The 225,073-nt window shown below is 73.6% G+C and carries 202 protein-coding genes, 4 pseudogenes and 1 riboswitch (1 of these 207 cut by a window edge); of the genes and pseudogenes, 107 read left to right on the plus strand and 99 right to left on the minus strand.

The window, feature by feature from the left end:
- The first annotated feature begins 161 nt into the window (after positions 1-161).
- Positions 162-1,034, plus strand: a complete 873-nt coding sequence (locus ACIGAQ_RS04710; protein ID WP_399779146.1) for an arylamine N-acetyltransferase — start codon at positions 162-164, stop codon at positions 1,032-1,034.
- A gap of 60 nt (positions 1,035-1,094) precedes the next feature.
- Here ACIGAQ_RS04710 and ACIGAQ_RS04715 read toward each other — a convergent pair whose 3' ends face one another.
- From ACIGAQ_RS04715 to ACIGAQ_RS04740, 6 genes are all read right to left on the minus strand, one after another.
- A complete protein-coding gene (locus ACIGAQ_RS04715; protein ID WP_399779148.1) occupies positions 1,095-1,616 on the minus strand; it encodes a shikimate kinase in 522 nt (173 codons plus the stop codon).
- Positions 1,613-2,797 carry a chorismate synthase gene (aroC, locus tag ACIGAQ_RS04720; RefSeq protein WP_399779149.1) on the minus strand — a complete coding sequence of 395 codons (1,185 nt, stop codon included), beginning with the start codon at positions 2,795-2,797 and terminating at the stop codon, positions 1,613-1,615. The genes ACIGAQ_RS04715 and aroC overlap by 4 nt, the downstream gene beginning before the upstream one ends.
- A complete protein-coding gene (locus ACIGAQ_RS04725; protein WP_399779151.1) occupies positions 2,766-4,730 on the minus strand; it encodes an anthranilate synthase family protein in 1,965 nt (654 codons plus the stop codon). The genes aroC and ACIGAQ_RS04725 overlap by 32 nt, the downstream gene beginning before the upstream one ends.
- Positions 4,727-5,350, minus strand: a complete 624-nt coding sequence (locus tag ACIGAQ_RS04730; protein ID WP_362285185.1) for an isochorismatase family protein — start codon at positions 5,348-5,350, stop codon at positions 4,727-4,729. The genes ACIGAQ_RS04725 and ACIGAQ_RS04730 overlap by 4 nt, the downstream gene beginning before the upstream one ends.
- 43 nt (positions 5,351-5,393) lie before the next feature.
- Entirely contained in the window at positions 5,394-6,164 is a 771-nt protein-coding gene (locus ACIGAQ_RS04735) for a 2,3-dihydro-2,3-dihydroxybenzoate dehydrogenase (RefSeq protein WP_399779153.1), read from the minus strand.
- Positions 6,165-6,235: 71 nt separating this feature from the next.
- Entirely contained in the window at positions 6,236-7,408 is a 1,173-nt protein-coding gene (locus ACIGAQ_RS04740; RefSeq protein WP_311689113.1) for a 3-deoxy-7-phosphoheptulonate synthase, read from the minus strand.
- A gap of 889 nt (positions 7,409-8,297) precedes the next feature.
- Here ACIGAQ_RS04740 and tal point away from each other — a divergent pair.
- Positions 8,298-9,449: a transaldolase gene (gene tal, locus ACIGAQ_RS04745; protein WP_399779155.1), complete on the plus strand. Its 1,152-nt coding sequence runs from the start codon at positions 8,298-8,300 to the stop codon at positions 9,447-9,449.
- A 241-nt stretch (positions 9,450-9,690) separates the two neighbouring features.
- On the opposite strand, the gene ACIGAQ_RS04750 is transcribed toward tal, so the two are convergent.
- Positions 9,691-10,773 carry a M12 family metallopeptidase gene (locus ACIGAQ_RS04750; RefSeq protein WP_362285174.1) on the minus strand — a complete coding sequence of 361 codons (1,083 nt, stop codon included), beginning with the start codon at positions 10,771-10,773 and terminating at the stop codon, positions 9,691-9,693.
- A 96-nt stretch (positions 10,774-10,869) separates the two neighbouring features.
- Here ACIGAQ_RS04750 and ACIGAQ_RS04755 point away from each other — a divergent pair, with 96 nt between their 5' ends.
- On the plus strand, positions 10,870-12,594 hold the full coding sequence (locus ACIGAQ_RS04755) for a LuxR C-terminal-related transcriptional regulator (protein WP_399779158.1): 1,725 nt from the start codon (positions 10,870-10,872) through the stop codon (positions 12,592-12,594).
- A 108-nt stretch (positions 12,595-12,702) separates the two neighbouring features.
- Here the strand turns inward: ACIGAQ_RS04755 and ACIGAQ_RS04760 are convergent, their stop codons facing one another.
- Positions 12,703-15,270 carry a CHAT domain-containing protein gene (locus ACIGAQ_RS04760; protein WP_399780673.1) on the minus strand — a complete coding sequence of 856 codons (2,568 nt, stop codon included), beginning with the start codon at positions 15,268-15,270 and terminating at the stop codon, positions 12,703-12,705.
- A gap of 178 nt (positions 15,271-15,448) precedes the next feature.
- Here ACIGAQ_RS04760 and ACIGAQ_RS04765 point away from each other — a divergent pair, with 178 nt between their 5' ends.
- From ACIGAQ_RS04765 to ACIGAQ_RS04775, 3 genes are all read left to right on the plus strand, one after another.
- On the plus strand, positions 15,449-16,879 hold the full coding sequence (locus ACIGAQ_RS04765; RefSeq protein WP_399779160.1) for a S8/S53 family peptidase: 1,431 nt from the start codon (positions 15,449-15,451) through the stop codon (positions 16,877-16,879).
- A 62-nt stretch (positions 16,880-16,941) separates the two neighbouring features.
- Positions 16,942-17,517, plus strand: coding sequence for a sigma-70 family RNA polymerase sigma factor (locus ACIGAQ_RS04770; RefSeq protein ID WP_311689123.1), 576 nt, complete (start codon positions 16,942-16,944; stop codon positions 17,515-17,517).
- A 62-nt stretch (positions 17,518-17,579) separates the two neighbouring features.
- Positions 17,580-18,044, plus strand: coding sequence for a hypothetical protein (locus ACIGAQ_RS04775; RefSeq protein WP_399780676.1), 465 nt, complete (start codon positions 17,580-17,582; stop codon positions 18,042-18,044).
- Between the two features lie 107 nt (positions 18,045-18,151).
- Here ACIGAQ_RS04775 and ACIGAQ_RS04780 read toward each other — a convergent pair whose 3' ends face one another.
- On the minus strand, positions 18,152-18,940 hold the full coding sequence (locus ACIGAQ_RS04780; protein WP_399779162.1) for an N-formylglutamate amidohydrolase: 789 nt from the start codon (positions 18,938-18,940) through the stop codon (positions 18,152-18,154).
- Between the two features lie 47 nt (positions 18,941-18,987).
- Here ACIGAQ_RS04780 and ACIGAQ_RS04785 point away from each other — a divergent pair, with 47 nt between their 5' ends.
- Entirely contained in the window at positions 18,988-19,329 is a 342-nt protein-coding gene (locus ACIGAQ_RS04785; protein WP_362285163.1) for a DUF5713 family protein, read from the plus strand.
- A gap of 71 nt (positions 19,330-19,400) precedes the next feature.
- Here ACIGAQ_RS04785 and ACIGAQ_RS04790 read toward each other — a convergent pair whose 3' ends face one another.
- From ACIGAQ_RS04790 to ACIGAQ_RS04805, 4 genes are all read right to left on the minus strand, one after another.
- Positions 19,401-21,620 carry an NADP-dependent isocitrate dehydrogenase gene (locus ACIGAQ_RS04790; RefSeq protein WP_362285160.1) on the minus strand — a complete coding sequence of 740 codons (2,220 nt, stop codon included), beginning with the start codon at positions 21,618-21,620 and terminating at the stop codon, positions 19,401-19,403.
- A gap of 186 nt (positions 21,621-21,806) precedes the next feature.
- Positions 21,807-22,904, minus strand: a complete 1,098-nt coding sequence (locus ACIGAQ_RS04795) for a mechanosensitive ion channel family protein (RefSeq protein WP_311689133.1) — start codon at positions 22,902-22,904, stop codon at positions 21,807-21,809.
- Positions 22,905-23,141: 237 nt separating this feature from the next.
- A complete protein-coding gene (locus ACIGAQ_RS04800) occupies positions 23,142-23,906 on the minus strand; it encodes a crotonase/enoyl-CoA hydratase family protein (RefSeq protein WP_399779165.1) in 765 nt (254 codons plus the stop codon).
- 47 nt (positions 23,907-23,953) lie between these two features.
- Positions 23,954-24,937, minus strand: a complete 984-nt coding sequence (locus ACIGAQ_RS04805; RefSeq protein ID WP_399779167.1) for a YbhN family protein — start codon at positions 24,935-24,937, stop codon at positions 23,954-23,956.
- Positions 24,938-25,097: 160 nt separating this feature from the next.
- Between ACIGAQ_RS04805 and ACIGAQ_RS04810 the strand changes: the two are divergent.
- The 5 genes and pseudogenes from ACIGAQ_RS04810 to ACIGAQ_RS04830 all read left to right on the plus strand — a co-directional run.
- Positions 25,098-25,355: pseudogene (locus ACIGAQ_RS04810) on the plus strand (ABC transporter transmembrane domain-containing protein); the annotation flags it as partial.
- Positions 25,356-25,590: 235 nt separating this feature from the next.
- A complete protein-coding gene (locus ACIGAQ_RS04815; RefSeq protein WP_399779169.1) occupies positions 25,591-26,082 on the plus strand; it encodes a hypothetical protein in 492 nt (163 codons plus the stop codon).
- A gap of 110 nt (positions 26,083-26,192) precedes the next feature.
- The gene (locus ACIGAQ_RS04820; RefSeq protein WP_362285153.1) at positions 26,193-27,821 is read left to right on the plus strand and encodes an ATP-binding protein; all 1,629 of its coding nucleotides are present in this window, start codon (positions 26,193-26,195) and stop codon (positions 27,819-27,821) included.
- Positions 27,818-28,579 carry a response regulator gene (locus ACIGAQ_RS04825; RefSeq protein WP_362285150.1) on the plus strand — a complete coding sequence of 254 codons (762 nt, stop codon included), beginning with the start codon at positions 27,818-27,820 and terminating at the stop codon, positions 28,577-28,579. The genes ACIGAQ_RS04820 and ACIGAQ_RS04825 overlap by 4 nt, the downstream gene beginning before the upstream one ends.
- A gap of 168 nt (positions 28,580-28,747) precedes the next feature.
- The gene (locus ACIGAQ_RS04830; protein ID WP_399779172.1) at positions 28,748-30,358 is read left to right on the plus strand and encodes a serine/threonine-protein kinase; all 1,611 of its coding nucleotides are present in this window, start codon (positions 28,748-28,750) and stop codon (positions 30,356-30,358) included.
- 17 nt (positions 30,359-30,375) lie between these two features.
- On the opposite strand, the gene ACIGAQ_RS04835 is transcribed toward ACIGAQ_RS04830, so the two are convergent.
- Positions 30,376-30,975, minus strand: coding sequence for a hypothetical protein (locus ACIGAQ_RS04835; RefSeq protein WP_311689145.1), 600 nt, complete (start codon positions 30,973-30,975; stop codon positions 30,376-30,378).
- Positions 30,976-31,211: 236 nt separating this feature from the next.
- Here ACIGAQ_RS04835 and panD point away from each other — a divergent pair, with 236 nt between their 5' ends.
- Positions 31,212-31,631 (plus strand): aspartate 1-decarboxylase, encoded by a 420-nt coding sequence (gene panD, locus ACIGAQ_RS04840; protein ID WP_311689147.1) that lies wholly within the window; start codon positions 31,212-31,214, stop codon positions 31,629-31,631.
- Between the two features lie 29 nt (positions 31,632-31,660).
- Entirely contained in the window at positions 31,661-32,005 is a 345-nt protein-coding gene (locus ACIGAQ_RS04845) for a GNAT family N-acetyltransferase (RefSeq protein WP_311689149.1), read from the plus strand.
- Between the two features lie 749 nt (positions 32,006-32,754).
- On the opposite strand, the gene gndA is transcribed toward ACIGAQ_RS04845, so the two are convergent.
- Positions 32,755-34,194: an NADP-dependent phosphogluconate dehydrogenase gene (gene gndA, locus ACIGAQ_RS04850; RefSeq protein ID WP_311688887.1), complete on the minus strand. Its 1,440-nt coding sequence runs from the start codon at positions 34,192-34,194 to the stop codon at positions 32,755-32,757.
- A 450-nt stretch (positions 34,195-34,644) separates the two neighbouring features.
- Here gndA and ACIGAQ_RS04855 point away from each other — a divergent pair.
- Positions 34,645-34,836, plus strand: a pseudogene (locus ACIGAQ_RS04855) (transglycosylase family protein); the annotation flags it as partial.
- Between the two features lie 552 nt (positions 34,837-35,388).
- Positions 35,389-35,787: pseudogene (locus ACIGAQ_RS04860) on the plus strand (M23 family metallopeptidase); the annotation flags it as partial.
- Here ACIGAQ_RS04860 and ACIGAQ_RS04865 read toward each other — a convergent pair.
- Positions 35,777-36,970: a DMT family transporter gene (locus ACIGAQ_RS04865; RefSeq protein ID WP_399779176.1), complete on the minus strand. Its 1,194-nt coding sequence runs from the start codon at positions 36,968-36,970 to the stop codon at positions 35,777-35,779. The pseudogene ACIGAQ_RS04860 and the gene ACIGAQ_RS04865 sit on opposite strands and share 11 nt — an antisense overlap.
- Before the next feature lie 209 nt (positions 36,971-37,179).
- Here ACIGAQ_RS04865 and ACIGAQ_RS04870 point away from each other — a divergent pair, with 209 nt between their 5' ends.
- The 6 genes from ACIGAQ_RS04870 to ACIGAQ_RS04895 all read left to right on the plus strand — a co-directional run bounded on the left by ACIGAQ_RS04870 (position 37,180) and on the right by ACIGAQ_RS04895 (position 46,236).
- Complete coding sequence (locus ACIGAQ_RS04870; protein ID WP_399779178.1) at positions 37,180-37,935, plus strand: (2Fe-2S)-binding protein; 756 nt, start codon at positions 37,180-37,182, stop codon at positions 37,933-37,935.
- 39 nt (positions 37,936-37,974) lie between these two features.
- On the plus strand, positions 37,975-39,126 hold the full coding sequence (gene glgA / locus ACIGAQ_RS04875) for a glycogen synthase (RefSeq protein ID WP_399779180.1): 1,152 nt from the start codon (positions 37,975-37,977) through the stop codon (positions 39,124-39,126).
- A gap of 51 nt (positions 39,127-39,177) precedes the next feature.
- Entirely contained in the window at positions 39,178-40,398 is a 1,221-nt protein-coding gene (gene glgC / locus ACIGAQ_RS04880) for a glucose-1-phosphate adenylyltransferase (protein ID WP_399779182.1), read from the plus strand.
- Positions 40,399-40,523: 125 nt separating this feature from the next.
- Complete coding sequence (locus tag ACIGAQ_RS04885; protein ID WP_399779184.1) at positions 40,524-43,142, plus strand: PA14 domain-containing protein; 2,619 nt, start codon at positions 40,524-40,526, stop codon at positions 43,140-43,142.
- A 144-nt stretch (positions 43,143-43,286) separates the two neighbouring features.
- Positions 43,287-44,630: a wax ester/triacylglycerol synthase family O-acyltransferase gene (locus tag ACIGAQ_RS04890; protein ID WP_399779186.1), complete on the plus strand. Its 1,344-nt coding sequence runs from the start codon at positions 43,287-43,289 to the stop codon at positions 44,628-44,630.
- A 103-nt stretch (positions 44,631-44,733) separates the two neighbouring features.
- Positions 44,734-46,236 (plus strand): SDR family NAD(P)-dependent oxidoreductase, encoded by a 1,503-nt coding sequence (locus ACIGAQ_RS04895; RefSeq protein WP_399779188.1) that lies wholly within the window; start codon positions 44,734-44,736, stop codon positions 46,234-46,236.
- 9 nt (positions 46,237-46,245) lie between these two features.
- Here the strand turns inward: ACIGAQ_RS04895 and ACIGAQ_RS04900 are convergent, their stop codons facing one another.
- A complete protein-coding gene (locus ACIGAQ_RS04900; RefSeq protein ID WP_311688870.1) occupies positions 46,246-46,695 on the minus strand; it encodes a hypothetical protein in 450 nt (149 codons plus the stop codon).
- Positions 46,696-47,151: 456 nt separating this feature from the next.
- Here ACIGAQ_RS04900 and ACIGAQ_RS04905 point away from each other — a divergent pair, with 456 nt between their 5' ends.
- Genes ACIGAQ_RS04905 through ACIGAQ_RS04915 form a run of 3 tightly spaced genes read left to right on the plus strand, consistent with a single transcriptional unit; the run spans position 47,152 to position 48,284 of the window.
- The gene (locus tag ACIGAQ_RS04905) at positions 47,152-47,325 is read left to right on the plus strand and encodes a hypothetical protein (RefSeq protein WP_102913158.1); all 174 of its coding nucleotides are present in this window, start codon (positions 47,152-47,154) and stop codon (positions 47,323-47,325) included.
- Positions 47,326-47,380: 55 nt separating this feature from the next.
- Positions 47,381-47,863, plus strand: coding sequence for a GNAT family N-acetyltransferase (locus ACIGAQ_RS04910; RefSeq protein ID WP_311688866.1), 483 nt, complete (start codon positions 47,381-47,383; stop codon positions 47,861-47,863).
- Between the two features lie 16 nt (positions 47,864-47,879).
- Complete coding sequence (locus ACIGAQ_RS04915; protein WP_399779191.1) at positions 47,880-48,284, plus strand: hypothetical protein; 405 nt, start codon at positions 47,880-47,882, stop codon at positions 48,282-48,284.
- Here the strand turns inward: ACIGAQ_RS04915 and ACIGAQ_RS04920 are convergent.
- The 4 genes from ACIGAQ_RS04920 to ACIGAQ_RS04935 all read right to left on the minus strand — a co-directional run bounded on the left by ACIGAQ_RS04920 (position 48,256) and on the right by ACIGAQ_RS04935 (position 52,604).
- Complete coding sequence (locus ACIGAQ_RS04920; RefSeq protein WP_311688863.1) at positions 48,256-48,675, minus strand: VOC family protein; 420 nt, start codon at positions 48,673-48,675, stop codon at positions 48,256-48,258. The genes ACIGAQ_RS04915 and ACIGAQ_RS04920 overlap by 29 nt on opposite strands.
- A gap of 202 nt (positions 48,676-48,877) precedes the next feature.
- Entirely contained in the window at positions 48,878-50,221 is a 1,344-nt protein-coding gene (locus ACIGAQ_RS04925; RefSeq protein WP_399779193.1) for an amidase, read from the minus strand.
- 194 nt (positions 50,222-50,415) lie between these two features.
- Entirely contained in the window at positions 50,416-51,447 is a 1,032-nt protein-coding gene (locus ACIGAQ_RS04930) for an alpha/beta hydrolase family protein (protein ID WP_399779195.1), read from the minus strand.
- A gap of 107 nt (positions 51,448-51,554) precedes the next feature.
- Positions 51,555-52,604, minus strand: a complete 1,050-nt coding sequence (locus tag ACIGAQ_RS04935) for a LacI family DNA-binding transcriptional regulator (RefSeq protein ID WP_399779197.1) — start codon at positions 52,602-52,604, stop codon at positions 51,555-51,557.
- A gap of 236 nt (positions 52,605-52,840) precedes the next feature.
- Here ACIGAQ_RS04935 and ACIGAQ_RS04940 point away from each other — a divergent pair, with 236 nt between their 5' ends.
- From ACIGAQ_RS04940 to ACIGAQ_RS04970, 7 genes are all read left to right on the plus strand, one after another.
- Complete coding sequence (locus tag ACIGAQ_RS04940) at positions 52,841-54,130, plus strand: sugar ABC transporter substrate-binding protein (protein ID WP_311688856.1); 1,290 nt, start codon at positions 52,841-52,843, stop codon at positions 54,128-54,130.
- A gap of 6 nt (positions 54,131-54,136) precedes the next feature.
- Positions 54,137-55,030 (plus strand): carbohydrate ABC transporter permease, encoded by an 894-nt coding sequence (locus tag ACIGAQ_RS04945; protein WP_399779199.1) that lies wholly within the window; start codon positions 54,137-54,139, stop codon positions 55,028-55,030.
- Positions 55,027-55,935 carry a carbohydrate ABC transporter permease gene (locus ACIGAQ_RS04950; RefSeq protein ID WP_399779201.1) on the plus strand — a complete coding sequence of 303 codons (909 nt, stop codon included), beginning with the start codon at positions 55,027-55,029 and terminating at the stop codon, positions 55,933-55,935. The genes ACIGAQ_RS04945 and ACIGAQ_RS04950 overlap by 4 nt, the downstream gene beginning before the upstream one ends.
- A gap of 50 nt (positions 55,936-55,985) precedes the next feature.
- Entirely contained in the window at positions 55,986-57,233 is a 1,248-nt protein-coding gene (locus ACIGAQ_RS04955) for a glycosyl hydrolase (protein WP_399779203.1), read from the plus strand.
- The gene (locus ACIGAQ_RS04960) at positions 57,230-59,233 is read left to right on the plus strand and encodes an endo-beta-N-acetylglucosaminidase (RefSeq protein WP_399779205.1); all 2,004 of its coding nucleotides are present in this window, start codon (positions 57,230-57,232) and stop codon (positions 59,231-59,233) included. The genes ACIGAQ_RS04955 and ACIGAQ_RS04960 overlap by 4 nt, the downstream gene beginning before the upstream one ends.
- A 25-nt stretch (positions 59,234-59,258) precedes the next feature.
- Positions 59,259-62,273 (plus strand): alpha-mannosidase, encoded by a 3,015-nt coding sequence (locus ACIGAQ_RS04965; protein WP_399779207.1) that lies wholly within the window; start codon positions 59,259-59,261, stop codon positions 62,271-62,273.
- 99 nt (positions 62,274-62,372) lie between these two features.
- Positions 62,373-62,846 carry a carboxymuconolactone decarboxylase family protein gene (locus ACIGAQ_RS04970; RefSeq protein ID WP_311688844.1) on the plus strand — a complete coding sequence of 158 codons (474 nt, stop codon included), beginning with the start codon at positions 62,373-62,375 and terminating at the stop codon, positions 62,844-62,846.
- A gap of 27 nt (positions 62,847-62,873) precedes the next feature.
- Here ACIGAQ_RS04970 and ACIGAQ_RS04975 read toward each other — a convergent pair whose 3' ends face one another.
- Positions 62,874-63,578, minus strand: coding sequence for a FadR/GntR family transcriptional regulator (locus ACIGAQ_RS04975; RefSeq protein ID WP_311688842.1), 705 nt, complete (start codon positions 63,576-63,578; stop codon positions 62,874-62,876).
- A 163-nt stretch (positions 63,579-63,741) separates the two neighbouring features.
- Between ACIGAQ_RS04975 and ACIGAQ_RS04980 the strand changes: the two genes are divergently transcribed.
- From ACIGAQ_RS04980 to ACIGAQ_RS05015, 8 genes are read left to right on the plus strand one after another with little or no spacing between them, the layout of a single operon-like run.
- Positions 63,742-64,815, plus strand: a complete 1,074-nt coding sequence (locus tag ACIGAQ_RS04980) for a sugar ABC transporter substrate-binding protein (RefSeq protein WP_399779209.1) — start codon at positions 63,742-63,744, stop codon at positions 64,813-64,815.
- Complete coding sequence (locus ACIGAQ_RS04985; protein WP_399779211.1) at positions 64,812-66,305, plus strand: sugar ABC transporter ATP-binding protein; 1,494 nt, start codon at positions 64,812-64,814, stop codon at positions 66,303-66,305. Before ACIGAQ_RS04980 ends, ACIGAQ_RS04985 begins: the two co-directional genes overlap by 4 nt.
- Positions 66,298-67,326 carry an ABC transporter permease gene (locus tag ACIGAQ_RS04990; protein WP_399779213.1) on the plus strand — a complete coding sequence of 343 codons (1,029 nt, stop codon included), beginning with the start codon at positions 66,298-66,300 and terminating at the stop codon, positions 67,324-67,326. The genes ACIGAQ_RS04985 and ACIGAQ_RS04990 overlap by 8 nt, the downstream gene beginning before the upstream one ends.
- A 28-nt stretch (positions 67,327-67,354) precedes the next feature.
- Complete coding sequence (locus tag ACIGAQ_RS04995) at positions 67,355-68,698, plus strand: L-fuconate dehydratase (RefSeq protein WP_399779215.1); 1,344 nt, start codon at positions 67,355-67,357, stop codon at positions 68,696-68,698.
- Positions 68,695-69,450: an SDR family NAD(P)-dependent oxidoreductase gene (locus tag ACIGAQ_RS05000; RefSeq protein WP_399779217.1), complete on the plus strand. Its 756-nt coding sequence runs from the start codon at positions 68,695-68,697 to the stop codon at positions 69,448-69,450. The genes ACIGAQ_RS04995 and ACIGAQ_RS05000 overlap by 4 nt, the downstream gene beginning before the upstream one ends.
- On the plus strand, positions 69,447-70,445 hold the full coding sequence (locus tag ACIGAQ_RS05005) for an aldo/keto reductase (protein ID WP_399779219.1): 999 nt from the start codon (positions 69,447-69,449) through the stop codon (positions 70,443-70,445). The genes ACIGAQ_RS05000 and ACIGAQ_RS05005 overlap by 4 nt, the downstream gene beginning before the upstream one ends.
- A complete protein-coding gene (locus tag ACIGAQ_RS05010; protein ID WP_399779221.1) occupies positions 70,442-70,759 on the plus strand; it encodes an L-rhamnose mutarotase in 318 nt (105 codons plus the stop codon). Before ACIGAQ_RS05005 ends, ACIGAQ_RS05010 begins: the two co-directional genes overlap by 4 nt.
- Complete coding sequence (locus ACIGAQ_RS05015; protein WP_399779223.1) at positions 70,756-71,589, plus strand: amidohydrolase family protein; 834 nt, start codon at positions 70,756-70,758, stop codon at positions 71,587-71,589. The genes ACIGAQ_RS05010 and ACIGAQ_RS05015 overlap by 4 nt, the downstream gene beginning before the upstream one ends.
- Here ACIGAQ_RS05015 and ACIGAQ_RS05020 read toward each other — a convergent pair.
- A complete protein-coding gene (locus tag ACIGAQ_RS05020) occupies positions 71,577-72,998 on the minus strand; it encodes a lipase maturation factor family protein (RefSeq protein ID WP_399779225.1) in 1,422 nt (473 codons plus the stop codon). The genes ACIGAQ_RS05015 and ACIGAQ_RS05020 overlap by 13 nt on opposite strands.
- Before the next feature lie 78 nt (positions 72,999-73,076).
- On the opposite strand from ACIGAQ_RS05020, the gene ACIGAQ_RS05025 reads away from it, so the two are divergent.
- The 3 genes from ACIGAQ_RS05025 (at position 73,077) to ACIGAQ_RS05035 (ending at position 77,280) form a co-directional block, all read left to right on the plus strand.
- Positions 73,077-74,228, plus strand: coding sequence for a DUF6777 domain-containing protein (locus ACIGAQ_RS05025; protein ID WP_399779227.1), 1,152 nt, complete (start codon positions 73,077-73,079; stop codon positions 74,226-74,228).
- Positions 74,229-74,304: 76 nt separating this feature from the next.
- Positions 74,305-76,395, plus strand: a complete 2,091-nt coding sequence (locus ACIGAQ_RS05030; RefSeq protein ID WP_362285073.1) for a SpoIIE family protein phosphatase — start codon at positions 74,305-74,307, stop codon at positions 76,393-76,395.
- A 21-nt stretch (positions 76,396-76,416) separates the two neighbouring features.
- The gene (locus tag ACIGAQ_RS05035) at positions 76,417-77,280 is read left to right on the plus strand and encodes a DNA-formamidopyrimidine glycosylase family protein (RefSeq protein ID WP_311688818.1); all 864 of its coding nucleotides are present in this window, start codon (positions 76,417-76,419) and stop codon (positions 77,278-77,280) included.
- A 12-nt stretch (positions 77,281-77,292) separates the two neighbouring features.
- Here the strand turns inward: ACIGAQ_RS05035 and ACIGAQ_RS05040 are convergent, their stop codons facing one another.
- From ACIGAQ_RS05040 to ACIGAQ_RS05055, 4 genes are all read right to left on the minus strand, one after another.
- Complete coding sequence (locus ACIGAQ_RS05040) at positions 77,293-78,474, minus strand: PP2C family protein-serine/threonine phosphatase (RefSeq protein WP_399779229.1); 1,182 nt, start codon at positions 78,472-78,474, stop codon at positions 77,293-77,295.
- 112 nt (positions 78,475-78,586) lie between these two features.
- Positions 78,587-79,240: a zf-HC2 domain-containing protein gene (locus ACIGAQ_RS05045; RefSeq protein ID WP_399779231.1), complete on the minus strand. Its 654-nt coding sequence runs from the start codon at positions 79,238-79,240 to the stop codon at positions 78,587-78,589.
- 151 nt (positions 79,241-79,391) lie between these two features.
- Positions 79,392-79,904, minus strand: coding sequence for a hypothetical protein (locus ACIGAQ_RS05050; RefSeq protein WP_362285068.1), 513 nt, complete (start codon positions 79,902-79,904; stop codon positions 79,392-79,394).
- A gap of 151 nt (positions 79,905-80,055) precedes the next feature.
- Entirely contained in the window at positions 80,056-80,601 is a 546-nt protein-coding gene (locus ACIGAQ_RS05055) for a sigma-70 family RNA polymerase sigma factor (protein WP_311688811.1), read from the minus strand.
- 222 nt (positions 80,602-80,823) lie between these two features.
- On the opposite strand from ACIGAQ_RS05055, the gene ACIGAQ_RS05060 reads away from it, so the two are divergent.
- Positions 80,824-81,978: a CapA family protein gene (locus tag ACIGAQ_RS05060; RefSeq protein ID WP_311688809.1), complete on the plus strand. Its 1,155-nt coding sequence runs from the start codon at positions 80,824-80,826 to the stop codon at positions 81,976-81,978.
- A gap of 4 nt (positions 81,979-81,982) precedes the next feature.
- On the opposite strand, the gene ACIGAQ_RS05065 is transcribed toward ACIGAQ_RS05060, so the two are convergent.
- Together ACIGAQ_RS05065 and ACIGAQ_RS05070 are read right to left on the minus strand one after the other, a co-directional pair.
- Positions 81,983-83,413 (minus strand): amino acid permease, encoded by a 1,431-nt coding sequence (locus tag ACIGAQ_RS05065; protein WP_399779233.1) that lies wholly within the window; start codon positions 83,411-83,413, stop codon positions 81,983-81,985.
- Between the two features lie 109 nt (positions 83,414-83,522).
- Positions 83,523-83,984, minus strand: coding sequence for a universal stress protein (locus tag ACIGAQ_RS05070; protein ID WP_311688805.1), 462 nt, complete (start codon positions 83,982-83,984; stop codon positions 83,523-83,525).
- Positions 83,985-84,071: 87 nt separating this feature from the next.
- Between ACIGAQ_RS05070 and lysX the strand changes: the two genes are divergently transcribed.
- Together lysX and ACIGAQ_RS05080 are read left to right on the plus strand one after the other, a co-directional pair.
- Positions 84,072-87,359, plus strand: a complete 3,288-nt coding sequence (lysX, locus tag ACIGAQ_RS05075; protein WP_399779236.1) for a bifunctional lysylphosphatidylglycerol synthetase/lysine--tRNA ligase LysX — start codon at positions 84,072-84,074, stop codon at positions 87,357-87,359.
- An 89-nt stretch (positions 87,360-87,448) separates the two neighbouring features.
- Positions 87,449-88,288, plus strand: a complete 840-nt coding sequence (locus tag ACIGAQ_RS05080) for a polysaccharide deacetylase family protein (RefSeq protein ID WP_311688801.1) — start codon at positions 87,449-87,451, stop codon at positions 88,286-88,288.
- A 39-nt stretch (positions 88,289-88,327) separates the two neighbouring features.
- Here ACIGAQ_RS05080 and ACIGAQ_RS05085 read toward each other — a convergent pair whose 3' ends face one another.
- Complete coding sequence (locus ACIGAQ_RS05085) at positions 88,328-88,993, minus strand: class F sortase (protein ID WP_311688799.1); 666 nt, start codon at positions 88,991-88,993, stop codon at positions 88,328-88,330.
- Between the two features lie 362 nt (positions 88,994-89,355).
- Here ACIGAQ_RS05085 and ACIGAQ_RS05090 point away from each other — a divergent pair, with 362 nt between their 5' ends.
- Positions 89,356-89,844: a hypothetical protein gene (locus tag ACIGAQ_RS05090; protein ID WP_311688797.1), complete on the plus strand. Its 489-nt coding sequence runs from the start codon at positions 89,356-89,358 to the stop codon at positions 89,842-89,844.
- Between the two features lie 107 nt (positions 89,845-89,951).
- On the opposite strand, the gene ACIGAQ_RS05095 is transcribed toward ACIGAQ_RS05090, so the two are convergent.
- The 3 genes from ACIGAQ_RS05095 to ACIGAQ_RS05105 form a co-directional block, all read right to left on the minus strand.
- On the minus strand, positions 89,952-90,488 hold the full coding sequence (locus ACIGAQ_RS05095) for a hypothetical protein (protein ID WP_362287573.1): 537 nt from the start codon (positions 90,486-90,488) through the stop codon (positions 89,952-89,954).
- 225 nt (positions 90,489-90,713) lie between these two features.
- Positions 90,714-91,478, minus strand: a complete 765-nt coding sequence (locus ACIGAQ_RS05100; RefSeq protein ID WP_311688793.1) for a DUF4239 domain-containing protein — start codon at positions 91,476-91,478, stop codon at positions 90,714-90,716.
- A 24-nt stretch (positions 91,479-91,502) separates the two neighbouring features.
- Positions 91,503-91,634, minus strand: a complete 132-nt coding sequence (locus ACIGAQ_RS05105; RefSeq protein WP_351351655.1) for a hypothetical protein — start codon at positions 91,632-91,634, stop codon at positions 91,503-91,505.
- A gap of 785 nt (positions 91,635-92,419) precedes the next feature.
- Here ACIGAQ_RS05105 and ACIGAQ_RS05110 point away from each other — a divergent pair.
- The 3 genes from ACIGAQ_RS05110 (at position 92,420) to ACIGAQ_RS05120 (ending at position 96,679) form a co-directional block, all read left to right on the plus strand.
- Positions 92,420-93,397: an SCO0930 family lipoprotein gene (locus tag ACIGAQ_RS05110; protein ID WP_399779240.1), complete on the plus strand. Its 978-nt coding sequence runs from the start codon at positions 92,420-92,422 to the stop codon at positions 93,395-93,397.
- 331 nt (positions 93,398-93,728) lie between these two features.
- Positions 93,729-94,541, plus strand: coding sequence for an SAM-dependent methyltransferase (locus ACIGAQ_RS05115; RefSeq protein WP_362284895.1), 813 nt, complete (start codon positions 93,729-93,731; stop codon positions 94,539-94,541).
- Complete coding sequence (locus ACIGAQ_RS05120) at positions 94,538-96,679, plus strand: EAL domain-containing protein (protein WP_311684404.1); 2,142 nt, start codon at positions 94,538-94,540, stop codon at positions 96,677-96,679. Before ACIGAQ_RS05115 ends, ACIGAQ_RS05120 begins: the two co-directional genes overlap by 4 nt.
- Before the next feature lie 531 nt (positions 96,680-97,210).
- Here ACIGAQ_RS05120 and ACIGAQ_RS05125 read toward each other — a convergent pair.
- Complete coding sequence (locus ACIGAQ_RS05125) at positions 97,211-98,095, minus strand: LysR substrate-binding domain-containing protein (protein ID WP_311684406.1); 885 nt, start codon at positions 98,093-98,095, stop codon at positions 97,211-97,213.
- A 119-nt stretch (positions 98,096-98,214) separates the two neighbouring features.
- Here ACIGAQ_RS05125 and ACIGAQ_RS05130 point away from each other — a divergent pair, with 119 nt between their 5' ends.
- From ACIGAQ_RS05130 to ACIGAQ_RS05150, 5 genes are all read left to right on the plus strand, one after another.
- Positions 98,215-98,883, plus strand: coding sequence for a succinate dehydrogenase (locus ACIGAQ_RS05130; RefSeq protein WP_311684408.1), 669 nt, complete (start codon positions 98,215-98,217; stop codon positions 98,881-98,883).
- A gap of 1 nt (position 98,884) precedes the next feature.
- The gene (locus ACIGAQ_RS05135; protein ID WP_399779243.1) at positions 98,885-100,834 is read left to right on the plus strand and encodes a fumarate reductase/succinate dehydrogenase flavoprotein subunit; all 1,950 of its coding nucleotides are present in this window, start codon (positions 98,885-98,887) and stop codon (positions 100,832-100,834) included.
- Positions 100,831-101,580: a succinate dehydrogenase/fumarate reductase iron-sulfur subunit gene (locus tag ACIGAQ_RS05140; RefSeq protein ID WP_311684411.1), complete on the plus strand. Its 750-nt coding sequence runs from the start codon at positions 100,831-100,833 to the stop codon at positions 101,578-101,580. Before ACIGAQ_RS05135 ends, ACIGAQ_RS05140 begins: the two co-directional genes overlap by 4 nt.
- A gap of 221 nt (positions 101,581-101,801) precedes the next feature.
- Positions 101,802-102,569 (plus strand): GNAT family N-acetyltransferase, encoded by a 768-nt coding sequence (locus tag ACIGAQ_RS05145; RefSeq protein ID WP_399779245.1) that lies wholly within the window; start codon positions 101,802-101,804, stop codon positions 102,567-102,569.
- Positions 102,569-103,399: a lysophospholipid acyltransferase family protein gene (locus ACIGAQ_RS05150; protein ID WP_399779247.1), complete on the plus strand. Its 831-nt coding sequence runs from the start codon at positions 102,569-102,571 to the stop codon at positions 103,397-103,399. Before ACIGAQ_RS05145 ends, ACIGAQ_RS05150 begins: the two co-directional genes overlap by 1 nt.
- Before the next feature lie 120 nt (positions 103,400-103,519).
- Here the strand turns inward: ACIGAQ_RS05150 and ACIGAQ_RS05155 are convergent, their stop codons facing one another.
- On the minus strand, positions 103,520-105,883 hold the full coding sequence (locus ACIGAQ_RS05155; RefSeq protein ID WP_399779249.1) for an ATP-binding cassette domain-containing protein: 2,364 nt from the start codon (positions 105,881-105,883) through the stop codon (positions 103,520-103,522).
- Between the two features lie 11 nt (positions 105,884-105,894).
- The gene (locus ACIGAQ_RS05160; RefSeq protein ID WP_399779251.1) at positions 105,895-106,899 is read right to left on the minus strand and encodes an LLM class flavin-dependent oxidoreductase; all 1,005 of its coding nucleotides are present in this window, start codon (positions 106,897-106,899) and stop codon (positions 105,895-105,897) included.
- Between the two features lie 145 nt (positions 106,900-107,044).
- Between ACIGAQ_RS05160 and ACIGAQ_RS05165 the strand changes: the two genes are divergently transcribed.
- Positions 107,045-107,755 carry a DNA polymerase beta superfamily protein gene (locus ACIGAQ_RS05165; RefSeq protein ID WP_399779253.1) on the plus strand — a complete coding sequence of 237 codons (711 nt, stop codon included), beginning with the start codon at positions 107,045-107,047 and terminating at the stop codon, positions 107,753-107,755.
- Here ACIGAQ_RS05165 and rpmF read toward each other — a convergent pair.
- The 3 genes from rpmF to ACIGAQ_RS05180 form a co-directional block, all read right to left on the minus strand.
- On the minus strand, positions 107,738-107,908 hold the full coding sequence (rpmF, locus tag ACIGAQ_RS05170) for a 50S ribosomal protein L32 (RefSeq protein ID WP_094053308.1): 171 nt from the start codon (positions 107,906-107,908) through the stop codon (positions 107,738-107,740). The two genes, ACIGAQ_RS05165 and rpmF, sit on opposite strands and share 18 nt — an antisense overlap.
- A gap of 100 nt (positions 107,909-108,008) precedes the next feature.
- Positions 108,009-109,604: a cation acetate symporter gene (locus ACIGAQ_RS05175; protein ID WP_399779255.1), complete on the minus strand. Its 1,596-nt coding sequence runs from the start codon at positions 109,602-109,604 to the stop codon at positions 108,009-108,011.
- Positions 109,598-110,044, minus strand: a complete 447-nt coding sequence (locus ACIGAQ_RS05180; protein WP_399779257.1) for a DUF485 domain-containing protein — start codon at positions 110,042-110,044, stop codon at positions 109,598-109,600. Before ACIGAQ_RS05180 ends, ACIGAQ_RS05175 begins: the two co-directional genes overlap by 7 nt.
- Before the next feature lie 462 nt (positions 110,045-110,506).
- On the opposite strand from ACIGAQ_RS05180, the gene ACIGAQ_RS05185 reads away from it, so the two are divergent.
- Positions 110,507-111,001: a hypothetical protein gene (locus tag ACIGAQ_RS05185; RefSeq protein WP_399779259.1), complete on the plus strand. Its 495-nt coding sequence runs from the start codon at positions 110,507-110,509 to the stop codon at positions 110,999-111,001.
- Between the two features lie 96 nt (positions 111,002-111,097).
- Here ACIGAQ_RS05185 and ACIGAQ_RS05190 read toward each other — a convergent pair whose 3' ends face one another.
- The 7 genes from ACIGAQ_RS05190 to ACIGAQ_RS05220 form a co-directional block, all read right to left on the minus strand.
- Positions 111,098-111,313, minus strand: coding sequence for a dodecin (locus ACIGAQ_RS05190; RefSeq protein WP_311684427.1), 216 nt, complete (start codon positions 111,311-111,313; stop codon positions 111,098-111,100).
- A gap of 114 nt (positions 111,314-111,427) precedes the next feature.
- The gene (egtD, locus tag ACIGAQ_RS05195) at positions 111,428-112,390 is read right to left on the minus strand and encodes an L-histidine N(alpha)-methyltransferase (protein WP_399779261.1); all 963 of its coding nucleotides are present in this window, start codon (positions 112,388-112,390) and stop codon (positions 111,428-111,430) included.
- Positions 112,387-113,175 (minus strand): ergothioneine biosynthesis protein EgtC, encoded by a 789-nt coding sequence (egtC, locus tag ACIGAQ_RS05200; RefSeq protein ID WP_311684431.1) that lies wholly within the window; start codon positions 113,173-113,175, stop codon positions 112,387-112,389. Before egtC ends, egtD begins: the two co-directional genes overlap by 4 nt.
- Complete coding sequence (egtB, locus tag ACIGAQ_RS05205) at positions 113,175-114,521, minus strand: ergothioneine biosynthesis protein EgtB (RefSeq protein ID WP_399779264.1); 1,347 nt, start codon at positions 114,519-114,521, stop codon at positions 113,175-113,177. Before egtB ends, egtC begins: the two co-directional genes overlap by 1 nt.
- Complete coding sequence (gene egtA, locus ACIGAQ_RS05210) at positions 114,518-115,819, minus strand: ergothioneine biosynthesis glutamate--cysteine ligase EgtA (protein ID WP_399779266.1); 1,302 nt, start codon at positions 115,817-115,819, stop codon at positions 114,518-114,520. Before egtA ends, egtB begins: the two co-directional genes overlap by 4 nt.
- Positions 115,820-116,420: 601 nt before the next feature.
- Positions 116,421-116,867, minus strand: a complete 447-nt coding sequence (locus ACIGAQ_RS05215) for a type II toxin-antitoxin system PemK/MazF family toxin (protein WP_311684437.1) — start codon at positions 116,865-116,867, stop codon at positions 116,421-116,423.
- A 106-nt stretch (positions 116,868-116,973) separates the two neighbouring features.
- Complete coding sequence (locus ACIGAQ_RS05220) at positions 116,974-118,398, minus strand: amidase (protein WP_399779269.1); 1,425 nt, start codon at positions 118,396-118,398, stop codon at positions 116,974-116,976.
- A 243-nt stretch (positions 118,399-118,641) separates the two neighbouring features.
- On the opposite strand from ACIGAQ_RS05220, the gene ACIGAQ_RS05225 reads away from it, so the two are divergent.
- Complete coding sequence (locus ACIGAQ_RS05225) at positions 118,642-120,030, plus strand: glycoside hydrolase family 43 protein (protein WP_362284857.1); 1,389 nt, start codon at positions 118,642-118,644, stop codon at positions 120,028-120,030.
- 77 nt (positions 120,031-120,107) lie between these two features.
- Here the strand turns inward: ACIGAQ_RS05225 and ACIGAQ_RS05230 are convergent, their stop codons facing one another.
- The gene (locus ACIGAQ_RS05230) at positions 120,108-120,557 is read right to left on the minus strand and encodes a spore-associated protein (protein WP_362284854.1); all 450 of its coding nucleotides are present in this window, start codon (positions 120,555-120,557) and stop codon (positions 120,108-120,110) included.
- A gap of 338 nt (positions 120,558-120,895) precedes the next feature.
- On the opposite strand from ACIGAQ_RS05230, the gene ACIGAQ_RS05235 reads away from it, so the two are divergent.
- The 3 genes from ACIGAQ_RS05235 to ACIGAQ_RS05245 all read left to right on the plus strand — a co-directional run bounded on the left by ACIGAQ_RS05235 (position 120,896) and on the right by ACIGAQ_RS05245 (position 124,423).
- Positions 120,896-121,840 carry a hypothetical protein gene (locus tag ACIGAQ_RS05235; RefSeq protein WP_399779271.1) on the plus strand — a complete coding sequence of 315 codons (945 nt, stop codon included), beginning with the start codon at positions 120,896-120,898 and terminating at the stop codon, positions 121,838-121,840.
- 265 nt (positions 121,841-122,105) lie between these two features.
- Entirely contained in the window at positions 122,106-122,879 is a 774-nt protein-coding gene (locus tag ACIGAQ_RS05240) for a serine/threonine protein kinase (RefSeq protein ID WP_311684448.1), read from the plus strand.
- Complete coding sequence (locus ACIGAQ_RS05245; RefSeq protein ID WP_399779274.1) at positions 122,876-124,423, plus strand: protein kinase; 1,548 nt, start codon at positions 122,876-122,878, stop codon at positions 124,421-124,423. The genes ACIGAQ_RS05240 and ACIGAQ_RS05245 overlap by 4 nt, the downstream gene beginning before the upstream one ends.
- Positions 124,424-124,495: 72 nt before the next feature.
- Here the strand turns inward: ACIGAQ_RS05245 and ACIGAQ_RS05250 are convergent, their stop codons facing one another.
- Complete coding sequence (locus ACIGAQ_RS05250) at positions 124,496-125,671, minus strand: hypothetical protein (RefSeq protein WP_399779275.1); 1,176 nt, start codon at positions 125,669-125,671, stop codon at positions 124,496-124,498.
- Between the two features lie 275 nt (positions 125,672-125,946).
- On the opposite strand from ACIGAQ_RS05250, the gene ACIGAQ_RS05255 reads away from it, so the two are divergent.
- Entirely contained in the window at positions 125,947-126,396 is a 450-nt protein-coding gene (locus ACIGAQ_RS05255) for a hypothetical protein (RefSeq protein WP_399779277.1), read from the plus strand.
- A gap of 93 nt (positions 126,397-126,489) precedes the next feature.
- On the opposite strand, the gene ACIGAQ_RS05260 is transcribed toward ACIGAQ_RS05255, so the two are convergent.
- Both ACIGAQ_RS05260 and ACIGAQ_RS05265 read right to left on the minus strand, forming a co-directional pair.
- Positions 126,490-126,864, minus strand: a complete 375-nt coding sequence (locus tag ACIGAQ_RS05260) for a peptidase M23 (RefSeq protein ID WP_311684455.1) — start codon at positions 126,862-126,864, stop codon at positions 126,490-126,492.
- Between the two features lie 76 nt (positions 126,865-126,940).
- Positions 126,941-127,315: an SH3 domain-containing protein gene (locus ACIGAQ_RS05265; RefSeq protein ID WP_399779280.1), complete on the minus strand. Its 375-nt coding sequence runs from the start codon at positions 127,313-127,315 to the stop codon at positions 126,941-126,943.
- 288 nt (positions 127,316-127,603) lie between these two features.
- Between ACIGAQ_RS05265 and ACIGAQ_RS05270 the strand changes: the two genes are divergently transcribed.
- Positions 127,604-128,032, plus strand: a complete 429-nt coding sequence (locus ACIGAQ_RS05270; RefSeq protein ID WP_311684460.1) for a VOC family protein — start codon at positions 127,604-127,606, stop codon at positions 128,030-128,032.
- Between the two features lie 43 nt (positions 128,033-128,075).
- Here the strand turns inward: ACIGAQ_RS05270 and ACIGAQ_RS05275 are convergent, their stop codons facing one another.
- The 5 genes from ACIGAQ_RS05275 to ACIGAQ_RS05295 form a co-directional block, all read right to left on the minus strand.
- Positions 128,076-129,332, minus strand: coding sequence for an MFS transporter (locus ACIGAQ_RS05275; protein WP_399779282.1), 1,257 nt, complete (start codon positions 129,330-129,332; stop codon positions 128,076-128,078).
- 144 nt (positions 129,333-129,476) lie between these two features.
- The gene (locus ACIGAQ_RS05280) at positions 129,477-129,929 is read right to left on the minus strand and encodes a YbhB/YbcL family Raf kinase inhibitor-like protein (RefSeq protein ID WP_362284838.1); all 453 of its coding nucleotides are present in this window, start codon (positions 129,927-129,929) and stop codon (positions 129,477-129,479) included.
- A gap of 91 nt (positions 129,930-130,020) precedes the next feature.
- On the minus strand, positions 130,021-130,476 hold the full coding sequence (locus ACIGAQ_RS05285; protein WP_311684466.1) for an archease: 456 nt from the start codon (positions 130,474-130,476) through the stop codon (positions 130,021-130,023).
- Between the two features lie 57 nt (positions 130,477-130,533).
- Entirely contained in the window at positions 130,534-131,136 is a 603-nt protein-coding gene (locus ACIGAQ_RS05290) for a DJ-1/PfpI family protein (protein ID WP_399779285.1), read from the minus strand.
- The gene (locus tag ACIGAQ_RS05295; RefSeq protein WP_311684470.1) at positions 131,133-132,128 is read right to left on the minus strand and encodes a DJ-1/PfpI family protein; all 996 of its coding nucleotides are present in this window, start codon (positions 132,126-132,128) and stop codon (positions 131,133-131,135) included. Before ACIGAQ_RS05295 ends, ACIGAQ_RS05290 begins: the two co-directional genes overlap by 4 nt.
- A gap of 117 nt (positions 132,129-132,245) precedes the next feature.
- Here ACIGAQ_RS05295 and ACIGAQ_RS05300 point away from each other — a divergent pair, with 117 nt between their 5' ends.
- The 3 genes from ACIGAQ_RS05300 to ACIGAQ_RS05310 all read left to right on the plus strand — a co-directional run bounded on the left by ACIGAQ_RS05300 (position 132,246) and on the right by ACIGAQ_RS05310 (position 134,743).
- Entirely contained in the window at positions 132,246-132,902 is a 657-nt protein-coding gene (locus tag ACIGAQ_RS05300) for an alpha/beta family hydrolase (protein ID WP_311684472.1), read from the plus strand.
- 116 nt (positions 132,903-133,018) lie between these two features.
- On the plus strand, positions 133,019-133,663 hold the full coding sequence (locus ACIGAQ_RS05305) for a phosphoribosyltransferase family protein (RefSeq protein WP_311684474.1): 645 nt from the start codon (positions 133,019-133,021) through the stop codon (positions 133,661-133,663).
- Between the two features lie 84 nt (positions 133,664-133,747).
- Positions 133,748-134,743 carry a TerC family protein gene (locus ACIGAQ_RS05310; protein WP_399779287.1) on the plus strand — a complete coding sequence of 332 codons (996 nt, stop codon included), beginning with the start codon at positions 133,748-133,750 and terminating at the stop codon, positions 134,741-134,743.
- A gap of 16 nt (positions 134,744-134,759) precedes the next feature.
- Here ACIGAQ_RS05310 and ACIGAQ_RS05315 read toward each other — a convergent pair whose 3' ends face one another.
- Positions 134,760-135,950 (minus strand): CaiB/BaiF CoA transferase family protein, encoded by a 1,191-nt coding sequence (locus ACIGAQ_RS05315; RefSeq protein WP_399779289.1) that lies wholly within the window; start codon positions 135,948-135,950, stop codon positions 134,760-134,762.
- 110 nt (positions 135,951-136,060) lie between these two features.
- Positions 136,061-136,261, minus strand: a pseudogene (locus ACIGAQ_RS05320) (hypothetical protein); the annotation flags it as partial.
- A 115-nt stretch (positions 136,262-136,376) separates the two neighbouring features.
- On the opposite strand from ACIGAQ_RS05320, the gene ACIGAQ_RS05325 reads away from it, so the two are divergent.
- Positions 136,377-137,282: a LysR family transcriptional regulator gene (locus ACIGAQ_RS05325; protein ID WP_399779291.1), complete on the plus strand. Its 906-nt coding sequence runs from the start codon at positions 136,377-136,379 to the stop codon at positions 137,280-137,282.
- Positions 137,283-137,494: 212 nt separating this feature from the next.
- On the opposite strand, the gene ACIGAQ_RS05330 is transcribed toward ACIGAQ_RS05325, so the two are convergent.
- A complete protein-coding gene (locus ACIGAQ_RS05330) occupies positions 137,495-138,073 on the minus strand; it encodes a TetR/AcrR family transcriptional regulator (protein WP_399779293.1) in 579 nt (192 codons plus the stop codon).
- Positions 138,074-138,312: 239 nt separating this feature from the next.
- On the opposite strand from ACIGAQ_RS05330, the gene ACIGAQ_RS05335 reads away from it, so the two are divergent.
- Genes ACIGAQ_RS05335 through ACIGAQ_RS05350 form a run of 4 tightly spaced genes read left to right on the plus strand, consistent with a single transcriptional unit; the run spans position 138,313 to position 143,240 of the window.
- Complete coding sequence (locus ACIGAQ_RS05335) at positions 138,313-138,855, plus strand: 2Fe-2S iron-sulfur cluster-binding protein (RefSeq protein WP_311684484.1); 543 nt, start codon at positions 138,313-138,315, stop codon at positions 138,853-138,855.
- The gene (locus ACIGAQ_RS05340; RefSeq protein ID WP_311684486.1) at positions 138,852-139,844 is read left to right on the plus strand and encodes a xanthine dehydrogenase family protein subunit M; all 993 of its coding nucleotides are present in this window, start codon (positions 138,852-138,854) and stop codon (positions 139,842-139,844) included. Before ACIGAQ_RS05335 ends, ACIGAQ_RS05340 begins: the two co-directional genes overlap by 4 nt.
- On the plus strand, positions 139,841-141,955 hold the full coding sequence (locus ACIGAQ_RS05345) for a xanthine dehydrogenase family protein molybdopterin-binding subunit (protein WP_399779296.1): 2,115 nt from the start codon (positions 139,841-139,843) through the stop codon (positions 141,953-141,955). The genes ACIGAQ_RS05340 and ACIGAQ_RS05345 overlap by 4 nt, the downstream gene beginning before the upstream one ends.
- Positions 141,948-143,240, plus strand: a complete 1,293-nt coding sequence (locus ACIGAQ_RS05350) for an XdhC family protein (RefSeq protein WP_399779298.1) — start codon at positions 141,948-141,950, stop codon at positions 143,238-143,240. Before ACIGAQ_RS05345 ends, ACIGAQ_RS05350 begins: the two co-directional genes overlap by 8 nt.
- 249 nt (positions 143,241-143,489) lie before the next feature.
- Here ACIGAQ_RS05350 and ACIGAQ_RS05355 read toward each other — a convergent pair whose 3' ends face one another.
- Positions 143,490-144,053: an NAD(P)H-dependent oxidoreductase gene (locus ACIGAQ_RS05355; protein ID WP_094053340.1), complete on the minus strand. Its 564-nt coding sequence runs from the start codon at positions 144,051-144,053 to the stop codon at positions 143,490-143,492.
- A gap of 129 nt (positions 144,054-144,182) precedes the next feature.
- Between ACIGAQ_RS05355 and ACIGAQ_RS05360 the strand changes: the two genes are divergently transcribed.
- The 3 genes from ACIGAQ_RS05360 (at position 144,183) to ACIGAQ_RS05370 (ending at position 147,657) form a co-directional block, all read left to right on the plus strand.
- Positions 144,183-144,851, plus strand: coding sequence for a TetR/AcrR family transcriptional regulator (locus ACIGAQ_RS05360; RefSeq protein ID WP_399779300.1), 669 nt, complete (start codon positions 144,183-144,185; stop codon positions 144,849-144,851).
- Between the two features lie 90 nt (positions 144,852-144,941).
- Positions 144,942-145,979, plus strand: a complete 1,038-nt coding sequence (locus ACIGAQ_RS05365; RefSeq protein WP_311684493.1) for a LacI family DNA-binding transcriptional regulator — start codon at positions 144,942-144,944, stop codon at positions 145,977-145,979.
- Between the two features lie 241 nt (positions 145,980-146,220).
- Positions 146,221-147,657: an aldehyde dehydrogenase family protein gene (locus ACIGAQ_RS05370; protein ID WP_399779302.1), complete on the plus strand. Its 1,437-nt coding sequence runs from the start codon at positions 146,221-146,223 to the stop codon at positions 147,655-147,657.
- Between the two features lie 40 nt (positions 147,658-147,697).
- Here the strand turns inward: ACIGAQ_RS05370 and trxA are convergent, their stop codons facing one another.
- A complete protein-coding gene (gene trxA / locus ACIGAQ_RS05375) occupies positions 147,698-148,087 on the minus strand; it encodes a thioredoxin (RefSeq protein WP_383332308.1) in 390 nt (129 codons plus the stop codon).
- A gap of 118 nt (positions 148,088-148,205) precedes the next feature.
- On the opposite strand from trxA, the gene ACIGAQ_RS05380 reads away from it, so the two are divergent.
- Complete coding sequence (locus tag ACIGAQ_RS05380) at positions 148,206-149,636, plus strand: dihydrolipoyl dehydrogenase family protein (RefSeq protein WP_399779304.1); 1,431 nt, start codon at positions 148,206-148,208, stop codon at positions 149,634-149,636.
- Positions 149,637-149,752: 116 nt separating this feature from the next.
- Here the strand turns inward: ACIGAQ_RS05380 and ACIGAQ_RS05385 are convergent, their stop codons facing one another.
- Positions 149,753-150,397 (minus strand): peptide deformylase, encoded by a 645-nt coding sequence (locus tag ACIGAQ_RS05385; protein WP_399779306.1) that lies wholly within the window; start codon positions 150,395-150,397, stop codon positions 149,753-149,755.
- 132 nt (positions 150,398-150,529) lie between these two features.
- On the opposite strand from ACIGAQ_RS05385, the gene ACIGAQ_RS05390 reads away from it, so the two are divergent.
- On the plus strand, positions 150,530-151,936 hold the full coding sequence (locus ACIGAQ_RS05390) for a PepSY-associated TM helix domain-containing protein (protein WP_399779308.1): 1,407 nt from the start codon (positions 150,530-150,532) through the stop codon (positions 151,934-151,936).
- A 72-nt stretch (positions 151,937-152,008) separates the two neighbouring features.
- Here the strand turns inward: ACIGAQ_RS05390 and ACIGAQ_RS05395 are convergent, their stop codons facing one another.
- From ACIGAQ_RS05395 to ACIGAQ_RS05405, 3 genes are read right to left on the minus strand one after another with little or no spacing between them, the layout of a single operon-like run.
- Complete coding sequence (locus ACIGAQ_RS05395) at positions 152,009-152,368, minus strand: tetratricopeptide repeat protein (RefSeq protein ID WP_311684504.1); 360 nt, start codon at positions 152,366-152,368, stop codon at positions 152,009-152,011.
- A gap of 50 nt (positions 152,369-152,418) precedes the next feature.
- The gene (locus tag ACIGAQ_RS05400; RefSeq protein WP_362284799.1) at positions 152,419-152,877 is read right to left on the minus strand and encodes a MarR family winged helix-turn-helix transcriptional regulator; all 459 of its coding nucleotides are present in this window, start codon (positions 152,875-152,877) and stop codon (positions 152,419-152,421) included.
- Positions 152,874-153,356, minus strand: coding sequence for a MarR family transcriptional regulator (locus ACIGAQ_RS05405; protein ID WP_362284796.1), 483 nt, complete (start codon positions 153,354-153,356; stop codon positions 152,874-152,876). Before ACIGAQ_RS05405 ends, ACIGAQ_RS05400 begins: the two co-directional genes overlap by 4 nt.
- A 138-nt stretch (positions 153,357-153,494) precedes the next feature.
- Here ACIGAQ_RS05405 and ACIGAQ_RS05410 point away from each other — a divergent pair, with 138 nt between their 5' ends.
- Positions 153,495-154,460, plus strand: a complete 966-nt coding sequence (locus ACIGAQ_RS05410) for a pirin family protein (RefSeq protein ID WP_311684507.1) — start codon at positions 153,495-153,497, stop codon at positions 154,458-154,460.
- 100 nt (positions 154,461-154,560) lie between these two features.
- On the opposite strand, the gene ACIGAQ_RS05415 is transcribed toward ACIGAQ_RS05410, so the two are convergent.
- Positions 154,561-155,727, minus strand: coding sequence for an NAD(P)/FAD-dependent oxidoreductase (locus ACIGAQ_RS05415; protein ID WP_399779312.1), 1,167 nt, complete (start codon positions 155,725-155,727; stop codon positions 154,561-154,563).
- A 128-nt stretch (positions 155,728-155,855) separates the two neighbouring features.
- On the opposite strand from ACIGAQ_RS05415, the gene ACIGAQ_RS05420 reads away from it, so the two are divergent.
- From ACIGAQ_RS05420 to ACIGAQ_RS05475, 12 genes are all read left to right on the plus strand, one after another.
- Positions 155,856-156,671, plus strand: coding sequence for an endonuclease/exonuclease/phosphatase family protein (locus ACIGAQ_RS05420; RefSeq protein WP_311684840.1), 816 nt, complete (start codon positions 155,856-155,858; stop codon positions 156,669-156,671).
- Positions 156,672-156,759: 88 nt separating this feature from the next.
- Positions 156,760-157,746, plus strand: a complete 987-nt coding sequence (locus ACIGAQ_RS05425; protein WP_362284789.1) for a hypothetical protein — start codon at positions 156,760-156,762, stop codon at positions 157,744-157,746.
- Positions 157,747-157,947: 201 nt separating this feature from the next.
- A complete protein-coding gene (locus ACIGAQ_RS05430) occupies positions 157,948-159,789 on the plus strand; it encodes an HSP90 family protein (protein WP_399779314.1) in 1,842 nt (613 codons plus the stop codon).
- A 2-nt stretch (positions 159,790-159,791) separates the two neighbouring features.
- Positions 159,792-162,725 carry a hypothetical protein gene (locus ACIGAQ_RS05435; protein ID WP_399779316.1) on the plus strand — a complete coding sequence of 978 codons (2,934 nt, stop codon included), beginning with the start codon at positions 159,792-159,794 and terminating at the stop codon, positions 162,723-162,725.
- Between the two features lie 115 nt (positions 162,726-162,840).
- A complete protein-coding gene (locus ACIGAQ_RS05440) occupies positions 162,841-163,092 on the plus strand; it encodes a putative leader peptide (protein WP_362284780.1) in 252 nt (83 codons plus the stop codon).
- Complete coding sequence (locus tag ACIGAQ_RS05445) at positions 163,037-163,876, plus strand: glutathione S-transferase C-terminal domain-containing protein (protein ID WP_399779318.1); 840 nt, start codon at positions 163,037-163,039, stop codon at positions 163,874-163,876. The genes ACIGAQ_RS05440 and ACIGAQ_RS05445 overlap by 56 nt, the downstream gene beginning before the upstream one ends.
- 103 nt (positions 163,877-163,979) lie before the next feature.
- The gene (locus ACIGAQ_RS05450) at positions 163,980-164,102 is read left to right on the plus strand and encodes a hypothetical protein (RefSeq protein WP_362284775.1); all 123 of its coding nucleotides are present in this window, start codon (positions 163,980-163,982) and stop codon (positions 164,100-164,102) included.
- On the plus strand, positions 164,099-164,188 hold the full coding sequence (gene kdpF, locus ACIGAQ_RS05455) for a K(+)-transporting ATPase subunit F (RefSeq protein ID WP_399779320.1): 90 nt from the start codon (positions 164,099-164,101) through the stop codon (positions 164,186-164,188). Before ACIGAQ_RS05450 ends, kdpF begins: the two co-directional genes overlap by 4 nt.
- Positions 164,189-165,853 carry a potassium-transporting ATPase subunit KdpA gene (gene kdpA, locus ACIGAQ_RS05460; protein ID WP_399779322.1) on the plus strand — a complete coding sequence of 555 codons (1,665 nt, stop codon included), beginning with the start codon at positions 164,189-164,191 and terminating at the stop codon, positions 165,851-165,853.
- On the plus strand, positions 165,850-167,958 hold the full coding sequence (gene kdpB / locus ACIGAQ_RS05465; RefSeq protein WP_399779324.1) for a potassium-transporting ATPase subunit KdpB: 2,109 nt from the start codon (positions 165,850-165,852) through the stop codon (positions 167,956-167,958). The genes kdpA and kdpB overlap by 4 nt, the downstream gene beginning before the upstream one ends.
- Positions 167,959-167,963: 5 nt before the next feature.
- A complete protein-coding gene (locus ACIGAQ_RS05470; RefSeq protein ID WP_399779326.1) occupies positions 167,964-168,599 on the plus strand; it encodes a potassium-transporting ATPase subunit C in 636 nt (211 codons plus the stop codon).
- Positions 168,600-169,036: 437 nt separating this feature from the next.
- The gene (locus ACIGAQ_RS05475) at positions 169,037-170,212 is read left to right on the plus strand and encodes a Rieske 2Fe-2S domain-containing protein (RefSeq protein ID WP_399779327.1); all 1,176 of its coding nucleotides are present in this window, start codon (positions 169,037-169,039) and stop codon (positions 170,210-170,212) included.
- Positions 170,213-170,222: 10 nt separating this feature from the next.
- On the opposite strand, the gene ACIGAQ_RS05480 is transcribed toward ACIGAQ_RS05475, so the two are convergent.
- From ACIGAQ_RS05480 to ACIGAQ_RS05495, 4 genes are all read right to left on the minus strand, one after another.
- Positions 170,223-170,531 (minus strand): hypothetical protein, encoded by a 309-nt coding sequence (locus ACIGAQ_RS05480; RefSeq protein ID WP_311684535.1) that lies wholly within the window; start codon positions 170,529-170,531, stop codon positions 170,223-170,225.
- Between the two features lie 5 nt (positions 170,532-170,536).
- Positions 170,537-170,950, minus strand: coding sequence for an SRPBCC family protein (locus ACIGAQ_RS05485; protein ID WP_399779330.1), 414 nt, complete (start codon positions 170,948-170,950; stop codon positions 170,537-170,539).
- Positions 170,951-171,037: 87 nt separating this feature from the next.
- On the minus strand, positions 171,038-172,705 hold the full coding sequence (locus ACIGAQ_RS05490) for an amidohydrolase (protein WP_399779332.1): 1,668 nt from the start codon (positions 172,703-172,705) through the stop codon (positions 171,038-171,040).
- Between the two features lie 22 nt (positions 172,706-172,727).
- Entirely contained in the window at positions 172,728-174,230 is a 1,503-nt protein-coding gene (locus tag ACIGAQ_RS05495; RefSeq protein ID WP_399779334.1) for an APC family permease, read from the minus strand.
- Between the two features lie 157 nt (positions 174,231-174,387).
- Between ACIGAQ_RS05495 and ACIGAQ_RS05500 the strand changes: the two genes are divergently transcribed.
- Complete coding sequence (locus ACIGAQ_RS05500) at positions 174,388-175,122, plus strand: TetR/AcrR family transcriptional regulator (protein ID WP_311684543.1); 735 nt, start codon at positions 174,388-174,390, stop codon at positions 175,120-175,122.
- A gap of 9 nt (positions 175,123-175,131) precedes the next feature.
- Here the strand turns inward: ACIGAQ_RS05500 and ACIGAQ_RS05505 are convergent, their stop codons facing one another.
- The 7 genes from ACIGAQ_RS05505 to ACIGAQ_RS05535 all read right to left on the minus strand — a co-directional run bounded on the left by ACIGAQ_RS05505 (position 175,132) and on the right by ACIGAQ_RS05535 (position 183,467).
- Positions 175,132-176,724 (minus strand): AMP-binding protein, encoded by a 1,593-nt coding sequence (locus ACIGAQ_RS05505; RefSeq protein ID WP_399779336.1) that lies wholly within the window; start codon positions 176,722-176,724, stop codon positions 175,132-175,134.
- Positions 176,721-177,680: an alpha/beta fold hydrolase gene (locus ACIGAQ_RS05510; protein WP_399779338.1), complete on the minus strand. Its 960-nt coding sequence runs from the start codon at positions 177,678-177,680 to the stop codon at positions 176,721-176,723. Before ACIGAQ_RS05510 ends, ACIGAQ_RS05505 begins: the two co-directional genes overlap by 4 nt.
- A 400-nt stretch (positions 177,681-178,080) precedes the next feature.
- Complete coding sequence (locus ACIGAQ_RS05515; protein WP_399779340.1) at positions 178,081-179,895, minus strand: ABC transporter ATP-binding protein; 1,815 nt, start codon at positions 179,893-179,895, stop codon at positions 178,081-178,083.
- Positions 179,896-180,188: 293 nt separating this feature from the next.
- A complete protein-coding gene (locus ACIGAQ_RS05520; RefSeq protein WP_399779342.1) occupies positions 180,189-180,518 on the minus strand; it encodes an STAS domain-containing protein in 330 nt (109 codons plus the stop codon).
- A complete protein-coding gene (locus tag ACIGAQ_RS05525; RefSeq protein ID WP_399779344.1) occupies positions 180,515-181,861 on the minus strand; it encodes a SpoIIE family protein phosphatase in 1,347 nt (448 codons plus the stop codon). The genes ACIGAQ_RS05520 and ACIGAQ_RS05525 overlap by 4 nt, the downstream gene beginning before the upstream one ends.
- Positions 181,861-182,664: an alpha/beta fold hydrolase gene (locus ACIGAQ_RS05530; protein WP_399780679.1), complete on the minus strand. Its 804-nt coding sequence runs from the start codon at positions 182,662-182,664 to the stop codon at positions 181,861-181,863. The genes ACIGAQ_RS05525 and ACIGAQ_RS05530 overlap by 1 nt, the downstream gene beginning before the upstream one ends.
- A 146-nt stretch (positions 182,665-182,810) precedes the next feature.
- Positions 182,811-183,467, minus strand: a complete 657-nt coding sequence (locus ACIGAQ_RS05535; RefSeq protein WP_399779346.1) for a maleylpyruvate isomerase N-terminal domain-containing protein — start codon at positions 183,465-183,467, stop codon at positions 182,811-182,813.
- Positions 183,468-183,637: 170 nt separating this feature from the next.
- Between ACIGAQ_RS05535 and ACIGAQ_RS05540 the strand changes: the two genes are divergently transcribed.
- Positions 183,638-184,804: an amidinotransferase gene (locus ACIGAQ_RS05540; RefSeq protein ID WP_362284735.1), complete on the plus strand. Its 1,167-nt coding sequence runs from the start codon at positions 183,638-183,640 to the stop codon at positions 184,802-184,804.
- 18 nt (positions 184,805-184,822) lie between these two features.
- Here ACIGAQ_RS05540 and ACIGAQ_RS05545 read toward each other — a convergent pair whose 3' ends face one another.
- The 10 genes from ACIGAQ_RS05545 to ACIGAQ_RS05590 all read right to left on the minus strand — a co-directional run bounded on the left by ACIGAQ_RS05545 (position 184,823) and on the right by ACIGAQ_RS05590 (position 195,204).
- Positions 184,823-185,677 carry an ATP-binding cassette domain-containing protein gene (locus ACIGAQ_RS05545; RefSeq protein ID WP_311684559.1) on the minus strand — a complete coding sequence of 285 codons (855 nt, stop codon included), beginning with the start codon at positions 185,675-185,677 and terminating at the stop codon, positions 184,823-184,825.
- The gene (gene cbiQ, locus ACIGAQ_RS05550) at positions 185,674-186,423 is read right to left on the minus strand and encodes a cobalt ECF transporter T component CbiQ (RefSeq protein WP_399779348.1); all 750 of its coding nucleotides are present in this window, start codon (positions 186,421-186,423) and stop codon (positions 185,674-185,676) included. The genes ACIGAQ_RS05545 and cbiQ overlap by 4 nt, the downstream gene beginning before the upstream one ends.
- A 6-nt stretch (positions 186,424-186,429) precedes the next feature.
- The gene (locus ACIGAQ_RS05555) at positions 186,430-186,804 is read right to left on the minus strand and encodes an energy-coupling factor ABC transporter substrate-binding protein (RefSeq protein ID WP_399779350.1); all 375 of its coding nucleotides are present in this window, start codon (positions 186,802-186,804) and stop codon (positions 186,430-186,432) included.
- A complete protein-coding gene (locus ACIGAQ_RS05560; protein WP_399779352.1) occupies positions 186,801-187,502 on the minus strand; it encodes an energy-coupling factor ABC transporter permease in 702 nt (233 codons plus the stop codon). Before ACIGAQ_RS05560 ends, ACIGAQ_RS05555 begins: the two co-directional genes overlap by 4 nt.
- Before the next feature lie 29 nt (positions 187,503-187,531).
- Positions 187,532-187,717: riboswitch (cobalamin riboswitch) on the minus strand.
- A 77-nt stretch (positions 187,718-187,794) separates the two neighbouring features.
- Positions 187,795-189,174: a protein kinase gene (locus tag ACIGAQ_RS05565; RefSeq protein WP_399780682.1), complete on the minus strand. Its 1,380-nt coding sequence runs from the start codon at positions 189,172-189,174 to the stop codon at positions 187,795-187,797.
- Between the two features lie 273 nt (positions 189,175-189,447).
- Positions 189,448-190,854, minus strand: coding sequence for an MDR family MFS transporter (locus ACIGAQ_RS05570; protein WP_399779354.1), 1,407 nt, complete (start codon positions 190,852-190,854; stop codon positions 189,448-189,450).
- Complete coding sequence (locus ACIGAQ_RS05575) at positions 190,851-192,812, minus strand: ABC transporter permease subunit (protein WP_399779356.1); 1,962 nt, start codon at positions 192,810-192,812, stop codon at positions 190,851-190,853. Before ACIGAQ_RS05575 ends, ACIGAQ_RS05570 begins: the two co-directional genes overlap by 4 nt.
- 11 nt (positions 192,813-192,823) lie before the next feature.
- The gene (locus tag ACIGAQ_RS05580; protein WP_362284721.1) at positions 192,824-193,360 is read right to left on the minus strand and encodes a GNAT family N-acetyltransferase; all 537 of its coding nucleotides are present in this window, start codon (positions 193,358-193,360) and stop codon (positions 192,824-192,826) included.
- A gap of 78 nt (positions 193,361-193,438) precedes the next feature.
- Positions 193,439-194,236 (minus strand): VOC family protein, encoded by a 798-nt coding sequence (locus ACIGAQ_RS05585; RefSeq protein ID WP_311684572.1) that lies wholly within the window; start codon positions 194,234-194,236, stop codon positions 193,439-193,441.
- Between the two features lie 119 nt (positions 194,237-194,355).
- Positions 194,356-195,204: an SDR family oxidoreductase gene (locus ACIGAQ_RS05590; RefSeq protein ID WP_362282699.1), complete on the minus strand. Its 849-nt coding sequence runs from the start codon at positions 195,202-195,204 to the stop codon at positions 194,356-194,358.
- Between the two features lie 188 nt (positions 195,205-195,392).
- Here ACIGAQ_RS05590 and ACIGAQ_RS05595 point away from each other — a divergent pair, with 188 nt between their 5' ends.
- Complete coding sequence (locus ACIGAQ_RS05595) at positions 195,393-196,049, plus strand: hypothetical protein (protein WP_399779359.1); 657 nt, start codon at positions 195,393-195,395, stop codon at positions 196,047-196,049.
- Positions 196,050-196,276: 227 nt separating this feature from the next.
- On the plus strand, positions 196,277-196,900 hold the full coding sequence (locus ACIGAQ_RS05600) for a sigma-70 family RNA polymerase sigma factor (RefSeq protein WP_311684576.1): 624 nt from the start codon (positions 196,277-196,279) through the stop codon (positions 196,898-196,900).
- A gap of 125 nt (positions 196,901-197,025) precedes the next feature.
- Here ACIGAQ_RS05600 and ACIGAQ_RS05605 read toward each other — a convergent pair whose 3' ends face one another.
- The 3 genes from ACIGAQ_RS05605 to ACIGAQ_RS05615 are packed head-to-tail and all read right to left on the minus strand — an operon-like array spanning position 197,026 to position 199,669.
- On the minus strand, positions 197,026-197,907 hold the full coding sequence (locus ACIGAQ_RS05605; RefSeq protein ID WP_399779361.1) for a metal ABC transporter permease: 882 nt from the start codon (positions 197,905-197,907) through the stop codon (positions 197,026-197,028).
- Positions 197,904-198,752 carry a metal ABC transporter ATP-binding protein gene (locus ACIGAQ_RS05610; RefSeq protein ID WP_399779363.1) on the minus strand — a complete coding sequence of 283 codons (849 nt, stop codon included), beginning with the start codon at positions 198,750-198,752 and terminating at the stop codon, positions 197,904-197,906. The genes ACIGAQ_RS05605 and ACIGAQ_RS05610 overlap by 4 nt, the downstream gene beginning before the upstream one ends.
- Positions 198,749-199,669 (minus strand): metal ABC transporter solute-binding protein, Zn/Mn family, encoded by a 921-nt coding sequence (locus ACIGAQ_RS05615; RefSeq protein WP_399779365.1) that lies wholly within the window; start codon positions 199,667-199,669, stop codon positions 198,749-198,751. Before ACIGAQ_RS05615 ends, ACIGAQ_RS05610 begins: the two co-directional genes overlap by 4 nt.
- A 188-nt stretch (positions 199,670-199,857) precedes the next feature.
- Between ACIGAQ_RS05615 and ACIGAQ_RS05620 the strand changes: the two genes are divergently transcribed.
- The 4 genes from ACIGAQ_RS05620 (at position 199,858) to ACIGAQ_RS05635 (ending at position 202,823) form a co-directional block, all read left to right on the plus strand.
- Entirely contained in the window at positions 199,858-200,538 is a 681-nt protein-coding gene (locus ACIGAQ_RS05620; RefSeq protein ID WP_399779367.1) for a transcriptional regulator, read from the plus strand.
- Positions 200,535-201,515 carry a pyridoxal-phosphate dependent enzyme gene (locus ACIGAQ_RS05625; RefSeq protein WP_399779369.1) on the plus strand — a complete coding sequence of 327 codons (981 nt, stop codon included), beginning with the start codon at positions 200,535-200,537 and terminating at the stop codon, positions 201,513-201,515. Before ACIGAQ_RS05620 ends, ACIGAQ_RS05625 begins: the two co-directional genes overlap by 4 nt.
- Positions 201,516-201,576: 61 nt before the next feature.
- Positions 201,577-201,936 carry a cupin domain-containing protein gene (locus ACIGAQ_RS05630; RefSeq protein WP_053673613.1) on the plus strand — a complete coding sequence of 120 codons (360 nt, stop codon included), beginning with the start codon at positions 201,577-201,579 and terminating at the stop codon, positions 201,934-201,936.
- Between the two features lie 182 nt (positions 201,937-202,118).
- Positions 202,119-202,823 (plus strand): SDR family oxidoreductase, encoded by a 705-nt coding sequence (locus ACIGAQ_RS05635; RefSeq protein WP_311684588.1) that lies wholly within the window; start codon positions 202,119-202,121, stop codon positions 202,821-202,823.
- A gap of 64 nt (positions 202,824-202,887) precedes the next feature.
- On the opposite strand, the gene ACIGAQ_RS05640 is transcribed toward ACIGAQ_RS05635, so the two are convergent.
- Together ACIGAQ_RS05640 and ACIGAQ_RS05645 are read right to left on the minus strand one after the other, a co-directional pair.
- Positions 202,888-204,246, minus strand: coding sequence for a VWA domain-containing protein (locus tag ACIGAQ_RS05640; protein WP_399779372.1), 1,359 nt, complete (start codon positions 204,244-204,246; stop codon positions 202,888-202,890).
- The gene (locus ACIGAQ_RS05645) at positions 204,243-205,100 is read right to left on the minus strand and encodes a MoxR family ATPase (RefSeq protein WP_362282676.1); all 858 of its coding nucleotides are present in this window, start codon (positions 205,098-205,100) and stop codon (positions 204,243-204,245) included. Before ACIGAQ_RS05645 ends, ACIGAQ_RS05640 begins: the two co-directional genes overlap by 4 nt.
- Positions 205,101-205,246: 146 nt before the next feature.
- Here ACIGAQ_RS05645 and ACIGAQ_RS05650 point away from each other — a divergent pair, with 146 nt between their 5' ends.
- The gene (locus ACIGAQ_RS05650; RefSeq protein ID WP_399779374.1) at positions 205,247-205,819 is read left to right on the plus strand and encodes a TetR/AcrR family transcriptional regulator; all 573 of its coding nucleotides are present in this window, start codon (positions 205,247-205,249) and stop codon (positions 205,817-205,819) included.
- 54 nt (positions 205,820-205,873) lie between these two features.
- Here the strand turns inward: ACIGAQ_RS05650 and ACIGAQ_RS05655 are convergent, their stop codons facing one another.
- Both ACIGAQ_RS05655 and ACIGAQ_RS05660 read right to left on the minus strand, forming a co-directional pair.
- Positions 205,874-207,187: an FtsX-like permease family protein gene (locus ACIGAQ_RS05655; RefSeq protein ID WP_362282671.1), complete on the minus strand. Its 1,314-nt coding sequence runs from the start codon at positions 207,185-207,187 to the stop codon at positions 205,874-205,876.
- Between the two features lie 3 nt (positions 207,188-207,190).
- Positions 207,191-207,976: an ABC transporter ATP-binding protein gene (locus tag ACIGAQ_RS05660; protein ID WP_311684598.1), complete on the minus strand. Its 786-nt coding sequence runs from the start codon at positions 207,974-207,976 to the stop codon at positions 207,191-207,193.
- A 159-nt stretch (positions 207,977-208,135) separates the two neighbouring features.
- Between ACIGAQ_RS05660 and ACIGAQ_RS05665 the strand changes: the two genes are divergently transcribed.
- Positions 208,136-208,930 carry an SDR family oxidoreductase gene (locus tag ACIGAQ_RS05665; RefSeq protein WP_311684600.1) on the plus strand — a complete coding sequence of 265 codons (795 nt, stop codon included), beginning with the start codon at positions 208,136-208,138 and terminating at the stop codon, positions 208,928-208,930.
- Position 208,931: 1 nt separating this feature from the next.
- On the opposite strand, the gene ACIGAQ_RS05670 is transcribed toward ACIGAQ_RS05665, so the two are convergent.
- The 6 genes from ACIGAQ_RS05670 to rhaI all read right to left on the minus strand — a co-directional run bounded on the left by ACIGAQ_RS05670 (position 208,932) and on the right by rhaI (position 216,635).
- A complete protein-coding gene (locus ACIGAQ_RS05670) occupies positions 208,932-209,567 on the minus strand; it encodes a lactate utilization protein C (protein WP_399779377.1) in 636 nt (211 codons plus the stop codon).
- On the minus strand, positions 209,564-211,054 hold the full coding sequence (locus ACIGAQ_RS05675) for a LutB/LldF family L-lactate oxidation iron-sulfur protein (RefSeq protein ID WP_399779379.1): 1,491 nt from the start codon (positions 211,052-211,054) through the stop codon (positions 209,564-209,566). The genes ACIGAQ_RS05670 and ACIGAQ_RS05675 overlap by 4 nt, the downstream gene beginning before the upstream one ends.
- On the minus strand, positions 211,051-211,806 hold the full coding sequence (locus ACIGAQ_RS05680; RefSeq protein WP_399779381.1) for a (Fe-S)-binding protein: 756 nt from the start codon (positions 211,804-211,806) through the stop codon (positions 211,051-211,053). Before ACIGAQ_RS05680 ends, ACIGAQ_RS05675 begins: the two co-directional genes overlap by 4 nt.
- A 71-nt stretch (positions 211,807-211,877) precedes the next feature.
- Positions 211,878-213,326: a rhamnulokinase family protein gene (locus tag ACIGAQ_RS05685; RefSeq protein WP_399779383.1), complete on the minus strand. Its 1,449-nt coding sequence runs from the start codon at positions 213,324-213,326 to the stop codon at positions 211,878-211,880.
- A complete protein-coding gene (locus ACIGAQ_RS05690; protein ID WP_399779385.1) occupies positions 213,323-215,362 on the minus strand; it encodes a bifunctional aldolase/short-chain dehydrogenase in 2,040 nt (679 codons plus the stop codon). Before ACIGAQ_RS05690 ends, ACIGAQ_RS05685 begins: the two co-directional genes overlap by 4 nt.
- A gap of 112 nt (positions 215,363-215,474) precedes the next feature.
- The gene (gene rhaI / locus ACIGAQ_RS05695; RefSeq protein WP_311684612.1) at positions 215,475-216,635 is read right to left on the minus strand and encodes an L-rhamnose isomerase; all 1,161 of its coding nucleotides are present in this window, start codon (positions 216,633-216,635) and stop codon (positions 215,475-215,477) included.
- Between the two features lie 284 nt (positions 216,636-216,919).
- Here rhaI and ACIGAQ_RS05700 point away from each other — a divergent pair, with 284 nt between their 5' ends.
- The 8 genes from ACIGAQ_RS05700 to ACIGAQ_RS05735 all read left to right on the plus strand — a co-directional run.
- Positions 216,920-218,437: a sugar ABC transporter ATP-binding protein gene (locus tag ACIGAQ_RS05700; RefSeq protein ID WP_311684614.1), complete on the plus strand. Its 1,518-nt coding sequence runs from the start codon at positions 216,920-216,922 to the stop codon at positions 218,435-218,437.
- Entirely contained in the window at positions 218,434-219,474 is a 1,041-nt protein-coding gene (locus ACIGAQ_RS05705; RefSeq protein ID WP_362282646.1) for an ABC transporter permease, read from the plus strand. Before ACIGAQ_RS05700 ends, ACIGAQ_RS05705 begins: the two co-directional genes overlap by 4 nt.
- Positions 219,467-220,480: an ABC transporter permease gene (locus ACIGAQ_RS05710; protein WP_311684617.1), complete on the plus strand. Its 1,014-nt coding sequence runs from the start codon at positions 219,467-219,469 to the stop codon at positions 220,478-220,480. The genes ACIGAQ_RS05705 and ACIGAQ_RS05710 overlap by 8 nt, the downstream gene beginning before the upstream one ends.
- Before the next feature lie 29 nt (positions 220,481-220,509).
- Positions 220,510-221,595, plus strand: a complete 1,086-nt coding sequence (rhaS, locus tag ACIGAQ_RS05715) for a rhamnose ABC transporter substrate-binding protein (RefSeq protein WP_399779388.1) — start codon at positions 220,510-220,512, stop codon at positions 221,593-221,595.
- 17 nt (positions 221,596-221,612) lie between these two features.
- Positions 221,613-221,933 (plus strand): L-rhamnose mutarotase, encoded by a 321-nt coding sequence (locus ACIGAQ_RS05720; protein WP_311684621.1) that lies wholly within the window; start codon positions 221,613-221,615, stop codon positions 221,931-221,933.
- A 16-nt stretch (positions 221,934-221,949) separates the two neighbouring features.
- Positions 221,950-223,374 carry a BNR repeat-containing protein gene (locus tag ACIGAQ_RS05725; RefSeq protein WP_399779390.1) on the plus strand — a complete coding sequence of 475 codons (1,425 nt, stop codon included), beginning with the start codon at positions 221,950-221,952 and terminating at the stop codon, positions 223,372-223,374.
- Positions 223,375-223,463: 89 nt separating this feature from the next.
- Positions 223,464-224,489: a LacI family DNA-binding transcriptional regulator gene (locus ACIGAQ_RS05730; RefSeq protein ID WP_311684625.1), complete on the plus strand. Its 1,026-nt coding sequence runs from the start codon at positions 223,464-223,466 to the stop codon at positions 224,487-224,489.
- Between the two features lie 108 nt (positions 224,490-224,597).
- On the plus strand, positions 224,598-225,073 hold the beginning of the coding sequence (locus ACIGAQ_RS05735) for an alpha/beta fold hydrolase (RefSeq protein ID WP_362282633.1). The gene runs 826 nt beyond the window's last position; only the first 476 of its 1,302 coding nucleotides appear in the window; it begins with the start codon at positions 224,598-224,600; its stop codon lies beyond the right edge, outside the window.

Raw genomic sequence — 225,073 nt, forward strand, 5'->3', positions numbered from 1 at the left:
TGCGCCTGGTGGAGTTCGAGGGGGGGGTGATGGAGTACGCGGTCGGGGTGGTGGGGTCACCCCCCCCCGGGCGGGGGGGGGGGGGCGCGCCCCCCGGCGGGGCCGCGCGCCCCACGCCGTGCGATCCGACCCCTCTCTCCCGCACCGGCGGAAGGACGCTCATGGACACCACGCTCATGGACCCCTCGGGCCTGCCCCTCCTGGTCGACGACTCCCCGGAGTGGGGCAGCGAACGCCTCGACCTCGACGCCTACCTCGCCCGCGTCGGCTACCGGGGGCCGCGCGAGGCCTCACTCGCGGCGCTGCGCGCCCTCCACCGCGCCCACCGGGACTCCGTCTGCTTCGAGAACGTCGACATCGCCCTGGGCCGCGCGGTCTCCCTCGACATCGACGCCGTCCAGCGCAAGATCGTCCAGGCGGGCCGCGGCGGCTACTGCTACGAGACGAACCTGTTGTTCGCCGCCGCCCTGGACCGCTTCGGCTTCCCCGTCACCCGGCTCCTGGTCCGCATCCGCGAGGGCAGCGCCAAGCGCCGGTTCCGCTCCCACACGGCCCTGCTCGTGCGGGCGGACGACACCGTGTGGCTGGCCGACCCCGGCTACGGCTACGCCGCGCTGATCGAACCCCTCGCCCTCCACCCGGAAGCGGAGAGCACCGTCGCCGGCTGGTCGTGGCGGCTGACGACCGAGGACGGCCACTGGCTCCTGCAGTACCGGCGCCCCGAAGGCTGGTTCGACATCTACGCCTTCCGCACCGAACCGCAGTACGCCGTCGACTTCGAGGCCGCCCACTTCGTCAGCTCCACCCGCCCCGGCTCGCCCTTCGTGGGGCAGCTCGTGGTCCAGCGGGCCAACGACGAGGAACGGTACCGGCTGAAGAACACCGAGTTCATGACCGAGTACCGCAGCGGCGAGCAGCGCCTGCGCGTCCTGCGCCCCCAGGAGGCCGTGGACGCCGTGCGCACCACCTTCGGGCTCCCCCTCACCGCCGAGGAGGAACGGCTGCTGCACGACTTCCTCGCCGCCCGGCGGTGACGGGCGCGCGGTCATACGAGAACTCCCCGCCGAGTGGCGGGGAGTTCTTCGTGAGTGCCTTCAGACGTGCGTCGCTCGCGGGGCCAGCGCCGCCAGCACGGCCTCGACGACACCCGCCGGAGCCCGCCCGGTGGTGTCGACCACCGCCCGGGCGACCTGCGTGTACAACGGACGGCGTGCCTCGGCCAGCGCACGCCACCGCCGCCGCGGATCACCGGCCAGCAGCGGCCGGCCCGGGTCCCGGCCGATCCGCCGGACCGCCTCGCCCGCGTCGACGTCGAGGAAGACCACCGGCAGCCCGGCGAGCAGCGCGCGTGTGCCGGCGTCGAGGACCGCGCCGCCGCCGAGGGCGAGCACACCGCCGTGCCCGGCGAGGGCGCGGGCCACCGCCCGCGCCTCGATCGCGCGGAAGGCGTCCTCGCCCTCGCCGGCGAAGATCTCGGCGATGGTCCGGCCCTGTGCGGCGACGATGTCGTCGTCGGTGTCCCGGTAGGCCACCCCGAGCCGCTCGGCCAGCAGCCGTCCGACGGTGGACTTGCCCACGCCCATCGGGCCCACCAGCACGACCAGCGGGCCGCTCATCGCACGGCGAGGTGGTCGAGGTACGAGGTGACGTTCCGGCGGGTCTCGGCCACGCTGTCGCCACCGAACTTCTCCGCCACCGCGTCCGCCAGCACCAGCGCCACCATGGCCTCCGCCACGATCCCGGCGGCCGGGACCGCGCACACGTCGGAGCGCTGGTGGTGGGCCTGTGCGGCCTCACCGGTGGTGACGTCGATCGTCCGCAACGCCCTCGGCACCGTCGCGATGGGCTTCATCGCCGCGCGGACACGCAGCAGTTCGCCGGTGCTCAGACCGCCCTCGGTGCCGCCGGAGCGGCCCGAAGCCCGCCTGACGCCCTGCCCGGTCGCGACGATCTCGTCGTGCGCCTCGGAGCCCGGCACCCGGGCCAGTTCGAAGCCGTCGCCGATCTCGACGCCCTTGATCGCCTGGATGCCCATCAGCGCGCCCGCGAGGCGGGCGTCGAGCTTGCGGTCCCAGTGCACGTGCGAACCCAGCCCCACCGGCACACCGTAGGCCAGGACCTCCACCACACCACCGAGGGTGTCGCCGTCCTTGTGGGCCTGGTCGATCTCGGCGACCATCGCCTTGGAGGCGTCCGCGTCCAGACAGCGCACCGGATCCGCGTCCAGCCGCTCCACGTCCCCCGGCCTCGGGTAGACACCCTTGGGCGCCTTCGCCGCCGCCAGCTCCACCACGTGGGAGACGATCTCGACACCGGTGGTCTCCTTCAGGTAGGAGCGGGCCACCGCCCCCAGCGCCACCCGGGCCGCCGTCTCCCGCGCCGAGGCCCGCTCCAGGATCGGCCGGGCCTCGTCGAAGCCGTACTTCTGCATGCCCGCCAGATCGGCGTGCCCGGGACGCGGACGGGTCAGCGGGGCATTGCGGGCCAGACCCGCCAGCACCTCCGCATCGACCGGATCGGCCGCCATGACCTGCTCCCACTTCGGCCACTCGGTGTTGCCCACCATGATCGCCACCGGGGAACCGAGGGTGAGGCCGTGCCGGACCCCGCCCAGGAAAGTGACCTCGTCCCGCTCGAACTTCATCCGGGCACCGCGGCCATAGCCCAGCCGCCGCCTCGCGAGATGGTCCGCCACCATGTCCGTGGTGATCGGCACGCCGGCGGGAAGACCCTCCAGCGTCGCCACGAGTGCGGGACCGTGGGACTCACCCGCGGTCAGCCAGCGCAACCTGCTCAACGGTGCCGCGCTCCTTTCCCGTCGCGCCGGGGAGGACCCCGTCGACGCCGGGGAGGACCTCCTTGATCAGGTCGCCGACGATGCGCACGCCGTCCTGGGTGAGCACCGACTCGGGGTGGAACTGCATCGACGCGAAGTGCGGGCCGCGCAGGGCGTGCACCTCGCCGGTGTCGGGATCGCGGCTGACCTCCACCACGCCGACCCCGTCGCACTCGGCCTTGTCCTCCTCGGCGCGGGCGGCGAACGTGTTGTAGAAGCCGACCCGTTCCCCGGACCCGAAGAGATCGATCTCCCGCTGCACGCCCTGGTTGGGGACCACCCGGCGTACCAGCGGGAAGCCGAGCAGGGTGCACAGCGTCTGGTGGCTGAGGCAGACGGCGAGGAACGGGCGTCGCTCGTCCAGCAGAGTGCGCACCGCGGTCCGCAGATGGGCGATCTTGGGGTGCTCGACGTCGCGGGGGTCGCCCGGCCCCGGCCCCATGACGACGAGGTCGTACCCGTCCGGCGAGTACGGCTCGTCGAACCGGCGGACCGTCACCCGCAGGCCCAGCGAGCGCAGTTGGTGGTCGAGCATCGACGTGAAGGTGTCCTCGGCGTCGACGACCAGCACCCGGCGGCCGCTCAGCACCGGGTCCGGGTCCGCCGCCGCGCCTCTCCCGGCGAGCCAGAAGCCGGCCAGGGCGGAGTTGCGCTGCTCCAGGGCCGCCAGGACCCGCGGGTGGTGCGCGAACCGGGAGGGCCCCTCGCTCTCGATGGCCGCGAGCAGACCCGCCGCCTTCGCCGCCGTCTCGGCGACCTCGCTCTCGGGGTCGGAGTGCCGCACGAGTGTGGCGCCGACCCCGATCCGCAGCCGGCCGGAGTCGTCGATGTCGGCGGTGCGGATCAGGATCGAGGAGTCCAGGGCCCGCTCCCCGTGCTCGTCGCGGCCGATGAGCGCGACGACGCCGCTGTAGTAGCCGCGGCCCTCGGGCTCGTACCGCTTGATGACCCGGCAGGCGTTCTCCAGCGGGCTGCCGGTGACCGTCGGGGCGAACAGCGTCTCGCGCAGGATGTCGCGCGGGTCCCGCGTGCTGTGCCCCTCGATGAAGTACTCGGTGTGGGCGAGGCGCGCCATCTCCTTGAGGTACGGCCCGACCACCCGGCCGCCCGACTCGCAGATCCGGGCCATCATCTTCAGTTCCTCGTCCACGACCATGTACAGCTCGTCGGCCTCCTTGCGGTCGGCGAGGAAGTCGAGGACCTGCGGCAGGGTCGGGCCCGTGGCCGGGTAGCGGTAGGTGCCGCTGATCGGGTTCATCACCGCCAGGCCCTCGCGCAGGCTGATGTGCCGCTCCGGAGTGGCGCCGACGAGGGTGCGGGAGCCGGTGTGCACCAGGAACGTCCAGTGGGCGCCGCTCTCGCGCTGCAGCAGGCGCCGGAAGACCGCCAGGGCGTGCCGCGGGGTGTAGCCGGTGATGTCGGCGGTGTAGGTGCGCTTGATGACGAAGTTGGCACCCTCCCCGGTGCCGATCTCGTCCCTGACGACCCGGCGGACGGTGGCGGCGTACTCCTCGTCCGGGACGTCGAAGCGGCCGCCGGACAGCTCCACGGGCAGGTCGGGGATGCGGGTCAGCACCTCCGCGACGGGCACGGTGGCCTGACCCGTGACGGTCATCGCGAGCAGCGGCGTGCCGTCGTCGGGGCAGTCGAAACCGCGCTCCGCGATCTGCCGGTAGGGCACCAGGGCCAGGACCTCGTGGCGGGGGCCGGCGGCCGGTTCCGGGTCGTCCGGCAGGGGCAGTTCGGCGAGGGTGCGCGGCTCGGTCGCCTCGCCGGCGACGACGTCCAGCACGCCCGGGCCCGTCGTCTCGGGGCGGTGCAGCAGGGCGTAGGCGGCCGGGGGACGTTCGCCCAGGATCCGGCCGAGCAGATCGCCGCTCGGGGTGCCGGTCATGCCAGGACCTCCTTGGTGGTGACGACGACGGCGCAGCGCTGCGCCGCGTACTCCAGGGCCAGCCGGTGGTGGTACTCGGAGAAGTCGGCCGTCGCGTCGGCCACCAGGAACGGCTGGATGTCGTGGGTGAACGCCTCGACCGCGGTCATCAGCACGCCCACGTGGGCGTACACACCGCACAGCACCAGCTGGTCCCGGCCCGCGGCGCGCATCCGCTCCAGCAGGTCCGAGCGGAAGAAGGCGCTGTAGCGCCACTTGGTGAGCTGCCAGTCGCCGTCGGCCGGGGCCAGTTCGTCGACGACCTGCCGGTCGGCGGGCGCGGTGCGCATGCCCGGGCCCCAGAAGTCCTTCAGCAGGCCCCGCTGTTCGTCGGTCATGCCGCCGGGCTGCGCCGTGTACGCCACCGGCACGCCGAGCGCGGCGCAGTGCTCGCGCACCTGCCGGGCGTTGCGCACCAGTTCCTCGCGCAGGTCCTCGGGGAGCGGCCGCAGGAAGTAGCGCTGCATGTCGTGCACCAGCAGCACGGCGCGGTCCGGGTCGACGGACCACTGGGCGACGTTGCCGGGCAGGTCGCCGGCCGTCGGCATCGGGTAGGGAGAGATCTCGGGTATGCCTGCCATGGGGTCTTCTCCTGGTCGCCTGACGTCGGTGGGGACTTGGGGCCTAGGCGCCGAGCGCGGCGCCGCCGTCGACGGTGAGTTCGTGCAGGGTGATGTGGGAGGCCTCGTCGGACAGCAGGAAGGCGACCGCGCCGGCGACGTCCGAGGGGCGGGCCAGCTTGCCCAGCGGGATGCCGACCCGGAAGGCGTCCAGCCGTCCCTCCACCGTGTGCTTCGGGCCCGACTCGTCGTGCCACATGGACGTGAGCATCGGGGTGCTGGTCGAACCCGGCGCGACCACGTTGCAGCGGATGCCGTCCCGGGCGACCTCCAGGCCCAGGCTCTTGGTGAACATGGTGGCCGCCGCCTTGGACGCGGCGTAGGCGGCCATCTGCACCCGCGGGGTGGCCGCGGCGTTGGACGCCACGGTGACGATCGCGCCGCGCCGGCGCGGCAGCATCCGGTTGACGACGGCCCGCGACATCAGGAAGACACCGGTGGCGTTGACGGCGAACGTCGTCGTCCAGTCCTCGTCGGTGAGGTGGCGCACGGTGCCCAGACGCAGCACACCGGCACCGTTGACCAGGTACTCCAGCGGGCCGAGGCGCCGCTCGGCCTCGTCGACGACGGCGTCGACCTCGGTGGCGTCGGTGACGTCGGCGGGCAGGGCGAGCGCCTCCAGGCCGTCCGCGCGCAGCTTGTCCACCACCTGGCGCAGCCGGTCGGCGTCGCGGTCCACGGCACCCACCACCGCGCCGCGTTCACCGAGGGCGCGCGCCACCGCCTCACCGATGCCGCCCGCCGCTCCGGTGACGAGTGCGACCTTTCCGTCCATCTTCCAGACCTCCTCATCTGCGTGTCGGCCCGGCCGCCGTGTCCCGGCCGGGCGGGGGAGTGGCCGAGCGGTCAGCCGAGCCAGGCCGAGGCGACGGCGACGGCCTGACTCGGGTTGAGGCGCGGATCGCAGTAGGTCGTGTACTTGTCCGCGACGTGGTCGGCGCAGGCGTCGTTGGGGACGCACTCGGTGACGTCGTCCGGGGTGGTCTCCAGGTGCAGCCCGCCGATGATCCCGCCCTCGGAGCGGACGGCCTCCTGGAACTCCTGGATCTCGCGCTCGATCGTCTCCATGTAGCGCGTCTTGAGCCCGCCCGGCAGGGTGACGGTGTTGCCGTGCATGGCGTCGGTCAGCCAGATCACCGGATGCCCGGCCGCACGGGCCGCGGCCACCAGCTTCGGCAGCCGGTCGCCGACCGTGGCGGCCCCCATGCGGGCGATGAGGGTCAGCCGGCCCTTCTCCCGGCCGGGGTCGAGCCGTTCGCACAGGCCGAGCAGTTCGTCGGGCGTCACGTTCGGGCCGATCTTGCAGGCGACAGGGTTGGCGACCCGGGACAGCAGGGCGACGTGGGCGCCGTCGAGCTGGCGGGTGCGCTCACCGATCCAGGGCCAGTGCGTGGAGGTGAGGACGAGCCGGCCCCGCTCGTCGCGGCGGACCATGGGCAGTTCGTAGTCGAGGATCAGTGCCTCGTGGCTGGTCCACACGGGCGGCTCGATGGTGTGCCGCCGTCCGGTGTTCCGCCAGCCGAGGTGGGTCATGATCTCACCGGCCGCCGCGTAGCAGTCCAGGATGCGCCGGGGCTCCGGGCGCCGGCTCTCCGGGTCGGGCTCCGGGCCGTTGACCATGTGGCCCCGGTAGGACGGCAGTTCCACACCGCCCACCAGTTCGGTGGGGCTGGAGCGGGGCTTGCCGAACTGGCCCGCGATACGGCCCACCCGGATCACCGGCTTGTGCGTGATCATCTTCAGGGCGCCGGCCAGCAGGTCCAGCACGGCCGTCTTGCGGGCGACATAGCCGGGCGTGCACTCGGCGGGGTCCTCGGCGCAGTCACCGGACTGGACGACCAGGGCCTGGCCGGAGGCGACCCGGGCCAGCAGCGAGCGCAGCGTGTCGACGTCCTCCGCGTCGACGAGGGCCGGGCGGCGGGCCAGCGTCTCCGCGACCTGCCGCACCCGGGCCGCATCACCCCACTCGGGCTGCTGCTGGGCCGGTTTGTCCTTGATGTCGAGCAGTGCGTCGTCCACTGGTGTCTCCTTCGGCGAATGGCATGACTCGGCGCGCCATCGCCGGGGCAGGGAAGAACCCCGTGACTGCGCAGCCGTGCGGGTCTCGGACGTGGGCCGGCGGGGCCGTGGCGCGCACCGGGGCGGGCCGGGGCCGCCGGTCATCGGACAAGCCGCACGAGCGGCGCCGCCGCGGTCCGTGCGGGTGGTGCCCGTCCGCGCGCCGGGGCGCGACGACCGCCGCATTGTTCGGCACGCGTAATAGCTCGGGTGATGGCTGTGGTGATGCCTCGGGTCGTGGGATAGGCCGGGGAACACCGCGGGCGGGAATTGCTCGCTTTACGGTGGATCCCGTCGCGGGGCACCCAATCCGCCTGCCCGGCAAATGCCTTGCCGGTCGGCAGGTGATGCTTTTTTGGTCATCCGGCGTGGACGGCGGACCGCGCAACCGGAACGGCCGTCACGGGCCCGTGCGCGGCCCGGCCCGGCCGGGCGCCGAGGGACCGTTCGCCCGTCCGCCCCGGGAGCCCCGACCGGGCGGGGCGACGGAAAACAGGTCGTTCGCCCAGGTGGCGAGCGCTCGGCACCGGTCCGCGGTGCGGGATGCGGACAGGTCCCGTGCAGGGCCGTCGAGGACGGCGGTGTGGTCACGCACGCGGTGCTCCCTCGGCAGACGGAGTGGCCGTGCCGGACCTCGGGCCGGCTGTTCGCTCCGATCCTGTATCGAAAACGAAGGCGGGCCCAATCGCGTCCGGCGCACTTCGTCAAATAGCCGCTACTTCATCAAGTCGATGTCGGAACCACTTTGCGCCAATGTGCCACGTCACCCGTAGTTCATCTCGGGTGCATGCGAATAACCTGACGGAGACGCTTGAACTCGCGACGTGTCAGCAAGGAGTGACGACCCGCCATGTCGGACCGGCAGAGGCAACCGGGCGTGCTGGAGCTGGACGAACTGGTCGCGGAGGGCGTCTCGCCCTGGCTGGACGGACTCACCCGCGGCCACCTGGCCTCCGGGTGCCTGACCCGGCTCATCGCGCGCACGGGGGTCCGGGGCGCGACGTCCGACCCGGCCGCGCTGGCCGCGGCGGTCGAGACCGACGACGCCTATCGTGAACAGCTCGCGGGCCTGGCCTCCGAGGACATCTGCGCCGCCGACGCCGTGCGCGCGGTGGCGGCGTACGACGTCCGCTGGGCCTGCGACGAGCTCCGGCCGGTGTACCAGGCCACGCGGGGTCTGGACGGCATGGTGTCGATGGACCTGGACCCGCGTCTCGCCCGCGACGCCGAGTCGGCCGTGGCGGAAGCCGAGCAGGCGTTGCGCGCGGTGAACCGGCCGAACGCGATGGTCAAGCTGCCGGCCACCGCCGAGGGGATCGCCGCGATCAGGGAGTGCGTCGGGGAGGGCTTCCCGGTCCACGTCACCGGGGTCTTCTCGGTGGCGCGCTACCGCGAGGCGCTCGACGCCTACGGGGACGGACTCCGGCGCGCGCTGGCCGACGGGCGGCGGCTCCCGGCGCTTTCCTCGGTCGTCTCGCTGCCGGTGGGTCTGCTGGACGCCGAGGTCGACGCCCGGCTGGAGGAACTGGGCACCCCGGACGCCCTGGCGCTGCGCGGCGAGGCCGCGGTGGCGCGGGCCCGCCATCTGTACCGGTTGTACGACGACTGGTTCGGCGGCGCCGGCTGGCGGCCCCTGGCCGCCGCGGGGGGCCACCCGCAGCGGCTGATGTGGACGTCCACCGCCGTGACCCACCCGTCCTCACCCCCGACCAGGTACGTGGAGCGGCTCGTCACCTGGGGCACGATCACCTCGATGACCCTGACCACCCTGGAGGCGGCCGCCCACCGCCTGACCCTGTGCGGCGACACGCTGATGGGCCGTCACCACGCGGCCGCCGAGGTGTGGCGACGGCTGGAGCGTCTCGGCATCGACGGCGACGAGATCGCCCGGAAGCTGGAAGCCGAGAACGCCCGACGGCTGGCGGCGGCGTGGCGCGACCTGTACGCGGCGGTGGACGCGGGGCGGCGCACGGCCCACCGGACACGGCCGCCGGGCCGGTGAGGGCACGCAGGGTTCGTGCCCCGGTCGCCGGGGCGGGCGCACAGGTCCGTGGCCCGGCCGTCGGGGAGGCGCACAGGTCCGTGACCCGGTCACCGGGGCGGGCGCGCAGATCCGTGGCCCCGTCGTCGGGGGAGGGCGCGTGGCGTGGTCGAGGACGTCACCCACCCCCATGGGCGACGTCCTCGACCGCTCCCCCGGTGCCGGACTGTGGCTCAGGTGTCCGTGCGGCGGGCGCGTGCCGTCACCAGCACATCACCGCCGTCTCGCCGGCACCCCACGCGGAGTACAGGCGTACCCGGACGATGTAGCGGCGGCCCTTCACGAGCCGCGCGCCGATCGTGGCGTTCCGCGCGGTCCCCCCGTCGTCCCGGCCCGCCAGGTACCGCGGCTCCCCCTCGCGCTCCTCGAAGACGACCAGCACGGCGTCGCCGTCGCCGAAGGTGCCCACTGTGTACGTGCGGGTCTCCGGAGGGTCGACGACGAAGTCGGCCTGTTCGCCCGGGCCCAGTCCCAGCGGCACCGACCGGAACGGCACCAGCGCGGGCGGCTCCCGGTCGGCCGGCGGATACCAGCGCAGCGCGAACTCCTTGTCGGCGGCCGACAGGGTGCCCGGCGGGTCGATGCCCGCGCGGTACCGCTCCGGCTCCAGGATCCATCCCGACGGGAACGGGAACCCCATGATCGACTGCGGGTCCCAGACGGAGCCGTTGGCCTCGTCCGGGCCGAGCGTGCGCAGGATGTTGCGGTGCGTCCGCTCCCGGCCCCAGTGGTTCGGCGGGCCCGCCAGTTCGGCGTACACGGCCTCGTCGTCCCAGTGCAGGCCGGCGAACGGACTCTGGTGCTCGTGCACCATGCCGAGCGCGTGCCCGATCTCGTGCAGGGCCGTGCCGCGCTCCCCGGGCGCGGTCAGGTCCCAGCCGAAGTTCATGGTGCGCTCGTGCCGGCCGGCCAGCAGCGCGTCCCGGCCCACCGCCGACCACGAGCCGTCGCCGAGCTGGAACCCGATGCGCAGTTCGGCCTCCGAGCGGTCCTCGACCTCGGCGAAGGAGATCCCGATGCCGAGGTCCTGCCACTGGCGGAAACACCCGCGCACCACGTCCCGCTGCTCCTCGGAACCGGCCCACGGCACCCGTCGCGTCATCCCCGTCCCCGGCACGGGGATGACGGACGCGTCGACGTCGCCGTCGAAGAACCAGTAGTGCAGCACGGTGCCGTTGACCCACATCCGCCGCCCGCCGTGCAGCGCGCCCAGCCGCTCGGCGGCCAGCCCCGGTGCGAAGGCGGGCGCCGGCGCCTGGGCCAGCGAGCAGTAGCGTGCGGTCATGGGCCACAGCCTGCCGTGCGGCCCGCCCCGGGCACCTGAGTCGAGGGCTACTCAAGTCGCCCTGTATCAAACGTGAGTAGCCGCGCTCATGTCTGTGTGACGACTTACCAGAGGGACGCGACGACGCTGGAACTGCCCTGGCCGTTCGCCGGGCGGGAGGACGAACTGGAGCTGGTGCGCCGGTCCCTGACCGGCAGCCGCCGCGGCATCGTGGTGACCGGCCCCGCCGGCTGCGGCAGGACCCGCCTGGTCACCGAGGCGGTCCGCGGCACCGACTGCGCCCGGGCGGCCGGCACGCCCGAGAGCCGGTCCATCCCCTTCGCCGCCTTCGCGCACCTGCTGCCCGAACCGGTCACCCTGCACCGCGCCGTCCAGCTCCTGGCCGGGGTACGCACCCTCCTGGTGGACGACGCCCACCTGCTCGACGACGCCTCCGCCACGCTGGTCCACCAGCTCGCCGTGGACGGCCGCGTCCGCCTGCTGGTCGTGGCCACGGACGGCGCCCCGGTGCCCGGCGCGATCTCCCGGCTGTGGACCGGCGAACTGCTGCCGCGCCTCACCCTGGAGCGGCTGTCCGAGGAGGCGACCGCCCAGCTGCTCACGGCCGGCGCCGGCCCCCTCGACCCGCTCACCGTCCGGCGGTTGCAAGGGCTGGCCAGGGGCGACCTGCGGCTGCTGCGCGAACTGCTCGGCGCGGTCCGCACCCGGCTGACCCCCGTACCGGAAACCGGCGAAAGGGCCTGGCGGGGCCCGGTGCCGCTGACCCCGGCCGTCCGCGAACGCACCGCCCACGTCCTCGGCCGCACCTGCCCGCGCGAACGCGAGACCCTGGACCGCCTCGCCTTCGCCGAACCCCTGCCGTCCGACCCCGACGGCCTGGACCTCGCCGCCCTCGAAGTCCTGGAATCCGACGGCCTGGTCCACGTCGACGACACCGGTGCCGTACGCCTCGCGCACCCGCTGTACGGTCCCGTGCTGCGCGCCGCGGCGGGCAGGTTGCGGGCGCGCCGGCTGGTCCGGTCCCCGCGGGAACACGCCTCGGCCCTCGACGCCGAGCGCGCCGCGCTGGCCCGGCGGATCGAGGAGGACGACGTACGGGCGACGCCGGCGCCGGTGGGGGAGTGGCTCGTCGCCGAGGGCGACCCCCTGCCGGGCCGGTACGCCGCCGTCCGGGCCCGGTTCGCCCGGCTGCGCGGAGAGGTGCGGGAGGCCGCGGCCTGGGCACGTGAGGGCCTGCGCGGCGACCCCGGGGACGCGTCCTGCCGGGCGGAACTCGCCCGGGCCGGTGGTCCGTCGGGCAGCGGCGGCGACCTCGACACCGCCCTGGCGGACCTCGCCGACCCCTACGACGCCGTCCGGCTGGGCACCCCCGAGAAGGTCATCGACCGGCTGAGCGGCGTGTTCGCCCGGCACGCCGACGCGCTCACCCGCGCCGACGGCCCCGCCCTGGACGAGGTGGCCGGGGAGCTGGAACGGCGGGGCTTCACGCTGTTCGCCGCCGAGGCCCACGCCCAGGCCGTGGGAGCCCACCGCGACCCGCGCGCCGCCCGGCACTCCCGGGCCCGGGCCGTCGCCCTGGCCCGCCGCTGCGAGGGCGCCCGCACACCGGCTCTGGCCGGGCTGGCCCTCGGCGAACTCACCGCCCGGCAGCGGCAGATCGTCGCCCTGGCCGCGGCGGGCCTGAGCAACCGCCAGATCGCCGAACGCCTCACCCTGTCGATCCGCACCGTCGGCAACCACCTGTACAGCGCCTACGCCCGCCTGGGCGCCAGCGACCGCGCGTCCCTGCCCTGGCTGACGGACACCCCCGAGGCGGCCTGACCCGCCCACCGACCGAACCGGCTCCGCCGCCTACCTCCGCCGGAACCGACTCCGCCCCACGCCCCCGGCGGAACCGGGCGCTGCCGCCGGCCCTGCGCGGCGTTCGGTTCAGGCCGCTCCGAACGCCGAGAACGCCCATCCCGTCGCCTGGTGCAGGGCGTCGCCCGGAAGGGCGGCCCGGGCGTCGCGCAGGGCCTCGGCGAGGGACAGGCCGGCGCCGAGACCCTTGTGCAGGGCCAGCATCAGCGGCACCACCGCGGCGTCGTTGACGGGCGCGCTGCACGCCACCACCCCGGCCGTCCCCAGCGGCAGCAACGCGGTCACCAGGCCGAGCAGTTCGTCGGCGCCCACGGACGCGAAGCGTGCCGTGTCGCAGCAGGACAGGATGATCCGGTACGGGCTGCGGTCCAGCCGCTCGAAGTCGTGCACCACGATCGGCCCGTCCGCCATCCGCAGAGCGGAGAACAACGGGCTGTCCGCACGGAACGTGCCGTGCGCGGCGATGTGCGCCAGCGCCGCCCCGTCCAGCTCCCGCAACACCCCGGGCACACGCGCCCGCGCCTCCTCCAGGACGGTCGCGCCCGGATACCGGCCGGCCAGCTCGGGCACCTCCGCGCCGCCCGTCGCCAGGCCCGGCCCGCGCACCAGCACATGACGGCCGTCCGGCGGCGGCACCGTCTCCCGGGCGCGCAGCCAACTGCCCGCCGACGGCGACACGCTGAGCACCCGTTCCCTGAGCGACGGCAGCAGCGCCCACGGCACCCGGTGCAGCCGCCCCGGCGGCACGATCACCACCGGCCCACTGCCCAGCCGCGCAGCGGCCGGCCCCAGCAGCAGCTCCTCCAGACGCCGCCCGGCCGCCTCCACCACCGGCAGCCGCGCGTCCGCCCCCGGATGCGCCAGGCGCCGCAGCCCGGCCTGCACGTGCTCGGCCTCCCGCTCCGCCTCGGCCAGCAGCCCCGCCTCGAACCGGCGCACCCGTCCCCGCCCGCACACCAGCACCTGCACCCGGCCGTCCAGCACGGCGAGTTCCACCAGCAGCGTCTCGTCGCCGAGGTGTGCCAGCAGCCGGTCCACGTCGAACCGGTCACCGTCCCCGGGCGCCTCGCCCCGCATGTGCAGGGTCCGGGACCGGATCGCCCGCTCCAGCCGCCGTTGCTCCCGCTCCAGTGCCACGACCGGCCGGCCCTCCATCCGCGCGGCCTCCGCACGCGAGGCGATCTCCCGGAAGGCGGTCATGCCGCTCAGCAGCTCCGGGTCTGCGGGCGGCCGGGTCGGCGGTGTCGCCAGCACCGTGGCCCGCCAGCGCTCGCTCCACACCAGCAGCCGCCGGGGCCCGCCCGAGACCAGACTGGCCCGCTGCGCCAACGCCGCGAGCTCCGCGCCCTGTTCGGTGGCCCGGGCCCGCAACTCCGAGGCGCCCAGCGTCATCCGGTGGTCGTCGAGCACGTCCAGGCCCCGCCGGCACGCCTCCAGCACGCCCCTCGCCGACCCGGCGGCCCGGGCCCGCAGCGCCTGCGCCGACCAGCCCGTCAGCCGCGCCAGCGGCGGACCGCTGCGCCGGCTGCGCGCCGCGACGGCCAGATGCCGCTCCGCGTCCGCCGTCCAGCCCAGATCCAGCGCGATCCGTCCCGCGAGCAGCGACGCCTCCGGCGCGGCCGGAGCACCGAACGACGCCAGCTTCCCGGCCACCGCGGCGGCGTCCGCGACCAGCCGCCCCGAACCCCGCCCGGCCGCGTGCCGCGCCTCGGTCAGCACCAGCCGGGCGTGCGTCTCCCACCAGGTGCGCCGCTGCCCCGCGAACAGCCGTACGGCGAGGGCGGCCCGGGCGATCGCGGTGTGCGGGTCCCCGGCCAGCCGTGCGGCCCGCGCGGCGGCCAGCAGCAGCTCCGCCTTGCGGGTGGACTGCCCGCCGATCCCGTCCAGCTTCCCGATCGCGCCGTCCGCCTCCGCCAGCGCCTCGGGGGCCAGCCCGGCCGCCATCAGCACCTCGCAGCGCCGGATGTTCAGCATGAACGTCGGTGTGCCCAGCCGGGCGTAGCGCTCCTCCGCCTCGTCCAGCAGCCGCAGCGCCGCGGGCACGTCCCCGGAGCGGAACGCGGCCAGCCCCCGGCTCTCCACCGCGTCGGCCTTGTCGTGCTCCTGGCCGGTGGTCTCCCACAGCGCCTCGGCCGCGGTGAAGTCCGCCTCGGCCCGCTCCACCGCGCCGAGCGCCAGGTGCACCGTCGCCCGCAGGGTCAGCGCCCGGGCCGTCCAGATCACGTCCTCCGCCTGCCGCAGCACGGGCACGGCACGGCGCACGTCCTCCAGCGCCTCGCGGTGCCGGCCGAGCACCCACCACACGTACGCCCGCCGGTACAGCACCCGTGCCCGGGTGAGCCCGCCGCCCCGCGCCACACCCCGCTCGAACGCCGCCAGGCCCTCCCGGGTGCGGCCCGCGTGCACCAGCGCCACGCCCGTGGTGGCCAGCACGTCCGCCTCCCGGTCGGCCGAGCCGGCCCGCGCCGCGCACTCCCGGGCCCGCCGCAGATGGTGCAGCGCGAGCCGCAGATCGCCGAAGTCCCGCTGCCAGATGCCGATCACCTGGTGGGCGACGGAGGCGTGCAGCGGCGCGGGGCCGGCGTCCAGCAGCGCCGTGGCCCTCGCGAGGGCCTCACCCGGGTCGGCGAACACCATCGGCAGCAGTTCCAGCACCGAGTCGCTTCCCGCCGTCACTCCACGGATGGTAGTGCCACCGAACCGCACCCCACAGGTTCGGAGCTGTATCAAAAACCCGCCCGGCGACTCATGCCGACAGAATCGACGACCGCTCCGCGCACCGACCGCCGCCGTCGCACCCACGGGAGGACCCGCCATGGCACCTCAGCGATTCCACGAGCAGTTCGAGCAGATCCAGCGCTCGATGCCCGGCGTCCCCCTGGCCATGGGGCCCGACGACTCGGCCGAGTTCATGTACGAGAAGGGCGTCGTCCTCGTCCGCGACGGCGAGGAGGCACAGATCGTCGAGGACACCGTACGGGCCCACTTCACCGCGGCGCCCGACCTCGACCAGGAGCAGGTCCGCCGCGCGGGCCCGCCCGCCAACCGCAGCGGTGTCACCCGGATCCGGGTCGGCGACCCCGGCGAGGGACACCGCGGAGCGGACCGGGCCGTCGCCCACGCGCTGCGGTCCGTGCGCGAGCGCGAGGCACGGGCGGGTCACCGGATGGTCGCCCGCAACCACGTGGTGCACATCGCGGTCAACGCCTGCCCCGGCGACGAACCGGTCCCCGCCCCGCTCAGCGAGCCACCCAACCCGGCGCCCGCCGACGCGCCTCACGACCCGGGCACCGCCGTCGGCGTCCTCGTCGTCGACACCGGTCTCATGCACGACTACCGCTCCTGCGGGCTGCTCGCCCACACCGAGGGCGACGCCCAGCTCCAGGAGTGCGACGAGCAGGGCATCCTGCAGCAGTACGTCGGCCACGGCACGTTCATCGCCGGGCTCGTCGCCGCCGTCGCGCCCAACACCGACATCACCGTCCGCGGCACCCTCAACGACGCGGGCGCCATCCTGGAGTCGGAGTTCGGCGAGAAACTCTTCGAGGCCGTCGACACCGACGGCTGGCCCGACGTCCTCAGCCTCTCCGCCGGCACCTCCAACGGCCGCACCGACGGACTGCTCGGCGTGGAGAACTTCATGCGGGAACTGCGCGCGCAGCGCACCCTGCTGGTCGCCGCCGCCGGCAACAACGCAGCCGCCAGCCCCTTCTGGCCCGCCGCCTACGCCGACCTGCCCGGCTGGGAGGACTCCGTGCTGTCGGTCGGCGCGCTGCGCAGCGACGGCGAGCACGGCGCCTGCTTCACCAACCACGGCCCCTGGGTGAAGGTGTACGCCCCCGGCGAGCGCCTCACCGGCGCGCTCACCGGCTTCGACACACCCGTCCCGTACGTCTACCAGCACTCCACCTACGACGCCTGCCGCTACGGCTTCACCTACGACTGCACCTGCCGGCACCCGCGCCACAGCGGCGTCCTCAGCGACGAGGGCAACGCCGCCAAGCCGGACCAGGTGATGTTCGAGGGCTACGCGCAGTGGAGCGGCACCTCCTTCGCCACCCCCGTGACCGTGGGCATGATCGCCGCCCACATGACGGCCCACAAGGAGACCGACCCGCGCGCGGCCCGGCGCCAACTCCTGGCCACCGCGGCCGGGGTGGCCGAAGTGCGCGGGGCCCAGGTGCCGGCGCTGCGGCCGCCGACCTGGCGCCCGGTGCCGGTCGTGCGCCAGGCTCCCGGCCTGTGAGGGCCGGAGCCGCCCCCTCCTCGGCGTACGATGACGTGCCGTACACGAGGGGTGGGGCTGCCGTGGAACGTACTGAAGCCGGCGCGCTCGTCCAGGCCGCGGCCGACGGCGACGCGGCGGCCTGGAAGGCGCTCGTGGAAGGGCTGAGCCCCTTGGTGTGGTCCGTGGTGCGCGCCCACCGGCTCTCCGACGCGGACGCCCACGAGGTGTACCAGACCGCGTGGTTCCGCTTCGCTCAGCACCTCGGGCGGATCCGCGAGCCCGACAAGGCGGGCGCGTGGCTGGCGAGCACCGCGCGCCACGAGTGCCTGAAGGTGATCAGGAGCGCGCAGCGGCTGACCCTGACCGACGATCCACGGCTGCTGGACCGGATCAGCGAGGACGGCACACCGGAACAGTCGCTGCTCGACTCCGAGGAGGCCGCCGCCCAGAGCGAGCGCGTGCGGCGGCTGTGGCAGGAGTTCGAGGAACTGGGCGAGCGCTGCAGGCAGTTGCTGCGGGTGCTGATGGCCACGCCGCCGCCCAGCTACCAGGAGGTGTCCGCCGCGCTCGGCATCGCGGTGGGCAGCATCGGGCCGCTGCGCCAGCGCTGTCTGCGCCGGCTGCGGGCCCGGCTAGAGGCGCGGGGGGCGATGTGAGCGGCACGGACGGCACGGACGACCGGCACGGCCTGGACGACGGCGACGGCGACGGTGAGGACCTGTTCGGTGCGGCGGACTTCGACGACACCGAGTTCGACGACGGACTGCTGGAGGAGGAACTGCGGCGGGCCGCCGCCGTCCTCGACCCGGTCCCCGCGGAACTCCAGCAACTGGCCGTGGACGCCTACGCGTTGCACGACCTGGACGCCCGGGTCGCCGAGCTGACCTTCGACTCCCTGGTCGACGCCCTCCCGGTGCGCGGCGCCCCCGCCACCCCCCGGATGCTGACCTTCCGGGCGGGCGAGGTGACGGTCGACGTCGAGGTGACCCAGGACGGCCTGATGGGTCAGGTGCTGCCCCCGCAGCCGGCCCGCATCGAGGTGCTGGGCGGCCCGCGCCCCGGCACCCCGCTCACGGCGGACGACCTGGGCCGTTTCACCGCCGACACACCCCTGTCCGGCCCGTTCGCCCTGCGGCTGCGCACGGACGCGCACATCGTCGTCACGGAGTGGCTACGGGCCTGAACCCCTCCCCGCGAGCCCCGTTCACCAGGCGCAGGGCAGGGTCCGCGGCCCCACCCTCGCCGTGCTCTCACCCCCTGTCGCGCCGGAGTGCTCCGGCCGGTGACGGCTCAGCCGGACACCGCGTCGACGAGCGCGGCGAGCGCGCCGGCCGGCCGCTCCAGTCCGGGCCCGGCGGCACCGCCCGGCTCCGTCATGTAGGTGTCCCGGCGGATCTCCACCATCAGCGCCTCGACCCGCGGGTCGAGCCCGTAGAACTCCAGCGGCACGTACGTCCCGCCGAACGGGCTGTCCAGACCCGTCTCCCCGAACGCCTCCCGGGCGGCCGCCAGCAGGGCCGGTGAGGTGTGGAAGGCGTCCGTGCCCAGGCACACCGGCGGCCGGGGCCCGTCCCCGTGCAGCTCGTAGGGCAGCCGGCGGCTCGGGTAGGAGTGCACGTCGATGATCACGGCCCGCCCGGTGGCCGCCAGCCGGTCCGTCACGGCCCGGGTCATCGACCGGGCGTACGGCAGGAAGTAACGCTCGACGAGCGGACCGGCCTCGAAGTCCTCGGGTCGCAGCGCCGCGCCGTGCGTGGTCCGGGTGTACACCGCGCCCATGCCGACGGCCCGCATCTCCTCGCGCTCGTCCGGGAACCGCTCCGGGTCGACGACCAGCCGCGACAGCCGGTTCACGAACCGCCACGGCGTCACCGCGGCGCGGCCGGCCGCCGCCTCGGCGAGCCGGTCCGTGTGCGCGTCGGTGATGTGGTCCAGCTCCCGCGCGAGCTCCTCGTCGTCGAGCACGATCCCCGCGCGCACGTCGCCCGGGAGGTCCCGCGCGGCGTGCGGCACGTGCAGGATCACCGGGGAGCGGGCGGCGCCGGGCAGCAGCGCGAAGGACGGTGCGGCGGGGGGCATGGGGCGGCTCCGGGGCGGTTGTCAGTGGCCTGGTGCATGATCGCAGCATGTCCGTCGGCAACCGTGAAGTGACCACGCACCGGTTCCTCGAAGCGCTCTACGAGGACGACTACTACCCCGACCACGTACTGGACCGCGGCCGGGAGATCCTGCTGCGGCTGTGCGCGCGCATCGAGGCCGAGCAGCCCGCGGACCTGGCGGCGCTGTACGCGCTGACCCGGGCCGCCACGGAGGAGTTCAACGACCTCCAGAGCGCCTTCGAGGAGGCCGGCAGCGACCTCGAGACCGTGGCACGGGAGGAGCTGGCGGAGGCCTTCCGGTTCGTCGCCCGGACCTACGGCTTCCCGGACGCCGACGTGGAGGAGCTCATCGCCACCCGCGACTGGTGACGGACGCTCCGCCCCGGCCGGGCAGTGCCGACCGGGGCGGAAACCGCACGGGCGCCCCTCGGGGCGGGACGTCAGCTCAGGGACGCCAGCGCCTCGTTCCACGTGGCCGACGGGCGCATGGCCTCGGCGGCCTTCGCCGGGTCGGGCTGGTAGTAGCCGCCGATGTCGACCGGCTTGCCCTGCACGGCGACCAGCTCGTCGACGATCTTCTGCTCGTTCGCGGCGAGCGTCTCGGCGAGCGGGGCGAACGCCTTCGCCAGGTCCGCGTCGTCGGTCTGCTGCGCCAGCTCCTGCGCCCAGTACAGGGACAGGTAGAAGTGGCTGCCGCGGTTGTCGATGCCGCCGACGCGGCGGGTCGGGGACTTGTCCTCGTTGAGGAAGGTCGCCGTGGCCCGGTCCAGGGTGTCGGCCAGCACCTGCGCGCGGGCGTTGCCCGTCACCTTGGCGTACTGCTCGAAGGACGGCACCAGCGCGAAGAACTCACCGAGGGAGTCCCAGCGCAGGTAGTTCTCCTTGACCAGCTGCTGCACGTGCTTCGGCGCCGAGCCGCCCGCACCCGTCTCGAACAGGCCGCCGCCCGCCATCAGCGGGACGACCGACAGCATCTTGGCGCTGGTGCCCAGCTCCAGGATCGGGAACAGGTCGGTGAGGTAGTCGCGCAGCACGTTGCCGGTGACGGAGATGGTGTTCTCGCCGCGGCGGATGCGCTCCACCGACAGCTTCGTCGCCTCGACGGGGGACAGGATGCGGATGTCCAGGCCCTCGGTGTCGTGCTCGGCCAGGTACGTCTTCACCTTGGCGATCAGGTTGGCGTCGTGGGCGCGGGTCTCGTCCAGCCAGAACACCGCCGGGTCGCCGGTCGCGCGGGCACGGGTGACGGCCAGCTTGACCCAGTCCTTGATCGGCGCGTCCTTGGTCTGGCAGGCGCGGAAGATGTCGCCGGCCGCGACGGCCTGCTCGATCAGCGCGGTGCCGTTGCCGTCGACCAGGCGGACCGTGCCCGTGGTGGGGATCTCGAAGGTCTTGTCGTGGCTGCCGTACTCCTCGGCCTTCTGCGCCATGAGGCCGACGTTGGGCACCGTGCCCATGGTGGAGGGGTCGAAGGCGCCGTTGGCCTTGCAGTCCTCGATGACGGCCTGGTAGACGCCCGCGTAGGAGGAGTCCGGGATCACCGCGAGGGCGTCGTGCTCCTGGCCGTCCGGGCCCCACATGTGGCCGGAGGTGCGGATCATCGCCGGCATGGAGGCGTCGATGATGACGTCCGACGGGACGTGCAGGTTGGTGATGCCCTTGTCGGAGTCGACCATCGCCAGCTGAGGGCCCTCGGCGAGCTCGGCGTCGAACGAGGCCTTGATCTCGGCGCCCTCCGGCAGGGCGTCCAGGCCCTTCCAGATGCCGCCCAGACCGTCGTTCGGGGTCAGGCCGGCCGCGGCGAGCTTGTCGCCGTACTGGGCGAAGGTCTTCGGGAAGAAGGCGCGCACCACGTGGCCGAAGACGATCGGGTCGGAGACCTTCATCATCGTGGCCTTCAGGTGCACGGAGAACAGCACGCCCTGGGCCTTGGCCTCGGCGACCTGCGCGGTGAGGAACTCGCGCAGCGCGGCGACGCGCATCACGGAGGCGTCGACGACCTCGCCCTGCTGGACGGGTACGGACTCGCGCAGCACGGTGGTCGTGCCGTCGTCGCCGACGAGCTCGATGCGCAGCACGCCGTCCTCGGCGACCACCACGGACTTCTCGGTGGAGCGGAAGTCGTTCTGGCCCATGGTCGCCACGTTCGTCTTGGACTCGGAGGTCCAGGCGCCCATGCGGTGCGGGTGGGACTTGGCGTAGTTCTTGACCGAGGCGGGGGCGCGGCGGTCGGAGTTGCCCTCACGCAGGACCGGGTTCACCGCGGAACCCTTGACCTTGTCGTAGCGGGCGCGGATCTCGCGCTCCTCGTCGCTCTTGGGGTCGTCCGGGTAGTCCGGCAGCGCGTAGCCCTGGCCCTGCAGCTCGGCGATCGCGGCCTTGAGCTGCGGGATGGACGCCGAGATGTTCGGCAGCTTGATGATGTTGGCGGCCGGCGTCTTGGCCAGCTCGCCCAGCTCCGCCAGGGCGTCCGGGATGCGCTGGTCCTCGGTCAGGTACTCCGGGAACACGGCGATGATGCGCCCGGCCAGCGAGATGTCGCGGGTCTCCACCGGGACACCCGCCTGCGAGGCGTACGCCCGGACCACCGGCAGGAAGGAATACGTCGCCAGGGCGGGGGCCTCGTCAGTGTGCGTATAGATGATGGTCGAGTCAGTCACCGGGTGCTCCGCTCCACGTCTGCAACATTGCTCGACATCAAGATATCTCGTGATCGACCTCGTCTCGACAGGGGTCGGCGACCGGTTTCGGGCAACCGGCCCGCCTGCCGTGACCGGCCGGACACGGGGCGTCGCCGACGGCCGTCCACCGAGGTGGCGCGCATCACCGCCGGCGACGCCGTGTGGCTAGTCGAACCGGACGGAGGTCATCTCGCCCGGCTCGATCTCGCCGGTGCGCTGCTGCGGGATGGCGACCGCGCCCTGCTGCAGGGTCACCGTGCGGGCCGGGGCGGGGATGCGGATGCCCTCGGCACGGTAACGCTTGTGCAGGCGCTTGATGAACTCGTGCTTGATCCGGTACTGGTCGCTGAACTCGCCGACGCCCAGGATCACGGTGAAGCCGATCCGCGAGTCGCCGAAGGTGTGGAAGCGGATGATCGGCTCGTGGTCGGGCACGGCGCCCTCCACGTCCCGCATCGTCTCGGCGATCACCTCGTTGGTGACCCGCTCCACGTGCTCCAGGTCGCTGTCGTAGGCCACCCCCACCTGGAGCAGGATGGTCAGCTGCTCCTCAGGGCGCATGAAGTTGGTCATGTTCGCCTTCGCGAGCTGACCGTTGGGGATCACCACGAGGTTGTTGGACAGGTTGCGGATCGTCGTCTGCCGCCAGTTGATGTCCTCGACGTAGCCCTCCTCACCGCTGCTGAGCCGGATGTAGTCGCCCGGCTGGACGGTCTTGGAGGCGAGGATGTGGATGCCCGCGAAGAGGTTGGCGAGGGTGTCCTGCAGCGCCAGCGCGACCGCCAGGCCGCCGACGCCGAGGGCGGTGAGCAGCGGGGCTATGGAGATCCCCAGCGTCTGCAGCACCACCAGGAAGCCGATCGCCAGGACCAGGATCCGGGTGATGTTGACGAAGATCGTGGCCGATCCGGCGACACCGGACCGGGACTGCGTGACCGAGCGCACCAGCCCGGCCACCACGCGCGCCGCCGACACCGTCGCGACGAAGATGAGCAGCACCGTCAGCACCTGGTTGGTGTGGTGCTGCACCGTCCGGGTCAGCGGCAGCACCGCAGCCGCGCCGGCCGCGCCGCCCACCACCGCGGCCCACGGCACCACGGCCCGCAGCGCGTGCACGATGACGTCGTCCCCGCTCCAGCGGGTGCGGTCGGCGTGCCCGCCCAGCCAGCGCAGCAGGATCCGCAGCGCGAACGCCGCCAGCAGGCCCGAGGCGAGGGCGATGCCGGCGAAGAGCAGATCGTCCACGGTGAGCGCCCGGTTCACCGGTCACCCCCGGGGAGAAGAAGCGCGGCGCGGACCGCCGTCGCCGGCGGCCGGATGGGAAGTGTCGTCACGTCGTCCCCTGCTCGTTTCCGGGAAATCTCCGTCGGGGCCCGACCACCCTGACCCGCGGTCGGCCCGGCCGTTCATCCTGCCGCATCCCGCACGGGGGTTCGTACCGCGGACGGGGGTGAGCGGAGCGTGAATCAGCGCACATGACGTACTGTCACGTGGCCTCTCTCACAGGTCCGGGTACGCCCCGTGGCGGCCGGCGCCCGCGGCGAAACGGGCGGCGCCCTCCAGGCCTTCGGCGAGCACGTCCGCGCCGTGCCGGAACTCCGCCTCCAGCGCCGCCCGTTCGCCCAGACCCTCCTGGTCGAGGACGGAGGCCCGGTCGGAGCGCAGGCACGACTGCGGGAACCGGGCGATCGCGGCGGCCAGTTCCTCCGCCGCAGCACGGGCGCCTCCGGGCGGCACGACACGGTTGACCAGCCCCATGGCCAGCGCCTCGGCGGCCGGCACCGGACGGCCGGTCAGGATCAGGTCCAGGGCCCGGCCCGTGCCGATCAGCCGGGGCAGCCGCACCGTGCCGCCGTCGATCAGGGGCACGCCCCAGCGGCGGCAGAACACGCCGAACACGGCGTCCTCCTCGGCCACCCGCAGGTCGCACCAGAGGGCGAGTTCCAGACCGCCGGCCACGGCGTGCCCGGCCACCGCCGCGATCACCGGCTTGGACAGCCGCATCCGGGTCGGTCCCATCGGGCCGTCGCCCTCCGGCTCGACGTGGTTGCCGTGCCCGGAGCCGAGAGCCTTGAGGTCGGCCCCGGCGCAGAAGGTGCCGCCCTCGCCCCACAGCACGGCCGTCCGGGCCTCCTCGTCCGCCTCGAACGCCCGGAAGGCGGCGGCGAGTTCGGCCGCGGTCGGACCGTCCACGGCGTTGCGCACCTCGGGGCGGGAGAGGACGACCGTGGTCACGGGCCCCCGGCGCTCCACGCGTACCGGCATGGTGAAGTCCCTTCTGCGTGACGGAACCCCGCACGCTACCGGGCCGGTCAGATCACCTTCAGCCGCACCAGCGCGCCCAGCGTCAGCGCACCCGGTACCAGCGGCAGCCAGACCGTGACGACCCGGAAGGCCAGGACCACCGCCGTGGCGACCGCGGCCGGGCCGCCCGCCGCGACGAGCGCCACCACCAGCGCCGCCTCCACCGAGCCGATCCCGCCCGGCGTGGGCACCAGCGCCACCGCGCAGGTCGCCGCCAGATAGGCCACCGCCATGTGCGCCGCCGGCACGTCGAGACCGAGCGCCTGCCCCACCAGCACCAGCACGGACGCCTGCAGCGCGGGGAACGTCAGCGCGCCGCCCCACAGCGCCAGGGCCCGTGCGGGACGGGTGTGCACCTCGCGCGCCTCGCCCAGCGCGGTGCGCAGGAAGGACAGCAGGGCCGTGCGCAGCCGCCGGACCAGCACCAGCACCGCCACCGCGACGGCCGGCACCGCCCCGGCCCCGGCCAGCAGCGGGCCGAACGCCGTCTCCGGGACCAGCGCGCTGAGCCGCAGCGCGTCGGGGAACGCCAGGAGCAGGGCGCCCAGCAGGGCCACCCGACCGACGCTCTCCGCCAGCAGGTACAGCGCGAGGGCGGCCGAGGAGCGGGCGAGCGGCAGCCCGCACACCGTCATGAACCGCAGGTTGACCGCGCTCGCGCCCAGCCCGGTCGGCAGCAGGTGGTTGGCCGCCCCGGCCGCGAACTGCGTGGCCAGCAACCGCCGTCGGGGCAGCCGCTCGACGACCGCGCCCTGCCGGGTGCAGGCGGCGGCGACCCAGGTCAGGCAGGTCGTGCCGACCGCGGCCAGCAGCCACGGCCACCGGGCCGTGCCGAGATGGGCGAAGCCCTCGGCCAGCACCGAGCGGTGGCGCACCGCGACCACGGTCACGAGCAGGAGCGGGAGCAGGCACAGGATCTGTCGCAGGAGGCGGACCGGGACGCGACGGGGGAGTCGTCCCGGGCGGATGTCGGGGAGTTGGACCGCTGTCACATCCGCAGAGGGTTCCCAGGCCGTGCCAACGGCGGGTTGCGGGAGCGCTGCCTGGGGATTGCCTGCGGGGAGCGGCTGCGTGGGAAGCGTCATCGGGGCCTTTGCGCGGACAGTCGGGGGAGAGGGGGATCGGGCCGATTGTGCGGGATGTCGGGGGTGTGACGCGAGCTCCTCGGACGGCGGCGAGGGCACCGTCGTACGCCTGGCCCTGCTCATCGCGCTGATCTCGGTCGTCGAGGCGGCCCTCGGGATCCTGGGCCGCCGGCTCTCGGCCACCCCGGGCGAGCACCTCGTCCTCGATCTGCGCACCGCCGTCTTCGACCATGTGCGGCGCATGCCGGTCGCGTTCTTCACACGCACTCGTACGGGCGCCCTGGCCGCCCCGCTCAACAACGACGTCATCGGCACCACGGGGGCCCCAGACTCCCCCTGGGGAGCGTGACCAACGCCCGCATGCTGCCGGCGGCCGGGCAGCGGTAGGCGCGGCTGTACCCGACCCAGTTCGGCGCGACACACGCCACGGCGGACAAGGCGGCGTAGCCCAGGGCGCGCGCCACCGCGGACGACGCCGCCCGGCGCCCTGAACGCCACTCCGGGCCGGCGCGTACTCCCTGCCGAATACTCCACCGACCGCCCGCACCCGGAGAGGCGACGTGTCCCAGCAGCGACCGACCGAACCAACCGTCCACCGGACCCCGTCCCGCACCCGGCGCCTGCGCGCGGTCGCCGCGGCCGGGGTCCTGGCCGTGCTGCCCCTCGCCGCGGCCTGCGGCGGTGGCGGCGACGGCGGGGCGGCCGCGAAGCCGAGCACCTCCGGGGCGCCCGCCGCCGGGGTCGTCGCCCCGGCGAAGGTGGAGGTGATCGCCGGCCTCGCGGGCTGCACGGCGAAGATCCGCACCGAGGCGGACGAACTGCGCGAAGGCGTGTGCCGCACCCCGAAGGGCGACTTCCTCATCACCACCTTCCCGGAGGAACGGCTGAAGGAGACGTGGCTGGAGTCGGCGAGCGTGTACGGGGGCAGGTACCTGGTCGGCATGCGCTGGGTGGTCAGCGCCGAGCCCGCGATGCTGGAACCGCTCCGCGCGAAACTGGGCGGCACCATCCGGGAGTTGTCGGGCATCGGCCCCCGCCCGGACAGCTCCTGACCCCAACGGGCGCGGCACCTCCCTTCCGGTTTCCGCAGGTGGACGTCATGATGGTGCGACCCGGCACATGAGCCGCTCCCCTTGTGTCGCCCTCGCAGATTGAGTTCACCGTGGTCGCCGCCTTCCGTCGCCATTCGCTCGCGGGCGAGATGCTGGTGCTCCAGCTCGCCATCGTCGTGGTGGTGCTGCTGGCGGTCGCCGGAGTCTCCCTCGCCCAGTCGCAGGCCACGTTCAACCGCGTCGAGGGGCGCCGGGTCAGCGCGCTCGCCGAACAGCTGGCCGCCAACCCGCTGGTGCGCAGCCAGCTGGTGCGTCCCGCCCCCGGCGAGGCCCTCGCCCCGCTGGTGCTCTCCACCCAGGCCCAGTCCGGGGTCACCTCGGTGACGGTGGCCGACGCCGCCGGGCGGATCGTCAGCTCGACGAACCCCACGCTGATCGGCGGCCGTATGCCGCTGGGGCCGGGCACCGACCGGGGCCGCGGCTGGTCCGGGCAGCTGACGCTGGACGGCAGCCGTGAACTGGCCGCCCAGGTCCCCGTCCTCGGCGCGACCGAGGAGAACCTCGGCCGGATCCTCGGCACGGTGATGATCGGCGAGGCCGACCCCACGGTCTGGCAGCGGCTCAACGGCGCCTCCTCCTACCTCCTCGCCTACCTGGGCGTCGCCAGCGGTCTCGGCGTCGCCGGCTCCTGGCTGCTCGCCCGGCGGGTGAAGCGGCAGACCCTCGGCCTGGAGCCACGCGAGATCGCCGGGCTCGCCGAGCACCGGGAGGCGATGCTGTACGGGATCGCCGAGGGCGTGGTCGCCCTGGACCCGCAGCACCGCCTCACCCTCGTCAACGACATGGGCCGCCGCCTGCTCGACCTGCCCGAGGACTGCGTCGGCCAGAGCCTGGACGGCCTGGGCATCGACGGACGGCTGCGCGACGTGCTGGCCGGCACCGCCGCCGGCACCCGGGACGAGGTCGTGGTGCGCCACGGCCGGGTCCTGGTGATGAACCGCATGACCGTCACCAAGGACGGCCGGCTCCTCGGCTCGGTCACCACCCTGCGCGACCGGACCGAACTCGCCCGGCTGGAACGGGAGATCGGCTCCTTCCGCAGCTCCTCGGAGCTGCTGCGCGCACAGGCACACGAGTTCGCCAACCAGTTGCACACCATCTCCGGTCTGATCCAGATCGGCGAACAGGAGGAAGTGGTCCGGTACATCCGGGCGGTGAACCAGCGTCGCCAGTCCCTCGACGTCACCCTCAGCCGCCGCGTCCGGGACACGGCGGTGGCCGCGCTGCTGATGGCGAAGGCGTCCCTCGCGGCCGAGCGGAAGGTCAGCCTGCGGATCTCCGACGACACCGCGCTGGAGCGGCTCGCCCCCGAGGACGCCGCCGACGTGGCGACCGTCGTGGGCAACCTGGTGGACAACGCCGTCGACGCCGCCGGTCAGGACGAGGAGGCATGGGTGGAGGTGGCGCTGCGCCAGGACGCCTCCAGCGTGGAGATCGTGGTCCGCGACTCCGGCCCCGGAGTGGCTCCCGAACTGGCCCACGAGGTGTTCTCCCACGGCTTCACCACCAAGGCCGCCCGGGAGGGCGAGCGCGGCATCGGACTGGCCCTGACCAAGCTGGTCTGCGAACGGCACGGGGGCGAGATAGCGGTGTCCAACACCCCCGACGGGGCCGTGTTCACCGCACGCATGACCGTCAGTCACGTCGCCGGAACGGCGACGGAAGGAGCGGCCCCATGACCGCAGCACAGGATCCGGCACGGGACGCGGCGCGCGACGCGGCACGGAACCCGGCACGTCATGCGGCCCGGGACGCGGCGGACACCATCGACGTGCTCGTCGTCGACGACGACTTCATGGTGGCCAGGGTCCACCGCGCCTTCGTCGAGCGCGTCGAGCCGTTCCGCGTCGTCGGCGTCGCCCACACCGGCGCCCAGGCGATCGAGGCCGCGGACGCGCTCCGCCCCGACCTCATCCTGCTCGACCTGTACCTGCCCGACATCTTCGGCCTGGACGTGATCCCCCGGCTGCGCAGCGCCGGCCACGACTGCGACGTCATGGTGATCAGCGCCGCGCAGGAGGCCGACACCGTGCGCGGCGCGGTCCGCCACGGGGTGGCCGACTACCTCCTCAAACCGTTCGACTTCCAGGACCTGCGCACCCGCCTGGAGCGCTACGCCGCCCAGCGGGGCCGGCTGCTGACCGCCGTCGTCCGCGGCCAGGCCGACGTGGACCGGGTCCTGGCGGGCGCCTTCGCCCCGGCGGCCGTGCACACCCTGCCCAAGGGCATGAGCGCGGAGACCGCCGAACTCGTCGAACGCGCCCTGCGCGAGGCGGACGGCACCCTCTCCGCCACCGAGTGCGCGGCCCTGACCGGCGTGTCCCGCGTGAGCGCCCGCCGCTACCTGGAGTACTTCCACAGCACCGGCAACGCGGAGGTCTCCCTGCGCTACGGCGCCGCCGGACGCCCCGAACGCCGCTACGCCTGGCGGACCTGAGCCCCGGCGTCCGGGCGCCGACGGGCCCGGAACGCCGCTGGCACAACCCGGTCACCGATCGCCCGATCGCGGCCCGATCCGGCGGCAACGCCCGCGGAGGCGCCCGGTGCTGCTGTAATGAGCGCGGTCCGGGCACCCGGGCCGGCGAGACAGGGGGACGGAGCAGTCATGGAGAACTTGCGGCCCGGCGATCCGACGCAGGTGGGGGACTACCGGCTGCTCCGGCGGCTCGGAGCCGGGGGCATGGGGCAGGTGTTCCTCGGACGGTCCCGGCGGGGACGCACGGTCGCCGTGAAACTGGTCCACGCGCAGCTGGCGTACGACCCGGAGTTCCGCCGCCGCTTCCGCGCGGAGGTCGCCGCGGCGCGGCGGGTGGGCGGCCAGTGGACGGCTCCGGTCCTGGACGCCGACACCGAGGCGGACACGCCGTGGGTGGCCACCGGGTACGTCGCCGGACCCACGCTGCACGAGGCGGTGACCGGGATCTGCGGGCCGCTGCCTGAGCAGTCGGTGTGGCACCTGGCCTCCGGCCTGGCGCGTGCGCTGCAGAGCATCCACGCCTGCGGGCTGGTGCACCGGGACCTCAAGCCGTCGAACGTCATGCTCACGGTCAACGGCCCCCGGGTGATCGACTTCGGGGTCGCCCGCGCCGCGGACGCCAGCGTGCTGACCCGCACCGGTGCGATGGTCGGCTCCCCGGGGTTCATGTCGCCCGAGCAGATCCTGGGCGGGGAGATCACCGGGCTGAGCGACGTGTTCAGCCTCGGCCTGGTGCTGGTGTTCGCCGCCACGGGCCGGCAGGCGTTCGGTGGCCCGGACAGCGGCGCCCACGCGGTCATGCTGCGGGTCACCGAGGACGCCCCGGACCTGGCGGGCCTGTCCGGGCCGATGACCGCGTTCGTGACGCGGTGCCTCGCCAAGCGGCCCGAGGACCGCGTTCCGCTGTCCGAGATCGTGGCGACGGCGGAGGCGGCCACGGCGGGCGCCGACGCGGCGGCGTGGCTCCCGGGCGCCCTGATGGCGGAGCTCGGCCGGCACGCCTCCAGCCTCCTCGACCTGGAGGAGCCGCCCCCACCGACCCAGGTCGACACCCCGCCCGCGGGCCGGGCCGGTGACGCCGTGCACGCCCTGCCCACCGCGCACGGCGGACACGTCCCGCCCCCGCCGCCGGGCACTCCGACGCCGGTACCGATGCCCCCGGTGCCCACGCCGACGCCCACGCCGGCCCCCCGGATCACGGTGGCCACTCCGCCGATGCCACCGGTACCGGGCGGCTTCCCGCCGGGCGGCCGTCGCACCCGCAGGGTCGGCCCCGCCCTGCTGGTCACGTCGGCCGTGGTCGCCGTGCTCGCCATCGTCCTGGCCGTGAAGCTCCCCGGCTTCGGAGGCGACGACGACCGGACCGGCTCCGGGGCGTCGGGCGCGACCCCCTCCGCACAGTCACCGAAGGCTTCCGCCGCCGACTACGAGGGGAAGTGGACCGGCAACGTGCGCGAGGCGGACAACGACCTCTACTCGATCCAAGTGGACTACAAGGGCGGCGAGATCGGCGACCAGGTGGCCACCGTCGAGTACCCGTCGCTGGGGTGCAGCGGACGATGGATCCTCACCATGGACACCGGGCGTTCGGTTCAGGTCCGCGAGGAGATCACCGAGGAGAGCAGTCCGCTGAACTGCGTCGACGAGGTCGACATCGTCCTGACCCCCACGGGCAAGGACAGCCTGCGCTACGAGGTGACGAGCGTGGAGGACACCGGAACGCTGCGGCGGCGCGACTGACCCGCCGGGGGCGGACCTCAGTCGGGCAACGGCAGCGGGGGAAGCTGCTGGTACTCGGAACGGCCCCGGTTGAGCACCGAGATCGTCGCGGCGGTCAGCCAGGGCACGGTCGGCCCGGCCAGCCGCATCGGCTCCCACTGCTGGTAGTCGGTGAACAGCGCCCACTGGTCGAGCACCGGCAGGAAACTGATGATCTCGTGGTGCCGCAGCGACACCCACCGGTTCTCGGCCGCGACGTGCAGCAGCATGCGGCGGTCGGTGAGGATCGCACGGCAGGGGGAGAAGTCGCGCCACTGCGCCTGCGCCATGGCCTGCGCCCGGTTGCGGGCGCTGCTGTTGGCGACCGCGTCCCCGACCAGTCCGGCGGCGACGAACAGCGGCGACCCGAAGTAGAAGCCCGAACGCTGGTTGTAGGTCACGTTCATGCCGTAGAAGCGCGCGTACTGCGCCGCGACGTCGCCGTACGCGACCTCACCCGCTTCGAGCAGCACGCCCGGAGTGGCGACCGGGGCCAACTCCCCTCCGGCGCGCAGATGCCGGTGCAGTGAGCACGCTGCCTCCCAGCCCTGCTGGTGCAGCGCCTGCAGATGATCGTCCGCCGAGTTCCGATGCGCCACCGCTTCCCGCCCCCCACGCGACACCGAACGGTTGGATCTCCGTTCGTCCTTATGGTGCCAGGTGGGAAGCGGAGCGGAACCCTGCCGTGCCACGGAGGACCCGCGGCCGGACGGCTCGGTGTGATCCCCGGAACAACGCGGGACGGCTGACCGGACACGCGAACCGTTGTAGTCTCCGGACAACGCCCTTGACCTGCACAAAGCGGGCAGGGAGCAGAACAGTCGGGAGCCTTTCCATGCTGCGCACCATGTTCAAGTCCAAGATCCACCGTGCCACCGTCACCCAGGCCGACCTGCACTACGTGGGATCCGTGACGATCGACGCCGAGCTGCTCGACGCCGCCGATCTGCTGCCCGGTGAGCTCGTGCACATCGTCGACATCACCAACGGGGCCCGCCTGGAGACGTACGTCATCGAGGGCGAGCGCGGCTCCGGGGTGATCGGGATCAACGGGGCCGCGGCCCATCTCGTCCATCCCGGCGACCTCGTGATCATCATCAGCTACGCCCAGGTGACGGACGCCGAGGCGCGAGCACTCGCGCCGCGGGTCGTGCACGTCGACCGCGACAACCGGATCGTGGCCCTGGGCGCGGATCCGTCCGAGCCGGTACCGGGCTCGGACCAGCAGCGCAGCCCGCAGGCCGTCGGGGCCTGAGCGGGACGACGAGAGGCAGGAGCGTGTCCATGAGCGACCCGGAGATCCGTGACGACCGGGAGGCGGGCCGTCTGGAGGCCGTCGCCGACGGTGAAGTCCTCGGCCACATCGAGTACTTCGTGCTCGACAGCCCCGAACGGGCCCTCGTACCGGTCCACACGATCGTCGAGCCGGCCCACGAGGGCAAGGGCATCGCGGGCTCGCTGGCGCGCGAGCTGTACGCCATCGCCGCCCGCGAGCAGAGCGCGGTCGCCCCGCTCTGCCCCTACGTCGCCAAGTGGTCCGAGCGCCACCCCGACGAGGCCCCTCCGGCGCCCGAGCCCCTGCTGACAGCGGCCAAGAACTGGCTGAGGACCCACCCCGACCGCTTCTGACCGCCACGTCCCGTCCTGTCCCGGGCGCCCCGGCCGGGACGCCCGGGCGGCCGGGCAGCCGGAACGCCGGGCCAGCAGACAGCCCCTGCGCGCACGCCCCCACCCGGCGGGGCCACGACCCCGGCGCGAGCCGGGCGCCTCACCGCACACCGCCCCCGACCCCCACTCGCCGGGGAAGCAGCGCCCCACGCCCCGCGTTACGGCCTCCGCCCACGCCTCCCGCCACTGCCCCACCCCACTACCCCCACCTGCCCCCACCCCACTACCCCCACCTGGCCCCTCCCCATCCCGCCCCGGGGTGACTGTCGAGGCGGGTGTCGGGTAGGCGGGGGAGTAGTCCAGAGCCGGAGTCGTCCAACTGGCTGGAGGACCTGATGACGAACCCGTATCCCGACCCCGTGCCGCCGGCACCGACACCGGGCCCGGATCCCCGGCCGCCGGAGCCGCCCGGCCCCGACCCGGTGCCGAACCCGACGCCCCCGCCGGGCCCCGAGCCGACGCCTCCGCCGCCGTCGCCCACGCCGCCACCGGGCCCGACCCCGCCCCCGCCGCCGGGGCCCGGCCCCGTGCCGAACCCGCAGCCCCCGCCGGGCCCCGACCCGTCCCCGATCCCCCCGGGGCCGGACCCCGTCCCCAACCCCGAGCCCGGGCCGCCGCTGTCCTGACCTGCACGGCATGAGAACGGGGCCGGTGGACAGCCCCGCAAGGCATCCACCGGCCCCGGCCCGCACCCGGTCGGCGCGTGAGCGTTACGCCGTGACCTCCGACCGGTCCTGGCCCCACAGCGTGTGGAACGATCCGTCCCGGTCCACCCTCCGGTAGGTGTGCGCACCGAAGTAGTCCCGCTGCCCCTGCGTCAGCGCCGCCGGCAGCCGCTCCGCCCGCAGGGCGTCGTAGTAGGCGAGCGCCGCGGCGAACCCGGGCGTCGGCACGCCCTGCCGGGTCGCGGCGACCAGCACCTCGCGCCAGTCGTCCTGCGCGTCCGCGATCTCCTGCGCGAACGTGTCGTCCGACAGCAGGCTCGGCAGGTCCGGCCGGGCGTCGTAGGCCGCGCGGATCCGGTCCAGGAAAGCGGCCCGGATGATGCAGCCGCCCCGCCACAGCGCGGACACCGCGCCCAGGTCGATGTCCCAGCCGTACTCGCCGCGCGCCGCGTCGATCTCGTGGAAGCCCTGCGTGTACGACACGATCTTCGACGCGTACAGCGCCTGCTCCACCCGGTCGGCGAAGGCCCGCGCCTCCGCCTCGCCGAGCGGCTTCGCCTTCGGCCCGGCCAGCCCGCGCGAGGCCTCCCGCAGGGCCGCGTGGCCGGAGAGCGAGCGGGCGAAGACGGCCTCCGCGATGCCGGACACCGGCACACCCAGGTCCAGCGCGATCTGCACGGTCCAGCGGCCGGTGCCCTTCTGCTCGGCCTGGTCCACCACCACGTCCACGAACGGCTTGCCCGTCTCCGCGTCCACGTGGGACAGCACCTCGGCCGTGATCTCGATCAGGTAGGAGTCGAGACGCCCCTGGTTCCAGGTGCGGAAGATGTCGGCGATCTCGGCGGGGGAGTACCCGGCGACGTCCCGCAGCAGCTGGTACGCCTCGCCGATGAGCTGCATGTCCGCGTACTCGATGCCGTTGTGCACCATCTTCACGAAGTGCCCGGCACCGTCCGGACCGACGTGGGAGACGCACGGCGTGCCGTCGGCCGCCTTGGCCGAGATCTTCTCCAGCATCGGGCCCAGCGAGTCGTAGGACTCCTTGGGGCCGCCCGGCATGATGCTCGGGCCGTTCAGCGCGCCCTCCTCGCCGCCGGATACGCCCATGCCGACGAAGTGGATGCCCTGCTCGCGCAGCTCCCGCTCCCGGCGCCGGGTGTCCGCGAAGTGCGCGTTGCCACCGTCGATGATCATGTCGCCGGGCTCCAGCAGCGGCGCGAACTCCCGGATCACCGCGTCCGTCGGATCACCGGCCTTCACCATCACGACCAGACGGCGGGGCCGCTCCAGCGCGGCCACGAAGTCCTTCGCGCTCTCGCACGCGACGAACTCGCCCTCACCGCCGAACTCCTCGACCAGCGCGTGCGTGCGCGAGGGCGTCCGGTTGTGCACCGCGACCGTGTAGCCGTTGCGGGCGAAGTTGCGGGCGAGGTTGCGGCCCATGACCGCAAGGCCCGTGACGCCGATCTGCGCTGTACTGCTCATTCGGTTCGCTCCTAAAGACCTCGGTATCGGTGCCGCCGGCGGGTAGCCGCCGGCGTGACCCCCGCCGACCATCCTGGCGTGCCGCCACCCCGTCCGCACGCGCGGGTCGTACGACGTCGCGCAGGACGATACGCACGGCAGCCCCTCTCGCACTCAGCCGAGGTACGCGTCCCCGCGCACGCCGCACCCGCGCACCGCGTGGCGTACGCGATGCACCGCCGGGGCGCACGTCGCGCAACAGGGGCCTCATACCGGCCATTTGAACCCCTGGGCGGCCGATACGCGTCTTGTTCTGGCCGGTTCGCAGCGCTTACTTTTGCCCCTCCTGACGCATGTCTAGGGGGGCTTTCGATGGCCGTACGCGGCCGGCACCGCCGGTATCAGCCGAACAGGATCAACCGCGCCTCACTCACGGTCACCGCGGGCGGCGCGGGCATGGCGCTCCCGTTCATGGGCGCCGGCACCGCCCAGGCGGCGGACGTGGACACATGGAACAAGGTCGCCGCCTGCGAGTCGAGCAACGACTGGAACATCAACACCGGCAACGGCTTCTACGGCGGCCTGCAGTTCACCCAGTCCACCTGGGAGGCCTACGGCGGTCGGGCCTACGCGGCCCGCGCGGACCTCGCCACCAAGGACCAGCAGATCGCCGTCGCCGAGAAGGTGCTCGACGGGCAGGGCCCGGGCGCCTGGCCGGTGTGCTCGGTGCGGGCCGGGCTGACCCGGGGCGGCGGCGAGCCGGACATCCGGCCGGCGGCCGAGCGCACGAAGCAGCGGGAGACGAAGCAGAAGACCTCCATCGAGCAGGTCCGGCCGCAGTCCACGCCGCAGTCCCGCGCGGGCAGCGCCGAGATGTACACCGTGGTGCACGGCGACACCCTCTCCGGCATCGCGGCCGACCGCGAGGTGAGGGGCGGCTGGCGCGGCCTGTACGCCGCCAACCGCTCGACGATAGGGGGCGACCCCGACCTGATCGTGCCCGGCCAGCGGCTCGCCCTGCGCGGCGAGGGCGGCACGAAGACGCGTCCCGAGTACCGGCCGGCCCCGTCGGCGAAGCCGAAGAAGCCGGCGGCGGACCGGGCGGAGCGCCGTACCGAGGAGCGCGCCGGGGACCGCACGAAGGAGCGTGCCAAGGAGCGGCCGAAGGAGGCGGGCAAGGAACGCGCCGCCCGGTCCACGGCCACCCGGCAGGGCCTCGTCGCCCCCGTCAGCGCCTCCCTGGGCACGCCCTACCGCAAGGCCGGCTCCGCCTGGTCGAAGGGCTACCACACGGGCATCGACTTCCCCGTGCCCACGGGCACGACCGTGAAGTCGGTCGCCGCGGGCAGCGTCGTCAGCGCCGGGTGGGGCGGCTCGTTCGGCTACCAGGTCGTGATCCGGCACGGCGACGGCCGGTACAGCCAGTACGCCCACCTGTCGGCGATCTCCGTACGGGACGGGCAGTCGGTGACGGCGGGCCAGCGCATCGGCCGCTCCGGATCCACCGGCAACAGCTCGGGCCCGCATCTGCACTTCGAGGTGCGGACGGGGCCCGGTTTCGGTTCGGACGTCGACCCGGTGGCGTACCTCAGGGCCGGCGGCGTCAGGATTTGATCCGCACCCGGTGCCGGTCCACGGCCGGCATCGGCACGTACGGGATGCCGTGGAAGGGCATGTAGGAGAGCGGGCGTTCGTCGCCGGCGGGCACCGGCGCCGCCCCGCTCTCGTACGGACCGTCCGCGACGGCGGGCGCCCCCGGCCCCGGCACGAGCACATCCGGCACGAGTACGTCGTGCACGAGCACGTCCTCCACGAGGACGTCCTTCGCGAGGGCGTCCGCCGCGAGCACGTCCTCCACCAGCTCGGGCAGGTCCGGGTCCGCAGCCGTACCGGCAACGAGACCCGCGTCCGCCGGGACCGGCCCCGCGGTGACGAGCTCCGGCACGGCCCGCTCGCTCTCGGGCCGGTCCTGCGCGAGCCGCTCCGTCGTCAGCAGGATCAGACCGCCGGCCGCCACCACACCACAGCCCAGGGCGAGCACGGTGCCCGCGGTGCCGTAGCGGAACGTCTCCCCGAACATCGTGATGCCGACGGCGGCCGCCACGACCGGGTTCACGACCGTCAGCGTGGCCAGCGGGGCCGTCAGCCCGGCGCCCCGGTAGGAGGCCTGCGACAGCAGCATGCCGGCCGTGGCCAGCACGCCGATGACGGCGAGGGACGGCAGGTCCGCCGCCGACACTCCGCCGGTCCAGTCGACGGCGACCGTCTTGGTGAACACGGAGGACATGCCGAACGCGATGCCGGACGCGGTCGCCAGCAGCATGCTGCGCACCGCCGGGTGCCGGTGCGCGGCCCGCGCGGCGATCATCAGCGCGACGACGACGCCCGCGGTGACCAGTGCGACGGCCACCCGCTCGGCCGCGTTCAGCGACTGCGCGTCCGACGCGGCGACCAGGGACAGCAGACCGGCGAGACCGACCGTCGCCATGATCGCGCCCCGCCAGGCCGTGGCGCCGGCCCTGCGGCCGACGAACAGCGCGGCCATCGGCAGGGCCACCACGATGGTGAGGGCGCCCAGCGGCTGCACCAGGCTCAGCGGCCCGTAGGCCAGCGCCACCACGTGGAGCAGACCGCCCAGGCCGTTCAGCGCGACCGCCGCCCACCAGCCGGGCCGGCGCAGCGGAGCGTACTGCTCGCCCGGCGAGGACTCCGCCACCCGCTCCTGCACGATCGCCCCGCCCGCGTAGGCGACCGCGGAGACGAGGGAGAGCACGACGGACAACGCGAGGGCGCTCATCGGCTGCTCCTCTGCGTCAGGCGGGGGCGCTCGGCCCGGCGCGGCGAATGGTCGGCTTTCATGACCAACACCCTGCCGTGTCCGGGTGTTCCCGTCGTCGTCCCTGAGCACTCATTGGGTCCTACTGCCGATGGAGTACGAGGGGAGCCCCGTCATCCCCAGGGTGGGCGACGAAAGTCAGGGGCCCCGGGACGCGTCCCTTAGGGGCCTTGGTACTACTGCTCTTCGTGGACCTCGACCCCGGCCTCGCCGCGCTCCGCCCGCTCGGCGGCTTCTTCGTGCTGCGCACGGACACAGCGGCGGCCGGGCCTCTTCCCACTCTCGCACAGGCCTACGCCGTCCGGGCACCGGACGTAGCCGGAAATCCCCTGATTTTCCGCATCCGCAAGGTCGCACACGCCCTGGGCACCCCGGAGTTGCGCGTGGCCGCCTCCGTCGCCCACCAGGGGCTCGCGGCCCGGCTGTGGTCGATCGCCCTCGGCTGCGCGGTGGTGTACGGCGGCCTGCCCGACCTGGACGCCCGGCACCTGCGCTGGGACCCCGACGGCAGCGCCCCCGACGACCTGTGGCTGACCGGCGTACGGCCGCTGCCCGCGGAGCCGGAACACCTCGCGGAGGTCGTCCTGGACGGCCACCTCGCCCCGCTGGCGGCGGCCCTGCACGCCCATCACCGCCTCGCCCCGGGGCTGCTGCGGGGCAACGCCGCCTCGGCGCTGGCGGGCGCCGCCCGGGAACTGGACCGCTGGGCCCGGCGCCACGGCCGTCCCGACAGCGCCGCCCGCGCCCGCTCCCTGGCCGCGCGGCTCCTCGCCCACCCGCAGCTCACCGGCGCCGGGACCCTCACCGGCACGGCCTTCCGGCGCCGCAGCTGCTGCCTCTACTACCGGGTGCCCGGCGGGGGCGTCTGCGGCGACTGTTGTTTCCCGCGGCCGCCCCGCTCTTCCCCACGCGGCACATCTGGGTGACCATGAAAGGGAACGGCCGCTGAGAGCAGGGAGTTGCGGGTGCGCGTCGGACTGCTGACCCGGGAGTACCCGCCGGACGTGTACGGCGGTGCCGGCGTCCACGTGGAGTTCCTGGCCCGGGAGCTCAGACCCCTGGTCGACCTGGACGTGCACTGCTGGGGCGAGGGCCGCGCCGACGGCGTGCTGCGCCACCGCCCGTGGTCCGCGCTCGACGGCGTCAACGACGCGCTGCGCACCTTCTCCGTCGACCTGGCGATGGCCGCCGCCCTGGAGGGCCGCGAGCTGGTGCACTCGCACACCTGGTACGCCAACCTCGGCGGCCACCTCGCCAAGCTGCTGTACGGCATCCCGCACGTGATGACCGCGCACTCCCTGGAGCCGCTGCGCCCCTGGAAGGCCGAGCAGCTCGGCGGCGGCTACGAGCTGTCCAGCTGGGCCGAGCGCACCGCGATCGAGGCCGCCGACGCCGTGATCGCCGTCTCGGGGGCGATGCGCGAGGACATCCTCGGCTGCTACCCGGCGCTGGACCCGGAGAAGGTCCACGTCGTGCACAACGGCATCGACACGAGCCTGTACCGGCCCGACCACGGCACGGACGCCCTGGACCGGATCGGCATCGACCGCTCGCGCCCCTACGTGCTGTTCGTCGGCCGCATCACCCGCCAGAAGGGCGTGCCCCATCTGCTGCGCGCGGTACGGGACATCGACCCGGCCGCGCAGGTCGTGCTGTGCGCGGGCGCCCCGGACACGCCGGAGATCGACCGGGAGTTCCGGGAGCTGTTCGCGGAGCTGAGCGAGGTCCGCGACGGCGTGCACTGGATCCCGAGGATGCTGCCGCGCCCGGAGGTCATCCAGCTCCTGACGCACGCCGCGCTGTTCGTCTGCCCCTCGGTGTACGAGCCGCTGGGCATCGTGAACCTGGAGGCGATGGCCTGCGGCACACCCGTGGTGGCCTCGGCGGTCGGCGGCATCCCGGAGGTCGTCGACGACGGCCGGACCGGCCTGCTCGTCCCGGCCGGCGACGGCTTCGAGGCGGGGCTCGCCCGGGCCATGGACACCGTCCTCGGCGATCCGCGGGCCGCCCGGCGGATGGGCGAGGCCGGGCGGGAGCGCGCGGTCGGCGAGTTCGGCTGGGACGCGGTGGCCCGGCGCACGGTCCGGCTCTACGAGGAGATCGTCAAACAGGCTTAGTGGGTACTGGTCAGGGGCAGGCATCGGGAAATCGGCGTGAGGGGAGCGGCCATGCGTGGTGGTGGTCCTTCGGTCCTGGGGATCGTGCTGGCGGGTGGTGAGGGCAAGCGGCTGATGCCCCTGACCGCGGACCGTGCCAAACCGGCGGTGACCTTCGGCGGCACGTACCGCCTGGTCGACTTCGTCCTGTCCAACCTGGTCAACGCCGACATCCTGCGCATCTGCGTGCTGACGCAGTACAAGTCGCACTCGCTGGACCGGCACATCACCACGACCTGGCGGATGTCCAACCTGCTCGGCAACTACGTCACGCCCGTCCCCGCCCAGCAGCGCCTCGGCCCCCGCTGGTACCTGGGCAGCGCCGACGCGATCCTGCAGTCCCTGAACCTGATCTACGACGAGCGCCCCGAGTACGTCGCCGTCTTCGGCGCCGACCACGTCTACCGCATGGACCCGCGCCAGATGCTCGCCCAGCACATCGAGAGCGGCGCGGGCGTGACGGTCGCCGGGATCCGGGTGCCGCGCACGGAGTCCTCGGCGTTCGGCGTGATCACCCCCGGTTCGGACGGGCAGACGGTGGAGCGCTTCCTGGAGAAGCCGTCCGCCCCGCCCGGGCTCCCGGACGACCCCAACTGCGTCTTCGCCTCGATGGGCAACTACATCTTCACCACCAAGGCCCTCATCGAGGCGCTCAAGCGGGACGCCGAGGACGAGTCCTCCGTGCACGACATGGGCGGTTCGATCCTGCCCCAGCTCACCGACCGGGGCGAGGCCGCGCTGTACGACTTCAGTGCCAACCACGTGCCCGGGGAGACCACCCGCGACCAGGGCTACTGGCGGGACGTGGGGACGCTGGACACCTACTACGAGGCGCACATGGACCTGATCGCGGAGCGGCCCGCGTTCAACCTGTACAACCGCAGCTGGCCGATCTACACGCACTCGTACCAGCTCTCGCCGGCCCGCTTCAACGCGGGCGGCATCGCCAGCGAGTCCATCATCAGCGCGGGCTGCCTGGTCCGCGGTCAGGTCACCCGGTCGGTGCTGTCGCCGGGCGTGGTGGTCGACCCCGGGGCCGTGGTGCAGGGCTCGGTGCTGCACGACAACGTGCACATCGGCCGGGGCGCGGTGGTGCGCGGCGCCGTTCTCGACAAGAACGTCGAGGTCCCGCCGGGCGCGACGATCGGCGTCAACCCGGAGCGCGACGCCGAGCTGTACACGGTCTCCAAGGGCGGCGTCATCGCGCTCGGCAAGGGCCAGCTGGTCACCTGACGAGACACCGCCGGGGGCTTCTGCGAGACGCCCCCGGAGGGACTTTGTCCTGCCTCTGGACGAAGCGCGGGATCCGTGTTGTCATGCCAACGTCTTGTACATGACAACGTTGGCATGGAGGTTCCGTGCGTCCCCGACGCCTCAGAAACCGCCTCGCGTTACTGCTCGCCGCGCTCCTCGCCCTCACCGGCCTCAGCGCAGTCCCCGCGCTCGCGGACGACCCGGCCGAGATCCACGGCCTCAAGGGCGAGTACTTCACCCACTCCGCCCCCGGCGCCTTCGACTTCCACACCCTCAAGGCGACGACCTTCGACCAGGACCTCGACTTCGACAACCTCGAACCCCGCCTGAACTTCACCACCGGACAGTCAGACGACGTCAGCGTCCGCTGGACCGGCCGGATCGTCCCGGAGCAGACCGGGCCGCACACCTTCTCGGTCAGCGCCGACAACGGCTTCCGCCTCTGGATCGACGGCACGCTCGCCATCGACCACTGGGTCGACGACTGGGACCGCGAGCAGACCGCCGCACCCGTCGACCTCACCGCCGGCCGCGCCTACGACATCAAGGTCGAGTACTTCGAGCACTACGGCGGCTCCAACTTCCACCTGCGCTGGACCCCGCCCGGCGCCGCCAAGGCCCCCGTCCCGCAGTCGGCCTTCCGCCTCCCCGAGGGCTTCGACTACGACGGCGCCCTCGCGGCCACCGTGCAGTCCACCGGCCGCACCCTCAAGCTCAACTTCGCCCAGGAGCTCACCGCACCCCCGGCGGGCTTCACCGACCACCTCGACGCCGTGATCGGCGGCGCCGCGTGGCCGCTGGGCGACGCCCGCCCCGACCCGTCCGACCCCACCGCCCTGCTGGTCGCCCTGGACGAGCCGGTCGTGGGCAACAAGACGGGCACGGCCCGCGGCACGGCCGACATCCGCTACGACGGCGAAGGCGGCCTCACCGACGCCGACGGCAACGTTGTCAAGAAGTTCTGGACGTCCGGCCCGAACCACTCCACCCACCAGCTGCGCACCCGCTGGGCCGACGAGGTCGGACCGGACGACGCCCTCCCGGAGTACCCGCGCCCGCAGCTGACCCGCGACGCCTGGAAGAACCTCAACGGCCGCTGGCAGTTCGCCGCCGCCGAGGCCGGCGAACAGCCGCCCGTCGGGCGGACGCTGAAGGAGCGCATCCTCGTCCCGTACCCGGTGGAGTCCCAGCTCTCCGGCATCGAGCGGCACGAGGACCGCATGTGGTACCGCCGCACCTTCACCGTCCCGCGCGACTGGAACATCGGCTCGGACCGGCGGCTCAAGCTCAACTTCGGCGCCGTCGACTGGCGCTCCGAGGTCTACGTCAACGGCACCAAGGTCGCCACGCACGAGGGCGGCTACGACAAGTTCGGCGCCGACATCACCGACGCGCTCGAGCCCGGCCGCACCCAGGAGCTCATCGTCGGCGTCTACGACCCGACCGACGCGGCCTCCGGCGAGAACCCACCGCTCGGCAAGCAGCGCCTGGACCCCAGCGGCATCTGGTACACCCCGTCCTCCGGCATCTGGCAGACGGTCTGGATGGAGCCGGTGGCACGCGACCACGCCGACTCCCTCAAGATCGTCCCCGACGTGGCGGGGGAGAAGGTCACCGTCGAGGTCCGGGGCGTCCGGGACGGCGTACCGGTCACGGCGACGGCGTACGACGGCCGGCGCAAGGTGGCCACCGCGAGCGGCCGCACCGGCGGCCCGCTCACGCTGACCGTGCGCGACCCGCACCTGTGGTCGCCGGACGACCCGTTCCTTTACGGCCTCAAGGTCAGGGTCGGCGCCGACCGGGTCGGCAGCTACTTCGGCATGCGCTCCGTCGCCGTCGAGAAGGTGAACGGCGTCCCCCGCACGCTCCTCAACGGCGAACCCGTCTTCATGATGGCCACCCTCGACCAGGGCTTCTGGCCCGACGGCCTGCACACCGCCCCCACCGACGAGGCGCTGGCCTACGACCTGAAGGCGCACAAGCGGCTCGGCTTCAACTCCGTGCGCAAACACATCAAGGTCGAGCCCGACCGCTGGTTCTACTGGGCCGACCGGCTCGGCCTGCTGGTCTGGCAGGACATGCCCGCGATGACGGCCGGGGTGAACCCGAACGCCACCTCCCGCGCCCGCTACGAGCGTGAGCTGAAGGAGATGATCGACGAACACGTCAGCAGTCCCTCGGTCGTCATGTGGGTGACCTTCAACGAGGGCTGGGGCCAGTACGACGTGGGCCGGATCGCCGAGCAGGCCAAGGCCTGGGACCCCACCCGCCTGGTCAACGGACAGTCCGGGCTGAACCTCGGCGCCGACGGCGGCACCGGCGACATCATGGACGAGCACGGCTACCCGAGCCCGGCCCTGCCGCCCCGCCCCGACGGGCAGCGCGCCCTGGTCAGCGGCGAGTACGGCGGCCTGGGCCTGGCGGTGCCGGGCCACGCCTGGTCGGTGCAGCAGTCCTACGTCGACGTCGACCCGGCCACCTACACCGAGGACTACCTGGAGAAGCTGGACGAGGTCCGGGCGCTGGTCTGCAAGGGCAGCAACGGGGCCGTGTACACCCAGATCGCGGATGTCGAAGGCGAGCTGAACGGCTTCCTCACCTACGACCGGGCGGTGCTGAAACCCGACACGGCCCGGCTCAAGGCCGCGCACGAGGCGCTGATCCGTGACGCCTCCCGGGTGACTCCCACGGGGTGCCCGGCGCCGCAACCTGTGCTGGACTGACGGCAGATGCACCATGAGTCCCGCCCCTCTCACCGGGGCGGGACTTAATCCGGTGTTAACTGTACGTAGCCTGATCGTACTTGACCGTAATCGGCCGGGGGCGATTGACTGCTGGCTCACCCGTCGTCGACGCGAGGCAAGCTCTTGACTGCTGACCTGCTCGCCCCCCTTGACCTGGCGTTCTGGAACCTCGAGTCCGCCGACCACCCGATGCACCTCGGCGCGCTCGGGATCTTCTCGGCGCACTCGCCGGCCGCGGGCGCCCACGCGGCCGACCTGCTCGCGGCCCGGGCCGCCGGTGTCACCGGGCTGCGGATGCGGATCCGCGACGTCTGGCAGCCGCTGCCCTCCGCCCTGCGCAGTCCCTTCGCCTTCGGCGGGGCGGCCCGCGAGCCGGACCCGGACTTCGACCCCCTGCACCACGTGCGTCTGCACGCGCCCACGGCCGACTTCCACGCGGAGGCCGGACGGCTCATGGGACGCCCGCTGGAGCGCGGCCGGCCACCCTGGGAGGCCCACGTGCTGCCCGGCGAGGACGGTGTCTGCTTCGCGGTGCTCTTCAAGTTCCACCACGCCCTGGCCGACGGGCTGCGGGCGCTCACCCTGGCCGCGGGCGTCATGGACCCGATGGACCTGCCCACGCCCCGGCCCCGCCCGGCGGCCCCGCCGCGCGGTCCGCTGCCGGACGTGCGCGACCTGCCCGGCCTCCTGCGCGGTGCCCTCTCCGACGCCGCCCGGGCCCTGGACATCGGCGCCTCGGTCGCCCGCTCCTCGCTCGACGTGCGCTCCACCCCCGCGCTCACCTGCGATCCGAGCGGCACCCGCCGCACCGCCGGAGTGGTCCTCGACCTCGACGAGGTGCACCGCATCCGCAAGACCGTCGGCGGCACCGTCAACGACGTCCTCATCGCGGTCGTCGCCGGGGCCCTGCGCCGCTGGCTCGACGAGCGCGGCGACGGCAGCGAGGGCGTCGCGCCCCGGGCCCTGATCCCCGTCTCCAAGCGCCGCCCCCGCACCGCCCACCCGCAGGGCAACCGGCTCTCCGGGTACCTGATACGGCTCCCGGTGGACGACCCGGACCCGCTGGCCCGTCTCGCCTCGGTGCGCACCGCCATGGACCGCAACAAGGACGCCGGCCCCAACCGGGGCGCCGGCGCCGTCGCCCTGCTCGCCGACCACGTCCCCGCCCTCGCGCACCGGCTCGGCGGCCCCCTGGTCGGCCAGGCGGCCCGGCTCTGGTTCGACATCCTCGTGACCAGCGTGCCCCTGCCCAGCCTCGGCCTGAAGCTCGGCGGCCACCCCCTCACCGCCGTCTTCCCCCTCGCCCCGCTGGCCCCCGGCCACTCCCTCGCGGTCGCCGTCTCCACCTACCGCGGCGCCGTCCACTACGGCCTCGTCGCCGACGCCGAGGCCGTCCCGGACCTCGACACGTTCGCGGCCGCCGTCTCCAAGGAGGTGGCGACGCTGATCAAGGCCTGCCGGTCGTGATCACGCGCGTTTGGCGGTGCGGCCCCGCGCTGAAGTAAAATCCGCCGTTCGAAAGCAGGCGCGACCGGCGCGCCGCGACGGCAGAGCAGGGAACGCAGCGGCGATGACGGTGACAGAGGACGGCCCGCAGGCCATGGACGAGGCGAGCGGGCTCTCGTACGGACCCGGCATCGACCCCGAGCGCCTGGCCGTCTGCCTCAGCGTGCTCGAGGAACTCGACAAGCTGGAGGTGGACCACCCGGACGCCATCGCCGTGCGCCGGGCCACCGCGGGCATCTACCGCACGGTCAAGCAGCGCCGCCGCCAGGAGCGCCGGGCCGCCAAGACCGCCCACGACAAGGCGGTCACCGAGGCCACGGCGACCGGCTCCGCCCAGCGCATCGACGACGAGACCGAGGGCCTGCTGCCCTCCTCGCGCACCGAGGAGGGCCGGATCGCGGGGATACTCCAGCGCCCGCGCTCCTGCTACACCTGCAAGACCCGGTACGTGGAAGTCGACTACTTCTACCACCAGCTCTGTCCGGACTGCGCCCGCGTGAACCGCGAGAAGCGCGACGTCCGGGCCGACCTCACCGGCAAGCGCGCGCTGCTCACCGGCGGCCGTGCCAAGATCGGCATGTACATCGCCCTCAGGCTGCTGCGCGACGGCGCCCACACCACCATCACCACCCGCTTCCCCAAGGACGCCATCCGCCGTTTCAAGGCCATGGACGACTCCGCGGACTGGCTGCACCGCCTGGAGGTCGTCGGCATCGACCTGCGCGACCCGGCCCAGGCCGTGGCCCTCGCCGACCAGGTCGCCGAGGCCGGGCCGCTGGACATCCTGGTCAACAACGCGACCCAGACCGTGCGCCGGCTGCCGTCCGCCTACGCCGCCCTGGTCGAGGGCGAGGGCGCTCCGCTGCCCGCCGGTGAACTGCCCGCCCACCACGTCATCGGCGCCTTCAACTCCGGCGCGGTCGACGGCCTCGCCGCCCTGCCGCTGGGCACCAGCGGCCTGGACGCGCAGCAGGTCGCCGACCTCGCCCTGGTCGCCGGCAACGCGAGCGTGGAGCGGCACCTGGACGGCACGGCGATCGACGCGGGCGGCCTGGTCCCCGACGTCGTCGACACCAACACCTGGGTGCAGACCATCGAGCAGATCTCCCCGGTGGAGCTGCTGGAGACCCAGCTGTGCAACTACACGGCGCCCTTCATCCTCATCAGCAAGCTGCGCCCGGCGATGGCCGAAGCGGCGAAGAAGGCACGGAGCGGGCGCGCGTACGTCGTCAACGTGTCGGCGATGGAAGGGGTCTTCGGCCGCGGCTACAAGGGCGCGGGGCACCCCAACACCAACGCCGCGAAGGCCGCGATGAACATGGTCACGCGGACCAGCGCGCAGGAGATGTTCCAGACCGACGGCATCCTGATGACCTCGGTCGACACGGGGTGGATCACGGACGAGCGGCCCCACTACGACAAGTTGCGGCTCGCCGAGGCGGGCTTCCACGCACCGCTCGACCTCGTCGACGGCGCGGCCCGGGTCTACGACCCGATCGTCCGCGGCGAGGCGGGGGAGGACCTGTACGGGGTCTTCCTGAAGGACTACGCGCCGGGGAAGTGGTAGGGCCCGACGTCAGTCGACGGCCCCCAGACGGGAGTTGCGCGCCGCCAGCAGTTCCAGCACGGTGCGCCAGTCCTCCAGCACCCCGGCGTCGAACCCGGCCGTCCGGCCCTCCTCGGCCGCCCGGCGCAGGGCGAGCACGTCGTCGTCCACGGGGACGCCCCGGCCGGGACGGGCGCGCAGGAGCCGGGAGACCCGCTCGCCGAGCAGGGCGCGCACCGCGTCGGCGGTCCGACCGGCCCGCCCGGCCGGGTCACCGGGCCACAGCAGCTCGCCGACCGGCTGCACCAGGCCCGCCACTTGGAGCTCCTTGTCGGCCGGGCGGCCCCGGCGGAGCAGGGCGGCGGTCCGCAGCGCGTGCTCGTGCAGGTCGACCGGCGGCCGGCCGCGCCCCGGGTGGTCCCGGGTGCCCCGGCAGGCGTACAGCAGGTCCATCAGCTCCTCGACGCTGCGCAGCTCCATGCGTCAGTCCTCCCGCGCGTCAGCCGTTGCCGTACGGCAGCAGACCATGACGAGCTTGCGACGCAGCCAACGGCACTTGAACTGGCCACCGGCCGGAAAGCACCGTCGTACCCCTACGCCGAACGAGTGATATGCAGAGCGCCGCTTTTGTGAACGAATCGGTGCGTAAACCCCAGTTGAACGCCAGATGACGCGCGATCGTTACCGGCTGTTTTCAGCCCCATAGAGCGGGGCCCCGCTCATTTGGTTAATCTGATCCGGACGGACAGCTCCACGGGGTCCTACCCACACCCACGGTCCGTCATGGGACCAGCCGGTACACCACGGCCTGCTCTCCCGTGAGTCGACCGGCGCCACCGCGTCCGAACTGCACATGACACATAGCCCGAGCGGGCGTCAGGCGCAGCAGGACCGGCGCGTACGTCCCGAGGGTGACCGACACATAAGGAGTGCGCGGTGACACCGGAGAAGACGAATCGCGATCAGCGCCCCAAGGAACGCGGCGAGCGCGCCGGCCGACGGGTCGACGAGCTCGGCAGCCTCGACGTGTGGGCCCGGTCGGCCCCGATCCGCCTCGCGGGCTACGAGGAGGACCTCGCGGAGCCCCACATCCTGCCCAGCGTCGACTGAACCGGACGCGGATCCCTCAGCGACCACCGAGCATGGACGTGCCACACTCGCACCCATGCTGATCAGGGAAGCAACGGCTGACGACTGGCCTCGCATCTGGCCCTTCTGGCACCGCATCGTCGCCGCGGGCGAGACCTACGCATGGGACCCGGGGACCTCCGAGGAGGAGGCCCGGGTCCTGTGGATGAACCCCGCCAAGCGCGTCTACGTCGTCGAGGACGACAGCGGCACGATCGTCGCCTCCGCCTACCTCACCCCCAACTACGGCGGCCCGGCGGCCCGCATCGCCAACGCCGGCTTCATGGTCGACCCCGCCCGGGGCGGCCGGGGCCACGGCAGGGCTCTCGCCGAGCACCTCCTGAGCGAGGCCCGCGCCGCCGGTTATCGGGGCATGGTGTTCAACGCCGTCGTCGAGACCAACCCCGCCGTGAAGCTGTGGACCTCCCTCGGGTTCACGATCCTCGGTACCGTGCCCGAGGCGTTCGACCACCCCAGGCACGGCCGGGTGGGACTGCACATCATGTACCGGGCCCTGTAGAGCGGGGGAGGTCCCCATGACCGCCCCGCGTGTGACGCCCCTGAACACCGCCACCTGGCCGGACTTCGCCGCTCTGGCCGAGCGGCCCAAGGGCGTGTGGGGCGGCTGCCGGTGCATGGCCTTCCACCCCGAGGGCATCGGCCGCGGCAGGACCCCGGAGCAGAACCGCTGCGAGAAGCAGCGGCGGGTCCGCGAGGGCGGCGCGCGCGCCGCCCTCGTCCACGACGGCGAGACCTGCGTGGGCCGGTGCCGGTTCGGCCCCGAGGACACCCGGGACCGGTCGGCCTCGGCGTCGTTGCTGTTCACCGGCACGGTGAGGCTGTTCGAGCGGCACGGCTCCGAGCGGATCCGGCCTCTCGGCAAGCCTCACCGGGTGATGTCCCGCACGGTCGTCAGGGACGGGCGTAGGGCCGGGTCATGATCTCCATGTTGTGGCCGTCCGGGTCGTCGAAGTAGGCACCGCGACCGCCGAAGAGGTCGTTGACCCGCCCGGGCTCGGTGTGGCGCGGATCGGCGTAGTACGTCACGCCGAGCGCCTCCAGGCGGGCGATCATCGCGTCGAACTGCTCCTCCGGCACGAGGAAGGCGTAGTGCTGCGGCTGGATCGGCTCGTCGCTCTTCTCGTAGTAGTCGAGGGTCACGCCGTTGCCCAGGTCGACGGGGAGGAACGGCCCGAACGGGGCGCCGACCTTCAGGCCCAGCACCGTCGCCAGGAACTCGGCCGACAACTGGCGGTCGGCGGCGTAGACGACGGTGTGGTCGAGGCGGGCGACGGTCGTCGGCAGGCCGGGGCTGTGTTCTGCGAGGGACATGAGTGGATGCGTCTCCGGTTCACTGGTGAGGACGCGCCGGAACAGGCGCGGGACGAGGGAACGCGCAGACGGAAGGCGGGGCTCGCGCCCGCTCCGGCTCCCGGCCGGGGCCGGGCGGGGTCACCCCCGCCGCCCTCATGCCGAGGCCGGGCGCCTCACTCGTGCATGGCCTACGGCCGACCCGGCAGTCACCCGGCCGACCCTAGCCGACCGGCGCCGTGCGCCGCCACGGATTTCTGGCCTCCAACTGCCCCGCCACGGCCAGGAGTCGGTCCTCCGTGCCGGGGCGTCCCACCAGCTGCACGGCGCGGGGAGCGCCGGAGGGCAGAGTGCCGCAGGGGACGGCCATGGCGGGCCAGCCGGTGAGGTTCCACGCGGGCGTCAGCGGCGAGCAGGAGGTGTTGACCAGCAGGTTGCTCAGCCAGCCCCGCTCGTGCCAGGGCCCGGCCTTGGGGGAGCGGCGGGCGAGCGCGGGGGTGAGCAGCACGTCGTACTCGGCGAAGAACGGCTCCAGCCGGTGGCGCAGCCGCTCCCGGGCCGCCCCCGCGCCCGCGGCGCTCACGAACGGCCGGCCGAGCCGCGCGTGCACGCGGGTGCGTCGGGTGAGCAGCCGGGGGTCGAGGGGCCGGGCGTCGGCCGCGGTGCCCGCCGTCCAGTGCATGAGGGAGGTGGCCGCGAGGGACAGCGGGTAGGGCGGGTCGGCGCGCCGGACCTGGTGACCCGCCCGCATGAGCACCCCCGCCGCGTCCCGCGCGGCGGCCGTGTACGGGCGGCCGACGGTGACGCCGGCCAGCGGACTGCGCAGGGACACGGCGACCTTGAGGGCCCCGGCGGCGGACGGGGGCGCGGGCGCGGTGCCGGCGAGGACCGCGAGCATCAGGCGGGCGTCCTCGACGGTCGTGGCGAGCGGCCCGTTCTCCGACATGCCGAACCAGTCGCTGTCCCCGGCCCCGGTCGGCACCACCCCGCGGCCCGGCTTGATGGTGACCAGGCCGCAGTTGGCGGCCGGTATGCGCAGGGAGCCCATGCCGTCGTTGCCGAGGGCGATCGGCACCATCCCGGCCGCGACGGCGGTGGCGCTGCCGCCGGAGGAACCGCCCGCCGAGCGCGCCGGGTCCCACGGGTTGCGGGCGGTGCCCAGCACGCCGTCCGTCGTGCCGAAGACGCACAGTTCGGGCACGTTCGTCAGGCCCACGACGACCGCGCCCGCGGCCCGCAGCCGGGCCACCGTCACGTGGTCCCGCGCGGCCGGTGTGTCCGGGGTGGCCGCCGAACCGACACGGCGGGACTCGCCGCGCACGGCGAGGTTGTCCTTGACGGCCACGGGCACCCCGGCCAGGGGGAGTTCGGCCAGATCGGCGCGGGCGGCCACCTCGTCGGCCTCGGCCAGGGCCCGCTCGGCGCGCACCAGCCGGAAGGCGCCCAGCCGGCCGTCGAGCCGCCGGATCCGTTCGAGGTGCTCGGCGACCACCTCCCGGGGCGTGACCCGCTTCTCGCGGACGGCGGCGGATATCTCGGCGGCGGTGCGGCCGGCCCAGGTGGTCACAGAGGCTCCTCGGGAGGACAGGGAGACGGGCTACCGGTGAGTACGTAGGGAGAACTGTGCACCGGCCGGGGGCGCACGTCGAGATCGCGAGCCGTTCTGCGCGCCGGAGCACGGCCTGCGGGCGGGCTCGGCGCCGAGCGCGGTGTCAGGGGTGCTCGGCGCGGGTCCGTGGCGTTCGCCGCGGGGCGCGGCGCTCAGCGCAGGTGACGCTCGAAGAAGGCCTCGGTGGCGTCCATCTCGGCCGCCCACCGCGGCCCGAAGGTGTGGCCCTCACCGGCGACGGTGCGCAACTCCACGTCCTTGCCCGCCTCCTGGAACACCCGGGCGGCCTCCCGCGACCAGGTCAGGGGGCAGGTGTCGTCGGCGGTGCCGTGCTGGATCAGCAGGGGCTCGGTCAAACGGTCGGCGTAGGTGAGGGGGGAGACGCCGCGCCAGAACGCCGGGTCCTCCTCGGGCGTGCCGTGCCTCTCCTCGATCTCCGACACGATCGGGTCGCCGTCGGGCCGCTGGAAGTGGTCGATGTTCTCCTGCGGGCGGGCGCTGACCGGCGCGTACGCGACGGCCGCGTCGAACAGTCCCGGCGCCACGACCAGCGTGTTGTACACGACCCCGCCCCCCATGGACCGGCCGAACAGGCCGATCCGGTCGCCGTCGATCTCCGGCCGCCCGGAGTCGCGCAGGGCCAGGGCGGCGCCGATGACGTCCTCGGTGTAGCCGAGGCGCAGGTTCACGTCGTTGTCGGGATCGTCGTCGGAGCGGGCGTGGTTGCGGTAGTCGGTGTGCAGGACGACGTATCCGCTGCGGGCCAGACGGTCCTGCTCGCGCGGCATGCCCTGGCCGCTGAAGTAGACGTCCGGGTCGATGTAGCCGTGCGCCAGCACCAGGGCGGGGAACGGGCCCTCGCCCTCGGGGATGTTCATGATCCCCGAGACGGTCAGGCCGTTCGCCTGGTACGTGACGGCGTAGCGGGTGTAGGCGGAGGTGCGGTCGAGCACGTCGCCGAGGCGCAGGCCGGAGCCGGTGTGCTCGCGCCGCATCAGGGCCGGGAGGGAGACGGGGTCCACCGGGGCGGGGGAGGGGGAGCTGCCCCGCGGGCTCGGTGCCTCGGCCGCCCCGGTCGTCGCCGGGCCGGTCTCCGGCGTGGTGCCGCCGTCACCGCCGGTGCAGGCGGTGGTGACCGCCAGCAGCAGTCCGGCGGCGGCACAGGTGATGCCCCGTAGGCGCATACCCCCCATTGTGACTCCGCCGCGTTCCGAACGGCCAGGGCGCGCCCGGGCCTCCGCACGCGTCCCGCCGGCCCGGCGCCGGGCGACGAGGGGTGCGGACAACACACCTAGGCCTTGCGGCGCGCCGGTCCCGTGCTGTCCCTCTCGATCAGCGCCGGCACCGGCACCCGCACCGTGCGCGCCGGGCCGCCGTCCAGCAGGGCGGTCAGCTCCCGGGCGGCCGTGCGGCCGAACTCGACGCTGTCCCGGGAGAGCGCGGACAGCCACGGCTTGACCAGGCGGCACAGGGCGGAGTCCTCCCAGGCCACCACCGACACGTCGGCCGGTACGGAGAAACCCAGCTCCGCCGCCGCGGCCACCCCGGCGACGGCCATCACGTCGTTGTCGTAGATCAGGGCCGTCGGGGCACCGGGCCCGTCCAGCACCCGGCGGGTGACGGCCGCGCCCGCCGCGTCCGAGTAGTCGGTCGGCACCGACTGCACCTCGGCCAGACCCCGCCGCTCGGCCTCCGCGCGCAACGTGCGGATCCGGCGCTCGGTGTGGGCCAGCCCGGGCAGCCCGGCGATGTGCGCGATCCGGCGGTGGCCGAGCGCGTACAGCCCGTCCACCAGGGCCGCCATCGCGCCCGCGTCGTCCGCCCACACCGTCGACAGCCGCGGGTGCCGTTCGTCCGGCGTGCCCCCGATCACCACGGCGGGCAGCCCCAGTTCGTCGAGGAGACCGGGCCGGGGGTCGTCGGTGCGCGGGTCGACCACCAGCACGCCGTCCACCCGGTGCTCGGCCCACCACCGCCGGTACACCGCGCACTCGTCGCCGATGTCCTCGGCGATCTGGAACAGCAGCCCGAGATGCCGCTCGGCCAGCACCTCCTGGATGCCCGAGACGAGTTGCAGGAAGAACGAGTCCACGCCCAGCGTCCCCGCCGGGCGGGCCAGGACGAAGCCGACCGTCGCCGCACCCTCTCCCGACAGGGCGCGCGCGGCCGTGCTGGGCCGCCAGCCCAGCTGCTCGGCGACCCGGCGCACCCGGTCCCGCGTGATGTCGGAGACCCCGGGACGGCCGTTGAGTGCGAAGGACACGGCGCTCTCGGAGACGCCGGCCCGCCGGGCGATGTCCTTCATCGTCGGCCGCCGCGCCGGCGAGCGCTTTTCCGGCACGCCTGCCCCCCGTCGTCAGTCCGATGCGCACTAATGCGCTTGAGTGCCCTGACCCTAAAGCGCATTAGTGCTCGAAGGCAAGAAGAGGGAGAGGTCCGATCTGACCTGCGGGAATGCCCAGCTAATGACTTTAGCTGCCAGGAATCCATTGACTTTCTCGAACAGGACGATGCAAGGTCTGGCCCGGCGTCATTCCCGCCGCCCTCCCACCCCCGTTTCCCAAGGAGCCGGTCACCGTGCGCATCTCCCGCAGAGCCTTCGCCGCCGCTGCCGTCGCTGTCCTCCTGCCCCTCAGTGCCTGCGGCTCCGGGGGTGACCAGGGCGGCTCCGGTGACGCCTCGGGCAAGGTAGAAGGCGACATCACGTTCCAGACCTGGAACCTGCGCGCCAACTTCAAGCCGTACTTCGAGGGCCTGATCGCCGAGTTCGAGAAGAAGTACCCGGGCACCGACGTGAAGTGGGTCGACCAGCCCGCCGAGGGCTACGCCGACAAGATCAGCGCCGACGCCGCCGGCGGCACCCTGCCCGACGTCGTCAACGTCTCCCCCGACCTGGTCGCCCCGCTCGCCAAGGCCGGTCTCGCCCTCGACCTGGACAAGGCCGCACCGCAGTACAAGAAGGAGTACCTGCCCGGCGCCTGGGACGGCCACCGGATACCGGGCATGACCGGCACCTACGCCTTCCCCTGGTACCTCAACACCGGCCCGCTGTTCTACAACAAGACCCTGTTCCGGCAGGCCGGGCTCGACCCGGAGAAGCCCCCGAAGACGTACGGCGAGCTGTTCTCGGCCGCCCTGCGGCTGGCGGAGAAGAGCGACGGCAAGGTCGCCACCCTCGCCAACGTGCCCACCATCGAGGACTTCGGCCGCTACGGCGTCCCGCTGATGAACAAGGAGGGCACCGCCTTCACCTTCAACGACGCCAAGGGCGTCGAACTCCTCGCCAAGTACAAGGAGCTGTACGACGCGAAGGCCCTGGACCCGCAGGCCCTGACCGCCACCCCCGAGTCCTCCGGCAAGAAGTTCCTCACCGGGGCCGTCGCCATGAACCCCGGCAGCGCCCTCGACCTCGGCAACTTCAAGAAGCAGGCGCCGAGCCTGTACAAGAACATCGGCATCACCGACCAGATCACCAGCACCGGCCACGTCAACATGTACGTGATGGGCGTGATGGTGAACTCCCAGTCGAAGCGCAAGCCCGCCGCGGTCGCCTTCGCGCACTTCGTCACGGACGCGGCGCACCAGATGTCCTTCGCCAAGAAGGTCGCCATCTTCCCCAGCACCGCCGGCTCCCTCGACGACCCGTACTTCACCAAGGAGGACGGCACCGACGAGACCCGCGTCCGGGTCGCCGCCGCCAAGTCGCTGAAGACGGCCGTCAACTACACGCCGGTGCTGTTCAGCGAGCAGATGAAGATCGCGCTGCGCAACGAGGTCGCCAAGGCGCTCCAGGGCAAGCAGAGCCCGAAGGAAGCTCTCGACAACGCTGTCAAGGAGTGCGACCGGCTCCTGAAGCAGCAGGGCTGACGCACCATGGCTCTCTCCGGCACCTCCCGGGTGCGGCGCCAACTGCCCACCAGCCCGTGGCTGTTCGCCGCCCCCGGTCTGCTCGTCATCGGCGCGTTCGTGCTGTACCCGTTCGTCTCCACGGTGGTGAACTCCTTCACCGACCGCCGCACCCTGATCCCCGGACGGTTCGTGGGGCTCGCCAACTTCCGCGAGCTGCTGCACGACGACATGTTCTGGATCGGCCTGCGCAACAGCACGCTCTACGTCCTCGGGGTCGTCCCGCTCCTGGTCGTCCTGCCGCTGCTGCTCGCCCTGCTGGTGCAGAAGAACATCCCCGGCATCGCCTTCTTCCGGTCCGCCTTCTACACCCCGGTCGTCGCCTCGATCGTCGTGGTCGGGCTGATCTGGGTGTGGCTGCTCGACGAGCGAGGCCTGGTCAACTCCCTGCTGGAGACGGTCGGCGTGGGCCGGGTCGGCTTCCTCAGCGACCAGTGGCTGCTCCTGCTCAGCGCCATGGCCGTGACGGTGTGGAAGGGCCTCGGCTACTACATGATCATCTATCTCGCGGCGCTCGGGAACGTACCGCGCGAACTGCACGAGGCCGCCGCCGTGGACGGAGCGGGCGCGGTGCGCCGCTTCCTCACCGTCACCGTGCCCGCCGTGCGCTCCACCATGGTCCTGGTCGGCGCGCTCTCCTCGGTCGCCGCGTTCAAGGTGTTCTCCGAGGTGTACCTGCTGGCGGGCCCGAGCGGCGGCCCGGCCGGCGAGGACACCACCCTGGTCATGCTCGTGCAGCGCACCGGCACCGGCCTGAGCGGCCGCGTCGGCTACGCCTCCGCGCTCTCCGTCGTCGTCTTCGTCGTCACCGTCGCCCTGATGCTGCTGGTGCTGCGCGCCGACGGGAAGGACGAGTCATGAGCCTGCTGGAGAAGACACGGGCCCCCGAGCAGCCGCCGGGTACGGCCCGCGAGCCCCGCGTCACCGACGAGCACGGCCGCCGCGTCCGGGTCTGGGAACTCGCCCTGCGCTACGTCCTGCTGCTCGCCGTCCTCGCCCTGACCATCGGCCCGTTCCTGTGGCAGCTGTCCACGTCCCTCAAGGGCCCCACCGAGGACATCTACAGCTCCCCGCCGACGTTCCTGCCGGGCCATCCGACCCTGCACAACTACGAGCGGGTCGCCGACACCATCCCGGTGTGGGACTACGCCCTGAACTCGCTGAAGGTCGCCACCGCCAACGTCGTCACCAACTGCGTCGGCGCGGCCCTCGCCGGCTACGCCCTGGCCCGGCTGCGCTACCGGGGCCGCCGCGCCGCCACCCTCGCCTTCATCCTCGCCATGCTCGTGCCGGTCGAGGGCATCATCATCGCCCAGTTCACCACCATGCGGGACCTCGGCCTGAACAACACCCTGATCGGCGTCGTCCTGCCCGGCTGCATCGGCGCGATGAACGTGCTGCTGATGCGCAACGCCTTCCTCAACCTGCCCTACGAGATCGAGGAAGCGGCCTTCGTCGACGGCGCCAATGTCTGGCAGCGCTTCCTGCGCATCGCGCTGCCGTCGGTCAAGGGCACCCTCGCCGTCGTCGCGATCTTCGCCTTCATGGGCGCCTGGGACGACTTCCTGTGGCCGCTCATCGTGCTCAGCGACCCGTCCAAGTTCACCCTCACCATCGGCCTCAACTACCTGCACGGCACCTTCGCCAACGACGAGCGCCTCGTCGCCGCGGGCACGATCATCGCCGTCGCGCCGCTGATCGCCCTCTTCGCCTGCCTCCAGCGGTACTTCTTCCGCGGCGTCGGCGAGGGCGCGGTGAAGGGCTGAGCGCCCGCGCCGAACGGCCGACCCCCCACACCGACACGCAAGGACACCGCATGCCTCCTGCCGTGCGCTTCGGCGTCAACTACACCCCCAGCGAAGGGTGGTTCCACCACTGGCTCGACTTCGACCTGGACTCCGTGCGCGCCGACCTCGACTCGATCGCCGCGCTCGGCCTCGACCACGTCCGCGTCTTCCCGCTCTGGCCGTACTTCCAGCCCAACCGCACGCTGATCCGGCCCCGGGCCGTGGAGCAGCTCGTGGCGCTGGCCGACGCCGCCGCCGAACGCGGCCTCGACGTCAACGTGGACGGCCTGCAAGGGCACTTGAGCAGCTTCGACTTCCTGCCCGCCTGGACCCGCACCTGGCACCGGCGCAACCTGTTCACCGACCCGGACGTGCTCGACGGGCAGGAGACCCTGCTGCGCACCCTCGCCGCAGCCCTCGCCGACCGGCCCAACTTCATCGGCATGACCCTCGGCAACGAGGTGAACCAGTTCTCGGCCGGCCCGCACCCCGACCCCGACCGGGCCACACCCGACGAGATCGACGCCTGGCTCGGCCGGATGCTCGCCGCCTGCGAGGAGGGCGCCCCGGGCCGGCTGCACCTGCACGCCGAGTACGACGCGACCTGGTACCAGGACGACCAGCCCTTCACCCCGGGCCAGGCCGCCCGGCACGGCGCCGTCACGGCCGTGCACTCCTGGGTCTTCAACGGCACCGCCCAGCGCTACGGGCGCACCTCCGTGCCGAGCGAGCACCACGCGGCCTGGCTGGTGGAGCTGAGCAAGGCCTGGGCCGGCGACCCGCACCGGCCGGTCTGGCTCCAGGAGGTCGGCGCCCCCGCGCCCCTGGTCCCGCCCGAGCACGCCGCCGCCTTCACCGAGGCGACCGTCGCGAACGCCCTGGACTGCCCGGACCTGTGGGGCATCACCTGGTGGTGCTCCCACGACGTCGCACGCAGCCTCGCCGACTTCCCCGAGCTGGAGTACGGGCTCGGCCTGCTGACCAACGACCGCAAGCCCAAGGACACCGCCCTGGTGCTGGAACGGGCGGCGCGCGGCCCCTCGTCCACCCCGGCGGGCCGCAGCACCGCCCTCGTCGTACCCGCCGACCCGGCGCTCCGTTCGCGGTGCGCCCCGGGCGGGCCCGTATTCGAGGCCTTCTTCCGGCTGGTCGCCGACGGGGCCCGGCCCACCGCCGTCCTCGACACCCGGGCCGGCGACCCGGAACACCTGGCCGCGCGCGGCATCACCGAGACCGTCACTCCCGACCAGGTCCTCGAAGGAGGCACCCGCTCGTGAACCCCACCCGACGCACCGTCCTGCTCGCCGGCGCCGCGGCCGCCCTCGTCCCCTCCCTGCCCGCCACGGCCGCCCCGAGAGCCGCCGCCGCGACCCGGCCGTACGCGTCGTACTGGTATCCGGACTCCCTCCCCTCCGGCAGTCCCGGCCCCGGCATCACCTGGCGCAGCCTGAAGTCCTGGCGCGCCGAGACCGACCCGGACCTCGCCTTCAACGCGTCGTCCGTGCCGCTGGCCGCCCGTTTCACCCCGGCCCCCGCCAACGCCACCGCCCGCGCCGGGCAGGCCCGCATCCAGTCGCTGGTCTCCTTCGGCCCCACCGCGAGCAACCCCTCCCAGGGTTCGGCCACTGCCGACTACTACGCCCTCACCCACTGGGCCTACATCGACGAACTGGTCTTCTGGGGCGGGTCGTCGGGCGAGGGGCTGATCCTCGCGCCGAACGCGCCGATCGTGGACGCCGCCCACCGGCACGGCGTGCCCGTCCTCGGCAACGTCTTCCTGCCGCCCGTCGCCTACGGCGGACAACTGCGCTGGACCCGCGACCTGGTGCAGAAGGACGCCGCCGGACGGCACCCGCTCGCCGAACGGCTGGTCGCGGTCGCCGAGGCCCACGGCTTCGACGGCTGGTTCGTCAACGCCGAGACCGGGGGAGGGGACAGCGCCCTCGGCGCCGACATGCTGAGCTTCCTGCGCGAGCTGAAGTCCCGCGCGGCGGCCAAGGGACAGCGCGTCACCTGGTACGACGCCATGACCGTGAACGGCACGGTCAGCTGGCAGGGCGCCCTCAACGGGCAGAACGAGCCGTTCTTCCGGACCTCCGACGACATGTTCGTCGACTTCCGCTGGTCCGCGGACAGCCTGGTCTCCTCGGCGAGCAGGGCCGAGCAACTGGGCCGCAGTCGCCATGAGTTGTGGGCCGGCGTCGACGTCGAGGCAGGCGGCTGGAACTCCACCGTGCGCTGGGACGCGATCGTGCCGGCGGACCGGGCGCACATCGCCTCGATCGGCCTCTACCGGCCCGAGTGGACCCGCAACCACCTGCCCGCCGACCGGCGGGGGCCGGCCGACTTCCACGCCGCCGACGACCGGTTCTGGACCGGCCGCTCCCTCGACCCGACCCGGCCGGACGGGACGGACAGCTGGCGCGCGCCCGCCGTGTCGGTCGCCGACCGCTCGACGGTCACCTCGGTGCCGTTCGCCAGCACGTTCAACACCGGGCACGGACTGCGCTGGTACGAGGACGGCAGGGTCACCTCGGACGCCCCCTGGAACCACCTCGGGCTGCAGGACCGGCTGCCGTCCCGGCGCTGGGCCGTGCACACCGAGGGCGGCCGCCCGGCCGTGACCTTCGACTTCGAGGACGCGTGGCGGGGCGGGAACAGTGTCCTGGTGGCCGGCGCGCTGACCGCGCCGGCCGTCGTGGACCTCTACGCGACCCGGCTGCCGCTCACCGCGGACACGGTCGTGGAACTGACCCACCGGACCGATTCCGGCCCGGTCCGGGTCGAGCTGGCCGTCGCCACCGCCGAGCCGGGCACGCCCGGCGGGACACCGCCGTACACGTACGTCCCCGTGACCTCGGGCGGCACCTGGCGGACCTCGACCGTCCGGCTCACCGGCCTGACCGGGACCATCCGGGCGATCGGCGTCCGGCTCACCTCGGCCGACGGCACGCCCGTGCGCTGGCGGCTCGGGGCCGTCGCCGTGCGCACGGCGCCCCGCACGCCGGCCGCTCCGTCCGGCCTGCGCGTGAGCGCCGCGTCCGGGGGCGATCTGCGGTTCGCCTGGAACCCGGCTCCGGGCGCGGTACGCCACTACACCCTGCACCGGCTCCTCCCCGACGGCACCCGCCGTTTCCTCGGCGGCACCTGCCAGCGGGCGTTCTTCGTCGCCGGGCAGAAACCCGAACAGGGCGAGCGCGCCGCACGGTTCGAACTGCGGGCCGTGGGGGAGCTCTACACCTCGTCGGCACCCGTGACCCTGACCCACCCCTGGTAACCACCCCCTCTAGGGAGCACCCCGCATGCATGACGACCGCAGCCTGGTCGAAGCCCGCCTCAAGCGCGTCCTCGACGAGCGTGTCCGCCCCGCCGTGTACCCCGAGTCCGTGCCGCTGGAGGTGGCCGTCTGGCACGCCCCCGGCGAGCCGGTCCCGGTCGCCGAGGGCCTCGCGGCCGAGCCCGAGCCGATCGAGGTGGGCGCCCGGTGGGGTGCTCCCTGGGGCACCAGCTGGTTCCGGGTGACGGGCACCGTCCCCGAGGCCTGGGCGGGCCGGACCGTCGAGGCGGTCCTGGACCTCGGCTTCGACGAGAACATGCCCGGCTTCCAGTGCGAGGGCCTGGTCTACCGGCCCGACGGCACCCCCGTGAAGGGCCTCAACCCGCGCAACCAGTGGGTCCGTGTCGGTGCCCCCGCCGAGGGCGGCGAGCAGGTGCGGCTGCACATCGAGGCCGCCTCCAACCCCGTCATCCTCGACTACCACCCCTTCCTGCCCACGCAGCTCGGTGACAAGGAGACCGCGGGCAGCGACCCGCAGTACACCCTCACCCGCATGGACCTCGCCGTCTTCGACGAGACGGTGTGGCAGCTGGTGATCGACCTGGAGGTGCTCGGCGAGCTGATGGCGGAGCTGCCGGTGGAGTCGGCGCGCCGCTGGGAGATCCTGCGTGCCGTCGACAAGGCGCTCGACGCCGTCGATCTCCAGGACGTCAACGGCACGGCGGCGCGGGCCCGTTCGTGCCTCACGGAGGTCCTCGCCACGCCCGCGGCCCCCTCCGCCCACCGCATCAGCGCCGTCGGGCACGCGCACATCGACTCGGCGTGGCTGTGGCCGCTGCGCGAGACCGTGCGCAAGGTGGCCCGCACCACCTCCAACATGACCGCGCTGCTCGACGACGAGCCGGAGTTCGTCTTCGCCATGTCGCAGGCCCAGCAGTGGGCGTGGGTGCGCGACCACCGGCCCGAGGTGTGGGCCCGGGTGAAGAAGGCCGTGGCCGACGGGCGGTTCGTGCCGGCCGGCGGCATGTGGGTGGAGTCGGACACCAACATGCCCGGCTCGGAGGCGATGGCCCGGCAGTTCGTGCACGGCAAGCGGTTCTTTCTCGACGAGTTCGGCATCGAGAACGACGAGGCCTGGCTGCCCGACACCTTCGGCTTCGCCGCCGGCCTGCCGCAGATCATCAAGGCGGCCGGCTCCAAGTACCTGCTGACCCAGAAGATCTCCTGGAGCCAGACGAACAAGTTCCCGCACCACACCTTCCGGTGGGAGGGCATCGACGGCACGCGGATCTTCACCCACTTCCCGCCCGTCGACACCTACAACTGCTCCATGAAGGGCAGCGAGATCGCCCACGCGGCCCGCAACTTCAAGGACAAGGGCGTCGCCCGGCACTCCCTGGCCCCCACCGGCTGGGGCGACGGAGGCGGCGGCACCACCCGTGAGATGGTCGCCAAGGCGGCTCGTCTGCGCGACCTGGAGGGGTCGGCGACGGTGACGTGGGAGACGCCGCGGGACTTCTTCGAGAAGGCCGCGGCCGAGTACCCCGAACCGCCCGTCTGGGTGGGTGAGCTGTACCTGGAGCTGCACCGGGCCACTCTCACCAGCCAGGCCAAGACCAAGCAGGGCAACCGCCGCAGCGAGCACCTGCTGCGGGAGGCCGAACTGTGGGCCGCCACGGCGGCCGTGCGCACCGGGTTCCCCTACCCGTACGAGGACCTGGACCGCATCTGGAAGACGGTGCTGCTGCACCAGTTCCACGACATCCTGCCCGGCTCGTCCATCGCCTGGGTGCACCGCGAGGCCCGCCGGACCTACGAGCGCGTCGCCGAGGAGCTGACCGGGATCGTCGAGGCCGCCCAGCGCGCTCTGGCCGGCGAGGGCGACACGCCGCTCGTCTTCAACGCCGCCCCGCACGCCCGCGCGGGCGTCCCGGCAGGCGGCGCGGGCGTCCCGGCCGGGCAGGAGCACACCGCCCTGACCCCCCGGCCGGGCGGCGGACACGTCCTGGACAACGGCCTGCTCCGGGTCGAGGTCGACGCCCGCGGACTCGTCGTGTCGGCGTACGACGTCGAGGCCGACCGCGAGACCGTCGCCCCCGGCCGGGCCGCGAACCTGCTCCAGCTGCACCCAGACTTCCCCAACATGTGGGACGCCTGGGACGTCGACGCGTTCTACCGCAACACCGTCACCGATCTCACCGACGCCGACGAGGTCGTCCCGGACGGCGACGGCGTGCGGATCGTGCGGTCCTTCGGCTCCTCCCGGGTCACGCAGCTGCTCTCGCTCGCCCCGGGGGAGCGTCGGCTGGTCGTGGACACGGAGGTCGACTGGCACGAGACGGAGAAGTTCCTCAAGCTCGCCTTCCCGCTCGACGTGCACGCCGAACGGTACGCGTCCGAGACGCAGTTCGGGCACTTCCACCGGCCCACCCACACCAACACCTCCTGGGAGGCGGCCAAGTTCGAGGCGTGCAACCACCGCTTCGTGCACCTGGAGGAGCCCGGCTGGGGCGTCGCGCTCGTCAACGACTCGACGTACGGCCACGACGTGACGCGCACCGTCCGCACCGACGGCGACGGCGGCACGACCACCACGGTGCGCGTCTCCCTGCTGCGCGCCCCGCGCTTCCCCGACCCGGAGACCGACCAGGGCGTGCACCGCTTCCGGCACGCGCTGGTGCCCGGCGCCGGCATCGGTGACGCGGTGCGCGAGGGCTGGCGGATCAACCTCCCGGAACGGCCGCTGACCGGTGCCCGTGAGGTGGCGCCGCTGGTGACGTGCGACCAGGACGCCGTGGTGGTCACGGCCGTCAAGCTGGCCGACGACGGCAGCGGGGACGTGGTCGTCCGGTTCCACGAGGCCTTCGGCGGGCGGACGCGTGCCACGCTCACCGCCGGCTTCGAGGTGGCGGACGTCGCGGTGACGGATCTGCTGGAACGCCCGCTGGCCGATGCCCCGGCACCGCGGGCCGAGGACGGCCGGATCGCGCTGCGGCTCCGCCCGTTCGAGCTCATGACGCTGCGGCTGCGGCGCGCCTGAACCGGGCCGGGAGACGCAGGTCACATCCGTGCATGTCACATCGGGACGAGCCGCCGGCTCATAAGGGCGTAAGCACCGACAACGACGAAGGAGCTCACCATGAGCGCGCGTCTGGACGTCTTCGCCACCCCGAGCGGCAGCAGGCTCGTCAAGCAGTTCTCCTCCGTGGGGCGGCTGGTCGCCGAGTCGGCGTTGCCGGCCGCCACACGGGAGCTGGTCTCCCTGCGCGTGAGCCAGATCAACGGGTGCGCGGTCTGCCTCGACATGCACACCAAGGAGGCCACGGCGGCGGGCGAGTCCGCGGTACGGCTCCACCTGGTCGCGGGCTGGCGGGAGGCGACGGTCTTCACCGAGGCCGAACGCGCCGCGCTGGAACTGGCCGAGCAGGGCACGCGCATCGCGGACGGCGCCGGCGGCGTCCCGGACGAGGTGTGGGAGCGGGCCGCCAAGCACCACGACGAGGAGCAGCTCCTCGCGCTGGTCACCCTGATCGCCTTCATGAACACGGCGAACCGGCTGAACGTGATCCTGCAGCAGCCGGCCGGCGACTACCGGCCGGGTCAGTTCACGTAGCCGCGGCCGGCGGGCCCTGGGCGTGTCCTAGGGCCCGAGCTGCGCCCGCAGCCACTGTTCCACCTCGCCCACGTGCGCGGCCGCCGCCGCGCGGGCCGCCTCCGGATCGTGGGCGGCCAGGGCGCGGTGGATCGCCGCGTGCTCGCGGCGGGTGCGGGCGAAGGCGCCCTCCTCCTGGTAGCCGCGCCAGACCCGGGCACGGAACGTGCGCGACGACAGGCCCTCCAGGATGGCGGCCATCGTCTCGTTGCCCGCGGCCACCGCGATCACCCGGTGGAACGCCAGATCGTGGGCGATGATCTCCTCCGGATCCTCCGTGGCGTTCATCGCCGCCAGATGCTTCTCCACCTCGGCCAGCTCGTCCCCGGTGATCCGCGCGGCGGCCAGCGCCGTCGCCGTCGACTCCAGGATCCGCCGGATCTCCAGCAGTTCCACCAGCCGCGGGCCGCGCGACAGGTCCGCCACGACCCCGAAGGTCTCCAGCAGGTCGCCGGCCTCCAGCTGCGTGACGTAGATGCCGGAACCGTGCCGGGCCTCCAGCACCCCCAGCACCGTCAGCGCGCGGATCGCCTCCCGCATCGAGCTGCGGCTGATGCCCAGCTGCGCGGCGAGGTCACGCTCGGTCGGCAGCCGCTGGCCGGGCTCCAGCCGGCCCTCCGCGATCATCGCCTTGATTCGCTCGATGGCGCGTTGCGTCACGGTGCCCTTCTGGGGGGCTGTCTCGTCGTCCACGCCACTCCTCCGATCAAGCGCTTCGGCGCAGTCTAGCCAGCCGAGTGGTCAGACCACTACGAGTCAGAGGTGCAAAATCTGACGCCGAGGGGTGTTCTGGCGCTGAATTGGTCTGATAAGTATGCGGGCATCTGCTCGAACCCGGTCGATGGGAGCGCCACGGATGCCCGGAAGCACAGTGCGCAAGCGGAACACGTCCCGGATCGCCGGCGCGATGGCCCTGGCCACCGGCGCCTGCCTCGTGCTCGCCGCGTGCGGCAGCACGAAGGACACCGGCGCCTCCGGGTCCGGCGGCGGTGACGGCACCGGCCGGGTCGGCGTGGTGCTGCCCCTGCTGACCTCGCCGTTCTGGCAGTCGTACAACGACTACGTGCCGAAGATGGCGAAGTCCGAGGGCGTCGACGCGATGAAGACCGTCAACTCCAACAGCGACCCCTCGCAGCAGATCACCGACATCAACAACCAGCTCAACCAGGGCGTGCGCGGCCTGGTCGTCGCCCCGCTGGACAGCGCCGCCATCGAGGCGGGACTCGACCAGGCCGAACGCAAGGGCGTACCGGTCGTCGCCGTGGACGTGGCGCCCGACCGGGGCAAGGTCGCCATGGTGGTCCGGGCGAACAACGTCGCCTACGGCGAGAAGGCCTGCCGCTACCTCGGCGAGCACATCACCTCCGGCAAGGTCGTGCAGATCATGGGCGACCTCGCCTCCGTCAACGGCCGCGACCGCTCCGAGGCGTTCCGCTCCTGCGTGAAGAGGAACTTCCCGAAGCTGAGGGTCCTGGAGATCCCCGCCAAGTGGGAGTCCGACACCGCGGCCTCCAAACTCGACACCCTCCTCAACGCCAACCCCGACATCAAGGGCATCTACCTGCAGGCCGGCGGCGTCTACCTGGCGCCCACCCTGCAGACCCTCAAGTCCAAGGGCATGCTGAAGAAGGCCGGGCAGCCGGGCCACCTCACGATCGTCTCCAACGACGGCATCCCGCAGGAGTTCGACGCCATCCGCAGGGGCGAGATCGACGCGACCGTCTCCCAGCCCGCCGACGCCTACGCCAAGTACGGCATGTACTACATCAAGGCCGCGATGCAGGGGAAGACGTTCGAGCCCGGCCCGACCGACCACGACTCGACCATCGTGAAACTGCCCAGCGGCATCCTGGAGGACCAGCTGCCCGCACCGCTGGTCACCGTGGACAACGTCGACGACCCCGAGCTCTGGGGCAACACGGTCCGATGAGCACCCCACTCGTCGAGGCCCGGGGCATCGTCAAGCGGTACGGCCCCACCACCGCCCTCGCCGACGGCCGGATCACCGTCCTGCCGGGCGAGTCCCACGCCCTCGTCGGCCGCAACGGCGCCGGCAAGTCGACCCTGGTCAGGATCCTCACCGGCCTCCAGGCGCCCGACGGGGGCACCGTCCACTTCGACGGCGAGCCCGCGCCCCCGCTCGCCGACCGCGAGGCCTGGCGCCGCACGGTCGCCTGTGTGCACCAGCACCCGACGGTCGTACCCGAACTGACCGTCGCCGAGAACCTGTTCATCAACCGCCAGCCGCTCCGGCGCGGCCTCATCAGCTGGCGCCGGCTCAGGACCGAGGCCGCCGCGCTCCTCGACACCTGGGACGTGCGCGTCGACCCCGCGGCCCGCACCGCCGACCTCAAGGTCGAGGACCGGCAGCTGGTGGAGATCGCCCGGGCGCTCAGTTTCGGCGCGCGCTTCATCATCCTCGACGAACCCACCGCCCAGCTCGACAACCGGGAGATCGAGCGCCTGTTCACGCGCATGCGGGCGCTGCAGGACTCGGGCGTCACCTTCCTGTTCATCTCGCACCACCTCCAGGAGGTGTACGAGGTCTGCCAGGCCGTCACGGTCCTGCGGGACGCGCGCTGGATCACCACCGCCCCGGTGAGGGCGCTGCCGCGCCGCGCCCTGGTGGAGGCCATGGCCGGGGAGTCCGTCGCCGAACAGGCCGAGCGGCGGCCGGCCGCCGGGACCGCGGGACCCGTCCTGCTCGACGTCCGCGGCCTCGGCTCGACGGCCTACGAGAACGTCGACCTCACCGTCCGCCGCGGCGAGGTCGTCGGACTCGCCGGATCCAGCGCCGGCGGCAAGATCGAGTTGGCCGAGACGCTCGCGGGACTGCGCACCCCGACCGGCGGGACGGCCCTGCTCGACGGCACACCCCTGCCGTTCGGCGACGTGCGCGCGGCGCTGGAGGCCGGCGTCGGCTTCGTCCCGCGCGACCGGCACGAACAGGGCCTGGTCTTCGGCATGTCCGTCGGCGACAACGCCACGCTGAGCGTCCTGGGGCGGCTGGGCCGCCTCGGCTTCGTCGGCGCCGACCGCAGACGCGCGGTGGCCACCGGCCTGATCGAGCGGCTCGACATCCACGCCGAGGGCCCCGAGCAGCCCGTCTCCGACCTGTCCGGCGGCAACGCCCAGAAGGTCGTCATGGCCCGGGCCCTCGCCTCCGGCCCCCGGCTGCTGGTCCTCGTCAACCCGACCGCCGGCGTGGACGTGAAGTCCAAGGAGTCCCTGCTCGCCCGCGTCGACACCGCCCGCGAGGACGGCACCGGCGTGCTCGTCGTCTCCGACGAACTCGACGACCTGCGGCGCTGCGACCGCGTCCTCGTCCTCTTCCACGGCCGGGTCGTCGCCGAGCATCCGGCGGGCTGGCGCGACCACGAGCTCATCGCCTCCATCGAAGGAGTGGACCACCATGGCTGAGACCGAGGCGGCCCCGCCGCTCGCGCCCGCGCGCGCCGCCGACCCGCGCGCCGCCAAGGCCGTCCTCCTCCGCCGGGCCCGCGAACTGGCCCTCGTACCGGCCCTGTTGGTGCTCATGGTGCTCGGCACGATCGTCAACGACTCGTTCCTCACCGAGCGCAACCTGATCTCGATCCTCGGCGCCTCCGCCGCCCTCGCGATGGTCGTCCTCGCCGAGTCGCTGGTGCTGATCACCGGCAAGTTCGACCTGTCCCTGGAATCGGTCGTGGGCATCGCGCCCGCCGTCGGCGCGCTGCTCGTGCTGCCCGCCGCCCAGTCCGGCTGGGGCGCCGAACTCCCCGCCGCCGTGGCCCTCCTGGCCGTCCTGGTCGCGGGCGCCGCGGTCGGCGCCTTCAACGGCGTGCTGGTCGTGAAGCTCAAGCTCAACGCGTTCATCGTGACCCTGGCGATGCTGATCGTGCTGCGCGGCCTGCTGGTCGGCGCGACCAAGGGCAAGACGCTGTTCGGCATGCCCGACGGCTTCTACGCGCTGGCCACCACCACCTTCCTCACCGTGCCGCTGTCGGTGTGGCTCGCCGCGTTCGCCTTCGCCGCCGCCGGGCTGGTCCTGAAGTACCACCGCGTGGGGCGCGCGCTGTACGCCATCGGCGGCAACGCGGACGCGGCCCGGGCGGCGGGCATCCGCGTGGAGCGGGTCATGCTCGGCGTGTTCGTCGTCGCGGGCGTCCTCGCCGCGGTCGGCGGCATCATGCAGACCGGCTACGTCGGCGCGATCAGCGCCAACCAGGGCCAGAACATGATCTTCACGGTGTTCGCGGCCGCGGTGATCGGCGGCATCGCCCTCGACGGCGGCAACGGCACCATGTTCGGCGCCCTGACCGGCGTACTCCTTCTGGGCGTCGTGCAGAACCTGCTCACCCTCGCGCAGGTGCCGTCGTTCTGGATCCAGGCCATCTACGGCGGGATCATCCTGGTCGCCCTCATGATCGCCCGGGTGACGACCGGCCGCGCCCAGGACTGAACCCGCCCCGACCGACGAAAGGCCCTCCGTGTCCCCGACGCCCGCCCGCATCACCGCGGTCGACACCCACGACATCCGCTTCCCCACCTCGCGCGAGCTCGACGGCTCCGACGCGATGAACCCCGACCCCGACTACTCGGCGGCCTACGTCGTGCTGCGCACCGACGCGGCCGACGGGCACGAAGGGCACGGGTTCGCCTTCACGATCGGGCGGGGCAACGAGGTCCAGGTCGCCGCCATCGACGCGCTGCGCGGACACCTCCTCGGCCGCGACCTGGACGCGCTGTGCGCCGACCCCGCCACCCTCAACCGCGACCTGATCGGCGACAGCCAGCTGCGCTGGCTGGGACCCGAGAAGGGCGTGATGCACATGGCGATCGGCGCCGTCGTCAACGCCGTGTGGGACCTCGCCGCCAAGCGGGCCGGCCTGCCCCTGTGGCGGCTGCTCGCCGAGGCCGAACCGGAATGGCTCGTCGGCCAGATCGACTTCCGCTACCTCACCGACGCCCTCACCCCCGAGGAGGCCCTGGCCCTGCTCCGCCGGGGCCGGGAGGGCGCCGGGGAGCGCACCGCCCGGCTGCTGGAGCGCGGCTACCCGGCCTACACCACCTCGCCCGGCTGGCTCGGCTACGACGACGCCAAGCTGACCCGCCTCGCGGCCCGGGCCGTCGCCGACGGCTTCACCCAGATCAAACTCAAGGTCGGCGCCGACCTCGACGACGACATCCGCCGCTGCCGCGTGGCCCGTGCGGTCATCGGACCCACCGTGCGGATGGCCGTCGACGCCAACCAGCGCTGGGACGTCGACGAGGCGATCCGCTGGACGAAGGCCCTCGCCGCCTTCGACCCGTACTGGATCGAGGAACCCACCAGCCCCGACGACATCCTCGGCCACGCGGCGATCCGCCGGGCCGTCGCCCCCGTGAAGGTCGCCACCGGCGAGCACGTGCACAACCGCATCGTCTTCAAGCAGCTCCTCCAGGCCGGCGCGCTCGACGTCGTCCAGATCGACGCGGCCCGGGTCGGCGGTGTCCCGGAGAACCTCGCGATCCTGCTGCTCGCGGCCAAATTCGGGGTGCCGGTGTGCCCGCACGCCGGCGGGGTCGGCCTGTGCGAACTCGTCCAGCACCTGTCCATGTTCGACTACGTCGCCCTGACCGGCACGACCGAGGACCGCGTCATCGAATACGTCGACCATCTGCACGACCACTTCCTCGACCCGGTGGTGATCCGGCAGGGTCACTACACGGCACCCACCGCGCCGGGGTTCTCGGCCGCCCTGCGGCCCGAGGCGCTGGCGCGCTACACGTACCCGGGCGGCGAGTTCTGGGCCGCCGACCTCGCCGCGACGAAGAAGGGGCACGCCGCATGAGCGACTTCGAGGGCCTGCGGGCCCTGGTGACGGGAGGCGCCTCCGGCATCGGCCGGGCCACCGCCGAGCTGCTGGCCGAGCGCGGCGCACAGGTCGCCGTCCTCGACCGGGACCCGTCCACGGTCGGCAAGCCACTCCTCGGCCACCGCGCCGACGTCACCGACGACACCTCCGTGCGCGCGGCCGTCGCGGCGGCGGTCGCGGAACTCGGTGGGCTCGACGTCCTGGTGAACAACGCGGGCATCGGCGCCCAGGGCACCGTCGAGGACAATCCCGACGAGGAGTGGCACCGCGTCCACGACGTGAACGTCGTCGGCATGGTCCGCACCACCCGCGCCTGCCTGCCCCACCTGCGGGCCTCCGCGCACGCGGCGATCGTCAACACCTGCTCCGTCGCCGCCACCGCGGGCCTGCCGCAGCGCGCCCTGTACAGCGCCACCAAGGGCGCCGTGTACGCCCTGACCCTCGCCATGGCCGCCGACCACGTCCGCGAGGGCATCCGCGTCAACTGCGTGAACCCGGGCACGGTCGACACCCCCTGGGTCGGCCGCCTCCTGGACGCCGCCCTCGATCCGGCCGCCGAACGCGCCGCCCTGGAGGGCCGCCAGCCCACCGGCCGCCTGGTCTCCGCGGCCGAGGTGGCGGGCGCCGTCGCCTACCTGGCGAGCCCTCTGTCCGGCGCCACCACGGGCACCGCGCTCGCCGTCGACGGCGGCATGCAGGGCCTGCGGCTGCGCCCGGTGGCCCGGTGAACCGGCTCGGCGGCAGCGGCGTCGAGGTCAGCGCCCTGTCCTTCGGCGCCGCCGCCATCGCCAACCTGTACACCGAGGTCGGTGAGGAGCAGTCCCACGAGGCCGTGGAGGCCGCCTGGCAGCGGGGCATCCGCTACTTCGACACCGCCCCGCACTACGGCCTCGGCCTCTCCGAACGCCGGCTCGGCGCCGCCCTGCGCGACCACCCCCGCGAGGAGTACACGCTCTCCACCAAGGTGGGCCGCCGCCTCGAACCTGCCGACGGCACCGGCGACGACCTGGCGAACGGCTTCGCGGTGCCCGCCACCCACCGGCGGGTGTGGGACTTCGGCGCCGACGGCGTCCGCCGCACCCTGGAGGCCAGCCTGGAACGCCTCGGCCTGGACCGGGTCGACGTCGTCTACCTCCACGACCCCGACGAGCACGCCGAGGCGGCCTTCCGCGAGGGCTACCCGGCCCTGGAGAAGCTGCGCGCGGAAGGCGTGGTGGGCGCGATCGGCGCCGGGATGAACCAGTCCGCGATGCTCACCCGCTTCGTCCGCGACACCGACGTGGACGTGGTGCTCTGCGCCGGCCGCTACACCCTCCTCGACCAGAGCGCCCTCACCGACCTGCTGCCGGCGGCCCTGGAACGCGGCACGTCCGTGGTCATCGGCGGCGCCTTCAACTCCGGCCTGCTGGCCAACCCCGAGCCGGGCGCCCGCTACAACTACACCGCCGCCCCGTCCGACCTGGTCGAGCGCGCCCTGCGCCTGAAATCCGTCGCCGACCGGCACGGCACCACGCTGCGCGCCGTCGCCCTGGCCTTCTGCGCCGCCCACCCGGCCGTCGCGAGCGTCCTCGTCGGAGCCCGCTCGGCGCACGAAGTCCGGGACTGCGCCCACCAGTTCGCCGCCGAGGTGCCCGGCGCGGTGTGGCAGGACCTGCGCGCCGAGGGCCTTCTGCCCGCCGACGCCCCCGTCCCCGGCGAGGCGTCCCGTGAGGAGCCGTCATGAGAGTCGCCCTGCACACCAAGGTCCGCGCCGACCGCGTCGCCGCCTACGAGGCCGCCCACCGCGAGGTCCCCGAGGAACTCACCGACGCCATCCGCGCCGCGGGTGCCACGTCCTGGACCATCTGGCGCAGCGGCACGGACCTGTTCCACGTCCTGGAGTGCGCGGACTACGCCCTTCTCCTCGCCGAACTGGAGAAGCTGCCGGTCAACGTCGCCTGGCAGGCCCGCATGGCCCGGCTGCTCGACGTCGTCCACGACTACTCCGGCGAGGGCGCCCGCGCCGGCCTGCCCGTCGTGTGGGAGCTGCCCGCATGACGGTGACCGACGCCCATCATCACGTCTGGGACCTGTCCGTCCGCGACCAGGACTGGATCACCGGCCCCGAACTGCTGCCGCTGCGCCGTGACTTCACCCTGCAGGACCTCGAACCCGAGGCGAGGGCCGCCGGAGTGGGCCGCACGGTCCTCGTCCAGACGGTCACCGTGCCCGAGGAGACCCCGGAGTTCCTGGCCCTGGCCGAGCAGCACGACCTGATCGCGGGCGTCGTCGGCTGGACCGACCTCACCCGGCCCGACGTGGCCGCCGAACTCGCCCGCCTGCGCGAACTCCCCGGCGGCCGGTACCTCAAGGGCATCCGCCACCAGGTCCAGGGCGAAGCCGACCCCGGGTGGCTGCTGCGCCCGGACGTGCTGCGCGGACTGGCCGCCGTCGCCGACGCCGGACTGGTCTACGACCTCGTCGTCCTGCCCCACCAGCTGCCGGCCTGCGTGCGGGCGGCCGCCGCCCTGCCCGGCCTCACCTTCGTCCTGGACCACCTCGGCAAACCACCCGTCGCGACCGGCGCCCTCGAACCCTGGGCGTCCGGCCTGCGGGCCCTGGCCGCCCTGCCCAACACCGTCGCCAAGCTCTCCGGCCTGGCCACCGAGGCCGACCCCGCCTCCTGGACCGTCGAGGACCTGCGCCCGTACGCCGACGTCGCGCTGGAGGCGTTCGGGCCCGGCCGGCTGATGTACGGCTCGGACTGGCCGGTCTCCACCCTGGCCGGGACCTACGGCGGCATCCTCGACGCCACCCGCCGGCTGACCGGCCCGCGCGACCACGCGCAGATCCTCGACACCACCGCCGCCCGCGTCTACGGCCTGTGAACCGTCCCCGCCAGCCGCGTCGGCGGCAGGTACTCCCGCACGTAGGTCCGATCCCAGCAGGCGCCGGTCTCGCGCAGCTCACGCCAGGTCGTGCAGCGGTAGCGGAACAGCCGGGCGCGCACGAAGCGGGGCGGCTCGTCCGGCGGGAAGGGTGAGCGGCGCAGCAGCTTCAGCGTGTCCCGGTCGTTCTCCAGCAGCCGCTCCACCAGCCTGCCGAACCACGGGTCGGCGTAGGCGGGGGAGAGGGCGGCGAACCACATCAGCCAGTCCAGGCGCAGATGGTAGGGCGCGAACTGGCGCGGCCACCGCCGGGGATCACCGGGCTTGCCCTTGAACTCGTACTCCCGCCAGTCCGAGTCCGCCCGCGGCACCTCGTCCGTGGTGCCCTCGACCACGACCTCGTACCGCACCCGGCTCACGCTGCCGAACGCCCCGTAGGTGTTGACCAGGTGCAGCGGGTCGAAGGAGCGGTTCATCACCTGCTGGCGGGAGAGCATGTTGCGCACCGGCCGGAGGCTCAGGCCCGCCAGCAGCGCCGACACGGCGAGCACCAGCACGACGTACCAGAGCGGGGCGTCCGGCACGTCCGGCGCGTCGCCCGGGAAGCGCACCGCCGACAGCGCCAGCACGATCGTGATCCAGTTCAGCCAGGCGAAGTTGCCCGACAGCACCAGCCACAGCTGGGTGACGATCATCAGCGCGGCGGCCCCCGTCGCCACGGGCTGCGGGGTGAACAGCGCGAAGGGCACCACCAGTTGGGTGACGTGGTTCGCGGCCACCTCGACCCGGTGCAGGGGCCGGGGCAGGTGGTGGAAGAACCAGCTGAGCGGACCCGGCATCGGCTGGGTCTCGTGATGGTGGTCCAGGCAGGTGAGCCTGCGCCAGCACGCGTCGCCGCGCATCTTGATCAGTCCCGCGCCGAACTCCACCCGGAACAGGATCCACCGCAGCAGGAACAGCACCACGAGCGGCGGCGCCACCTCGCCGTTGCCGAGGAACACGGCGAGGAACCCGACCTCCAGCAGCAGCGACTCCCAGCCGAACGAGTACCAGGTCTGCCCGACGTTGACGATCGACAGGTACAGCACCCACGGCACCAGCCACAGCAGCATCCCGCCCCACAGCGGCAGCAGCGAGTCCAGCCCCGCCAGCAGCGCCGCCGACACCGCGCAGCCCGCCCAGGCGCACAGCGCGAAGAAGCGGTCCGAGTAGTGCAGCTGGAACAGGCTCGGCGCCCGCTTGAACGGCACCCGCTCGACGAACTCCGGCACCGGCAGCATGCCGCGCCGCCCGATCAGCGCCCGGAACTGCAGCGCCGCCGTCAGGAACGCCACCAGGTACACGGCGGCCAGCGCCCGCTGGAAGACCAGCCGGGTCAGCCAGTAGTCGGACGCGGTGAACCACTCCACGACGGTGCCCTCCTCCCCGTGACACGCCCGACGCCGGTGTCACGCTCCGCGTACCACCACTCCGGTTGCGTAACCCGAGTGAGCGCAGCAAACAATAGTGACGAACTGCCCGAAACGGGCCGACGTGAGCGGGAGGACGAGGTGCGGACACCCACCGGGGCCTTCACCACGGCCTGCGCGCTCACCGCGGCGCTCCTGCTCTCGGCGTGCGGCGCCGGCCGCGCCGGAGACGGCGAGGACACCGGGCCGGCGGCCGCGGTGCTCGTCCTCCAGGCGGCCGACGACCCGGGCCCGGACCCCTTCACGGACTCCACGGCGGTCCCGGCTCCCGCCCCGGCCCCGGCCGAACCCGCGCCGCGGACGGCGGGCGGTGCCGTCCGGGTCTCCACCGGCCCGCGCTCCCTCTCCGGCGCCACCCCCGGCCTCTACGGCGGCACCGAGCGGACCGGCAGCTGCGACATCGGCCGGCAGATCGGCCACCTCACCCGCGACCGCGCCGCGGGCCGTGCCTTCGCCCGGGTCGCGGGCGTCTCCCCGGAGGCCGTCCCGGACTACGTGCGGGCCCTCACCCCGGTCGTGCTGCGCGCCGACACCCGCGTCACCGGCCATGGTCACCGCGCCGGCCGGGTCGCCGGCTACCAGGCCGTCCTCCAGGCGGGCACGGCCGTCCTGGTCGACGACCGGGGCGTGCCCCGCCTCCGCTGCGCCTGCGGCAACCCCCTGCGCCCGCCGCTCGCCCTGCGCGGCACACCCGGCACCCGGGGCACGCCCTGGCCCGGCTACCGGCCCGGCGAGGCCGTCGTCGTGACCGCCGCCCCGCACGCCGTCACCGACTTCACGATCATCGACCTCGCCGACCGGACCTGGATCGAACGACGGCCCGGGCACGACGTGCGCCACGACCGGGCCCTGCCGCCGCCGGTGTGGGCGACCCGGCCCCCGGCACCGCCCACGCCCCCGCCCACGGACACCCCCCGCACGCCCCCGGAAGGGGACCCGGCCGGTGACGCCGCCCCGCCCCCGGCCCCCGACGCCGTACCGCCCCCCGGCGAACCGGCGCCCCGGGACGCCGCCGCGGACCAGGAGCCGGAAGACCTCGGCGAACCGGACGAGGTCGGCCCCGCTGCCGTGCCCGACGGGCCCGACGTGCCGGACGGGGCCGGGCTGATTCCCGACGAACCGGCCGACGACAGCATCTTCGGCAGCCCCACGGACGTCTTCGGCGACTGAGGGCCCGTCGCGCGAGCGGCCCGTACACTCGGCACATCCGGTCGAAGAATCGGACGAACCCTGGCAAGGTGGGCCCATGGCTGATCAGGGAGCGAGCGCCGCCCTGTCACTCCCGGACGACTGGCCCGCCCACCCGGATCCGATCCTCGCGCTCAACCGGATGGGCAGCTTCGACTGGGACCTGGACACCGGCCTGATGCAGATGGACGCGCAGGCCCACGAGGTCTTCGACGTGCGCCCCGACGAGTACGACGACCACCCCGAGAGCCTCTCCGGGCGCGTCCCGCCCGGCGAGGCCCGGCGCCTGGACACCGCGGTCTCCCAGGCCCTGAAGGACGGCAGCGAGAACTACGGCGCCTACTTCCGCATCCGCCGCCGCGACGGCAGCCTGCGCTGGACGCACACCCAGGGCTACATCCGGCGCGACGAGACCGGCCGCCCCCGCCGCATCATCGGCATCGTCCGGGACGCCACCCGCGAGCTCGGCGAGAGCGACGCCCGCCGCGACCAGGCCGACCGGGACGAGGCCCGCCGGGAACAGACCAGCGTCGTCGAACTCACCACGGCCGCCCTCGCCCACGCCCGCACCGTCCAGGACGTCATCGACGTCCTCAAGGACACCCACGGCCTCATCCACCTGGGCGCCACCAGCCTCGTCATGGGCCTGGTCGAGGCCGGCCGCATCCGCCTGGTCGCCGAGGGACCCGAGGACGCGTTCGTGCCCGGCACCCGCGTCACCCGCATCGACGAGCCCTACCCGATGAGCGAGGCCGTGCGGACCCTCGGCCCCTGCTTCATCGAATCGCCCGAGGAGTTCGCCGAGCGCTACCCGATCCTGTGGCCCCACATCACCGGTCTGAACATCACCTCGGCCGCCTACCTGCCGCTCATCGTCCAGGCCCGCCCGATCGGCGCGATGGGCCTGCTCTACAGCGACCGGCACGGCTTCACCACCGAGGAGCGCAACATCCTCGTCGCCCTCGGCAGCAGCATCGCGCAGAGTCTGCAACGGGCCATGTTCTACGAGCAGGAGATGGACCTCGCCCAAGGGCTGCAGCAGGCGATGCTGCCGCGGACCATCCCCAGCGTGCCCGGCGCCGACGTCGCCGTGCGCTACCGGGCGGCCACCATCGGCGGCTCGGTCGGCCGGGACATCGGCGGCGACTGGTACGACCTGATCCCGCTGCCCGGCGGCCGGGTCGGCGCCGTCATCGGCGACGTCCAGGGCCACGACACGCACGCCGCCGCCGTCATGGGCCAGCTGCGCATCGTGCTGCGCGCCTACGCCGCCGAAGGCCACCCGCCGGCCACCGTGATGGCCCGCGCCTCGGTCTTCCTGCACGAACTCGACACGGACCGCTCCGCCACCTGCCTCTACGCGGAGGCCGACCTGTCCACCGGCGTGCTGCAGGTGGTCCGCGCCGGGCACATCGACCCGCTCGTCCGGCTCACCGACGGCTCCTGCCGCCGGATCGGCGTCCCGGGCGGCCTGCCGCTCGGCCTGTCCGCCGAGTTCGGCCGCCTCGACTACCCCGTCGGCACGGTGGAACTCGACCCGGGCGACACCCTGCTGCTGTGCACCGACGGCCTGGTCGAGCAGCCCGGCGCCGACCTCGACGACGGGATGCGCACCCTCACCGCCCTCGTCGCCACCGGCCCCGAGGACGTGCGGGACCTCGCCGACCGGCTCATCGACGTGGCCGCCGAACGCGGCGGCGACGACGACGTCGCCCTGCTCCTGCTGCGCCGGCGCGGCCCCGAGGGCCCGCACGCCGGCCGCCGCCTCCAGCGCCAGGTGGCGCCCGGTGACCCGGCCGCCCTCTCCGAGGCCCGGCACATGATCCGCACCGCGGTCGCCGCCTGGGGTGCCGGGGACCGCGCCGACGAGATCGAGCTGGTCGCCGACGAGCTGATCACCAACGCCCTGATGCACACCGAGGGCTCGGCGACCCTCACCCTGCGGGTCCTCACCGGCTCCGACCGCCGGCTGCGCGTCGAGGTCGAGGACTCCTCCAGCGCGCTGCCCCGCCGCCGCGAGGCGGGCGACTCGGGTGTCTCCGGACGGGGCCTGCTGCTCGTCGAGCTGCTCACCGACGTGTGGGGCGTGGAGGCCCGGGGCGGCGGCAAGGCCGTCTGGTGCGAGTTCGTGGTGCCGGACCACGACTGACCCACGTGGCACTCTGGACCTATGCCGGAACTCCCCGAGGTCGAGGCGCTCAAGGACTTCCTGACCGAGCACCTGGTCGGCCACGAGATCGTGCGGGTGCTGCCCGTCGCCATCAGCGTCCTGAAGACGTACCAGCCGCCGCTGTCCGCGCTGGAGGGCCACGAGGTCACCGCCGTGCGCCGGCACGGCAAGTTCCTGGACCTGGCCACCGCGGACGGACCGCACCTGGTGACGCACCTGGCCCGCGCGGGCTGGCTGCACTGGAAGGACCGCCTCCCCGACGGCCCGCCCCGCCCCGGCAAGGGCCCGCTGGCCCTGCGCGTGGCCCTGGAGACGGGTGCCGGCTTCGACCTCACCGAGGCCGGCACGCAGAAGCGCCTCGCGGTGTACGTCGTGGGGGATCCGCAGGAGGTGCCGGGCGTGGCCCGGCTCGGCCCGGACCCGCTCGCCGACGACTTCGACGAGCGGCGCCTGGCGGACCTCCTGGCCGGTGAACGGCGGCAGCTCAAGGGCGCCCTGCGCGACCAGGGCCTGATCGCGGGCGTCGGCAACGCCTACAGCGACGAGATCCTGCACGCGGCGAGGATGTCGCCCTTCAAACTGGCCGCGTCGCTGAGCGAGGAGGAGACGGGGCGGCTGTACGCGGCCCTGCGCGAGACGCTCACCGAGGCCGTCGAGCGTTCCCGGGGCGTGGCCGCCGGTCGGCTGAAGGCCGAGAAGAAGAGCGGCCTGCGCGTGCACGGCCGCACCGGCGAGCCCTGTCCGGTGTGCGGGGACACCATCCGCGAGGTGTCCTTCAGCGACTCCTCGCTGCAGTACTGCCCGACCTGCCAGACGGGCGGCAAGCCGCTGGCCGACCGCAGGATGTCCCGCCTGCTGAAGTGACCGGCCCGGCCCTCACCGGGAGGGCGGGTTCCACTCGAACATCAGGATGGTCGCGTCGTCCCGCAGCCGGCTGGTGGGCGAGTCCAGGATGGAGTGGATGAGCCGCCGCAGGGTCTCGGACGCCAGCTCGCCCGCCGCCGTGGCCCGGATGACGAAGTCGGCGAACTGTTCGAGGCCGAACTCGCCGCCGTCGCTGCCCCGGGCCTCGGTCACCCCGTCCGTGTACATCAGCACCCGGTCGCCGGGCTTCAGGGCGATCTCGTGCGTCTGCCGGGTGCGCCCGGCGAGCAGCGACGGCAGGCCCATCGGCGGATCCGCCTCGCGCCGCATGGCGTCCACGTGCAGCCGCTCCTCGCGGATGAGCAGCGGGGTGGGATGCCCGCAGTTGCACCAGCGCAGCATCCCGGAGGCCAGGTCCAGCTGGGCCAGCACACCGGTGCAGAACTGGTCGGGCAGCCAGCGCGCCAGCGCGTCGTCGACGCACTCCACCAGCTCGGGCAGATCCGCGCCGGTGCGCCGGGCGTTGCGGCACGCGGCCAGCGACACGGCCGTGGTGAGCCCGGAGGCCAGGTCGTGTCCCATGGCGTCCAGGACGGTGGCGTGCAGGGTCGTCTCCGTCAGGGCGTGGTCGAAGGCGTCGCCGCCGATCTCGTAGGCCGGTTCCAGCACGGCCGTGGAGACCACGTGGGCGGTGCCGATGGTGCGGGGCGGCAGGAAGGCCCGCAGCATCTCGGCGGGCAGCCGCATCGGTTCCGTGCGGGTACGCCGGACGAAGGAGTCCTTGTACGCGCGCCTGGACGTGATCGTCATGGCGAGCAGGGTGGCCAGGGCCCGGGCGCGGCGCAGCACGACCGGGGTCAGCGACGGGGAGAGCACGGCCAGCACGCCGAGCCGCTCCGCGCCGTCCACCAGGGGGATCCACGCCGTCATGCCGCCCGACTCGGACTCCTCCACCCGCAGGGACTGGGTGCGGTACGTCCAGCCGGCGAGCGAGCCGTCCACGGGCAGCGGCGGGGTGACGTCGGTGAGGGGCACCAGGCGGCGCTGCTGGATGTCGGCGAGGTACACCACGGAGTGCTGCAGTCCCAGGGCCTTGGTGCAGCGGGCGACGGTGGTGGTCAGATCCAGCGCGGCGTTCGCCGGGTCGGCGAGGAACTCCTCCAGACGGTCGTCACCGGTCTCTGCCGTCGTCACCTTCTCTCCCCTCGCCGGGACCGCGGGCACCCCGGGAGGGCTCCCGGAGGGCGTCGTCAGCAGTCTCACACCGGGGCGCCCGGGCCGCCCGGCGACCGGGGCGGACGGATGGTCAGCTCGCTTCGAGCCGTGCCAGGACCTCTCCGGTCGCGGAGCGGATCTCGAAGCGGGCGATGTCGTCGGGGTGCAGGGAGGAACTGGTCATCATCGTGTGCGGCTCGGTGTCGTGGCCGGGCCCGTGCCAGCTGGTGGCGATCTCCTCGGTGCCGTCCCGGCCGACGATGACCAGGTGGCAGGCGCGCCCGTCGGAGGCGTCCTTCACGCGCAGCTCGACCTGACTGCCCGAGGCCTCGTCCGCCGTGGTGACCTGGGCCCACACCCCGGTGCGCACATCGGTCGCCGCGACCGTCCGGGCCGTGTCGCCGCCGCTCTCGGCCATCACCGCGACCCCGGGCACCGACACCGCGAGCACGACGGAGGCGGCCAGCGCGAACACCATGCGCCGGCGGCCGGCCCGGCGCCGGGTCGCCACCTCGGCCAGCAGCCGGTCCAGCAGGCGCGGGCCGGGCTGGACCACCGGGTTCACCAGCCGCGGCGTCGCCCGCCGGTACAGCATCAACTGCCGTGTCGTCTGGCCGAATTCCGTCACCTCTGCAGCGCACTTGGGGCACTCCATGAGGTGGTCCTCGAAGCGGAAGGCCTCCGCCTCGTCCAGCACGCCGAGCGCGTAGGCGCCGACGTCGCGATGCCTTTCCAGGGACCTCATGCCGAATCCTCGTGCCGTTGGGTGCGGGTGGGGTTACTCCTTGCTCCCACCGGTACGGACCAGGCAGCGGAATCACTCAAGCCGGTGACACAATCGCAACCAAAGGATTCGGAGCCCTCCGCCCCCCGGATTGGTCCGGGGCCGCGGAAATCTAGAAAAGATGGATCGCGAGGTGTCCCAGGGGCAGTCCGAGCTGCCAGGCGGGCGTCCAGACCTTCGGCCCCTCGTCCTCCCCGACCACCGGAGCGCCGCCCGGTACCGCGTTCAGATCGGGCGCGAGCAGCTCCGTCTCCTGCAGCCAGCGCCAGGCCTCCTCGGCGAGCTCCAGGTCCGGCGCGGCCCGGCCCGACGCGGCGGCATCGGCGGCCAGCTCCGCCAGCCGCTCGCCCACCCACTCCTGCCACGGCTGGTCGTACGCGGTCAGCGACAGCCACGTCTCCAGCTGGGTGACCACCCGGATGCCCGACAGCTCCCCGTCGGTGTCGGAGAGGAAGATGGTCAGCGCCAGGGCGTCGCGCCCCGCGCGGAACTCGAAGGACGTCGGCGGCATCAGATCGCCGGTCCGCAGCAGCTCGTCCGCGATGTACTCCGCGTACAACCACGCCATGGGGACGGTCAGTTCGCCGTCCGAACCATCCGTGCTCTCGTGACCTCTGTGCAGCATCCCTTCCTGCCTTCCTCCGGTACGTGCGCGTCGGCCGACACCGGGTCCCGGGGCGTTGTCGGCCCCATCCGGAACACGGATAGGAACACCCGATTACTCAACCGGGGTCCTCAGCAAGGCGCTTTACGGAGGTTTGACTCGGCCGTGGGTTTCACCGCAGGTCGGCTGCGTAACCCGGTAGCACCCGGCGCAGGGCGCGCAGCGCGTAGTACGCGCGGGACTTCACGGTACCGGGCGGGATCCCGAGGGTCGCCGCGGCTTCCGCCACACTCGCCCCCTGGAAGTACACGAGCACCAGGACTTCACGGTGCTCCGGAGTGAGTGTCTTCACAGCCCGGCGCACGTCGAGCGTCGCCGCGGCCCGCTCGGCGTGGTCGGAACTGACCCGCGCGTTCTCCAGCACCGCGTCGCCGACCTCGGGCGGACGGGCCTGCCGGGCGCGCCGGGCGTCGATCGCCAGTCGCCGCCCGACGGTCATCAGCCAGGGCCGTACCGAGTCGAAGTCGTCGGCGCGCAGGGCCTCGGGGTGCTGCCAGGCGCGCACCAGGGTCTCCTGGACCAGGTCCTCCGCGCGCTGCCGGTCTCCGTCGCACAGGCGCAGCAGGAGCGCGAAGAGGGGCCGGCCGTGCTCCCGCTGCAGTGCGGCGAGCTCGTGCTCGGCGGTCGTGCCGTTCGTGAGAGTGGATCCGGCCGTCATGGCCGTATGCCACCGCAGGGTGCCGCCGGGGCACAGGGCACGTACCCGGCTGTGCGGCGGACGGTCGATCGCGTCGACGAACGGTTCGACGAACGGTCGGGGCGCTCCACCGGGCGGGTGCCGGTCGGGCCGATGAGCGTGTCGGAGCCACGTGGGGCGCTCCGAGCCTTCTTTCCTATTTGTGTGTAAATACGACCACAACGCCCACCGTGGGGTGAATGGATGATCGCACGCAGTCGACAGGTGGCCCTGGCCCTCACCGTCGTCCTCGCCGCAGGCGCCGCCTGCCAGGCCCGCAGCCACGAACCGCCCGGCCCCGGCCGCCCGGCACCCTCCGCCGCCGGGCCCCGCGGCTTCACACTCGTCGCCTCCGGCGACGTCCTCCCGCACGACACGATCATCGACCGGGCCCGGTTCGACGCCGGCGGCACCGGCTACGACTTCCGGCCCATGCTCGACGGGATCCGCCCCGTCGTCTCCGGCGCCGACCTCGCCCTGTGCCACATGGAGACCGTCTACGGCGCCGACGGCGACTACAGCGGCTACCCCACCTTCAAGTCCCCGCCGGAGATCGCCCGGGCCCTCGCCGCCACCGGCTACGACGGCTGCTCCACCGCCTCAAACCACACCCTCGACGACGGCGCCGACGGCATCCGCCGCACCCTCGACGCCCTCGACCGGGCGGGCGTACGGCACGCCGGCTCGGCCCGCAGCGAGGAGGAGGCCCGCACCGTGACGGTCCTCCAGGCGGGCCCGGCGAAGATCGCCCACCTCGCCTACACCTACGACACCAACGGCATCCCGTTCCCCGAGGGGCAGCCCTGGGCCGTCAACCTCATCGACGAGGCCCGGATCCTCGCCGACGCCCGGGCCGCGCGCGGCGCCGGCGCCGACGTGGTCGTCGTCTCGATGCACTGGGGCACCGAATGGCAGGACGCCCCCGACGAACGGCAGCTGTCCCTGGCCCGCGGCCTCACCGCCGCCCGCACGGGGGGCCGCCCGGACATCGACCTGATCCTGGGCACCCACGCCCACGTCCCACAGGCCTACGAGAAGGTCAACGGCACCTGGGTGATCTACGGCATGGGCGACCAGATCGCCGGTCTGATGACCAATCCCGAGGGCGACAAGGACCCGCGCGGCAACCAGTCCACCCTCGGCCGCTTCACCTTCGCCCCGCCCGCCCGGCCGGGCGGCCGCTGGGAGGTGACCAGGGCCGAGTTCGTCCCGCAGCTGTTCGACGTCGACGCCGGCCGGGTCGTCGACCTCAACCGGGCCCTGGCCCAGGGCGCCGACGTCCGGGCCGTGCGCGACCGCATCCGCGACGTCGTCCTCAGCCGGGGCGCCGCCGAGGACGGGCTCGTCATGGGGGGCTAGTGCCTCAGTCCGTCCGCTCCGGCCGGCGCCCGGCCAGCTTCGAGTGCCGGTAGGAGTAGGCGAAGTACACGACGAGCCCCAACGCGAACCAGACGGCGAACCGCGCCCAGGTCTGCCACTGCAGGAACGTGATCAGCCAGATGGAGAACACGATCCCGACCGCGGGCACCACCGGCATCCACGGCGTGCGGAAGGTGCGCGGCAGGTCCGGCCGCCGGTAGCGCAGCACGATCACCGCCGCGCACACCACGACGAACGCCAGCAGGATGCCGATGTTCGTCAGCTCGGCCGCCTCGCCGATCGGCAGGAACCCGGCGATCACCGCCGAGGCCACCCCCACGATCCAGGTGACCCGCGTCGGCACGTGTCGCGTCGGATGGGTCTTCGCGAACCAGGTGGGCAGCAGTCCGTCCCGGGACATCGAGAACCACACCCGCGTCACGCCCAGCATGAACGTGAACATGACGGTGAGGATGCCGATGATGGCGCCGACCGCGATCACGTCCGCCAGGCCGCTCAGCCCCACCGCCTTGAACGCCGTGGAGAACCCGCTCTCCGGGTCGATGTCCTTGTAGTCCTGCATGCCCGTGAGGACCAGACAGGCCGCCACGTACAGCACCATCGAGACGACCAGCGAGTAGATGATCGCCTTGGGCATGTGGCGCTGCGCGTCCTTGGACTCCTCGGCCGCCGTCGACATGGCGTCGTAGCCGAACACCGCGAAGAACACCGTCGCCGCGCCCGTGAACGCCCCGCCGACCCCGTACGGGAAGAAGGGGTCGTAGTGCGCCGTGTCGATGTGGAGCACGCCCACGGCGATCACCAGCAGCACCACCAGGACCTTGAGGATCACCACGACCGTCTCGAAACGGGCCGCGTTGCGGATCCCGAGGGTCAGCAGATACGCGATCAGCAGGCAGAGCAGCGCCGCGAACAGGTCGACCCGGTGCCCGTCGCCCGTGCCGGGCGCGCCCAGCATCCAGGCCGGCAGATCGGCGCCCGTCTCGCCCACCAGGAAGCTGAAGTAGCCCGAGATGCCGATGGCGACCACCGCCACGATCGCCGTGTACTCCAGCAGCAGGTCCCAGCCGATGAACCAGCCGGCCAGCTCGCCCAGCACCGCGTAGCCGTAGGTGTAGGCGGAGCCCGCCTTCGGGATGAGCCCCGCGAACTCGGCGTAGGACAGGGCGGCCGCCGCGGAGGCGACCCCCGCGATCAGGAACGAGACGAGCACCGCCGGGCCCGCCGTGCCGTTGGCCACCGTGCCGGCCAGGGTGAAGATGCCCGCGCCGATGATGCCGCCGACGCCGATGGCGGTCAGCTGCCACAACCCCAGGGACCGCTCCAGCCGGGTCCCCTCGCCCGTTTCCGTCTCGTCGATCCGCTCGATGGGTTTGCGGCGGAGAATCCCTTCGCCCATCCGGAGCCCGGCCATGCGCCTCACCTCTTCACGAGTGGCAAACGGCTGACAGCGGATCATGATGACCCAGGCCACCGCCCGGCGGAAGACACCACGCAGGGATCGAGCGGAACCGCGCGACGCCCTACGGCACCACCGTCACCGGCCACCGCCCGGCCTTCACCAGCCGCACCGCCACCGACCCGACGATCCGGTGTCCCGCCTGCTCCGAGGCGCCCACGACCACCGCGTCCGCCTTGAGTTCGTCGGCCGCCTTCACCAGGCCGTTGTACGGGTCGCCGCGGAACGTGTGGAACTCCCAGCGGACCTCGAATATCCCCTTGAGCCGCTCCGCCGCCTCGCGGATCTGCGCCACCAGGTCCTCGGCGATCGCGTCGGTCGTCCCGGCCACCGGCGCCCCCAGCGCCGCCCCCGCCGCCAGCACGGGCTGGACGTACACCACCGCGAGCAGCGCGCGCTGCCGCCGGGCCAGCCCCCCGGCGTAGGCCGCGGCCCGCAGGGAGGAGTCGGAGCCGTCCACCCCGACCACGATCACCTTGGGCCCGTCCGTGCCCCGTTCGAACTGAGGGGAGTGCTGTTCGGTCACGCCGTGAGGCTATCGGAGGCCGCGGGTCCGGCCGTCCGGAGGGAGGTTCGAGGGGCGAGAAGGGGCTGGTGTTCCTAGAGTCGATACATGAGTGCCATCGCGGACACCGGGGCGGCCGGGAAGGACACCGCGGGCCCGATACGCCCGCCGCACCGGACCCACGGGCTCCTGGGCCGGGTGCCCCAGGGATGCGCGGTGTTCTTCGGCGCCCTCGGACTGCTCTGCGCTCTGCTCGCGCTCATCCCGCCGCTGCGCACCGGGCTGCGCCCCCTCGTCCGCTTCCTGGACCTGCTGCTCGTCCCGGTGAGCGCCAACCTCGCCTACGCGGTCTTCCTGTTCCTGCTCGCCGCCGCCACCGGAGCCCGCAAGAAGATCGCCTGGTGGCTGGTCGTCGTCTACCTGGGCCTGCTGGTCCTGACCGACATCCTGGGCATGGCCGTCGGCGAGTTCGCCGAGTCCGTGCCCTCCTTCGTGGTGTGCGGCCTCGCCCTGATCCTGCTGATCGTCGCCCGCCGTGAGTTCTACGCCGCCTCCCGCCGCGCCGCCGTCCGCCGGGCCCTCGCCGTCCTGGTGGCCGGCCTGGCCGTGGCGATCCTGGCCGGCTGGGCCCTGGTCGAGGCCTTCCCCGGGACCCTGCCCGCCGGGCAGCGGCTGGCCTGGGCGGCGAACCGCGTCTGCGGCGGACTCGTCCCCGCCGGCAGCTTCGACGGCCGCCCGCCGCACGCCCTGTTCTTCCTGCTCGGCCTCTTCGGCGCGCTCGCCCTGCTGAACGCGGCCGCCACCCTCTTCCGCTCGCAGCGCCTGGAAGCCGCCCTCCACGACGACGAGGAGGCCCGCATCCGCGCCCTGCTCGGCCGCTACGGCGACCAGGACTCCCTCGGCTACTTCGCCACCCGCCGCGACAAGGCCGTCGTCTTCTCACCCAGTGGCAAGGCCGCCGTCGCCTACCGCGTCGAGGCCGGCGTGTGCCTGGCCGGCGGTGACCCGGTGGGCGACCGGGAGGCCTGGCCGCACGCCATCGCCGCCTGGCAGGACGTGGCCCGCCGCCACGCCTGGGTCCCGGCCGTGATGGGCGCCTCCGAGGAGGGCGCCCGGGCCTTCGTACGCGCCGGGCTCGGCGCGCTCCAGCTCGGTGACGAGGCGATCCTGCACGTCCTCGACTTCGACCTCGACGGCCGCGACATGCGCGTCACCCGCCAGGCCGTCCACCGGGTCCGCCGGCTCGGCGTCACCTGCCGGGTCCGCCGCCACTCCACCCTCAGCGAGGACGAGATGCGGCGGATCGTCGAACGGGCCGACGCCTGGCGCGACACCGAGACCGAACGCGGCTTCTCCATGGCCCTGGACCGCCTCGGCGACCCCGCCGACGGCGACTGCCTCCTCGCCGAGGCCCTCGACGCGGACGGCCGGCTCCTCGCCCTCCAGTCCTTCGTGCCCTGGGGCAGGGACGGCATCTCCCTGGACCTGATGCGCCGTGACCGCACCGCCCCCAACGGCGTCATGGAGTTCATGGTCGCCGAACTGTGCGCCGCCGCCCCGAAACTGGGGGTGCGCCGGGTCTCGCTGAACTTCGCCGTGTTCCGCTCCGTGTTCGAGGAGGGGGCCCGCATCGGCGCGGGACCGGTGCTCCGCCTCTGGCGCCGCCTGCTGCTGTTCTTCTCCAAGTGGTGGCAGCTGGAGGCCCTGTACCGCTCCAACGCCAAGTACCACCCCGAGTGGTACCCCCGCTTCCTGTGCTACGCGGAGGCCGCCTCCCTCGCCCGGGTCGGCCTCGCCTCCGCCATCGCCGAGGGCTTCGTCTCCGTACCGTCGATGCGAAAGTTGTGGGGAAACGGGCACCCGAAGGGCGGACAGCGGCCCGCCACCACGGAGGGGCTGCCGTCACTGGCGGCGCTCGGCCTCGCCGGAGGGGACGGGACCGAGCCCGCCGACCCCCTCGCCGGCCTGCCCGAGCAGGTCCGCGTCCGGCACCGCACCCTCGAACGGCTGCGCGCCGCCGGCACCGACCCGTACCCGGTGGACGTCCCCGCCCGCACCCACACCCTCGCCGAGGTCGAACCGGGCCAGGACGTCACCGTCGCCGGCCGCGTCATGCTCGTCCGCGACTTCGGCGGCATCGTCTTCGCCGTCCTGCGCGACTGGTCCGGCGACCACCAGCTCGCCCTCACCCGGGACCGCTCCGGCCCCGCCCTGGACCGCTTCACCGCCGACACCGACATCGGCGACCACATCACCGCCACCGGGCACGCAGGCGTCAGCGACACGGGCGAACCGACCGTCTTCGTCACCTCCTGGCAGCTCACCGGCAAGTGCCTGCGCCCGCTGCCCGACAAGCGCCGGGGCCTGGCCGACCCCGAGGCCAAGGTCCGCATGCGCTACCTCGACCTCGCCGCCAGCCCCGCCGCCCGCGACGTGGTCCGCGCCCGCTCCACCGCCGTCCAGGCCGTGCGCCAGGGCCTGCTGGCCCGGGGCTACCTGGAGGTCGAGACGCCGGTGCTCCAGCAGATCCACGGCGGCGCCAACGCCCGCCCCTTCACCACCCACATCAACGCCTACGACCTCGACCTCTACCTGCGCATCGCCCCCGAGCTGTACCTCAAGCGGCTCTGCGTGGGCGGCATGGAGAAGGTCTTCGAGATGGGCCGCACCTTCCGCAACGAGGGCACCGACCACAAGCACAACCCCGAGTTCACCATCCTGGAGGCCTACCAGGCGTACGCCGACTACGACGTGATGCTCGACCTCGTGCGCGAACTGATCCAGGAGGCCGCCACCGCCGCCTTCGGCAGGCCCGTCGCCCGCAGGGACGGCGAGGAGTACGACATCTCCGGGCAGTGGCCCGTCAAGACCGTCTACGGCGCCATCGGCGAGGCCCTGGGCGAGGAGATCCACCCCGGCACCGGCATCGACACACTCAAACGCCTGTGCGACGCGGCGGACGTGCCGTACGTCGCCGACGACGGTCACGGCGACATCGTCCTGGAGATGTACGAGCGGCTGGTGGAGGAGCGCACCGGGCTGCCCACCTTCTACAAGGACTTCCCGACCGACGTCTCCCCGCTCACCCGGCAGCACCGCACCGACCCGCGCCTGGCCGAGCGCTGGGACCTCGTCGCCTTCGGCACCGAACTGGGCACCGCCTACTCGGAACTGACCGACCCGGTCGAGCAGCGCCGCCGCCTCACCGCCCAGTCGCTGCTCGCCGCCGGGGGAGACCCCGAGGCGATGGAACTCGACGAGGACTTCCTCGACGCCCTCGAATACGCCATGCCGCCCACCGGCGGCCTCGGCATCGGAGTCGACCGCCTGGTCATGTTCCTCACCGGGCTGACCATCCGCGAGACCCTGCCCTTCCCCCTGGTGCGCCGCCGCTGACCCGTCCGCGTGGGCCGTCCGGGTGAAACCGTGCCGCCGCACCGGTGTTGCTCAGGTGCGTCGGCCTTCCGCCGGGCGACTGATGAGTCATGAAGAAGGATCAGTTGCTCACCCGACGCGCGGCGTTGATCGCGGGCGCCGGCGCCGTGGGAGCGGCCGCCACGGCCGGTGTGCTCACGGCGGTCACCGGAGAGGGACCCGCCCGGCCCGCCGCCCCGGCGGCGGGCGCCCAGGCCGCCCGCCGCCCGCCCAGGGCCTCCGCGTACCGTCTGCAGCCCCTCACCGGCTACGCCCCGCCGCGCGCCGCGCCCCGCCGCGTACTGGTGCGCGGCGAACCGCTGCTGCGGGTGTCCGGCCGGGGCCGGACCATGGTGCTGACCTTCGACGACGGCCCCGACCCCCGCTACACCCCGGCCATCCTGGACGTCCTGGCCGAGTACGAGGTCCGCGCGATGTTCTTCGTGTGCGGTGAGATGATCGCCGGTGGCAGGGAGATGCTGGCCCGGATGACCGAGGAGGGTCACGTCGTGGGCAACCACACCTGGTCCCACCCCTTGCTCACCCGCCTGACCCGCCGTCAGATCCGCTCCCAGATGGAACGCACCAGCGACGCCGTCGAGGACGCCTGCGGCGAACGCCCCGAGTGGTTCCGCGCCCCCTACGGAGCGTGGAACCGCGCGGCCCTGCGGATCGGCGCCGCACTCGGCATGGAGCCCCTCGGCTGGACGCTGGACACGCTCGACTGGACCACCCCCGGCGTCCGCTCCATCGTGCGGCGCGTGGAACGCGGGGCCGCCCCCGGCGTGGTGGTGCTCTCCCACGATGCCGGGGGCGACCGTTCGCAGAGCGTGCGGGCCCTGCGGCGCTATCTGCCGGAGCTGCTGGACTCCGGCTACCACGTCACCGTGCCCCGGCGGCCCGACGCGTAGGAGCCCGCCCGGGAGGCCCGCCCGCCCGGCGGGGTGCGCTCAGCGCACCTCGACCAGGCGGGCGAAGGCCACCACGTTGCCCGCGTACCCCTCCTGCTCGGAGAAGCCGCCGCCGCAGGTGATGACCCGCAGCTCCGCCGCTCCCTTGGAACCGTAGACACGGTCGCCGGGGAAGTTGTCCTTCTCGAACACCTCGACGCCGTAGATCTCGAACACGGCGGTCTTGCCGTCCTGGCGAGCGACCTCGACGCGGTTGCCCTTCTTCAGGGCCCCGAGGCCGTAGAAGACGGCGGGGCCCTGCTGGTTGTCGACATGGCCCACGACGACCGCGGTGCCCTTCTCGCCGGGGGTGACGGCACCGGTGAACCAGCCGGCCAGGTTGGGGTCCTCCGGCGGCGGCGCGCCCACCCAGCCGTCCGGGTCCAGGCCCACCGGGATCATCGGCGCGTCGACCTGGATCGCCGGGATCCTGACCCGTTCCGGCAGGGCGTAGGGCAGGGGGCGTACGCCGGCGAAGGCGGCGCCGGGCACGTGGTTCTCCGCCGCTGCCGCCGTCGCCGGCTGGGGCGGTCCCTCGTCGAATTCCCCCGAACCGTTCCGGATGAGCGCGAGGCCGGTCAGCAGAACAAGCGCTATCACGCCCCACGGGGCGCGCTTCCTGGGCCGCGCCTCCTCTTCCGCCTGGGCCAGCTCGGACGCAGACATTCGCCATCCCCTCTCGACGCGGCCGTCGCCGGGTCAATCGCGCATAGCAGCACGCTAAATGCCGTGCGCGAAACCGGCGACGGGGCGGGAGCGAACGGGTGGCCCGGGCCGGTCGGGAGTGGTCCGGGGCCGGTCGGCGACCGGAGGTGCGCCATCCGAGTTGCCACCGAGAGGAAATTTCCGACCGGCCGTGACCTGCGACGATATCCCTCTCCGCGGATTTCCCCCGGTGCCTTCTCTCACCAGGACGGACCATTCCCGAAATGCGGCTTCGAGCACGGCAACTGACTGTCTTCCTGGGAGGCGCTTTCTCGCCGATCGACCGGGGAACGGGTCCCGGGGCGTCTTCCGCGGAGGTTCACATGCGTAACACTCGTGCCCTGGCGGTCACCGGCGCCGCGGTCGCCGCCCTCGGTCTGTCGGCCCCCGCGGCCGTCGCGTGGGACACACCCAGCAACATCACCGCCCTGCCCGGCGTCATCGCCCGCGGCGGCCAGCTCACCATCACCGTCGACGGCTGCAAGCACGGCGGAACGGCGACGTCCAACGCCTTCTCCCCGACGACGCTCTCGCCCGTCCACGGCGGACACAACGAGAAGGCGAGGGGCACCGCCACCATCAACCGCAACGCCCGCCCGGGTTCGTACGACATCACGGTCAACTGCAACGGCAAGTCGCTGACCAAGCCGCAGGCCTTCACCGTCATCGGCGGTGTCCGCGGTGGCATCGGCGGCAGCAGCACCACGGGCGCCACCCCGACCGACGTGGCCATCGGCGGGGGCCTCGTGGCCGCCGCGGTCGTCGGCGGTGGCGTGTTCTGGATGCGCCGGCGCGCCGAGCGGCGCATCTGACACCCGGCTCTCCCGCCTGACCGGGCCGTCGCCTCGCACGTGAACGGCCGTCGCCCCGGGTCCCCTCGCACGGGGGCCCGGGGCGACGACGGGGAGCACGGCGCTTGTCAGCCGGCGTCCTCGTCGGTGCGGCGGCGCGAGAAGTGGTAGGCGGCACCCAGCGAACCGGCGATGAGCGCGGCGCCCAGGCCGATCTCCTTGAGGTCGAAACCGGCGAGCGTGCCGCCCTCACCGGCGTGCACTCCCTTGTGGGGATGGCGCGTGGGGTGATGCGTGGGGTGGTGGGTGGGGTGGTGCGTCGGCCCGCCGCCGGCGATCGTCAGCCGCGCCGTGCCGCTCGACTCGTCACATTCGAAGCGCACGTCGTAGACGGCGCCGGGCTTGGCGTCCCAGTCCACGACGGCCGTCGCCCACGACTTCTGCGGCGGAATGACGACCACGTCGAAGACGGGTGAGTTGACCGCCGCCTCCCCCCGGCACGCCTCGTTGCGCTCCACCCGCAGCGTGACCTTCCCGCCCGGCGCGACCGTGGAGGGCTCCACGCCGAAGCCGAAGTCGGTCCGGATCGCCGCACCGGCGGCGGGCACGCAGGAGGTGAGAGCGCCGGCCAGCAGAGCGGCCGAAGCGACGCGTATCGCACGCATGGTGAAACCTCCGGGTCCCCGAGGAGCAGCCGCGGACCTGATCCGTTCGCGTCACAAATGCACCTCGTTGCCCGAAACGCTAAGAAGGTGGACCCGTCGGCGCGATCGCAGTAGTGCGAACGGGTCACACCTGTGCGCCGCGCGGGGGAACGCCGCTACCGCGACCGGGGGACGGCGACGGCGTGTCGCGCGTCCCCCGGCCGGGGTCCGTGGTGCCCGGGCCCGTCAGTCGCCGACGCCCGGGAACAGGTTCAGGAACGGGTCCGCCGATGCCGTGACGCCCCTGCTGTAGGGCGAGTCGAAGTCCCAGATGAGGAACAGCAGGAAGGCGATCAGCGCCGAGAACAGCCCGGCGAGGACCAGCTCGCGCGTCGTTCTGCGGATCTGCAGGGCGAAGATCATCCCGATGGTGATGACGGCCCCGGCCATCAGGCCGAACCACACCACGCCCGGCATGGTCTCCCCGGTGGACTCCGCACGGGCGATCCGCGCCTGGCTCGCCGCGGTCACCTGGTCGAGGAGGGGCTGGTAGGCCTGCGCCTCGAAGTCCGACGTCGGCTCGTAGTCGGTGACGTCGGCGCGGATCCGCTCGAAGAGCCGGGTACCGCGCTCGGTGACCTCGCCCTTGTCCGCCATGCTGTCCCACTCGGTGGTGACGACGTGGTTCACGTAGATCCGGATGTCGTCGCGGATGCGGTCGCGCTCCTCGGTGGGATAGACCCGGACCCGCTCCGAGATCTCGTGCAGTGCGGTGGCCTCGGCCTGGACGTGGTCCTGGGCGGCGCTGCGCCCCTCCCAGACGCCGGCGATCGCCAGGCCCAGGACGATGGCGTACACCACGCCGATCCACATCGTCATGTACTCGATGACGTCGGGGGTCTCGCTGGGGTCCTCGTCCTCGGGTGCCCTGCGGTGCCGTACGAGGGTGATGACGACCACCACGGCACAGGCGGCCAGCATCGCGAGGGTGAGAACAAGCCATTCCGGCAAGAGGTGCCTCCAGAGGTTCAGGGATCAGCGCGCGCGCAGCGCGGCGACGGCGACCACCGCGGGCACCGTGACGAGCAGGACGAAGGTGAGCGGCGACAGCGTGCCGCCGGTCCGCCGGGGCCGCGGCGGCGTGGCGCGGTAGCGCGGGTAGTGCACGGGCTTCGCGGACGGGCCCGGCGCGGGCGTCGCCGACGGTTTCGGCTTCGGCTCCGGGGGTGGCGGAGGCACGGGCCGGGGCGCCGGGCGCGCCGGGCGCGACGCGGGTGGCGGGGGCGGGGCCGGCGGCGCGGGCCGCGCCGTGGGGGCTGGTCGCGGTGGTGGGGGAGGGGGTGGGGGCTCGGGCGGGGGCGGCGGTGTCGGGTCCGGGCTCGGCGTGGGAGTCGGAGTCGGTTTCGGGGGCGGGGGCTCGGGGGGCGGCGTGGGGGTGGGGCACGGAGGCGGTGGCGGGGGTGGCGGGCACGGCGGTCCGGTCGGCCAGGTCAGGCTGCCGGCGACCGCCACCGCCTCGGTGCCGTCCGGCCCCGTCGAGGCGTACGCGCAGGCGTCGGCCACCGCCATGTCGGCCGGTGCCCCGACGAGTGCCCAGGTGAGCGTCGCCACCGCCAAGGCCCGTGCGGCAAGGGCGGATTGAGTCGATACGGGTCCATGCACGACGAAGATCATGAGCCCTGTGCCGCCGGGACGTGCCGGGGCGCAAGGGGATTGCCCCGAAAGAGGGATGTTCCGGTGCGGCCGGTTTGATGCCGGGTCGCCCGTGGGGTGTGCGAGGCGTACCTGTGTGCGGGGGTGCGGGGGTGCGGGGGTGCGGGCGGTGGCTGTCCCGGGCTCCGGAAAGAAATTTCGCCCCCCGTTGAACGCACCGGCCGCCCCCGTGCGTACTCATGTCCGTGCGGCGGCGCAGCAGGGCGCTGCAACACCCTTGCGATTATGGGGAGTTGACGATGAAGACCTCCTGGCGGAGCGCCTCACTCGTGGCGAGCGCCGCGGCGGTCCTGGCGCTGACGACGGCGTGCGGTCAGGACAGCCCACCGGCGGCCAGCCAGAACGTGGGCGCCACGGCCGCGCCCGGGGACTACGGCAGCATCGGCGCGGGCTCCGGGAACGGCGCCGTCGGCACCCCCAGCCAGCCGGCCGCGCCGAGCGCCCTCAGCCCGTCGAACCCCGCGGGCAAGCTGTCCGTCTCCACCGCCGAGATCGGCAAGGTGGTCACCGACAGCCTCGGCCTCACCCTGTACCGGTTCGACCAGGACACCGACCAGCCGCCCAAGTCGAACTGCGACGGCGACTGCGCCAAGACCTGGCCGCCCGTCCCGGCGGACGACGCCGAGGCCGGCGAGGGGATCGACAAGTCGCTGCTCGGCTCGGTCACCCGGGCCGACGGCACCAAGCAGCTCACCGTGGGCGGCTGGCCGGCCTACCGCTACGCGAAGGACGTCAACGCCGGTGACGTCAAGGGCCAGGGCGTGGGCGGCAAGTGGTACGCGCTCGCCCCCGACGGCAAGAAGGTGCAGGAGGGCGCGGGCGGAGCCGGCGGTGCCGGGACCGCCGAGGAGCTCGGGCTGTCCACCCGCAACGATGCCGAGCTCGGTGAGATCGTCGTCGACAGGAACGGCATGACGGTCTACCGGTTCAAGAAGGACGAGGCCTGGCCCAAGCCCGTCTCCAACTGCGTCGGCGCCTGCCTGGAGAAGTGGCCGATCGTGGAGCCCGTCGACTTCGCCGACACCAAGGGCATCCAGAAGAAGGGCTACATGATCTTCGACCGGACCGACGGGAAGGGCAAGCAGCAGACGATCAACTGCTCGCCGATCTACACGTTCGCCGGCGACAAGGCGCCGGGCGACACCAACGGCCAGGGCGTCGGCGGCACCTGGTACGCCGTGCGGCCCGACGGCAAGCTGGTCGGCGCGTCGGAATAGCAGAGCGACCTCCCCAGGGTTCATCTCGTCACCCGACGGTGCCTGCCAGGTCCGCCCCTCCGTGGAGCACGGAGGGGCGGACCGTTTTGCCGTGCTTCACCTGAACGCGGGGAATTCCCGGCGCTTTCCCCCCTTGCGGACCGGAACTCTCCGGAATGCCTCGGGCACTGATCGTCATATGTTCGAAGGGCAGGCGGAGGGGTATCAATTCGGCACGTGCCGCAGGCAGTGACCGGGAACGGATGGTCAATTTCCGTTTCGGGTCGCTCCCTTGGCGGGCGATCAGTAGCCTCTGCTCGAACACCGGATCGCCTACGCCTTGGAGAGATCGATGGAGCGTCCCGCCTGGGCCCCACGGAGCATCGACATATCGGTGCCCAGCGTTTCCCGGATGTACGACTACTACCTGGGCGGATCGCACAATTTCGAGGTCGACCGGGAAGCGGCCCGCCGGGCCATGGAGTTCATGCCGGGACTCCCCAAGATCATGCAGGCGAACCGGGCGTTCATGCGCCGGGCCGTGCGCTACGCGGCCGGTGAGGGCATAGGCCAGTTCCTCGACATCGGCTCCGGCATTCCCACGTTCGGCAACGTGCACGAGGTGGCGCAGGCCGCCCGCCCCGGAGCGCGCGTGGTGTACGTGGACCACGACCCGGTGGCCGTGGCGCACAGCGAGGCGGTCCTGGCGGGCAACGAGGACGCGGCCGTGGTGGCCGCGGACCTCCGCAAGCCCGCGGACATCCTGAGCAGCCCCGAGGTGGAGCGGCTGATCGACCTGAATCAGCCAGTGGCCCTGCTCCTCGTTGCCATACTGCACTTCGTGGAAGACGAGGACGACCCGTACGGGGCGGTGGCGGAGCTGAGCGCGGCGCTCGCGCCCGGCAGCCTGCTCGTGCTCACCCACGCCTCCTACGAGGGGATCCCGCTGCCGCCGGAGCGGGCCGGAGGCGCGGTCGACGTGTACGAGGACATCCGCAACCCGCTGATCATGCGCTCGCGCGAGGAGATCGCGCGGTTCTTCGAGGGGTACGACATGGTGGAACCCGGACTGGTGGCGATGCCGCGCTGGCGGCCCGACACCGCACCGGAGGACGAGGATCCGTACGCGTTCTCCGGCTTCGCGGGCGTGGGGCGTACGGCGTGATCGCGGAACCGGACGGGCCGGAGGACAGACTCCGCCGGTTCGCGACGATCTGGAGCCGGGCGGTCTTCCCGGTGACGTCGACGTCGTCGACCCGGCCGGAGTTCGAGGAGCAGCTGCTGCCGCTGGCCCGGCGGTTGAGCGAGGCACTGCTGGCCCGGGCCTTCGACGCGGACGCGGGCAAGGCGGTCGGCGCCGCCCTCGTGGACGCGCACTGCACCGACCCCGACGCGCTCGGCGCCACACTGGACTGCGTGGACGCCTACCTGGTGCTGTACTGCGGCGGCGACGGCGACCCCGAGACCCTGCGGGCCCGGTGCGCGCGCCTGCAGCACGCGATGGCCGCCGGCTTCGCCCGGGCGCTGCGCGAGCGGACCCTGGCCGAGCAGGAGGCCATCGCCCAGGCCGCCCTGCAGGCGCAGGGCGTGGTGGCGCAGGCCCTGCACGCGAGCGAGGCCCGCTTCCGCGCCGTCTTCGAAGGCGCGGCCATAGGCATCGGCATCGCCGACCTGGAGGGCAACATCCTCCAGGTCAACGGCGCGCTGCTGCGCATGTTCGGCATCTCCGAGCAGACGCTGCGCAGCCGCAACGTCCGGGAGTGGACCCACCCCGACGACGCCCCGCAGACCTGGCGGCTCTACGACGAACTCGTGCGCGGCGAGCGGGAGCACTACCACTTGGAGAAGGCGTTCTACCGCCCCGACGGGACGGTCCTGTGGACCAACCTGACGGTCTCCCTGCTGCGGGACGCCGACGGCGAACCGCAGTACCAGCTGGCCCTCATGGAGGACACCACCGAGCGGCGGCTGCTCAACCTGCGGCTGCGCTACGAGGCCACGCACGACGCCCTCACGGGCCTGCCCAACCGCACCTTCTTCTTCGAGCGGCTGGAGAAGGCACTGTCCGCCGGGGAAGGCCAGCGGTTCGGGCTGTGCTACCTCGACCTGGACGGCTTCAAGACCGTCAACGACAGCCTCGGCCACGCGGCCGGCGACCGGCTGCTCGTGGAGGTCGCCGACCGGCTGCAGTCCTGCGCCACCGCGCCCGGCGAGATGGTCGCGCGGCTCGGCGGCGACGAGTTCGTGGCGCTGACCACCGGACCCGACACCCAGCGCGAGGTCGACGAGCTCGCCGCCCGCATCATGAACGCGCTGCTCGCGCCGATCAGCGTCGACGGCCGGGAGCTGACCGTGCGCGGCAGCATCGGCATCGTCGAGGGCCCGGCGGGGGAGCGCAGCCCCGCCGAGGTGCTGCGCAGCGCGGACATCACGATGTACCGGGCCAAGTCGGCGGGCGGCAACCGCTTCGAGCTGGCAGACCCCGAGGCGGACGCCCGCGCCATCACCCGCCACGGCCTGACGACCGCGCTGCCGACGGCGCTGGAGCGGGGCGAGTTCTTCATCGAGTACCAGCCGCTGGTGCATCTCGGCGACGGCAGCGTCCGGGGCGCCGAGGCCCTGGTGCGCTGGCTGCACCCGCAGCACGGCGTCCTCGGCCCGGACCGGTTCATCCCGCTGGCCGAGCACACCGGGCTGATCGTGCCGCTGGGCCGCTGGGTGCTGGAGCAGTCCGTACGCCAGGCCCGCGAGTGGCGGGAGCTGCACGGCGGAGTGGACGCCGGGCCCCTGCGGATCAACGTCAACCTGTCGCCGTGCCAGCTGACCCATCCCGGGCTGGTCCAGGACACGGTCGACATCCTGGAGCGGACCGGTGTCGCGCCGGACGCGCTGTGCCTGGAGGTCACCGAGTCGGCGCTGATCGGGGCGGACGACGACCTGCTGAAGCCGCTGCGCCGGCTGGCGGAGATGGGCGTCGACATCGCCCTCGACGACTTCGGGACGGGCTACTCCAACCTGGCCAACCTGCGGCGGCTGCCGGTGAGCATCCTCAAGCTGGACCGGTCCTTCACGCAGAGCATGCAGCAGTTCCCGGCCGATCCCGTCGACCTGAAGATCGTCGAGGGGATCGTCTCGCTGGCGCACAGTCTGGATCTCGGAGTCACGGTCGAGGGCGTGGAGACGGGCGCCCAGGCCGAGCAACTGCGCATCCTCGGCTGCGACACGGCCCAGGGCTGGTACTACGCCCGCCCGGGCCCACCGGAGCGACTGCACGAACTGGCGCTGGTGGACGCGACGGGGTGACGCCGGGCGCGAACGGGTGACCGGCCGCGGCGGGGTGACCGGCCGCGGCGGGGTGTCCGGACGCGACCGGGCGCGCGCCTGGACGCCACCGGGTGGCGCCCCGGCTGTGTGCCCGGCCGGGGTGCGGTGCGGGCCGCGGCCGCCGTCATTCCGCCGCGCGGGGCGCCGCCCCCACGGAGGCGAGGGACAGGCCCACGACGACCCCCTTGCCCTCCGGGCGGCAGCTTTCCCTGGTCGCCAGGCGGCTCCGCGTCAGCTCGGCTGCCACCTCCCGCAGCGCGTACTGCCCGGGCGTCTCCGAGCGGGGCGGGTGCTCCTCCGCGCGCTCCCACGGCCAGCGCCGCCCCGGTCCAGGCCCGGGCCACCCGCACGGTGACCCGGCCGGTCTGCTCGGCGGCACAGGCCCCGAGGGCGGCCGGTTCCTGCCTGTCGTCCCGGTACCGGCCGGGCGTACTGCTCGTCACTCGCAGGCCCACGGCAGGCGCGGAGGGCTGCCGGACGCAGGGCATGCCCGGGCCGGCCCGGGCGCCGTCACCGCTCCAGCAGCATCCGCTGCAGTTCCCGGGCCGCCCGGGGCGGGGCCACGTCGCTGCGGTGGGCCAGGGCGATCGTGCGGTGCAGGCCCGGGCGGGCCAGGGGGGTCACCCGCAGTCCGCCTCCGGACCGCGCCGCGACCATGCGCGGCACGACGGCGACGCCCAGGCCGGCCCGGACGAAGCCCAGCACCGCGTCCATCTCCCCGCCCTCCACCGCGAAGTCCGGCTCGAAGCCCTCCGCCCGGCACGCGGCGACCGTCAGTTCGCGCAGGTCGTAGCCGTGGCGGAACATCACCAGGCGTTCGCCCTCCAGGTCCGCGACCCGTACCGTGCGCCGCCCCCGGCCCGGCTTCGGCGCGTCGGGGGAGGAGACCACGACCAGGTCCTCGCGCAGCAGCTCCACCGTGGTCAGCGCCGGGGACGGCGTCGGCAGCGGCAGCACGATCAGCGCCAGGTCCAGCGCCCCGCGGGCCAGCTCCCGCACCAGGTCGTGCGAGCCGCCCTCCTCGATCAGCAGCCGGATGCCCGGGTAGCGGTCGTGGAAGGCGCGCAGCACGTCCGGCAGCAGGCCCGTGCACAGGCTGGGCGTGGCGCCGAGCCGTACCCGGCCCCGCCGCAGCTGCACCAGCTCCTGCACCTCGTGCCGGGCGGTGTCCGCGTCGGCCAGGATGCGGCGGGCCAGTGGGAGCAGGGCCTCCCCGGCGTCCGTGAGCGTGATGTTGCCGCGCGCCCGGAGGAACAGATCCGCGCCGAGCTCCCGCTCCAGCGCCTTGATCTGCTGCGACAGTGACGGCTGCGCGACATGGACCAGATCGGCGGCCCGGGTGAAGTGCCGGGTCTCGGCGACGGCCACGAAGTACTGGAGCTGTTGGAACTGCATCCACCCACGATAGTCCCAGCCTATGGAATCAAGCCGGACCATGTCTTGGACCGATCGGCCGCGCGTCCGTAGCGTGCTGTTCCATGGCTCTGGCAACGCGGACGGACCGACGGCCGTCCATGGCACGCACCGTGTGGGACTCCACCGTCGGGAAGAAGACCGTGATGGCGGTCAGCGGTCTGATCATGCTGCTGTACCTGGTCGTCCACATGATCGGGAACCTGAAGATCTTCTTCGGCGCGGGCGAGTTCAACCACTACGCGCACTGGCTGCGCACCGTCGGCGAGCCGTTCATGCACTACGAGTGGACGCTGTGGCTGGTCCGCGTCGTGCTCGTGGTCGCCGTGGTCGCGCACGCGGTCTCCGCCTACCAGCTCAGCCGCCGCGACATCAGGGCGCGGCCCAGCAAGTACGTGCACAAGAAGCCCCGGGCCTCCTACGCCACGCGCACCATGCGCTGGGGCGGGATCATCCTCGGCCTGTTCATCGTCTGGCACGTCCTCGACCTGACGACCGGCACCGTGCACCCCGGCTTCGAGTCGGGCCGCCCGTACCAGAACGTCGTGGACACCTTCTCCACCTGGTACGGCAACGTCGTCTACATCGTCGCGATGCTCGCGCTCGGCCTGCACGTGCGGCACGGCTTCTGGAGCGCCGCGCAGACCCTCGGCGCCGGCAGCCGCACCCGCGACCGCGCCCTGAAGACCGTCGCGAACGTCCTCGCGCTGCTGCTCACGGCCGGCTTCATCGCCGTACCCGTGGCCGTCATGACCGGAGTGGTGAGCTGACATGACCTCTTACGCGGACTACGCGACCGGCGAGCCGGTCGTCGACACCAAGGCGCCGTCCGGGCCCATCCACGAGCGGTGGGACAAGCGCCGGTTCGAGGCGAAGCTCGTCAACCCGGCCAACCGGCGCAAGCACACCGTCATCGTCGTGGGCACCGGGCTGGCCGGCGGCTCCGCCGGTGCCACCCTCGCCGAACAGGGCTACCACGTCGTCCAGTTCTGCTACCAGGACTCCCCGCGCCGCGCCCACTCCATCGCGGCGCAAGGCGGCATCAACGCGGCGAAGAACTACCGCAACGACGGCGACTCCATCCACCGGCTGTTCTACGACACCGTCAAGGGCGGCGACTTCCGGGCCCGCGAGTCCAACGTGCACCGGCTCGCGCAGATCTCCGTGGAGATCATCGACCAGTGCGTGGCCCAGGGCGTGCCCTTCGCCCGCGAGTACGGCGGCCTCCTCGACACCCGCTCCTTCGGCGGCGTCCAGGTGTCCCGGACGTTCTACGCCCGCGGCCAGACGGGCCAGCAGCTGCTGCTGGGCGCGTACCAGGCGCTGAGCCGGCAGATCGCCGCGGGGAACGTCGAGATGCACCCGCGCACCGAGATGCTCGACCTGATCGTCGTCGACGGGCGGGCGCGCGGGATCGTCGCCCGGGATCTCGTCACCGGCAGGATCGACACCTACTTCGCGGACGCCGTCGTCCTCGCCTCCGGCGGCTACGGCAACGTCTTCTACCTGTCGACGAACGCCATGAACTCCAACGCCACCGCGATCTGGCGGGCCCACCGGCGCGGCGCGTACTTCGCCAACCCCTGCTTCACCCAGATCCACCCCACCTGCATCCCGCGCACCGGCGACCACCAGTCCAAGCTGACGCTGATGAGCGAGTCGCTGCGCAACGACGGCCGCATCTGGGTCCCGAAGGCCCAGGGCGACACCCGGCCGCCGAACGAGATCCCCGAGGACGAGCGCGACTACTACCTGGAGCGCATCTACCCGTCCTTCGGCAACCTGGTGCCGCGCGACATCGCCTCCCGCGCCGCGAAGAACGTCTGCGACGAGGGCAGGGGAGTCGGCCCCGGCGGCCAGGGCGTCTACCTCGACTTCGCCGACGCCATCAGGCGCATGGGCCGCAAGGCGGTGGAGGCCAAGTACGGCAACCTCTTCGACATGTACCAGCGGATCACCGACGAGGATCCGTACGAGGTGCCCATGCGCATCTACCCCGCCGTGCACTACACGATGGGCGGCCTGTGGGTCGACTACGACCTGCAGACCACGATCCCCGGCCTGTTCGCGATCGGCGAGGCCAACTTCTCCGACCACGGTGCCAACCGGCTCGGCGCGTCCGCGCTGATGCAGGGCCTCGCCGACGGGTACTTCGTGCTCCCCGCCACCATCAACGACTACCTGGCGCGCAACCCCCACCACGAGGCGGTGACCGACGAACACCCCGTCGTCCAGGAGGTGCTGGCCGAGACGCAGGACCGGCTCAACCTGCTGCTGTCCGTCGACGGCGACCGCACCCCCGACTCCTTCCACCGCGAGGTCGGCGAACTCATGTGGGAGTTCTGCGGCATGGCCCGCAGCGACTCGGGGCTGCGCAAGGCGCTGGAGCGCATCCCGCAGATCCGCGAGGAGTTCTGGCGGCGCATCAAGGTGCCCGGCACCGGCGAGGAGTTCAACCAGTCGCTGGAGAAGGCCAACCGCATCGTCGACTACCTGGAGCTGGCCGAGCTGATGTGCCTCGACGCGCTGCACCGCTCCGAGTCCTGCGGCGGCCACTTCCGCGAGGAGTCCCAGACGCCGGACGGCGAGGCCGCGCGCAAGGACGACGCGTTCGCCTACGCGGCCGCCTGGGAGTTCACCGGCACCGGCGAGGCTCCCGTGCTGCACAAGGAAGACCTGGTCTTCGAGTACGTCCACCCCACCCAGCGGAGCTACGCATGAAGCTCACCCTGCGCGTCTGGCGCCAGAAGAACGCCGACGCCGACGGCACCATGTCCACGTACGAGGTGGACGGCATCTCGCCCGACATGTCCTTCCTGGAGATGCTCGACACCCTCAACGAGGAGCTCATCCTCAAGGGCGAGGACCCGGTCGCCTTCGACCACGACTGCCGGGAGGGGATCTGCGGCGCCTGTTCGCTGGTCATCAACGGCGACGCCCACGGCCCCGAACGGACGACCACCTGCCAGTTGCACATGCGGTCCTTCCAGGACGGCGACACCATCGACATCGAACCGTGGCGGGCGTCCGCCTTCCCGGTGATCAAGGACCTGGTCGTGGACCGGTCGGCGTTCGACCGGATCATCCAGGCCGGCGGTTACATCACCGCCCCGACCGGTTCGGCACCCGAGGCGCACGCCACGCCCGTGCCCAAACCCGACGCCGACTTCGCCTTCGAGCACGCCGAGTGCATCGGCTGCGGCGCGTGCGTGGCGGCCTGCCCCAACGGGGCGGCGATGCTGTTCACCTCCGCCAAGGTCAACCACCTGAACGTGCTGCCGCAGGGAGCGCCCGAGCGGGAGACGCGCGTGCTGGACATGGTGGCGCAGATGGACGAGGAGGGCTTCGGCGGGTGCACGCTCGCCGGGGAGTGCGCCACCGCCTGCCCCAAGGGCATCCCGCTGATGTCGATCACCAGCATGAACAAGGAGTGGCTGCGGGCGACCCGGAAGGCCGCCAAGCGGTAGCAGACGTTCGCCGACCGGTGCGGACGGGCGGGACCGGGAATGGTGCTCTTCCCGGTCCCGTCTCGTACGGTCCGCGCGCGAGCCGTTCAACAACCCCACATCCGCGCTCCCTGCGCACGACACGCGAAGGTCGGCCGGCACCGGCAGAACTGGGGCGGAGGATCGCACCGCTCCGCCCAGCGTCCCCGCCGCACCGATCCGGCCCGTGACAGGAGAGCACCATGACCGGCGTACTGACCGTCGACCGTCCCGCGCAGCCCACGGCCCCCACCCGCTACACCGTCGCCCTCGCCCGCACCGAGGAGGACGTCCGCGCCGCGCAGCGGCTGCGCCACGACGTCTTCGCCGGCGAGATGGGCGCCCTGCTCACCGGCGCGGAACCGGGCCTCGACGTCGACTCGTTCGACGCCTACTGCGACCACCTCCTCGTACGGGAGGAGACCACCGGCCAGGTCGTCGGCACCTACCGGCTGCTGCCGCCCGAGCGCGCGGCCGTCGCCGGACGGCTGTACAGCGAGGGCGAGTTCGACCTGTCCGCGCTGGACGGGATCCGGCCGCAGCTCGTCGAGGTCGGCCGGTCCTGCGTGCACCCCGACCACCGCGACGGCGCGGTCATCGGCCTGATCTGGGCCGGCATCGCCCGCTACATGGTCGACCGCGGCCACGAGTGGCTCGCCGGCTGCTGCTCCGTCCCGCTCGCCGACGGCGGCACGCTCGCCTCCGCCACCTGGGACCGGGTGAGCGCCAAGCACCTGTCGCCGCAGGAGTACCGCGTCCGGCCGCGTCTGCCGTGGCTGCCGGGCCCCGCGCCCGCCGCCCGCACCGAACTGCCCGCCCTGCTCCGCGGCTACCTGCGCCTGGGCGCCTGGGTGTGCGGCGAGCCGGCCCACGACCCGGACTTCGGCGTCGCCGACCTGTACGTGCTGCTGCCCATGAGCCGGGTCGACGCGCGCTACCTGCGCCACTTCCTCTCCCTCGTGCCGGCCTGATGAGCGCCTGGCTGCCCTCCGCGCCCTGCACGCCGCGGGCCTGTGTCGAGACACCGGCCGCGGTGCCCGCCCGGCTCGTGCCGCGGGCCGTGCTGCGGCTCACCGGAGTGGCGCTGCTGCTCCTCGCCGGGATCGCCCTGCTGCCGCTCGGCGGCCGGGTCCCGGCCGGCCTCGTCAGGCGGTGGTGCCGGTGGATCGTGCGGGCCGCGGGCGTCCGGGTCCGCGTCACCGGTGCCACCGCCGTCCCCGCCGGGGGGCTGCTGCTGGTCGCCAACCACATCTCCTGGCTGGACATACCGCTGCTCGCCGCCGTGCGGCCCGCCCGGATGCTGGCCAAGACCGAGGTGCGGCGGTGGCCCGTCGCCGGGCCGCTGGCCGCGCGCGGCGGCGTGCTGTTCATCGACCGGGACCGGCTGCGCGCCCTGCCGGACACCGTCGCCCGGATCACCCACGCGCTGCGCGAGGGCACGGCCGTGGCCGCCTTCCCCGAGGGCAGCACCTGGTGCGGCCGGGCCCAGGGCACCTTCCGCCGGGCCGTGTTCCAGGCCGCTCTGGACGCCCGGGTCCCCGTCCAGCCGGTGCGCATCGCCTACCGGCTCGCCGCCGGGCCCGGCCGGGACGCCGGGGCCACCACCGCTGCGGCTTTCGTCGGCGACGACACCCTGCTCGCCTCGCTGTGGCGGGTCGCGACGACCCGCGGCCTGATCGCGGAGGTCGAGGTACGCGCCCCCATCCCACCGGGCGGCCACCCCGACCGCCGCTCCCTGGCCCGCTCCGCCCAGCCCCCCGAGGCGGCACCGGCGTGGACGCACACGGTGCTCGTGGCGTAGGGCCGCGCACCGGCCGGGCGGCGGGTGCCTCGCCGGGCCCGCGTGGGCCGGTGGCCGCGGCGGTGTGCCGTCCGGCGGCACCCTGGCCGCGGGCGCCCGCCTCCTCCGGCGAGGCCCGCCTCAGCGGTTCCCGGACAGCGCGCGCGTCAGACAGGGCGCCGTCCGGCTCTCCGCCGAGCGCGCCACCGCGGCGGGCGGTCCCGCCGCCACGATCCGGCCGCCCGCGTCGCCGCCGCCCGGGCCGAGGTCGACGACCCAGTCGGCGCCCGCCACGACGGCCATGTCGTGCTCGACGACGATCACCGTGTGCCCGGCGTCGACCAGGCCGTGCAACTGGCGCATGAGGACGTCGACGTCGGCCGGGTGCAGGCCGGTCGTGGGCTCGTCCAGGAGGTAGAGCGTGTGGCCGCGCCGGGCGCGCTGCAGTTCGCTCGCCAGCTTGATGCGCTGCGCCTCGCCGCCCGACAGCTCCGTCGCGGGCTGGCCCAGTCGCAGATAGCCCAGGCCCACGTCGAGCAGGGTGCCGAGGCTGCGCGCCACGGCCGGGGTGTCCGCGAAGAACTCCGCCGCGGCCTCCACCGTCAGGTCCAGCACCTGCGCGATGGTCAGCCCTCGGTACGTCACCTCCAGCGTCCCGGCGTTGTAGCGGGCCCCGCCGCAGTCCGGGCAGGGCGCGTACGTGCTCGGCAGGAACAGCAGCTCCACGCTGACGAACCCCTCGCCCTGGCAGGTCTCGCACCGCCCCCCTGCCACGTTGAAGGAGAACCGGCCGACGCCGAAGCCGCGTTCCCGCGCGCCGTCGGTCGCCGCGAACACCTTGCGCACGACGTCGAACAGGCCGGTGTAGGTGGCGAGGTTGGAGCGCGGGGTGCGGCCGATGGGCTTCTGGTCGACCGAGACCAGCCGCCCCACCCCCGGGGTCTCCTCGGTGATCTCGCCGATGAGGGTGGACTTGCCGGAGCCGGACACACCGGTGACGGCGGTGAACGCGCCGAGCGGGAACGCGGCGGTCACCCCGCGCAGGTTGTGCCGGGTGACCGGGCCGGTCTTCAGCCAGTCCCGGGGGGCGCGGACCTCCCGGCCGGGGGCGGGGGAGCGGCCGAAGAGGTAGCGGGCCGTCGCCGACTCCTCGACGCCGGCCAGGGCGGCCACCGGTCCGCTGTGCAGCACGCGCCCGCCGTGCTCGCCCGCCAGCGGACCCACGTCCACCAGCCAGTCGGCAGCGCGCATGACGTCCAGGTGGTGCTCCACCACGAACACCGAGTTGCCGGCGCGCTTGAGCCGCTCCAGCACGGTCAGCAGCGCCTCGGTGTCCGCCGGGTGCAGCCCGGCCGACGGCTCGTCCAGGACGTAGACCACGCCGAACAGGCCGGAGCGCAGCTGGGTGGCCAGGCGCAGGCGCTGCAGCTCGCCCGCGGAGAGGGTGGGGGTCGCGCGGTCGAGGCTGAGATAGCCGAGGCCCAGCTCCACGACCGGTGCGATCCGGGACCTGAGGTCGTCGGTCAGGACCCGGGCCGCCTCCGACGGTGCGTCCAGCCGGCCGGCCAGCTCCGCCAGCGGCAGGGCGGCCAGCTCGGCGATGGTCCGCCCGCCGAAGGTCACCGCGAGGGCCTCGGGCCGCAGTCGGCTGCCGCCGCAGGCCGGGCAGGGGGCGCTGGTGAGGAACCGCTCGGCCTTCGCCCGCAGGGCGGGGCTCTTGGAGTCCGAGAAGGTCTTCAGCACATGGCGCCGCGCGCTGGTGTAGGTGCCCTGGTAGGGCCGCTGGATGCGGTCGGCGTCCCGCACCGGGTGCACGGTGACCACGGGCTGCTCGTCCGTGAACAGGATCCACTCGCGCTGTTCGGCGGGCAGCTCCCGCCACGGCCGGTCCACGTCGTACCCGAGCGCGTCCAGGATGTCCCGCAGGTTCTTGCCCTGCCAGGCGCCCGGCCAGGCGGCGATCGCGCCCTCGCGGATCGACAGCGAGGGGTCGGGGACCAGCGAGTCCTCGGTCGTCCGGTGCACCCGGCCGAGCCCGTGGCACTCCGGGCACGCCCCGGCCGCCGTGTTGGGCGAGAAGGCGTCGGAGTCGAGCCGCCCGGCCCCGGGCGGATGGGTTCCGGCCCGGGAGAACAGCATGCGCAGGGAGTTGGAGAGGTTGGTGACCGTGCCGACCGAGGAGCGCGAGGTGGGTGCCGCACGGCGCTGCTGGAGCGAGACGGCCGGCGGCAGCCCGGTGATCTCCCCGACCTTCGGCGCGCCGACCTGGTGGATCAGCCGGCGCGCGTACGGCGCCACCGACTCGAAGTAGCGCCGCTGCGCCTCGGCGTAGATCGTGCCGAACGCCAGGGAGGACTTCCCCGAGCCGGACACGCCGGTGAACACGGCAAGGGCGTCGCGCGGGACGTCGACGTCGACGCCGCGCAGGTTGTGCTCGCGGGCTCCCCGGACCCGGACGTACGGGTCGTGGGTGTCAGGGGGGCCGGCGTGATGGGGGTCGCGCATGGGAGACGACTCTAACCGGAGGTGATCGTCCCGCCCGAGGCGATCGCGGCCAGCCGCCGGTAGGAGTCCAGCAGGGCCTCGCGGTCGTAGGTGCTGGTGGTGACCAGGACCTCCTGCGCCCCGGTCTCCTTCAGCAGCGTCTCCAGGTCGTGCGCGACCTGCTCCTCGGTGCCCGCGATGTGCCCGGCGAGCCCGGCCTCGTAGAGGTCGCGCTCCTTGCCGGTGAGGGTGAGTGCCTCGACACGCTCGGCGGGCGGCAGGGGAGGGAAGGTGCCGTGGGTGCGGGAGTGCGCCATCGACCAGGCCTCGGGGATCAGCAGCCGCCGGGCCTCCTCGGGGGTGGCGGCGACGGCGACCGTGCCGGAGACGACGACGTACGGTTCGGGCGCCCAGGCCGAGGGGCGGAAGTGCCGGCGGTAGTGGTCGATGCCGCGTCGCATCCGGTCGCGGTCGCGGAGGTCGCCGATCACCAGGGGCAGGCCGAGGCGGGCCGCGATGCCGGCGCCCTCGCCCAGGGCCAGGACGAACGGCGGCACCGTCAGCCCCTCGGCCGGGCGGGCGCGCACCCCGGTGGGGGAGCCGCCCCGGAACCAGCCCAGCAGCTCGCGCAGCTGGGCCTCGAAGTCCTCGGCGTCTCCCTTGTCGCGGCCCAGGGCCTTGCGGACCCCGTCCGTGAAGCCGACGGAGCGGCCGAGGCCCATGTCGATCCGCCCGGGGAACAGCGACTCCAGCACGCCGAACTGCTCGGCCACGACCAGGGGCCGGTGGTTGGGCAGCATCACCCCGCCCGTGCCGACCCGGATCGTGCGGGTCGCGGCGGCGACCGCCGCCGCCAGCACGGTCGGCGCCGAACCGGCGACCCCGGGGACGCCGTGGTGCTCCGACACCCAGAGCCGGTGGTACCCGAGCCCTTCCAGCTCCCGCGCCAGCCGCACCGTGTCACGCAGCGCCTCGGGGTGGGTGTGCCCCTCCCGGGTGCGGGAGCGGTCGAGGACGGACAGACGCACGGGTTCCATACGTGGTCTGACGTCGCGCGGGGCCGCCGGTATTCCGCCGCCGCCCGCGATCCGCCGCACGGCGGGCACCGCCCGGAAAACCGGGTGACCGTGTCCTCGCACGTCAGGACAATGTCCGGTACCCGGAAGCGAAAGGCGGCCGACCGTGACCGTCCCCAACGTCCTGCTCTGCGGCATCGTCGGATCGACCGCGTACGGCCTCGCCCGCGAGGGTTCCGACATCGACCGTCTCGGCCTGTTCGCGGCGCCCACGGCCCGGCTGCACGGCCTGCACCGGCCCAAGGAGTCACACGTCAGCACGGCGCCGGACCGCACCCTGCACGAGGCGGCCAAGTGGTGCCGGCTGGCGCTGGGCGGCAATCCGACGGCGATGGAGCTGGTGTGGCTCCCGGACGAGCTGTACGAGGTGCGGACCCCGCTCGGCGACGAGCTGATCGGCATACGGACCGCGTTCCTGTCCGCCCGGCGCGTGCGGGACGCCTATCTCGGGTACGCCACACAGCAGTTCCGCCGGCTGGAGAGCCGGGGCGACGGCTCCTTCTCCGCGGACACCCGCAAACGCACCGCCAAGCACGCCCGGCACCTGAAGCGGCTGTGCACGCAGGGCCTGGAGCTGTACACCGCCGGGCGCCTCACGCTCCGCGTCGAGGACCCGGAGGAGTACCACGCCTTCGGGGAGCGCGTCGCCGCCGACCCGTCGGCCGCGCGACCGCTGCTCCAGCGGTACGAGGAAGCCTTCTCGGCGGGCCCCACGGTGCTGCCGGACGAGCCGGACGAGGCTCCCGTGGAGGCCTGGCTGCTCCGGGTGCGGGCGCACTTCTACCCGGCGGCCGAGCGTTCAGCCGTCAGGGCGTAGCAGGCCCCGCTCGTAGGCCCGGACCAGGTGCTGCGGCACGAGGTGGCGGACGCCGTCGACGGTGACGGGCACCAGCGCCGGCGTGGCCGCCTTCCACTGGGCGCGGCGGTGACGGGTGTTGCTGCGGGACATCTTCCGCTTGGGGACGGCCATGGGACTCCTCCTCGGTGGACGGCACCGAGGACGCTACATGAAAATGGATCCCATTAACAATGCGTCCCCGGAGCCGCCCGGTCACCGCCCACGGACGGTGTCAGTCGTCGGCGCCCACGAGCATCCGCACCTCGAACCGCTCGCGCGTACCCGGCTCCTCCGCCGGACCCTTGTCGAGCACGGTGCCGAGCCAGCCCAGCAGGAAGCCGGCGGGGATGGAGACGATGCCCGGGTTCTGCAGCGGGAACCACGCGAAGTCCGCGTCCGGGTAGAACGAGCCCGGGGTGGAGGAGACCACCGGGGAGAACGCCGCCAGCAGGACGGAGCAGAGCAGACCGCCGTAGAGGCTGAGCAGGGCGCCACGGGCGGAGAAGCGGCGCCAGAACAGGGTGTAGACGATCGTCGGCAGGATCGCGGACGCGGCGATGGCGAAGGCCAGGAACGCGAGCGTGGCGGTGTTGGCGCCCCAGGCGACGAGGGCGAGCAGGATCCCGAGGATCCCGATGACCGCCCCGGACAGCCGGGCCACGGTCAGTTCCTCCGTCTCGGTCGCGCGGCCCTTGCGGATCACCTCGCTGTACAGGTCGTGCGCCAGGGACGAGGCCGCGGCCAGGGTGAGGCCGACCGCCACGGCCAGCAGGGTCAGATACGCCAGGCAGGTCAGCAGCGCGGTGAGGACGCTGCCGCCGAGCTCGTGGGCGAGCAGCAGGACGGCCGAGTTGCCGGTGCGGTCGGTGCTCACGAGGGTCTCCCGGCCGAGCAGCGCGGTGGCGCCGAGGCCGAGGATGCCGGCGCCGAAGCAGACCGCGCCGACCAGGCCGACGGCCCACAGCACGGAGGCGCGCAGCACGCCGCTCCTGCGCGGGGCGAGCAGGCGCATCAGCACGTGCGGGAGGGCGGCGAGGCCGAGGACGATGGCCAGTTCCAGGCTGAGGAAGTCCAGCTTGTTGCTGACCGTGCCGCCGTAGCGCAGACCGGGTTCGAGGAAGGCCGGTCCGGATCCGCTGCGCTCGGCCGCCCTCTCCAGCAGGGCGTTCGGGTTCCAGTGGAAGTGGTGCAGCACCCAGCCCGCGGTGAACAGCACGCCCACCACCAGCATCACGGCCTTGATGATCTGGATCACCGTCGCGCCGGGCATGCCGCCGAGTGAGGCGTACAGGATCACGAAGGTGCCGATCACGACCACGCACAGGGTGCGGGTGGTGCCGCTCGGCACTCCCGTGAACTGCGTCAGCAGCGCGACGCTGCCCACCAGTTGCGCCACCAGGTAGAGCGTGGCGATGGCCAGGATGCACACGGACAGGGCGACCCGGACCGGCCGCTGCCGCCGGGGCAGGCGCAGCGCGACCGTGTCGCCGAGCGTGAACCTGCCCGTGCGGTGCAGGGGTTCGGCGATCAGCAGCAGCACCATCATCCATGCGACGGTCGTGCCGCCGAGGTACATCAGGCCGTCGTACCCGGTCAGGGCGACGAGTCCGGTGCTGCCCAGCAGGGTCGCCGCCGAGAGGTAGTCGCCGCACATGGCCAGGCCGTTGCGCAGCGGCGACATGGTGCGGTTGCCGAGGTAGAACTCGCTGATCTCGTCGCGCTGCGGGGCCGTCAGCAGGGCCGTGAAGAGGGTGATCACGACCACGGTCAGGAACAGCACGAACGTCAGCTGCAGGCTGCGGTCGTCGATGGCGGCGGCGCTCACCACGTGCGGAACCCCCCGGTGCCCGGCTGGAGGGGGCGGCCGGACCCGTCGGTCCGCGCGGCGGAGCGGGCCCGGCTCGCGTTCTCGTGCTGCAGACGGGAGCGCAGGCCGCGGGCGAGGGGATCGACCCGGGTGCGCAGGTGCCGGGCGTGGCACCAGGCGGTCACGCCCATGACGGCGAACTGCCCCAGGCCGAGGGTGAGTCCGACCGTGAGACGGCCGAACAGGGGTTGGTTCATCACCGCGGGGACGAAACTCGACAGCAGTACGTACAGCAGGAATCCGCCGGCCGACACGATCGTCGCCCGGATGCCGAACCGGCGCTGCGCGCGGCGCAGGGAGTGAAATTCCGGATGGTCGGATATCCGGGACGGCGGAGTCTGCTCGATGTGCGGGAACGGGAAGGGGGGATGATCGTCCCGCCGCGGTGGGAATTCGGGCACAGGCGCACCTTCTTCGCTGCTTCGTGCCCCGCACTCGACCCCGTCGAGTCGGTGTCGCGCCCGGCTTGCGCGCAGGGTGGAGGGACGCCGGACAGACTGTGGGGGTGCGGGCTTCGTGGGGGGTTCGTGCAACCGGGAGAACTCGCTGCCCGGAAACACGGGTACGGCCTGGGGCTCGGTCGGAGATCCCCGGCCAGCCCCGGCCACGGGTGGTGGCGAGGCTGGAAGCGGAGTATGTCAGTGCCGTGCTTGAGCCATCAACAGTACGGATCAAGGGCCGTGTGCGCATGGCTCGTTCCCGCCCCTTCGAGGAACGGGAGAGCGTGCGGCGGCCTGCGGGAGAAGCCCGGTCCATGAGCGGCCCGGAGCCTGTCTCCGGGCAGGCTGGCCGAAACCCGCCATCGACGTCGACGGCGGACGACAGCGGGCGGGCACCGCGGCCGGGGGCCTAGGGTGGGTGGCGTGAGCGACGATCGCAGCAAGGCCCCGCTGGCCGTCTTCGACCTGGACAACACCCTCGCCGACACCGCGCACCGGCAGCGGTTCCTGGAGCGCCGGCCGAAGGACTGGGACGGGTTCTTCGCGGCCGCGCCGCAGGACGGGCCGCTCCCCGAGGGCATCGCGCTGGTCGAGGAGAGCGCCCGGGAGTGCGAGATCGTCTACCTCACCGGACGGCCCGAGCGTTGCCGGCGCGACACGCTGGACTGGCTGGCGGCCCAGGGACTGCCCGAGGGCCGGGTGTACATGCGGCGGGACGCCGACCGCCGCCCCGCCCGGTTCACCAAGCTGGAGATCCTCAAGCGGCTCGCCCGCACGCGTGAGGTGCGCGTCCTCGTGGACGACGACGAACTGGTCTGCGCGGAGGCCCGGCGCGCGGGCTTCACGGTCGTGCGGGCCGACTGGGCGGACCGGTCGGCGGAGATGAAGGCGGCTCAGGAGCGCGAAGGACGCACCTGAGAGCCGGGGCGGCGAGGCGACCGGCCGGCGTCTGCGCCGCCGCCCGGTCCGCCCGCCCCTCCGGGGTCCGGCGGCCCGGCCCGCGCTTCCCGCCCCCTACTCGGACCCCTCCAGCCGGAAGCCCACCTTGAGCCCCACCTGCCAGTGCGCGACCCGCCCCTCCTCCAACTGGCCGCGCACCTGTGTCACCTCGAACCAGTCCAGGTTGCGCAGGGTCTGCGAGGCCCGCTCGATGCCGTTGCGGATGGCCTGGTCGACGCCGTCGGGGGAGGTGCCGACGATCTCCGTGACCCGGTAGGTGTGGTTCGACATGCCGTTGCTCCTCTTCGAGTGACGGGGGTGCCACGCGTCACTCCACCGTGCCCCACCCGGCGGCGAAGCGCGAGACGTCGCCCCCGCCGCGCCGCCGTCCAGGGCCGGCCGGTGTCAGCGCGCCACGCTCAGCGACAGTGCGAACCGGCCGGCGGCGTCCGTCCACCAGTGGGACAGCTCCAGCCCCGCCGCGGACAGTTCGGCGCGCACACCCGCCTGCCGGAACTTCGCCGACACCTCGGTGCGCATCTCCTCCCCGGCAGCGAAGTCCACGGCCAGGTCGAGCGCCGGCACCTTCACCGTCTGCGCCGTACGGGAGCGCAGCCGCATCTCGATCCACTCGTGCTCGGCGTCCCACAGGGCCACGTGGTCGAACGCGCCGGGCTCGAAGTCGGCGCCGAGCTCGCGGTTGATCACGGTCAGCACGTTCTTGTTGAACGCGGCCGTCACCCCGGCCGCGTCGTCGTAGGCGCGGACCAGGACCTCCTCGTCCTTGACCAGGTCCGTGCCGAGCAGCAGGGCGTCACCGGGGGCGAGCAGGGCCCGTACGGCGGCCAGGAACGCGGCGCGTTCGGCGGGCAGCAGGTTGCCGATCGTGCCGCCGAGGAACGCCACCAGCCGGGGCCCCGGCGTGTCCGGCAGCGTGAGCTGCGCCGTGAAGTCGGCGATCAGCGCGTGCACGTCCAGCCCCGGCCGCTCGGCGGCGAGCGCCTGCCCGGCCTGGGTGAGGGCGCTCCCGCTGACGTCGACCGGGACGTACGTGCGCAGGTCCGTCAGGGCGTCCAGCAGGTGCCGCGTCTTCTCGGAGGAGCCGGAGCCCAGCTCCACCAGGGTGCGGGCCCGGGCCGCCGCGGCGATGTCGCCGGACCGGGCCATCAGGATCTCCCGTTCGGCGCGTGTCGGGTAGTACTCGGGCAGTTCGGTGATCTTCTCGAACAGGTCGCTGCCGTGGGCGTCGTAGAACCACTTGGGCGGCAGCGTCTTGGGGCGGCCGGTCAGGCCGCGGTGGACGTCGGCGCGCAGGGCGGCGCCGGTGGCGTCCTCGGGCAGGGTGCGGGTGAGGTGGAACGGACTCACGTGACGGGACTCCTTCGGGACGGCGTGCAGGCCTCGGCCGGCTCCTTCAGCGGGGTGAGCAGCACGTCGGTGCGGCTGGCCGCGAGGAGTGTGCGGTCGGGGACCTGCTGCCAGTGCGGGTCGTCGTCGTAGGGCTCGGAGGCCACGACGGTGCCGCCGCCGGGCCGGGTGAGGTACCACAGGGTGTCGCCCCAGGCGGTGGCGGTGATCGTGTCGCCGTTGGTGAGCAGCAGGTTGAGGCGGGAGGCGGGGGCCGCCGCCGCGACCTCCAGTACCGTGTCGGCCAGTGCCTGGCCCTCCTCGTCACCGCCGCGCAGCCGCGCCAGGACCAGCGCCCAGACGAGCGCCGAGTCGTTGCGGGCCTCCAGCGAGAGCAGATCCTCGGGCGGCAGCGTCCGGGAGAGGGCGGCCAGGGAGCCGGGCCAGCCCGCGACCGCGCCGTTGTGGCTGAACAGCCAGGCTCCGGTGCCGAAGGGAGCGGCGGCGGCCTCCTGGTCCGCTCCGGGCATCGTGGCGTCGCGCACCGCGGCGAGCAGCGCGGTGGACCGTACGACCCGGGCGAGGTCGGCGAACGACAGGTCCGCCCAGATGGGCCCGGCCCGCCGGTAGCGGGCCGGCACCGGGTCGCCGTGCGCGTACCAGCCCACGCCGAAGCCGTCGGCGTTGACCGTGCCGTAGCGCTGGTGCCGGGGTGCCCACGACTGCCGGTACAGCCCGTGCGGGGGCTCCACCAGGAACCGGCCCAGCGGCTCCTCGGGCCCCACGTACGCCACATGACGGCACATCAGGCCTCCTGCGAGCGGGCCGTGCGGAACCCGGAGAAGATCTGCCGCCGGATCGGGTAGTCCCAGTTGCGGAAGGTGCCCCGGCAGGCCACCGCGTCCACGGCGAACGAACCGCCGCGCAGCACCTTGTGCTCGGGGCCGAAGAAGACCTGCGAGTACTCCTTGTACGGGAACGCGCGGAATCCCGGGTAGGGCAGGAAGTCGCTCGCCGTCCACTCCCACACGTCGCCGATCAACTGCCGCACCCCGAGGGGCGACTCGCCGGCCGGGTAGCTGCCGGCGGGGGCCGGGCGCAGATGCCGCTGGCCGAGGTTGGCGTGCTCGGGGCCGGGGTCGGCGTCGCCCCACGGATAGCGCGTGGAGCGGTCACCGGCCGGGTCGTGGCGGGCGGCCTTCTCCCACTCGGCCTCGGTGGGCAGTCGGCGTCCGGCCCAGCGGGCGTAGGCGTCGGCCTCGTACCAGCTCACGTGCACCACGGGCTCGTGGGCCGGGACGACCTCCGTGACGCCGAAGCGGCGCCGCAGCCACTGCTTGCCGTCCCGCCGCCAGAACAGCGGGGCGCCGATGTCGTGTGCGCGGATGTGCGCCCAGCCTTCCGGCGCCCACCAGCGCGGGTTGGTGTACCCGCCGTCCTCGATGAACGCCTGGAAGGCGGCGTTGGTCACCGGCGTGGTGTCGATGAAGAACGGCGCCACCTCGCGCCGGTGCGCGGGGCGTTCGTTGTCCAGGGCCCACGGCTCGTCGGAGGTGCCCATCGTGAACGGGCCGCCCGGCACCAGGACTTCGGCCGGGCCGGTGAACAGCGCCACCGGATGCGGGTCCGGGGCGGTCAGCGCCGCAGGGCCGGTCCGCAGCTGATGGGTGATCAGCATGGTCTCGTCGTGCTGCTGTTCGTGCTGGGCGATCATCCCGAAGGCGAAACCGGCCTCGGTCAGCCGCGTGCCGTGGAAGGCGGCCCGCTCCAGTACGTCCAGCGCCCGGGCGCGTACGTCGGCCGCGTAGGCGCGGGCCTCCGCGGGGGCCAGCAGGGGCAGTTTCGGCCGCTCGGCGCGCGGGTGCTCGAAGGCGTCGTAGAGGCTGTCTATCTCGGGCCGTATCGCCTCCTGCCCGGCGACGGCCCGCAGCAGCCACTGCTCCTCCTGGTTGCCGATGTGGGCGAGGTCCCACACCAGCGGCGACATCAGGGGCGAGTGCTGTGCGGTGAGGTCGGGCTCTTCCACACAGCTGGTCAGCAGCGTGGTGCGGTCGCGGGCGAGGACCAGCGAGGCGACCGCGCGCTCACGCAGCGCCTCGGGGTCGACCGCACCGGCGGAGCCGGGGGCGACGGCGGGGGAGAGCTCGGTCATGGGCGGTAGTCCTTCTCGTGGGCGCGACCGTCCGTGCCGCGCCGTCGGTCGAGCAGGTCGTCGGCGGGGCAGCGGCCCAGGACGACATGGCGGTCCAGGTAGGCCGTGACGGCCTCGACGACCTCGGGAGCGGCGCCGAGCCGGGGCAGGGCGTCCAGCGCGGTCGTGAAGCACGTGACGGCCACCTCGCGCAGTTCCGCGTCGGCCAGCCCGGAGCGGGCCGCGTCGAGCCACAGCGGGTTGTGCGGCGCGGGCAGCCCCAGCGTCCGCTCCGCCAGCGGCTTCACGGCCCGGTAGGCGGTCTCGGCGGCCTCCGGGTCGTCGAACAGCGCCGCCGTCACCGCCAGCGGCACGATCCAGCCGTCGTCGCCGGGCTGCGCGTCGATCATGCGCAGTTCCAGGTGACCGCGCGGCCTGACCGGCGGGAACAGCGTGGTGACGTGGTAGTCGAGGTCCGCGCGGGTGGGCGGCCGGGGCGCACCGGTGCGGATCCACTCCCGGAAGGTGAGGTTCTCCGGGACGTCCCAGGGCGCGCCGTCGTGGCGTACGCACATCACGGGGGCGTCCAGCACGTGCCGGGCCCAGGCGCCGCGCGGGTCGGCGTCCAGCGGCGGTCCGCCCGCCCGTCCGGCGCCGATCCTGGTCCACAGCAGTTGCCGCGTGGACAGCCAGCCGGTCGGCCGGTGCGCGGCGAGCGGGGAGTTGGCGAACACCGCCACCAGGACCGCGCCCAGGTGGTGGGCGAGCCACCAGCGCCGCACGTGGCCGAGGGGGCCGGGTTCCTCGTGGCCGGCGTCCAGGCACACCTGCACGGAGGCGGAGGTGCACATCATCGCGCGGCCGGCCGGACCGGAGCGGTCCAGACAGGTCTCCATGGCGTCGTAGCGCGGCTCGCGCAGGAACCGGCGGGGTTCGTGCCAGGGATCGTGGCCGAGGCCGACGAGGGCGAGACCGTCCTCGCGCAGGACCGCGCGGACGGCGTCCAAGTCGGCGGAGACGGTGCGGACGACGTCCGTCAGGGAGGCGGCGGGGGGCGAGCTCAGCTCCAGCTGGCCGCCGGGCTCCACGGTGAGCGCCGACCTCAGGGGCAGGGTCCGCAGTGCGGCATAGGCCGCTTCGAGTCGTTCGGGTGTGACGGGGAGCTGCGGTGCGCGCAACTCGTGGACGAGCCATTCCACCTCGACCCCGAGGCGGCGCGGCGGGCCGGTCTTGAAGCAGATGCCGCGTACCAGGGCCTCGACCTCGGCTTCGGACAATGACGTGCGTGGCCGGGTACAGCCACCAATCGAATCGGACATGTCGGGATCCTCCTGAGATTCCACCATGCCACCGGTCCGGGCTCTTCGGCGGCCCGGGCCGGGATCACTCGTCCCACCCAAGACGATGCGAGCCGCTCGGCACAAGGGGGCGAAGCGGGACGTTCCGGGTTGGTAATCCTTGTCGCGCCGGCGTTTCCCGGCCCTTTACCCGGGTGTTTTCCGGCCGCGGAAACCCCGTTGCGGCGCCGTTTCGCATCGATCACGATGTCCACGTGAGCACGACAAGTCGGGCCGCGCGGCGCGCGGTCACGGCGCGCACGGGGGTGGCGCCGTGACCGCGCGGCTGCGGGCGGAGGGCGAGGGCACGCCGATCGGCGGGCGGGAGCCGGTCCGGTACCGGCCGCCCGGGTGACGCGCACGCTTGGCGGGACCAGGACCCGGTCCGGAAGGCCTTTCCGGCTCCCGGGACCAGGTCGGACGAGGCGCTCGCCTTCACGAGGCGTTCGCCTTCGACGAGGCGCTCGTCATCGACGAAGCGCTCGCCTTCGAGGAGGTGTTCGCCCTCGGCGGGCCTTCGCCTTCGGCCACGTGTTCGCCTTCGCTCGTGGACCCGGCCCGGCCCGGGCCGCGGCGCGGGCGCTCAGCTCCAGCCGTAGCGTTCCTGCAGTCGGCGTCTGACCGCGTTGAAGCGCATGCGGTCCAGTGCGCAGGCCTCCCGGCGCATGCCGTCCTCGTGCAGACGCAGGACCCGGTCGACGTCCACCCACGAGTCCCGGCCCGACCGGTCCCAGGGGCCGCTGCCGATCGGCACCCACTCCCGGTCGCCGTCGTGCCGCTTGCTCGACAACTGCACGGCGAGGAACGTCCCGGCGGGCTCGCGGGCGACGACGAGCACCGGGCGGTCCTTGCCCCGCCCGTCGTTCTCCTCGAACGGCACCCACGTCCAGACGATCTCGCCCGGGTCGGGATCGCCGTCATGGGCCGGCGAGTACTCCGTGCGCACCCGGCCCACCTCGCGCGGATCGGCCTGGACGGTGGCGGAGCGGCCGTGGCGGCCCGGGACGTATCCATCGGTAAACGCGGTCACGAGGGCACCCTAGGGGCTGCCCGGGGGACGCTGCCCGACGGGTCACGGGTCCTCCGCCGGTCTCCGGCCGACCGCGCGTCGGGGGTCCGCCGCGGCCCGCGGCCCCTCAGGCGGCGGCGGAACGGGCCGTGACCGGCGGCGACGGCCACTTCTCGGACCAGCGCAGCTCCGCCTCCAGCTGCGCGGCCACCTGCACCAGGAGCGGTTCGCTGTGCGCCGGGCCGAGCAACTGCGCTCCCACGGGCAGGCCGTCCGGCGTGAAACCGGCGGGCACGTTGACCCCCGGCCAGCCCAGCACGTTCCACGGCCAGGCGTACGGGCAGGCGGCGATCATCGCCCGGTCGGTGGCGAACCCGCTGAGTTCCAGCAGGGCGCCGATGCGGGGCGGGGGAGCGGCGGTCGTGGGCGCGAGGACGACGTCGTAGGAGGTGAAGAACGCGCCGATGCGCCGGTGCAGCACGGCCTCCGCCCGCCGGGCCGCCCGCAGCGGGGCGCCGCCCAGGAGCCTGCCCAGCCGGGCCGCGTCCCTGGTGCGCCGGTCCAGCAGCGCCGGGAAGGGCGCCTCGCCCACCCGCTCGGCGATCCCGGCCGTCGCACGCGGAATGAAGGTCAGCCCGATCTGCCCGTAGGGCGGGTCGGCCTCCTCGACCCGGTGTCCCGCGGCGGCGAGGTGCTCGGCGAGTGCCACGACCCGGGAGCGGACCTCCGGCAGCAGACGCGCGGGCACCGCTGTGAACGGCGGCTTGAGGGAGAGCGCGATGCGCAGCCGCCCGGGGTCGCGGCCGACGGCCGCGGACACGTCGAGGGTCGGGGGCCGGTGCGGGTCCTCGGCGTGGTTGCCGCTCGCCGCGTCCAGCAGCAGGGCCGCGTCGGCGACCGAGCGGGCGAGGGTGCCGTTGACGGTGATGCCCTGGAAGGACTCGCCGCGCGGCCAGGTGGAGATGCGGCCGCGCTGCGGCTTGATGCCGACCAGGTGGGTCCACGCGGCCGGGATCCGCACCGAGCCCGCGCCGTCCGAGCCGAGCGCGGCGGGCACCAGGCCGGCGGCGACGGCGGCCGCCGAGCCGCCGGAGGAGCCGCCGGGCGTGTGGTCCGCGCTCCACGGGTTGCGCGTCGCGCCGAAGGCGGGTCCCTCGGTGAAGGGCCACTGCCCGAACTCGCAGGTGTTGGTCTTGCCCACGATCACCGCACCCGCCGCGCGCAGCCGCCGTACGGCCTCGCCGTCCTCCGGGACGGGCGGGAAGTCCCCGCAGCAGCCGAACGCGGTCGGCTCGCCGGCCACGTCCATGTCGTCCTTCACCGCCACGGGCACGCCGAGCAGCGGCTTGCGGACGCCCGCTGCCAGGTCCCGGTCGGCCGCCTCGGCCTCCGCGAGTGCCGCCCGGGTCCGCACGATCCGGAAGGCGTTGAGATGCTCCTGGGTCGCCTCGATGCGCGCCAGGGTGCGCTCGACCAGCTCCCGGGACGTCACCTCCCCGGCGGCGAGCGCGCGGGCGGTCTCCGCCAGGCCTGCGGCACGGTCGAGCGTCATACGGACACCTCCGGAAGCAGCTTCTCTACCGAACGGTAACGTCCGGTGGCCGGTGGGGGAACGCCACCGCCGGGAGTGGACGTTCACCCACGGGCCACATCCTCCTCACTGGGCTCATCCGCTCCTGTTCAAACCATGGACGGCCGCCGGTCCCGCCCCTACGCTCTGAGCCCCCACTCGCTGATCGGCGTGCCGAACTCCGTTCGACATGTCGAACCCTGGTTGCTCAAGGGAGAGCCGCCCGTGACCCCTCACCCCGCCGCCCCGTCCCGCCGTACGCTGCTGCGCGCCCTGGCCGCCGTGCCCGCCTCGGCGGTGCTGCTGGGCGAAGCGCCCGGGCTGCTCGGCGACGCCCTGGCCGCGGCGCCCCCGAACGGCTCGGCGACGCGCTACACGATCGTGCCGTTCCTCGACAGCGACGACGGCACCGTCGACGTCTACCAGTCCGACGACGCCACCGACTTCCGGCTGCTGCGCTCCTCCGCCTACACCCCGCCGGCGGGCCGGATCAGGGACGCGAGCGTCATCCGGCACACCGACGGCCAGTACTACGCCACCTACACCACCCGCACCTGGCAGGACACCAGCACGACCATCGGCTTCGCCCGCAGCGCCGACCGCGTCGACTGGACCTTCCTGTACGACCACACCGTGCCCGTGGCCAACCTCTCCCGGGCATGGGCGCCCGAGTGGTTCGTCGACGACGACGCAAGCGTGCACGTCATCGTGTCCTGCTCCACCACGGACGACGAGTGGAACTTCACCCCGTATCTGCTGCGCGCCACGAACTCGGCCCTCACGGCGTGGAGTTCACCCGTCGCGCTGGCCGGCATCGGCGCCAACCACATCGACACGTTCATCGTGCGGATCGGCTCGACGTACCACGCCTTCCCGAAGAACGAGACGACGAAGTACATCGAGTACGCCACCGCCTCGAACCTCGCCGGCCCCTACACGATCCGCCGGACCGGCGACTGGGCCGGCTGGGGCAGCTACCGCGAGGGGCCCGCGCTGGTCCGGCTCGACAACGGCGCCTGGCGCATCTTCTTCGACGGCTACGGCGACGGGACCTACTACTACAGCGACAGCCGCGACACCTTCGCCACCTGGACGGCACCGGCCGCGCTGCCCGCCCTCTCCGGCACGGCCCGGCACTTCACGGTCGTCAAGGAGACCGTCACGGGCGGACCGAGCCTGGCGCGGAACGTCACCCGCTCCTTCCGCTCGGCGAACCACCCGACCCGCCACTGGCAGCAACGGTCCTCGCTGCTGGACCTGCCGGTGGTGAGCGGTTCCAGCACCACGGCCGAGAAACAGGCTGCCACCTTCAGGGTCGTCGCAGGTCTCGCCGACGGCAGCGGCTGCTCCTTCCGCGACGCCGCCGGCAACCACCTGCGCCACTGGGGCTTTCGCGCACGCTTCGACGCGAACGACGGCACGCGCACCTTCGCCGAGGACGCCACGTTCTTCCTGCGCGCCGGAACGGTGCCGGGCTCCGTCCGCTTCGAGTCGTACAACCACCCCGGCCACTATCTGCGCCACTATGCCTACCAGCTGCGCGTGGAGCGCTCGAACGGCACGGACCTGTTCCGCCAGGACAGCTCCTTCGTGCCCGTGACGGCCTGGGCCTGACCCCGTCCCACCGCTCGGCCCGGACGTGACCGGGCCACCACGGACGTGGGGTCCGTGGTGGCCGGCCGGAGGGGGGATCAGCGGGTGAAGGTCACCCGGTGCTCCTTCAGGGCGCCGCAGTTGGAGCCGTACACCTGCACGTAGGTGTTGGCGATGCTGCCGCCCCAGTCGACGCAGTGGCCCTTGCCGTAGACGTAGGTCGGCCCGGCGTACGACGTGAACAGGCCCTCGTCGTAGTGGCTCTCCTCGGTGTCCGGCACGTAGATCCAGGCGGACATGTTCACGGCCGTGCCCGGGTTGTTGCGGATGGTGGCGACGCAGTTCTGGCCGTTGGAGGAGTTGTAGGTCAGGTAGACCGTCCCCAGCGAGCCGACGGCCGCCGAGTTGACCGTCTTGTAGCCGCTGCCGCAGACCTTCTGCGGCGTGGTGTTGGGTGCGGCGGAGGCCGGCGCGGCCAGGGCGGTCATGGTCCCCAGGGACAGCGCCGCCACGGCGGACGTGGCGAGGACGGAACGGGCGAATCTCATATTTCCCCCTTGCAACTCTTCGAGGTGGTTGCTCCTGCATGGTGTGACCCGCCGGAGGCGCAAAGGGTTGTGTGCCATCTCCCGGTGAAAACAAGTCAGTTGATGTGCGCGCGGCGCGAGCGCCGTCGCCGGGTGCCCGAGGATGCCCACATGCCCGCCGTGCTACTCACCGGTCACCCGCACCACACGGGAGATCCAGAGGATCTGCGCAGGGGTGACACACAGGCTGCACACGGACCGTTCAAAGTCTCGTTAGCGTTACGGCTCGATCCCACGTGCGAACGTGACCAGGCCGCGGCCGGCGAGCCGCCGGAACAGCCAGATCGGGAAGACCACACATGGACTACTGCTCCTCGTGCCGTCGGCACCTCAACGGCGCCTTGGTCTGCCCGGGGTGCGGCGCCTACGCCCCGGACATCGACCCGACCGCCGGCGACGGCCGCACCGGCCGGGCCCCCGCGACCAACACGGCCGCGGGCGGAACGGCCGGCCAGGCGCACCCGGCCGTCGGCGGCACGTGGCACGACTCGACCGTGTGGGACGGGAACCCGGCAGGCCCGTGGGACCTCCCGGGCGCCGAGGGCGACCGCCGACAGGCCGCCGGGGCCGGCCCGGACGACGGCAGTGACGTCCCGGACACCGAACTGCCCGACGGCTACGCCGCCCGCCCGCAGGGGCGGGCCGCCCGGCGGCGCCAGATGGCCCGCTGGAAGAAGAACCAGCGCCGGGCCGTCGTCGCCACCGCCGTCGCGCTCGTCGGCGGCGGCCTGACCGTCGCCGCGGTGAACGGCAACGCCACGCCCGGCGTGCAGGCGGCCACCACGCCGGAGGACACCCCCATGGGCGGCGCCACGGGGGAGGCGCCCGCGTACAGCGAACCGACGGCCGACCAGAACGCCACCCCGCGCTCCTCGGCCACCGCCCCGCCGCACACCGACCGCGCCTCGCGCCACCAGCAGTCCCGGGCCGCCGATCCCCGCACCACGCCGGTGCGGACCCGGACGGACGCGGCCGCGTCGCCGCGTGAACTGCCGCTGACGACACCGCCGCGCCGGACCACCGTCCCGGGCGCCGCCGACACGGCCACCGGTTCCCCGGGCTCCTCCGGCTCCTCCGGATCGGGCGCCACCGAGCCGGCGGCGCCACCGGCCGGCGGCGCTGACGCCCAGCAGCCGGCACCCCCGGCGAGCGACCCGCCCGCGACGAGCCCCGCCTCACCCGCGACACCGCCGTCCGACCCGGATTCCAAGGAGCTGTGCCTCCTCGTCATCTGCCTGGGCTGAGCCCGCGGCGGGAGCCGGCGCCGACGTCCCGGTGGGCCCCGCGCCTGTGCCCGCATGACGAGACCGATTCTCAACTCGCTGTACACGGAAGCGAGTTGAGGGAAACCGGGGAAATCACCCGGTCGGCCGGGGCGCGCGTTCGTGCGCGCCGCGCGGTGTCCGGAACCGGCGGTCCGAACCGGGCCGCGCCGCCTGCGCGGGAAGCGGAATACGCCCGTACAATCCTCGCGACCAAATCGGGGGCGTCATCAGCGGGGGAGTCCGCGTGGAAACCATCATCGTGCAGTTGCCCGGTCCGTCGCAGTGGGGCGAGGACGAAGCGGGCAGTCCCGAACTGATCCACCTCGGGCCGGGGGACGTCGCGGACTTCGGCCGCGGCGGGACCGGGGTGCGCATCGTCCTGACCGACCCCGGCATCTCGCGCCGGGCCGGGCAACTGGAAGCGGCCGGGGACTACTGGCGGCTGTCCAACTTCAGCCGCAGTGTGTCGTACGTCGTGGAGAACCTGGAGGGCGCCGGCGAGTACCTCACCGTCGCGCCGGGGCGGCTCGGGGCGCCCGTGCCCTTCGAGTTCTCCCGCGTGGTGCTCCCGGCGCTGTCCGGCACCGCCACGTTCAAGGTGTTCGCGCCCCAGCACGCCTACCTCGGCGAGAACTCGGTGCCCGGGGGCGGCGAACAGACCGTCCACCCCTTCGCCCTGGACCCCACCTCGAAGTACTTCCTCGTCCTGGTGGCCCTGTGCGAACCCCGGCTGCGCGATCCCTCCGACTCGGCGCTGCCCGGCGTCGGGCAGATCGTGGAGCGGCTGCGGCCGCTGGAGTCCTGCCGGGACCTGACCCGCTCCGCCGTCAACTACCACATCGACTACCTCGCCTTCGCCAAGCTCCGCCTCGACCTCGGCGAGGACACCGCGACCGGTGCCAAGCGCACCCGGCTCGCCTCCGTCGCCCTGCGCTTCGGGCTGGTCCGCGAAGAGCACCTCGCCCTGCTGCCGCCGCGCAACGCCGGCCGCCTCACTCCCCAGGAGGCCGGGGCGTGACCTCCGGACGCGACACCCACGAGGACGACCTGGCGGCGCCCCGGCCACGCCTGCCGGAGGGCTTCCGCATCGAGGGCTGGGAAGTGGGCGCGGTCATCGGCTCCGGCGGCTGGGGAACCGTCCACGAGGCCCGTACGGTCGCCGACGGCACGCCCGTCGCGGTGAAGGTGCTGCCGACCGGTTCGCTGGGCCCCGGGCAGCGTGCCGCGCTCGGCGAACTCGTCGCCCGCGAGGTCCGCTTCAGCGCCGAGGCCGACCACCCGCACCTCGTCCGCACCCACGCCGTGTGCACCGTGGAGGCACCGGACCTGCCCGCCCTGGACGGGGCGATCGCGCTCGTCATGGACCGGGCCGAGTCCAGCCTCAAGGACGTCCTCGACACCGCCGCCACGGGCGCGCCGATCGACGGGGCCGCACGGGTCCTGCGCGGCGTCGCCGCCGGGCTCGCCCACATGCACGCCGCCGGGTGGGTGCACGGCGACCTCAAGCCCGCCAACGTCCTGCTGGGCGAGGACGGGCAGGTGTGGCTGGCGGACTTCGGGCTGGCCGCCGAACTCGACGGCACGCACGCGCATCTGCCGCCCCTCGGCACGCTGGACCACCTGCCGCCCGAGTGGTGGTCCCAGCGCACCGGCACCGAGGGCGCCGTCGTCCGGCCCACCGCCGACATCTGGGCCTTCGGCGTGCTCGCCCACCAGGTCCTCACCGGCGGCCTCCACCCCTTCCCGGGCGCCACGGCCCGGGCCCGCTCGCTCGCCGCCCAGAGCTATGCCCGCGGCACCGCGCCCCTGCGGCTGGACGCAGGTCTCGACGAGGACCTGCGGCGGCTGATCGCCGACTGCCTGGCACCCGACCACACGGCCCGCCTGCCGCACACGGCCCGCAGCGTGGCCGACCGGGTCGAGGCGATCACCGGGGAACCGGCGCGCCGCCGTAGACGGCTGGTGCCGGCCGTCGCCGCCGGGCTCGTCGTCGTGACCGCCGCCGCGCTCGCCGGGGTCGCCCTGTTCGGCGCGGACGACGAGGACCGCGACCGCGGCACACCGACCCCCACGAAGACCGCCACCGGCAGCCTTCCGCCCGGGGAGATACCCGAGGACTCCGACGTGCCCGCGGCGCTGCGCCCCGTCATCACGGGGGCCGCGCACCGCTGCACCGACGAGGAGATCACCCCGGCCCTGCTCGCCGCGATGATCAAGGCCGAGAGCAACTTCGACCCCAAGGCCTCCCGCCCGGAGAGCGACGAGTACGGCATCGCCATGTGGACGCCGGGCGTGTTCAACGCCTGGGCGGTGGACGGGGACGAGGACGGCGACAAGGACCACTTGTCGCCGCCGGACGCGATCTCCACCATGAGCAGCTACGTGTGCTGGCTGGACCAGCGCTTCAAGGAGGAGGGGCTGCCGAAGAAGGACCTGCCCGCACTGGTCGCGGCCGGCTACCGCACCAGCGACCGCACGGTCATCGAGGAGGGCGGCGTGCCCGAGCGGGTCCGGCCGCACGTCGACAAGGTGCTCCGCTACCTCGCGGACTACCAGCGCTGAGCCGCACGCACGCGAGCGGGAGGCGGAGCCTCGGCCCCGCCCCCCGCTCGTCCCCCGTTCCCGTCGCGGGTGCTAGGACACGCACTCCGGGACGTTCGGCAGCCGGTTGTCCGGCGAGCTGATGTAGATGTTGGAGATGTAGCCCTTGTACTGGGGCAGGTAGGCCCACCACTCGTTGGTGTACGGCGGCACGCTGACCACCTGGCCGCGGACCTGGCAGCCCACCAGCACCTCCACCCCGGCCGGCAGCTGGGTGATCCGGTCGCCACCGGTGGACGGGCCCTTGCGGACGTTCACGAACTCGCCCCAGGTGCCGAACCACGTCCCGGAGGGCCGCACCCCGCCCGGCACGTTCAGCGAGCGGGTCAGCCGCCCTATGTCGGTGTACGCCTTCCCGTACGAGGTGCCGACCGGGTGCGTGGTCAGCACGGCCACGATCGTCCGGTCGTCCGCTCCCACCGTTCCGGTGCTGTGCAGGGCGGGACGGGTGAGGTCCACGTCCGCCGCGGCGCGCGGGGCGGTCTCACCGGCCGTCCTCGCGAGGGTGCCCGCCGCGCCCTGCGGGCCGCAGGTGCCCTCCGCGAACTTCCCGGACCAGCCCTGCTTCACCGCCAACGGGCGGTCGAACGCCCCGGCGATGCCGAAGTGCTGGTCGAACTTGTCGGAGGCGCAGCGCGTGGAGGCCCGCAGGTTGTCCATGATGAAGGTGCGCACGGGTGCGGGCGCCTTCTCCAGGACGTACCGGTAGATCGTCACCGTGTCCCGGGCCGAGGTGGCGGTGTAGCCCCAGTAGCCCGGGTAGCCGGCGGGCGGACCCTCGGTGTCGCGCAGACCGAGCCGCTCGGCGGAGGCCATGCGGTCGATGATCGCCGAGCCGCCGTACGTCAGCCAGTAGTGGTCCGCCGCGTCGTCGTAGCTGCTGCGCAGCATCGGCTCCAGCAGGGCCCGGTCGGCCGCGGGGATGTCGTAGTCGGGCCCGCGGTCCCAGAGGAAGTCCAGGGCCAGCAGCAGCTTCACGACCGAGGCGGACCGGAACTGCGCGCTGTCGTTGACCTGTTCGGTGAACGTGCCGGTGCGGCGGTCGTAGACGGCGACGCCGGCCGTGACGCCCGGCGGGATCTGGGCGGCGGCCGCCCGGGCGGTGCCCCCGGCCTCGTCCGGCCGTGGCTGTGCCGCCGCCCCGCTCGTGAGCGACGCGACCGTGACGACGGCCGCGAGTGCGGCGGCGCCGCGCAGGAGCATGCGCATGGTTGCCCTTCCTGGTCTGCCGGTGGTCTGCCGGTGGCCCGTGCGGAAACGCCGGCCCCGTGGCCGACACAGTAGGGGCCCGCGCGTGCGGACGGTCCTGACGGATGTCAGGGGCCCCGCACCCCGGGCGACCTGCGGCGTCCACCCTGATAGGTGTCAGGTGCCACCGACGGGCCGACGGGCCGTACGTTCTCCGGGGCGAGCGACGGCCGGCCGGGCAACCGGCCGTCCCCGCATCACCGGACCCACCCACCGATCCACACGAAAGAGGGCTGATGAGCCGCCGATTCCTCAGGACCATGCTGGCCGCAGGGGGCGCTGCCGCGGTGATGGCGCTCCTGCCGACCTCCGCGCAGGCCGCTTCCCACTCGGGCGGCAACTACGGGGCCTACGGGAACGAGGGGCAGTACCCCACCACCACCTACTGCTCGGGCACGTTCCGGCAGGTCGGGCCCACCAAGTACGCCGAGGGCATGGCCCTGAAGTACTTCTACTCCGACAAGTGCGGCTCGTTCGCCCGGATCGAGAACTCCCGGGCCGGCTGTGCCGCCGTCCTCCAGCGCTCCAACGACGGCGTGGGACGCGTCGACGGCTGGGTCTCCGAGACCGTCGACCCCGGCATCAACTACGCCTACACGATGATGGGCAACAACCTGCACGGCCGCATCTCCAAGGCCGTGCTCTCCTGCGACGGCCACGACCTGACCGAGACCGGCTGGTACTGAGCGGCACGCACGCCGAAGGGACGGACCGGCACTCCGGTCCGCCCCTTCGGGCTGCCCGTCCACCGGCCTCGGGCCGGTGGACGGAACGGTGCGTCAGCAGTCCGGGACGCCGGCGATCTTCTCGCCGCCCCGGATGTACAGGTTGTTCACCCAGGCGACGTCGCTGCCCGAGAACTCCATGACGGCGGTCCACCAGTTGTTGGTGCCGACCGCCGGGTCGTGCACGGTCTGGCCCTGCGTCTGGCACACGGCGTCCGCCCACCACTGCGAACGCTGGGCGAGACGCGGCGAGTCGGTCGTGGGCTGCTGACGCAGGTTCACGTCGGTGGCCCAGATGTAGACGTCCGTCAGCGTCGGGTCGCCGCCGTTGGCGACGGCCGGGGCCGCCTGGGCGGACGTGGCGAGACCGCCGACGGCGAGCGCGGTCGCGGCGAGGCCGAGGGCGGTGCAGCTGATCAGTCGCTTCATGTGTCTGTCCCCCGTAGGACTAGGAGTTGACGGTGTGGGCGGTGCGTGCCGCGCGGCCGGACGTGGTCATGTCCGGTCAGCAGCTCGCCGTGGGCGGCAGGTTGCCGTACTCGTTGCCCTTGAGGTAGACGGCGCTGACGTAGCCCTCCAGGAGCTTCACCCAGACGTCGTTGGAGTAGCCGTTGTCGTTGATGCGCTCGCCGCGGGTCCAGCAGTAGGCGCCGAGCGGCTGGCCCGCCGGAACGGTGGTGATGATGCCGTAGCCGGTGCCCGGGCCCCGGCGGACGTTGACGGCTTCGTAGGGCACGACCGCGTACGGCGCGGCCAGGACGCGGGCACCGCCCTGCTCGCCGGCGGTGGCCGCGGTGGCGGTCCCCGCGGTGAGCGGTCCGAGCAGGGCGAGCGCCCCGGCGCCGACGAGCGCTGCCTTGGCGAAGAGACGAGTGGACATGTCGAGATCCCCCTGGTGGTTGGCCGACGTCCAGAACTGTAGGGAGACCCGGGACGACGCGGTCCTGACAATTGTCAGGACCGCCCGGGACTCCAGGGGGCTGCCGGTCGCGCGGGAGCGCCCGGGACCCGAGGGTCCGGGGGCGCGCCGGGGCCGTGGCGATACGGCCGAAAACCGCTCGACGGCCGCGCCCGCCCTTGCCTACGATCCACGGCGCGGCATCGCGTGCCGGTCACCGGCCGGGTGAGGCATGGAGGCGCCGTGGAGATGCCCGTGGAGGCATTGACCGTGTCAGTCGAGTTCAATCACACCATCGTCCTGTCCCGTGACCGGGAGAAGTCCGCGCACTTCCTCGCGAGGATCCTCGGACTGGAGGTCGGGGCACCGGCCGGAGTGTTCCTGCCGGTGACGACCGCCAACGGCGTCACGCTGGACTTCCTCACCATCGACGCCGACGTCCCCATGCAGCACTACGCGTTCCTCGTCTCCGAGGACGAGTTCGACGAGGCGCTCGCCCGTCTCGTCGAGGCCCGGATCCCCATCCAGGCCGACCCGCACGGCAACCACCCGCGCCGGATCAACCGCAACGACGGCGGCCGGGGCGTCTACTTCCTCGACCCGGCCGGCCACGGCCTGGAGATCATCACCCGCCCCTACGGCGCCGATCCGGCCTCCCCCCTGAACGGGGTCACGGAGGACGTGGCCGGGGCCGTCTGACCCGGCGTCAGAGTCGCGAGCCGTACGGCGGCCGAACGGCCGTTCAGCCGCCGTACGGCTCCGGCGCCCGGGGCGCGGACCGCGCACCGGTGTCGGCGGCGAGGTCCCGGCGGGGCAGCAGCAGCGGGGTGGCGAGGAGGAGCAACCCCGCGAGCGCCAGGGCCGTACGCGGGCCGGTGAGGCCGGCCAGCACGCCCCACAGGGCCGTCACGACCGCGGTCGTGGCCTTGCCGGTGGCCGACCAGGCGGACAGGGTGCGGGTGACCCGGTCCGCCGGGGTCCGCTCCAGCCGGAGAGTGGCCAGCACCGGGTTGAACACACCGCAACAGGTGATCAGCCCGAACTCGGCCAGCATCACCAGCGCCAGCCCGGACGCGCCGGGACCGGTGAGGGCCAGGGCCGGCGGCCAGCAGGCGCGCAGGGTTCCCGCGACGCGCAGCACCCGGTGCACTCCGTACCGCGCGACGAGCCGCGGGGCCAGCCGGGCCCCGAGCAGGCCGCCGGCGCAGGGAAGCGCGAACGCGAGGGCGTACTGCCAGGGGGCGAAGTGCAGGTCGCCGACCATCAGGACCAGCAGGGGCGGCGTGCCCGCCATGACCAGGGCGTTGAACAGCAGCGTGTTGAGGAACAGCGGGCGCAGTCCCGGATCGGCCAGGATGTGACGCCAGCCCGCGGCCAGGCCACCGGCGTCCGGCCGCGCCACCGGCCGCCCCGGGCGTTTCCCGGCGCCGCCGATCGCCCGGAGCCCGGCCGCCGAGAGCAGGTAGCTCACCGCGTCGGCCACCACCGTCGTCACCGGGCCGAGCAGCCCGATCGCCGCCCCGCCCAGCGGCGGCCCGACCATGGCCGCCGTCCAGGACGTCGCCTCGAACCGCCCGTTCGCCACCAGCAGGTCCCGCCCCGGCACGAGCTCCTTCAGGAAGGCCCCGGCCGCCGCGTTGAACGTGATGTCGGCCGCCGCGACGGCCACCGACACCAGCAGCAGCTGCCCGAAGCCCAGCCGCCCGAGGGCGAACGCCACCGGGACGCTGAGCAGCACCGCACAGCGGACCAGGTCCGTAGTGATCATCACCGGCCGTTTGCGGCGGACCTCCACCCACGGCCCGAGCGGCACCGACGCCAGTGCGCCGACCGCCGGTCCCACCGCCGCCAGCAGCGCCACCTGCGCGGGGCCGGCGTCCAGCACCAGGACGGCGATCAGCGCGAACGCGTCGAACGCGAGCCACGTCCCGGCCGTGCTGACCGCGTACGCCCCCCACAGCCACCCGAAAGGCCGCCCCAGCGACCGCCCGCGCGCCATCCGCCGCCCGCCCTCCCCGCTCCCGTGGACAACCCCGCGTTGACCGGGAGCCATCCAAACCGGGAGCGGACCTGCGGAGCAAACAACCGCGCGGCACCCGCGCCACAACTCCTGGTTGTGGTGCCGGGCTGTGGGGCCGAGGGATCAGCGCTGATAGAGGCCCACCAGCGTCCCGTCCGCGAGCCGCCGCTTCTCGACCTCCTCGTGCACCTGGTCCGCGCGGGGCGCGCCCGGCAGGACGCACGGCTCGGACAGGGCGTACAGCCGGAAGAAGTAGTGGTGGGCGTCGTCACCGGGCGGGGGATGCGGACCGCCCCAGCCCGGCTGCCCGTAGCCGTTGACGAGCTCCGTGCCGCCCGGTGGGCAGTGCCCGGCCTCGACGCCGTCGCTGTGCGGGTCGATGCCGACCACGACCCAGTGCGTGAACGTGCCCGAGGGGGCGTCGGGATCCTCGCAGAGCAGCACCAGTTCGGCCGCGTCGTCCGGTACGCCGCTCCAGGTCAGCGGCGGAGAGACGTTGGGTCCCTCGTACGCGTACCGGCGCGCGATGAAGGAGTGGTCGTTGAACGCGTCACTGCGCAGTTCGATGCCGGTCATGCGGCCCGGGGTACCCCCACCGCACCGGCCGGACACCCGGCCCACGGCTGTTTCCTGCACGGCGGGCTGCCGCCGCACCGCGGGCGGTGGCTCAGGCGTCGACCCGCACCGCGCACGACCAGCCGTACGGATCGGGTCCGATCCGCAGTTCCTCCCACGCCACCGCCCTCGGGACCGCCCCGGTGATCTCGACGTCCTCGACAGCGGTGACCGCGAGCCGGACGTCGAGGCCGCCGTCGGCCTCGTCCGCCTCCACGTCGACGGGCACCTGGCCGTAGGCCTCCAGCCGGAAGATGACCTCGTCCAGCAGCGCGGCGAGCAGGTCGTCGTCGCTGGCCGCGCCCAGCCGCACCCGGTCCACGGCCGTGGGCCGCACCCCGGAGAGGTCCGCGAAGCACTCCACCATCGCCAGGACGGCTTCCGCCAGACAGTGCTCCCGGCACGCCGCCCAGGCCTCGATCCGGATGTCGCCCGGGTGCGGCACCGCCCGGTGCCCGCTGTCGCCCGGCTGCCGTCCCTGCCCGCCGTCTCCCGTGTCACCGCCCATGAACATCGCCTGCCCGAAGGTCGCGATCCCATGCGGCGCCCGGTCGCGGCCGGTGCGTCAGAGAGGTTCGTCCGCCAGGTAGGGCGGGGCCGGGTCGTACTGGATGGAGCGGCGCACCGCCCGCGCGTGGTCCCGGCCGTGCAGCCGGCCGACCAGCCACAGGGCGCTGTCGATACCGGCCGAGACGCCCTGGCTGGTGACCAGGCCGCCGTCGACCACGTAGCGGGCGTCGCGGACCACCGTCACGTCGCCGCGCGCCTGAAGGGCGTCCTCGTGGCTGCGGTGGGTCGCCACCCGGCGCCCGCGGGCCGGCCCCGCCGCATGAAGCAGGAACGTGCCGGTGCACACCCCGTGCACCCATGCGGACCGACGGGCGGTCTCCGCGATCCAGCCGGTCACCACCGGGTTGTGCACCTGTGTCTCCCGGGCGCCCCGGCCGCCCGGCACGTGCAGCACGTTTAGCGGCGGATGGTCGTCCAGCGTGTGGTCGGGCAGCACGCGCAGGCCCTTGTTGCAGCGCACGGGGCCCGGGTGCTCGGCGAGGAGCACCGCCCGGTCGGCCCCCTCGCGCAGCCGCGCGGAGACGGTGAAGACCTCCCAGGGGCCGACGAAGTCCAGCTCCTCGGCTTCCTCGAAGACCAGCAGGCCGTAGGTCGTCATACGGATCGTCCTTCTTCCGGGAGGGGAGGGGCGCCGGTGGGCGCCACCGTGGAGCGGAACCGGGCGCGGTAGTCCGACGGCGCGACACCGAGCCGGCGGTGGAAGGTGCGGCGGAGGGTCTCGGCGGTCGCGAAGCCGCAGCCCCGGGCGATCGCCTCCACCGGTTCGTCCCCCTCCGTCAGGGCGCGCCGGGCCGCCTCGACGCGCACCCGCTCGACGTACGCGGCGGGCGGCACGCCCAGCTCGGCGGTGAACCGGCGCTGGAGGTGGCGCGGACTCAGCCCGGCGCGCGCGGCGAGCCCGGCGATGTCGTGCCGGGCACCCGGGTCGGCGTGGATCGCGGCCACGGCGGCCCGTACCGGGTCGGTCGCGGGCTGCCGCGACCACAGCGCCACGCTGAACTGCGACTGGCCGCCCGGCCGGCGCAGGAACAGCACCAGCCGGCGCGCCACCGCGTGCGCGACGTCCCGGCCCAGGTCGTCCTCCACCAGCGCGAGCGCCAGGTCCATCCCGGCGGTCACCCCGGCCGACGTCCACACCGGCCCGTCCCGGAGGAAGATCGGGTCGCAGTCCACCCGCACCCCGGGGTGCTCCCGGGCCAGCTGCTCCGCGCGGGCCCAGTGCGTGGTGACCCGGCGTCCCTCCAGCAGCCCCGCGGCCGCCAGCAGGAACACGCCGCTGCACACCGAGGCGACCCGTCGGGCACCGGCCGCCGCGGCAGCGACCCAGGCGACCAGTGCCTCGTCCCGGCGGGCGTGGTCCACGCCCCGGCCGCCGACCACGACGAGCGTGTCCATCCCGGCCGGATCGAGGTCCGTCACGCCGTGCGCCGCGTGCACGAGCAGCCCGCTCGCCGACGGCACCGGCCCCGCCCGCGGCGCGACGACCTGGCAGGCGTAGCCGCCCGCCCCGTCGAACACCTCGTGCGGGCCGGTGAGATCGAGCGGCTGGAAACCGTCGAAGACGACGAAGACGACACGGCGATCACTCACCCCTCCACGCTCCACCGGCCCGCAGCGCGGCGTCAACGACGGGCACCCCACACATCGCGCCATGGGACGTCCGCCGCGGCGTGGGTACCACGGGACCCGGGGGAGAGGAGGCTCCCGATGAACTCCGAGACGGTCACCGTGCCCGCCGGGGGCGCGGCCCTCACCGGCGATCTGACCGTGCCGCCGGCCGCCCGCGCGGTGGTGCTGTTCGCGCACGGCAGCGGCAGCTCCCGGCACAGTCCCCGCAACCGCGAGGTCGCCGCCGGCCTGCGCACCGCCCGGCTCGGCACCCTGCTCATCGACCTGCTCACCGAGGAGGAGGACCGGCAGGACGCGCGCACCGCCGAACTCCGTTTCGACATCGCGCTGCTGGGCCGCCGGCTGGTCGCCGCCGTCGACGAGCTGGCCCGGTGGCCCGGCACCCGCGGCCTGCCCGTGGTCCTGTTCGGGGCCAGCACCGGCGCGGGCGCGGCCCTGGTCGCCGCCGCCGAACGGCCCGACCGGGTGCAGGCGGTGGTCTCCCGCGGCGGGCGGCCCGACCTGGCGGGCGAGGCCCTGGCCGCCGTGCGTGCCCCGGTGCTGCTGATCGTGGGCGGCCAGGACCGGCACGTGCTGCGGCTCAACGAGGAGGCGGCCCGCCGGCTGCACGTCCCGCACACGCTTCACGTGGTGCCCGGCGCGACCCACCTGTTCGAGGAGCCCGGCGCACTGGACCAGGTCACTGAGACGGTCCGGCGGTGGTGCGTCGAACAGCTGCGGACCACGACGGGCTGACGGCGGGCCGGCCCCGGCGGGAGTCGCGGCGCGCGCATCGTCCGGCGGCCGCCGGGGTACGCGGGAGCCGGACCGGCCGGGGGAACCTCTCCGTGCGGGAAGCGGAGGTGACCGTCATGCGGTTCCGTGATCGCCGGCAGGCCGGCGGGGAACTGGCCGAAACACTGCGCACCCGGCAGCGCGAGGGAGGCCTGCCGGATCCCGTCGTCCTGGCGCTGCCCCGCGGCGGCGTCGCCGTGGCGCGCGAGGTCGCAGCGGCCCTGCGCGCGCCGCTCGACGTACTCGTCGTGCGCAAGATCGGCGCGCCCTTCCAGGAGGAGCTCGGCGTCGGCGCGATGGCGGGGGACGAGGTGCCCCTCCTCGACGAGGACGCCCTGCGTCACCTCGGCATCGGCGAGGCCGCCCTGGCCCCCGTCATCGAGCGGGAACGCGTGGAACTGCGCCGCCGCGAGCGGCTGTACCGGCAGGGCCGCCCCGCGCCCGACCTGCGGGGACGGACCGTGATCGTCGTAGACGACGGCCTCGCGACCGGCTCCACGGCCCGGGCCGCGCTGCGCTTCGTGCGCCGTCGGGAGCCCGGACGCGTCGTCCTGGCCGCGCCGGTGTGCTCGACGGAGGCGGCCCGGCTGATGCGCGCCGAGGCGGACGAGGTGGTCTGCCTGCACGTGCCGGCCGCGTTCATGGCCGTCGGCCTGTGGTACGAGGACTTCGGGCAGCTGACGGACCAGGACGTCCTGGAGGCGCTCCACGTGCCTCTTTGACCAGGTGTTCACCCGGCCGCAGTGGCGGAAATCAGCCGTCGGGAATCACGATGGGCCCACCCCCACCCGTACCAGGAGTGACCCGTGAACGTCTCGCTCTCCGTCTGGCTGCTGACGGTGGCCGCCCTCTGCGTGCTCGTCGCCGTCGACTTCTTCATCGGCCGCAAGCCGCACGACGTGTCCCTGAAGGAAGCCGGCACCTGGACGGTGGTGTGGATCGTGCTGGCCGGGCTGTTCGGACTGGGGCTGTGGTACTTCGGCGGGAGCGGGCCCGCCGGCGAGTTCTTCGCCGGGTACATCACCGAGAAGTCGCTGAGCGTCGACAACCTCTTCGTCTTCGTCCTGATCATGGCGAAGTTCGCGGTGCCCTCGCAGTACCAGCAGCGGGTGCTGATGGTCGGCGTCGTGATGGCGCTGGTGCTGCGGGCCGGGTTCATCGCGGCCGGTGCGGCGATCATCTCCGCCTTCTCCTGGGTGTTCTACCTCTTCGGCGCGTTCCTGATCTGGACCGCCTGGAAGCTGGTCCAGGACGCCCGCAAGGAGGAGCACGAGGAGGAGTACCAGGAGAACAAGCTGCTGAAGGCGGCGGAGCGGCGCTTCGGCGTCGCGGACCGCTACCACGGCACCAAGCTGTTCATCACCGAGAACGGCAAGCGGGTCATGACCCCGATGCTGGTCGTGATGCTCGCGATCGGCTCCACCGACGTGCTGTTCGCCCTCGACTCCATCCCCGCCATCTACGGCCTGACCCAGGACCCGTACATCGTCTTCACCGCCAACGCCTTCGCCCTGATGGGCCTGCGCCAGCTGTACTTCCTCATCGGCGGCCTGCTGAAGAGGCTGGTCCACCTCTCCTACGGCCTGTCGGTCATCCTGGGCTTCATCGGCGTGAAACTGGTGCTGCACGCCCTGCACGAGTCGGGCGTCCACGTCCCGGAGATCGGCATCCCCTTCTCGCTCGGCTTCATCGTGCTGGTCCTGACCGTCACCACGATCACCAGCCTGCGGGCCTCGGCGAAGCGGGAGGCGGAGCAGCGGGATCCCGAGGAGTCGGCACGGGGCGCCGCCGACTCCCGGTGAACCGGCTCCGTCCCCGTCAGACCACGCCGTCCGCGCGCAGCGCCGCCACCTCCTCATCGGTGCGGCCCAGCTCGGCCAGGATCGCTGCGGTGTGCTCGCCCACGGCCGGTACGGGGTCCATGCGCGCGGGCAGGCCCGCCAGGTCGGCCGGCGGGAGCAGGGCCTCCACCGTGCCGCCGGGCACGCCGATCTCGGTCCGGCGGCCACGGGCCGTGAGCACGGGGTGGTCCAGGAACGCGGCGACGTCGTTGACCCCGGCGCAGGCGATGCCGATCCGCTCCAGGTCCTTGAGGACGTCGTCGGACGAGGAGAGGGCGAAGCGGCCGGCCACGACCGTGTCGAGCTTCTCGCGGTGGGCGACGCGGTCGGAGGCGGTGGCGAAGCGCGGATCGTTGACGAGTTCGGGCCGGCCGAGGAACTCGGTGCACAGCGCCTCCCACTCCCGCTCGTTCTGGATGGAGAACAGCACCTCCTTGCCGTCGGCGGCCGGGTAGGTCCCGTAGGGCGCGATGGTGGCGTGGGAGGTGCCCAGGCGCGGGGGCTGGGTGCCGCCGTACCGGGTGTAGTAGGCGGGCTGGCCCATCCACTCCGCGAGCGCCTCGAACAGCGACACCTCCACGGGGTGCGCCTCTCCCGTGACGGCGCGGGTGTACAGGGCCGTGAGGATGCCGCTGTACGCGTACATGCCCCCGGCGATGTCGGCGACGGAGATCCCCGTCCGGGCCGTGGCGTCCGGGGTACCCGTGAGGGACACCAGCCCGGTCTGGCACTGCACGAGCAGGTCGTAGGCCTTGCGGTCGGCCCAGGGGCCGGTCGTGCCCCAGCCGCTGATCGTGCACGGGATCAGCTGGGGGCGCCGGCTCGTGACGGTGGCGGCGTCCAGGCCGAGGCGGCCGGCGGCGCCCGGGGCGAGGTTCTGCACGAACACGTCGGCGCCGTCGAGCAGGTCGTGCAGGATCTCGCGGCCGCGCGGGTCCTTGAGGTCCAGCGTGAGGGACTCCTTGGAGCGGTTGATCCACACGAAATAGCTGGAGTGGCCGTGCACGGTGGTGTCGTAGCGGCGGGCGAAGTCACCACCGCCGGGGCGTTCCACCTTGATCACCCGGGCGCCGAGGTCGGCGAGCTGCCGGGTGGCGTAGGGCGCGGCCACCGCCTGCTCCAGGCTGACCACCGTGACCCCGGACAGGGGATACCGCTGCACACTCATGCCTCTGGCTCCTGATCCTCGTACGGGAGGGCGCCCCGACAGTGTCCCCCAGGGGGAGGGAGCCGGGGCGGGCCGCCCGGTGAGGTCCGCTGGCCACCCGTCCGGGCGGGCGCCGGTGCGGGCGCCGGCCGGCCGCGGGAGACGACGCGTGTGCCGTCGCCGTCGACGACCCGGACCTGCAGCGAGCCGCATCCGCAGCGCGTCCACTCCGTGCGGCCCGCCGCGGTCGCGTGCCGCGACAGCACCCGGAACGGCTCACTCCGGTCCGGCCTGCCGCAGTGCGGGCAGAGGGTGCCGGTGGTGCTGGTCATGACTGGACTCCTCGTGTACCGGGGGTGGTTGACCGTCGCGACACCCCCAGCGTGCGCCGGATGTCCGTTCACGTCCAGGTTGACTTCGCGCAGCGCATTGTGAAGCGTGGACTTCATGATTGACCTGCGCCGGCTGCATGTCCTCAGGGCGGTCGCCCACTACGGCACGGTCACCGCGGCCGCCCGTGCCCTGCACTTCACCCCCTCCGCCGCCTCCCAGCAGATCCGTCAACTCGCCCGCGACCTGGGCGTCGACCTGCTGGAGCCACAGGGGCGCGGAGTGCGGCTCACCTCCGCCGCGGAGAGTCTGCTGGCACACGCGGACGCCATCCAGGCCCGCTGGGACCAGGCGGAACTCGACCTGCGGGCCGACCACGGGGCGCCCTCCGGGGTGCTGCGCGTGACCGGCTTCCCGGTGGCCGTCTCGGTGCTGCTGGCGCCGATGGCGGCGACGCTGGGGGAGCGGCATCCGCGGCTGTCCGTCCGGATCACCGAGGCGGTCGTGCCGGAGAGCTTCGACCTGCTCTTCGAGGGCGAATCCGACCTGGCCGTCGTCGAGTCGACCCCGCGCAACCCGCCGCTGAGCGACACGCGGTTCGACCAACGGCCGCTGCTGGACGACCCGTTCGACCTGGTCGTCCACGAGGAGCACCGGCTGGCGGGGCGGCGCCGGGCCGACCTCGCCGAGGCCGCGCTGGAGCAGTGGATCGCGCCGGTGGCGCAGAGCCCCTGCCGCGCGCAGGTCCTGTCCGCCTGCGGCGCGGCCGGTTTCACGCCCGAGGTCGTGCACCACGCGCACGACTGGAATGTCACCGCCCACCTCGTCGCCCACCGGCTGGGCGTCGCCCTCGTCCCGCGCCTGGCCGACCTGCCGCCGCACCTGCCCCTCGTCCGGGTGCGCCTGACCGGCGACCCCCACCGCACGCTCCTCACCTGCACGAGAAGCGGCGGCCACACCCGCCCGGCGGTCGAGGTGGCCCTGCGCGAACTACGCGAAACGGCCCCGACGAGGGTCGCCTGACGGCCCCGACGTCCCCTCGCCCCTCGGGGTACGGCGGTGCGACGCGAACGCTTCGCGCCGTGGCCGGGGGCGACGGGGCGAACGCTTCGCACACGGCCGGGGGCGACGGGGCGAGCGCTTGGCACCGGGGTCGGGGGCGACGGGGCGAGCGCTTGGCACCGGGGTCGGCAGCTGGTCGACGGCGCCCCGGGGCACCGGACGCCCGCCGTCGCTCACCCCCCTGGCGCTCCCACCCTCAGCGCGTCCATGACCAGGTCAAGAAGGCGGGTCGCGCGGGGCTGCCAGTCGTCGTGGGGGTCGATCGTCCAGAGGCCGCCGATGGCGAGGAAGAGGTCGTCCGCGGTGATGCCGGGGCGGATGCTGCCGGCCCGCTCGGCGGCGCGCAGCAGCATCTCCGCCGCCTCGGTCACCGGAGCGTGTCCCGGCTTCTCCGGCTTCCCCGGCGCGCTGGTGGCCTGCCGGATCGCGTCGGCCAGGCCCGCCTTGGTCATGGCGAACCGGGCCAGGCGGTCCATCCACTCGCGCAGTGCCCCGTCCGGCTCCCGGGACTCCAGCAGTCGCGCCGCCGACTCGGCGACCTGCCGCATCTCGTGGCGGTAGATCTCCAGGACGAGCGCCTCACGGCTCGGGAAGTGACGGTAGAACGTCCCCTGGCCGACCCCCGCCTTCTTCGCGATGGCGCTCAGCGGCGCGTCCGCCGAGCGCGTCAGCTCGACCACGGCCACCTCCAGGATGCGCTCGCGGTTGCGCTGCGCGTCCGAGCGCAAGGGAGCGTCCTTCCGCTGCCGCACTCGCCCTCCTCGCGATCGGTGGCCGAAACCCGTCCTTGTTAAGCGGACAGTTGTCCGTTACGTTTCCGGGTAACGGACAACTGTCCGCTTGTCTCATCGTACCGGCGTGCCCTCCCCGCGGACACCCCGTACCGGCCCCGTCACGGCCGGTCCGCCCCCGCATCCTGCCCGGCCGGGAACCGGCACCGCCACCCGTACGCCCTCCCGCCTGACCTCGCGATGTGAGAAAGAAGGCTTCCATGCCCCCATCGACGTCCAGCGACCTCACCCTGTCCGTCAACGGCGAGAAGTACACGCTGACCGTCGACCACCGCACCACCCTGCTCGACGCGCTGCGCGAACGACTGGACCTGACCGGCACCAAGAAGGGCTGTGACCAGGGGCAGTGCGGTGCCTGCACCGTCCTGGTCGACGGCCGCCGCAGCGTGGCCTGCCTGCAACTGGCCGTCGCGGCCGAGGGACGCGAGATCACCACCATCGAGGGCGTGGCCGACGGCGACCGGCTGCACCCGGTGCAGCAGGCGTTCCTCGACCTGGACGGCTTCCAGTGCGGCTACTGCACGCCGGGACAGATCTGTTCGGCCATCGCCGTGATCGAGGAGCACGCGGCCGGCTGGCCCAGCGCGGCCACCGGCGACGTACGGCCCGAAGCCGGGCCGCCCGCACTCACCCCCGAGGAGATACGGGAACGGATGAGCGGAAACCTGTGCCGCTGCGGCGCGTACGTGTCGATCGTCCAGGCCGTCGCCCGCGCGGCCGAGTCCGAGGGAGCGGCCGCATGAGGGAGTTCGGCTACCGGCGCGCCCACGACGTCTCCGGCGCCGTCGCGCTGCTCGACGGCGACCCCGAGGCCCGCTTCCTGGGCGGCGGCACCAACCTGGTCGACCTGATGAAGACCGGCGTCGAACGGCCCGCCCTCCTCGTCGACGTCCGGGAACTGCCCCTGGACCGCGTCGAGCCGGCCGCGGACGGCGGCCTGCGCATCGGGGCCACCGTCACCAACAGCGACCTGGCCGCCCACCCGGAGGTCCGGCGCCGCTACCCCGCTCTGGCGCAGGCCGTGCTGGCCGGCGCCTCCGGGCAGCTGCGCAACATGGCCACCGTCGGCGGCAACCTGCTCCAGCGCACCCGCTGCGGCTACTTCACCGACGTCAGCTCGCCCTGCAACAAGCGCGACCCGGGCAGCGGCTGCCCCGCCCTGACCGGCGAGCACCACAACCACGCCGTCCTGGGCGCCTCCGACCACTGCGTGGCGACCCACCCCTCCGACATGGGCGTGGCCCTGGCCGCCTTCGACGCCGTCGTGTCGTACGAGACGGCGGACGGTCCGGGCGAGGTGGCGCTGGCCGACTTCTACCTGCCGGTGGGGGAGACCCCGCACCGGGAGACCGTCCTGCCGCCGGGCGCGCTGATCACCGGCGTGACCCTGCCGCCCGTCCCGACGGCGGCCAACTCCCGCTACCGCAAGGTGCGCGAGCGGGCCTCGTACGCCTTCGCCATCGGGTCCGTCGCCGCCGCCCTCGACGTGCGCGACGGCCTCGTGCACGACGTGCGCCTGGCCTTCGGCGCCGTCGCCTCCCGCCCCTGGCGGGCCCGCGCGGCCGAGCGCGCGCTGACCGGCACCCCGGCGAGCGCCGAGAACTTCGCGGCGGCCGCGGACGCCGAACTGGCGGCCGCCAGGCCCCTGCCCCACAACGGATACAAGGTGACCCTGATGCGCAACCTCGTCGTGGCCGTCCTGAGCGAACTCGCCGAGGAGGCCGCCCGATGACCACCGCCACCAGGGGAGCCGTCGGCACCGCGCACACCCGCGTGGAAGGCCGCGACAAGGTGACCGGAGCGGCCCGCTACGCCGGTGAGATCCCCTTCGCCGACCTCGCCCACGGCTGGCTCGTGCTGTCCACCGTCGCCCGCGGCCGGGTCCGCTCCGTGGACACCGAGGCCGTCCTCGCGATGCCCGGTGTCCTCACCGTTCTGCACCACCACAACGCCCCGCGCGTCACCACCGACTACGTCGGCCTGCTCGGCGTCCCGCCGGACCCGACCGTCGCCCTCTTCCAGAACGACCGGGTGGCCCACCGCGGCTGGCCCGTTGCGCTGGTCGTCGCCGAGACGTCCGAGCAGGCGCGGGAGGCCGCCGAGGCCCTCGTCGTCCACTACGACCAGGAACCGCACGACGTCGCCTTCTCCGCCGAGCGCGACGCCGAGGCCTACGCGGCCGACGGGCACCTGCCTGCCGTGGTGGAGAAGGGCGACCTGGAGGCCGGGCTCGCGGCGTCCGCCGTCGTGGTGGACGAGCGGTACACCACGCCCGAGGAGCACCACAACCCGATGGAGCCGCACGCGGCGACCGCCCGCTGGGAGGGCGGCCGGCTGGAGCTCGTCGACTCCAACCAGGGCACCAACTGGGTCGCCGGTGAACTCGCCGGCCTGTTCTCCCTCGACCCGGCCTCCGTGCGGGTGCGTTCCGAGCACGTCGGCGGCGGCTTCGGCAGCAAGGGCGTCCGCGCCCACCAGGTGGCCGCCGTGATGGCGGCGACGGTGCTGCAGCGCCCCGTGCGGGTGGTGATGACCCGCCGGCAGATGTTCTCGCTCGCCGGCTACCGCAGCCCCACGGCGCAGCGGGTCCGGCTCGGCGCCGAGCCGGACGGGCGGCTGCGGGTGCTGGAGCACCGGTCGCTCAACCTCACCTCGGCCGTGTACGAGTTCGTCGAACCGAGCGCGGCGGCCGGACGGTCGATGTACGCGGCCGACGCCCATCACACGGCCAGCCGCGTGGTGCGGCTCGACGTGCCGTCGCCGACGTGGATGCGCGCTCCCGGCGAGGCCCCGGGCTCCTTCGCGCTGGAGTCGGCGCTCGACGAGCTCGCCGAGAGGCTCGGCCTCGACCCGATCGAGCTGCGCGTGCGCAACGAACCCGCGGTGGGACCGGTTTCCGGGCTGCCCTTCGGCAGCCGCAACCTGATCGCCTGCTTCCGGGAGGGCGCCCGCAGGTTCGGCTGGGCCGGACGCGACCCGAGGCCCGGAGTGCGCCGCGAGGGGCGCTGGCTGCTCGGCACGGGCACCGCGGCCGCCTCCTTCCCGACCACGGCCATGCCGTCCACCGCGGCCGTCACCGCCGAGGCCGACGGCACCTACACCGTGCGGATCAACGCGGCGGACATCGGCACCGGCGCCCGCACCGCGCTCACCCTGGTCGCCGCCGACGCCCTGGAGGTGCCCACGGACCGGATCCGGGTCCGGATCGGCGACAGCGACCTCGGGCCGGCGATCATCGCCGGCGGCTCCATGGGCACCCGCTCCTGGGCGTGGGCCGTCACGGCCGCCGCCGACGAACTGCGCCGGAGCCTCGTGCCGGGCGCCGACATCCCGCCCGAGGGCGTCACCGCGCGGTCGAACACGGCCGAGGCCGTCGGCGCCCTGGCACAGAAGGAACGGCACGCGTTCGGAGCACAGTTCGCCGAGGTCGCCGTGGACCCGGCCACCGGCGAGGTGCGCGTCCGCCGCATGCTGGGCGTCTTCGCGGCCGGCCGCATCGTCAACCCGCTGACCGCCCGCAACCAACTGGTCGGCGGCATGGTCTGGGGCCTGTCCATGGCGCTGCACGAGGAGGCCGTCCGGGACCGGGCCAGTGGTGGCCTGTACGGCGCCGACCTCGCGGGCTACCACGTCGCCGCGCACGCCGACGTCCCGCACATCGAGGCCGACTGGGTCGACGACCCCGACCCGGACGACCCGGTCGGCATCAAGGGCATCGGCGAGGTCGGCATCGTCGGAGCCGCGGCGGCGGTCGCCAACGCGGTGTGGCACGCGACCGGCGTCCGCCACCGGAATCTGCCGATCCGGCCCGACCGCGTCCTGCTGGCGGGCGGCGATGCTTGATCTCGCCGGCCGGCTGCGGGAATGGATCGAGGCGGGCCGGGAGTTCGCCGTCGCCACGGTCGTCGCCGTCGGCGGCAGCGCCCCGCGCCCTCCGGGCGCCGCGCTGGCCGTCTCCGGCGACGGCACCGCGATCGGCTCGGTCTCCGGGGGCTGTGTGGAGGGCGCGGTGTACGAGCTGTGCGTCCAGGCCCTCGACGACGGCGAGACGCGGGTGGAGCGGTTCGGCTACAGCGACGAGGACGCCTTCGCGGTGGGCCTGACCTGCGGCGGAACGATCGACGTCATGATCACCCCGTTCGCGGCGGGGCACCCGGGTCAGACGCCCACGGCGCGGCGCCCGGGGGAGACGCCGGGGCGGGCGGCCGGGGCGGCCGACGGGAGTACGCGGGGGGCGGCTGGGGAGTCCTCAACGGCGTCGGGGCCCTCGGGGCCCTCGGGGGTCTCGGGGGTCTCGGGGGCCACGGGGCGAGCCGCCGCCTCGTTCGCCGCCGTGTCGGCCGCCGACCGCGGTGAGCCGGTGGCGCTGGCCCGTGTGGTCCGCGGTCCGGCGGAGCTGCTCGGCGGGGCGCTGCTGGTACGTCCGGACGGCACGCACGAGGGCGGTCTCGGCGGCGACCCCGCCCTGGACCGCACCGCCGTCGCCGAGGCCCGTGCCCTGCTGGACACCGGCCGCACCGGCACGGTCGAGCTCTCCGAGGACGGGTCGCACTGCCCGGGCGGCCTCACCCTGCTCGTCGAGTCGGCCGTACCGCCGCCCCGCATGATCGTCTTCGGGGCGATCGACTTCGCGTCGGCGCTGGTCGGCGCGGGCAAGTTCCTCGGCTACCACGTCACGGTCTGCGACGCGCGCCCGGTCTTCGCGACCCGGGCCCGCTTCCCGGACGCCGACGAGATCGTCGTGGACTGGCCCGACCGCTACCTGCGCGGCACGCGGACCGACCGGCGCACGGTGCTGTGCGTGCTCACGCACGACGCCAAGTTCGACGTGCCGCTGCTGAAGGAGGCGCTGCGGCTGCCGGTCGCGTACGTCGGCGCCATGGGCTCGCGCCGTACCCACGAGGACCGCGCCCGGCGGTTGCGTGAGGAGGGCGTCGGCGAGTCCGAGCTGGCCCGGCTGAGGTCCCCGATCGGCCTCGACCTGGGCGCCCGGACGCCCGAGGAGACCGCGGTGTCCATCGCGGCGGAGATCATCGCCGCGCGGCACGGCGGCACGGGCACGCCCCTGACGCACACGGACCGCCCGATCCACGCGGCGGAACGGCAGGCGGTCCCCCAGGCCGGCTAGCGAGGACCGCGGAGAACTGCCGGCGGCCCCGGGCCGGCCCCCTCAGGGGCGCGGGGAACCGCGCGACCGGCTCACGACGGACCCGCACCCGGCGACGCATCAGCACCGCCACGGCGAGGTCCGCACCCCGCATCCCGCAGACACAGCAACGGCATGACCCCCGCGCTCCCCGCCAGGGCCCCGGACATGCCGGAGGGGCCGCGGCCGTCAGCCGGCCGTGGCCCCTCCGTCGCGTCGGACGCGCCCCGCTCAGGCCGCGGCCGGCTCCGTGGCCCGGCCGTGCAGGCGGGCGATCACCTCGGTCAGCTGCGCGGCGACCTCGGCGTCGTCGGACGGGTGCGTCTCGGCGAAGCGGGTCACCGAGCCCGGGATGGACAGCTTGACGTCCTCCAGCACCGTGCCGCCGGCGATGCCGACCGCCTTGCGGGTCTCGTCGTGCGCCCAGACACCGCCGTACTGGCCGAACGCGGTGCCCACCACGGCGACCGGCTTGCCGGTGAGCGCACCCGCGCCGTACGGGCGGGACAGCCAGTCGATGGCGTTCTTCAGCACGGCCGGAATGGTGCCGTTGTACTCCGGCGTGAACAGGATCAGGCCGTCCGCGGCGTTCGCGGCCTCGCGCAGCCGTGCGGCGGCGGCCGGGACGCTGCCCTCGACGTCGATGTCCTCGTTGTAGAAGGGGATCTCGGCGAGCCCTTCGAAGAGGTTCACCTCGGCGCCCTCCGGGGCGAGCTTGACGGCGGCCTCGGCGAGCTGGCGGTTGTGCGAACCGGCGCGCAGGCTGCCGACGAGGGCGAGGATACGAACAGACATGCTGACTCCCACGTAGTGAAAACTGCAGTGAAACACTGCCGTCACGATCCGGACCGAGGTCCGTTTAATGTTCTAGCACCCTAACCGGACCGCGGTCCAGTTTTGTTCCCGATGCTTTACGCTGGCTTCATGTCCACCGTCCCGCCGCCCTTCCCGACGCCCCAGGAGCCCGTCGACCACCCCGAGCTGCTCCAGCTCGGCACCGGCCTGGAGGCGGACGAGCCGTGCCTGCGCGCCGACGCGGCGCGCAACCGCGCCCGCCTGCTGGAGGCCGCCGCGCGGCTGGTCGCGGAGCGCGGCGCCGAGGGCGTCACGATGGAGGCGGTGGCCGCCGCGGCCTGCGTCGGCAAGGGCACGGTCTTCCGCCGCTTCGGCGACCGCACGGGCCTGCTGACGGCGCTGCTCGACCACTCCGAGAAGAAGTTCCAGGCCGCGTTCCTCGGCGGCCCGCCGCCGCTCGGTCCCGGCGCGCCGCCCGTGGAGCGGCTGCGGGCGTTCGGACTCGCGATGCTGCGCCGCTCCACCGACGAACTGGAGCTGCAGCTGGCAGCGGAGCCCGGTGCGAACCGCCGCTACATGTCCCCGGCCCGCCGGGTGCTGCGCCACCACATCGAGGTGCTCCTGCGCCAGGCGGTCCCCGAGGCGGACTGCGAACTGCTCTCCCACACCCTCATGGGCCAGTTGGACCCGGCGCTGGTCCACCACCTGACCAGGCAGTGCGGGCTGCCCCTGAGCCGCCTGGAGGACGCGTGGATCGACCTGGTCGAACGGGTGGCGGGGGCCGGTCGCTCCGGCTAGGCGCGCCCCGTCTGCCGTGAACGCTCACGGCATCCTCACAACTCCCCCGCCGGAAAGGCGCGTTGGGGCTTCTGCCAAGATGCCGTCGTCATGGTGCAGATACCGAACACGCCCGCGCCCCCGTCCCCCGCGTCGTCGCGCTCCGTGCCCACCAGCGCCGATGTGGCCCGCCTGGCCGGCGTCTCGCGCGCGACCGTCTCCTACGTCCTCAACAACACCAGCGCCGTACGGATCAGCGAACCCACCCGCCGCCGCGTCCACGACGCCGCGCGGGAACTCGGGTACGTCCCGCACGCGGCCGCCCGCAGTCTGCGCGCCGGGCACAGCCGCATGGTCCTGATCCCCGCGCCGACCTTCCCCGTCGGCCCGCTCTACAGCCGCTTCCTCACCGACCTCCAGGGGGCCCTCGCCACCCTGGACTACACGGTCGTGCAGTACGGCACCGGGGGCCCGAACGGAGACGAGGCCGCCCGCGCCTGGGCCGAACTGCGGCCTGTCGCCGTGCTCGTCCCCGGCTCCGGACTCGGCCCGCGCGGGGTCGCGGTGCTCAAGCGCTCCGGGGCCCGGGCCGTGGTCACCCTCGGCCCCGAGACCATCGAGGGAGCGCACGCCCTGCTCATGGACCACGACGCCGTCGGCCACAGCGCGGGCGCCCACCTCTACGACCGCGGCCGCCGCCGGATCGGCGTGGTCGTCCCGCAGGAACCCGGCCTCGACGCGTTCTCCGCGCCCCGGCTCGACGGAGTCCGCCAGTCCGTGCGGGGCACCGACGCCACGGTCACCGCGCTGCCCCTCGCCTACGACGAACAGGCCGCCGCCCGCCTCGCCGCCCGCTGGCGCACCCTCGGCCTGGACGCCGTGTTCACCTACAACGACGAGTACGCGATGCTGCTGATGCGTGCGCTGCAGGACGAGGGCGTGCGCGTCCCCGAGGAGACCGCCGTGATCGGCGCGGACGACCTGATGCTGGGCCGGCTGCTGCGGCCGCGCCTGAGCACCGTCCACCTGGAGCTGCCCTCGGGCCGGGAACTGGCCGAGCTCGTCGACCGCGCGGTGCGCAACCCCGGTACGCAGCCCGAGACCCACAAGGCGCTGGGCGCGACGGTGGTGCAGCGGGAGTCCAGCTGAGCCGGTGCGACGCTCCGGCGGGCGACCGGTGACCGGGTTTTCGTGACAGGGCACGGCTAAGATGTTGCATGCTCAACAAACGCTGCATGCTCAACAAGACGAGGGCGTGTGCGCACGCCGAACGCGGCACACCCGGCCGCGGCCGGCCGGCGCGCCCCGCCCCGTGACCGCCGAACCGGCCGCGCACGTACGGGACGTCCGCCCACCCGTCAGCCGGTGACCGATCGATCGGAGAGCCGTCATGCCGTTGCTCGACGCCAGCACCTGGCAGCCCCGCACCCTCACGGGGCCCGGGTACACCGTCACCGAGCCCGCCACCGGACAGGCCCTCGGCAGCCTCGCCCTGGCCCGCCCCGAGGACGTCGAGGCGGCCGCCGCGAGGGCCGCCGAGGCCCAGCGCGCGTGGGCGCGCACCCCGCACTTCGCCCGGGCCGCCGTGCTCCGCAAGGCGGGTGACCTGTTCGCCGAGCACGCCGCCGAACTGCGTGAATGGCTCGTCCGCGAGTCCGGTTCCGTCCCCGGCAAGGCCGACTTCGAACTGCACGTCGCCGCCCAGGAGTGCTACGAGGCCGCGGCCCTCGCCTCCCGCCCGGCCGGCCAGGTGCTCCCCAGCGAGGCGCCGCGGCTGTCGTACACCCGCCGTGTCCCGGCCGGGGTGGTGGGGGTGATCGCCCCGTTCAACGCGCCGCTGATCCTGTCCATCCGGTCCGTCGCGCCCGCGCTGGCCCTGGGCAACGCGGTCCTGCTCAAGCCCGACCCGCGCACGGCCGTCTGCGGCGGCCTGGCCCTGGCCGCGGTGTTCGCCGCCGCGGGCCTGCCGGAGGAGCTGCTGCACGTGCTGCCCGGCGGTCCCGACGCCGGCCAGGCATTGGTCGCCGACCCGCGTGTGCCGGTCATCTCCTTCACCGGCTCCACCGCCGCCGGCCGGGCCGTGGGCGAGGCCGCCGGGCGTCACCTGAAGCGGGCGCACCTGGAACTGGGCGGAAACTCCGCCATGATCGTGCTGGAGGACGCCGACCTCGACGCGGTGATCTCCACCGCCGCCTGGGGCTCGTTCTTCCACCAGGGACAGATCTGCATGACCACCGGACGCCACCTGGTGCACGCGTCCCTGTACGACGAGTACGTCGAGCGGCTGGCCGCCAAGGCGGACTCGCTCGCGGTGGGCGACCCGTACCGGGACCAGGTCCACCTCGGCCCCATCATCGACGCGAACCAGCTCGCCAAGATCAGCGACCTGGTCGACTCCAGCCGGGCCGCGGGCGCCGAGATCGCCGCCGGCGGCACCCACGAGGAGCTGTTCTACCGGCCGACGGTCCTGGCCCACGTCGACGACCGCACCCCGGCCTACACCGAGGAGGTCTTCGGCCCCGTGGCGCCCGTCCGCTCCTTCACCACCGCGGACGAGGCGGCGGCCCTGGCCGCGCAGAGCCCCTACGGGCTGTCCCTGGGCATCGTCACCCGGGACCCGGCCCGCGGCCTGGACCTCGCCGAGCGCATCCCGACCGGCATCGTCCACATCAACGACCAGACCGTGAACGACGAGGCCGTGGCGCCCTTCGGCGGAGTGGCCGCCTCCGGCACCGGCGCCCGCTTCGGCGGCGAGGCCAACCTGGAGGCCTTCACCGAACTGCGCTGGACGACGGTACGCGGAGACGTGGCCCCGTACCCCTTCTAGACACCGCCCGCGCGGGCCCGGGATCCCGTCCCGGCGGCCGTCACTCGGCGGGCTGCTGCGGCTGCTGGGCCTGCTGCTCGGCGATCGCCTTGCGGACCTCGTCCATGTCCAGGTTCCGCGCCTGTCCGATGACGTCCGTCAGAGCGGCCTCGGGCAGCGCGCCCGGCTGGGCGAACACGGCGACCTGGTCGCGCACGATCATCAGCGTCGGGATCGACTGGATGCCGAAGGCCGCGGCCAGTTCCGGCTGCGCCTCGGTGTCCACCTTGCCGAACACCAGGTCCGGGTTCTCCTCCGCCGCCTTCTCGTAGACCGGCGCGAACTGCCTGCACGGCCCGCACCAGGACGCCCAGAAGTCGATCAGGACGAACTCGTTGTCCGTGACCATCTGGTCGAAGTTCTCCTTGGTGAGCTCCACGGTGCTGCTCATGGCGTACATCCCTCTTCCTGGGTGGGGTCAAGCCGTCGGCACAACACGGCCGGCCGGGCACGTATTCCGCGCCCCTACCCGTGTGGCCAGGGCGCACACCACCCACCAGACTGACCCCATGACGGAAACGGAAACCAACACGTACGACGTCGTGGTGCTCGGGGCCGGGCCCGTGGGGGAGAACGTCGCCGACCGCACCCGCGCGGCCGGTCTGACCACCGCGGTCGTGGAGAGCGAGCTGGTCGGCGGCGAGTGCTCGTACTGGGCGTGCATGCCCAGCAAAGCCCTGCTGCGGCCGGTCATCGCCCGCGCGGACGCCCGCCGCGTGCCCGGCCTGAGCCAGGCGGTGCAGGGCCCCCTCGACGCGTCCGCGGTCCTCGCCCACCGCGACTACTACACCTCGAACTGGACCGACGACGGCCAGGTCGGCTGGCTCGACTCCATCGGCGCCGACCTCCACCGCGGCCACGGGCGGCTCACCGGCCCCCGCACGGTGACGGTCACCGGCCCGGACGGCACCGAGCGCGTCCTGACCGCCCAGCACGCCGTGGCGGTCTGCACCGGCAGCCGCGCCGCCCTGCCCGGACTGCCGGGGCTCGACGCCGTCAAGCCGTGGACCAGCCGGGAGGCCACCAGCGCCAAGACCGTGCCCGGCCGGCTCATCGTCGTCGGGGGCGGTGTGGTCGCCACCGAGATGGCCACCGTCTGGCAGGCCCTCGGCTCGCGGGTCACCCTGCTGGTGCGGGGCAAGGGCCTGCTGCCCAGGATGGAGCCCTTCGCCGGGGAGCTGATCGCCGAGGCGCTCACCGAGGCGGGTGCGGACGTCCGCACCGGCACGTCGGTGGAATCGGTGACGCGCGAGAACGGCACGGTCGTGGCCGTCACGGACGGCGGCGACCGCATCGAGGCCGACGAGATCCTCTTCGCCACCGGCCGCGCCCCGCGCACCGACGACATCGGCCTGGAGACGATCGGCCTCGACCCCGGCTCCTGGCTGCCGGTCGACGACAGCCTCCGCGTGACCGGCCACGACTGGCTCTACGCGGTCGGCGACGTCAACCACCGCGCCCTCCTCACCCACCAGGGCAAGTACCAGGCCCGTATCGCGGGCGCCGCCATCGCCGCCCGGGCCGCCGGCGAGGACCTCGCCGCCCAGCCCTGGGGCGCCCACGCGGCCACCGCCGACCACGCGGCCGTGCCCCAGGTCGTCTTCACCGACCCGGAGGCGGCGGCCGTCGGCCTCTCCCTCGCCGAGGCGGAACAGGCCGGGCACCGGGTCAAGGCCGTCGACGTGGGCCTGTCCTCCGTCGCCGGGGCCGGCCTGTACGCCGACGGCTACAAGGGCCGCGCCCGCATGGTCGTCGACGTGGAGGACGAGATCCTGCGTGGCGTGACCCTGGTCGGCCCGGGCGTCGGCGAGCTCATCCACTCCGCGACGATCGCCGTCGCCGGGCAGGTCCCGATCGGTCGCCTGTGGCACGCCGTCCCGTCGTACCCGACGATCAGCGAGGTGTGGCTGCGGCTGCTGGAGGCGTACCGGGACAGCTGAGCCGGCCGGCACTCGGGCCTGACGCGGCGCCCGGACGGCGCGTTCGTCGTAGGGGACGGTGACGATCGCGCCGGGCGGGTCGTCCGCGGCTGCGAGGACCTCGGCGCGGCGCGCCTCTACGGCAGGTCGAAGCCCAGGGCCCGCGCCGCCTCCCGCGGAGTGGGCTGCGCCCAGCGCTCCGCCACCGCCCGGTGGGAGGAGAGCGACCGCGGCTCGGCACGGTCCAGGTACAGGACGCCGTCGAGATGGTCCGTCTCGTGCTGCACGATCCGGGCGGGCCAGCCCGTGACCACCTCGTCCAGCGCCCGCCCCTGCTCGTCCTGCCCGGTCAGCCGCACCGCTGCGGGCCGGGCGACGACGGCCTGCCAGCCCGGCACGCTCAGACAGCCCTCGAAGAACGCGGCCCGCGCCTCACCGGCGGGCGCGTAGGCGGGATTGACCAGCACCCGGAACGGCTGCGGCACCCGCCCGCGCGCCAGCCGCACCTCCTCCGGCACCGGCGCCGGGTCCTCGATCACCGCGATCCGCAGCTCCACCCCCACCTGCGGTGCCGCCAGCCCGACCCCGGGCGCGGCGCGCATCGTCACCCGCAGCGCCTCGACGAACCGGGCCAGCAGCGCGGGCCCCAGCTGACCCTCGTACGGCTCGGTGCCGCGCCGCAGCACCGGATCCCCCGCCGCCACGACGGTCAACGGACCGCCGCCCGCGAGGAGTTCCTCGACCCGCTCGGCCAAGGGTGCGCGATCGCTCGGAGTTCCCATCGCGTCAGCATGACATGGCGTCACCGCCACCGTGTGGCGCACGACACACGCGGCTCCCGGGAACCGGACGTCCCCGCGCTCCGACTACTGCACCGCAACGGCCCAGACGACGTCCCCCGGAGAAGCCCGCCGATGACCACCGCTCCCTCGACCACCACGGACGAGGCCCCGCCACCCGCCACCCCGGCCCCGTCGAAGAGCAGTTGGGCACCCCTGCGCCCGCTGGTCCTCCGCCTGCACTTCTACGCGGGTGTGCTGGTGGCGCCGTTCCTCCTCGTCGCCGCCGTCACCGGCCTGCTGTACGCGGCCTCCTTCCAGGCCGAGAAGATCGTGTACGACCACGAACTCACCGTCCCCGTGGGCCGGGAGAAGCTGCCCGTCAGCGAGCAGGTTGCCGCCGCCCGCGAGGCCCACCCCCAGGGCACGGTCTCCGCCGTACGCCCCTCGCCCGAGGCCGACGCGACGACCCGGGTGCTGCTGTCCGGGGTCCCGGGCGTCGACGAGGACTACACGCTCGCGGTGTTCGTGGACCCGTACACCGCCGAGGTGCGCGGCGCCCTGGAGCAGTACGGCTCGACCGGTGCGCTGCCCCTGCGCACCTGGATCGACAAGTTCCACCGGGACCTGCACCTGGGGGAGACCGGGCGGCTGTACAGCGAACTGGCGGCCAGCTGGCTGTGGGTGATCTCGGCCGGCGGGCTCGTGCTGTGGTTCTCCCGCCGCCGGGCCCGGCGCAAGGTGCGCGGAACCACGGGGCGGCGCCGCACGCTCGGACTGCACGGCAGCGTCGGCGTGTGGGCGGCGGCCGGGTTCTTCTTCCTCTCGGCCACCGGACTGACCTGGTCGGCCTATGCCGGTGCCACCATCGACGAACTGCGCACCTCCCTCGGCCAGGCCACCCCCTCGGTGTCGGCGGCGGGCGGCGACCACGCGGGCCACGGCGCCGCCGCCGGGCAGGCCGGGGACGCCGCGCACGGCGTGGGCCTGGACAAGGTCCTGGCGGCGGCACGCGCCGAGGGCCTCGGCGACCCGGTGGAGATCGTGCCGCCCGCCGACGCGACCTCGGCGTACGTCGTCAAACAGGTGCAGCGAGGCTGGCCCACCAAGCAGGACTCCGTCGCGATCGACCCGGCGAGCGGCGAGGTCACCGACATCCTGCGCTTCGACGACTTCCCCGTGCTCGCGCAGCTCACCCGCTGGGGCATCGACCTGCACACCGGCATCCTGTTCGGCCTCGCCAACCAGATCCTGCTGATGCTGCTCGCCCTCTCACTGATCCTGCTGATCGTCTGGGGCTACCGCATGTGGTGGCAGCGCGGCCGCGGCAGCGCCTTCGGGCGGCCGGTGCCGCGCGGCGCCTGGCAGCACGTGCCGCCGCAGATCCTGGTGCCGCTGCTGGCGGGAGTCGCCGTGCTCGGGTACTTCCTGCCGCTGTTCGGCATCCCCCTGGCCGCCTTCCTCGCGGTCGACATCCTGCTGGGCGAGATCGCCCACCGACGGGGGCGGCGGACGTACGGCACCGGAACCCCCGCGCGGTGAGGCGAGCCGCGCACGCACGGGTGCCCGGCTCCCTTCGTGGGAGCCGGGCACCCGTCGTCGTGTCCGTGCCGGTCAGAGCTCGGTGAAGTCACCCGCGAGCGCGGCGGCGACCCGCAGGTGCGGCTCGGCCTCCTCGTGCCGGCTCTGCCGCTGGAGCGTACGGCCGAGCATCAGCCGGGCGTAGTGCTCGACCGGGTCCTGCTCGACGATCGTCCGCAACTCGGCCTCGGCGCGCCGCAGTTGCGCGGAGTGGTAGTAGGAGCGCGCCAGCAGCAGCCGCGGCCCGGTCTGCTCGGGCACCTCCTCGACCAGCCCCACCAGCACGCGCGCGGCGGCGGCGTAGTCCTGGGCGTCGAAGAACAGCTGCGCGCGCTCCCAGCGCTCCGCCGGAGTTCCGTGGTCGTAGTAGGCCGGCTCGTAGGTCGTGTTCACTGGTGACCTCCTTCGAGGCCGTCAACCGCGCCTGTTGGTTCAATATTCCACTACTTGCCGGGGGTGCCGGACAGGGCCGCGAGCTCGGCGTCGGCCCGCTCGGTGATCAGGCTCAGCACCCGGCCGGCGACGGCCAGGTCCTCCCTCGGGATGCCTTCGTAGATCCGCGCGGAGAAGGGCGCCGTCTCGCCGGACGTCCTGGCGTACAGCTCCCGCCCGGCGTCCGTGATCCGTACGTGCGAGGCCCCTTCCGGGGCGAGCAGGTGCGCGGCGATCAGTTCGTCGATCACGCCGTGCGCCTGCGCCGGGTCGTTCTTGAGCGCGCCGGTGACGCCGTCGGCGAGCCGGTCGCGCCCGAGCGGGCCGTCGGCGACGGCGGCGAGGCGCAGGGTCACGGACTGCTGGAACGTGACGCCGTGCCGGGCCAGCACGGTCTCCAGGACGGCGCGCCCGGCGTAGTGGGCCAGGGCGATGACGCGGGGGTCGAGCAGGGGTGTGCTGGTGGTCATGACTGCTCCGTCTCGTGCTCGCTGAAGGGGTCAAGAGGTGCGTCGAGCAAGGCCGTGAGGTCGCGCATGAACTCCTGCGTCCGCGCGCTGCCGGGACCGCCGAGGGGGTCCAGGAGCTGCCGGAGCAGCCCCTGGACGACGTCGATCGCCCGCCGGGTCACCTCGCTGCCCTGCTCGGTGAGCGCGAGCTGCACCGCGCGCGGGTCACGCGGATCCCGGGTGCGCTCCAGGAGGCCGGCGGTCTCCAGTGCGCGGGCCAGCTTCGACACGTAGAGCGGTTCGAGTCCGGTGTGGTCGGCGAGACGGCGCTGACTGGGACGCTCGCCGGTGCGCTGCATGCCGTACAGCGAGGCGACGAGCGAGTACTGCGCATGGGTCAGACCCAGCGGGGCGACCGCCCGGTCGACGGCCACCCGCCACTTCATGGACAGCCGCCACACCAGGAAGCCGGGCGTCGCGCCTTCGGTACCTCTGCTCATGCAAAAACAGTACATGGCTACTATGTACATGGCTACTGTCTTTTCGCCGCCTCGCCTTCCGGTGAGGCGGCAGGACCGTCACGGCACGGCCGGGTGACGCGCTGACGCGGAGACGTCCGCCGGACTAGGTTGTGCGCCATGAGCAATCTCGAGCGGGAGGCGGCTCCCGCCGTGTGCGGGGGCCGGGGCTTCGTGGTGGCGGAGCCGGTCCGGGAACTCCTCAGCCCCCGGCACGTCAGGCTCGGCGAGTCCAGCGAGGTCCGCCGGCTGCTGCCCAACCTGGGGCGCCGGATGGTCGGCGCCTGGTGCTTCGTCGACCACTACGGCCCCGACGACATCGCCGACGAACCCGGCATGCAGGTGCCCCCGCACCCCCACATGGGCCTGCAGACGGTGAGCTGGCTGCACGAGGGGGAGGTGCTGCACCGCGACTCCACCGGCAGCCTCCAGACGATCCGCCCGCGCGAGCTGGGCCTGATGACCTCGGGCCGGGCGATCAGCCACTCCGAGGAGAGCCCCCGGGCGCACGCCCGCTTCCTGCACGGGGCGCAGCTGTGGGTGGCCCTGCCCGACAGCCACCGCCACACCGAGCCGCGCTTCGAGCACCACGCCGACCTGCCGCTCGTCACCGGAGGCGGTCTCACGGCCACGGTGATCCTCGGCGCCCTGGACGGCGCGACCTCGCCGGGCACGGCCTACACGCCGATCGTCGGCGCCGACCTGGCCCTGACCCGGGGCGCGGACGTACGGCTCCCCCTGGAACCCGACTACGAGTACGCGGTCCTGGCCATGTCCGGCGAGGCCCACGTCGACGGCGTCCCGGTACTGCCCGGTTCGATGCTCTACCTCGGCTGCGGCCGCGACGAGCTGCCCCTGCGGGCGGAGTCGGACGCGGGCCTGATGCTCCTCGGCGGCGAACCGTTCGACGAGGAGCTGATCATGTTCTGGAACTGGATCGGCCGCTCCCAGGAGGAGATCGAGCAGGCGCGGCGGGACTGGATGCAGGGGACGCGGTTCGGTGAGGTGAAGGGCTACGACGGGGCTCCACTGCCCGCCCCCGAACTGCCGGCCACACCGCTCAAGCCCCGGGGACGAGTGCGCTGAGCCGCGGACGGGCGGAGCGCTCGGGAGGCGGGCGGGCTGTACCCGGGCGCGGGCGGTGCGGTGCGTGCCTGCCCCGGGCAGGGCGGCCCGCCCTCCGGCGTCACTGGTCGCCCAGTGCCGTCGCCCGCTGGTCCACCTCCACGTCACGACGCGGCACCCCGGCGAACCGGGTGGGCCGGAACGGCCGCAGCAGCTCCTGGTCCTGACCGGTCGTGATCTCGGCGGCGGCCAGCCGGCCCAGCACCGGCGCCAGCGTGATCCCGCTGTGGGAGACGAGACAGTAGACGCGGGAGCGGGCGGAGGCAGGGCCGGCGACGGTGTGGCCGTCCGCGGGCAGGGAGCGGAGGCCGACCCGCAGGTCGATCCGCGGTCGCGCGCCAGGGTCGGGCAAGAGCGCGCGGAACCGGCGGGCGAGGGTGGCCGCGATGTCCCCTTCCGGGGAGGGCGGTGCCGCCGGGTCGACGCCCGCGTTCAGATCGAGGGCCTGGACGACGGTGTGCCCTCCGGCGGCGGGACGCAGGTTCAGCCCGGGACCGTGGACCACGCAGCGCAGGCCGAGCGCCGGTGACCGCACGTATCCGAGCAGGCCGACCGTCTGCGCTCCGCGCGCGGTGTCCGTCACCATGGGCACCTCGATACCGGCCCGCGCGGCCAGCCGTTCCGTCCAGCGGCCCGCCGCCAGGACCGCTACGTCACCCCGGACGGCTCCGCCCGCCGCCAGGGTGACGGACACTCCGCCCGGCCGGTCGTCGATGCCCACGACCTCACCCGGCGCGTACTCCGTACCGTGCCGCTCGGCGTCGGCCAGCAGGTTCGCCAGGAACAGGTCGGGCAGGACGTACCCCTCGGCGGGGAAGTGCGCGAGGGCCGTCACGGACTCCGGGATCCGCAGGTCGCCCGCGATGCGCCCCGCCTCCTCCCGGGTGACCGGCCGCGCGGGATGGCCGAGGGACCGCAGCCGCTCGACATCGGCCAGGAGGCGCTCCTCGCTCGCGCCGTCCGCCCAGTGCAGGGCCCCGCTCGGGACGTACGACCGCGGACCCGGCAGCCGCTCGGCGAGCCCGGCGTGCTCCTCCATCCCTGCGACGTTGAGCCTGTGGTAGGCCGGGTCGTGCTTCCGGTGCGCGTTCACCCAGGCGAACGTCGTCGCGCTCGTGCCGGTGCCGGGACCCCGGTGGTCCAGCAGCAGCACCTGAGCGCCGGCGGCGGAAAGACACCTCGCCGCGCTGACTCCGAGCACGCCGGCGCCGATGACGATGACCCTCATGGCCTGTGCATTCCTTTCGTCGATCTTGCCGTTCCGGGCGAACACCGCTGCCGCACGAGTCACTATGGGAGGACCGGTGTGAGGAGGCTGTGGTGCTCGGAAGGTGCGCGCGGTGGCTCGTGGGCGTCATGACCGTCGTCTGCATGGTGCTCGTCGGCCCCAGTGCGCCGAGCGGTGCCCTGCTCGGCGCTTCGCTGCCCGTCGGGGCCGTCAAGGACGTTGTACCGAACCGGGTCATGACGTGGAACATCTGCAACCCCTGCGACGCGGGCAACGCCGACCGGGCCGCGGAGATCGCCGCGTACGCCCCGCAGGTCATCGGCATGCAGGAGGCCTGCGTCCGTGACGTCGAGAGCATCCGGGAGCACCTGAAGAACCTGCACGGGCTCGTCTACCACGTCGAGTACGGGAGCGTTCTGCGCAAGTGGGGCCGGTGCGGGGGAGCGCCGTGGAGCCCGGGCGCCTTCGGCCAGGCGATCCTCTCCGCGGCACCGATGACGGACGCCGTCAGCGTGGAATACCCCGACGGCGGGTCGGAGGACCGCGGGTACATGGCGGTCACCACCACCGTGGACGGTGAACCCGTCCGGGTCTTCAACACCCACCTCGCCCAGCGGCAGCAGGAGGAGGTGCGGGCGGAGCAGGCCCGCGTCCTGGCCGCGGCCGCCGCACGGCACGAACGCGCCGTCCTCATCGGCGACTTCAACGCCGTGCCGGACGCCCCCGAACTCACTCCGGTGCAGCAACTGGCCGTCGAGGCGGACTCCCGGTGCCGCCCCCCGGCCACCGGCGACTGCGAGCCGACCACCGACTGGCAGCTCAGGTTCGACTACGTCTTCCTGCGCGGCATCACGGCCCTCGGCCACCGGGTGCAGCCGAGCCAGGCCTCGGACCACCACATGGTGTACGCCGACCTGGACACCGAGGAGCAGCCCACGGCGTGAAGCCCTGGTGAAAACCCTGTGGAAGCGGTGTCATGGGTGCCGTTTATGCTGCTCCGAACGATCACGCGGGACCAGGGGAGGGCGCGGCATGTTCGGCAGGCTGTTCGGCAGGGGCGAGGAGAGACCCGCGGCGGATCCGCACGCCCTTCCCGTCCCGCGCAGGCGCAGGGACGGGACGTACACGCTGCGCGCGCTCGGGGACACGCGGGTGCTCGCCCTGGTGGAGGCGGCCGACGCGGGTGACTGGGACGCGGTCAAGGCGGCGCTGGCCCCCTTCGACCTCGGCCGTGACCACCAGGTGCTGGGCGAACTCGCCGACCTGGACGGCGTGCAGGACTGGATCGTCCGGGCCGTCGAGGAGGACAAGGAGCACCGGGCGACCGCCCTGCTGATATCCGGCACGCGCCACGTCAGCTGGGGCTGGGAGGCCCGCACCGCCGCGCGCGCCGTCGATGTCACGCAGGAACAGTGGCGGATCTTCCACGAGCGGCTGCGGATCGCCGAGGAGCACCTGCTGGAGGCCGCCGAACTGCGCCCCGACTGGGTCACGCCGTGGCGCCGGCTCCTCACCTCCGGCCGGGGCATGTCGCTGGGCCGGGCCGTCAACGAGACCCGGCTGGACGCCGCCCTGCGCCGCGACCCGCTGGACCTGGAGACACACCTGGAGTGGCTGTCGCAGTTGCAGCCCCGCTGGGGCGGCGAGCCGGGGCAGGCCCTGGCGTACGCCCAGCAGGTGTTCGCCCGCGCCCCGCACGGGCACCGACTCGGCTGCGTGATCGCCATGGCGTACATCGAGGAGTGGGTCGAGGCGGACCGCGGCGACTACCTCGAAACCGACGAGATCCGCGCGCAGTTGCGGGAGGCCGCGGACCACAGCATCCTCCACCCCGCGTACGTGTGGCGCCCGGGCTGGCAGCACGACTTCAACATGTTCGCCATGGCCCTGTCGCTGGCCGGTGAGCGCCACACCGTCCGGCGGGTCTTCCGGACCCTGGACGGCGCCTGCACCACGTGGCCCTGGACCTACTTCGCGGAGCCCGAGAAGCAGTTCGCCCGCCACCACCGCAAGGCCTGAGCCCCGCGGCACGGTCCCCCGCCTCACGGAACACCGCCCCACCGGGCCCGAGCACGGCTGTCACCGCCGCCCCGAGTGCCGGGCGGGCCGTCGTGCCGGCGCACTCCGCACCGGCCCGAACCCCGATCACCCGCCGGACCCGGTCCGGCCCCGGCCCCGTGCCGCCCGCCACCCGTCACCCCTCCCACCCCGGACTGCCCGATGACACTGCCCCACACCGCCGCCGACCGCACCTTCCAGGTGGACCTGCGCGGCCTCGTCGACCTCCTCTCCCACCACCTCTACTCCAGCCCCCGCGTCTACCTGCGCGAACTGATGCAGAACGCGGTCGACGCGCTGACCGCCCGGCACGCCCTCGAACCGGACGCCCCCACCGGCGCGTTCGGCGTGCGCCTGTACGCCGACGGTGCCGTGGTGCGCGTCGAGGACGACGGTGTCGGGCTCACCGAGGCCGACGTCCACGGCTTCCTCGCCACCATCGGCCGCAGCAGCAAGCGCGCCGAGGGCATCGCCGAGCAGCGCGGCGACTTCATCGGCCAGTTCGGCATCGGCCTGCTCTCCTGCTTCCTGGTCGCCGACGAGATCCACGTCCTCAGCCGTTCCGCCCGCACCCCGGGTGCCCCGGCCGTGGAGTGGCGCGGACGCGGCGACGGCAGCTACACCGTCCGTACCCTGCCCGCCGACGCCCGGCCGCGGCCCGGCACCACGGTCACGCTGACCCCCCGCGCCGACGCGGGCGAGTGGACCCGCCCGGCGCAGGTGCACGCCCTGGCCCGCCACTTCGGCTCCCTGCTGCGCCACCCGCTGACCTTCGACGACGGCACGGCCGGGCCCGGCGCCCCGGGCGCGGCCGTCAACCCCGAGCCCGCCCCCTGGGCGCGCACGTACCCCACCCCGGGGGCCCGTTCCCGCGCCCTGGCCGCCTACGGCGAGGAGGTCTTCGGCTTCACGCCCCTGGACACCATCGAGCTGGACCTGCCGGCCGTCGGCCTGAAGGGCATCGCGTGCGTGCTGCCCGAGACGGTCCCGGCCGGACGCCGCCACGGCCACCGCGTGCACGTCAAGGGCATGCTGCTCTCCGAGCAGGCCGAGGAGATCCTGCCCGACTGGGCGTTCTTCGTCCGCTGCGTCGTCGACGCCGAGAGCCTGCGCCCGACGGCGTCCCGTGAGGCCCTGTACGAGGACGACACCCTCGCCGCCGTCCGCGACGCCCTCGCCGAGAAGCTGCGCGCCTGGATCGCCCGGGCCGCCGCCAGCGACCCCGACCTGCTGCACCGCTTCCTCCAGGCCCACCACCTGGCCGTGAAGTCGCTCGCCGTGCACGACGACGAGATCCTGCGGATGCTGCTGCCCTGGCTGCCGTTCGAGACCACCGACGGGCACACCACCCTCGACGAGTTCGCGCGCACCCACCGCACCGTGCTCGTGACGTCGAGCGTGGAGGAGTTCCGGCAGGTCGCCGCGATCGCCTCGGCCGCCGGGCTCGGCGTCGTCAACGGCGGCTACACCTACGACCGTGAACTGGTCCACCGGCTGCCCGAGATCAGGCCCGGGGCCACCGTCGCCGACCTCGACCCGGCCACCCTCACCGCCCACCTCGACCCCGTCGACCGGGAGACCGAACTCGCCGCCGCGGCCTATCTCGCCCGGGCCCGCGACGCCCTCGCCGTCTTCGACTGCGACGTCGCACTGCGCACCTTCCAGCCCGCCTCGGCCCCCGCCCTGCTCGTCGACAGCCGCGAGGCCCGGCACGAGCGCACCCGCTCGCGACTCGCCCGTGAGCAGGAGGGCGGCCTGTGGGGCGACATCCTCGGCGCCCTGCGCCAGGAGGCCCCGCGGGCCCAGCTGATCCTCAACCAGCTCAACCCGCTGGTGCGCACCGCCGTCACCATCGACGAGCCCGAGCTGGCCCGCACCAGCGCCGAAGCCCTCTACGGGCAGGCCGCGATGCTGTCCCGCCGCCCGCTCAGGCCCGCCGAGTCGAGCCTGATCAACCGCTCCTTCCTCGACCTTCTCGCCCACGCCCTCCGCAAGGACAGCTGACGATGCCGACCACACCCCAGACCACCGACGAGCTGTACCAGGCGCTCCAGGAGAACGACCAGCGCCCCTACGGCCGCACCCGCACCGTCACCGCCGAGGAACTCGTCGACGCGGCCGAGCAGTTCGAGGAGCCCGTCCCGCTCGTCCACGCCCTGCTCGAACTGCAGGAGGCGTACACCTACGGCTCCGAACCCCGTAAGTCGCCCGTGGTCTTCGCCCGGCTGCTCACTCTCTTCGACGAGCAGCCCGACGTGTTCGACGAGCGCCTGCGCCACCTGCTGTTCTGGCGGTTCAAGTGGGTGGCCCACGCCCTGCGCCAGCTGCCCGAGATACCGCTGGCCAGCCTGCGCCAGTGGCTGACGGAGATGCGCGACCGGTACGAGAAGGAGGGCCTGGGCCTCCAGCCCTACTACGGGCAGGCGTACCAGCTCGCCGCCCACGTCGGTGAGGACACCACCCCCGCCTACGAGTTGTGGGCGGCCCGCGCCCGCACCCGGCTCAGCGACTGCGAGGCCTGCGAGACGTGCCAGCGGGCCCTGTACCACCTCGCGGCCGGCGACGACGAGCGGGCGCTGCGCGCCTGGGAGCCCGTACTGGCGGGCAAGGAGTCCTGCCAGGAGGAGCCGGCCCGCTCCGTCTCGTACGCCCTGCTGCCCCTGCTGCGCACCGGCCACGCCGACCGCGCCCGCGCACTGCACCTGGCCGGCTACCGCGGCTGCCGCCGCAACCCCTCGATGTCCGCCGAGGTCGGCCGGCACCTGGAGTTCTGCGCGCTCACCGGCAACGAGGCACGCGGCCTGGAACTGCTCGCCGAGAACCGCGCCCTGTTCGACGAGGTCGACTCGCCCTCGGACCAGCTCGACTTCCTCACCGGCGTGGAGGTCCTGCTCCAGCGCGTCGAGTCCCTCGGCCACGGCGAACTGCCCGCCGCCGGATACGCGGGCCGCACCTGGACGGTCTCCGGCCTGCGCGCCGAGGTCCGCGACCGCGCCGACGACCTCGCCGCCCGGTTCGACGCCCGCAACGGCACGCCCACCCACACCGAGCGCCGCCGCGCTCGCCTCGACCGTGCCCCGCTGCTGGACACGCTGGAGCTGACCCTGCGGCCCCGCGCCCTCGACGAGCTGGCCCCGGCCGCCCCGGCCGCGGCCCCCACCGCCCGCACGGCCGCCGCCGTCCCCGACGCGCTGCCCGAACTCGTCCTCAGGGCACGGGAGCTGGACGAGCTGGGGCACCCGGACGCACGGGCCTGCTGGGCCCGGCTGCGCACGCTCGTCACCGCCCGCGACTACACCCACCCCGACGACCCGGTCGTCGGCCCCCTGGCCCGGCTCCGCGCCGACCTGCTGGACGACGAGGCGGGCCTGGCCGGGGAGAGGGACGAGTACGCCGACGCCGCGGCCCTGCACGAGGAGGCCGCGGCCCTGTACGAGGACGCCGGGCGGCCGGGCGACGCGGCGCTCTCCCGCGCCTGCGCCCTGCTCGCCACCGCCGAACTCCCCGCCGAGGGCGACGGCCGGGCCGAGGCCAAGGCCGCCGCGCTGTCCGCCGCCCACACGGCGATCGCCGGCCTGCACGAGGAGACCCCGGGCCTCACCCCGCACCAGGAGGCCCGCCTGCTCCGGCTGCGCGTGACCGCGCTGGCCCTGCGCCTGCAGACCACCGGCAGCGAGGAACACGTCCCGCCCGTCCTCGCCGAGGCGGACCTGCTGCACGCGTTCGCCGAACGGCACGACATCACCGGGCAGGTCTCCGGCGCCCTGCTGCTGCGGGTCAGCACGTTCGCCATCTCCGGTGACCTGCCCACCGCGCTCACCGAGATCGACGCCCTCCTCGACCGGCTCAAGGCGCAGGGCCCCGCCTGGCACCTGCCCCGCACGCTCGGTCTGCGCGGCCGGCTCCAGCTCGGCCTGCGGGACGCCCGGGCCGCGCACGCCGACCTCTCCGAGGCCCTGCGCCTGGCCGCCGACTGGCCGGCCGACGCGGTCGACACCGGCCGTCTGCACGGCGATCTGGCCGAGGCCGCCATGCACCTGGGCCGCCCCGAGGAGGCGCTGCGGCACCTGACCCGCTCGGCGGAGCTGGAGCTGCGCCGGGGCAGCCGCACGGACGCGTACTGCGCCTACAGCAACGCGGCCCAGCTCAGCCTCGACCTCGGCCGGGTCGAGGACTGCATCGCGCTGCTCGACTCCCTGCTCGCCGACCCGGACGTCGCCGCAGGAGAGCTGGACGACCGGCTCGTCGCGCAGCTGCGCCTGACCCGCGCCCGCGCTCTGCACGCGGGGGAGGACCTCAAGGCCGCCACGGCGGAGTTCGTCGCCCTCGCGGCCGAGTCGGCCGGCTGGGACGACGACCCGGGCAGCCACGCCATGATCGCCGCCGAGACCGCCGTACTCCTCGGCGAGTCCGGCGAGTTCGGCCGGGCCCGCGAGGCCGCCGACCAGGCGCTCGCCGCCCATGCCCGCGACCCCCGCTACGAGCTGCTCAGCAACTGCCTGCGTGAACTGGCCCGGCTGCAGGCCCAGCAGCAGGGCCCCGACGGCCTGGCCGGCGCCCGGGCCTTCCTGGCCGACGCCGGCCGCGTCGCCGACGAGGCCCGCGCCGCCGGACACGAGGCCCAGGGCCGCCCCCTGGACACGGCCCTGGCCTACGAGCACGGGCGGGTCAACGCCTACGCCGGCGCCTACGAGGAGTCGCTGGCCTCCCTGGACAGGGCCCTCGCCCTGCTCGGCGAGCCGGGCACGGACGGGGACCGCGCCGGCGAATGGGCCGAGTGCGTGCGCCTGGCCGGCGCCGTGGAGGGCATCTACCTGGAACGCCCCGCCCCCGCCCTCACCCGCCTCGACGCGGCGATCACCCGGCTGACCGCACTGGGGCACACGGAGGAGACCGAGGCGCTGACCGCCCTGGCGTCCCGTCTGCGCGACGAGGAGTGACACGGCGCCCGGCACGCCGCGCGGAGCGCGCGAGCGCCCGGCGCGGGCCTCTTGACGCGCTCCCGGCCCGGCCCGACACTCCGTAGAGGAATCCTAGGGAATCGGTAGGGAAATCATGGGCGGTGGGACGGCGGACTGCGGGAGCGACACCGTCCGCCTCGTCCTGCGGTCCCTTCCCCTGCTGACGTCACGCCGGCACATCGACCTGGCGAGGGTGTCCAGTGCGGCGAGTCGCACGACACCGCGCGCGGCGCACGGCCGCCGCGCCCCGTCGCCGTCGTACGCCCGTGACCGAGCCCCCAGGGAGACGCATGTCCGCCACCTTCCCGACCGCCGTGCCGCCCTTCCGGAGCAGGATCGGCCGTGACGCGCGCAGCGGCTACTACGCCGCGTCCCGCCGCTACCGGCTGCACCTCGTCCTGTCGTGTCCGCACTCCGTGCAGATCGCCGTCGTCCACGGCCTGCTGGGCCTCGACGACACCGTGCCGGTGACGTTGCTGCCGGCCGTGCCCGACGCACCCGGTGGGGGACACCGGGCCCTGCGCCCGCTCTACGAGGCCAGCGCCCACCAGCACCCCGGGCCGGCCGCGGCCCCGGTGCTCAGCGACGGCTGGACCGGACGGATCGTCAGCACCCACGCTCCCGACATCCTGCGCGACCTCGCCCGGCGGTTCGGCGGCGACGGACCCGCGCTTCTTCCGCGCGGCGCCGAGGAGGCGGTCGAAGACGTGGCCCGGCTCTGCGAGCAGGGCATCACCGCGGCCGCCCAGCGCGCCGGGCAGTGGGACGGCGACCCAGCGGCCCGTGCCACCGCCCTGGCCACCCTGCTGGACGCGCTGGACGCGTTGGAGGGGCGGCTCGACGGGCGGGAACACCTCCTGGGCGACGGACCGACCCTGGCCGACGTGCAGGTGTGGGCGGCGCTGCTGCACCTGGACACCGTCCACCGCCACCACCTGGACGCCGAAGCGGTGCACCGGATCACCGGGCATCCCCGCCTGTGGGCGTACGCGCGCCGGCTGGCCGCCCACCCCGCCTTCGGGTCCCGGATCGACCTCGACGGCATCGCCCGTAGGCACCACGCCCACTGCCGCGGCCGGGAGGCGGCCGGCGCGGCGGTGCCGATCGTGGACTGGACGGCGTACGCCTGACGGGAACGGACACGGTCCGTCAGAGGTGCGTCAAGGTCGCGGGCACGGGCGTAAGAGAGCCGTCAACGGGTGATCTCAACCGGTCGGTGAGGCGCTTTGCTGCATGCGTCCGTTGTTCCGCACCTCACCTCAGGAGTCAGCGATGGCCGATCCGGCCTTCGTCCTCACCGTGCTCGCGGCTTTCGCACTGGTGGCACTCGTCGCCAAGGGGGTGACGAAGCTGTGACCGCCGAGAACGTCGTCGGCCTGGTCGTGGCCGTCGCCCTGCTGGGCTATCTCGTCCTCGCCCTGCTCTTCCCGGAGACGTTCTAGATGGGCCCCGTCCTCGCCGGCGTGCTCCAGCTGCTGGCCCTCGTCGGCGCCCTGGCGCTGCTCCACGTCCCCGCCGGGACCTACCTGGCCCGGGTCTACTCCGGCAGCCGGCACCTGCGGGTGGAGCGGTGGATCTACCGGGGCGTCGGCGCCGACCCCGACGCCGGGATGACCTGGCCCGCCTATCTGCGCGGCGTCCTCGCGTTCTCGGCGGTCGGCGTCCTGTTCCTCTACCTGCTCATGCGGCTCCAGGGGCACCTGCCCGGCTCGCTCGGCTTCGCGTCGGTCGGCCCGGCCCAGTCGTTCAACACGGCCGTGTCGTTCGTGACGAACACCAACTGGCAGTCGTACTCCGGCGAACAGACGATGGGGCACCTCGTGCAGACCGCCGGCCTCGCCGTGCAGAACTTCCTGTCCGCGGCCGTCGGCATGGCCGTCGCCGTGGCCCTCGTCCGGGGATTCGCCCGCTCCCGCACCGACGAGCTGGGCAACTTCTGGGCCGACCTGGTGCGCGGCACCGTGCGGGTCCTCGTCCCCGCCGCCGCGATCGCCGCCGTGGTCCTGGTGGCCGGCGGCGTGATCCAGAACTTCTCCGGCATCCACGAGGTCGGGCAGTTCACGGGCGGCGCGCAGCAGTGGAACGGCGGCGCGGTCGCCTCCCAGGAGGCCATCAAGGAACTCGGGACCAACGGCGGCGGCTACTTCAACGCCAACTCCGCCCACCCCTTCGAGAACCCCACGCCCTTCACCAACCTCTTCGAGATCCTCCTGATCCTGATCATCCCGTTCTCCCTGCCCCGCGCCTTCGGCCTCATGGTCGGCTCCCTCCGGCAGGGATACGCGATCCTCGCCACGATGGTCACCCTCTGGCTGGGCTTCACCGCCCTGATGATGTGGGCCGAGTTCACCCACCACGGACCGGCGCTCCAGGCCGCGGGCGGGGCGATGGAGGGCAAGGAGGTCCGTTTCGGCGTCGGTTCGTCCTCGATCTTCGCGGTGTCGACCACCCTCACCTCGACCGGGGCGGTGGACTCCTTCCACTCCTCCTTCACCGGCCTCGGCGGCGGTCTCACCCTGCTGTCGATGATGCTCGGCGAGATCGCCCCCGGCGGCACCGGCTCCGGCCTCTACGGCATGCTCGTCCTGGCCGTCATCGCGGTGTTCATCGCCGGTCTGCTGGTGGGCCGCACACCCGAGTACCTGGGCAAGAAGATCGGCGCGCGCGAGATGAAGCTCGCCGCGTGCTACCTCCTCGTCACCCCGGCCCTCGTCCTCGTGGGGACCGCGGCCTCCCTGGCCCTGCCGACCCCCGCGCACTCCATGCTGAACCCGGGCGCGCACGGCTTCACCGAGGTGCTGTACGCCTTCACCTCCGCCGCCAACAACAACGGCTCGGCCTTCGCCGGGCTGAACGCCAACACCGACTGGTTCAACACCACGACCGGGCTCGCCATGCTGCTCGGCCGGTTCCTGCCCATGGTCTTCGTGCTGGCGCTGGCCGGCTCGCTCGCCCGGCAGCGGCCCGTCCCGGTCACCGCGGGCACCCTGCGCACCGAGAAACCGCTGTTCACCGGCCTGCTGGTGGGCGCCGTCCTGATCATCACCGGTCTGACCTATTTCCCCGCCCTGGCCCTCGGCCCGCTGGCGGAGGGGCTGGCGTCATGACCACCCGCACCAAACCCCGCGAGGACTCCATGTCCACTCCCACCCTCGTGCCCCGCCAGGACGCGCCGACGGAGCACCCCGCTCCCCGACACCGCGCCGGTGCGGGCCTGTTCGAGCCCGCCCGGTTGCTCGGCTCCCTGCCGGAGGCCATCCGCAAGCTGGACCCGCGGGTGATGGTCAAGTCGCCCGTGATGTTCGTGGTGTGGATCGGGTCCGTGCTGACCACGGCCTTCTCCTTCACCGACCCCGGCGACTGGTTCGGCTGGACCATCAGCGCCTGGCTGTGGCTGACGGTCCTCTTCGCCAACCTGGCCGAAGCGGTCGCCGAGGGCCGCGGCAAGGCCCAGGCCGACACCCTGCGCAGGGCCAAGTCCGGCACCGTGGCCCGCAGGACGGACGGCACGATCGTCCCCGGCACCGAACTGAAGGTCGGCGACCTCGTCGTCTGCGAGGCCGGGGACACCATCCCCGGCGACGGTGACGTCGTCGAGGGCGTCGCGTCGGTCGACGAGTCGGCCATCACCGGCGAGTCCGCCCCGGTCATCCGCGAGTCCGGCGGCGACCGTTCCGCCGTCACCGGCGGCACGCGCGTGCTGTCCGACCGGATCGTCGTGCGGATCACCACCCGTCCCGGCGAGACCTTCATCGACCGGATGATCGGCCTGGTCGAGGGCGCGGCCCGGCAGAAGACGCCCAACGAGATCGCCCTGAACATCCTGCTGGCCTCGCTGACCGTCGTCTTCCTGCTGGCCTGCGCCACGCTGCCGCCCTTCGCGTCCTACGCCGGCACCCACCTGACGACGGTCGTGCTGGTCGCGCTGCTGGTGTGCCTCATCCCGACCACGATCGGCGCGCTGCTGTCGGCCATCGGCATCGCGGGCATGGACCGGCTGGTGCAGCGCAACGTCCTGGCCATGTCCGGCCGGGCGGTCGAGGCCGCGGGCGACGTGTCCACGCTGCTGCTGGACAAGACCGGCACCATCACCCACGGCAACCGGCAGGCCGCCGCGTTCGTGCCGGTGCACGGTGTCACCGAGGCCGAACTGGCCGAGACGGCCCAGCTGTCGTCGCTGGCCGACGAGACGCCCGAGGGCCGTTCCGTGGTCGCCCTGGCCGAGGAGCGGTACGGCCTTCGCCCGCGCGAGCTCGCCGGTGCCGAGTGGATCCCCTTCACCGCGCAGACCCGGATGTCCGGCGTGGACGTCGACGGCCGCACCGTCCGCAAGGGCGCCGCGGGTTCGGTCATCGCCTGGGTCCGTGACCGGGGCGGCGCGATCCCCGACGACGCCGACGGCATCGCCGACCGGATCTCCGCGTCGGGCGGCACCCCGCTCCTGGTCGCGGCCGAGGACGCCGACGGCATCCGGGTGCTCGGCGTCGTCCACCTCAAGGACGTCGTCAAGGACGGCATGCGGGAGCGGTTCGCGGAACTGCGCCGCATGGGCATCAGAACCGTCATGATCACGGGCGACAACCCCCTGACGGCCAAGGCGATCGCCGAGGAGGCCGGCGTCGACGACTTCCTCGCCGAGGCCACCCCCGAGGACAAGATGGCCCTCATCAAACGCGAGCAGGCGGGCGGCAAGCTGGTCGCGATGACCGGCGACGGCACCAACGACGCCCCCGCGCTCGCCCAGGCGGACGTCGGCGTCGCGATGAACACCGGGACGTCGGCCGCCAAGGAGGCCGGCAACATGGTCGACCTCGACTCCGACCCGACCAAGCTCATCGAGATCGTCGAGATCGGCAAGCAACTCCTCATCACGCGCGGCGCGTTGACGACCTTCTCCCTCGCCAACGACGTCGCCAAGTACTTCGCGATCATCCCGGCGCTGTTCGCGGCCGTCCACCCCGGCCTGGACAGGCTCAACATCATGCGGCTGTCCTCGCCCGACTCCGCGATCCTGTCGGCCGTCGTGTTCAACGCGCTGATCATCGTCGCGCTCGTCCCGCTGTCGCTCAGGGGCGTGCCCTACCGGCCGACGAGCGCCGACCGGCTGCTGCGCCGCAACCTCATGGTCTACGGCGTCGGCGGGCTGATCGCGCCCTTCGCCGGCATCAAGCTCATCGACCTGCTCCTCTCCCTCATACCCGGGATCGGCTGACCGCCATGAACACCTCCCTCACGAACACCGCCCGGCTGCTCGGGGCGGGCCTGCGCGCCCTGCTGGTGCTGACCCTGGTGACCGGTGTGGTCTATCCGCTGGCCGTCACCGGCGTCGCCCAGGGGCTGTTCCCCGGCCGGGCGAACGGCTCCGAGACCAGGGCGGACGGCAGGGTCGTCGGATCGTCCCTGATCGGTCAACAGGGCTACGGCCTGGACTACTTCCAGCCCCGCCCGGCGCACGGCCTCGGGCGGAACACCCTCAACACCCGCTACCGGCTGATCGTCTCCGGGGCCACCAACCTGTCCGCCGACAGCGAGGTGCTCCTGCGGCAGGTCGAGGACGCCAAGGCCCAGGTGGTCCGGGAGAACTCCGTGCCCGGCCACCCCGTCCGGCCCTCCCAGGTCCCCGCCGACGCCGTCACCTCGTCGGGCTCCGGCCTCGACCAGGACATCTCCCCGGCCTACGCCGCCCTCCAGATCCGCCGCGTCGCGCAGCGCAACGGCCTCCCGGCCGACCGGGTCGAGCAGCTGGTCAAGGCCCACACCCAGGGCCGCACCCTGGGCTTCATGGGCGAGCCCCGGGTGAACGTCCTCGAACTGAACGTCGCGCTGAGGGAGCTGATCGAGCGGGACTCCTGAGAACGCCCCGGCCGGTAGCCCGCATACCGTGAGCCCGCGGGCGACGTCGTGAGTGCGCCCACTCGGTCACGTCCGCGCGACGACCGGTCCGGACGGCCCGCCACGACGGGAAGGCGCCCCCACGCCCACCTCGACGACCCTGCGCCACGCCCCGCTCGCCACCACGCTGGCCCTCACCGGGCCCGAGGCGCTCCGCGCCTAGACGACCGGCGTCGCGTCACGCCCGAAGGGCGCGGATCGCGCTGAGCGTCCACGGCGACACCTGCGTCACGGCGTTCGTGCAGCCGTCGGGCGCCGGCGCGGCGGCCCACGGCCCGTACCGGGAGACCGGCTGCTTCGCGCCGCCCGTCGGCCACTGAACGCCTGCCGGTCCGCCCTCACCCGTCCGTACGCGCCGGGCAGGGCGCGGCCGGGAGGCGGCCGTCACGATGAGAGGCATGACCGACACCGACAGGACCGGGACCTTTCCGGCCGGGACCTCCGCAGCCCTGACCGGGAGCGACCGGCCCGCCGGGGACCCCGCGCCGGCCCCCACCGTGACCGACCTGCGGCGCGTCGGGGCGAACCCCGACTTCTGGTACCCCGTCGCACGGTCGCGCAGCGTGCGGCGCGGGCGGGTGCGGGCGACCTCCTTCGCCGGTGAGCGCATCGCGCTCTACCGGGGGCGCAGCGGCGCCGTCCACGCGCTGGAGGACCGGTGCGCCCACCGGCAGGTGCCGCTGAGCATGGGTGTCGTGGAGGGCGAGACACTGCGCTGCTGCTACCACGCCTGGGCCTACCGCGGCGACGGCCGCGTCTCGCAGATCCCGTACCTGTCCAAGGGCGACCGCAGACCGCCGCGCGGTGTGCGCGGCTACCCCGTCCGCGAGGCCTACGGCCTGGTGTTCGTCTTCCCGGGCGACCCGGACAAGGCCGCCGCGACACCGCTGCCCGATCTGCCGGCCTTCGGCTCGCCGCGCTACCTGACCCTGACCTACGCGCGGAGCGTGCGCTGCCACTACTCGTTCATGCACGAGAACCTGCTCGACATGAACCACCAGTTCCTCCACCGGGGCGTCGTCGGCAGACTCCACCCGGAGCTGCTCGACCGCCGCACCGACGCCCGGTCGGTGGAGGCGAGGTACCTGTTCACGCACACCGGCGGCAAGCGGAACCGGGGCGCCAGCCTGCTGGCCGCCGAGGGCATCGGCGGCCGCGACTCCCGTGACGTCATGACCATCCGCACCGAGTACCCGTACCAGACGCTCGACCTGGTCCCGGAGAACGCCGAGCGCCCCGCCTTCCGCCTCTGGGTCGCCTACGTGCCCGAGGACGCCGAGCAGCGCAGGTGCCACACCTACGGCCTGCTCATGATCGAGAAACCGCGGGTGCCCGGCGCCCTGCACCTGGCCCGGCCGCTCATCCGGCGGTTCACCGAGCGCGTGTTCGCCGAGGACCGGATGGCCGTCGAGGCCGAGCAGCGGGCCTGGGACGAGCAGGGGGAGGACCGCAACCAGGAGGTGTTCTCCCTGATCCTGGACGTCCGCGAGGTGCTGCGCAGCAACGGCGTCCCGATCGCAGCAGGGCCCCGCCCCGCCGGCTGCGGCTCCGCCGCGCTGTGCGACGGCGGATGAGGGCAGCCGCTCAGGGCCGGGGGTCGGTCCGGTGCCAGCGGGGCCGGGCGTCGGGACCGCGGCGGCCCGCCACCGAGGCGCAGCGCGGGCACTGACGCCGCACCCGGTCCGCCGCGCCGCCGGACTCCGGGAAGGTGTCCGGCCAGCCCACGTGGGGGAAGCGCACCAGCTGCGAGCGGCTCAGGGACAGCCCGCAGACGGTCTCGTTGCGGCCCGGCTCCCAGGCGTGCACCTCTCCCGAGGGCAGCCGCCGCCGGCCCTCCTCCTCGTCGGTCCACTGCCCGGACGCCGCGACGGCGTACTGCTTGGCCCGTGCCACGGCGGTCAGTCCGCCGCGTCGTCGACGCGCAGCCGTACCTGTTCCTCCAGGCGCCGCAGACTGGTGTCGAGGGCGTCGCCGACGGGGCCCTCGCCCGGGTCGTGGCCGGCGTCGAAGAACGACAGGTGCAGCGTCACCTCGCTGGCCCCGCCGCCGAGGCCCGCGACCTGGAGCCAGCCCGCGTAGCCGCCCTGCTCGCGTGTGCCCCATTCGAGCCGCATCTGCTCCGGCCGGGCCCGCAGCACGGCCGGGGTGTCCTCGTCGGTGCGGTCCTCGTGCACGGTGACGGCCGGCAGCTCTCCGGCCTCCACGTGCAGGGCGTCCGGCAGCCAGCTCTCCAGCCGGCCCACGTCCGCGGCCCGGTCGAAGACGTGCTCCGGCGGTGCGGGCATCGTGCGGGAACGTTCGTACTCGGTCATCGCGGCACCCTCGGCTCGGGGACGTACAGCGCACCGCGTTCCCGGGCGGCCCGGTCCTAACCGCGCGATCGCCCCGGCCGCCGGGGATCAGGCGTCGGACGCGGCGTGGACCCGCCGGCCCTCGACGAACGTCTGCAGGACCCGGGTCGCGGCGATCTCCTGCGGCGGCCCCGCGAACGGGTCCCGGTCGAGCACCACGAGGTCGGCGTACCTGCCGGCGGTGATGCTGCCGGTGACGTCGTCGAGGTGGTTCACATGGGCGCTGCCCGCCGTATGGGCTGCGAGGGCGGTACCGAGGTCCAGACGCTGTTGCGGGAAGAAGGCCGGGGTGCCCGCGGGGGCGTCCGGGGCCACGCGGTTGACCGCCACATGGACCGCCTGGAGCGGATCGGGGCTGCTCACCGGCCAGTCGCTGCCCGCGGCGAGGGTGGCGCCGGCGCGCAGCAGATCGCCGAAGGGGTACTGCCACGCACCGCGCTCCGCGCCGAGGAAGGGCAGGGTCAGCTCGTCCATCTGCGGCTCGTGGGCGGCCCACAGCATCTGCAGATTGGCGCTCGCGCCCAGGGCGCGGAAGCGCGGCAGGTCGTCGGGGTGGACGACCTGGAGGTGCGCCAGGTGGTGCCGGGTGCCGCGCCGGCCGTTGGCCGTGCGGGCGGACTCCACCGCGTCGAGCGCCTCGCGCACCGCCCGGTCGCCCAGCGCGTGGAAGTGCACCTGGAAGTCCAGCGCGTCGAGTTCGGTGACGTACTTCCTGAGCTCTCCCGGCTCGACGAAGCTGATCCCGCTGTTGTCCGAGGCGCAGCCGCAGCGGGTCAGATACGGGTCGAGCATCGCGGCCGTGTGGTTCTCGGCGATACCGTCCTGCATGATCTTCACCGTGCCGGCCCGGAACCGGTCCCGGCTCAACTCCTCACGCCGGGCCACTAGTTCGGGGATCTGCTCGGCGCCGCGCTCACGGTCCCACCACAGCGCGCCGACGACCCGCGCCGTGAGCAGGCCCCGGTCGAGGGCGGCCCGGTAGGAGGGCGCCGGGTCGGTCATGTTCGTGTACGTGCCGACGATGGCGTCCTGCCAGGCGGTGACGCCGTGGGAGTGCAGCACCGCCTGGGCGCGCAGCAGCGCGGCGAGCTGTTCCTCCGGGGTCGGGTCGGGCACCAGGCGGCCCACCAGGTGGGCGGCGCCCTCCTGGAGCATCCCGGTCGGACGGCCGTCGGCGTCCCGCTCGATCCGGCCGTCGACGGGGTCGGGCGTGCGGGCGTCGATGCCCGCGCGCTCCAGGGCGCGGCTGTTCACCCAGGCGCCGTGGTGGTCGCGGTTGGGCAGGAAGACGGGCCGGTCGGGGACGACCGCGTCGAGGGCGGCGGCGGTGGGGGAGCCGCCCGGGAAGGCCTCCAGGGACCAGCCGCCCCCGGTGATCCACTCGGCGTCCGGATGCGCCTCCGCGTAGGCCTTGATCCTGCCCAGGTACGCGTCCGGATCGACCGTGTCGCCGAGATGGCACAGGCCGAGTTCGAGCCCGGCGCCCAGCGGATGGACGTGCGCGTCCTGGAAGCCGGGCAGCAGCAGTTTCCCGGCGAGGTCGACGACCTCGGTGCGCGGCCCGATCAGCTCGCGCACCTCGTCGTGCCCGACGGCCGTGATCCGCCCGCCGCGCACGGCCACCGACGTGGCACGGCTGCGGGCGGGATCGACGGTGTGCACGGGACCGCCGGTGAAGACGAGGTCGGCGGGTGCCGTGGCGTGAGGGTGTGACATGGGGGAGGACTCCAGGGGGGGGTCAGACCGCCGTGCGGTCCATGGGCAGGGTGAGGGCCTCGGCGTCGGTGCCGTGCCCCGTCGTGAAGTACGGCGAGCGCCGGACGTACTTGGCGACGACCGCCATGGCGAGACCGGCGAGCACGATCACGGCGGGCAGCGAGAACATGAACCAGCCGTTGTCCGGGCTCGGTTCGAAGTGATCGCTCATGGTCAGGTACGAGTGTCCGAGGTAGCCGCCGAGCCCCAGCAGCACCAGCCCGGACGCGGCCGGCACCCCCACGGCGAGCAGCGCCTCGCGCGGCCCCCGGTGCCGGGCGGACCGGAAGCGCACCGCGCAGGCGAGCGCCGTGAGGCCGTAGTACAGGGCCACGATCAGGCCGATCGCGTTGACGGCCGCCAGGAGCATGTCGCTCAGCCTGGGGATCGCGACCGCGCACACCGCGATCAGGGCGCCGACGGCCATCACCAGCACCGTGCCGGCGGCCGGTGTGCCGTAGCGCGGGTGGACCCGGGTCCACAGCGGGCCCATGGTGCGGTCGCGGCCCATGGCGAGCAGCCCGCGCGCGGTGGGGATGAGGGTCGCCTGCACGGAGGCGACCGCGGAGAACATCAGCGCGACCAGCGGCAGGGTGGCCCACGGCTCGGCGGCCAGCTTCCCGCCCAGGTACGGCAGGGCCTGCGGGCCGTTGCGCACCAGTTCGGCCAGACTCATCTCGCGCTGGAAGGCGACCGACGCGAAGAGGAACAGGCCGAGCATGGCGAACAGGGCGATCAGACCGCCGCGGGCCGAGTCGCCCGGGCTCTTCGTCTCCTCGGTGACACTGAACGCCGCGTCCCAGCCCCAGAAGAAGAACACCGCCAGGACCAGCCCCTGGGCGAACGCCGTGCCGCTGGAGATCTCGAAGGGGTTGAACCAGGACAGGGAGAAGGCGTGGTCGCCGGTGATCAGGGCCCAGCCGCAGAAGCCCAGCAGCACCGCGTACTCGAAGACCAGCAGGGCGAACTGGAACCGCGTGGCGGCCCGCATCCCGGTGACGGCCAGCGCCGCGAGCGCGAGCAGGATCACCAGCCCCACGGCCGTGCTGATCCCGGTGGACCCGGGGTCGAGGGCGACGCCGCCGAGCCGGCGCAGTCCGGCCTTGTTGGCGAAGAGCAGGACGACCGAGCCCATGATGGCGCTGGTGTAGGCACAGAAGATGATCGACCCGACCAGGGTGACCCAGCCGGTCAGGAAGCCGGGCCAGGGGCCGAGGGAGCGCCCGACCCAGGTGTAGCCGTTGCCGCAGTTGGGCTCGGAGCGGTTGAGCCGCGCGTAGGCCAGGGCGATGCCCAGCACCGGCAGGAACGCCAGCAGCAACAGCGCCGGGGCCTGCAGCCCGACGACGGACGCGATGGTGCCCATGCCGATGGCGATGCTGGTGGTGGCCGCGGTGCTGGACGCGGCGAGGGCGACGCCGTCGACGACGCCGAGCGATCGGCGCAGGCCGGGCGTGGAGGAGGACGAGGGCGGGGCGGACGACATGGATGGCTCCTCGGGGTCACGGGGGGAAGAGCCGCGCGGGAATGCGATCGAACATCCGGCGCCCATATTGGGTCAACCCTGTTGACGTAAGGCGGCCGAGGGTCGTTCACTGCTCCGTACCCGGCCACCGGAGGGTGGCGAAGGAGAGGATCCGGCCATGACGACCCGTGTCCCGCAGGAACGCAGACGCCGGCGCCCCACCCGCTCCGGAGTGCTGCTGTCGGAGGACCTCATCGTCGAGACGGCGCTCCGGCTCATCGGCGAGCACGGCCCCGAGGCGCTGAGCGTGCGCCGGCTCGGCGCGGCCCTGGGCTGCGATCCGACTGCCCTGTACCGCTACTTCGACGGCACCGACGACCTGGTGCTCGCCATCGCCGACCGCATCATCGGCGACGCCATGGCGGGCTTCGCCCCCGGGGACGACTGGGTGGCGGGGCTGCGCGAGATGGCCCTGCGCGTGCGCGCGGGCTACCTCGCCCATCCCCGGGCCGCCGCCCTGGCCGCGCACCGGGTGACCCGCCGCCGCAACGAGATCCGCGCCGTCGACACCGGCATCGGCCTGCTGCTGGGCGCCGGTTTCCCGCCGGCCGAGGCCGCACGGCTCTACCTGGCCTTCATCGACACCGTCCTCAGCCACGCCGCCACGGAGGCGGCCTTCCATGCCCTGCCGCGGCAGCGGCGGGAGGCCGACCAGCGCGCCTGGCGGGACGCCTACCAGGACCTCGACCCGGCGGCCTACCCGGCGCTGACCGCGGTACGGCGGGAGCTGCCCGCGATGGCGGACAGCTCCTTCGAACAGTCGGTGGACCTGCTGCTGGAGGCCCTGAAGGCCCGCGCCCCGCTCACCCGGCCCGGCGGGTCTCCGACCCCGGGACGCCGCCGTCTCCGGTGACCGGGACCCTCACCGCGGCCCGCCCTCGGCGGCCCGGGCGGCCAGCCGCACGCGGTCGATCCGGGAGTGGTGGCGGAGGTCGGTGGGGAAGCGGGGGTGGAACAGCACGGTGCCGATACGGCGGGCGTGCGGATGGTCGCGCAGGGCCGTGCGCAGGGCGCTCACGACCGCGTCCCTGCGCGCCGCGCGCTCCGGTTCGACGCAGAGCACCGCCCGCTGCCGCCCGGCGGGGCCGACGCCCACCAGGGCGGTGCGCCGCACCCCGGCGGCGGTGTCGGCCGTGGCCTCGACGTCCTCGGTGGTGAGGGTGAAGTCCTCGCCGGTGACCAGGTGGGCCTTGCGGCCCAGGTACCACAGGCGCCCTGCCTCGTCGACGCGCCCCAGGTCGCCGGTGCGGTGCCAGAGCGTGCCGTCGGCCCCGGTCCGCACGGCCGCCGTGGCCTCGGGCCGGGCGTGGTAGCCGGGGCTGACGACCGGCCCGGCGACGGCGATCTCGCCCAGGCCGGTGGCGTCGGCGTCCAGCACGCGCGCCTCGACACCGGGCAGCGGCCGGCCCAGACAGGTGCCCGAGTGGCCCGGCGGCGGCTGGACCCGCAGCACGCGCGACTGCTCGGCGTCGATGGCCGCGACGGGCAGGCACTCCGTGGCGCCGTGGACGCTGAGGATCTCCGCTCCCGCGGGGAGGGCCTTGGTGAGGGCCTCGGCCAGGCGCGGGCGCAGCGGAGTGCCGAAGGACAGCACGCGGCGCACCGAGGGCAGCGTCAGACCGCGCCGGGCGCAGTGACCGGCGATCAGGCCGAGCACCGCCGGTGACCCGAGCAGCACGGTCGCCCCGTGCTGCAGCAGGGGCCCCACCAGGTGCCCCGGGGGCGTGCGCGCCGGGGCCAGGTGGTCGACCTGCGGGGCGACGGTGGTCACGCCCAGCAGCGGGCCCAGCGCGGCGAACGGCAGGAAGCAGGACAGCAGGACGTCGTCCGCCCGGGTCCGCAGGACGGCGTCCAGGGCCGTGAGCTGCCCGGCCAGGGTGGCGTGGGCGTACTCCACGCCGAGGGGCCGCCCGGTGGAGCCGGACGTGAAGGCGATCGTCGCCAGGTCCTCCGGCCGGGGCTCCGGCACCCGCGGGGCCGGACCGGTGCCGTCCGGCACGGCCGACGGCAGGTGCCGCCCGAGGAGGTGGGCCTGCCCGGGGAAGCCGCGGCCGGTGACCAGGGCCGTCCGGACATGGCCGCGTCCCCAGCCCAGCGCGCGGCGCGCCACGTGCGCCAGGGGTTCCCCGATGAACACGCCGGGGGCGACCTCGTCCAGGCAGCGCCGCACCTCGGCGCGTGGCTCGATCAGCACGGGCACGGCGCCGAGCGAGGTCAAGGCGTAGACACAAGCGACGAGTTGGTAGGCGTCCCGGGTCATCACCACGGCCCTGTCGCCGGACCGCACCCCGGCCGCCCGCAGGGCGTCGGCGATCCGGCGGCAGCCGTCCAGCAATTGCGCGGCCGTCACGTCCTCGGCGGAGACGGGGCCGCTGCAGCGGACGACGGCGGTGGAGTGCGGCTCCTCGGCGAGGCGGGCCAGGCGGGCGGAGATGCTGTCGGGTACGGCGGTCATCGCTGTCCTCGCACAGGTTCGGGGAGCAGGAAGTCGCGGATGCGGAGGCCGAGTTCCGCCCCGGCGTCGTCCATGACGAGATGGCCGGCCCGGGGGAAGCGGTGCACGACGGCGTGCGGATGGCGGCGGGTCCACTCGGTGAGGACCTCCGCACTGAACACCGGGTCGCGCATGCCCCAGCCGATGAGCATCGGCAGCCGGGCGAGGTCGTCGGACTCCTCGGGCGGTGCGAGCAGCCGCCGGGCCGGGTCCGCGGGGCCCCGGGGGACGGCGCGCGCGAACTCCGTGATCGCCCGGCGGCTGCCGCGGCGGGCGTGCGGCAGCAGGCAGGCGCGGCGCTCGGCGGGACCGAGCCGGTGGGTGACGCCGAGACGGACCGTGGCCCGGGCGAGGGCGTCGGCGGCGTGCGCGGCGGCGGCCACCGGCCGGTGGTTGCGGAGCCGGCGCAGCCGGAACGGCAGCCGGTGGCCGTCGGACCAGGGGAACGCGATGGTGTCGAGGACCACCAGACGGGAGATCACCCCCGCGTTGCGCAGCAGCCGGGCGAGGTCGAGCGGGCCGCCCCAGCCGTGCACGACGAACGTCCAGCCTGTCGGCGTGACGCCCTCGTCGCGGACCACATGGCGGTACAGGGCGTCCACATGGTCCAGTTGGTGCAGGTGACGGTGGGCCGGGTCGGCCGGCGTCGCCGGGTGCCGGGACAGGCCGAGGCCGGGCAGGTCCGGGGCCAGGCACCGGGCGTGCGGGACCAGCGTGGGCAGCAGTGTGCGCCAGGCGTGGCTCCAGGTCGCGTTGCCGTGCAGGAACAGCAGGGGCCGGCCCGTACCCACGTCGAGGTAGTGCTGACCGGTCGACGGCACGAGCCGCCAGTGCTCGCGCGCCGGGTAGCCGGGCAGCAACTCCTGCAGGACGGTCCCGCGCGCGGCGGCGGACGTGCGCCGGCGCCCGGCCGTCACCGGCGGCCCGGGGCGGGACCGAAGCCGGCCGGGGCCGGGAAGCAGGGCAGGCTGCGTGGCGGGACGCGGAGGCCGGTCGGGGTGGTGATGTCGGCGCGAGTTTCCTTGCCGTTCCGGCGGTGGGACGCGAGGCGGACGGCGGAAGCTGTCAAGCGGGCACGCGGGGCTGTGGGCACCGCGCCACCGTAACGGCCGGTCACGCACCGTGACGCGACGTTCACTCGTGTGGCCCTCCGTCGTCACGCCCACGGGTGAAACGCCCGCGAGCAGCCGGGCCGCCGGGGCACGTCGCCCCATGAGACGTGCGGGCGTCTCCCCGGACGAGAGGAGACGGCCCGCCGTGCTACACCACGCCGGCCCGCCGGCCGTCTCCCCGGACGAGAGGAGACGGCCCGCCGTGCTACACCACGCCGGCCCGCCCGGCCGTGTCGTCGAGGAACCCGCCCGACTGGTGCTGCCACAGCTTCGCGTAGGCGCCGTCGAGCGCCAGCAACTCCTGGTGGCTGCCCTGCTCGACGATCCGGCCCCGGTCGAGGACGACGAGCTGGTCCATGGTCGCGACCGTGCTCAGCCGGTGTGCCACCACGAGCGCCGTCCGCCCCTCCATGAGCCGCCACAGCGCCTTCTGAACCAGCAGTTCGCTCTCGGAGTCCAGGGCGCTGGTCGCCTCGTCCAGCAGCAGGATCGGCGCGTCGCGCAGGATCGCCCGGGCCAGCGCGACCCGCTGGCGCTGCCCGCCGGACAGTTTCACCCCGCGCTCGCCCACCATCGTGTCGAAGCCGTCCGGCAGCGCGTCGGCGAACTCCGTGACGTGCGCGGCCCGTGCCGCCCGCCGGATCTCCTCGTCGGTCGCCTCCGGCCGGGCGAAGGCGATGTTGTCCCGCAGGGTGCGGTGGAACATCGCCGGGTCCTGCGGCACGTAGGCGATCTGCCCGCGCAGGTCGGCCTGGCGCAGCCGGCTGATGTCCTGGCCGCCGATGAGGATGCGGCCGCCGTCGATGTCCGTCATCCGCAGCAGCAGTCGCGTGAGCGTGGTCTTGCCGCCGCCCGACCGGCCCACGAGGCCGAGCTTCGAGCCGCTCGGCACGTCCAGGTCGAGCCCCTCGAACAGCGGTCGGCCGCCCCGGTGTGCGAAGGTCACCTTCTCGAAGCGGACGTCGGCCGCCCGGGGCCGCAGCGGCTCCGGCTCCGGCGGGTCGAGCACGGTCGGCGGCGTCAGCAGCAGTTCGGTGAACTGCGCGGCCTCCGTCATCGAACCCTCCAGCCGGCGGTAGATCTGGTTGAAGTCGAACATGATGCGGGTCGCATTGGTGTAGTACGTGAAGGCGACCACGATGGCCTCCACGCCGTGCGCGCCCCCGGCGAGCGTCACCGCGAGCAGCAGACCCACCGCGTTGGTCACCACGGACATCGGCGCGACCAGTGTGTCGATGCGCAGATTGCCGTAGTCCCACGAGCGCAGCGTGAGCCGGCGTGACGTGGCGACCCGGGAGCGGTGTTCGGCGGCCTCACGCTCCTCGGCGGCGAAGGCCCGCACGGTGTCCATGTTCATCAGACTGTCGGCGACATGCCCGGACACGCGGGCGATCGCCTCCTCACGCTCGTCGACGAGCCGCTGCCGCCGGCGGATGAGCGGCACCACCAGGACGGCCGTCAGCGCGATCATGAACAGCAGGCCCACGACGAGCAGCGGCTCGTAGCGCCACAGCACCACCGCGCCGAACGTCAGCGGCACGAAGCTGCCGACGATCTGGAAGGTGAGCGTGTCGACGAACGGCTCGAACCGGGAGGCGAAGCTGAGGACGCGCTTGGTCAGCGAGCCGGCGAAGTTGTCGTGGAAGAACGCGGCGTCCTTGGCGAAGAGTTCGTCCATCCCGATGACGTACAGGTGCTCGATGCCGAGGGCGTCGAGCCGGTTGAGGCAGTGCAGGGCGATCCGCCACAGCGCCTCCGCGAGCAGCAGCACACCGGCGAAGCCGAGCACGTACGGCAGTGCCGAGGCGGCCGTGACCTCCCCGTCGTCGGCGAGGTCGCCGACCAGTTTGGCGACGATAAGCGGCGCGATGTAGTTGATGCCGATGTTGCCCAGCGCCGAGAGCAACATGGCGGGAGCCGTCCACCGGCGCAGCCGGGACAGCTCCCTCCCGTAGTACCGAAGTGCCAGAAGGACCGAGCGTTTGCCCGGCTGAACCCTGCGTGATCCAGGCGTTTCCATCCCACCCCTGTGTCGTCCTGCGGCCGCCCGTCCCGCGCGCGTGCGGGCAGGGGGCGTCACCGCAACGGATGTGTGGAGTTTCGGGTCGAGTCCGGAAGTCTCCCGCGTCCGCGACGGCGCAGTCCAAGCGTTTTCCGGCCGGGCGGTGGTGTGCGGGGAGCGCCAGGAGGCGCGGCGGGCGGAGCCGGCGCGCCCGGCAGGCGGCACAGCGGTGGCCGCGCGCGCCCGTCGCACGGCCGGACGGCTGGACGGCGGGGCCGGGGTCGTCCCTCAGGGCGCCGCCGCGCCCCACGTCACGGCGCGGTGGCGTCCGGGCGCAGGGTGAAGACCCGGTCCAGGCCGACCAGGGAGAGGACGCGCATCAGGTTGGCCGGTGCGGCGGCCAGCACGATGTCGGCCCCGGCGGCCAGGGCGTGCTGGCGGGCGGCGAGCAGGGCGGTGATGCCGGAGGAGTCGCAGAAGCCCAGGCCGGACAGATCCATCTCCAGGCACTGTCCGGACGTCAGCGCGAGCTCGTCGATCCGGCGGCGCAGCTCCGGGGCCCGGTCGAAGTCGAGGTCGCCGGCCACCCGCAGGACCGGGCCGTTCGCGGCGGAGTGGAGGTCGATGGTCAGCGGGTTCACGGCAGGCGGCTCGTCGCGGGAGGTGTCACGGGGGCGGGGGAGGCGGGGACGCCGAGGGCGAGCAGGGCGGTGTCGTCGTCCAGCCCGTCACCGAAGCCCTCCAACAGCCCGGTGAGCGCGGTGACGACCTCGCGCGGCGTGGCGGGCGCCCGGCCGGCACCGAAGGCGAGCAGGGCGTCCTCCCCGTACCGGTCGTCCCGTCCGGGCCCGCTGCGGGCCTCGGTGAGACCGTCGGTGTACAGCACGAGCGTGTCACCGGGGTTCAGGACGGTCGAGGCGGTGCCGATCGGCGCGTCGGTGAGCACCCCGACGAGCATGCCGCCCGGCGTCGGCAGGTACTGCGCGCTGCCGTCGGACCGCAGGACGAGAGCCGGCGGGTGCCCGCCGGCGGCCAGGCGCACCACCGCCGGGCCGTGTTCGCCCGCGGGCTCGACGATCCCGAAGATGCAGGTGCAGTAACGGGGGTTGCCGTCGGCCGTGTACCGCTCGTGCAGCACGGCGTTGAGCGTGGCCAGCGCCGCGGCCGGCTCCGGGTCGAGGTGGGCGGCGGCCCGCAGGGTGTAGCGCGTCAGCGAGGTGAGCGAGGCGGCCTCGGGCCCCTTGCCGCACACGTCGCCGAGGAAGAACGCCCACCGGTCACCGGCCACCGGGAACAGGTCGTAGAAGTCGCCGCCCAGCCGGTCGGGCGAGGCCGTGTGGTAGTGGACGGCCGTCTCCAGGCCCGGCACGGCGGGCAGCGAGTCGGGTACGAGGGACTGCTGCAGGACGGCGAGCGCCGCGGCCAGCCGGGCCCGGTCGGCCTCCGCCTGCCGCCGAGCCGCCTCGGCCTCGGCACGGGACCGTTCCGCCTCCGCACGGGCACGCTCCGCCTCCTGGCGCCGGCGCAGCAGCTCCTCCTCGTAGGCGCGCCGGTCGGAGGCGTCGAAGACGGTGGTGCGGATCAGCAGCGGCTCGCCCTCGGTGCCGTGCTTGACCACGGCGGAGACCAGCACCGGCAGCCGGCCGCCGCCCTCGCGCCGCATCTCCAGCGCGACCCCGCGCAGTTCGCCCTGCATGCGCAGCAGCGGCGCGAAGTGGGTCTCGTGGTAGAGCCGGCCGCCGACCGTGAGCAGGTCCGTGAAGCGCTTGCGCCCCACCACGGCCTCGCGTTCCAGGCCCAGCCAGTCCAGCAGCGTGGCGTTGATCTTGGCGATGGTGCCGTCCATCAGCGTGGACAGATAGCCGCACGGCGCCGACTCGTAGAGGTCTTCGGCGCTGTCCTCCAGCAGAGCGGTGAACGCCGCGTCCGTGCTCGCCCCGTCCCCGGTCTCGGCGGGGTCCGGCACACCGCCCGTGCGGCACATCACCGGACGGACTCCAGGAAGTCGAGGATCGCCGCGGCGGTGGCCTCGGGGGCGCTCAGCTGCGGGCAGTGCCCCGTGGCGTCCAGCGTGACCAGGCGGGAGGACGGGATGGCGGCGTGCACGTAGGCGCCGACCTCGCGGGGCGCGATGGCGTCCTGCTCGCACTCCAGCACCAGGGTCGGCACGTCGACGCCCTTGAGGTCCTCGCGGCTGTCGGTCAGGAACGTCGTACGGGCGAAGACCCGGGCGATGTCCGGGTCGGTGGCGCAGAAGCTGTTGGTCAGTTCCCGGCCGAGCTCCGGGCGGTCCGGGTTGCCCATGATCACCGGAGCCATGGCGGACGACCAGCCCAGGTAGTTCGCCTCCAGCGAGGCCAGCAGCTCGTCGATGTCCTCGGTGCTGAAGCCGCCGCGGTAGTCCCCGCTGTCGATGTAGCAGGGGGAGGGCGTCACCATCACCAGGGCCCCGATCCGCTCCGGCGCGGCCTGGGCGGCGAGCACGCCCACCATGGCGCTGACCGAATGGCCCACGAACACCACCTGCCGCAGGTCGAGTTCCTCGCAGACCTCCACGACGTCGCGGGCGTAGCCGTGGAGCGAGGAGTACCGCTCCTCGGTCCACGCCGAGAGGTCCGACCTGCCCGAGCCGACGTAGTCGAACAGCACCACCCGGTAGCGCCGCGCCAGGACCGGCACCACCAGGCGCCACATGTTCTGGTCACAGCCGAACCCGTGTGCCAGGAGCAGCACGGGGGCGTCGTCGGGGCCGGTGACGTTCACGTGGTTCCTGCGGCGGATGTCCATACCGGCCATGCTCCCACCTCGCCCGGAGCCGTTCGACGGGGGGCCGGACGAGGGACCCGAACGGCCGGGCCGACGATCGGGCAGCCGGGGCGAAGCCCTGGAACAGCCGGCTCGAAGGCCCTGAGGCGACCGTGGCGGAAGCCCGGTCAGCCGAGGTACAGCGGGAACCGCGCGGCCGCATCGCCGAGCGCGGCCCGTTCCGCCCCGGTCGGCTCCCGCCTGCCCGTGCCGATCAGCAGCGCGTCCGCATCGGAGAAGGACGCGGGGAACGCACGGCCCGCGATCCGCTCCAGCAGCTCTCGGGACCGGCTGAGGGTCGCCGCCGGGGGCTGCTGCGGGTCCGGGAGGTGGGCGATCAGGTCCAGGTGGTGCAGCGTCCACTCCAGCACGTACACCGAGAGGTAGTCGGCCACCGTGAGCACCTCGTCGCGGGTGCCGACCCGGCCGGCCGGATCGGCGAGCGCAGCGGCACGGCCCGCGGCGGATCCGACGTCGTCCAGGTGGAACTTCAGCAGGTGCGGCTCCTGGTAGGCGGCGGCCAGCCGGACCGTCAGCGCGTCCAGCGGGTCCTCACCGGTCGGCGGGGTGCCGGAGACCTCCCAGTAGGTCACGGCGTCACGGGTCGGTTCCCGCCGGGACGGCGTCGCCAGGGTGATCAGGACGTCCTGCGCGTCGATGACCAGGTGACACACCAGGTCCCGCACCAGCCAGCCGGCACAGCCGGACGGGCGCGCGAAGTCCTCGTCGGAGAGATCGGCGACGGCCGCACGCAGCGCCGTCCAGGAGATCGAGAAGAGATCCACCTCGGCAACGTAGTGAAGTGCCCGAAGCTGGGCAACCGTAATGCACGGCCGGCCCGCCCGCGCGGGCGTCGATGCCCCGTGCGACGGCTGACGGCACACCCCGGCGGGCCGCCTCGCGCCGCGTCCCCGCGCGGCGCCCAACGAAGCTTGCGACCGGAAGAGTGGTGAGCATGGCGGTCACACACGGTCCCGGAACAGCCACCGCCGCCGGCGAGGCCGCGAAGCACCCCGCCGCGGCCGGCCCGAGCGCGGAACACCTCGCCCGGCCGGTCAACTCGCACAACGAGTGGGACCCGCTGGAGGAGATCATCGTCGGGCGTCTGGACGGGGCGACGATCCCCTCCGGCCACCCGGTGGTCACCTGCAACGTGCCGCCCTGGGCCGGGCGCCTGCAAGGCCTCGCCGCGGGCTTCCGTTACCCGCGTCTGCTCGTCGAGCAGGCCCAGCAGGAGCTCGACGGCTTCGTCGCGCTGCTGGAGTCCCTCGGTGTCACGGTCCGCCGCCCGGACGCGGTCGACCACCGGCGCCGCTTCGCCACGCCCGACTGGTCCTCGCGCGGATTCTGCAACACCTGCCCGCGCGACAGCATGCTCGTGATCGGCGACGAGATCATCGAGACGCCGATGGCCTGGCCGTGCCGGTACTTCGAGACGCACTCCTACCGGCCGATCCTCAAGGACTACTTCCGGCGCGGCGCGCGCTGGACGTCGGCGCCCAAACCGCAGCTGACCGACGAGCTGTTCGACCCGGACTTCCGTGTCCCGCGGGACGGCGAGCCCATGCGGTACATCCTCACCGAGTTCGAACCCGTCTTCGACGCGGCGGACTTCGTCCGGGCGGGCCGCGATCTGTTCGTGACGCGCAGCAACGTCACCAACGCGATGGGGATCGACTGGCTGCGCCGCCACCTCGGCCCCGGGTACCGCATCCACGAGATCACCAGCCGCTGCCGTACGCCCATGCACATCGACACCACGTTCGTGCTGCTCGCCCCCGGGAAGGTGCTGGTCAACCCCGAGTACATCGACCCCGGCCGGCTGCCGGACGTCCTGGACGGCTGGGACGTGCTGGTCGCGCCCGAACCGGACCCGATCGACGAGCGGCTGCTCAAGGTGACGTCGATGTGCGGCAAGTGGCTCAGCATGAACGTGCTGATGGTCGACGAGAAGCGGGTGATCGCCGAGCGGCACCACACCGGCATGCTGCGCGCCCTGGAGCGGTGGGGTTTCGAGCCGATCCCGTGCGACCTGCTCCACTACGCCCCGTTCGGCGGCTCGTTCCACTGCGCGACCCTCGACGTCCGGCGCCGCGGCGAGCTCCGCTCCTACGTCGACTGACCGCACCGCGGCGGGAGTTCAGGCCCCGGAGGCCGCCGGCCGACCGGCCGCCAGGGCGGCGAGTTCTGCGGGCGTGCGCGGCCCCGGCCGGTTGCCGGTCAACAGCCCCTGGGCGCGCAGGAGTTCCGTGACGGCGGCGCCCCACGGCAGCCGCAGTCCCGCCGCGCGCAGGAGATCGGCGCGGGCCAGGACGGTGGCCGCGGGGCCGGTGCGGACGCCGGACGGGGTGAGGAGCGCCGCGTCGTCGGCCCAGGCCAGCGCGAGGTCGACGTCGTGGGTGGCCATCACCACCGTGGTGCCGCCGGCGCGGAGCCCGTCGAGCGTGGTGAGGAGCCGTTCCTGGCCGTCGGGGTCGAGCCCGGCCGTCGGCTCGTCCAGGATCAGCACCCGGGGCCGCATGGCGACCGCGCCCGCGATGGCGGTGCGCTTGCGCTGCCCGTAGGAGAGCAGGTGGGTGGGCCGGGCGGCCAGGGCGGTGATGTCGAGGGCGGCGAGCGCCTCGGCCACCCGCGCCCGGACCTGCGCGTGATCCAGGCCCAGGTTGAGCGGCCCGAACGACACGTCCTGTTCCACGGAGGCGGCGAACAGCTGGTCGTCCGGGTCCTGCACCACCAGCTGCACGGCCGTCCGCAGCCGCGTCAGGCCCTTGCGGTCGTAGGTCACCGGCCGCCCGTCGACCGTCAGCCGGCCCTCGTCCGGCTTCAGTCCACCGCTGAGCAGGCGCATCAGGGTCGTCTTGCCGCTGCCGTTGCGGCCGAGCAGTGCCAGCGCGCGGCCCTCGTGGATGTCGAAGTCGAGGCCGCTGAGCACGGCCGGGCCGTCCTCGTAGCCGAAGGACGCGCCCCGCAGGGCGACGAGGGCGGGCTCGCTCATGTCAGCGGCCTTTCCAGGATCAGGGCGAGGGCGGCCAGCGCCCCGAGCAGGGCGCAACTGGCGGCCGTGAAACGGGCGGAGACCCGGGCCTCGGGCACCAGCACGCGCAGGGTGCCGTCGTAGCCGCGCCCGGCGAGCCCGGTCTGGAGGCGGGCGGCCCGGTCGAAGGACCGGACGAACGCGGTGGCGCCCAGGCCCGCCAGGGAACGCCACTCCGCCGCCCGGCTGGTGTGCCCCAGGCGCGCGGCCTGGGCCTCCCGGACCCGGCGCACGGAGTCCAGCAGCAGGAAGCTCATCCGGTACGTCACGAGCGCCACGTCGACGACCGGCGCGGGGATCCCGGCCCGTACCAGGCGCGGCAGCAGGTCGGACAGCGGCGTCGTGAAGGCGAACAGCAGCACGCCCAGGGAGGCCGCCGAGGTGCGCAGCAGCAACTCCCCGGCCCGGACCGGCCCGTCACCGGCGAGGGAGACGAAACCGTCCGGCCCGCCGACCTGGACGAGCAGTGTGAGCGCGCCGGTCACGCAGAAGCCCAGCGGCACCCGGTAGGCCCGCCACAGCTGCCGGCCCGGCACGCCCGCCGGCCCCAGCAGCAGCACCAGGGCCGCCACCAGCACCAGGGCCGCGCCCGGCCACGGCGGCAGCGAGATCGCGAGCACCGTGAGACCGAACCCGAGCACGGCCTTGTCCACGGGGTGGCGGCGGCGCCAGCGACTGCTGTGCGCCGCCACGTCGATCGGCAGCACGCGGACTCAGTCCCGCCCGTCGGCGGACTTCCCGCCCGCGCCGGCGAGCACGCTCCCGGTGTCCCCTTCCCGCTCCAGCGCCCGCTGCTCACCCTGCCGCCGGCCCCGGCGCAGCCCGAAGTAGTAGGCGAGGACACCGGCGCCGAGCGCCGCCTGGAGGGAGAACAGGGCCGACTCGATCTCCCCGGACGGTGGTTCGTACAGCGGGGAGAACCACGGCTCGTAGTCCGGCTCGATCTCGGTGATCGCGGTCTCGGCCTCGCCGTCGGCGCCCGCGAACGGCTCGTCCTTGTGGTCGCCGAGACCGAGGGCGAGCGGCAGCACGGCGAGGGCGGCGACGACGGCCAGCAACAGCAGGTTGATCTTCGTGTTCCGGCTCATCGGGCCACCGCCTCCGCCTCGGTCCTCGACCCCTTCGTGTTCGGCAGCACGCCCAGCCGGGCCAGTTCGCCCCTGCTGGACTGCACCAGCAGCCGCATCACGAGCACCGTCAGCAGCCCCTCGCTGACCGCGAGCGGGATCTGGGTGACGGCGAAGATGGACCCGAACTTGCCGAGCGCGCCCAGGAACCCACCGGCCGGGTCGGGGAACGCCAGGGCCAGCTGCACGCTGGTGACGCAGTAGGTGGACAGGTCGGCGACGAACGCGCCGGAGAAGACGGCCACCATCAGCGGCACGTCGTACCGGCGCAGCAGCCGGTAGACGGCGTACCCGGCCCAGGGGCCGACGATCGCCATGGAGAAGACGTTGGCGCCGAGCGTGGTGAGCCCGCCGTGCGCCAGCAGCAGCGCCTGGAAGAGCAGGGTGATCGTGCCCAGCACCGCCATGATCGGCGGCCGGAACAGGATGGCCCCCAGGCCGGTGCCGGTGGGGTGGGAGCAACTGCCGGTGACGGACGGCAGCTTCAGGGCCGACAGGACGAACGTGAAGGCGCCGGAGGCACCGAGGAGCAGCGTGCTCTCGGGGTGCTCGCGCACCTCACGGGTGAGTGACCGGACTCCGTGGACGACGAACGGCGCCGACGCGACGCCCCAGGCGGCCGCGTGCACCGGAGGCAGAAAACCCTCGGCTATGTGCATGGCTCAGCAGACCCTCTCCAGCACCTCGTGGATGGTTGACGCGCCTTGGCCGGTCTCCTGGCTGACGGGTACCACCGCCCGAACTCCGCCTTCCCGGGTCACGAGGACCCAGTGGCTGCCCGCGAGGGCCGGAGCCGGACTTCCCGATTCACAGTGGCGAGGGCCGCACCGGCATCACACCGGATTTCCCGTTCACCAAGGCGTGGTGACAATAAGGCCGCGATAAGGGCGATGACAAGCCGCCCCAGGGGGCGCGCGAGGGGCGCCCGCTCGCACACCGGCGCAGACCCGTTCAGTCGTCGCCCTCGTCGTCCTCGTCCTCCCCGCCGTCCACGGGACCCCGGGGAGGATGCGGCTTCGGCTGCTCCACCTGTTCCGCGCCGCCCCCGCTCGTCTCCCGCTCCGGGCCCGGCGGTTCGGGCGCCGGCTCGGAGGGAGCGCCGGTCTCGGGTGCCTCGGCGGACGGAGTGACATCGGCCACCGTACCCACGGTCGACGTCCCGCCGTCCTGCGCGGTGGAGGCGAGCGGGTCGGCCGATGCCCGCGGCTGCGGGTCCGAGGGCGAGGCCGGGCTGCTCGCCGAGGGCGAGGCGTCGGGTTCGGTGCCCTTCGTCGCGGTGTCGTCGGGCGAGAACCAGACCATGCCGAGGTACATCGCGGCGAGGAAGAGGGCCGCGGCGGCGGCCGTGACGGCCAGGCGCGAGCGGTGGTCGGGGCCGCTGCGCGGCGCCGCGCGGCGGGCCCGCCCGCCCGGGGCGGTGCGCGCCCCGGTGGGCAGCGCGTAGGTGGCCGGGGCGCCCCTTCCGGCCGGCGCGTGGGCCGCGGTGTTCGCCCGGGCCGGTGCGTGCGCCGACGGCCCCGGCGGCGGCGAGGACGCCGGGCGCGTGGCCTCCGGCAGCGGCTCGGGCCGCCCCTGCCAGGCGCCGCCGGCGAACCACTCGGCGGCCTGCTGGGCCGACGGCCGGTCCTCGGGCTGCTTGGCGAGCAGTCCCAGCAGATAGTTCTCGAACGCCGGCGGGAGACCGGCGACGCCGAGTTCGCGGGGCGGCACGGGAGCGGCGTCGAGATGCTGGTGGAGGAGCGCGACGGCGGTGTCGGCCTGGAACGGCGGGCGGCCGCTGAGCAGCTGGTAGAGCACGCACCCCAGGGAGTACATGTCCGAAGCGGGGCCGGCGGGCTGCCCCAGGGCGCGCTCGGGTGCCAGGTAGAGGCCGGTGCCGACGATCTGCCCGGTCGCGGTGAGCGCCGCGCCGGGGTCGTCGAGGAAGCGGGCGATGCCGAAGTCGCCGATCTTCAGGGTGCCGTGGGGGTCCAGCAGGAGGTTGGCGGGCTTGATGTCGCGGTGGACGATGCCGTGGGAGTGCGCGGCGGCGAGGCCCGCGGCGGCCTGGGCGGCGAGATCCGCCACCCGGCCGGCCGGGAGGGCGCCCGACGCGGCCAGCACCCCCGCGAGGCTGTCGCCGTCGACCAGTTCCATCACCAGGTACAGCCGGTTGTCGTACTCGCCGAAGTCGAGCACGCCGACCAGGTTCGGGTGGTTGAGACGCCCGGCGGTCTGCGCCTCCAGGCGGAACCGGGAGGCCGCCGTGGCGTCGGTGTCCTGGGGGAGCAGCAGCTTGACGGCCACCGCCCTGGCGAGCGTCTCGTCGTACGCCCGCCAGACCTCTCCCATTCCACCGCGCCCGATCTCAACATCCAGCCGGTAGCGGCCCGCTAGCAGCACTCGTCCTCGTCTCATGCAGGTGGGAAGTCCGTCGCCGCGGCCCGAACTCCCCGTGTCCGCACGAGGGTTGGTGGGGGGTGCCACAGCCGGCCCAGGATACTGGCGCCGGATGATCATTGTGCTCCACGCCGGAGTCCCCGGACGCCACCGCCCCGGAAGCGCCGGGGCGCGTGCGACGTCGCACTCCGCGTGACGCGTCCACGCGCGCCGGCGGGGGCCGGATCACTCCCCGCAGGCCGTCCCCACGCCCTTGCTTCGCCCCGTCCGGCCCGCCTGCCGCTCCCGGTCCGCCCGGCCCTCCCCGTTCTCATGGCGCCCTTGGCCGTCCCGCTCGTCCCCGTGCGGCAGCAGCGCCACCGCCAGGGCCGGTACGGCCGCGAGGACCAGCCACGGCACGGCCGCCGGCAGCCCCAGGTCGAGCAGGGACCCGGTGGCCGCGCTGCCGGCCAGCACGATCAGGCCCGAGACGGAGGACAGCGCGCCCATGTACAGGCCGATCCGGCCCTCCTCGGCGAGGTCGGGCACCCAGGCCCGCGCGGCGGGCACCACGAGCATCTGCCCGACGGTGAGCAGGACGACGAAGCCCGCGGCCGGCAACAGCCCCGCGACGCCCGTCCAGCCGGCCGGGCGGGCGGCGGCCACCACGGCGAAACCGGCCGCGATCAGCAGCAGCCCGGCGGCCATCGAGCGGCGCAGGTCGAGCCGGTCGCCCGCCCAGCGGGTCACCGGCAGCTGCGCACCCACCACGAGGACCGACGACAGCGCGAACAGCCAGGACAGCGGCGCCTGGGAACCGGCCGCGCGCTGCACCTCGTCCGGCAGGGCCAGATACAGCTGGTTGTAGCCCAGCAGGTACGTGCCGTACGCGCAGCACAGCGCCAGGAACCGGCGATTGCGCAGCAGCACGCGCGCTCCGCCCCGCTCCACGGCGCGGATCCGGCCGGGGATGTGCTGTGGCATCAGCCACAGGTGCCCGGCGAGGACCAGCACGAAGACCGCCGCGCCCGCGAGGCAGGCCGTGCGGAAGTCGACGGCGAGCAGCAGCGCGCCGAGCAGCGGCCCGGCGAAGGCGCCCACCTGCCCCGCCACACTGAACAGGGCCAGGACCCGGGTGCGCGGGCCGTGCCCGTCCTCCTCCCACGCGACTGCCTGGCGGGCCACCTCGGACTCCACGGCCGGGGAGAACAGCGCGGCGGCGAAACCGATCACCAGCACCGCCCCGACCACGGCCCAGGTCGCCTCCGCGTACCCGAGCCAGGCGAACCCGGCGATCCGCAGCGCGCAGCCGGCCAGCACCACCGGCCGCACGCCCCAGCGGTCGACGAGCCAGCCGCCGACCACGAACAGGCCCTGCTGGCTGAAGGTGCGCAGCCCGAGCACGAACCCGACCAGCCAGCCCGCCATGCCGATCGCGGTGCCCAGGTGCTCGGCGAGGAACGGCAGCACGGCGTAGAAGCCGAGGTTGAAGGCGAGTTGGGTCAGGACCAGCAGCCGCAGCAGCGGGGGGAGGCCCGCCCACAGGCGCCGGGTGCTCTCGCGCGGGGCGCGTGGTGTCGCGCCGCCGGTGGTCGCGCTCCGGGGCGCCCGGCGGGCCCGCCGGGCCAGGACGCGGGAGATGAGGTCGGTCATCGTTCGTCCGTCGGTGAGGCGGAGGCCGGGGCAGGGGCCGTGGCCGGAGCCGGGAGGGGGCCGGGGCGGCCCGGGCTCTGCCGTGGCACCACGGGACGGGACGGCTGCGGGGGCGGACCCGTCCGCCCGGCGGGCCGTCCGCGCCGCCCGGGCAGGCGTACGCCCCCGGCGGCCGTCACCGCCAGCGCCCCCAGCAGGGCGAGCACGGCCGCGGGGAAGAGCAGGGCCCAGGGGGCGCGTTCGGCGTAGGGCCGGTTCTCGGAGAGCAGCAGGCCCCACTCGGGCGACGGCGGCTGGGCGCCCAGCCCGAGGAAGCCGAGCGCGGCCAGTCCCAGCGCGATGCCGGGCAGCCGCAGCAGCGCGTGCCGGGTGACCGGGCCCAGCACCGCCGGCAGCAGTTCGCGCCGCAGCAGGTACCAGCGGCCGGCGCCCAGCGCCCGGGTGGCGGCCAGGTGGGTCGTCGCGCGCTCCTGACGCAGCAGCGCGGAGGCGTGGGTGGCCAGCGGGGCCCAGGCGACGACCCCGACGGCGAAGGCGGGCGTCCAGGGACCGGTGCCCGCCACACCGGCGGCGAGGAGACCGGCCAGGGCGGGCGGCACGGCACTGACCGTGTCGGCCATCGGCCCGGACAGCCGCGGCAGCAGCCCCAGCAGCAGCCCGGCCACCAGCGCGGCGGCGCTCACCGCGAGGGCGGTGCCGAGAGTGGTCAGCGCGCCGTGGGCGACCCGGGCGAGCACGTCCCGGCCGAGCGCGTCCGTGCCGAACGGGTGCGCCGGGGACGGCGCCTGGAGCCGGGCGAAGGTGTCCAGGGCGAGCGGATCGCGTGGCAGGCCGAGCCCGATGACGCCGGCCAGGAGTGCCGCGTACAGCAGGGGGAGGGCGCGGGGCGCCGGCGGGGCGGGCCGGTGCAGGGAGTGCAGTGCGCCGGCGCGCAGGGCGGGCCCGATCAGCGGCCGGGCCGCGAGCCGGGCGAGCAGTCCGGCGGCGGCCGCGAGCAGGAGCAGGGCGAGGGTGCCGGTCTGCAGCACGGGCAGGTCCTGGGCGAGGGCGGCGTGCAACGTGAGCCGGCCGAGGCCCGGGATGTCGAAGATCTGCTCGACGGCGACCGAGCCGCCGGTCAACCCGACGACGAACAGACCCAGGTTGGGCAGCAGTCCGGGCACGCAGCGGCGCACCGCCTGCCGCGCCAGCGACGCCGCGGGGATGCCGCGCGCGGCCGCGGCCGACGCCCACGGCTCGGCGAAGGCGCCGGGCAGCAGGTCGTCCAGCATCCGCCCGAGGACCGCCCCGGCGGGCAGGCCGAGAGCCAGCGAGGGCAGGACCATCCACCGCGGGCCGTACCAGCCCAGGGCGGGCAGCCAGCCCAGCTGCACGCCGATCACCGACGCCAGCACCGAGGCGACGAGGAACTCGGGCAGCGCGGCCAGTACGGCCGCCGCCGAACCGCCGGGCCGGTGCGCGCCGAGCCGCCGCCGCGCACCGAGCCGGAGCGTGCGCGCACACACCGCGGCCGCCGTGAGCGCGGCGACGGCGAGCGCCCCGGACATCAGCAGCAGCGAAACACCGAACGCCTGCACGACCCCGGGCAGCACCTCCGAGCCGGACACCCACGACGTGCCCGCGTCCCCGTGCGGCAGCCCGCCCAGCCAGCGGCCGAGCAGGTGCAAGGGGCCGTCGTCGAGACCGAGTTCGGCACGGACGGCGCCCAGGGCCTCAGGGGTCGGGTCGCGGTCCGCCGCACGAGCCTTGAGGACCGTGAGCGCCGGGTCGGTGCGCGACAGCCACGGCAGCAGGCCGATCGCGCCCACCAGGGCGGCGGTCAGCACGGCCCGCCACAGCAGCGCCGGGCCGCCGCCCCGGGCCAGGACGCGCAGCCTCTTCGCGCCGGCGAAGGTCCCGCGGACGGCCCCCATGACGACGGCCCTCATGCCGAGGAACCTCATGAGGCCGAGCCTCATGCGGACGAACGTCATGCGAACGGGATCTCGAAGTGCACGGCTCCGCTGCCCCCGCCGGGCACGTCCTTCCGTTCGTCGCACAGCTCCTTGCCCAGGGTCCGCCACAGGCCCATCGCGCCGGGGGAGTCCGGGTACGTGTGCAGATACACCGACCGGTAGCCGCCGTCGGCCCGCGCGAACTCCAGCAGCCGCGCCACCAGGTGCCGGGCCAGCCCCCGCCTGCGGTGCTCGGGCCGTACGTACACCCGACGCAGCTGCGCGGTCTCGCCGGACGGGAACCGCTCGGCCAGCCACCGCGGGTTCGGCGGGTGCGCCGGCCCGCGTGCGTCCAGCGCGGCCGTGGCCGCCACCGTGCCGTCGCTCCCGTCCACCGCGACCAGAAGCGTGTGCCGCACCGGCGTGACGTAGAACGCCACCGGATCGATGATGTCGGCGTGCCACTGGGGCACGTAGCCCGTCCCGAAGTCCCGGTACACCGCGTCCAGCATCACCACCCGGGCCCCGTCGACGTCGTCCGGCGTGGCTTCCCTGATGATGTAGTCGCGCATTTGCGCATCATATGCAAGTAGCGCGACGGCGCTCCGCCAGGTCCCCGCCGGCCCGGGACCGGACCGGCGGGGCGGCGTTCACATCCCGGACGGCGTGAGCAGCACGAAGTCCGCGTTCGCCTGGTCCAGGCAGACCGCGAGGCGGCCCACGCCCTCCGCGTCCTCGGGGCCCATCTGCACGCTGCCGCCGTTCTCCCGGACGCGGGCCACCGCGGCGTCGCAGTCGTCCACGGCGAAGACCGGGTGCCAGTACGGCCGGCCGTCCGCCAGGGCGAGGTCCTCCTTGCCCAGCTCCATCAGGCCGCCGTGCATGCGCTCCTCGGGAAGCCCCGCCGGGGTGATGAGTGTGTACGTGCCTCCGCCGCCCGGCAGCGGCATGTCGCTGAACTGCCAGCCGAAGAGACCGCCGTAGAACTCCTTCGCGGCCCCCGCGTCGCTCGTGTACAGCTCCGTCCACGACAGCGAGCCCGGCTGGTCGACCAGTTCCAGGCCCGTGTCGGTCCCCGGCTGCCAGACGGCGAACTGGCCGCCCAGCGGGTCGCTGAACTGCGCCATCCTGCCCCACTCGTCGAGGTCCATCGGGGCCACCCGGACCGTGCCGCCCGCCTGCTGCACGGCCTGGGCCGTCGCGTCCGCGTCGGTGACGTGGAAATAGAGCATCCAGGCCGAGCGGGCGCCCTCCTCGGTGAGCCTGCCGAGACCGGCGACGATCTTGCCGTCCTTCCGGAACATGCCGCCTTCGAAGTCCTCGCTCTCGCCCATGGACTCGTACTCCCAGCCGAGCACGGCGCCGTAGAAGGCCGCGGCGGCCCGGACGTCCGGAGCACCGAGGTCGAGCCAGCAGGGGGAACCGGGGGCGAACTCCGTGGTGATCATGGCGATGCTTCCCTTTCGCAGGTTGTGTGCCCAGCCTGACACCGGGCACCGGCCCGCGCCCGTCGGCGCATCCGCCGTGCGGGGAGCCGCGACGGCCGGGCGGTCGCGGGAGCTTCGCCCTAGTGGACGGACAGGCCGCCGTCCACGAAGAGGGACTGCCCGGTGACGTAGGCCGACGCCGGGCTCGCCAGGAACACCGCCGCGCCCGCGAAGTCCTCGGCCAGGCCGTTGCGCCCGATCAGCGTGCGCGCGGCGAGACCGGCCACCGTCTCCGGGTCCGACGACAGCCGTGCGTTCAGCGGGGTCATCACGAAGCCCGGCACCAGGACGTTGCAGGTGACGCCGCGCGGCGACCAGGCCTCGGCCTGGGACCGGGTGAGTGCCTCCAGCCCGCCCTTGGACGCACCGTAGGCACCGCTCTGGACGAACGCCCGGTGCGCCTGCTGCGAGCTGATGTTCACGATCCGCCCGTACCCGCGCTCCGCCATGCCGGGGCCGAAGCGCTGCCCGAGCAGGAAGGGCGCCTCCAGGTTGACGGCCATCGTGGTGTCCCAGACGTCCTCGGTGAGCTCGTCAAGGTGCGGACGGAGGTTGATCCCGGCGCAGTTGACGAGGATGTCGGGCTCGCCGAACGCCTCGACCGCCCGCTCGGCGGCCGTCCGTACGCCCTCGCGCGTGCCCAGGTCCGCGCTGACCCTTGCCACGCGGCAGCCCTGGGCCGTCAGTTCCTCCACCGTCGCCTTCAGGGTGGCCTCGGTACGGGCGACGACCACGACGCTCGCCCCGGCGAGTGCGAGAGCGCCGGCGATGGCGCGGCCGATCCCGGAACTGCCACCGGTGACCACCGCGACCCGGCCCTCCAGGGAGAACAAGGAAGAGAGGTAGTCGTGCGCGGCCCGGCCGGTCCGCCGCGCCTCGTCCGCCTGGTCCGCTTGCCGTGCCTGCTCCGCCGCCGGGTTCGTCGTCATGCCGAGCACCCTAAGCGGCCCGGCCGGCGGAGCGGGCGCCGCCCCGCGCCCGGCCTCCGCGCCTGCCGCCTCGCCGTCGCGCGCGACCGGTGTGATGTGGTTCACATATGGCCAATTGAGTGTCCGGCCCGGCCGATGTGCGTACTCAAGGGTGTTCCCGTGGGGCCGGAATGCGAGGATGAGGCGCCATGACGGCTGGGTGGGGTGTGCGCGCGACGCGGGCCGCGGTGTTCGCGGCCGTCTGTGTCGTGCTCGCCGCCCTGGGCCACGTCATGATGTCCGGCGATCACGTACCCGTGCCGGTCCTGCTGGCCGGCTGGGCCGTGACCGGGATCGCGGGCTGGTGCCTGGCCGGACGTGAGCGCGGTCTTCGGTTCGTCGTCTCCGTCGCCGTGGTGGTGCAGACGGCGCTGCACTCGGCCTTCTCGCTCGCGCCCGGGACAGCGGCCCCTGCTCCGACGGCACACGGCACGGACTCCATGGACTCCATGCCGGCGACCATGCCCGCGTCCATGCCGATGCCCCTGCACACGGGCATGGGGCACGCCGGCCACATGGGGGACGCCTCCGGCGGGGACTCCTCCCTCGGCATGCTGGCCGCCCACCTGCTGGCCGCGCTGCTGTGCGGTCTGTGGCTGGGCCACGGCGAGCGCTCGGTCTTCCGGCTGCTGCGGGCCGTGGGCGGCCGGCTGGCCGCACCACTGCGACTGCTGCTCGCCTGGCCCGCGCCGCCGCCCCCGCCCGCGCGCGTACGGCCGCCGTCGTCCGACCGCGCCCCCCGTCCGCTCCTCCTCGTCCATGCGATCACCTCTCGCGGACCGCCCGTGGGGACCGCTGCCGCCTGACGGCAGCCGGCACTCCCGGGGCCGCCCCGCGCGCCCCGGTCCCTCACGGCCGTGCCGCGGTACGCCGGTGCCCCGGGCGTCCTGCCTGCCCGGAGCGGGCGTGCCGCACGGGCACGGCCGTGTCCCCACTCAGCTCACCGGACCGCGCCGCCCCGCGCGCACGCCCCGGCACCCCTGTGCCGCCGTGCTCGCCCGCCCGCGGCCCGGGAAGATCCGAAGGACATCAGGTGATCACTCCTGCCCTGCCCCGCGCGCACGAGAGAACGGCCTCGGCCGACGCGTCGATAACCGCCTGGGCGCTGGCCGCCCGCGGCGGGGACGCCGCGGCCGTCGAGCGGTTCGTGCGCGCCCTGCACCGCGACGTCATCCGGTACGTCGCCCATCTGTGCGCGGATCCGCAGGCCGTGGACGACCTGGCGCAGGACACGTTCCTGCGGGCGCTCGGCAGCCTGCACCGGTTCGAGGGCCGCTCCTCGGCCCGCACCTGGCTGCTGGCCATCGCCCGGCGCGCGGTCGCCGACAGCATCCGGTACACCGCCGTACGTCCCCGCACGGCCGACCTGGTGGAGTGGGAGCCGGCGGCCGAACGCGCCCAGCCGCGTGGTCTGCCCGGCTTCGACGACGGCGTGGCGCTGCAGGAACTGCTGGCCGCGCTGCCCGACGAACGGCGCGAGGCGTTCGTCCTCACGCAGGTGCTCGGGCTGCCGTACGCGGAGGCCGCCGCGCTGAGCGGCTGCCCGGTGGGCACCGTCCGCTCCCGGGTGGCCCGCGCCCGGGCGACGCTCCTGGCCCAGCTCGCCGAGGCGGAGGAGCGGGCCTCGCCCCCGGCGCCCGCACTGGCCGCGGCCTGACACGCCCGCGCCGCCGCTGCCCGCTCCGCTGCCCGCCGCTGCCCGCCGGTTGGCTCCGGCGGGCAGCGGTCCCGGGACGCCGGGGCGTCCTCGGGCGGGGCGCGGACCGGGGCACCGTGGCGTCCTCATGCCGGGCGCGGCACCGTCCGTCCCGCCCCCCAGCGCCGAGCGCGGTACCGGCCGGCGACCCGGCACACCGCGTAGAGCGTGAACGAGATCGTCGTGACGTAGGGGCTGATCGGGATGCTGCCGCCCAGGGCGAGCAGGATGCCGCCCTCGATCGACACGACGGCGAACAGCACGCTCAGCACGGGCAGCAGGACCGGTGAGGCGGTGACACGGGCTGCGGCCGCCGCCGGGGTGACGACCAGGGACAGCACCAGCAGAGCCCCGACGACCTGCACCGACAGGGCGACCGCGAGGCCGAGGACCAGCATGAACACGAAGGACAGCCCGCGCACCGGCACCCCGCGCGCCTGGGCCACGTCCGGGTCCGTGCTGGCGAAGACGAGCGGGCGCCACAGGACGGCGAGCACGGCCGGCACCAGCGCGGAGGTGCCGAGCAGCCACGCCGTCCGCGGGGTGTCCACGGCGACGATCTGGCCGGTCAGCAGCCCGAACTTGTTGGCGGCGCGGCCCTTGTACAGGGCGAGGAAGAGCACCCCGAGCCCCAGCCCGAACGGCATGATGACGCCGATCACCGAGTTCCGGTCCCGGGCCCGTGTCCCCAGCACCCCGATGGCCCCGGCCGCGAGGAGCGAGCCGGCGATCGAGCCCGCCACGACGTCCGTCCCCGCCAGGAGCGCCGCCGAGGCGCCCGCGAAGGACAGTTCGCTGATGCCGTGCACCGCGAACGGCAGGTCCCGCATCAGCACGAACACGCCGGCCAGCCCGCCCACCAGCCCGAGCGCCGCACCGGCGACGAGCGAGTTGCGCACCAGGGACAACAGGGCGCCGTAGGCGGTGAAGTCGAAGATCTGGTGCCAGATCCCGCCGGCGGGCGTCATGCGCGCACTCCGTCCGTCTCGTGCGGCCGCCCCGGGTGGTGCGGCGGCGGGGCGGTCTCGTCGGGCGCTCCCGCGACGAGCACGCGGCCGCGCACCCGGACGACGTCGACCCGCGTGCCGTAGAGGCGGGTCAGCGACGCGGAGGTCAGCACCTCGTCGGGGTTGCCGAGCCGATGGCCGCCGCGGGCCAGGTACAGCACCCGGTCGGCCATCCCCAGCACCGGGTTGATCTCGTGCGTCACGAAGACGACCGCCGTGCCGTGGGAGCGGCGCCGGGCGTCGATCAGACCGGTGACGGCCCGCTGATGGTGGAGGTCGAGCGAGAGCAGCGGCTCGTCGCACAGCAGGATCCGCGGGTCGGTCGCCAGCGCCTGCCCGATGCGCACGCGCTGCCGCTCGCCGCCGGAGAGCAGGCCGAGCGGGACATCGGCGTAGGCCAGGGCGCCGACCGACTCCAGAATCTCGTCCACCCGCCGGCGGACGCCCGAGCGGCGCGGCCCGGGGCCGAAGCGGTGCCCGTCGATGCCGAACCGCACCAGGTCCCGGGCCCGCAGCGGTGCCTGCGCGGACAGTGTCGCCTGCTGCGGGACGTAGCCGATGCGTCGTGCGGACTCGCGTGCCGGGCGGTCCAGGACGGTCAGCGTGCCGGCGGACAGCGGCTGCCGGCCCAGCAGGGCCCGTACGAAGCTCGTCTTGCCCGCGCCGTTCGGGCCGAGCACGGCCAGGAACTCCCCGGGCCGCACGTCGAGGTCGAGCCCGCTCCAGACCCGGCGGTCGCCGTAGGACAGGGCGGCGCCGCGCAGCCGGATCACGGGGGCGGCGTCCCGCCCGGAGGCCGCGTTCACCGGCCGAGAGCGCCGGCGAGGGCGCGGACGTTGGCGGTCATCCAGCCGAGGTAGTCCTCGCCCTGCGGCAGGGTCTCGGTCACCGGCACCACGGGGATGCCGGCCGCCCTGGCAGCCGCCTCGGCCTTCTCGGTCTGCGGGCCGGAGGTCTGCACGTTGCAGACGAGCGCCTGCACCTTCCTGCCGCTGAACAGGGCCAGGCTCTCGCGCAGGACACGCGGCGAGACGTCGTCGCCCTCCTCGACGGCCTCGCTGAACGCCGGGGGCGTCCGGTTGACCAGACCGCTCGCCCCGGTCAGGTACAGCGGCACCGGTTCGGTGATCGCGATGCCCTCGCCGGCGTGCTCCTTCCTGATCCGCGCCTCCCCGGCCTCCAGCGGAGCGAGTCCGGCCTTGAAGGCCGCGGCGTTCCTCTCGAAGGTGCGCGCGTGCGCGGGGTCGGCCCCGGCGAGGGCGGCGGCTGTCCGGTCGGCGACCTTGGCGACGGTGGGGAAGTCGTACCAGACGTGCTCGTTGAGCTCGCCGCCCGGCGGCGCGGTCTTGCCGGAGATCCGGACCGCGTCGACCACCCGGGCGGAGCCGTTGTGGCCGGCCTGGAGCATGCGCCCGACGAAGTCGTCGTATCCGCCGCCGTTCTCGACGACGACCTCCGCCCGGGACAGGGCCAACCGGTCCTGCGGGTCGGCCTCGTAGGAGTGCGGGTCCTGGTCCGGGTCGCTGATGAACGAGGTGACGTCGACCCGGTCGCCACCGATGTGCCGGACGATGTCGCCGTAGACGTTCGTGGAGGCCACCACCGCCACCCGGCCGGGCGAGGCCTGGCCACCGGCCGGGTCCGGGGCACTGCCGCACCCCGCGAGCAGAGCCAGGGACGCGCCGGTCAGCAGCGCGAGACGACGGGACGCGGTCAGGGGCATGGCTCCTCCAGGGCGGGGACGGACGTGCGCGGGGGTGATCGGCAGCCGTCACGCTAGATGAGAATGAATGTCAAAAGCGGTTCGCGGCCGAAGTCATGTGAGAACCATTGCCGATCGTTGAGGGAGGCTGGACGGTCTATCCAGAGGCTGGACTGGTGGTCTAGGGTGGCGGGGTGGAAAGAAGAGACATGGCCCGCGCTCGGGGCGCCGAGCAGGACGCGATCCTCGCCGCGCTGACGCCGGTCGTGCACGGCATCGCCGCGACCTTCGGCCCCGTCTGCGAGGTCGTGCTGCACGACTACCGGAACCCGGAGAAGTCGGTCGTCGCCGTGGCCGGATCGGTGACCGGCCGGGCGGTGGGCGGCGCGATGAGCGAGATCGGCATGCGCGTCCTGGCCCACGGCGACGAGGCGGCCGACGAGCTGAACTACGTCACCCGTGCCGGGAACGGAGCGGTCGTGAAGTCCTCCACGATGGTGCTGCGCGACTCCACGGGCGCCGTCTTCGGCGCCCTCTGCGTCAACGTGGACGTCACTGCCGTCAGCAGGGTCCACGACCTGCTCGGCGCGCTCGCCGGAGCCGGCGCCGCCCCGGCCGAGCTGCCGGTCACCACCTTCGGCAACGACATCGACTCCGTGGTGGACGCCCTCGTCGACGCCCACCGGACCCGGCAGCGGGGGAGCTGGCCCGAACTCGACCGCGCGGAGCGCCTGGAGCTGTTCGACGGGCTGGACGCGCGCGGCGTCTTCGCCGTGCGCGGGGCCGTCGAACAGGTCGCCGCACGCCTCGGCATCTCCCGCGCCTCCGCCTACCACTACCTCGCCCGGGCCCGGGCGGCCCGCGACACGTCCCCTGGAGGGCATCCGTGACGACCACCACCCCGCCGGTCACCGCCGACGACGTCCGCGACGCCGCCGCCCGCCTCAAGGGCGTCGCCCACCGCACGCCGGTCCTGCGCTCGCGCACACTCGACGCGCTCGTCGGCGCCGAGGTCCACCTCAAGTGCGAGAACTTCCAGCGCGTCGGCGCGTTCAAGTTCCGCGGCGCCTACAACGCCGCATCCCGTCTCGGCCCCGAGCAGCTGTCCCGGGGCATCGCCGCCTACTCCTCCGGCAACCACGCCCAGGCCGTCGCCCTGGCCGCCCGCGAGCTCGGCACCACCGCAGTGATCGTCATGCCCGAGGACGCCCCGCCCTCCAAGCGCGCGGCCACCGCCGGGTACGGCGCCGAGATCGTCACCTACGACCGCTACACCGGCGACCGCGTCGCCATCGCCGAGGCCCTGGCCGCCGAGCGGGGCCTCGCCCTCATCCCGCCCTACGAGCACCCGCACGTCATGGCGGGGCAGGGCACGGCCGCTCTCGAACTCCTCGAAGAATCCGGGGAGTTGGACGCGCTGCTGACACCGGTCGGCGGCGGCGGGCTGATGGCCGGCAGCGCCACGGTCGCCAAGGACCTGTACCCGGACATCCGGATGATCGGCGTCGAGCCGGAGGCGGGGGACGACACCAAGCGCTCGCTGGAGGCGGGACGGCGCGTCAGCATCCCCGTGCCGCACACCATCGCCGACGGCCAGGCCCTGCACACGCCCGGGGAACTGACCTTCTCCGTCAACGAACGGCTCCTCGACGGGATCGTGCTGGTCGGCGACGACGAGATCCGGGACGCGATGCGGTTCGCCTTCGAGCGCCTGAAGATCGTCGTCGAGCCGAGCGGCGCCACGCCGCTGGCCGCGCTGCTCACCGGCCGCGCGGGCCCGCTGCCCCGGCGCGTGGGCGTGATCGTCTCCGGCGGCAACGTGGACGCGGAGCGCTTCGCTGCGCTGTGCGGGCCGGGCGCCGTCTGAATGGCGTCGCCCGTCCGGCGGACGGACGATGGAAGCAAACCCCTCACCGAGGAGGAGCGTCATGCTTGAGGTGAAGACGCTCGACAAGCCGGACGAGCGGCGCGACTACCCCCGGGGCCACCTGGAAGCCGTCCACATGACCGGACTGGACTTCGCCGTGGCCACGTTCGAGCCGGGCTGGCGCTGGTCCGAGTCGGTGGCCCCGATCGCCGGGACCGACAGCTGCCGGATCCACCACAACGGCTATGTCGTCTCGGGCCGTATGCACATCCGCATGGACGACGGCGCGGAGAGCGAGGTGGGACCCGGGGACGTGTTCGTCTGCGCGCCCGGGCACGACGCCTGGGTCGTCGGCGACGAGCAGTGCGTGGTGTACGACTTCGCGGGCAGCATGGCCAAGGAGTACGCCAAGAAGGACTGAGGTCCGTCCCTTCCGTGAAGGCGGCCGTCACACGGTGACGGCCGCCTTCACGCGTTCCCCCTCCGGGCGTCGGACCGGCCCGCCGGAACCCCGCCCTTGCCCTCGGAAACCGATCGGTTTACGCTTCCCGGCAAGAGACGGAAACCGATCGGTTTCCGACTGAGGCAACGAGGGAGATTCCCATGACCGCCATCGAAGGTTCCGTCGCCCTGGTCACCGGCGGCAGCCGCGGCATCGGCCGGGCCCTGGTCCAGGGCCTGTACGAGCGGGGCGCGAAGAAGGTGTACGCCACCGCCCGCGATCCGCGCACCGTCACGCACCCGGACGCCGTACCGCTCGCCCTGGAGGTCACCGACCCCGCCTCCGTCGCCGCGGCGGCCGAGCAGGCCCGGGACGTGACCGTGCTGATCAACAACGCCGGCGCCTCGGTGAACGCCAACTTCCTGGACTCGCCCGTGGAGGACGTGCGCCGCGAGTTCGAGACGAACTTCTACGGACCGCTCCTGGTCACCCGGGCCTTCGTCCCCGTCATCGAGCGCAACGGAGGGGGCCACATCCTCAACGTCCACTCCGTGCTGTCGTGGATCGGCCTCGCCGGCTCCTACAGCGCCTCCAAGGCCGCCTTCTGGTCGCAGACCAACTCGCTGCGCCTCGACCTGAAGCCGCGCGGCATCGAGGTCACCGGCCTGCACGTCGGCTACGTCGACACGGACCTGGCCGCCGGGATCGACGCCCCGAAGTCCACGGCCGAGTCCGTCGCGGCCCAGGCACTCGACGGCATCGCGTCCGGCGCCTACGAGGTCCTCGCCGACGACGTCTCGCGCCGGGTCAAGGCCGGACTGGCCGCAGACCCGTCCGCCCTGTACCCGCAACTCTCCGCCGCCTGATCGCCCTGTACCCGCAACTCTCCGCCGCTTGATCACCCCGTACCGACAGCCGGCCGCCTTCTGATCACACCGGCAGCAGCCGCGCCACCAGCGCGCCGAGCTGCCGGGCGGTGCGGCACTCGTGCATCTCGACCAGTTCGGCGTAGGCGGGCGCCACCGAGTCGCCCGTGCCCCAGCGGGAGCGCTGTTCCGGGTTCAGCCAGTAGACGCGGCGGGCGCGTGCGGCGATGTGCCGCAGGGCCGGCAGGTTCGGGTCGCCGCCGTTCGTACGGGCGTCGCCGAGGACGAAGACGGTCGTGCGCGGGCCGGCTGCGTCCGCGTAGCGCTCCGCGAACTCGCCCAGGGCCATGCCGTAGTCACTGCTGCCGTGCCAGCCCGTGATCTCCGCCTCCGCCTGGATGCGGGCGCCCAGCCCCTCCGGGTCGGCCCTGCCGTGCTCCAGCAGGCCGGTCACCTCGTCGATCCGGTTGACGAAGGCGAACACGCGCACCTTGCTGAACTGGTCGTGCAGCGCCTGCACCAGCAGCATCGTGAAGTCCGAGAACCCGGACACCGAGCCCGACACGTCGCACAGCAGCACCAGCTCGGGGCGGGCCGGACGCCGCCGGCGCAGCACCGGCTTCATCGGCACGCCGCCGGTGGACAGCGAACCGCGCAGCGTGCGCCGCAGGTCGACGGTGCCCCGGGCGGCGTGCCGGCGCCGCGCCGCCAGCCGGGTGGCGAGCTTGCGCGCGAGGGGCTGCACCGTCCTGCGCAGCTCGGCCAGCCGGTCCTTCCCCGCGAACAGGAAGTCGACCCGGTCGGCGGTCGGGGCCACGGCCCGGCGGGCGATCTCGTCCCGGCCGCGCCGCTCGGCGACCCGGCGGCGCGCCTCCGCGGCCACCAGCGCCCGGAAGGCCTCGATGCGCCGCCGGACCTCGTCCTCCAGCAGCCGGTCCGTGAAGCCGGAACTCCCGCCGCCCGCGCGCACCTCGTCCCGGACCCGGGCCATCAGGGTCTGCGGGCGCAACCGTTCCAGCGTCTGGTACGACGACCAGCCGTCCGACTCGGGCGAGGACCCGTAGCCGCCGAAGCCGTCCACCGCCTCGATCGCCAGCCGGCCCAGCATCGCCCGGTCGTCGGCGGCCAGGGCGGCCGCCAGCCGCTCGCGCAGGTCCTGCCGCCCGGCCGGCTCCCGCTCAGGGCCGCCGACCCCGCGCGGGAAGTAGAGGTCGAAGACCGGGTCGAACACCTGCCGCTGCCCCGCCCCGTGCAGCAGGGTCGCCGCCAGTCCCTCGCGCAGCAGCTCCCGGTCCGCCAGGCCGAGTTCCCCGACCGCCCGCGCCGCGTCCACGGTCTCGCCGGTGCCGATCCGCACGCCGTGCGCGCGCAACGCCCCGGCCAGGGACGTCAGCCGCTCGGCGACACCCGCCGCCGTGGTCACAGGGCGTCCAGGTCGAGCTTGGCGGAGGCCTTGAGGACGTCGTCCTGGTGCTTGAGGAGCACGCCGAGGGTGGCCCGCACGACCGTCTCGTCCAGCGTGCCGGCGCCGAGCGCGAGCAGGGTGCGCGCCCAGTCGATCGTCTCGGCCACCGACGGCACCTTGCGCAGGTCCATCGCCCGCAGCGCCCCCACGACCCGGACGACGGAACGGGCCAGCGTCTCGTCGAGGCCCGGCACCTTCAGCCGTACGATCCGGCGCTCCAGCTCCTCCTCGGGGAAGCCGATGTGCAGGAAGAGACAGCGGCGGCGCAGCGCCTCCGACAGCTCCCGGCTCGCGTTGGAGGTCAGCACGACGAAGGGGCGGCGCGTCGCGGTGATGGTGCCGAGCTCCGGAACGGTGACCTGGAAGTCGCTGAGCACCTCCAGGAGCAGGCCCTCCACCTCGACGTCCGCCTTGTCGGTCTCGTCGATCAGCAGCACCTTGGGGTCGTCGCCCCGGATGGCCGTCAGCAGCGGCCGGGTGAGCAGGAACTCCTCGCTGAAGATGTCCGTGCGGGTCTCGTCCCACGACTCGTCCCGGCCGGCGCTGATGCGCAGCAGTTGCTTGGCGTGGTTCCACTCGTACAGCGCCCGCGACTCGTCGACACCCTCGTAGCACTGGAGCCGGACGAGGCGTGCCCCGGCGACCTGGGCGACGGCCTTGGCCAGCTCCGTCTTGCCGACGCCGGCCGGGCCCTCCACCAGGAGCGGCTTGCCCAGACGGTCGGCGAGGAACACGGTCGTGGCGACCGCGGGCGAGGCGAGATAGCCGGTCTCGGCCAGACGGGCGGAGACGTCGTCGACGGACGTGAACACCGGGGCCTCCAGGTCGGGGCTGCGGGCGGGCGGTCGGAGACCTATCTAAGCGCTTGTTCACTCACGCTGTCACGGGTTCGCAGCCGCGGGAGCTTCGTGAAACCGATCGGTTTCCCCGGCGGGTGCCGCGCGGTAACCTCACGGGTATGACCACCACCGACAAGGCGTCCACCAGGGACCGGCTCCTCGACGCCGCGTCCGAGCTCTTCTACCGCGAAGGCGTCTCCCTCGGGGTCGAGACGCTGTGCCGCAGCGCCGGGGTCTCCAAGCGGTCCATGTACCAGCTCTTCGCCGGCAAGGACGAGGTCCTCGCGGCGAGCCTGGCCCGGGGCCTGCCGGAGTACGAGGCGCGGCTCGTGCCCGGCGCGCGGGAGCCGGAGGCCACCCCGCGCGAGCGGATCCTGGGCGTCTTCGAGCAACTGGAGAAGGGAGCGGGCGACCCGGACTACCTGGGCTGCCCCTACCTCGCCGCCCTGGTCGAGCTCAAGGACCCCGGACACCCGGCGAGCGTGGTCGCCCGCCGGGCCAAGGAGTGGATGCGGGAGTACTTCCGCACCCACGCCGAGGAGGGCGGCGCCCGCGACCCGGAACTCCTCGCCCGCCAGCTGATGCTGGTCTTCGACGGGGCCAGCGCGCGGGCCGGCGCCCGGATCGAAACCCTGGACGGCCTGACGACGGCGACGGTCACGGCCCTCCTGGACGCGTCCGGGACACGGTAGACCGGGGCGGCCGCCGCAACGATCGCTCCCGGTCCACCACGTCCGCCGCCGGCATCACGCCGCCGAAGCCACCGCGCGTACCGCCGGAGCGCGCAGCACGCGGCGGGCCGTCGCCAGGGCGGTGCCGAGTGTCACCGCCGCCGCGACCGCCACGACCACGAGCCACACGGCGAGCAGCTGGCCGGGCAGCACCCGGTCGGTGCGCACCATCGTGAACGGCACGATCCCGGCCAGCGCCGCCAAGGTGCCGAAGCACACCCCGGTCACCGTCAGGACCAGCCCCTCGGCGCCCACCGTGCGCAGCACCTGCCCGGGAGTCGCCCCGGCGAGGCGCTGCTGCCCGAACTCCCGCTCGCGGTACGAGGTCGCCGCGTACAGGGAGTTCACCAGCATCACGCAGACGAACACCACGATGATGCCGACGACGGTGAAGTTGAGCGTCTCCAGGTTCTTCGCCTCGACCGACTTCGCCGCCCCCGAGGCCGCCACTTCGTCGCTCTCCACGGCCTGCATGGTCAGGGTCGCCGTCGCGACGGCCGTGAACATGATCAGCGACATCAGGATCCCGGCGAGCTGCGGGGCCCGCTCGCGCAGGTTCCGCACCGCCAGCCAGCCGCTCGCCCCGGTGAGCGGCAGCCGGTCCAGCACCGCCGACAGCAGCCGGGGCGCCCGCAGCGCGCACCCGACGGACAGCAGGATCGCCCCTTGGGCCGGGGGCGCCATCAGCGCGGCGTCCCTCGCCGAGAACGCGAACGTCGAGCTCACGGCGACGGCGCCCGCCACCAGCGCCCCGTACGCCAGGACCGTCCGTGCCCGGCCGCGCCGCTTCCGGCCGCCCGCCGTGGCGCGCCGCACCGCGAGGAACGCGGCGCCCGCGGCGGCGAGCAGCGTGATGTCGAAGCCGGTCAGGTAGGCCACCGTCCCGAAGGAGTACTCCACCGACCGCGCGACCTGACCGCTGTCCTGGAACATCTCCAGCAGCGCCCGGCCGCCCAGCATCGCCGGGCCGACCGCCAGCGCTGCGCCCACCAGCGCCACCGCCACCGCCTCACCCACGACCATCCGCTTGATCTGCGCCGGAGTCGCCCCCGAGCAGCGCAGCAGCTCCATCTCGGCGGCCCGCTGGCGCACGTTCACCGTCAGCGTCGAGGCGATCGCGAAGAACACCAGCAGCGTGCCGTAGCCGCCGACCACACCCGCCGCCGTGGACAAGGTCTCCGAACTGACCGCGTCCACGCCCGGCTGCCCGGCCGTGTCGTGCATCGAGTGGAACGTCATGATGATCGCCGCGCCCAGGAACGCGGACAGCAGCGTCGCGAGGAACCGCCCGGGCCGCTGCCGGATCGAGCGCATCGCCAGTACGAACACCGCTCACACCCCCGCCGGCACGTCGTCGCCCAGGTGGGCCAGCCGCTCGGCGACCGCGTCCGCCGTCGGGGCGTCCAGCCGGCCCGCCAGCCGTCCGTCCGCGAGGAACAGCACGGTGTCGGCGTAGGAGGCGGCGACCGGATCGTGCGTCACCATCACCACCGTGCGGCCGTGCACCCGGACCGACTGCCGCAGCAGCTCCAGCACGTCCCGCGCGCTGCGCGAGTCGAGGGCGCCCGTCGGCTCGTCCGCGAAGATCACCCGGGGCTCGGTGACCAGGGCCCGGGCGATCGCCACCCGCTGGCGCTGCCCGCCGGAGAGCTGGTCCGGCCTGTGGCCCAGCCGGTCGCCGAGCCCCAGTTGCGTGAGCACCTCCCGGACCCGCCGCCGGTCCACGCGCCGCCCGGCCAGCTTCAGCGGCAGCACCGTGTTCTGCGCGACGGTCAGCGTCTCCAGCAGGTTGTACTGCTGGAAGACGAAGCCGATCCGGCCGCGCCGGAACCTCGTCAGCTCCGCCTCGCCGCCACCCGTCAGTTCCGTGCCGTCCACCCGGACGATCCCGCTGTCGGGCCGGTCCAGGCCCGCCGCGCACTGCAGCAGCGTCGACTTGCCGGAACCGGACGGCCCCATCACCGCCGTGAAGGTGCCGTGTCCCAGCCCGAGCGTCACCCCGTCCAGGGCGGTCACGGCGCTGTCGGCGCTCCCGTACGTCTTGGTGACCTTGACCAGCCGCAGTGCCTCCGCGGCGGGTTCCGGGTCCTGGTGCTGTCGTGGGCCGGTGCGGACCATCTCGTCTCCCCCTTCGGGCGACACGCCCTGTGTCTCGCCCTCGACGCTACGGAGGAGGGGGCGTGACCACACTGGCCGCAGAACCCGTATCGCGGGGTGTACTCAGCGACACCCCCCCGGGTACTCGATCACCCCACGTACGGAAAGGGCTGACTCGGCATGCAGATCGATCTGAAGGGCCGCACCGCTCTCGTCACCGGCTCCACGCAGGGCATCGGCGCCGCCATCGCCACGGGCCTGGCCCGGGCGGGCGCCCGGGTGGGTGTCAACGGCCGCTCACCCGGCCGGGTGGAGGAGGCCGTGGAACGCATGCGGGGCGAGGCCCCGGGCGCCGACCTGGTGCCCGTCGCCGCCGACGTGACCGGCGACGAGGGCGCCCGGCAGGCGGTGGACGCCCTGGGACAGGTGGACATCCTCGTGAACAATCTGGGGGTCTTCGAGTCCGCCGATCCCCTGGAGATCAGCGACGAGGAGTGGCGGCGCTACTTCGACGTGAACGTCCTGGCCGCCGTGCGCCTGACCCGGCTCGTGCTGCCCGGCATGACCGAACGCGGCTGGGGACGCGTGCAGAACATCGCCAGCGACTCGGCCGTCGTCATCCCCGCCGAGATGATCCACTACGGCATGTCCAAGACGGCCCTGCTCGCCGTGGGCCGGGGCTTCGCCAAGCAGGCCGCCGGGACCGGCGTCACCGTCAACTCCGTCATCGCCGGGCCGACCCACACGGGCGGCGTGGAGGACTTCGTCTACCAGCTCGTCGACCGCGACCTGCCCTGGGACGAGGCCCAGCGCGCCTTCATGCGGCAGCACCGGCCGCAGTCGCTGCTGCAGCGGCTGATCGAGCCGGAGGAGATCGCCAACATGGTCGTCTACCTCGCGTCCGACCAGGCCTCGGCGACCACGGGCGGCGCCCTGCGCGTGGACGGCGGCTACGTCGACTCGATCCTGCCCTGAGTCACGCGCCGCCCACCAGCACCACCTCCAGCGTGCGCGGCCCGTGCACCCCCTCGACCCGGTCCAGCTCGATGTCACTGGTCGCCGAAGGACCGGAGATCCAGGTCAACGGGCGCGCCGGGTCCAGGCGTTCGAGCCCCTGCGGCACCGAGGACACGACCTGGTCCGGGACCCGGACGACGCAGACGTGATGGTCCGGGACGAGCGTGATCCGGCGCCGCCCCTGGTCGGGTGCGCCGTCCAGCACGATCGTCCCGGTCTCCGCGATCGCGACCGCACAGGCCGTCACGACGCTGTCCACCCGGTCGAGTTCGCCCGGGGTGCTGTCCGCCCGGTCCGCGACCCGTGTCACCCCGGTCCCCGCCAGCCAGCCCTCGTCCAGCCCGGGCGGCACCAGCACGGAGGCCGATCCGCGCTTCTCCAGCAGTGCCGCGATCAGCGCGGCCAGTCCGTCCTCGTCCGTGCGGTGCACGATCGCCCGGTAGTCGGCCAGGTTCCCGGCGAGCAGTTCCACCGTCTCCGCGACGGTCCGCTCACCGTGCTCGCGCAGATAGTCCCGCGTGATCGGTGTCGCGTCGGCGGGCACGTCCGCGAGGGCGCGCCGCACCCGCCCCAGGATCCGCTCCCTGCTGTTCACTTCGCCCCGTCCTTCCCGCCGCGCGTGCGCTGCCACCAGTCCCGGAACGGCTCGGCCGGCACCGCCGGCAGCTCCCGCGTCCCGCTCCACGCCCGTCCCGGGCCGGGCAGCGTACGGGGATGGAAGCGGCGGGTCCGGGAGGCCGCGCGCTGGCCGGTGCGCAGCGCGCCCGGGTGCGTGAACGCCCAGCGGGCCGCACGCATCGCCGCCCGCTCCGCCGCGTGGCCCCTCGCCGGCCGCAGCACCACCCGGTTGCCCTCCCGGGTGACCTCACCGCCCTGTACGACCCGCTCCCGCAGGTGCACCAGCACCTCGGGGATGTCGATGGCGACCGGGCACACCTCGTAGCACGCCCCGCACAGCGAGGACGCGTACGGCAGCGAGGCGTCGATCTCGCTGCCCGTGCCCCGCAGCTGCGGGCTGAGGATCGCGCCGATCGGGCCGGGATACACCGAGCCGTAGGCGTGGCCGCCGGCCCGCTCGTACACCGGGCACACGTTCAGGCACGCCGAGCAGCGGATGCAGCGCAGGGCCTGCCGGCCGACCTCGTCGGCGAGGGTGTCGGTGCGGCCGTTGTCCAGCAGCACCAGATGGAACGTGCTCGGCCCGTCACCGTCGGTCGTGCCGGTCCAGGTCGAGGTGTACGGGTTCATGCGCTCGGCCGTCGAGGAGCGGGGGAGGGTCTGCAGGAACACCTCCAGGTCCCGCCAGGTCGGCACGATCTTCTCGATGCCGACGACCGAGATCAGCGTCTCGGGCAGGGTCAGGCACATCCGCCCGTTGCCCTCGGACTCCACGACCACGAGCGTGCCCGTCTCGGCGACCATGAAGTTGGCACCGGAGATGCCGACCTTGGCCCGCAGGAACTTCTCCCGCAGGTGCAGCCGGGCCGCCTCGGCGAGTTCGGCGGGCGTGTCGGTCAGGCCGTCGGGAGCGGGGCGGCCCCACTCGCTCATCTCCCGGGCGAAGATGTCGCGGATCTCGCCCCGGTTGCGGTGGATGGCCGGCACCAGAATGTGCGAGGGGCGGTCCTCGCCCAACTGCACGATCAGCTCGGCGAGATCGGTCTCGTAGGCGCGGATGCCCGCGGCCTGAAGCGCCTCGTTCAGCCCGATCTCCTGGGTGGCCATCGACTTGACCTTGACGACCTCGGACTCGCCGGTCGTCTGCACGAGCCGGGTGACGATCTCGTTGGCCTCGGCCGCGTCCGCCGCCCAGTGCACGATGCCGCCCGCGGCCGTGACCGACTCCTCCAACTGCACGAGGTAGCGGTCGAGACGGCGCAGCGTGTGGTCCTTGATGCGCTTGCCCGCCTCGCGCAGTTCGGCCCAGTCGGACACCTCCGCCACGGCCTTCGCCCGCTTGGCACGGATGGTGTGCGTGGCGTGCCGCAGATTGCCGCGCAAGGTCTCGTTGCCGACGGCCTCCCGCGCGGCCTCCGGGAACGCAGGGGGAAACCCAGGCATCCCGACGAACGTTCCGCTCATACGGCCGGTTCCTCCTCCGTGCTCGCCAGGATCTCCGCGATGTGCACCGGCCGCATGCCGGTCCGCAGCCGGGCCATCGTGCCCCCGATGTGCATCAGGCAGGAGTTGTCGGCCGCGCACAGCACCTCCGCGCCCGTCGACTCGGCGTTGCGCACCTTGTCCGCGCCCATCGCCGCCGAGACGTCGGAGTTCTTCAGCGCGAACGTGCCGCCGAAACCGCAGCACTCCTCCGCGCCCGGCAGCTCCACCAGCTCCAGACCCTTCACCGCCCGCAGGAGCCGCAGGGGCCGCTCGCCCAGGCCCAGTCCGCGCAACCCGTGGCAGGTGGGGTGGTAGGTCACCGTGCGCGGGTAGTACGCCCCGACGTCCGTCACGCCCAGCACGTCCACCAGGAACTCCGTCAGTTCGTACGTCTTCGGCACCACCGGCGCCAGCGTGGCCGCGAGCCTCTCCCCGCGCCCCTCGGCCCGGGCCCGCTCACCCATCCGCGGATACAGCTCCCGCACCATCGCCCCGCACGACCCGGAGGGTGTCACGATCGCCTCGTACCCGCCGAAGACATCGGAGAAATGCCGGGCGAGCGGTTCGGCCTCGTGACGGTATCCGGTGTTGTAGTGCGCCTGCCCGCAGCAGGTCTGCGCCGCCGGGAAGTCGACCTCGACGCCCAGTCTGGTCAGCAGTCTCACCACGGCGCGCCCGGTGTCCGGATAGAGCGTGTCGTTGACGCAGGTCAGGAACAGAGCGACACGCATCGCGGCTCCTCGGGGGTTGATCATCGGATGGGTGCAGGGTAGTCCGGGCGTACGGCCGGGGGGAGACCCCGTCAGTGCCCGGCGAGGCGGTCCTGCGCGGCGCGCCACCGCCCGGTGCCGCCGCGCGGTGCGTACCGGACGAGCGGCTGGGTGCGCCCGAGCAGTCGCCGCATCCCGGCCAGGTCACCGACCAGCCCGTGCGCCCGCGCCTGCACGAGCACGTTGCCCAGGGCGGCCGCCTCCGCCGGGCCGGCCACCACCGGCAGCCCGCAGGCGTCGGCGGTCAGCTGGCACAGCAGCGCGTTGCGCGTCCCGCCGCCCACCACGTGGACGACGTCGACCGCGTGCCCGGCGAGCCGCTGCGCGTCCTCGACCGCCTTGCGGTGCGCGAGGGCCAGCGAGTCGAGGATGCAGCGCGTCACCTCGCCCGGGGTCCGGGGCACGGGCTGCCCGGAGGCCCGGCACGCCTCGGCGATCCGCTCCGGCATGCGCCCCGGCGCGAGGAACGCCGGGTCGCCCGCGTCCACGACCGACCGCAGCGCCTCCGCCTCGGACGCCTCCCGCAGCAGCGCGTCCAGGTCGGGCTCGCCCCAGGCCCGTACGCACTCCTGGAGCAGCCACAGCCCCATGATGTTGCGCAGGTACCGGACCGTCCCGTCCAGCCCCAGCTCATTGGTGAAGTTGGCCGCCCTGCTCTCCTCGGTGAGCACCGGCGCCGCCAGCTCCAGGCCGGCCAGCGACCAGGTCCCGGTGCAGATGTACGCGAACCGCTCGCCCGTCGCGGGGACGGCGGCGACCGCCGAGGCGGTGTCGTGCGAGGCGACGGCCGTGACCGGCACGGGACCGGCCAGCCCGGTCTCCTCCAGCACCTCGGGCCGCAGCACCCCCGCGGGGTCCCCGGGCCGGCGCAGTGGCGCGAACAGCCCGAGGTCGATCCCGAGGCGCTCCGCGACGCCGTACGCCCAGTCCCGGGTGCGCGGGTCGATCAGCTGGGTGGTCGAGGCGTTGGTCAGCTCCGTGCCCTGCTCACCGGTGAGCCAGTACGTCAGCAGGTCCGGCATCAACAACAACCGCCTCGCCTGGGCGAGTTGGGCCATGGAGCGGGCCGCGGTCAGCTGGTACAGGGTGTTGAAGGGCGCGTACTGCAACCCGGTGGCGGCGTACAGCTCCGGTGCGGGCACGCTCGCCCAGACCTGCTCCGCGACGCCCTCGGTCCGCGCGTCCCGGTAGTGCACGGGGTTGCCGAGCAGCGCCCCGTCCGCGTCGAGCAGCCCGTAGTCCACGGCCCAGCTGTCGATGCCGACGGAGTCGACCTGCCCGGCCGCCCTGAGCCCCTCCAGGACCCCGGCGTACAGCGCGAGAACGTCCCACCGCAGTCCCTCCGGAACCCGCACGGGCCGGTTCGGGAAGCGGTGTGCCTCGGTGAGCTCCAGACTGTCCGGGCCGACACGGCCGACCATGACGCGCCCGCTGGACGCGCCGAGGTCGACCGCGGCGTACGCCTGCACGTCCGCGCTCATCGCAGGAAGGCGGCCGCGACACCGGCGTCGACGGGGATGTGCAGCCCGGTCGTGTGGGTGAGGTCCCCGCCGGTCAGCGCGAACACGGCGTTGGCCACGTGCTCCGGGAGCACCTCGCGCTTGAGGATGGTCCGCTGCGCGTAGAACTCGCCCAGCTTCTCCTCCTCGACCCCGTACACCGCGGCCCGCTGCGCGCCCCAGCCGCCGGCGAAGATCCCCGAACCCCGCACGACCCCGTCGGGGTTGACGCCGTTGACGCGGATCCCGTGTTCGCCCAGCTCGGCGGCGAGCAGCCGCACCTGGTGGGCCTGGTCGGCCTTGGTGGCCGAGTAGGCGATGTTGTTGGGCCCGGCGAACACGGCGTTCTTCGAGGCGATGTAGACGATGTCGCCGCCCAGGCCCTGCGCGATCATCACCCGGGCCGCCTCCCGCGACACCAGGAAGGATCCGCGCGCCATGATGTCGTGCTGGAGGTCCCAGTCCTTCGCGGTGGTCTCCAGCAGCGGCTTCGAGACGGAGATGCCCGCGTTGTTGACCACGAGATCGACACCGCCGAAGGCCAGCACCGCCGCCCGGAACGCCTCGGCGATCTGCTCCTCGGACGTCACGTCGACCGTCACGGCGACGGCCTTGTCCGGCCCGCCCAGCTCCTCGGCGACGGCCTCGGCGTTCTCCGCGTTCAGGTCGGCGACGACCACGCACGCGCCCTCGGCCACGAGCCGGTGCGCGATGGCCTTGCCGATCCCGCTGCCGGCGCCGGTCACCAGCGCGACCCGCGTGGCGAGCGCCTTGGGCCTCGGCATCCGCCGGAGTTTGGCCTCCTCCAGCGCCCAGTACTCGATGCGGAACTTCTCCGACTCCTCGATCGGCGCGTACGTGGACACGGCCTCGGCACCGCGCATCACGTTGACGGCGTTGACGTAGAACTCGCCCGCGACCCGGGCGGTCTGCTTGTCCTTGCCGAACGAGAACATGCCGACCCCCGGAACCAGCACGATCGCCGGGTCGGCGCCGCGCATGGCGGGGGAGTCCGGCTCGGCGTGCCGCCGGTAGTAGGCGGCGTACTCCTCGCGGTAGGCGGTGTGCAGCTCCCTCAGCCGGGCGATCGCCTCGTCGAGCGGGGCGGTCGGCGGCAGGTCCAGCACCAGCGGGCGGACCTTGGTGCGCAGGAAGTGGTCGGGGCAGGAGGTGCCGAGCGCGGCGAGCCGCGGGTGCCCGGCGCTCGCGAGGAAGTCGAGGACCACCTCGGAGTCGGTGAAGTGCCCCACCTGCGGCCGGTCCTGCGAGGCGAGGGCGCGCACGTACGGCGCGAGGGCGGCGGCCCGCTCCCGCCGCTCACCGGCGCCCAGTGCCGCGTACCCCTCGACCACGGGCCCGAAGGGCTCTGCCTTGCCCCGATCGGCGAGGAACGTCTCCGCGGTGCGGATGATGTGCAGCGAGTTCCGCTCGCACTCCTCGGAGGTGTCGCCCCAGGCGGTGATCCCGTGCCCGCCGAGGACGCATCCGATCGCCTGCGGGTTGGCCTTCTTCACGGCGGCGATGTCGAGGCCCAGCTGGAACCCCGGCCGCCGCCACGGCACCCACACGACCGTGTCCCCGAAGCACTCGGCGGTGAGCTTCTCGCCGTCGGCGGCACAGGCGAGCGCGATCCCGGAGTCCGGGTGCAGATGATCGACGTGCGCGGCCTCGACCAGCCCGTGCATGGCGGTGTCGATGGACGGGGCGGCCCCGCCCTTGCCGTGCAGACAGTAGTCGAACGCGGCGACCATCTCGTCCTCGCGCTCGACCCCCGGGTACACGTCGACGAGCGCCCGCATCCGGTCCAGCCGCAGCACGGCCAGTCCCGCCTCGGTCAGCGTCCCGAGATCCCCGCCGGACCCTTTGACCCACATCAGCTCGACGTCCCCGCCGGTGACGGGATCGGTCCCGACGCCCTTGGCGGAGGCGTTGCCCCCCGCGTAGTTGGTGTTCCGGGGATCAGCCCCGAGCCGGTGCGACCGGGCGAGCAGAGCGTCGGCTTCGGGATGAACAGCCATGCCAGTTCCTTTTCGAGTAAGGGGGTGAAGTGTCGTCCTCGAGGGGCGCGGGGAACTGCGCGGTCGACCACGCACGACCCGCGCTCCGCAGATCACAGAACTCGGCAGACGCCTATGCACCCCACCCCGCCTGCTGCCCGCCCACCCGCTCGGCGACGATCTTCTCGGCCCACCCGGACCGCCGGTACGCGGCAAGCGGCTCGGGGTCCAGCCCCATCTCCTCCCGCACCTCCCGCAGCAACGGCCGCACATCCGTGTTGTACGCGTCCATCACCACCGCGTTCGCCTCCAGCACGTCCCCCGCCCGCTGCGCCGCCGCCAGCGCGTCCCCGTCGACCAGCAGCGCCTTCGCCGTGGCCTCCTGCACGTTCATCACCGACCGGATGATCGCCGGGATCTTCGCCTCGATGTTGTGGCACTGGTCGAGCATGAACGCCACCTCGGGCGAGAACCCGCCGCCGCGCACCACCTCGTACATGATCCGGAACAGCTGGAACGGATCGGCCGCCCCGACCATGAGGTCGTCGTCCGCGTAGAACCGGGAGTTGAAGTCGAACCCGCCGAGCTTGCCCTCCCGCAGCAGCGTCGCCACGATGAACTCGATGTTGGTCCCCGGTGCGTGGTGCCCCGTGTCCACCACGACCTGCGCCTTCGGCCCGAGCTTCAGGCAGTGGGCGTAGGCGGTGCCCCAGTCCGGGACGTCCGTCGTGTAGAAGGCCGGCTCGAAGAACTTGTACTCCAGCAGCATCCGCTGCCCGTCGCCGAGCCGCTCGTAGACCTCGGCCAGCCCCTCGGCCAGCCGGTCCTGGCGGCCGCGGATGTCGTCCTGCCCGGGATAGTTCGTCCCGTCGGCGAACCACAGCTTCAGATCCGTGGACCCGGTCGCGTCCATGATGTCGACGCACTCCAGCAGATGGTCCACGGCCTTGCGCCGCACGGCCGCGTCCGGGTGACAGATGCTGCCGAGCTTGTAGTCGTCGTCCTGGAAGGTGTTGGAGTTGATCGCCCCGAGCCGCACCCCGCGGTCCTCGGCGTGCTTGGCCAGGGCCGCGTAGTCGTCGACCTCGTCCCACGGGATGTGCAGCGCGACCGTCGGGGCGACGCCGGTGAACTCGTGCACCTTCGCCGCGTCGTCCAGCTTCTCCCGCGGTGTGCGCGGCACGCCCGCCTGCGCGAAGACCTTGAACCGCGTCCCGGAGTTCCCGTACGCCCACGACGGCGTCTCGACGGCCTGTGTCTTGAGAGCGGCCTTCGCCGCGGCGAGCTCGGTCACGTCAGAACTCCTGAGACATCGGGTCGCGACGGCCACGCGTCACGACCACGGAATGAAACGATTCAGGACGCGAAGCTATGGGCCTCCCGAAGGGGTGTCAACCCCTCCGGCCGAGACAGTTCCCCGTGACCGGTGCGTGACCTTTTGGGCTCGAAACTTTTTCGACGGGAACCCATTGACGTGACATGCGCCGCCCGCCTAACGTCCCGGCAACCCAGTTGAAACCTTTCACGACGCCCACGACGCCGAGAGGCGGTCACGCCGGTGTCGTCGAGGAGCCCCCAATGACCCACCCGTCCACCACGGGTTCGGCCCCGGTTCTGGCGCTGAGGGACGTCTCCAAGTCCTTCGGCGCGGTCCGCGCCCTGCGGGACGTCTCCCTGGAGCTGTTCCCCGGGGAGGTGCACGCCCTGGCCGGAGAGAACGGTGCCGGCAAGTCGACCCTCATCAAGACCCTCGCCGGAGTGCACCGGCCGGACGCCGGCCAGGTGCTGCTCGACGGCGAGCCCGTCGCCTTCCACGGGCCCGGCGACGCCCGCGACGCCGGCATCGCCGTGATCTACCAGGAGCCCACGCTCTTCCCCGACCTGTCGATCGCCGAGAACATCTACATGGGCCGCCAGCCGCGCCGCACGCTCGGCCGGATCGACCACAAGGCCACGCACAACGCCACCGCCGAGCTGATGAAGCGCCTCGGCGTCGAACTCGACCCCGACCGTCCCGCACGCGGCCTGTCCATCGCCGACCAGCAGATCGTCGAGATCGCCAAGGCCCTCTCCTTCGACGCCCGCGTCCTGATCATGGACGAGCCGACCGCCGCCCTCACCGGCAGCGAGGTCGCCCGCCTCTTCGGCGTCGTGCGCACGCTGCGCGACCAGGGCGCCGCCGTGCTGTTCATCACCCACCGGCTGGAGGAGATCTTCCAGATCTGCCGCCGGGTCACCACCCTGCGCGACGGCGCCTGGATCGCCAGCGAGCCCCTGGAGGGCATGACCGAGGACGACCTCGTGCGCCGCATGGTCGGCCGCGACCTCGACGAGCTGTACCCCAAGCAGGAGGTCGAACCGGGCGAGGTGGCCCTGAGCGTGCGCCGGCTGACCCGCGAGGGCGTCTTCACCGACGTCTCCTTCGACGTCCGGCACGGCGAGATCGTCGGCCTCGCGGGCCTCGTCGGCGCCGGGCGCACGGAGGTCGCCCGGGCCGTCTTCGGCATCGACCGCTGGGACGCCGGTGAAGTGACCGTGCACGGCAAGCCCTTGGTCAACGGAGCCCCCTCCACCGCCATGGCCGCCGGACTCGCCCTGGTCCCCGAGGACCGGCGCGCTCAAGGCCTGGTGATGGACATGTCCATCGAACGCAACATCGGCCTCACCGGACTGCGCACGACCGTCAGGGCCGGACTCATGGACCGCGGCGCCGAACGCAGCCGCTCCCTGGACTGGGCCGTCAAGCTCCAGGTGAAGTACGCCAGGATCGCCGACACGGTCAACACGCTCTCCGGCGGCAACCAGCAGAAGGTCGTCCTCGCCAAGTGGCTCGCCACGGGCCCCAAGGTGCTGATCGTCGACGAGCCGACCCGCGGCATCGACGTCGGCACCAAGGCCGAGGTGCACCGGCTGCTGTCCCGGCTCGCCGCCGACGGCGTGGCCGTCCTGATGATCTCCTCCGACCTGCCCGAGATCCTCGGCATGGCCGACCGCGTGCTGGTGATGCACGAGGGCCGCGTCACCGCCGAGATCCCGCGCTCCGACGCCACCGAGGAAACCGTGATGGCCGCAGCCACCGGGAGGGCCGCCGCATGACGGTCGTGACCCCGCAGGAGGCCCCCGCGGCCGACGTGCCCAAGTCCAGTGGCACACGCCTGGTCGACCGCGTCTTCAAGATGCGCGAACTGGCCATCCTGGTCGTCTTCCTGGTGATGATCGCCGTCACCCAGGCCGGCAACAGCGAGTTCCTCTCCGAGCAGGGCATCAAGGACCTGCTGCTGAACGCGACGATCCTCGTCCTGGTCGCCACCGGCCAGTCCCTGGTCGTCATCACCCGCAACGTCGACCTGTCCGTCGGCTCCACGCTCGGCATCAGCGCCTTCGCCGCCGGCACCCACCTCCAGGGCGGCGGCAACGCGGTCGTGGCGATCGCCCTGGCCGTACTGCTCGGCATCGCCTTCGGACTGCTCAACGGACTGCTCGTCAGCCTCGGCCAGGTGCCCGCGCTCGTGGTCACCCTCGGCACGCTCTACATCATCCGCGGCATCGACTCCATCTGGGTGGGCTCCCGGCAGATCACCGCGGCCGACCTGCCCGGCGGATTCGTCGACTTCGGCTCCGGCGGCATCTCCGCCGTGCCGTACCTGGCCCTGATCGCCCTGGCCGTCCTCGTCGCCACGGCCTACTGGCTCAAGCACTTCGGCGGCGGCCGCGAGCTCTACGCCCTCGGCTCCAACCCGGAGGCCGCACGGCTCGCCGGCATCCCCGTGCGCAAGCGGATCCTCGCCGCGTACACCTTCTGCGGCGCCCTCGCCGGACTCGCCGGCGCGCTGTACCTCGCCCGGTTCGGCAACGTCGACTCGGGCACCGGCAACGGCTACGAACTGACCGTCGTCAGCGCGGTGGTCGTCGGCGGAGTCGTCTTCACCGGCGGCTCCGGCAGCGTCTACGGCGCGGCCCTCGGCGCACTGCTGCTGACCTCCATCAACAGTGTGCTGCCCGCCCTCGGCGTCAGCTCCGTCTGGGTGCTCGCCATCAACGGCATCCTGCTCATCCTCGCCATCGCGGTCGACCGGATCGTCGCGCTGCGCGTGGCCTCCGCCCTGAAGAAGAGGAACGCCCGCCATGGCTGACATCTCCCTGAGCCGAGCGGTCCGCCGGTCCGCCCTGAAAAGGTGGGATTCGGCCGTCGGTGCCCTCCTCATCGTCGTCCTGCTGCTCTCGTTCGGTTTCGTCGACGGGTTCGGCAACGCGCTCAACCTGTCGTTCCTGATCGGCAACACCCTGCCCATCGCGCTGATCGCGCTGCCGATGACCCTGCTGGTCGTCTCCGGCGAGATCGACCTGTCGGTGGCCTCCACGGCCGGCCTGTCCGGCGCCGTGATGGGCGCCCTGTGGAACCAGGGCATGGCCATCGAGACGATCATCCCGGTCTGCCTGCTCCTGGGCGTGGTGTGCGGGCTGGTCAACGGCCTGCTGGTGACCAGGCTGGGGCTGCCGTCCCTCGCCGTCACGATCGGCACCCTGGCCGCCTACCGGGGCATCGCGCAGATCGTGCTCGGCTCCGACGCGGTGACCGACTTCCCCACGCAGTACCTGGACTTCGCGGCCGGGCGCATCGGCGACACCTTCGTGCCGTACGCCTTCCTGCCGTTCCTCGTCCTGCTCGCCATCGCCGTGGTCGCGCTGCACGCCACGCCGTTCGGGCGCTCGCTGTTCGCGATCGGGGCGAGCGAGGAGGCCGCCCGCTTCGCCGGGATCCGGGTCAAGCGGCAGAAGCTGATCCTGTTCACCCTGACCGGTCTGATGGCCTCGCTGACCGGCATCTTCTGGGCGCTGCACTACGCCAGCGCCCGCTACGACAACGCCACGGGTCTGGAACTCTCGGTCGTGGCGGCCGTGCTGCTCGGCGGGATCGACTTCGACGGCGGCAAGGGCACGCTGGGCGGCGCGATCGCCGGGGTGTTCCTGCTGGGGGCGCTGCAGAACGTGATGAGCCTCCAGGACGTCTCGGCGCAGTCGCAGATCGTCGTCACCGGCGTCCTGCTCGTTCTCTCCGTGCTCGGCCCCCGGGTCGTACGGCAGATCTCCACAGCGAGGGCGGGCCGCAGAGCCGCCGCCTCGACTCCCAGCTCATGACCAGCCCTTCCTCGTAAAGGACGACAGCCATGCGTAAGACAGCCCTCCGCCGCAGCTGCGCGGCGCTCGCCACCGCCACCTCCCTCGCCCTGGCGCTCACCGCCTGCGGTGGCGGCACCACCAAGAAGGACGTCGCGAACGAGGGCGGTTCCGCGGCCGCCGCCGGCAAGGCCGACCCGAACGCCGAGCTCAAGAAGGGCCTGACCGTCGGGTTCCTGCCCAAGCAGGTCAACAACCCCTACTTCACCACCGCCGACAAGGGCGGCCAGAAGGCGCTGAAGGAGCTGGGCTCCGGCTACAAGGAGGTCGGGCCGTCCAGCGCGACCGACACCGCCGGGCAGGTCTCCTACGTCAACACGCTCACCCAGCAGCAGGTCGACGCGATGGCCGTCTCCGCGCAGGACCCCGGCGCCCTGTGCACCGCGCTCAAGCAGGCCATGAAGAACGGCATCAAGGTCGTCACCTACGACTCCGACACCACCCCCGACTGCCGCAACGCCTTCGTGTCGCAGGCCTCCGCCGAGGACCTCGGCCGTACCGAGGTGCAGCTGCTCGCCCAGCAGATCGATTACAAGGGCGAGATCGCGATCCTGTCCGCCGCGCAGACGGCGACGAACCAGAACACCTGGATCGACTTCATGAAGGACGAGCTGAAGAAGCCCGAGTACAAGAACATGAAGCTGGTGAAGGTCGCGTACGGCAACGACGACGCCCAGCAGTCCTTCCAGCAGACCCAGGGCCTGCTCCAGGAGTACCCGAACCTGAAGGGGATCATCTCCCCGACCACCGTCGGCATCAAGGCCGCCGCCCAGTACCTGTCGGGCTCCAAGTACAAGGGCAAGGTCAAGCTGACCGGCCTCGGCACCCCCAACGACATGCGCAAGTACGTCAAGAACGGCACCGTCGAGGCGTTCGAGCTGTGGAACCCGGCCAAGCTCGGCGAACTGGCCGCCCGCACCGCCGTCGCGCTGTCCTCCGGCCAGATCACCGGCAAGGAGGGCGAGACCTTCAAGGCCGGCTCCATGGGCGAGTACACCATCGGCAAGGACGGCGTGATCAACCTCGGCAAGCCGACCGTGTTCAACGCCGGGAACATCGACCAGTTCGACTTCTGATCCACGAAGGGGCGTCGATGCGACGCGTGTGCTTCCTGCTGAAGGTCCGGGCGGACCGCCTCGACGAGTACCGCGAGCGGCACGCCGCCGTGTGGCCCGAGATGCTCCAGGCCCTGAAGGAGACCGGCTGGCACAACTACTCGCTCTTCCTGCGCGAGGACGGACTGCTCGTCGGCTACCTGGAGACCGAGGACTTCGCGGCCGCACAGGCCGGCATGGAGGCCACCGGGGTCAACGCCCGCTGGCAGGCGGAGATGGCGCCGTTCTTCGAGTCGCTGGACGGCGCCCGGCCCGACGAGGCCATGAAACCCCTCACGGAAGTCTTCCACCTCGCATGACGACGGAGTCCACGCGATGCACAGACGTACCCTGCTGGCCGCCGCCCTCACCGGAGCGGTGGTGACCCCCGCCCTGGCCTCCGGCACCGCCCGGGCCGCGGCCCCCGGCCCCTCGGTCACCCGGACCGGGACCACCACCCTCGACCGCCAGGCCCTCTTCTTCGTCTCCTACGACGGACTGGTCAACAACAACGCCTTCCAGAAGAACGGCCTGCTGACGTACAAGGGCCACCAGTACGCCGCCTGGTACACCGCCGACCGCAACGCCGTCGTCGGCCGCCGTGCCCTCGGTGCCGGTACCTGGTCGACGGTGCAGGTCGGGCACACCCTGCGGTACGACGACTCCCACAACGTCATCTCCATGGGCGTCTCCCGGGTCGACGGCCGGTTGCACCTCAACATGGACTCGCACAGCGACGGCTTCACCTACGTCAAGTCGGCCGCCGGGCTCATGGACGACCCCGGGGGCCTGAGCTGGACCGCGAGCCGCTTCGGCGCACCGCGGTCGACCCTCGACGGACTCGCCCTGACGTCGCAGTTCACCTACCCGCAGTTCGTCGCCACGCCGGAGGGCCGGCTCCAGCTCAGCTACCGCGTCGCCGTCTCCGGCAACGGGCGCAACGCCCTCGCCGAGTACGACGGCACCCGGTGGACCGATCTGGGGGAGTGGTCGAGTTCCACCGGCACCTACACCAGCGAGCACGGCTCCTCGACCGCCCGCAACATGTACCTGCACGGCATCGACTACGACCGCACCGGCCGGCTGCACTCCTTCTTCACCTGGCGCGAGCAGAACGGCGCCGTCATGTGCAACGGCGGCGGCATCACCAACCACGACACCGGCTACGTCTACTCCGACGACCGCGGCCGCACCTGGCGCAACGGCGCGGGGACGGTCGTCGGCACCACCGGCGGCTCCGACAAGGTGTCCGTGAACGACGCCGGGCTGGTCGTGGACCCACTGAACCCGGACCACTCCCTGATGAACCAGGAGAGCCAGTTCACCGACTCGGCGGGCCGGCCGCACGCGATCATCTCCTACGTCCCGGGCCGCTTCGGGCAGTGCACCACGAACTACGTCGCCGACCGCACCAGGAACGGCCGCGCCTTCCACGTCCGCAGGAACGCCTCCGGCACCTGGCAGAAGACCGAGATACCGGTCCCGCTCGACTCCAGCCAGCGCACCAAGCTCGTCCTGGACCGGTACGACAACGCCTACGCGATCTTCCCCTTCGGCCGGATCGCCGGCGCCTCGGCGGCCTCGGGGCACACCGACTGGAAGATCCTCTTCGACGGCAGCGGTCTCAACGCCTTCGGCGAGGTCGTGATCGACGAGACCCGGGTCGCGCAGGACGGGGTGCTGTCCTTCATGTACCAGGAGAAGTCCAGCGGGACGACCCCCTCGGCGCTGCACGTCGCCGACTTCCGGCTGCCCGCCTGACCGTGACCGGTTCCCGGGGCGGCGTGCCGGTAATGTGAAGCCGCCCCGGGCCGCCGCCCCCCTCGTTCCCCTCTGGAGGTCCCTGCCCGATGGCCCAGTCGGTGGGTATCAAGGACGTCGCCCGTGCCGCCGGAGTCTCCGTCGGCACGGTGTCGAACGTGATCAACCGCCCGGACACGGTCGCCACCGAGACCCGGGCGCGCGTGCTGTCCGCGATAGACCGGCTCGGCTACGTCCGCAGCGAGTCCGCGCGCCAGCTGCGCGCCGGCCGCAGCCGCATCATGGGGCTGCTCGTCCTCGACATGGGCAACCCCTTCTTCGTCGACGTCGCGCGCGGCGCCGAGCGCGCCGCCCGGCAGGCCGGGCTCGGCGTGATGGTCTGCAACAGCGCCCAGAACCCGGGCGAGGAGGCCGAGTACCTGTCGCTCTTCGCCGAGCAGCGGGTGCGCGGCGTGCTGCTCACCCCGGCCGACGCGACCGGCCGCAACATCGAGGCGTTCCGCCGGCACGGCATTCCGTTCGTCCTGGTCGACCGGGTCGCCGAGGGCACCACCGAGTGCTCGGTCTCCGTCGACGACGTCGCGGGCGGCGCCCTCGCGGTACGCCACCTCGTCGACGCCGGGCACCGCTCCCTCGCCTACGTCAGCGGCCCGCCCGGCCTCAACCAGGTCCGCGACCGCCGCACCGGCGCCCTGGAAGCGCTCGCCGAGGCCGGACTCGGTCCCGACGCGCTGCGCGAACTGCCCACCGAACGGCTGGACGTCGCCGCGGGCCGGGACGCCGGAGCCCGCCTGCTCGGGCTCGCCGACCGGCCCACCGCCGTGTTCTGCGCCAACGACCTGCTCGCCCTCGGCGTGCTCCAGGCCATGTACGCGGCGGGTGTGCGCGTCCCCGACGATCTCGCCATCGTCGGCTACGACGACATCGAGTTCGCGGCCGCCGCGGCGGTCCCGCTCACCTCGGTGCGCCAGCCCGCCGTCACCATGGGCGCCATGGCGGCCGACCTGCTGCTGGAGGAGACGGAGGAGGAGAGCGCGGCCCGGCCGCACGAGCACCGGCGGGTCGTGCTCCAGCCCGAACTCGTGGTCCGCCGCTCCAGCCTGGCCGGACGCTGAGCCTGAACGGCCGTTCAGCAAGGTTTCATGATCGAAGGGCTCACCCCCGGACGTTCCCTGTGATGAACTGGGACGCGGTCCGAAAATCCGTCCGTCCCGGGAGCCCTGTTGATCCTCAGCTACCGCCAGCCCGGAGTCGTCCTCACCGACCGGCGCTTCACGGTGCCACTCGACCACGACCGCCCCGAGGGCGAGACGATCGAGCTGTACGCCCGCGAGGTCGTCGCCGGCGACAAGGCCCACCAGGAGCTGCCCTGGCTGCTCTACCTCCAGGGCGGGCCGGGCTTCGGCGCGGACCGCTCCGTCGGCCGGCCCGGCTGGCTGGGCCGGGCGCTGCAGGAGTACCGCGTGCTCCTGCTGGACCAGCGCGGCACCGGCCACTCGACGCCCGCCAACCGGCAGACGCTCCCGCTGCGCGGCGGCCCCGCCGAGCAGGCCGACTACCTCACCCGCTTCCGCGCCGACTCGATCGTGCGCGACTGCGAGGCCGTCCGGGCCGAGGTCACCGGCGGCGCGCCCTGGACCGTGCTCGGCCAGAGCTTCGGCGGTTTCTGCGTGACCACGTACCTCTCCCTCGCGCCCGA

This window comes from Streptomyces sp. NPDC085932, assembly GCF_044540525.1.
GTDB lineage: Bacteria > Actinomycetota > Actinomycetes > Streptomycetales > Streptomycetaceae > Streptomyces > Streptomyces levis.

What these genes read in the sequence shown, in the direction of transcription:
- ACIGAQ_RS04710 (WP_399779146.1), top strand. Translation starts at nt 162, where the DNA reads ATGGACACCACGCTCATGGACCCCTCGGGCCTGCCCCTCCTGGTCGAC.
- ACIGAQ_RS04715 (WP_399779148.1), bottom strand. Translation starts at nt 1,616, where the DNA reads ATGAGCGGCCCGCTGGTCGTGCTGGTGGGCCCGATGGGCGTGGGCAAG.
- ACIGAQ_RS04725 (WP_399779151.1), bottom strand. Translation starts at nt 4,730, where the DNA reads ATGACCGGCACCCCGAGCGGCGATCTGCTCGGCCGGATCCTGGGCGAA.
- ACIGAQ_RS04730 (WP_362285185.1), bottom strand. Translation starts at nt 5,350, where the DNA reads ATGGCAGGCATACCCGAGATCTCTCCCTACCCGATGCCGACGGCCGGC.
- ACIGAQ_RS04735 (WP_399779153.1), bottom strand. Translation starts at nt 6,164, where the DNA reads ATGGACGGAAAGGTCGCACTCGTCACCGGAGCGGCGGGCGGCATCGGT.
- tal (WP_399779155.1), top strand. Translation starts at nt 8,298, where the DNA reads ATGTCGGACCGGCAGAGGCAACCGGGCGTGCTGGAGCTGGACGAACTG.
- ACIGAQ_RS04750 (WP_362285174.1), bottom strand. Translation starts at nt 10,773, where the DNA reads ATGACCGCACGCTACTGCTCGCTGGCCCAGGCGCCGGCGCCCGCCTTC.
- ACIGAQ_RS04760 (WP_399780673.1), bottom strand. Translation starts at nt 15,270, where the DNA reads ATGGTGTTCGCCGACCCGGGTGAGGCCCTCGCGAGGGCCACGGCGCTG.
- ACIGAQ_RS04765 (WP_399779160.1), top strand. Translation starts at nt 15,449, where the DNA reads ATGGCACCTCAGCGATTCCACGAGCAGTTCGAGCAGATCCAGCGCTCG.
- ACIGAQ_RS04780 (WP_399779162.1), bottom strand. Translation starts at nt 18,940, where the DNA reads ATGCCCCCCGCCGCACCGTCCTTCGCGCTGCTGCCCGGCGCCGCCCGC.
- ACIGAQ_RS04785 (WP_362285163.1), top strand. Translation starts at nt 18,988, where the DNA reads ATGTCCGTCGGCAACCGTGAAGTGACCACGCACCGGTTCCTCGAAGCG.
- ACIGAQ_RS04800 (WP_399779165.1), bottom strand. Translation starts at nt 23,906, where the DNA reads ATGCCGGTACGCGTGGAGCGCCGGGGGCCCGTGACCACGGTCGTCCTC.
- ACIGAQ_RS04825 (WP_362285150.1), top strand. Translation starts at nt 27,818, where the DNA reads ATGACCGCAGCACAGGATCCGGCACGGGACGCGGCGCGCGACGCGGCA.
- ACIGAQ_RS04830 (WP_399779172.1), top strand. Translation starts at nt 28,748, where the DNA reads ATGGAGAACTTGCGGCCCGGCGATCCGACGCAGGTGGGGGACTACCGG.
- panD (WP_311689147.1), top strand. Translation starts at nt 31,212, where the DNA reads ATGCTGCGCACCATGTTCAAGTCCAAGATCCACCGTGCCACCGTCACC.
- ACIGAQ_RS04845 (WP_311689149.1), top strand. Translation starts at nt 31,661, where the DNA reads ATGAGCGACCCGGAGATCCGTGACGACCGGGAGGCGGGCCGTCTGGAG.
- gndA (WP_311688887.1), bottom strand. Translation starts at nt 34,194, where the DNA reads ATGAGCAGTACAGCGCAGATCGGCGTCACGGGCCTTGCGGTCATGGGC.
- ACIGAQ_RS04865 (WP_399779176.1), bottom strand. Translation starts at nt 36,970, where the DNA reads ATGAGCGCCCTCGCGTTGTCCGTCGTGCTCTCCCTCGTCTCCGCGGTC.
- glgC (WP_399779182.1), top strand. Translation starts at nt 39,178, where the DNA reads ATGCGTGGTGGTGGTCCTTCGGTCCTGGGGATCGTGCTGGCGGGTGGT.
- ACIGAQ_RS04895 (WP_399779188.1), top strand. Translation starts at nt 44,734, where the DNA reads ATGACGGTGACAGAGGACGGCCCGCAGGCCATGGACGAGGCGAGCGGG.
- ACIGAQ_RS04900 (WP_311688870.1), bottom strand. Translation starts at nt 46,695, where the DNA reads ATGGAGCTGCGCAGCGTCGAGGAGCTGATGGACCTGCTGTACGCCTGC.
- ACIGAQ_RS04910 (WP_311688866.1), top strand. Translation starts at nt 47,381, where the DNA reads ATGCTGATCAGGGAAGCAACGGCTGACGACTGGCCTCGCATCTGGCCC.
- ACIGAQ_RS04915 (WP_399779191.1), top strand. Translation starts at nt 47,880, where the DNA reads ATGACCGCCCCGCGTGTGACGCCCCTGAACACCGCCACCTGGCCGGAC.
- ACIGAQ_RS04920 (WP_311688863.1), bottom strand. Translation starts at nt 48,675, where the DNA reads ATGTCCCTCGCAGAACACAGCCCCGGCCTGCCGACGACCGTCGCCCGC.
- ACIGAQ_RS04930 (WP_399779195.1), bottom strand. Translation starts at nt 51,447, where the DNA reads ATGCGCCTACGGGGCATCACCTGTGCCGCCGCCGGACTGCTGCTGGCG.
- ACIGAQ_RS04945 (WP_399779199.1), top strand. Translation starts at nt 54,137, where the DNA reads ATGGCTCTCTCCGGCACCTCCCGGGTGCGGCGCCAACTGCCCACCAGC.
- ACIGAQ_RS04950 (WP_399779201.1), top strand. Translation starts at nt 55,027, where the DNA reads ATGAGCCTGCTGGAGAAGACACGGGCCCCCGAGCAGCCGCCGGGTACG.
- ACIGAQ_RS04955 (WP_399779203.1), top strand. Translation starts at nt 55,986, where the DNA reads ATGCCTCCTGCCGTGCGCTTCGGCGTCAACTACACCCCCAGCGAAGGG.
- ACIGAQ_RS04965 (WP_399779207.1), top strand. Translation starts at nt 59,259, where the DNA reads ATGCATGACGACCGCAGCCTGGTCGAAGCCCGCCTCAAGCGCGTCCTC.
- ACIGAQ_RS04970 (WP_311688844.1), top strand. Translation starts at nt 62,373, where the DNA reads ATGAGCGCGCGTCTGGACGTCTTCGCCACCCCGAGCGGCAGCAGGCTC.
- ACIGAQ_RS04980 (WP_399779209.1), top strand. Translation starts at nt 63,742, where the DNA reads ATGCCCGGAAGCACAGTGCGCAAGCGGAACACGTCCCGGATCGCCGGC.
- ACIGAQ_RS04985 (WP_399779211.1), top strand. Translation starts at nt 64,812, where the DNA reads ATGAGCACCCCACTCGTCGAGGCCCGGGGCATCGTCAAGCGGTACGGC.
- ACIGAQ_RS04990 (WP_399779213.1), top strand. Translation starts at nt 66,298, where the DNA reads ATGGCTGAGACCGAGGCGGCCCCGCCGCTCGCGCCCGCGCGCGCCGCC.
- ACIGAQ_RS05000 (WP_399779217.1), top strand. Translation starts at nt 68,695, where the DNA reads ATGAGCGACTTCGAGGGCCTGCGGGCCCTGGTGACGGGAGGCGCCTCC.
- ACIGAQ_RS05010 (WP_399779221.1), top strand. Translation starts at nt 70,442, where the DNA reads ATGAGAGTCGCCCTGCACACCAAGGTCCGCGCCGACCGCGTCGCCGCC.
- ACIGAQ_RS05015 (WP_399779223.1), top strand. Translation starts at nt 70,756, where the DNA reads ATGACGGTGACCGACGCCCATCATCACGTCTGGGACCTGTCCGTCCGC.
- ACIGAQ_RS05030 (WP_362285073.1), top strand. Translation starts at nt 74,305, where the DNA reads ATGGCTGATCAGGGAGCGAGCGCCGCCCTGTCACTCCCGGACGACTGG.
- ACIGAQ_RS05035 (WP_311688818.1), top strand. Translation starts at nt 76,417, where the DNA reads ATGCCGGAACTCCCCGAGGTCGAGGCGCTCAAGGACTTCCTGACCGAG.
- ACIGAQ_RS05045 (WP_399779231.1), bottom strand. Translation starts at nt 79,240, where the DNA reads ATGAGGTCCCTGGAAAGGCATCGCGACGTCGGCGCCTACGCGCTCGGC.
- ACIGAQ_RS05050 (WP_362285068.1), bottom strand. Translation starts at nt 79,904, where the DNA reads ATGCTGCACAGAGGTCACGAGAGCACGGATGGTTCGGACGGCGAACTG.
- ACIGAQ_RS05055 (WP_311688811.1), bottom strand. Translation starts at nt 80,601, where the DNA reads ATGACGGCCGGATCCACTCTCACGAACGGCACGACCGCCGAGCACGAG.
- ACIGAQ_RS05060 (WP_311688809.1), top strand. Translation starts at nt 80,824, where the DNA reads ATGATCGCACGCAGTCGACAGGTGGCCCTGGCCCTCACCGTCGTCCTC.
- ACIGAQ_RS05065 (WP_399779233.1), bottom strand. Translation starts at nt 83,413, where the DNA reads ATGGCCGGGCTCCGGATGGGCGAAGGGATTCTCCGCCGCAAACCCATC.
- lysX (WP_399779236.1), top strand. Translation starts at nt 84,072, where the DNA reads ATGAGTGCCATCGCGGACACCGGGGCGGCCGGGAAGGACACCGCGGGC.
- ACIGAQ_RS05080 (WP_311688801.1), top strand. Translation starts at nt 87,449, where the DNA reads ATGAAGAAGGATCAGTTGCTCACCCGACGCGCGGCGTTGATCGCGGGC.
- ACIGAQ_RS05085 (WP_311688799.1), bottom strand. Translation starts at nt 88,993, where the DNA reads ATGTCTGCGTCCGAGCTGGCCCAGGCGGAAGAGGAGGCGCGGCCCAGG.
- ACIGAQ_RS05090 (WP_311688797.1), top strand. Translation starts at nt 89,356, where the DNA reads ATGCGTAACACTCGTGCCCTGGCGGTCACCGGCGCCGCGGTCGCCGCC.
- ACIGAQ_RS05095 (WP_362287573.1), bottom strand. Translation starts at nt 90,488, where the DNA reads ATGCGTGCGATACGCGTCGCTTCGGCCGCTCTGCTGGCCGGCGCTCTC.
- ACIGAQ_RS05110 (WP_399779240.1), top strand. Translation starts at nt 92,420, where the DNA reads ATGAAGACCTCCTGGCGGAGCGCCTCACTCGTGGCGAGCGCCGCGGCG.
- ACIGAQ_RS05115 (WP_362284895.1), top strand. Translation starts at nt 93,729, where the DNA reads ATGGAGCGTCCCGCCTGGGCCCCACGGAGCATCGACATATCGGTGCCC.
- ACIGAQ_RS05125 (WP_311684406.1), bottom strand. Translation starts at nt 98,095, where the DNA reads ATGCAGTTCCAACAGCTCCAGTACTTCGTGGCCGTCGCCGAGACCCGG.
- ACIGAQ_RS05130 (WP_311684408.1), top strand. Translation starts at nt 98,215, where the DNA reads ATGGCACGCACCGTGTGGGACTCCACCGTCGGGAAGAAGACCGTGATG.
- ACIGAQ_RS05135 (WP_399779243.1), top strand. Translation starts at nt 98,885, where the DNA reads ATGACCTCTTACGCGGACTACGCGACCGGCGAGCCGGTCGTCGACACC.
- ACIGAQ_RS05140 (WP_311684411.1), top strand. Translation starts at nt 100,831, where the DNA reads ATGAAGCTCACCCTGCGCGTCTGGCGCCAGAAGAACGCCGACGCCGAC.
- ACIGAQ_RS05145 (WP_399779245.1), top strand. Translation starts at nt 101,802, where the DNA reads ATGACCGGCGTACTGACCGTCGACCGTCCCGCGCAGCCCACGGCCCCC.
- ACIGAQ_RS05150 (WP_399779247.1), top strand. Translation starts at nt 102,569, where the DNA reads ATGAGCGCCTGGCTGCCCTCCGCGCCCTGCACGCCGCGGGCCTGTGTC.
- ACIGAQ_RS05155 (WP_399779249.1), bottom strand. Translation starts at nt 105,883, where the DNA reads ATGCGCGACCCCCATCACGCCGGCCCCCCTGACACCCACGACCCGTAC.
- ACIGAQ_RS05160 (WP_399779251.1), bottom strand. Translation starts at nt 106,899, where the DNA reads ATGGAACCCGTGCGTCTGTCCGTCCTCGACCGCTCCCGCACCCGGGAG.
- rpmF (WP_094053308.1), bottom strand. Translation starts at nt 107,908, where the DNA reads ATGGCCGTCCCCAAGCGGAAGATGTCCCGCAGCAACACCCGTCACCGC.
- ACIGAQ_RS05190 (WP_311684427.1), bottom strand. Translation starts at nt 111,313, where the DNA reads ATGTCGAACCACACCTACCGGGTCACGGAGATCGTCGGCACCTCCCCC.
- egtC (WP_311684431.1), bottom strand. Translation starts at nt 113,175, where the DNA reads ATGTGCCGTCATGTGGCGTACGTGGGGCCCGAGGAGCCGCTGGGCCGG.
- egtB (WP_399779264.1), bottom strand. Translation starts at nt 114,521, where the DNA reads ATGACCGAGCTCTCCCCCGCCGTCGCCCCCGGCTCCGCCGGTGCGGTC.
- egtA (WP_399779266.1), bottom strand. Translation starts at nt 115,819, where the DNA reads ATGTCCGATTCGATTGGTGGCTGTACCCGGCCACGCACGTCATTGTCC.
- ACIGAQ_RS05220 (WP_399779269.1), bottom strand. Translation starts at nt 118,398, where the DNA reads ATGACGCTCGACCGTGCCGCAGGCCTGGCGGAGACCGCCCGCGCGCTC.
- ACIGAQ_RS05230 (WP_362284854.1), bottom strand. Translation starts at nt 120,557, where the DNA reads ATGAGATTCGCCCGTTCCGTCCTCGCCACGTCCGCCGTGGCGGCGCTG.
- ACIGAQ_RS05235 (WP_399779271.1), top strand. Translation starts at nt 120,896, where the DNA reads ATGGACTACTGCTCCTCGTGCCGTCGGCACCTCAACGGCGCCTTGGTC.
- ACIGAQ_RS05250 (WP_399779275.1), bottom strand. Translation starts at nt 125,671, where the DNA reads ATGCGCATGCTCCTGCGCGGCGCCGCCGCACTCGCGGCCGTCGTCACG.
- ACIGAQ_RS05255 (WP_399779277.1), top strand. Translation starts at nt 125,947, where the DNA reads ATGAGCCGCCGATTCCTCAGGACCATGCTGGCCGCAGGGGGCGCTGCC.
- ACIGAQ_RS05260 (WP_311684455.1), bottom strand. Translation starts at nt 126,864, where the DNA reads ATGAAGCGACTGATCAGCTGCACCGCCCTCGGCCTCGCCGCGACCGCG.
- ACIGAQ_RS05265 (WP_399779280.1), bottom strand. Translation starts at nt 127,315, where the DNA reads ATGTCCACTCGTCTCTTCGCCAAGGCAGCGCTCGTCGGCGCCGGGGCG.
- ACIGAQ_RS05275 (WP_399779282.1), bottom strand. Translation starts at nt 129,332, where the DNA reads ATGGCGCGCGGGCGGTCGCTGGGGCGGCCTTTCGGGTGGCTGTGGGGG.
- ACIGAQ_RS05280 (WP_362284838.1), bottom strand. Translation starts at nt 129,929, where the DNA reads ATGACCGGCATCGAACTGCGCAGTGACGCGTTCAACGACCACTCCTTC.
- ACIGAQ_RS05285 (WP_311684466.1), bottom strand. Translation starts at nt 130,476, where the DNA reads ATGGGCGGTGACACGGGAGACGGCGGGCAGGGACGGCAGCCGGGCGAC.
- ACIGAQ_RS05290 (WP_399779285.1), bottom strand. Translation starts at nt 131,136, where the DNA reads ATGACGACCTACGGCCTGCTGGTCTTCGAGGAAGCCGAGGAGCTGGAC.
- ACIGAQ_RS05300 (WP_311684472.1), top strand. Translation starts at nt 132,246, where the DNA reads ATGAACTCCGAGACGGTCACCGTGCCCGCCGGGGGCGCGGCCCTCACC.
- ACIGAQ_RS05305 (WP_311684474.1), top strand. Translation starts at nt 133,019, where the DNA reads ATGCGGTTCCGTGATCGCCGGCAGGCCGGCGGGGAACTGGCCGAAACA.
- ACIGAQ_RS05315 (WP_399779289.1), bottom strand. Translation starts at nt 135,950, where the DNA reads ATGAGTGTGCAGCGGTATCCCCTGTCCGGGGTCACGGTGGTCAGCCTG.
- ACIGAQ_RS05325 (WP_399779291.1), top strand. Translation starts at nt 136,377, where the DNA reads ATGATTGACCTGCGCCGGCTGCATGTCCTCAGGGCGGTCGCCCACTAC.
- ACIGAQ_RS05335 (WP_311684484.1), top strand. Translation starts at nt 138,313, where the DNA reads ATGCCCCCATCGACGTCCAGCGACCTCACCCTGTCCGTCAACGGCGAG.
- ACIGAQ_RS05340 (WP_311684486.1), top strand. Translation starts at nt 138,852, where the DNA reads ATGAGGGAGTTCGGCTACCGGCGCGCCCACGACGTCTCCGGCGCCGTC.
- ACIGAQ_RS05345 (WP_399779296.1), top strand. Translation starts at nt 139,841, where the DNA reads ATGACCACCGCCACCAGGGGAGCCGTCGGCACCGCGCACACCCGCGTG.
- ACIGAQ_RS05350 (WP_399779298.1), top strand. Translation starts at nt 141,948, where the DNA reads ATGCTTGATCTCGCCGGCCGGCTGCGGGAATGGATCGAGGCGGGCCGG.
- ACIGAQ_RS05355 (WP_094053340.1), bottom strand. Translation starts at nt 144,053, where the DNA reads ATGTCTGTTCGTATCCTCGCCCTCGTCGGCAGCCTGCGCGCCGGTTCG.
- ACIGAQ_RS05360 (WP_399779300.1), top strand. Translation starts at nt 144,183, where the DNA reads ATGTCCACCGTCCCGCCGCCCTTCCCGACGCCCCAGGAGCCCGTCGAC.
- ACIGAQ_RS05365 (WP_311684493.1), top strand. Translation starts at nt 144,942, where the DNA reads ATGGTGCAGATACCGAACACGCCCGCGCCCCCGTCCCCCGCGTCGTCG.
- ACIGAQ_RS05370 (WP_399779302.1), top strand. Translation starts at nt 146,221, where the DNA reads ATGCCGTTGCTCGACGCCAGCACCTGGCAGCCCCGCACCCTCACGGGG.
- trxA (WP_383332308.1), bottom strand. Translation starts at nt 148,087, where the DNA reads ATGAGCAGCACCGTGGAGCTCACCAAGGAGAACTTCGACCAGATGGTC.
- ACIGAQ_RS05380 (WP_399779304.1), top strand. Translation starts at nt 148,206, where the DNA reads ATGACGGAAACGGAAACCAACACGTACGACGTCGTGGTGCTCGGGGCC.
- ACIGAQ_RS05385 (WP_399779306.1), bottom strand. Translation starts at nt 150,397, where the DNA reads ATGGGAACTCCGAGCGATCGCGCACCCTTGGCCGAGCGGGTCGAGGAA.
- ACIGAQ_RS05390 (WP_399779308.1), top strand. Translation starts at nt 150,530, where the DNA reads ATGACCACCGCTCCCTCGACCACCACGGACGAGGCCCCGCCACCCGCC.
- ACIGAQ_RS05400 (WP_362284799.1), bottom strand. Translation starts at nt 152,877, where the DNA reads ATGACCACCAGCACACCCCTGCTCGACCCCCGCGTCATCGCCCTGGCC.
- ACIGAQ_RS05405 (WP_362284796.1), bottom strand. Translation starts at nt 153,356, where the DNA reads ATGAGCAGAGGTACCGAAGGCGCGACGCCCGGCTTCCTGGTGTGGCGG.
- ACIGAQ_RS05410 (WP_311684507.1), top strand. Translation starts at nt 153,495, where the DNA reads ATGAGCAATCTCGAGCGGGAGGCGGCTCCCGCCGTGTGCGGGGGCCGG.
- ACIGAQ_RS05415 (WP_399779312.1), bottom strand. Translation starts at nt 155,727, where the DNA reads ATGAGGGTCATCGTCATCGGCGCCGGCGTGCTCGGAGTCAGCGCGGCG.
- ACIGAQ_RS05420 (WP_311684840.1), top strand. Translation starts at nt 155,856, where the DNA reads ATGACCGTCGTCTGCATGGTGCTCGTCGGCCCCAGTGCGCCGAGCGGT.
- ACIGAQ_RS05425 (WP_362284789.1), top strand. Translation starts at nt 156,760, where the DNA reads ATGTTCGGCAGGCTGTTCGGCAGGGGCGAGGAGAGACCCGCGGCGGAT.
- ACIGAQ_RS05430 (WP_399779314.1), top strand. Translation starts at nt 157,948, where the DNA reads ATGACACTGCCCCACACCGCCGCCGACCGCACCTTCCAGGTGGACCTG.
- ACIGAQ_RS05435 (WP_399779316.1), top strand. Translation starts at nt 159,792, where the DNA reads ATGCCGACCACACCCCAGACCACCGACGAGCTGTACCAGGCGCTCCAG.
- ACIGAQ_RS05440 (WP_362284780.1), top strand. Translation starts at nt 162,841, where the DNA reads ATGGGCGGTGGGACGGCGGACTGCGGGAGCGACACCGTCCGCCTCGTC.
- ACIGAQ_RS05445 (WP_399779318.1), top strand. Translation starts at nt 163,037, where the DNA reads ATGTCCGCCACCTTCCCGACCGCCGTGCCGCCCTTCCGGAGCAGGATC.
- ACIGAQ_RS05450 (WP_362284775.1), top strand. Translation starts at nt 163,980, where the DNA reads ATGCGTCCGTTGTTCCGCACCTCACCTCAGGAGTCAGCGATGGCCGAT.
- kdpA (WP_399779322.1), top strand. Translation starts at nt 164,189, where the DNA reads ATGGGCCCCGTCCTCGCCGGCGTGCTCCAGCTGCTGGCCCTCGTCGGC.
- kdpB (WP_399779324.1), top strand. Translation starts at nt 165,850, where the DNA reads ATGACCACCCGCACCAAACCCCGCGAGGACTCCATGTCCACTCCCACC.
- ACIGAQ_RS05470 (WP_399779326.1), top strand. Translation starts at nt 167,964, where the DNA reads ATGAACACCTCCCTCACGAACACCGCCCGGCTGCTCGGGGCGGGCCTG.
- ACIGAQ_RS05475 (WP_399779327.1), top strand. Translation starts at nt 169,037, where the DNA reads ATGACCGACACCGACAGGACCGGGACCTTTCCGGCCGGGACCTCCGCA.
- ACIGAQ_RS05485 (WP_399779330.1), bottom strand. Translation starts at nt 170,950, where the DNA reads ATGACCGAGTACGAACGTTCCCGCACGATGCCCGCACCGCCGGAGCAC.
- ACIGAQ_RS05490 (WP_399779332.1), bottom strand. Translation starts at nt 172,705, where the DNA reads ATGTCACACCCTCACGCCACGGCACCCGCCGACCTCGTCTTCACCGGC.
- ACIGAQ_RS05495 (WP_399779334.1), bottom strand. Translation starts at nt 174,230, where the DNA reads ATGTCGTCCGCCCCGCCCTCGTCCTCCTCCACGCCCGGCCTGCGCCGA.
- ACIGAQ_RS05500 (WP_311684543.1), top strand. Translation starts at nt 174,388, where the DNA reads ATGACGACCCGTGTCCCGCAGGAACGCAGACGCCGGCGCCCCACCCGC.
- ACIGAQ_RS05505 (WP_399779336.1), bottom strand. Translation starts at nt 176,724, where the DNA reads ATGACCGCCGTACCCGACAGCATCTCCGCCCGCCTGGCCCGCCTCGCC.
- ACIGAQ_RS05515 (WP_399779340.1), bottom strand. Translation starts at nt 179,895, where the DNA reads ATGGAAACGCCTGGATCACGCAGGGTTCAGCCGGGCAAACGCTCGGTC.
- ACIGAQ_RS05525 (WP_399779344.1), bottom strand. Translation starts at nt 181,861, where the DNA reads ATGTGCCGCACGGGCGGTGTGCCGGACCCCGCCGAGACCGGGGACGGG.
- ACIGAQ_RS05530 (WP_399780679.1), bottom strand. Translation starts at nt 182,664, where the DNA reads ATGGACATCCGCCGCAGGAACCACGTGAACGTCACCGGCCCCGACGAC.
- ACIGAQ_RS05540 (WP_362284735.1), top strand. Translation starts at nt 183,638, where the DNA reads ATGGCGGTCACACACGGTCCCGGAACAGCCACCGCCGCCGGCGAGGCC.
- ACIGAQ_RS05545 (WP_311684559.1), bottom strand. Translation starts at nt 185,677, where the DNA reads ATGAGCGAGCCCGCCCTCGTCGCCCTGCGGGGCGCGTCCTTCGGCTAC.
- ACIGAQ_RS05555 (WP_399779350.1), bottom strand. Translation starts at nt 186,804, where the DNA reads ATGAGCCGGAACACGAAGATCAACCTGCTGTTGCTGGCCGTCGTCGCC.
- ACIGAQ_RS05560 (WP_399779352.1), bottom strand. Translation starts at nt 187,502, where the DNA reads ATGCACATAGCCGAGGGTTTTCTGCCTCCGGTGCACGCGGCCGCCTGG.
- ACIGAQ_RS05565 (WP_399780682.1), bottom strand. Translation starts at nt 189,174, where the DNA reads ATGGGAGAGGTCTGGCGGGCGTACGACGAGACGCTCGCCAGGGCGGTG.
- ACIGAQ_RS05570 (WP_399779354.1), bottom strand. Translation starts at nt 190,854, where the DNA reads ATGACCGACCTCATCTCCCGCGTCCTGGCCCGGCGGGCCCGCCGGGCG.
- ACIGAQ_RS05575 (WP_399779356.1), bottom strand. Translation starts at nt 192,812, where the DNA reads ATGAGGCTCGGCCTCATGAGGTTCCTCGGCATGAGGGCCGTCGTCATG.
- ACIGAQ_RS05580 (WP_362284721.1), bottom strand. Translation starts at nt 193,360, where the DNA reads ATGCGCGACTACATCATCAGGGAAGCCACGCCGGACGACGTCGACGGG.
- ACIGAQ_RS05585 (WP_311684572.1), bottom strand. Translation starts at nt 194,236, where the DNA reads ATGATCACCACGGAGTTCGCCCCCGGTTCCCCCTGCTGGCTCGACCTC.
- ACIGAQ_RS05590 (WP_362282699.1), bottom strand. Translation starts at nt 195,204, where the DNA reads ATGACGACGAACCCGGCGGCGGAGCAGGCACGGCAAGCGGACCAGGCG.
- ACIGAQ_RS05595 (WP_399779359.1), top strand. Translation starts at nt 195,393, where the DNA reads ATGACGGCTGGGTGGGGTGTGCGCGCGACGCGGGCCGCGGTGTTCGCG.
- ACIGAQ_RS05605 (WP_399779361.1), bottom strand. Translation starts at nt 197,907, where the DNA reads ATGACGCCCGCCGGCGGGATCTGGCACCAGATCTTCGACTTCACCGCC.
- ACIGAQ_RS05615 (WP_399779365.1), bottom strand. Translation starts at nt 199,669, where the DNA reads ATGCCCCTGACCGCGTCCCGTCGTCTCGCGCTGCTGACCGGCGCGTCC.
- ACIGAQ_RS05620 (WP_399779367.1), top strand. Translation starts at nt 199,858, where the DNA reads ATGGCCCGCGCTCGGGGCGCCGAGCAGGACGCGATCCTCGCCGCGCTG.
- ACIGAQ_RS05630 (WP_053673613.1), top strand. Translation starts at nt 201,577, where the DNA reads ATGCTTGAGGTGAAGACGCTCGACAAGCCGGACGAGCGGCGCGACTAC.
- ACIGAQ_RS05635 (WP_311684588.1), top strand. Translation starts at nt 202,119, where the DNA reads ATGACCGCCATCGAAGGTTCCGTCGCCCTGGTCACCGGCGGCAGCCGC.
- ACIGAQ_RS05650 (WP_399779374.1), top strand. Translation starts at nt 205,247, where the DNA reads ATGACCACCACCGACAAGGCGTCCACCAGGGACCGGCTCCTCGACGCC.
- ACIGAQ_RS05660 (WP_311684598.1), bottom strand. Translation starts at nt 207,976, where the DNA reads ATGGTCCGCACCGGCCCACGACAGCACCAGGACCCGGAACCCGCCGCG.
- ACIGAQ_RS05665 (WP_311684600.1), top strand. Translation starts at nt 208,136, where the DNA reads ATGCAGATCGATCTGAAGGGCCGCACCGCTCTCGTCACCGGCTCCACG.
- ACIGAQ_RS05675 (WP_399779379.1), bottom strand. Translation starts at nt 211,054, where the DNA reads ATGAGCGGAACGTTCGTCGGGATGCCTGGGTTTCCCCCTGCGTTCCCG.
- ACIGAQ_RS05680 (WP_399779381.1), bottom strand. Translation starts at nt 211,806, where the DNA reads ATGCGTGTCGCTCTGTTCCTGACCTGCGTCAACGACACGCTCTATCCG.
- ACIGAQ_RS05685 (WP_399779383.1), bottom strand. Translation starts at nt 213,326, where the DNA reads ATGAGCGCGGACGTGCAGGCGTACGCCGCGGTCGACCTCGGCGCGTCC.
- ACIGAQ_RS05690 (WP_399779385.1), bottom strand. Translation starts at nt 215,362, where the DNA reads ATGGCTGTTCATCCCGAAGCCGACGCTCTGCTCGCCCGGTCGCACCGG.
- ACIGAQ_RS05700 (WP_311684614.1), top strand. Translation starts at nt 216,920, where the DNA reads ATGACCCACCCGTCCACCACGGGTTCGGCCCCGGTTCTGGCGCTGAGG.
- ACIGAQ_RS05705 (WP_362282646.1), top strand. Translation starts at nt 218,434, where the DNA reads ATGACGGTCGTGACCCCGCAGGAGGCCCCCGCGGCCGACGTGCCCAAG.
- ACIGAQ_RS05710 (WP_311684617.1), top strand. Translation starts at nt 219,467, where the DNA reads ATGGCTGACATCTCCCTGAGCCGAGCGGTCCGCCGGTCCGCCCTGAAA.
- rhaS (WP_399779388.1), top strand. Translation starts at nt 220,510, where the DNA reads ATGCGTAAGACAGCCCTCCGCCGCAGCTGCGCGGCGCTCGCCACCGCC.
- ACIGAQ_RS05720 (WP_311684621.1), top strand. Translation starts at nt 221,613, where the DNA reads ATGCGACGCGTGTGCTTCCTGCTGAAGGTCCGGGCGGACCGCCTCGAC.
- ACIGAQ_RS05725 (WP_399779390.1), top strand. Translation starts at nt 221,950, where the DNA reads ATGCACAGACGTACCCTGCTGGCCGCCGCCCTCACCGGAGCGGTGGTG.
- ACIGAQ_RS05730 (WP_311684625.1), top strand. Translation starts at nt 223,464, where the DNA reads ATGGCCCAGTCGGTGGGTATCAAGGACGTCGCCCGTGCCGCCGGAGTC.